The sequence below is a fragment of the Amycolatopsis sp. 2-15 genome (assembly GCF_030285625.1).
GTDB classification, from domain to species: Bacteria; Actinomycetota; Actinomycetes; order Mycobacteriales; family Pseudonocardiaceae; genus Amycolatopsis; species Amycolatopsis carbonis.
This window is the reverse complement of sequence record NZ_CP127294.1, coordinates 7977837-8202546: the sequence shown is the minus strand read 5'-3', so window position 1 is coordinate 8202546 and position 224710 is coordinate 7977837. Positions and strand designations below refer to the sequence as shown.

General features: G+C 71.7%; 210 protein-coding genes and 5 pseudogenes (2 of these 215 only partly in view). 105 read left to right on the top strand and 110 right to left on the bottom strand.

The window, feature by feature from the left end; all coding sequences use genetic code 11:
• A protein-coding gene (locus QRX50_RS40570) for a hypothetical protein (protein ID WP_285968380.1) crosses the window boundary here: on the top strand, positions 1 to 186 show its 3' portion. The gene continues 759 nt to the left of window position 1, outside the view; the window shows 186 of its 945 coding nt (coding positions 760-945); the start codon falls outside the window, past its left edge; its stop codon occupies positions 184 to 186.
• Here QRX50_RS40570 and QRX50_RS40565 read toward each other — a convergent pair.
• Positions 149 to 616 carry a hypothetical protein gene (locus QRX50_RS40565; protein WP_285968379.1) on the bottom strand — a complete coding sequence of 156 codons (468 nt, stop codon included), beginning with the start codon at positions 614 to 616 and terminating at the stop codon, positions 149 to 151. The genes QRX50_RS40570 and QRX50_RS40565 overlap by 38 nt on opposite strands.
• A gap of 109 nt (positions 617 to 725) precedes the next feature.
• On the opposite strand from QRX50_RS40565, the gene QRX50_RS40560 reads away from it, so the two are divergent.
• Positions 726 to 1448 (top strand): TetR family transcriptional regulator, encoded by a 723-nt coding sequence (locus QRX50_RS40560; RefSeq protein WP_285968378.1) that lies wholly within the window; start codon positions 726 to 728, stop codon positions 1446 to 1448.
• Positions 1449 to 1470: 22 nt separating this feature from the next.
• Here the strand turns inward: QRX50_RS40560 and QRX50_RS40555 are convergent, their stop codons facing one another.
• Complete coding sequence (locus tag QRX50_RS40555) at positions 1471 to 2085, bottom strand: hypothetical protein (RefSeq protein WP_285968377.1); 615 nt, start codon at positions 2083 to 2085, stop codon at positions 1471 to 1473.
• 13 nt (positions 2086 to 2098) lie between these two features.
• On the opposite strand from QRX50_RS40555, the gene QRX50_RS40550 reads away from it, so the two are divergent.
• Positions 2099 to 2530: a DUF488 domain-containing protein gene (locus QRX50_RS40550; RefSeq protein WP_285968376.1), complete on the top strand. Its 432-nt coding sequence runs from the start codon at positions 2099 to 2101 to the stop codon at positions 2528 to 2530.
• Between the two features lie 323 nt (positions 2531 to 2853).
• On the opposite strand, the gene QRX50_RS40545 is transcribed toward QRX50_RS40550, so the two are convergent.
• The 3 genes from QRX50_RS40545 to QRX50_RS40535 all read right to left on the bottom strand — a co-directional run bounded on the left by QRX50_RS40545 (position 2854) and on the right by QRX50_RS40535 (position 6506).
• Entirely contained in the window at positions 2854 to 4476 is a 1623-nt protein-coding gene (locus tag QRX50_RS40545) for a M4 family metallopeptidase (RefSeq protein WP_285968375.1), read from the bottom strand.
• Positions 4477 to 4690: 214 nt separating this feature from the next.
• The gene (locus QRX50_RS40540; RefSeq protein ID WP_285968374.1) at positions 4691 to 5713 is read right to left on the bottom strand and encodes a serine hydrolase domain-containing protein; all 1023 of its coding nucleotides are present in this window, start codon (positions 5711 to 5713) and stop codon (positions 4691 to 4693) included.
• The gene (locus QRX50_RS40535; RefSeq protein ID WP_285968373.1) at positions 5703 to 6506 is read right to left on the bottom strand and encodes an IclR family transcriptional regulator; all 804 of its coding nucleotides are present in this window, start codon (positions 6504 to 6506) and stop codon (positions 5703 to 5705) included. The genes QRX50_RS40540 and QRX50_RS40535 overlap by 11 nt, the downstream gene beginning before the upstream one ends.
• Before the next feature lie 82 nt (positions 6507 to 6588).
• Here QRX50_RS40535 and QRX50_RS40530 point away from each other — a divergent pair, with 82 nt between their 5' ends.
• From QRX50_RS40530 to QRX50_RS40510, 5 genes are read left to right on the top strand one after another with little or no spacing between them, the layout of a single operon-like run.
• Complete coding sequence (locus tag QRX50_RS40530; protein WP_285968372.1) at positions 6589 to 8136, top strand: ABC transporter substrate-binding protein; 1548 nt, start codon at positions 6589 to 6591, stop codon at positions 8134 to 8136.
• The gene (locus QRX50_RS40525) at positions 8133 to 9107 is read left to right on the top strand and encodes an ABC transporter permease (protein WP_285968371.1); all 975 of its coding nucleotides are present in this window, start codon (positions 8133 to 8135) and stop codon (positions 9105 to 9107) included. Before QRX50_RS40530 ends, QRX50_RS40525 begins: the two co-directional genes overlap by 4 nt.
• Positions 9104 to 9994: an ABC transporter permease gene (locus QRX50_RS40520; RefSeq protein ID WP_285968370.1), complete on the top strand. Its 891-nt coding sequence runs from the start codon at positions 9104 to 9106 to the stop codon at positions 9992 to 9994. The genes QRX50_RS40525 and QRX50_RS40520 overlap by 4 nt, the downstream gene beginning before the upstream one ends.
• The gene (locus QRX50_RS40515; RefSeq protein ID WP_285968369.1) at positions 9991 to 10782 is read left to right on the top strand and encodes an ATP-binding cassette domain-containing protein; all 792 of its coding nucleotides are present in this window, start codon (positions 9991 to 9993) and stop codon (positions 10780 to 10782) included. Before QRX50_RS40520 ends, QRX50_RS40515 begins: the two co-directional genes overlap by 4 nt.
• A complete protein-coding gene (locus tag QRX50_RS40510) occupies positions 10779 to 11579 on the top strand; it encodes an ATP-binding cassette domain-containing protein (protein ID WP_285968368.1) in 801 nt (266 codons plus the stop codon). Before QRX50_RS40515 ends, QRX50_RS40510 begins: the two co-directional genes overlap by 4 nt.
• 16 nt (positions 11580 to 11595) lie before the next feature.
• On the opposite strand, the gene QRX50_RS40505 is transcribed toward QRX50_RS40510, so the two are convergent.
• On the bottom strand, positions 11596 to 12558 hold the full coding sequence (locus QRX50_RS40505) for an ROK family protein (RefSeq protein WP_285968367.1): 963 nt from the start codon (positions 12556 to 12558) through the stop codon (positions 11596 to 11598).
• A 41-nt stretch (positions 12559 to 12599) separates the two neighbouring features.
• On the opposite strand from QRX50_RS40505, the gene QRX50_RS40500 reads away from it, so the two are divergent.
• Together QRX50_RS40500 and QRX50_RS40495 are read left to right on the top strand one after the other, a co-directional pair.
• Entirely contained in the window at positions 12600 to 13358 is a 759-nt protein-coding gene (locus QRX50_RS40500; RefSeq protein ID WP_285968366.1) for a creatininase family protein, read from the top strand.
• On the top strand, positions 13355 to 14482 hold the full coding sequence (locus tag QRX50_RS40495; protein ID WP_285968365.1) for a mandelate racemase/muconate lactonizing enzyme family protein: 1128 nt from the start codon (positions 13355 to 13357) through the stop codon (positions 14480 to 14482). Before QRX50_RS40500 ends, QRX50_RS40495 begins: the two co-directional genes overlap by 4 nt.
• Here the strand turns inward: QRX50_RS40495 and QRX50_RS40490 are convergent.
• The 7 genes from QRX50_RS40490 to QRX50_RS40460 form a co-directional block, all read right to left on the bottom strand.
• Positions 14472 to 15056: a TetR/AcrR family transcriptional regulator gene (locus QRX50_RS40490; protein ID WP_285968364.1), complete on the bottom strand. Its 585-nt coding sequence runs from the start codon at positions 15054 to 15056 to the stop codon at positions 14472 to 14474. The genes QRX50_RS40495 and QRX50_RS40490 overlap by 11 nt on opposite strands.
• On the bottom strand, positions 15057 to 15353 hold the full coding sequence (locus QRX50_RS40485; RefSeq protein WP_285968363.1) for a putative quinol monooxygenase: 297 nt from the start codon (positions 15351 to 15353) through the stop codon (positions 15057 to 15059).
• 12 nt (positions 15354 to 15365) lie between these two features.
• The gene (locus QRX50_RS40480; RefSeq protein WP_285968362.1) at positions 15366 to 16262 is read right to left on the bottom strand and encodes a sulfurtransferase; all 897 of its coding nucleotides are present in this window, start codon (positions 16260 to 16262) and stop codon (positions 15366 to 15368) included.
• 90 nt (positions 16263 to 16352) lie between these two features.
• Positions 16353 to 17429 (bottom strand): glycoside hydrolase family 64 protein, encoded by a 1077-nt coding sequence (locus QRX50_RS40475; protein ID WP_434533186.1) that lies wholly within the window; start codon positions 17427 to 17429, stop codon positions 16353 to 16355.
• Positions 17430 to 17602: 173 nt separating this feature from the next.
• Positions 17603 to 18121 carry a lytic polysaccharide monooxygenase auxiliary activity family 9 protein gene (locus tag QRX50_RS40470; protein ID WP_285968360.1) on the bottom strand — a complete coding sequence of 173 codons (519 nt, stop codon included), beginning with the start codon at positions 18119 to 18121 and terminating at the stop codon, positions 17603 to 17605.
• A gap of 204 nt (positions 18122 to 18325) precedes the next feature.
• On the bottom strand, positions 18326 to 22165 hold the full coding sequence (locus QRX50_RS40465) for an ABC transporter ATP-binding protein (RefSeq protein WP_285968359.1): 3840 nt from the start codon (positions 22163 to 22165) through the stop codon (positions 18326 to 18328).
• Positions 22162 to 22611, bottom strand: coding sequence for a MarR family winged helix-turn-helix transcriptional regulator (locus QRX50_RS40460; RefSeq protein ID WP_285968358.1), 450 nt, complete (start codon positions 22609 to 22611; stop codon positions 22162 to 22164). Before QRX50_RS40460 ends, QRX50_RS40465 begins: the two co-directional genes overlap by 4 nt.
• 150 nt (positions 22612 to 22761) lie before the next feature.
• On the opposite strand from QRX50_RS40460, the gene QRX50_RS40455 reads away from it, so the two are divergent.
• Positions 22762 to 24279: a long-chain-fatty-acid--CoA ligase gene (locus tag QRX50_RS40455; RefSeq protein WP_285968357.1), complete on the top strand. Its 1518-nt coding sequence runs from the start codon at positions 22762 to 22764 to the stop codon at positions 24277 to 24279.
• 37 nt (positions 24280 to 24316) lie between these two features.
• On the opposite strand, the gene QRX50_RS40450 is transcribed toward QRX50_RS40455, so the two are convergent.
• Positions 24317 to 25909 (bottom strand): cytochrome c biogenesis protein DipZ, encoded by a 1593-nt coding sequence (locus QRX50_RS40450; protein ID WP_285968356.1) that lies wholly within the window; start codon positions 25907 to 25909, stop codon positions 24317 to 24319.
• A gap of 129 nt (positions 25910 to 26038) precedes the next feature.
• The gene (locus tag QRX50_RS40445) at positions 26039 to 26611 is read right to left on the bottom strand and encodes a CGNR zinc finger domain-containing protein (protein WP_285968355.1); all 573 of its coding nucleotides are present in this window, start codon (positions 26609 to 26611) and stop codon (positions 26039 to 26041) included.
• 298 nt (positions 26612 to 26909) lie between these two features.
• Here QRX50_RS40445 and QRX50_RS40440 point away from each other — a divergent pair, with 298 nt between their 5' ends.
• From QRX50_RS40440 to QRX50_RS40405, 9 genes are all read left to right on the top strand, one after another.
• Positions 26910 to 27371 (top strand): mycothiol transferase, encoded by a 462-nt coding sequence (locus QRX50_RS40440; protein WP_285968354.1) that lies wholly within the window; start codon positions 26910 to 26912, stop codon positions 27369 to 27371.
• A 44-nt stretch (positions 27372 to 27415) separates the two neighbouring features.
• The gene (locus QRX50_RS40435) at positions 27416 to 27850 is read left to right on the top strand and encodes an Ohr family peroxiredoxin (protein WP_285968353.1); all 435 of its coding nucleotides are present in this window, start codon (positions 27416 to 27418) and stop codon (positions 27848 to 27850) included.
• 29 nt (positions 27851 to 27879) lie between these two features.
• Positions 27880 to 28242: an alpha/beta fold hydrolase gene (locus QRX50_RS50135; protein WP_353074050.1), complete on the top strand. Its 363-nt coding sequence runs from the start codon at positions 27880 to 27882 to the stop codon at positions 28240 to 28242.
• Between the two features lie 35 nt (positions 28243 to 28277).
• Positions 28278 to 28889 (top strand): alpha/beta hydrolase, encoded by a 612-nt coding sequence (locus QRX50_RS50130; RefSeq protein ID WP_353074049.1) that lies wholly within the window; start codon positions 28278 to 28280, stop codon positions 28887 to 28889.
• Positions 28890 to 28945: 56 nt separating this feature from the next.
• A complete protein-coding gene (locus QRX50_RS40425) occupies positions 28946 to 29962 on the top strand; it encodes a GlxA family transcriptional regulator (RefSeq protein WP_285968352.1) in 1017 nt (338 codons plus the stop codon).
• A gap of 111 nt (positions 29963 to 30073) precedes the next feature.
• Complete coding sequence (locus QRX50_RS40420; protein WP_285968351.1) at positions 30074 to 30379, top strand: putative quinol monooxygenase; 306 nt, start codon at positions 30074 to 30076, stop codon at positions 30377 to 30379.
• Positions 30380 to 30416: 37 nt separating this feature from the next.
• Positions 30417 to 31352: a polysaccharide deacetylase family protein gene (locus QRX50_RS40415; RefSeq protein ID WP_285968350.1), complete on the top strand. Its 936-nt coding sequence runs from the start codon at positions 30417 to 30419 to the stop codon at positions 31350 to 31352.
• A 92-nt stretch (positions 31353 to 31444) separates the two neighbouring features.
• Positions 31445 to 32302, top strand: coding sequence for an alpha/beta fold hydrolase (locus QRX50_RS40410; RefSeq protein WP_285968349.1), 858 nt, complete (start codon positions 31445 to 31447; stop codon positions 32300 to 32302).
• 141 nt (positions 32303 to 32443) lie between these two features.
• Positions 32444 to 33418, top strand: a complete 975-nt coding sequence (locus tag QRX50_RS40405; protein ID WP_285968348.1) for a zinc-dependent alcohol dehydrogenase family protein — start codon at positions 32444 to 32446, stop codon at positions 33416 to 33418.
• Between the two features lie 67 nt (positions 33419 to 33485).
• On the opposite strand, the gene hpnH is transcribed toward QRX50_RS40405, so the two are convergent.
• Genes hpnH through hpnC form a run of 7 tightly spaced genes read right to left on the bottom strand, consistent with a single transcriptional unit; the run spans position 33486 to position 42001 of the window.
• Positions 33486 to 34487 (bottom strand): adenosyl-hopene transferase HpnH, encoded by a 1002-nt coding sequence (hpnH, locus tag QRX50_RS40400; protein ID WP_285968347.1) that lies wholly within the window; start codon positions 34485 to 34487, stop codon positions 33486 to 33488.
• Between the two features lie 3 nt (positions 34488 to 34490).
• The gene (ispH, locus tag QRX50_RS40395) at positions 34491 to 35957 is read right to left on the bottom strand and encodes a 4-hydroxy-3-methylbut-2-enyl diphosphate reductase (protein WP_285968346.1); all 1467 of its coding nucleotides are present in this window, start codon (positions 35955 to 35957) and stop codon (positions 34491 to 34493) included.
• Entirely contained in the window at positions 35954 to 37876 is a 1923-nt protein-coding gene (shc, locus tag QRX50_RS40390; protein ID WP_285968345.1) for a squalene--hopene cyclase, read from the bottom strand. Before shc ends, ispH begins: the two co-directional genes overlap by 4 nt.
• Positions 37877 to 38926 (bottom strand): polyprenyl synthetase family protein, encoded by a 1050-nt coding sequence (locus QRX50_RS40385; protein ID WP_285968344.1) that lies wholly within the window; start codon positions 38924 to 38926, stop codon positions 37877 to 37879.
• A complete protein-coding gene (hpnE, locus tag QRX50_RS40380; RefSeq protein WP_285968343.1) occupies positions 38923 to 40275 on the bottom strand; it encodes a hydroxysqualene dehydroxylase HpnE in 1353 nt (450 codons plus the stop codon). The genes QRX50_RS40385 and hpnE overlap by 4 nt, the downstream gene beginning before the upstream one ends.
• On the bottom strand, positions 40272 to 41129 hold the full coding sequence (hpnD, locus tag QRX50_RS40375; RefSeq protein WP_285968342.1) for a presqualene diphosphate synthase HpnD: 858 nt from the start codon (positions 41127 to 41129) through the stop codon (positions 40272 to 40274). The genes hpnE and hpnD overlap by 4 nt, the downstream gene beginning before the upstream one ends.
• Complete coding sequence (gene hpnC / locus QRX50_RS40370) at positions 41126 to 42001, bottom strand: squalene synthase HpnC (RefSeq protein ID WP_285968341.1); 876 nt, start codon at positions 41999 to 42001, stop codon at positions 41126 to 41128. Before hpnC ends, hpnD begins: the two co-directional genes overlap by 4 nt.
• Positions 42002 to 42155: 154 nt before the next feature.
• Here hpnC and QRX50_RS40365 point away from each other — a divergent pair, with 154 nt between their 5' ends.
• A complete protein-coding gene (locus QRX50_RS40365) occupies positions 42156 to 43352 on the top strand; it encodes a PucR family transcriptional regulator (protein WP_285968340.1) in 1197 nt (398 codons plus the stop codon).
• Between the two features lie 142 nt (positions 43353 to 43494).
• Here QRX50_RS40365 and QRX50_RS40360 read toward each other — a convergent pair whose 3' ends face one another.
• Positions 43495 to 44253, bottom strand: a complete 759-nt coding sequence (locus tag QRX50_RS40360; RefSeq protein ID WP_285968339.1) for an SDR family NAD(P)-dependent oxidoreductase — start codon at positions 44251 to 44253, stop codon at positions 43495 to 43497.
• Positions 44253 to 44906, bottom strand: a complete 654-nt coding sequence (locus QRX50_RS40355; protein ID WP_353074048.1) for a VC0807 family protein — start codon at positions 44904 to 44906, stop codon at positions 44253 to 44255. Before QRX50_RS40355 ends, QRX50_RS40360 begins: the two co-directional genes overlap by 1 nt.
• 117 nt (positions 44907 to 45023) lie before the next feature.
• On the opposite strand from QRX50_RS40355, the gene QRX50_RS40350 reads away from it, so the two are divergent.
• The gene (locus tag QRX50_RS40350; protein WP_285968337.1) at positions 45024 to 45992 is read left to right on the top strand and encodes a DMT family transporter; all 969 of its coding nucleotides are present in this window, start codon (positions 45024 to 45026) and stop codon (positions 45990 to 45992) included.
• Between the two features lie 10 nt (positions 45993 to 46002).
• On the top strand, positions 46003 to 48489 hold the full coding sequence (locus QRX50_RS40345; RefSeq protein ID WP_285968336.1) for a wax ester/triacylglycerol synthase domain-containing protein: 2487 nt from the start codon (positions 46003 to 46005) through the stop codon (positions 48487 to 48489).
• Positions 48490 to 48493: 4 nt separating this feature from the next.
• Here the strand turns inward: QRX50_RS40345 and QRX50_RS40340 are convergent, their stop codons facing one another.
• The 4 genes from QRX50_RS40340 to QRX50_RS40325 form a co-directional block, all read right to left on the bottom strand.
• Positions 48494 to 49258 carry a DUF427 domain-containing protein gene (locus tag QRX50_RS40340; protein WP_285968335.1) on the bottom strand — a complete coding sequence of 255 codons (765 nt, stop codon included), beginning with the start codon at positions 49256 to 49258 and terminating at the stop codon, positions 48494 to 48496.
• Between the two features lie 138 nt (positions 49259 to 49396).
• On the bottom strand, positions 49397 to 49858 hold the full coding sequence (gene msrA / locus QRX50_RS40335; protein ID WP_285974682.1) for a peptide-methionine (S)-S-oxide reductase MsrA: 462 nt from the start codon (positions 49856 to 49858) through the stop codon (positions 49397 to 49399).
• Positions 49859 to 49912: 54 nt separating this feature from the next.
• Positions 49913 to 50377 (bottom strand): peptide-methionine (R)-S-oxide reductase MsrB, encoded by a 465-nt coding sequence (gene msrB / locus QRX50_RS40330; RefSeq protein WP_285968334.1) that lies wholly within the window; start codon positions 50375 to 50377, stop codon positions 49913 to 49915.
• Positions 50378 to 50468: 91 nt separating this feature from the next.
• On the bottom strand, positions 50469 to 51395 hold the full coding sequence (locus tag QRX50_RS40325) for a LysR family transcriptional regulator (RefSeq protein ID WP_285968333.1): 927 nt from the start codon (positions 51393 to 51395) through the stop codon (positions 50469 to 50471).
• A gap of 109 nt (positions 51396 to 51504) precedes the next feature.
• Here QRX50_RS40325 and QRX50_RS40320 point away from each other — a divergent pair, with 109 nt between their 5' ends.
• Positions 51505 to 52761, top strand: coding sequence for an MFS transporter (locus tag QRX50_RS40320; RefSeq protein ID WP_285968332.1), 1257 nt, complete (start codon positions 51505 to 51507; stop codon positions 52759 to 52761).
• Here QRX50_RS40320 and QRX50_RS40315 read toward each other — a convergent pair.
• The 6 genes from QRX50_RS40315 to QRX50_RS40290 all read right to left on the bottom strand — a co-directional run bounded on the left by QRX50_RS40315 (position 52733) and on the right by QRX50_RS40290 (position 56271).
• A complete protein-coding gene (locus QRX50_RS40315; RefSeq protein ID WP_285968331.1) occupies positions 52733 to 53152 on the bottom strand; it encodes an ATP-binding protein in 420 nt (139 codons plus the stop codon). The two genes, QRX50_RS40320 and QRX50_RS40315, sit on opposite strands and share 29 nt — an antisense overlap.
• Positions 53149 to 54318, bottom strand: coding sequence for a PP2C family protein-serine/threonine phosphatase (locus tag QRX50_RS40310; protein ID WP_285968330.1), 1170 nt, complete (start codon positions 54316 to 54318; stop codon positions 53149 to 53151). Before QRX50_RS40310 ends, QRX50_RS40315 begins: the two co-directional genes overlap by 4 nt.
• A gap of 391 nt (positions 54319 to 54709) precedes the next feature.
• Positions 54710 to 55051 carry an STAS domain-containing protein gene (locus QRX50_RS40305; protein ID WP_285968329.1) on the bottom strand — a complete coding sequence of 114 codons (342 nt, stop codon included), beginning with the start codon at positions 55049 to 55051 and terminating at the stop codon, positions 54710 to 54712.
• Positions 55052 to 55190: 139 nt separating this feature from the next.
• Positions 55191 to 55652 carry a hypothetical protein gene (locus QRX50_RS40300; RefSeq protein WP_285968328.1) on the bottom strand — a complete coding sequence of 154 codons (462 nt, stop codon included), beginning with the start codon at positions 55650 to 55652 and terminating at the stop codon, positions 55191 to 55193.
• A 222-nt stretch (positions 55653 to 55874) separates the two neighbouring features.
• Positions 55875 to 56045 carry a CsbD family protein gene (locus tag QRX50_RS40295; RefSeq protein ID WP_434533380.1) on the bottom strand — a complete coding sequence of 57 codons (171 nt, stop codon included), beginning with the start codon at positions 56043 to 56045 and terminating at the stop codon, positions 55875 to 55877.
• A gap of 70 nt (positions 56046 to 56115) precedes the next feature.
• Positions 56116 to 56271 (bottom strand): DUF6131 family protein, encoded by a 156-nt coding sequence (locus QRX50_RS40290; RefSeq protein ID WP_285968326.1) that lies wholly within the window; start codon positions 56269 to 56271, stop codon positions 56116 to 56118.
• A 310-nt stretch (positions 56272 to 56581) separates the two neighbouring features.
• Here QRX50_RS40290 and QRX50_RS50125 point away from each other — a divergent pair.
• Both QRX50_RS50125 and QRX50_RS50120 read left to right on the top strand, forming a co-directional pair.
• Positions 56582 to 57301: pseudogene (locus QRX50_RS50125) on the top strand (aminotransferase class I/II-fold pyridoxal phosphate-dependent enzyme); the annotation flags it as partial.
• A gap of 143 nt (positions 57302 to 57444) precedes the next feature.
• Positions 57445 to 57942, top strand: a complete 498-nt coding sequence (locus QRX50_RS50120) for an aminotransferase class I/II-fold pyridoxal phosphate-dependent enzyme (protein WP_353074194.1) — start codon at positions 57445 to 57447, stop codon at positions 57940 to 57942.
• 449 nt (positions 57943 to 58391) lie between these two features.
• On the opposite strand, the pseudogene QRX50_RS50115 reads toward QRX50_RS50120, so the two are convergent.
• Positions 58392 to 58466: pseudogene (locus tag QRX50_RS50115) on the bottom strand (hypothetical protein); the annotation flags it as partial.
• A gap of 376 nt (positions 58467 to 58842) precedes the next feature.
• Here QRX50_RS50115 and QRX50_RS40275 point away from each other — a divergent pair.
• Both QRX50_RS40275 and QRX50_RS40270 read left to right on the top strand, forming a co-directional pair.
• A complete protein-coding gene (locus QRX50_RS40275) occupies positions 58843 to 58965 on the top strand; it encodes a hypothetical protein (RefSeq protein WP_285968323.1) in 123 nt (40 codons plus the stop codon).
• A gap of 64 nt (positions 58966 to 59029) precedes the next feature.
• Entirely contained in the window at positions 59030 to 60025 is a 996-nt protein-coding gene (locus tag QRX50_RS40270) for an NAD-dependent epimerase/dehydratase family protein (protein WP_285968322.1), read from the top strand.
• A 124-nt stretch (positions 60026 to 60149) separates the two neighbouring features.
• On the opposite strand, the gene QRX50_RS40265 is transcribed toward QRX50_RS40270, so the two are convergent.
• Positions 60150 to 60518: a hypothetical protein gene (locus QRX50_RS40265; protein WP_285968321.1), complete on the bottom strand. Its 369-nt coding sequence runs from the start codon at positions 60516 to 60518 to the stop codon at positions 60150 to 60152.
• A gap of 386 nt (positions 60519 to 60904) precedes the next feature.
• Here QRX50_RS40265 and QRX50_RS40260 point away from each other — a divergent pair, with 386 nt between their 5' ends.
• Both QRX50_RS40260 and rpmG read left to right on the top strand, forming a co-directional pair.
• Entirely contained in the window at positions 60905 to 61258 is a 354-nt protein-coding gene (locus QRX50_RS40260) for a hypothetical protein (protein WP_285968320.1), read from the top strand.
• A gap of 287 nt (positions 61259 to 61545) precedes the next feature.
• Positions 61546 to 61710 carry a 50S ribosomal protein L33 gene (gene rpmG / locus QRX50_RS40255; protein ID WP_220239238.1) on the top strand — a complete coding sequence of 55 codons (165 nt, stop codon included), beginning with the start codon at positions 61546 to 61548 and terminating at the stop codon, positions 61708 to 61710.
• Positions 61711 to 61787: 77 nt separating this feature from the next.
• Here the strand turns inward: rpmG and QRX50_RS40250 are convergent, their stop codons facing one another.
• A complete protein-coding gene (locus QRX50_RS40250; protein ID WP_285968319.1) occupies positions 61788 to 63296 on the bottom strand; it encodes a sialidase family protein in 1509 nt (502 codons plus the stop codon).
• Positions 63297 to 63576: 280 nt separating this feature from the next.
• On the opposite strand from QRX50_RS40250, the gene QRX50_RS40245 reads away from it, so the two are divergent.
• Positions 63577 to 66429, top strand: coding sequence for an AfsR/SARP family transcriptional regulator (locus QRX50_RS40245; RefSeq protein ID WP_285968318.1), 2853 nt, complete (start codon positions 63577 to 63579; stop codon positions 66427 to 66429).
• Positions 66430 to 66433: 4 nt separating this feature from the next.
• On the opposite strand, the gene QRX50_RS40240 is transcribed toward QRX50_RS40245, so the two are convergent.
• Complete coding sequence (locus QRX50_RS40240; RefSeq protein ID WP_285968317.1) at positions 66434 to 67051, bottom strand: helix-turn-helix transcriptional regulator; 618 nt, start codon at positions 67049 to 67051, stop codon at positions 66434 to 66436.
• Between the two features lie 206 nt (positions 67052 to 67257).
• Here QRX50_RS40240 and QRX50_RS40235 point away from each other — a divergent pair, with 206 nt between their 5' ends.
• The 13 genes from QRX50_RS40235 (at position 67258) to fgd (ending at position 81285) form a co-directional block, all read left to right on the top strand.
• On the top strand, positions 67258 to 68289 hold the full coding sequence (locus tag QRX50_RS40235) for a YcaO-like family protein (RefSeq protein ID WP_285968316.1): 1032 nt from the start codon (positions 67258 to 67260) through the stop codon (positions 68287 to 68289).
• Between the two features lie 93 nt (positions 68290 to 68382).
• Positions 68383 to 70068: a sulfatase-like hydrolase/transferase gene (locus QRX50_RS40230; protein ID WP_353074047.1), complete on the top strand. Its 1686-nt coding sequence runs from the start codon at positions 68383 to 68385 to the stop codon at positions 70066 to 70068.
• Between the two features lie 46 nt (positions 70069 to 70114).
• The gene (locus tag QRX50_RS40225; RefSeq protein WP_285968315.1) at positions 70115 to 70741 is read left to right on the top strand and encodes a TetR/AcrR family transcriptional regulator; all 627 of its coding nucleotides are present in this window, start codon (positions 70115 to 70117) and stop codon (positions 70739 to 70741) included.
• A 153-nt stretch (positions 70742 to 70894) separates the two neighbouring features.
• Complete coding sequence (locus QRX50_RS40220) at positions 70895 to 71734, top strand: alpha/beta fold hydrolase (RefSeq protein ID WP_285968314.1); 840 nt, start codon at positions 70895 to 70897, stop codon at positions 71732 to 71734.
• A gap of 318 nt (positions 71735 to 72052) precedes the next feature.
• Entirely contained in the window at positions 72053 to 72778 is a 726-nt protein-coding gene (locus QRX50_RS40215; protein ID WP_285968313.1) for a class II aldolase/adducin family protein, read from the top strand.
• Positions 72779 to 73076: 298 nt separating this feature from the next.
• A complete protein-coding gene (locus tag QRX50_RS40210) occupies positions 73077 to 73940 on the top strand; it encodes an ABC transporter permease (RefSeq protein WP_285968312.1) in 864 nt (287 codons plus the stop codon).
• A 28-nt stretch (positions 73941 to 73968) separates the two neighbouring features.
• Positions 73969 to 74751 carry an ABC transporter ATP-binding protein gene (locus QRX50_RS40205; protein ID WP_285968311.1) on the top strand — a complete coding sequence of 261 codons (783 nt, stop codon included), beginning with the start codon at positions 73969 to 73971 and terminating at the stop codon, positions 74749 to 74751.
• A gap of 112 nt (positions 74752 to 74863) precedes the next feature.
• The gene (locus QRX50_RS40200) at positions 74864 to 75910 is read left to right on the top strand and encodes an ABC transporter substrate-binding protein (protein WP_285968310.1); all 1047 of its coding nucleotides are present in this window, start codon (positions 74864 to 74866) and stop codon (positions 75908 to 75910) included.
• Positions 75911 to 76074: 164 nt separating this feature from the next.
• Positions 76075 to 76848, top strand: coding sequence for a GntR family transcriptional regulator (locus tag QRX50_RS40195; RefSeq protein WP_285968309.1), 774 nt, complete (start codon positions 76075 to 76077; stop codon positions 76846 to 76848).
• Between the two features lie 110 nt (positions 76849 to 76958).
• Positions 76959 to 77903: an alpha/beta hydrolase gene (locus QRX50_RS40190; protein ID WP_285968308.1), complete on the top strand. Its 945-nt coding sequence runs from the start codon at positions 76959 to 76961 to the stop codon at positions 77901 to 77903.
• Positions 77900 to 79291, top strand: coding sequence for a dihydroorotase (locus QRX50_RS40185; RefSeq protein WP_285968307.1), 1392 nt, complete (start codon positions 77900 to 77902; stop codon positions 79289 to 79291). The genes QRX50_RS40190 and QRX50_RS40185 overlap by 4 nt, the downstream gene beginning before the upstream one ends.
• Positions 79288 to 80271, top strand: a complete 984-nt coding sequence (locus QRX50_RS40180) for an LLM class flavin-dependent oxidoreductase (RefSeq protein WP_285968306.1) — start codon at positions 79288 to 79290, stop codon at positions 80269 to 80271. The genes QRX50_RS40185 and QRX50_RS40180 overlap by 4 nt, the downstream gene beginning before the upstream one ends.
• Positions 80272 to 80286: 15 nt before the next feature.
• Positions 80287 to 81285: a glucose-6-phosphate dehydrogenase (coenzyme-F420) gene (fgd, locus tag QRX50_RS40175; RefSeq protein WP_285968305.1), complete on the top strand. Its 999-nt coding sequence runs from the start codon at positions 80287 to 80289 to the stop codon at positions 81283 to 81285.
• A 52-nt stretch (positions 81286 to 81337) separates the two neighbouring features.
• Here the strand turns inward: fgd and QRX50_RS40170 are convergent.
• Positions 81338 to 82500 (bottom strand): annotated as a pseudogene (locus QRX50_RS40170) (MFS transporter).
• Positions 82501 to 82650: 150 nt separating this feature from the next.
• Positions 82651 to 83916: an FAD-binding protein gene (locus tag QRX50_RS40165; protein ID WP_285968304.1), complete on the bottom strand. Its 1266-nt coding sequence runs from the start codon at positions 83914 to 83916 to the stop codon at positions 82651 to 82653.
• Positions 83917 to 84037: 121 nt separating this feature from the next.
• Between QRX50_RS40165 and QRX50_RS40160 the strand changes: the two genes are divergently transcribed.
• The 4 genes from QRX50_RS40160 to QRX50_RS40145 all read left to right on the top strand — a co-directional run bounded on the left by QRX50_RS40160 (position 84038) and on the right by QRX50_RS40145 (position 92443).
• Entirely contained in the window at positions 84038 to 84898 is an 861-nt protein-coding gene (locus tag QRX50_RS40160) for an NAD(+)/NADH kinase (protein WP_285968303.1), read from the top strand.
• 179 nt (positions 84899 to 85077) lie between these two features.
• Positions 85078 to 87924: an ATP-binding protein gene (locus QRX50_RS40155; protein ID WP_285968302.1), complete on the top strand. Its 2847-nt coding sequence runs from the start codon at positions 85078 to 85080 to the stop codon at positions 87922 to 87924.
• Positions 87925 to 88050: 126 nt separating this feature from the next.
• A complete protein-coding gene (locus QRX50_RS40150) occupies positions 88051 to 88239 on the top strand; it encodes a hypothetical protein (RefSeq protein ID WP_285968301.1) in 189 nt (62 codons plus the stop codon).
• Between the two features lie 28 nt (positions 88240 to 88267).
• Complete coding sequence (locus tag QRX50_RS40145; protein ID WP_285968300.1) at positions 88268 to 92443, top strand: carboxypeptidase regulatory-like domain-containing protein; 4176 nt, start codon at positions 88268 to 88270, stop codon at positions 92441 to 92443.
• Between the two features lie 68 nt (positions 92444 to 92511).
• On the opposite strand, the gene QRX50_RS40140 is transcribed toward QRX50_RS40145, so the two are convergent.
• The 11 genes from QRX50_RS40140 to QRX50_RS40090 form a co-directional block, all read right to left on the bottom strand.
• Positions 92512 to 93678 carry an acyl-CoA dehydrogenase family protein gene (locus QRX50_RS40140; RefSeq protein ID WP_285968299.1) on the bottom strand — a complete coding sequence of 389 codons (1167 nt, stop codon included), beginning with the start codon at positions 93676 to 93678 and terminating at the stop codon, positions 92512 to 92514.
• Between the two features lie 21 nt (positions 93679 to 93699).
• Positions 93700 to 94356, bottom strand: a complete 657-nt coding sequence (locus QRX50_RS40135; protein ID WP_285968298.1) for a GntR family transcriptional regulator — start codon at positions 94354 to 94356, stop codon at positions 93700 to 93702.
• A complete protein-coding gene (locus tag QRX50_RS40130) occupies positions 94349 to 96568 on the bottom strand; it encodes a penicillin acylase family protein (RefSeq protein ID WP_285968297.1) in 2220 nt (739 codons plus the stop codon). Before QRX50_RS40130 ends, QRX50_RS40135 begins: the two co-directional genes overlap by 8 nt.
• The gene (locus tag QRX50_RS40125; protein WP_285968296.1) at positions 96565 to 97530 is read right to left on the bottom strand and encodes an ABC transporter ATP-binding protein; all 966 of its coding nucleotides are present in this window, start codon (positions 97528 to 97530) and stop codon (positions 96565 to 96567) included. The genes QRX50_RS40130 and QRX50_RS40125 overlap by 4 nt, the downstream gene beginning before the upstream one ends.
• A complete protein-coding gene (locus QRX50_RS40120; protein ID WP_285968295.1) occupies positions 97530 to 98483 on the bottom strand; it encodes an ABC transporter ATP-binding protein in 954 nt (317 codons plus the stop codon). Before QRX50_RS40120 ends, QRX50_RS40125 begins: the two co-directional genes overlap by 1 nt.
• Positions 98476 to 99321, bottom strand: coding sequence for a polysaccharide deacetylase family protein (locus QRX50_RS40115; protein ID WP_285968294.1), 846 nt, complete (start codon positions 99319 to 99321; stop codon positions 98476 to 98478). Before QRX50_RS40115 ends, QRX50_RS40120 begins: the two co-directional genes overlap by 8 nt.
• Positions 99318 to 100094 (bottom strand): SDR family NAD(P)-dependent oxidoreductase, encoded by a 777-nt coding sequence (locus QRX50_RS40110; RefSeq protein ID WP_285968293.1) that lies wholly within the window; start codon positions 100092 to 100094, stop codon positions 99318 to 99320. The genes QRX50_RS40115 and QRX50_RS40110 overlap by 4 nt, the downstream gene beginning before the upstream one ends.
• Positions 100091 to 100945: an ABC transporter permease gene (locus tag QRX50_RS40105; RefSeq protein ID WP_285968292.1), complete on the bottom strand. Its 855-nt coding sequence runs from the start codon at positions 100943 to 100945 to the stop codon at positions 100091 to 100093. Before QRX50_RS40105 ends, QRX50_RS40110 begins: the two co-directional genes overlap by 4 nt.
• Positions 100942 to 101931, bottom strand: a complete 990-nt coding sequence (locus QRX50_RS40100; RefSeq protein ID WP_285968291.1) for an ABC transporter permease — start codon at positions 101929 to 101931, stop codon at positions 100942 to 100944. Before QRX50_RS40100 ends, QRX50_RS40105 begins: the two co-directional genes overlap by 4 nt.
• 1 nt (position 101932) lies before the next feature.
• On the bottom strand, positions 101933 to 103453 hold the full coding sequence (locus QRX50_RS40095) for an ABC transporter substrate-binding protein (RefSeq protein ID WP_285968290.1): 1521 nt from the start codon (positions 103451 to 103453) through the stop codon (positions 101933 to 101935).
• A gap of 81 nt (positions 103454 to 103534) precedes the next feature.
• On the bottom strand, positions 103535 to 104770 hold the full coding sequence (locus QRX50_RS40090; RefSeq protein WP_285968289.1) for a threonine synthase: 1236 nt from the start codon (positions 104768 to 104770) through the stop codon (positions 103535 to 103537).
• Positions 104771 to 105165: 395 nt separating this feature from the next.
• Between QRX50_RS40090 and QRX50_RS40085 the strand changes: the two genes are divergently transcribed.
• On the top strand, positions 105166 to 105891 hold the full coding sequence (locus tag QRX50_RS40085) for a VldE C-terminal domain-containing protein (protein WP_285968288.1): 726 nt from the start codon (positions 105166 to 105168) through the stop codon (positions 105889 to 105891).
• A gap of 120 nt (positions 105892 to 106011) precedes the next feature.
• Here QRX50_RS40085 and QRX50_RS40080 read toward each other — a convergent pair whose 3' ends face one another.
• Positions 106012 to 106878 carry a substrate-binding periplasmic protein gene (locus QRX50_RS40080; RefSeq protein WP_285968287.1) on the bottom strand — a complete coding sequence of 289 codons (867 nt, stop codon included), beginning with the start codon at positions 106876 to 106878 and terminating at the stop codon, positions 106012 to 106014.
• A gap of 134 nt (positions 106879 to 107012) precedes the next feature.
• Positions 107013 to 107573 (bottom strand): GDSL-type esterase/lipase family protein, encoded by a 561-nt coding sequence (locus tag QRX50_RS40075; protein WP_285968286.1) that lies wholly within the window; start codon positions 107571 to 107573, stop codon positions 107013 to 107015.
• Between the two features lie 87 nt (positions 107574 to 107660).
• Between QRX50_RS40075 and QRX50_RS40070 the strand changes: the two genes are divergently transcribed.
• Positions 107661 to 108566 (top strand): cyclase family protein, encoded by a 906-nt coding sequence (locus tag QRX50_RS40070; protein ID WP_285968285.1) that lies wholly within the window; start codon positions 107661 to 107663, stop codon positions 108564 to 108566.
• A gap of 6 nt (positions 108567 to 108572) precedes the next feature.
• Here the strand turns inward: QRX50_RS40070 and QRX50_RS40065 are convergent, their stop codons facing one another.
• Positions 108573 to 109238 carry a GntR family transcriptional regulator gene (locus QRX50_RS40065; protein WP_285968284.1) on the bottom strand — a complete coding sequence of 222 codons (666 nt, stop codon included), beginning with the start codon at positions 109236 to 109238 and terminating at the stop codon, positions 108573 to 108575.
• A gap of 252 nt (positions 109239 to 109490) precedes the next feature.
• Between QRX50_RS40065 and QRX50_RS40060 the strand changes: the two genes are divergently transcribed.
• The 4 genes from QRX50_RS40060 to QRX50_RS40045 all read left to right on the top strand — a co-directional run bounded on the left by QRX50_RS40060 (position 109491) and on the right by QRX50_RS40045 (position 113560).
• Positions 109491 to 110324: an alpha/beta hydrolase family protein gene (locus tag QRX50_RS40060; RefSeq protein WP_285968283.1), complete on the top strand. Its 834-nt coding sequence runs from the start codon at positions 109491 to 109493 to the stop codon at positions 110322 to 110324.
• 168 nt (positions 110325 to 110492) lie between these two features.
• Complete coding sequence (locus QRX50_RS40055; protein WP_285968282.1) at positions 110493 to 111272, top strand: amino acid ABC transporter permease; 780 nt, start codon at positions 110493 to 110495, stop codon at positions 111270 to 111272.
• Between the two features lie 26 nt (positions 111273 to 111298).
• Positions 111299 to 112057 carry an amino acid ABC transporter ATP-binding protein gene (locus QRX50_RS40050; protein ID WP_285968281.1) on the top strand — a complete coding sequence of 253 codons (759 nt, stop codon included), beginning with the start codon at positions 111299 to 111301 and terminating at the stop codon, positions 112055 to 112057.
• A 33-nt stretch (positions 112058 to 112090) separates the two neighbouring features.
• Complete coding sequence (locus QRX50_RS40045) at positions 112091 to 113560, top strand: serine hydrolase domain-containing protein (RefSeq protein WP_285968280.1); 1470 nt, start codon at positions 112091 to 112093, stop codon at positions 113558 to 113560.
• A gap of 57 nt (positions 113561 to 113617) precedes the next feature.
• Here the strand turns inward: QRX50_RS40045 and QRX50_RS40040 are convergent, their stop codons facing one another.
• The 3 genes and pseudogenes from QRX50_RS40040 to acnA form a co-directional block, all read right to left on the bottom strand.
• Positions 113618 to 115915 (bottom strand): aminotransferase class III-fold pyridoxal phosphate-dependent enzyme, encoded by a 2298-nt coding sequence (locus QRX50_RS40040; RefSeq protein ID WP_285968279.1) that lies wholly within the window; start codon positions 115913 to 115915, stop codon positions 113618 to 113620.
• Positions 115912 to 116670: an MBL fold metallo-hydrolase gene (locus QRX50_RS40035; protein WP_285968278.1), complete on the bottom strand. Its 759-nt coding sequence runs from the start codon at positions 116668 to 116670 to the stop codon at positions 115912 to 115914. The genes QRX50_RS40040 and QRX50_RS40035 overlap by 4 nt, the downstream gene beginning before the upstream one ends.
• Positions 116663 to 119379: pseudogene (gene acnA, locus QRX50_RS40030) on the bottom strand (aconitate hydratase AcnA). The gene QRX50_RS40035 and the pseudogene acnA overlap by 8 nt, the downstream one beginning before the upstream one ends.
• Before the next feature lie 137 nt (positions 119380 to 119516).
• Between acnA and QRX50_RS40025 the strand changes: the two are divergent.
• Positions 119517 to 120485: a threonine/serine dehydratase gene (locus QRX50_RS40025; protein WP_285968277.1), complete on the top strand. Its 969-nt coding sequence runs from the start codon at positions 119517 to 119519 to the stop codon at positions 120483 to 120485.
• Positions 120486 to 120550: 65 nt separating this feature from the next.
• Here QRX50_RS40025 and QRX50_RS40020 read toward each other — a convergent pair whose 3' ends face one another.
• Positions 120551 to 122107, bottom strand: a complete 1557-nt coding sequence (locus tag QRX50_RS40020) for a gamma-glutamyltransferase family protein (RefSeq protein ID WP_285968276.1) — start codon at positions 122105 to 122107, stop codon at positions 120551 to 120553.
• Between the two features lie 115 nt (positions 122108 to 122222).
• Between QRX50_RS40020 and QRX50_RS40015 the strand changes: the two genes are divergently transcribed.
• The 7 genes from QRX50_RS40015 to QRX50_RS39985 all read left to right on the top strand — a co-directional run bounded on the left by QRX50_RS40015 (position 122223) and on the right by QRX50_RS39985 (position 129304).
• Complete coding sequence (locus QRX50_RS40015) at positions 122223 to 123092, top strand: MurR/RpiR family transcriptional regulator (protein ID WP_285968275.1); 870 nt, start codon at positions 122223 to 122225, stop codon at positions 123090 to 123092.
• 21 nt (positions 123093 to 123113) lie between these two features.
• A complete protein-coding gene (locus QRX50_RS40010) occupies positions 123114 to 124061 on the top strand; it encodes a threonine ammonia-lyase (RefSeq protein ID WP_285968274.1) in 948 nt (315 codons plus the stop codon).
• A 112-nt stretch (positions 124062 to 124173) separates the two neighbouring features.
• Entirely contained in the window at positions 124174 to 125517 is a 1344-nt protein-coding gene (locus QRX50_RS40005) for a M14 family zinc carboxypeptidase (protein WP_285968273.1), read from the top strand.
• 200 nt (positions 125518 to 125717) lie between these two features.
• Positions 125718 to 126833 (top strand): alpha/beta fold hydrolase, encoded by a 1116-nt coding sequence (locus QRX50_RS40000; RefSeq protein WP_285968272.1) that lies wholly within the window; start codon positions 125718 to 125720, stop codon positions 126831 to 126833.
• A gap of 1 nt (position 126834) precedes the next feature.
• Complete coding sequence (locus tag QRX50_RS39995) at positions 126835 to 127728, top strand: alpha/beta hydrolase (protein WP_285968271.1); 894 nt, start codon at positions 126835 to 126837, stop codon at positions 127726 to 127728.
• Between the two features lie 10 nt (positions 127729 to 127738).
• Positions 127739 to 128539 (top strand): enoyl-CoA hydratase/isomerase family protein, encoded by an 801-nt coding sequence (locus QRX50_RS39990; protein ID WP_285968270.1) that lies wholly within the window; start codon positions 127739 to 127741, stop codon positions 128537 to 128539.
• A gap of 180 nt (positions 128540 to 128719) precedes the next feature.
• Complete coding sequence (locus QRX50_RS39985; RefSeq protein WP_285968269.1) at positions 128720 to 129304, top strand: CGNR zinc finger domain-containing protein; 585 nt, start codon at positions 128720 to 128722, stop codon at positions 129302 to 129304.
• A gap of 44 nt (positions 129305 to 129348) precedes the next feature.
• On the opposite strand, the gene QRX50_RS39980 is transcribed toward QRX50_RS39985, so the two are convergent.
• The gene (locus tag QRX50_RS39980) at positions 129349 to 129561 is read right to left on the bottom strand and encodes a hypothetical protein (RefSeq protein ID WP_285968268.1); all 213 of its coding nucleotides are present in this window, start codon (positions 129559 to 129561) and stop codon (positions 129349 to 129351) included.
• A 456-nt stretch (positions 129562 to 130017) separates the two neighbouring features.
• On the opposite strand from QRX50_RS39980, the gene QRX50_RS39975 reads away from it, so the two are divergent.
• Positions 130018 to 132225, top strand: a complete 2208-nt coding sequence (locus QRX50_RS39975; RefSeq protein WP_285968267.1) for a phosphocholine-specific phospholipase C — start codon at positions 130018 to 130020, stop codon at positions 132223 to 132225.
• A gap of 206 nt (positions 132226 to 132431) precedes the next feature.
• Here QRX50_RS39975 and QRX50_RS39970 read toward each other — a convergent pair whose 3' ends face one another.
• Complete coding sequence (locus QRX50_RS39970; protein WP_285968266.1) at positions 132432 to 133028, bottom strand: hypothetical protein; 597 nt, start codon at positions 133026 to 133028, stop codon at positions 132432 to 132434.
• Between the two features lie 446 nt (positions 133029 to 133474).
• Here QRX50_RS39970 and QRX50_RS39965 point away from each other — a divergent pair, with 446 nt between their 5' ends.
• Together QRX50_RS39965 and QRX50_RS39960 are read left to right on the top strand one after the other, a co-directional pair.
• The gene (locus tag QRX50_RS39965) at positions 133475 to 134842 is read left to right on the top strand and encodes an MFS transporter (RefSeq protein ID WP_285974680.1); all 1368 of its coding nucleotides are present in this window, start codon (positions 133475 to 133477) and stop codon (positions 134840 to 134842) included.
• Entirely contained in the window at positions 134839 to 135306 is a 468-nt protein-coding gene (locus tag QRX50_RS39960; RefSeq protein WP_285968265.1) for a MarR family winged helix-turn-helix transcriptional regulator, read from the top strand. Before QRX50_RS39965 ends, QRX50_RS39960 begins: the two co-directional genes overlap by 4 nt.
• A 7-nt stretch (positions 135307 to 135313) precedes the next feature.
• Here the strand turns inward: QRX50_RS39960 and QRX50_RS39955 are convergent, their stop codons facing one another.
• Positions 135314 to 136447 carry an alkaline phosphatase family protein gene (locus tag QRX50_RS39955; RefSeq protein WP_285968264.1) on the bottom strand — a complete coding sequence of 378 codons (1134 nt, stop codon included), beginning with the start codon at positions 136445 to 136447 and terminating at the stop codon, positions 135314 to 135316.
• A gap of 87 nt (positions 136448 to 136534) precedes the next feature.
• Between QRX50_RS39955 and QRX50_RS39950 the strand changes: the two genes are divergently transcribed.
• The 3 genes from QRX50_RS39950 to QRX50_RS39940 all read left to right on the top strand — a co-directional run bounded on the left by QRX50_RS39950 (position 136535) and on the right by QRX50_RS39940 (position 139639).
• Positions 136535 to 137662 (top strand): hypothetical protein, encoded by a 1128-nt coding sequence (locus QRX50_RS39950; protein ID WP_285968263.1) that lies wholly within the window; start codon positions 136535 to 136537, stop codon positions 137660 to 137662.
• Positions 137659 to 138570, top strand: coding sequence for an ABC transporter ATP-binding protein (locus QRX50_RS39945; protein ID WP_285968262.1), 912 nt, complete (start codon positions 137659 to 137661; stop codon positions 138568 to 138570). The genes QRX50_RS39950 and QRX50_RS39945 overlap by 4 nt, the downstream gene beginning before the upstream one ends.
• Before the next feature lie 235 nt (positions 138571 to 138805).
• Positions 138806 to 139639 carry an ABC transporter permease gene (locus QRX50_RS39940; RefSeq protein ID WP_285968261.1) on the top strand — a complete coding sequence of 278 codons (834 nt, stop codon included), beginning with the start codon at positions 138806 to 138808 and terminating at the stop codon, positions 139637 to 139639.
• Here QRX50_RS39940 and QRX50_RS39935 read toward each other — a convergent pair.
• Both QRX50_RS39935 and QRX50_RS39930 read right to left on the bottom strand, forming a co-directional pair.
• A complete protein-coding gene (locus QRX50_RS39935) occupies positions 139629 to 140432 on the bottom strand; it encodes an esterase/lipase family protein (protein WP_285968260.1) in 804 nt (267 codons plus the stop codon). The two genes, QRX50_RS39940 and QRX50_RS39935, sit on opposite strands and share 11 nt — an antisense overlap.
• 56 nt (positions 140433 to 140488) lie before the next feature.
• Positions 140489 to 142324 carry a sigma-54-dependent Fis family transcriptional regulator gene (locus tag QRX50_RS39930; RefSeq protein ID WP_285968259.1) on the bottom strand — a complete coding sequence of 612 codons (1836 nt, stop codon included), beginning with the start codon at positions 142322 to 142324 and terminating at the stop codon, positions 140489 to 140491.
• Between the two features lie 159 nt (positions 142325 to 142483).
• Here QRX50_RS39930 and QRX50_RS39925 point away from each other — a divergent pair, with 159 nt between their 5' ends.
• The 9 genes from QRX50_RS39925 (at position 142484) to groL (ending at position 151870) form a co-directional block, all read left to right on the top strand.
• Entirely contained in the window at positions 142484 to 142723 is a 240-nt protein-coding gene (locus QRX50_RS39925; protein WP_285968258.1) for a hypothetical protein, read from the top strand.
• Positions 142724 to 142888: 165 nt separating this feature from the next.
• Entirely contained in the window at positions 142889 to 144541 is a 1653-nt protein-coding gene (locus QRX50_RS39920; RefSeq protein ID WP_285968257.1) for a ferritin family protein, read from the top strand.
• A 106-nt stretch (positions 144542 to 144647) separates the two neighbouring features.
• Positions 144648 to 145697, top strand: a complete 1050-nt coding sequence (locus tag QRX50_RS39915) for an NADH:ubiquinone reductase (Na(+)-transporting) subunit F (protein ID WP_285968256.1) — start codon at positions 144648 to 144650, stop codon at positions 145695 to 145697.
• A 60-nt stretch (positions 145698 to 145757) separates the two neighbouring features.
• Entirely contained in the window at positions 145758 to 146927 is a 1170-nt protein-coding gene (locus tag QRX50_RS39910) for a ferritin family protein (protein WP_285968255.1), read from the top strand.
• The gene (gene mimD / locus QRX50_RS39905) at positions 146924 to 147295 is read left to right on the top strand and encodes a propane 2-monooxygenase effector subunit MimD (RefSeq protein WP_285968254.1); all 372 of its coding nucleotides are present in this window, start codon (positions 146924 to 146926) and stop codon (positions 147293 to 147295) included. Before QRX50_RS39910 ends, mimD begins: the two co-directional genes overlap by 4 nt.
• 45 nt (positions 147296 to 147340) lie before the next feature.
• On the top strand, positions 147341 to 148378 hold the full coding sequence (locus tag QRX50_RS39900) for an amidohydrolase family protein (protein WP_285968253.1): 1038 nt from the start codon (positions 147341 to 147343) through the stop codon (positions 148376 to 148378).
• Entirely contained in the window at positions 148378 to 149124 is a 747-nt protein-coding gene (locus QRX50_RS39895) for an iron-sulfur cluster assembly protein (RefSeq protein WP_285968252.1), read from the top strand. Before QRX50_RS39900 ends, QRX50_RS39895 begins: the two co-directional genes overlap by 1 nt.
• Positions 149121 to 150146 carry an NAD(P)-dependent alcohol dehydrogenase gene (locus QRX50_RS39890; RefSeq protein ID WP_285968251.1) on the top strand — a complete coding sequence of 342 codons (1026 nt, stop codon included), beginning with the start codon at positions 149121 to 149123 and terminating at the stop codon, positions 150144 to 150146. Before QRX50_RS39895 ends, QRX50_RS39890 begins: the two co-directional genes overlap by 4 nt.
• Before the next feature lie 32 nt (positions 150147 to 150178).
• Positions 150179 to 151870, top strand: coding sequence for a chaperonin GroEL (groL, locus tag QRX50_RS39885; protein ID WP_285968250.1), 1692 nt, complete (start codon positions 150179 to 150181; stop codon positions 151868 to 151870).
• 38 nt (positions 151871 to 151908) lie between these two features.
• Here groL and QRX50_RS39880 read toward each other — a convergent pair whose 3' ends face one another.
• Together QRX50_RS39880 and QRX50_RS39875 are read right to left on the bottom strand one after the other, a co-directional pair.
• Entirely contained in the window at positions 151909 to 152340 is a 432-nt protein-coding gene (locus tag QRX50_RS39880; RefSeq protein ID WP_285968249.1) for a DoxX family protein, read from the bottom strand.
• A 157-nt stretch (positions 152341 to 152497) separates the two neighbouring features.
• Positions 152498 to 153082, bottom strand: a complete 585-nt coding sequence (locus QRX50_RS39875) for a TetR/AcrR family transcriptional regulator (RefSeq protein ID WP_285968248.1) — start codon at positions 153080 to 153082, stop codon at positions 152498 to 152500.
• 67 nt (positions 153083 to 153149) lie between these two features.
• Between QRX50_RS39875 and QRX50_RS39870 the strand changes: the two genes are divergently transcribed.
• The gene (locus QRX50_RS39870; protein WP_285968247.1) at positions 153150 to 154064 is read left to right on the top strand and encodes an SDR family NAD(P)-dependent oxidoreductase; all 915 of its coding nucleotides are present in this window, start codon (positions 153150 to 153152) and stop codon (positions 154062 to 154064) included.
• 13 nt (positions 154065 to 154077) lie between these two features.
• Here QRX50_RS39870 and QRX50_RS39865 read toward each other — a convergent pair whose 3' ends face one another.
• A complete protein-coding gene (locus QRX50_RS39865) occupies positions 154078 to 155103 on the bottom strand; it encodes an NADPH:quinone reductase (RefSeq protein ID WP_285968246.1) in 1026 nt (341 codons plus the stop codon).
• A 192-nt stretch (positions 155104 to 155295) separates the two neighbouring features.
• Between QRX50_RS39865 and QRX50_RS39860 the strand changes: the two genes are divergently transcribed.
• The 3 genes from QRX50_RS39860 (at position 155296) to QRX50_RS39850 (ending at position 157194) form a co-directional block, all read left to right on the top strand.
• Entirely contained in the window at positions 155296 to 155547 is a 252-nt protein-coding gene (locus QRX50_RS39860) for a hypothetical protein (RefSeq protein ID WP_285968245.1), read from the top strand.
• Positions 155548 to 155717: 170 nt separating this feature from the next.
• Positions 155718 to 156764: a sensor histidine kinase gene (locus QRX50_RS39855; protein ID WP_285968244.1), complete on the top strand. Its 1047-nt coding sequence runs from the start codon at positions 155718 to 155720 to the stop codon at positions 156762 to 156764.
• A gap of 61 nt (positions 156765 to 156825) precedes the next feature.
• A complete protein-coding gene (locus tag QRX50_RS39850) occupies positions 156826 to 157194 on the top strand; it encodes a response regulator (protein WP_285968243.1) in 369 nt (122 codons plus the stop codon).
• A 15-nt stretch (positions 157195 to 157209) separates the two neighbouring features.
• Here the strand turns inward: QRX50_RS39850 and QRX50_RS39845 are convergent, their stop codons facing one another.
• Together QRX50_RS39845 and QRX50_RS39840 are read right to left on the bottom strand one after the other, a co-directional pair.
• Positions 157210 to 157539, bottom strand: a complete 330-nt coding sequence (locus tag QRX50_RS39845) for a hypothetical protein (protein WP_285968242.1) — start codon at positions 157537 to 157539, stop codon at positions 157210 to 157212.
• Between the two features lie 80 nt (positions 157540 to 157619).
• The gene (locus tag QRX50_RS39840) at positions 157620 to 158267 is read right to left on the bottom strand and encodes a response regulator transcription factor (RefSeq protein WP_285974679.1); all 648 of its coding nucleotides are present in this window, start codon (positions 158265 to 158267) and stop codon (positions 157620 to 157622) included.
• A gap of 210 nt (positions 158268 to 158477) precedes the next feature.
• Here QRX50_RS39840 and QRX50_RS39835 point away from each other — a divergent pair, with 210 nt between their 5' ends.
• Genes QRX50_RS39835 through QRX50_RS39820 form a run of 4 tightly spaced genes read left to right on the top strand, consistent with a single transcriptional unit; the run spans position 158478 to position 163200 of the window.
• Positions 158478 to 159761, top strand: coding sequence for an MFS transporter (locus QRX50_RS39835; protein ID WP_285968241.1), 1284 nt, complete (start codon positions 158478 to 158480; stop codon positions 159759 to 159761).
• Entirely contained in the window at positions 159758 to 160924 is a 1167-nt protein-coding gene (locus tag QRX50_RS39830; protein WP_285968240.1) for an acyl-CoA dehydrogenase family protein, read from the top strand. The genes QRX50_RS39835 and QRX50_RS39830 overlap by 4 nt, the downstream gene beginning before the upstream one ends.
• Entirely contained in the window at positions 160925 to 162430 is a 1506-nt protein-coding gene (locus tag QRX50_RS39825; protein WP_285968239.1) for a class I adenylate-forming enzyme family protein, read from the top strand.
• Positions 162427 to 163200 carry an enoyl-CoA hydratase/isomerase family protein gene (locus QRX50_RS39820; RefSeq protein ID WP_285968238.1) on the top strand — a complete coding sequence of 258 codons (774 nt, stop codon included), beginning with the start codon at positions 162427 to 162429 and terminating at the stop codon, positions 163198 to 163200. Before QRX50_RS39825 ends, QRX50_RS39820 begins: the two co-directional genes overlap by 4 nt.
• 171 nt (positions 163201 to 163371) lie before the next feature.
• Here the strand turns inward: QRX50_RS39820 and QRX50_RS39815 are convergent, their stop codons facing one another.
• The 8 genes from QRX50_RS39815 to QRX50_RS39780 form a co-directional block, all read right to left on the bottom strand.
• Entirely contained in the window at positions 163372 to 164592 is a 1221-nt protein-coding gene (locus QRX50_RS39815; RefSeq protein WP_285968237.1) for a TetR/AcrR family transcriptional regulator, read from the bottom strand.
• Between the two features lie 398 nt (positions 164593 to 164990).
• Complete coding sequence (locus tag QRX50_RS39810; RefSeq protein WP_285968236.1) at positions 164991 to 165818, bottom strand: LLM class flavin-dependent oxidoreductase; 828 nt, start codon at positions 165816 to 165818, stop codon at positions 164991 to 164993.
• 109 nt (positions 165819 to 165927) lie between these two features.
• Complete coding sequence (locus QRX50_RS39805) at positions 165928 to 166761, bottom strand: peptidoglycan-binding protein (protein ID WP_285968235.1); 834 nt, start codon at positions 166759 to 166761, stop codon at positions 165928 to 165930.
• Positions 166762 to 166848: 87 nt separating this feature from the next.
• Positions 166849 to 167316, bottom strand: coding sequence for a DUF8820 family protein (locus QRX50_RS39800; protein ID WP_285968234.1), 468 nt, complete (start codon positions 167314 to 167316; stop codon positions 166849 to 166851).
• 30 nt (positions 167317 to 167346) lie between these two features.
• Positions 167347 to 168540: a DUF6745 domain-containing protein gene (locus QRX50_RS39795; RefSeq protein WP_285968233.1), complete on the bottom strand. Its 1194-nt coding sequence runs from the start codon at positions 168538 to 168540 to the stop codon at positions 167347 to 167349.
• 123 nt (positions 168541 to 168663) lie between these two features.
• A complete protein-coding gene (locus QRX50_RS39790; protein WP_285968232.1) occupies positions 168664 to 169302 on the bottom strand; it encodes an HD domain-containing protein in 639 nt (212 codons plus the stop codon).
• Positions 169303 to 169408: 106 nt separating this feature from the next.
• Complete coding sequence (locus QRX50_RS39785) at positions 169409 to 169855, bottom strand: MarR family winged helix-turn-helix transcriptional regulator (protein ID WP_285968231.1); 447 nt, start codon at positions 169853 to 169855, stop codon at positions 169409 to 169411.
• A gap of 14 nt (positions 169856 to 169869) precedes the next feature.
• Entirely contained in the window at positions 169870 to 171093 is a 1224-nt protein-coding gene (locus tag QRX50_RS39780) for a carboxypeptidase regulatory-like domain-containing protein (protein ID WP_285968230.1), read from the bottom strand.
• A 147-nt stretch (positions 171094 to 171240) separates the two neighbouring features.
• On the opposite strand from QRX50_RS39780, the gene QRX50_RS39775 reads away from it, so the two are divergent.
• Positions 171241 to 172242 carry a proline racemase family protein gene (locus tag QRX50_RS39775; RefSeq protein WP_285968229.1) on the top strand — a complete coding sequence of 334 codons (1002 nt, stop codon included), beginning with the start codon at positions 171241 to 171243 and terminating at the stop codon, positions 172240 to 172242.
• A complete protein-coding gene (gene proC, locus QRX50_RS39770; RefSeq protein ID WP_285968228.1) occupies positions 172239 to 173048 on the top strand; it encodes a pyrroline-5-carboxylate reductase in 810 nt (269 codons plus the stop codon). Before QRX50_RS39775 ends, proC begins: the two co-directional genes overlap by 4 nt.
• Positions 173049 to 173055: 7 nt before the next feature.
• On the opposite strand, the gene QRX50_RS39765 is transcribed toward proC, so the two are convergent.
• The 12 genes from QRX50_RS39765 to QRX50_RS39710 all read right to left on the bottom strand — a co-directional run bounded on the left by QRX50_RS39765 (position 173056) and on the right by QRX50_RS39710 (position 183989).
• Positions 173056 to 173955 (bottom strand): MurR/RpiR family transcriptional regulator, encoded by a 900-nt coding sequence (locus tag QRX50_RS39765; RefSeq protein ID WP_285968227.1) that lies wholly within the window; start codon positions 173953 to 173955, stop codon positions 173056 to 173058.
• Between the two features lie 94 nt (positions 173956 to 174049).
• Positions 174050 to 174277 carry a three-helix bundle dimerization domain-containing protein gene (locus QRX50_RS39760; protein WP_285968226.1) on the bottom strand — a complete coding sequence of 76 codons (228 nt, stop codon included), beginning with the start codon at positions 174275 to 174277 and terminating at the stop codon, positions 174050 to 174052.
• A gap of 123 nt (positions 174278 to 174400) precedes the next feature.
• Complete coding sequence (locus tag QRX50_RS39755; protein WP_285968225.1) at positions 174401 to 175792, bottom strand: aspartate ammonia-lyase; 1392 nt, start codon at positions 175790 to 175792, stop codon at positions 174401 to 174403.
• Entirely contained in the window at positions 175789 to 177111 is a 1323-nt protein-coding gene (locus QRX50_RS39750) for a dihydroorotase (RefSeq protein WP_285968224.1), read from the bottom strand. The genes QRX50_RS39755 and QRX50_RS39750 overlap by 4 nt, the downstream gene beginning before the upstream one ends.
• Positions 177108 to 177965: a dihydroorotate dehydrogenase electron transfer subunit gene (locus QRX50_RS39745; RefSeq protein ID WP_285968223.1), complete on the bottom strand. Its 858-nt coding sequence runs from the start codon at positions 177963 to 177965 to the stop codon at positions 177108 to 177110. The genes QRX50_RS39750 and QRX50_RS39745 overlap by 4 nt, the downstream gene beginning before the upstream one ends.
• Positions 177962 to 179275, bottom strand: a complete 1314-nt coding sequence (locus QRX50_RS39740) for a Zn-dependent hydrolase (RefSeq protein WP_285968222.1) — start codon at positions 179273 to 179275, stop codon at positions 177962 to 177964. Before QRX50_RS39740 ends, QRX50_RS39745 begins: the two co-directional genes overlap by 4 nt.
• Entirely contained in the window at positions 179272 to 179745 is a 474-nt protein-coding gene (locus QRX50_RS39735) for a hypothetical protein (RefSeq protein ID WP_285968221.1), read from the bottom strand. The genes QRX50_RS39740 and QRX50_RS39735 overlap by 4 nt, the downstream gene beginning before the upstream one ends.
• Positions 179742 to 180218, bottom strand: a complete 477-nt coding sequence (locus tag QRX50_RS39730) for a hypothetical protein (RefSeq protein ID WP_285968220.1) — start codon at positions 180216 to 180218, stop codon at positions 179742 to 179744. Before QRX50_RS39730 ends, QRX50_RS39735 begins: the two co-directional genes overlap by 4 nt.
• On the bottom strand, positions 180215 to 181012 hold the full coding sequence (locus tag QRX50_RS39725) for an IclR family transcriptional regulator (RefSeq protein ID WP_285968219.1): 798 nt from the start codon (positions 181010 to 181012) through the stop codon (positions 180215 to 180217). Before QRX50_RS39725 ends, QRX50_RS39730 begins: the two co-directional genes overlap by 4 nt.
• A 25-nt stretch (positions 181013 to 181037) precedes the next feature.
• Positions 181038 to 182303 (bottom strand): MFS transporter, encoded by a 1266-nt coding sequence (locus QRX50_RS39720; RefSeq protein ID WP_285968218.1) that lies wholly within the window; start codon positions 182301 to 182303, stop codon positions 181038 to 181040.
• Between the two features lie 77 nt (positions 182304 to 182380).
• The gene (locus QRX50_RS39715) at positions 182381 to 183355 is read right to left on the bottom strand and encodes a dihydroorotate dehydrogenase (protein WP_285968217.1); all 975 of its coding nucleotides are present in this window, start codon (positions 183353 to 183355) and stop codon (positions 182381 to 182383) included.
• A 298-nt stretch (positions 183356 to 183653) separates the two neighbouring features.
• Positions 183654 to 183989 (bottom strand): cupin domain-containing protein, encoded by a 336-nt coding sequence (locus tag QRX50_RS39710; RefSeq protein ID WP_285968216.1) that lies wholly within the window; start codon positions 183987 to 183989, stop codon positions 183654 to 183656.
• Positions 183990 to 184093: 104 nt separating this feature from the next.
• Between QRX50_RS39710 and QRX50_RS39705 the strand changes: the two genes are divergently transcribed.
• A complete protein-coding gene (locus QRX50_RS39705) occupies positions 184094 to 184663 on the top strand; it encodes a TIGR03086 family metal-binding protein (protein WP_285968215.1) in 570 nt (189 codons plus the stop codon).
• A gap of 12 nt (positions 184664 to 184675) precedes the next feature.
• Here the strand turns inward: QRX50_RS39705 and QRX50_RS39700 are convergent, their stop codons facing one another.
• The 3 genes from QRX50_RS39700 to QRX50_RS39690 form a co-directional block, all read right to left on the bottom strand.
• On the bottom strand, positions 184676 to 185029 hold the full coding sequence (locus tag QRX50_RS39700) for a DUF1622 domain-containing protein (protein ID WP_285968214.1): 354 nt from the start codon (positions 185027 to 185029) through the stop codon (positions 184676 to 184678).
• Between the two features lie 215 nt (positions 185030 to 185244).
• Positions 185245 to 185631, bottom strand: coding sequence for a histone-like nucleoid-structuring protein Lsr2 (locus QRX50_RS39695; RefSeq protein ID WP_285968213.1), 387 nt, complete (start codon positions 185629 to 185631; stop codon positions 185245 to 185247).
• 158 nt (positions 185632 to 185789) lie between these two features.
• The gene (locus tag QRX50_RS39690) at positions 185790 to 186779 is read right to left on the bottom strand and encodes a LacI family DNA-binding transcriptional regulator (RefSeq protein WP_285968212.1); all 990 of its coding nucleotides are present in this window, start codon (positions 186777 to 186779) and stop codon (positions 185790 to 185792) included.
• A gap of 283 nt (positions 186780 to 187062) precedes the next feature.
• Here QRX50_RS39690 and QRX50_RS39685 point away from each other — a divergent pair, with 283 nt between their 5' ends.
• Both QRX50_RS39685 and QRX50_RS39680 read left to right on the top strand, forming a co-directional pair.
• Entirely contained in the window at positions 187063 to 189369 is a 2307-nt protein-coding gene (locus QRX50_RS39685) for a glycosyl hydrolase family 95 catalytic domain-containing protein (RefSeq protein WP_285968211.1), read from the top strand.
• Between the two features lie 87 nt (positions 189370 to 189456).
• Positions 189457 to 190200, top strand: coding sequence for an SDR family NAD(P)-dependent oxidoreductase (locus tag QRX50_RS39680; RefSeq protein WP_285968210.1), 744 nt, complete (start codon positions 189457 to 189459; stop codon positions 190198 to 190200).
• 1 nt (position 190201) lies between these two features.
• Here QRX50_RS39680 and lexA read toward each other — a convergent pair whose 3' ends face one another.
• Positions 190202 to 190855 carry a transcriptional repressor LexA gene (lexA, locus tag QRX50_RS39675; protein WP_285968209.1) on the bottom strand — a complete coding sequence of 218 codons (654 nt, stop codon included), beginning with the start codon at positions 190853 to 190855 and terminating at the stop codon, positions 190202 to 190204.
• A 137-nt stretch (positions 190856 to 190992) separates the two neighbouring features.
• Here lexA and QRX50_RS39670 point away from each other — a divergent pair, with 137 nt between their 5' ends.
• Both QRX50_RS39670 and QRX50_RS39665 read left to right on the top strand, forming a co-directional pair.
• Positions 190993 to 192756 (top strand): carboxypeptidase regulatory-like domain-containing protein, encoded by a 1764-nt coding sequence (locus tag QRX50_RS39670; protein WP_285968208.1) that lies wholly within the window; start codon positions 190993 to 190995, stop codon positions 192754 to 192756.
• A gap of 211 nt (positions 192757 to 192967) precedes the next feature.
• Positions 192968 to 193333, top strand: a complete 366-nt coding sequence (locus QRX50_RS39665; protein WP_285968207.1) for a YciI family protein — start codon at positions 192968 to 192970, stop codon at positions 193331 to 193333.
• Between the two features lie 40 nt (positions 193334 to 193373).
• Here QRX50_RS39665 and QRX50_RS39660 read toward each other — a convergent pair whose 3' ends face one another.
• From QRX50_RS39660 to QRX50_RS39610, 11 genes are all read right to left on the bottom strand, one after another.
• The gene (locus tag QRX50_RS39660; protein ID WP_353074046.1) at positions 193374 to 194366 is read right to left on the bottom strand and encodes an RNA polymerase subunit sigma-70; all 993 of its coding nucleotides are present in this window, start codon (positions 194364 to 194366) and stop codon (positions 193374 to 193376) included.
• On the bottom strand, positions 194363 to 195097 hold the full coding sequence (locus QRX50_RS39655; protein ID WP_285968206.1) for an SDR family oxidoreductase: 735 nt from the start codon (positions 195095 to 195097) through the stop codon (positions 194363 to 194365). The genes QRX50_RS39660 and QRX50_RS39655 overlap by 4 nt, the downstream gene beginning before the upstream one ends.
• Positions 195098 to 195212: 115 nt before the next feature.
• A complete protein-coding gene (locus QRX50_RS39650) occupies positions 195213 to 196010 on the bottom strand; it encodes a WXG100-like domain-containing protein (RefSeq protein ID WP_285968205.1) in 798 nt (265 codons plus the stop codon).
• A gap of 240 nt (positions 196011 to 196250) precedes the next feature.
• Entirely contained in the window at positions 196251 to 196556 is a 306-nt protein-coding gene (locus QRX50_RS39645; protein ID WP_285968204.1) for a YbaB/EbfC family nucleoid-associated protein, read from the bottom strand.
• A 100-nt stretch (positions 196557 to 196656) separates the two neighbouring features.
• Positions 196657 to 197124, bottom strand: coding sequence for an RDD family protein (locus tag QRX50_RS39640; RefSeq protein ID WP_285968203.1), 468 nt, complete (start codon positions 197122 to 197124; stop codon positions 196657 to 196659).
• A complete protein-coding gene (locus QRX50_RS39635) occupies positions 197108 to 197560 on the bottom strand; it encodes a hypothetical protein (protein WP_285968202.1) in 453 nt (150 codons plus the stop codon). Before QRX50_RS39635 ends, QRX50_RS39640 begins: the two co-directional genes overlap by 17 nt.
• 11 nt (positions 197561 to 197571) lie before the next feature.
• Entirely contained in the window at positions 197572 to 198873 is a 1302-nt protein-coding gene (locus QRX50_RS39630) for a hypothetical protein (protein WP_285968201.1), read from the bottom strand.
• A gap of 16 nt (positions 198874 to 198889) precedes the next feature.
• Positions 198890 to 199381 (bottom strand): DUF1269 domain-containing protein, encoded by a 492-nt coding sequence (locus QRX50_RS39625; RefSeq protein ID WP_285968200.1) that lies wholly within the window; start codon positions 199379 to 199381, stop codon positions 198890 to 198892.
• A complete protein-coding gene (locus tag QRX50_RS39620) occupies positions 199378 to 200091 on the bottom strand; it encodes an HD domain-containing protein (protein ID WP_285968199.1) in 714 nt (237 codons plus the stop codon). The genes QRX50_RS39625 and QRX50_RS39620 overlap by 4 nt, the downstream gene beginning before the upstream one ends.
• The gene (locus tag QRX50_RS39615; protein ID WP_285968198.1) at positions 200051 to 200500 is read right to left on the bottom strand and encodes a DUF7144 family membrane protein; all 450 of its coding nucleotides are present in this window, start codon (positions 200498 to 200500) and stop codon (positions 200051 to 200053) included. The genes QRX50_RS39620 and QRX50_RS39615 overlap by 41 nt, the downstream gene beginning before the upstream one ends.
• A gap of 91 nt (positions 200501 to 200591) precedes the next feature.
• Complete coding sequence (locus tag QRX50_RS39610) at positions 200592 to 201926, bottom strand: diacylglycerol/lipid kinase family protein (RefSeq protein WP_285968197.1); 1335 nt, start codon at positions 201924 to 201926, stop codon at positions 200592 to 200594.
• A 112-nt stretch (positions 201927 to 202038) separates the two neighbouring features.
• Between QRX50_RS39610 and QRX50_RS39605 the strand changes: the two genes are divergently transcribed.
• A complete protein-coding gene (locus QRX50_RS39605) occupies positions 202039 to 203454 on the top strand; it encodes a DUF2252 domain-containing protein (RefSeq protein ID WP_285968196.1) in 1416 nt (471 codons plus the stop codon).
• A 134-nt stretch (positions 203455 to 203588) separates the two neighbouring features.
• Positions 203589 to 203867 (top strand): annotated as a pseudogene (locus QRX50_RS39600) (potassium channel family protein); the annotation flags it as partial.
• A gap of 99 nt (positions 203868 to 203966) precedes the next feature.
• Here QRX50_RS39600 and QRX50_RS39595 read toward each other — a convergent pair.
• The gene (locus QRX50_RS39595; protein WP_285968195.1) at positions 203967 to 205406 is read right to left on the bottom strand and encodes an MFS transporter; all 1440 of its coding nucleotides are present in this window, start codon (positions 205404 to 205406) and stop codon (positions 203967 to 203969) included.
• Between the two features lie 139 nt (positions 205407 to 205545).
• Between QRX50_RS39595 and QRX50_RS39590 the strand changes: the two genes are divergently transcribed.
• Complete coding sequence (locus QRX50_RS39590; RefSeq protein ID WP_285968194.1) at positions 205546 to 207432, top strand: glycoside hydrolase family 15 protein; 1887 nt, start codon at positions 205546 to 205548, stop codon at positions 207430 to 207432.
• On the opposite strand, the gene QRX50_RS39585 is transcribed toward QRX50_RS39590, so the two are convergent.
• Complete coding sequence (locus QRX50_RS39585) at positions 207422 to 208330, bottom strand: quinone oxidoreductase family protein (protein WP_285968193.1); 909 nt, start codon at positions 208328 to 208330, stop codon at positions 207422 to 207424. The two genes, QRX50_RS39590 and QRX50_RS39585, sit on opposite strands and share 11 nt — an antisense overlap.
• Here QRX50_RS39585 and QRX50_RS39580 point away from each other — a divergent pair.
• On the top strand, positions 208322 to 208744 hold the full coding sequence (locus tag QRX50_RS39580) for a MarR family winged helix-turn-helix transcriptional regulator (protein WP_285968192.1): 423 nt from the start codon (positions 208322 to 208324) through the stop codon (positions 208742 to 208744). The genes QRX50_RS39585 and QRX50_RS39580 overlap by 9 nt on opposite strands.
• 3 nt (positions 208745 to 208747) lie before the next feature.
• Here the strand turns inward: QRX50_RS39580 and QRX50_RS39575 are convergent, their stop codons facing one another.
• Positions 208748 to 209353 (bottom strand): TetR/AcrR family transcriptional regulator, encoded by a 606-nt coding sequence (locus QRX50_RS39575; RefSeq protein WP_285968191.1) that lies wholly within the window; start codon positions 209351 to 209353, stop codon positions 208748 to 208750.
• A 14-nt stretch (positions 209354 to 209367) separates the two neighbouring features.
• Entirely contained in the window at positions 209368 to 210141 is a 774-nt protein-coding gene (locus tag QRX50_RS39570; protein WP_285968190.1) for a class I SAM-dependent methyltransferase, read from the bottom strand.
• A gap of 196 nt (positions 210142 to 210337) precedes the next feature.
• On the opposite strand from QRX50_RS39570, the gene QRX50_RS39565 reads away from it, so the two are divergent.
• Complete coding sequence (locus QRX50_RS39565; protein WP_285968189.1) at positions 210338 to 210805, top strand: YkgB family protein; 468 nt, start codon at positions 210338 to 210340, stop codon at positions 210803 to 210805.
• Here the strand turns inward: QRX50_RS39565 and QRX50_RS39560 are convergent.
• Positions 210802 to 211917, bottom strand: coding sequence for a glycosyltransferase (locus QRX50_RS39560; RefSeq protein WP_285968188.1), 1116 nt, complete (start codon positions 211915 to 211917; stop codon positions 210802 to 210804). The two genes, QRX50_RS39565 and QRX50_RS39560, sit on opposite strands and share 4 nt — an antisense overlap.
• A gap of 288 nt (positions 211918 to 212205) precedes the next feature.
• On the opposite strand from QRX50_RS39560, the gene QRX50_RS39555 reads away from it, so the two are divergent.
• From QRX50_RS39555 to QRX50_RS39525, 7 genes are all read left to right on the top strand, one after another.
• Complete coding sequence (locus tag QRX50_RS39555) at positions 212206 to 214083, top strand: alpha-L-fucosidase (RefSeq protein ID WP_285968187.1); 1878 nt, start codon at positions 212206 to 212208, stop codon at positions 214081 to 214083.
• Positions 214084 to 214099: 16 nt separating this feature from the next.
• Positions 214100 to 215998, top strand: coding sequence for a glycoside hydrolase family 84 protein (locus QRX50_RS39550; RefSeq protein ID WP_285968186.1), 1899 nt, complete (start codon positions 214100 to 214102; stop codon positions 215996 to 215998).
• 21 nt (positions 215999 to 216019) lie between these two features.
• Complete coding sequence (locus QRX50_RS39545; protein WP_285968185.1) at positions 216020 to 217855, top strand: glycoside hydrolase family 35 protein; 1836 nt, start codon at positions 216020 to 216022, stop codon at positions 217853 to 217855.
• An 89-nt stretch (positions 217856 to 217944) separates the two neighbouring features.
• Positions 217945 to 218418, top strand: a complete 474-nt coding sequence (locus QRX50_RS39540; protein ID WP_285968184.1) for a carboxymuconolactone decarboxylase family protein — start codon at positions 217945 to 217947, stop codon at positions 218416 to 218418.
• 469 nt (positions 218419 to 218887) lie between these two features.
• A complete protein-coding gene (locus QRX50_RS39535) occupies positions 218888 to 219748 on the top strand; it encodes an amidohydrolase family protein (RefSeq protein WP_285968183.1) in 861 nt (286 codons plus the stop codon).
• Positions 219741 to 220625: a substrate-binding domain-containing protein gene (locus QRX50_RS39530; protein WP_285968182.1), complete on the top strand. Its 885-nt coding sequence runs from the start codon at positions 219741 to 219743 to the stop codon at positions 220623 to 220625. Before QRX50_RS39535 ends, QRX50_RS39530 begins: the two co-directional genes overlap by 8 nt.
• 61 nt (positions 220626 to 220686) lie before the next feature.
• Positions 220687 to 221985, top strand: a complete 1299-nt coding sequence (locus tag QRX50_RS39525; protein ID WP_285968181.1) for a cation:dicarboxylate symporter family transporter — start codon at positions 220687 to 220689, stop codon at positions 221983 to 221985.
• Between the two features lie 37 nt (positions 221986 to 222022).
• On the opposite strand, the gene QRX50_RS39520 is transcribed toward QRX50_RS39525, so the two are convergent.
• Both QRX50_RS39520 and QRX50_RS39515 read right to left on the bottom strand, forming a co-directional pair.
• On the bottom strand, positions 222023 to 222787 hold the full coding sequence (locus QRX50_RS39520; protein WP_285968180.1) for a crotonase/enoyl-CoA hydratase family protein: 765 nt from the start codon (positions 222785 to 222787) through the stop codon (positions 222023 to 222025).
• Complete coding sequence (locus QRX50_RS39515) at positions 222784 to 224301, bottom strand: AMP-binding protein (protein WP_285968179.1); 1518 nt, start codon at positions 224299 to 224301, stop codon at positions 222784 to 222786. Before QRX50_RS39515 ends, QRX50_RS39520 begins: the two co-directional genes overlap by 4 nt.
• A gap of 56 nt (positions 224302 to 224357) precedes the next feature.
• On the opposite strand from QRX50_RS39515, the gene QRX50_RS39510 reads away from it, so the two are divergent.
• Positions 224358 to 224710, top strand: partial view of a TetR/AcrR family transcriptional regulator gene (locus QRX50_RS39510; protein ID WP_285968178.1) — the 5' portion only. Its footprint extends 178 nt past the window's final position; the window shows 353 of its 531 coding nt (coding positions 1-353); the start codon lies at positions 224358 to 224360; its stop codon lies beyond the right edge, outside the window.

The window sequence follows — 224710 nt, the reverse complement described above, 5'->3', positions numbered from 1 at the left end:
GCGCGCTGGGAACGGGCGCCGGTCGAGGACTACGGCTTCGGTGCCGCCGGAAGTCTGAGCGTGTTCGTCAGCGACACCACGGTGCTCGTCGCGGGCAGGCGCCTGTGTGGGTGGCGGTCCGCTGAAGATCTGGCGAGCCTGAGGGCGGTCAGTGACGGACGCGGACCCCGGCCAGCACCGCGCTGAGGCTCGGCAGCCAGCGCTGGCGTGGGTCCGGGGCGGCGAGCCATTCGGTGGAGACGCCGGGGACCTGCGGGCCGATCGGCAGCGGAACGAGGGCGCCGCAGTCGAGGAGGTCGACGTCGGCGGGCAGGGTGGTGCGCGGGGGAACCAGGCCGTCGGTCTCGGCGAGGATCGCGACGCGCGGGCCGTGCTGCGTGGGCAGGACCAGGACGGGGCCCTGGCAGCCGGTGTCGGCGAGGTGGCGCAGCACCGGGCCGGCGGCGAGCTTCGGCAGGGTCACGGCGCACAGCCCGTTTTCGAGCGCCAGGAACAGCCGGCTGCCCTGCCAGCGGACAGACCAGCCGAAAAGGCGGCCGTAGTAGGCGTCGAACCGCTCGTGGGCGCGCTCTGCCGGCGCGAGCTCGGTCGGCTGGAGCTCCTGGTCGAGGCTCATCGTCGACGCCTTCCGGTTGCGGGGGAGTGGTTACAGGGGTCCGAGGTCCGACCACGAGTCTAACGGCACTCAGTGCCACTAGCAAGGCGGCCTGCTACCGTCTTCGGGCATGACGGAATCGCAGCGCCGCGCGCCGGCCACCCGGGTCGGGGCGACGCCCGCCGGCCGACGGCAGCTGCGCCGCGCGCTGTCCTCGGCGGCCGTGGACTTGTTCGTGGCCAACGGGTACGAGGCGACGACCGTCGACGAGATCGCCGCCGCGGCGGGAGTCGGGCGCCGCACGTTCTTCCGGTACTTCGACACCAAGGACGACGTGCTCTTCGCCAACCACGACGAGATCGTCACGGAGATGGAGCAGGCCTTCGAGCGCGCCGATCCGTCGCGCGACCCCGTCGAGGTGGCGTGCTCGACAGTGAGCCTGGTGCTCGACTACTACGCCGCGGACCTCGACGTGTCGCTCAAGCGGTTCACGCTCACGCGCACCGTGGCTTCGTTGCGGGACAAGGAAGTCGCGACGGTCGACCGGTACCAGCGTGTGCTCGCGCGGTACCTGCAGACGCGGTTCGCCGAGCAGGGTGACGAGACGGCGAGCCTCCGGGCGGCCGTCGCGGCGGCGGCGATCGCGGCAGCGAACAACCACGTGCTGCGGCGGTGGTTGCGCAGCGGCGGCAAGGACGACATCGCGGTGAGTGCGGCGCGGGCATTTGCCCTGGTGGGAGAGGCTTTCCGGCCGGTGAACGCCGAGACGACGGTGGTCGCGGTGCTGAGTACCGCGACGCCGTTGCCGGAGGTCATGGCCCGGCTCGGTGCGGCCTTCCAGGATTCGGACTGATAAGTGCACTCAGTGCCATTAATTAGAGCGCCGTCGCGGAGATCTCGACCGGGTAGCCGCCCCGGAGGACGGCGATGGTCGCGGGTGGCGTGATGACCTGGGCCGTTCCGCGGCGGGGCAGGGTGTGGCGCGGGCCGTAGCCGGAGGTCGTCCAGCCGGTCAGGCCGCCGTCGACGACCAGGGCGGGCCCGTCCTCGCGCAGGACGAACGCCCCATCCGGCAGCTCCGTCCACGGCCGCTCGTGCAGCCGGCGCCGGCGACCGTCGACGCGTTCGGTGTGCAGCTGCCGGTTCATGGCCCGCGCGGACGGCGGCGCGATGTCGAGCGCCTCCGCCCAGGCGTCGCGGTACCGCAGATAGTCCGCGCGGCGGCACTCCCCGCACGGGCGGTGGCCGGCGGCGAAGGACACGGCCTCGTCGTGGAAGTACAGGTGCGTGTAGCGGTGCGGCAGCCATTGCTCGCGCCACCGGCCGCGGAACTCGAGCCGGCAGGTGATCCACAGGTCGCTCGCGTGGGTGCGCACGATCTCGTGTTCGGAGTGGAGGATGCCGCGGTTGCCCGTCCACGCGCCGCGCAGCGGGATCGCGACGATCTCGCCCAGCGGCGTCACCCGGTTGCGCTCGGGCGCGCTAGCCACGGCCGGCTCCGCCGTGGCTGAAAACACGGTGCTCGACAACGCGGTGCCGGACAATGCTGTGCCGGACGATCGGGTGGGCGACAATGGCTCGATGGTCCACATCGCACGCGTCTACGACCCCGCCGGCCCCGACGACGGCACCCGCGTCCTCGTCGACCGCGTCTGGCCGCGCGGCCTGGCCAAGGCCACCGCCGCCCTCGACGACTGGTGCAAGGCCGTCGCCCCCACCACCGAGCTGCGCAAGTGGTACGCCCACGATCCCGACCGGTTCGCCGAGTTCACCCGCCGCTACCGCGACGAGCTCGCCGCCCCCGGCCCGGCAGCGGACGCGCTCGCCGCCCTGCGCGACCGCGCCGCACAGGGCCCGCTCACGCTGCTCACCGCGAGCCGCGCCCTGGACATCAGCCAGGCCGCCGTCCTGGCGCAGCTGCTTTCGGAAGACTGACACAGCCCCCATCGTCCCTGCTCGCGGCACCGAGCGCTGGCAAGTTCGCGACACGCACGCGAAACCCCGTGTTTCGCGTCCCATCGCGAAGGCCGCCAGGTTCGCGACACGGACGCCAGAGAGACCGCTTGGCACCTGAAGAGGGGGCGGCGACGGCAGGCGGGAGCGAGCCGGATTGCGTGGCTGCTGCCGCGAGTGGCCGTGCACTTGGGCGTGTCTCGCGTTCGCATCGCGAAGGCTGGCAAGTTCGCGACACACACGCGAAAAGCCGCTGCCGGCACCCGCACAAGCGAGCGCCGGCAGCGGCCGGGAAGCGGAACCCCTTACGGAGCCAGATTGAGCTGCGTGGCCTTCACCGCGTTGGCGACCTGTGTGCAGTCGGCCGTGGTGGTGCCGGCGACGCCGGTGCGGGCGTTGGTGGTGCAGGCGGAGTTCAGGGCCGTGCCGAGGTCCTTGAAGGTGGACGTGGGGCGCAGCAGGTTCTCGACCTTCCACCACAGCGCGATGGCCTTGTCCTCGCCGATGCCGCGGACGGTCTGGCCGTTGAAGGTGTCGCCGTCGGTGATGAGGTAGTCCGTCTTGTCGACGACGCCGGCGTCGATGTGGGGGTCGCCGTTGGCGCCGACCCAGAACTGGCCGTTGACGCGGTCGGGGCTGGGGCCCTCGCCCGAGTTGGGCGGGTTCTTCATGTCCCGGACCTGCCCGATGGACGAGCCCGCGCCCATCAGCCAGCGGTTCTCGCCCTGCACGTTGGCGTCGCCGGACTTGATGGCGATGAACTGGCCCATCACGTCGGACATGCCCTCGTTGAGCGCGCCCGCGTAGCCGTTGCCGAGCTGCGAGGTGTGCTGGGTGACACCGTGGGTGAGCTCGTGGCCGGTGATGTCCATTGTGGTCACGCCCTCGCCGAAGGCCATCTGCTCGCCTTCCCAGAAGGCGTTGGCCCACGGGCACTGCGTGTGGCGGCGACCGTCCGATTCGGTCTCGACCTCGCACATGCGCACGGTGCCGCGCAGGGCCTTGCCCTTGCCGTCGTGGTAGTCGGCGCCGATGTTGGCCGTGAGGTCGTACGAGGCGAACTGGGAGTAGAAGTCCTGTGCCTTGCCGAAGAAGTCGTAGACGCTGTTGACGTCCGCTGTCGCGACCGCGGCCTGGCCCTCGCCGCGGGTCACGCCGAACGCGGTGCCGACGCCGCAGCGCAGGTCGGCCAGCGTGGCGATGTCGAGGTCCACGACCTTGCGCTTCGCGTCGCACACCACGCGGTTGGTGGCGGCCTCCGACTCACCCCACACCTGCAGGACGTTGCCGGTGTCGGCGCCGACGACGACGGTCCACTTGTCCTCGGGGTCCACGCCGTTGACGGGCACGAAGTAGGTCGGCACGGCGGTGGCGCTCGCGCCGTCGCCGCCCAGGCTCGCGTCGTACCAGTACGCGGTTTCCGCGCCGGTCTTCAGTACGCCGGCGTCCTTCTGCGCCACGGCGGCGTGGGCGGCCTCGGCCGCGCGGTCCTGGGCGCCCTTCGCGTCGGCCGGGAACGAGCCCTGCGTGCGCTGCGTGGTCTTGCCGAGCGCGGCCATGAGCGCGCCGCTGCCGTCGAGGTCCTGCACGATCTGCGCGCCGTACACCGGTACCCCGCCGACGTTCTGCTGCAGACGCGCGACGCTGCCGCCCGGAAGGGACTGCACGCTGGTGAGCGTGAGGTCGCCGACGGCGAGACCGAACTGCCGGGCCAGGTCCGCGGTGTGCGACTGCGCGGCCGCGGCGGCGTTCCCGGCGAGGCCGCGGGCGGCGATCGGGGCCGCGGGCTGGACGGCGATGACGCGGCCGAGGGAGTCGGTGCTCACCTGGGTCTGCTGGGGCGACGCGCTCGCGGCGCCACCGGCGGCCACAAGGATCGACGAAGCCGTCACTGCTGTCGCCAGCACGGCCAGCCGTTTCGAAGACATACGGTCTACCTTCCGCACAGAGGGCCAACCCGAGTGGCCCGTGCGAGAAGTCTCGGATTCCGGTCCGAAACTCAGAAGCGCCGAAAGTAGGGAGTGGATCGTGGTCCAGCCGTTGGATGGAAAAGCCTCAAAACGGACACGGTAGCGCGGATGTCGTTTTACCCCAACGACTTCCGGCCCGGCGGCGAAATCGGCCGACGTCCAGGATGTGGGATCAGAGCATCGCGGCCGACGCGTGGAATTCGCGCCGCACCGTTTCGATCCCCGGTGTGGACCGCGACGGATGCACCCGGTTGGTCAGCAGCAAGTAGAAACGGCGACGCTCCGGCTCGATCCACAGGCTGGTCCCGGTGAAGCCGGTGTGGCCGTAGGCGGCGGGTTCCAGGGCGGTGCCGACGGGCGAGCCCGGCACGTCGAGGCCCTGCCACGCGAGTCCGCGGCGCAATGCGAGACCTTCGGTGTGACAGGCGATCATCTCCGCGTGCGACGCGGGTTTGAGCAACGCCTGCGCCCCGCCGGCCAGCGCCTGGCCGAGACGTTCGACATCACCGAGGGTGGCGAACAGCCCGGCGTGCCCGCAGACTCCGCCCAGCACCACCGCGTTCTCATCGTGCACCTGTCCACACACGACCCGGCCACGCCACGGGCAGTCCTCAGTGGCCACCGCATCGGCCGGCAAACCCTGGCCAGGACCGAAACCGGTGGCCGTGAGCCCCAAGGGCTGCGTCACGAGCTCCGCCACGAGCCGGTCGAGCGGCGCGCCACCCGCGGCCTCGGCGATCAGCCCGAGCAGGATGAACCCCTGCGACGAGTACTCGACCCGGGCGCCGGGCGTGGCACGCAGCGGCCCGGTCCGGATCGCCTCCAGTAGCGATTCCCGCGTCGGATGCTCGCGATAGAGCGGAGTTCCGCCCGGCAATCCGGAGGTGTGCGCGAGCAGCTGCCGCACGGTGATCCCGGCCTTGTCGCCGCCCGCATACGCCGGCAGGTACCGGGGGAGCGGCTCGTCGAGGTCGAGCAGCCCCCGCTCGGCCAGCGCCACCACCACGATCCCGGCAATCGGCTTCGTCACCGACGCGAGATCCCACCGGCTCTCCTCGGTCGCCGCCGGACCGCCGTGCCAGCGCGTGCCGAGCACCCCGCGGTCGAGCACGCCGTCAGCGGTTCCGACCGACCACGCCGCGGCCGAGAACAATCCGGTCGTGGAAGAAAGAAGCTCCCGCAGCTCAGTCCTCATCGGACACCGCCTGCAAACCGACCGGCCCCAGCTTCGCCGAAATCCGGTTCGCCGCCTCGGCCACGAGCGGGCCGAGCGCCGCAAACGCTTCCGGCTGCAGCGTGAACGTCAGCCCTGACACGCTGACCGCGCCGGCGACCGCCCCGTCGGCATCCACCACGGGCGCGGCCACGCAGCGCACGTGCGCCTCGTACTGCTCGTCGTCCACCACATACCCGAGACTGTCCACAGTGGCCAGCGAAGCGCGGATCGCGGCCGGATCGGTCAGCGTCTTCGGCGTCCACGCCTTCACCGGCCCGGAGAGCATCGCGGTGACCTCGGCCTCCGGCAGCCGCGACAGGATCGCCCGCCCGACGCCCGTGCAGTACAGCGGCACCTCGCCGCCCGGCCGGGTGTTCAGCCGGTACGCCTGCTCCGGCTCGAGCTTCTCCACGTAGACCGCCCGGTCGCCGTGGCGCACTGCGTAGTGCACTGTGTGCCCGGTCCTCCGCCGCAGGTCCGCGAGCACGGGCCGGGTGGCCCGGGTGGCGCGGCTGCCCGCGAGCACGGCGGCCGAAAGTCCGAGCAGCCGCGGCCCGACGTCGTACTGGCCACCGCCCGTCGCGGTCGCGAAACCGGCGTCCGCGAAGGTCTGCAGCATCCGGTGCGCGGTGGGTTTCGGCAGGTCACAGGCCTTCGCGAGATCGGCGAGCCGGTGCGGCCCACCCGGCAGCGCGAGTGTCGCCAGCACTTCCAGCGCCTTGTCCACCGCGCCGCGGGGACTGTTCGCCGAGTCGTTGACAGCCTTGGTCACGGCGCCTACCTTAGCGCAATCGCATTCCATCTGACGGAACGGTCTTTCACTTCACGAAACGATCGAAAGGAGCCGGCACCCCGTGGCCTCTTCGCGTCCCCGCCTGTCCCGCCGCGACGCCCTCCGGCTCGGCGGCCTGGCAGTGCCCGCACTCGCCTTGCCGGGATTGCTCACCGCGTGCGGCAGCGCCGCCGGCACTCCCGGCACCGTGCTGCGCGTGGCCCAGACCTCGGACCCGAAAACCCTGGATCCCCAGAAACAGGGCGACCTGACCTCCATGAACGTGCTGATCAACCTGTTCGACACCCTCACCACGCGAGGTCCGGACAACCAGCTGAAACCGGGGCTGGCCCTGTCGTGGTCCTCGCCCGACCCGCTGACCTGGCGTTTCAAGCTCCGGCCCGGCGTGAAGTTCCACAACGGCGAGCCGTGTGACGCCCAGGCCGTGGCCTTCGGCATCAACCGGCTGCTCGACCCCGCCACGAAGTCACCGATCGTCGAGCTGCGCTACGTGAAGCAGGCCGTGGTCGTCGATCCGCTCACGGTCTACCTGCGCTGCAGCCAGTCGGACCCGATCATCCCCGCGAAGGTGTCGCTGTTCGGCGGCGTCGCTGTGCCGCCGAAGTACCTGAAACAGGTCGGTTCGGCGGGCTTCGCAAAGCACCCGGTGGGCACCGGGCCGTTCACCTTCGAGGAGTTCCAGCGCGATCACCAGATGCGGATGCGCGCGAACCCCGCCTACTGGGGCGGCAAACCGGCCTACGACGAGCTCGTGTTCCTGCCGATGCCCGACCCGTCGTCCGCGCTCGCCTCCCTGCAGAGCGACGAGGTGGACATCGTCGCCGGCCTGACCCCGGACGCGGCGCTGCAGATCCAGGGGTACCCGGGCGTCGAGATCCGCCACTTCCCGGGCATCCGCACCTCGTACCTCTCACTCGACACCACGCAAGGCCCGCTGCGTGACGTGCGGGTGCGCCAGGCGCTCAACCACGCCGTCGACGTGCCACTGCTGATCAAGGCGGTGCTCGACGGCAAGGCGCGTGAGGTGCCGACGATGTTCCCGCGCGAGTCGTTCGGCTTCGACCCGTCGATCGCGCCGTACACGCGTGACCTCGGTGAGGCCAAGCGCCTGCTCGCCGCGGCCGGTTTCCCGGACGGGTTCGACACCTCCCTCACCGCGCAGACGGCCGACTCGAACATCGCCGAGGCGATTTCCGGTCTGCTGGCCAAGGCCGGGGTGCGGGCGCGGGTGGACCTCGTCGACACCGGCACCTACACGAGCCGGCTGACGTCGAACAACCGCGGCGCGCTCGGCCCGATGTACCTCGCCGCCAGCACCGGCTGGACGCTCGACGCCGAGAGCCTCGTGCAGTCCAATGTGCGCCACGACCGGCGCCAGAGCCGCTGGCACAACCCCGAAGCCGACCGGCTCGTCGACGCCGAGGAGCTCTCCCTCGCCCCCGCCGACCGGCAGAAGGCGTTCACGTCCTTGCAGTTACTTCTCAAGCAGGAGGCGCCGTTCGTGTTCCTCTATCAGATCGACAACGTCTACGCGGTCAACACGCGCCCGAGCTGGCAGCCGGGTGTCGTCGGCGTGCTCGACATGGCCTCGGCGACGGTGACCTCGTGACGGCGCCGGTGACGACCGCCGTCCGGCCGCCCGCGCGAGCCGGCGCCGGGGTGCTGCGGGTGGTCGTGACGAAGGTGCTCACGGCGATCGTCGTGCTGTTTTTCGTGGCCACGGCGGCGTTCCTGCTCGTGCGGCTCTCGGGTGACCCCGTGAAGCTGATCCTGCCGCCCGACGCCACCGCGGCGCAGGAGGCGACGCTGCGGGCGAGCCTGGGGCTCGACCGGCCGCTCATCACGCAGTACCTCGACTACCTCGCCGGCCTGCCGCGGCTTCAGCTCGGGAACTCGCTCGTCTACGACCAGCCGGTGACCGACGTCCTGTTCTCCCGCGTCCCGGCGACGCTGGAGCTGGCCGGCTCCGCGCTGCTCGTGGCGCTGGCGCTCGCCGTGCCGGCGGGGACCTACGCGGCGATGCGGCGCGGTCGTGCCGGCGACTCCGGCGTGATGGCCGGTGTCCTGGTCGGACAGTCCACTCCGGCCTTCTGGGTCGGGATCCTGCTCATCCTGATCTTCGCCGTGCAGTTGAAGATCCTGCCCGCCTCGGGTTACGGCGGCATCGAGCACCTGATCCTGCCCGCGATCACGCTCGCCCTGTACTCGGTGGCGGTGATCGCGCGGCTGCTGCGCTCGTCGCTGATCGACGTGCTGGGCTCGGACTTCATCCGCACCGCGAAAGCCAAGGGTCTCGGCACCGGCGGGATCGTGCTCGGCCACGGCATGCGCAACGCCGCGCTGCCGGTGGTCACGGTCATCGGCCTCGAGGTCGGCTCGCTGCTGGGCGGCGCGATCCTCACCGAGCAGGTGTTCTCGTGGCCCGGCCTCGGCCGGCTCACGGTCGAGGCGATCCAGAACCGCGACTTCCCGCTCGTGCAGGCCGCGGTGCTGTTCTTCGCCGCCACGTTCGTGATCGTGAACCTGCTGGTGGACCTGTCCTACACGATTCTCGACCCGAGGGTGCGGGTGACCTCATGACCGCCATCACCGCTGTCGCCACCGCTCGATCCGCCCGGCCGAGCGCCGTGCGCGCGATGCTGCGCAACCGGCTGGGCGCCGTCGCCGTGACCGTGCTCGTGCTGATGGTGCTGGTCGCGGTGTTCGCGCCGCTGATCGCGCCGTACGACCCGGGCGCGCAGGACCTGCTGGTGCGCCTGCACCCGCCGGCGTGGGAGTCGGGCGGCGACGCGAGTCACCTGCTCGGCACCGACCAGCTCGGGCGCGACATCCTTTCGCGGCTTTGTTACGGGGCCCGGATCTCGCTGCTGGTGGGCGCGTGCGCGGCGCTGCTCGCCGGGATCGTCGGCGCGACGATCGGGCTGGTGGCCGGGTTCCTCGGCGGCTGGTTCGACCGGATCCTCATGCGCCTGGCCGACATCCAGCTCGCGTTCCCGCCGATCCTGCTCGCGCTCGCCATCGTCGGGTTCCTCGGCTCCGGGCTGTGGTACGTGGTGCTGGTGCTCGGCTTCACGGGCTGGGTCTCCTACGCCCGCGTGATCCGCTCCGAGGTGCTTTCCTTGCGCACCAGGGAGTTCGTCACGGAGGCGCGGGCGATCGGCGTCACGGACCTCGCGATCATGCGCCGCCACCTGCTGCCCAACGTGATGGCGCCGCTCGCCACCATCGGCACGCTGCACGTGGCCGCCGCGATCGTGGCCGAGGCGTCGCTGAGCTACCTGGGCCTCGGCGTGCCGAAGCAGACCGTGACGTGGGGCGGCATGCTCAGCGACGGCCAGCTGTACCTGGGCACGTCGTGGTGGGTGGCCGTGTTCCCCGGCATCGCGCTGATGCTCACCGCGCTGGCCGTCAACATCACCGGCGACGTCCTGCGCGACGTCGCGGACCCGAAGGCGTACCGCTCATGAGCCTCGTGGAGATCAAGGACCTGCGGGTCGAGTTCCGGCTCGACACCGGCACGGTGACGGCCGTCGACGGCGTGAGCTTCGCCGTGGACGAGGGCGAGACGCTGGCGGTCGTGGGGGAGTCGGGCAGCGGCAAGACCGCCACGGCCCTGTCGTTGCTGCGGCTCAACCCCGAGCCACCGTGCGTCTACGAGGGCGAGGTGCTGCTCGACGGCCGCGATGTGCTGCGACTGTCCGAAAAGGACCTCCGGCGCATTCGGGGCAACGACGTCGCCATGGTCTTCCAGGACCCGATGACGAGCCTCAACCCGGTCAAGCGGGTGGGCGCGCAGGTCGCGGAAGTCGTGCGGCGCCACGCTGGGGCCTCCCGCGCGCAGGCCGCGGCTGCCGCCGTCGAAGCGTTGCGGGAAGCCGGCATTCCCGACGCGGAACGGCGGGCGGCCCAGTACCCACACCAGCTGTCCGGTGGGCTGCGCCAGCGCGTGATGATCGCGATGGCGCTCGTCGGCCGGCCGCGGGTGCTGGTGGCCGACGAGCCGACGACCGCGCTCGACGTGACCGTGCAGGCGCAGATCCTCGAGCTGCTCGTGGAGCTGCAGCGCCGGCACGGCATGGCGATCGTGCTCATCACCCACGACCTGGGCGTGGTTGCCGAGGTCGCCGACCGGGTCGTGGTGATGCGCTCGGGCCGGGTCGTCGAGACCGGCGCCGTGCTGCCGGTGTTCGAGACACCGCAAGAGGAGTACACGCGCGAGCTGCTGCGCGCCACACCGAAGCTGGAGCGGGTATGACGAACCTGGTCGAGATCCGGGGCCTGCGCAAGGACTACGGCGCCGTGGCCGCCGTGGACGACGTCGACCTCGACGTGGTCTCCGGCGAGACGCTCGCCGTGGTCGGCGAATCGGGCTCCGGCAAGACGACGCTGACGCGGCTCCTGTTGCGGCTGGCCGAACCGACGGCGGGCATCGTCCGCTTCGACGGCGCCGACCTGGCGATGCTGCCGGCGGCCCGGCTGCGCAAGGTGCGCCGCCAGATGCAGGTGGTGCTGCAGGATCCGTACTCCAGCATGAACCCGCGCCTGCGTGTCACCGAGATCGTGGGCGAACCGCTGGTCACGCACGAGCGCGGCCTGCGCGGCCGCCGTGGCCGCCCGCGGTTGCGGGCGCGGGTCGGGGAGCTGCTCGACGCCGTCGGCCTCGCGCCGGAGGTGCAGGACCGCTACCCGCACGAGTTCTCCGGCGGGCAACGGCAGCGCATCTCCATCGCCCGCGCACTCGCCCTCGAACCTCGGCTGGTCGTGCTGGACGAGCCGACGAGCGCCCTCGACGTCTCCGTGCAGGCGCAGGTCCTCGACCTGCTCGCCGAACTGCAGTCGAGGCTGCAGCTGACGTACGTGTTCGTGTCGCACAACCTGGCCGTGGTGCAGCAGATCGCCGACCGGGTGGCGGTGATGCGCGCGGGGAAGATCGTGGAGCTCGCGTCGAAACGGCAGCTGTTCGCGGCGCCGGAGCACGACTACACGCGGACCTTGCTCGACGCGGTGCCGGACCCGGATCCGCGGCGGGCCAGGCGACGGGCCGTGTCGTGAGGTGGCTGACGTGAGCTCAGTGCCGCGACAGCACCAGGCCCGCGCCGCCGAGCAGCACGATGTCGTCGGCCGGGCCGGTGTTGACCAGCACCTGCGGGGGTTCCGAGCCGGTGGCCCACGACGAGTCCTCGCGCAGCCGGTGCTCAATGCGAGCGCGAAACGCTTCGCCGCCTTCGGACGCTTCGCCGTGCAGGATGAAGAGGCCCGGAGCGAACAGCTGCTGGATGTTGACCAGGCCCAGGGCGATGTTGCCCGCGTACTCGTCGAGCAGCGGGTCACCGGCCAGCTCGCGGACGCTGCGAGCGGCCAGGCCGCGCCGCTCGGCCTCGGCGCGCAGCCACGACGTGGTCGCGACGGTTTTCCAGCAGCCGCGCGCGCCGCAGGTGCAGGGCAGGCCGCTGGCGGCCACCGTCATGTGCGCGCCGCTACGGCCACCCGGCGGGGCGAGCACCTCACCGTCGTAGAGGATGCCGACGCCGAGCACCTCGCCGGTCGACACGGACGCGAACGTCGTGCGGCCGCGGCCCGGGCCGAACCAGCGGTCGCCGAGCACCTGCACGCGGGCGCGGTGCTCCACGTGCACCGGGACACCCACGAGCCGGGTCACGACGTCGGCCACCGGGTAGCCGTGCAGCGCGGGCACCTCGTTGACCTCGATGATCACGCCAGCCGGCGCGTCGACCAGGCCCGCGGCGGCGATCCCGACGCCGGCCGGCGGGCTGGGGAACCGCACCGCCGAGGCGAGCGCGGCGTCGATCTCGCCGGGGTCGGCCGTGCCGTGCGGGTACGTCGCCTCGGCCTGCCAGAGCACCGTGCCCGACAGGTCGAGCAAGGCGGCGCGTACGCGTCCGGGCACCAGTTCGACCGCGCCCAGCACCGGCGCAGTGTTCTGGGCCGGCGCAGCGCTGTGCACCGGCGCGGAGGGCTCGGCGGCCGGGGCCGGGACCAGCCGCAGTGCTGGCCGTTCGCCGGAACTCATGCGGTCACGATGCCACGCCCGGCCCGACGAGGGGAGCCCACATGCCCGAACTGACGCGGATGACCTGGCGGGAGGTGCGCGCGGCCGCGCCGTCGGCCATCGCGGTCCTGCCGATCGGCTCGCAGGAGCAGCACGCGGGCCACCTGCCGATGGGCACAGACACGATGCTCGCCGAGGCCGTGGTCGACGGCGCGCTCACCCGCCTCGGTGGCGATCCGGAGGTCGTGCGGCTGCCCGCGCTGCCGTTCGGCCACAGCCCGCACCACCTGTTCGCCGCGGCCGTGTCGCTCTCGGCCGCCACGCTGCAGGCCGTGCTCGCCGACGTGCTCGATTCGCTCGTGCGCAGCGGGTTCCGGCGCGTGTTCGTGGTCAACGGCCACGGCGGCAACGACGAGATCATGCGCCTGGCCGTAAAGCAGTACGCGCTGCAGGCCGACGTCGCGCTCGCCGCGTGCTCGTACTGGTCGCTCGGCGAAGCCGCTTCGCCCGGCCACGCCGGGCTGTTCGAGACGTCGCTGATGCTCGCCGCGAAGCCGGATCTCGTGCGCGAACCCGCGCCGCGCCCGGACGTGACACCGCCGCCGTTGTTCGACCGGCCGCCCTACCCGGGGCTGACGGTCGAGCGCCACGGCGAATGGGCCCGCGTCGGCGGCTCCACCGACGACGCCACGGCCGCGACCGCCGAACGGGGCACCGACCTGCTCGACCGGCGGGTGGCGGCACTCGCCGCCGCGATCCGCGCTTTCCACAACGCCACCGCGGCCACCGGAGAACACGCACACACCGAAGGGGAGGCATGAAGATCACCGACGTCGACGTGCAGGTCGTGAACCTGCCGTTGACCAACCCGTTCACCAGCTCGTTCGAGACCAAGACGGGGGAGACCCGCACGGTCGTGCGCCTGCGCACCGATACCGGCGTGGAGGGCTGGGGCGAGACGATGTGGGGCCGGCCGGTCGCCGAGCTCACGCGCCAGCTCGGCGCGGAGCTGGTGGGCCAGAGCCCGTTCGCGCTGGAGGCGTTCCACCGGCGCCACCACATGGTGCCCTTCTTCCACGGCTACCTGGGCTACGCGGCGCTGGCGGCTCTGGACGTCGCGTGCTGGGACGTGATGGGCAAGGCCACCGGTCAGCGCGTGACCGATCTGCTCGGTGGTCCGGTGCGCGAGGAGGTGCCGATCACCGCGCTGGTGACCCGCGCCGACGCGCCCGGCGCGCAGGGCCTCGAGCTGGCGCAGGGGATCGCCGAGCACGCGGCGAAGGTTGTGGCCGAGGGCGGCTTCACGGCCGTGAAGCTCAAGGGCACCACCGACGTCTTCGGTGACGTCAAGATCATGCGGGAGCTGCGGCGGGCACTGCCGGAGGTCCAGCTGCGTGTGGACCCGAACGCCGCGTGGTCCGTGCCCGACTCGATCCGCGCGGGGCTGGCGCTGGAGGAGCTCGACCTGGAGTACCTCGAAGACCCGTGCGTGGGCATCGAGGGCATGAGCCAGGTGCGCGCGAAGGTGCGGATCCCGTTGTGCACCAACATGTGCGTGGTGCGGTTCGAGGAGTTCGCCCCGGCGGTGCGCCTCGGCGCGGTGGACGTGATCCACGGCGACGTCTACAAGTGGGGCGGCATCGCTGCGACGAAGGCGCTCGCCGCGCACTGTGAGACGTTCGGCCTCGGCATGAACCTGCACAGCGGCGGCGAGCTCGGCATCGCGACGGCCGCGCACCTCGCCGTGGTCGCCAGCACGCCGGTGCTCTCGCGCGCGATCGACAGCATGTACTACCTGCACGTCGACGACATCGTCCAGCCGCTGCACCTGGAGGCCGGCCGCCTGCGCGTGCCGACCGGCCCCGGCCTCGGCGTGGAGGTCGACGAGGACAAGCTCGCCTTCTACACGGCGAAGAACGCCGCCGAAGGCGACCTCACCGGCTGACGCGCGCGAGCACGTCGTCGAGGGAACCCGCCAGGGCTTCGGGCGAGCCGTGCAGGTGGGACAGCGTGGTGCCACCCTGCTGGGCGGTGAGCAGCGTCAGGGCGAGGTGCTCCGCGGAGACGTCCGCGGGGATCTCGCCCGCCGCCTGGGCGCGGCGGACGAGCGTGGTGAGGGCGTCCTGCCAGCGGTCGAAGAGGCGCGCGAGGGTGGTGCGCAGCTCGGTGTCGTCGTCGACCTGGCCGACGAAGGCGCCGAGCGGGCAGTTGCCGTAACCGCTCTCGTCGGCCGCGGCGAGCACCTCGTCGCGCCAGCGGCGCAGGTCGGTGCACTCCTCGTCGGACAGCGACGGTTGCGCGGCCAGCACGCGCTCCAACTGGTGCTCCAGCACAGCGACGGCGAGCTCCTGCTTGCCGCCGAAGTAGTGGTACAGCTGGGATTTGCCGGTGCCGCTCTCGGCGAGCACGTCCTCCAGCGGCGTGCCGCCGATGCCGCGCTCGTGCATCAGGCGCGCGGCCGTGGTCACGATCTTCTCGCGCGTGCGGCGGCCGCGGCTCGTGGTCGGTTCGGGGCGCATCTACGCGGGATAGGTCTCGTAGTGGCGGGTGTCGAGCGTCGCGGGGTCGAACTTGCCCGCGATCGAGCCGATCCACTGCTGGAAGAGCGGACCGGCGCGGAAACCCTGCTCGTGCGCCTCGACCGACGTCCAGTCCACCGCCACGGTGAAGCGGCCGGGTTCCTCCACACAGCGGCTGACCGTCGCGGACAGGCAGTCCGGGTGCTCACGCAGGTAGGGCACACCCGAGGCGATGGCCCGGCCCAGCTCGTCCTCACCGCCGGGCAGCGCGGTGAGGGTGGCGACTTCGGTGACCATGGTTTGCCTCCCTCAGGCGGTTTCGACGGGCAGGTCGGCGCGGGCGCTCCACTCATTCCAGGAGCCGTCGTAGTTGCTCCCAGGCGGGAAGCCGGCGATGGCGAGTCCGAAGAGGACGGTCGAGGCCGCGACGCCGCCATTGCAGTAGGCCACGACCGGCCGGCCGGGGTCGAGCTCGGCGGCGGTGAAGAGGTCCTTCAGCTCGGCTGCCGAGCGCCAGGTTCCGGTGGTGAGGTCCACGAGGTCTTCGCGCGGCACATTCACGGCGCCGGGGATGTGCCCGGGCCGGTTGCCGGGGCGGGCGATCTCGCCGGTGTACTGCCCGGGATCGCGGGCGTCGACGAGCTGGATCTCCGGCTTGTCCAGCGCGGCCAGCACGTCCTCGGCCGTGGCCCGCAGTTCGGGTCGGGTACGCGGGGTGAACACCGCGCACGGGTGCTCCGGCACAGCCGTGTCTACCGGCCGGTTTTCCTGCTGCCACTTCGTGAAACCGCCGTCGAGCACGACCACGCGGTGGTGGCCGTAGTAGTGCAGTGCCCACCACAGGCGTGTGGCGAACGTCGACGCCGGGTGCGTGTCGTAGGCCACCACGAGGTGCTCGTCACCGATCCCGGCCCGCGCCATGGCGTCGGCGAACTGCCGCTCGGTCGCCACCTGCACGGGCACGGAGTCGTCCGGGTCGACGATGTCGCGGGTCCAGTCGAGGAACACCGCGCCGGGCACGTGACCGGCGGCGTACTCGTCGGCCGAGCTCTCGTAGCCGAGGCCGGCCGGCCGCGGTGACGAGGTCCCGGCGCCCTGGCCGGGCAGCGGCGGCACGGAGCCGCGGATGTCGACGACCCGGATGTCCGGATCGTGCCGGTGTGCGGCCAGCCACTCGGTGGTGACCAGGAAATCGGTACGTGGCATCGGCTCGGGCCCGTCCCTCCGGCGGGGCCGGTGCCCGCCTACAGTCTGTACCATACAGTACATTTTCGCCGGGCGGACTTTTCGGGAAGGTCAGCGCAGCGCGTTGATCGTGATGGTGAGCGTGTCCGGATCGCCCGCCTGCACGGCGCCGCTGAAGTCGGGGCCGGGGGAGACGTCGTCGTACGGGAAGGCGTAGCCGCGGTTGTCCGGCAGGCGGCTGTGGACGATGCGGGCGTAGTGGTTGGTCTCGGCGGCGGTGTAGAACTTCGCCGGGTTCTCGTCGTCCGGCTGGTTCGGGTTGTCCAGCAGTGTCGTGCGGTTCAGCGCGGCCGCCAGCCTCGGGACGATCGCCTTGCGCGCGGCGCTGTCGCCGTCCTTCAGCGCGAAGGGACCGCTGTTGCAGCTCCAGACGTCGGCGGTGACCGGTTTGGCGAAGCGCTCGCCGTTGGTGAAGGCCAGCAGGCCGTCGCTGCCGACGCGACCGGTGAACTTGCCCAGGCCCGGGATCTGCGAGTCGACGGTGAGGTCGGAGCCCGAGTACTTCTGCCAGACGGAGTCGATGTACCCGTCGAGGTAACCCGTGAAGCGGTCGGCGCGGTGTTGCGCGGACAACGCGCGCAGCGGACGGCCGTCGGAACCGGCGTCCACGAGCTCGGCCCACGCGCCGCCCTGGGCCCTGAGCGCGTCGCAGATCGGGTCGAGCGACGCGGCGGGGAGCCCGGGCACGGTCTGGTCGCCCGAACCCGTCGTCTTCAGGTGCAGGCCCATCGGGATCGCGACGAAGTCGACGTAGCTGATGTTGGCGAACAGCACCGCGTCGTTGAAGGTGAACTCGCAGAACGACCAGTTCCGGCCGTGGTTCGGGTCCGCGGTGTTCACGAAGCTCGGGTGCACCAGTGCGGGGCCGGGGTTGACGAAGAAGTCGAGCTTCGCGTCGGTCACCACGTAGATCCGCGCGCCCGCCATCTTCGGCACGCTCAGCTGCGGCAGTGACTTCACCGGGATGGCGCAGTCCTCGGCGAGCGGTGTCTGGTCCGCCGAGGGCGAGGGCGGGTTGTACGGCGTGCCGTCGGCCTTGAGGATCACGACCTTGCCGTCCGGCGCGATGCCCGTGACGTACGCGTAGGTTTCGCCGGCGCCGGAGCGGTCGTCGAACGCGACCTTCACCGTGTCGGGTGTCGCGGCGGAGGCGATTCCGCAGCCCCACCAAGGAAACGTGGCTGCCGCGGCGGACGCGCCGAGAAAAGCTCGCCGGGAAATCAAGGAAACCGACTCCTGGGGTTCGAAGGGTGGTACGGATCGCCTGCGCCCGCCCTCTCGTCAGGTACAGGCGATCCCGCTCAGCCGACCTGGAGGTCGATGCAGGAGTAGAACGCGTTGGCCGTGTCCGCGATGTTCCACACGGCGAGCACGGTCTGGCGGCCGGTGTGGCCGCTCAGATCCACCTGGTGCGTCACGGTTTCCGGCGGCTGGTGGTTGTGGCCGTCGAAGCTCGCAACCTTCTCGTCGCCGATGAAGTACTCGTAGCTCGCGGTGCTGTGGCGCGCGGTGAAGGTCCACGTGAACGTGACCGTCTTGCCGACCGAAGCGGCCTGCCACGGCTTGGAGTTGTCGTTGAGCTCGGCGAACTGCGCGAGCCCGCCGTTGCAGCTGTGCAGGCCCTTCGGCCCCTCCACGCTCTGCGGTTCGTACTTGATCTCACCGCAGTCGAGCACGCCCTGCGCGCACTGCGCCTGCCGGCTGGCGGGGGAGTTGGCGTACCCGTGGGCGCTCGCGATGCCGGCGGGGCTGACCAGGACGAGCACCGGCGCGAGCGCGGCGCCCGCGAGTCCGGCGAGGATCTTCCGGTTCGCTTTCATGCCAGCTCCTTCGGGGAATGCTCGCTTCCCGGCCGCGGGGACGGCGAAAGGGCGCACTGGCGTGCCGCCGGGGAGGTGCGCGAGCGAAGGGTGATGTCTGTGGTCTAGACCATAACCCCGAAGGACGTCCTTGGTCAACAACTGGCAAAGAGATGCCGAAAGTTGGTAAGTGGCCAACCGAAGATCGGCCGGAAGTCTCGAAACCTACGAACGCTGCCCCGACAGGAGCTCGAACGCCTCCCACATCCCGGCGTAGCGCCCGCCGCGGGCGAGGAGCTCGTCGTGGCTGCCGGCCTCGGCGATGCGGCCGCGGTCGAGCACCACGATGCGGTCGGCCGACTGCGCGGTCTGCAGCCGGTGGGCGATCACGATGGTCGTGCGCCCGGCCGAGAGCGTCCGCATGGCTTCGGCGACGTGGGCTTCGGCCGCGAGGTCGAGGTTCGACGTCGCCTCGTCGAGCAGCAGGATCACCGGGTCCACGAGCTGCGCGCGGGCGAGCGCGAGGAGCTGGCGCTGCCCGGCGGAGAGTGACCGGCCGCGTTCGGCGATCTCGTGCAGGTAGCCGCCGGGCAGCGTGGCCACGAATTCGTGCGCCCCGACGGCCCGCGCGGCCGCCTCCACCTCGGCGTCGGTGGCGTCGGCCCGGCCGTAGGCGATGTTGTCGCGCACGGTGCCGGTGAACAGGAACGCCTCCTGCGGCACGTACCCGAGCGCGCGGCGGTAGGCGGCGAGGTCGAGCGAGCGCAGGTCGTGGCCGTCGACGCGGACGCTGCCGGTGTCGGGGTCGTAGAAGCGCGCGAGCAGCTTGACCAGCGTCGACTTGCCCGCGCCCGTCTCGCCGACCAGCGCCACGGTCTCGCCGGCCGCGATCGTCAGGTCGACTTCGCGCAGCGCCTCCGGCGGCATCGTGACGGCCTGCGAGCCCGCGACCAGCCGCGGGTCGGCGGGGCCGCGGCGCTCACCCGCGCCCAGCGCCGGCGCCGACGGGTACGCGAAGCGCACGCCGTCGAACGTGATCTCGCCGCGCAGCCGGCCGGGGTCGATCGCCTGGACAGCCGGCGGGGTGAGGGTCTCCAGCCGCATCAGGTCGGAGATCCGGCTCACCGACACGCGGGTCTGCAGCCACGAGTCGAACACCTGCGACAGCTGCTGGATGGGGGAGAAGAACAGGTCGATGTAAAGGATGAACGCGATCAGCGCACCCGGTGTGAGCTGCCCCGAGTAGATCATCCCGGCACCGACGCCGAGCACGATCGCGTCGGCGCCCGCCGAAAGGAACTGCACGAACGGGAAGTACGTGGCGGCCAGCCGCTGCGCGGAGTAGCGCGAATCGAGGTAGTCGCGCCCGAGGCGGCGGAACCGGCGGATCGTCTCGTCCTCGTGCGCGAACGCCTGCGACTCGCGCACGCCCGAAAGGCTCTCCTGGAAGTCGGCGTTCACGATCGCCACGCGGTCGCGGGCCACGTCGTACAGCTTCGCGGCGCGCCGGCGGAAGATCACCGTGCCGATGGCCAGCGGCACCACCACCGACAGCGTGCACAGGCCCAGCAGCGGGTCGACCACGACCAGCGTCACGCCGACCCCGGCGAACGTCACGAACGCGACCAGCGCCGAGAGCAGCCCGTTCTGGATCAGCGACTCGAACTGGTCGACGTCGGTGGTCATCCGGGTCATGATCCGGCCGGCCATCTCGCGCTCGTAGTAGTCGAGCGAAAGCCGTTGCAGCTGCGCCCAGATCCGGATCCGCAGCGACAGCATCACGCGCTGCGCGGTCCGGCCGGTCACGAACGTCTGCGCCACCTCGTCGAGGAACGCGATCAGCGTGATCAGCAGGAACAGCCCGGCGGCGCCGAAGAGCACGGCCTGCGAGCCCTGCAGCACACCGTCGTCGATGCCGCTCTTCACGAAGACCGGCCCGATGACCGAGGCGACCGCGTCGATCACCACGAGCAGCAGCCCGAACAGCAGCGGACGGCGGAACTCGCGCAGCAGCGTGCGCAGGGAAAATGAGCGGTGCTGGCGGGCTTCCGCGGTGAGGTCGACCTTCGCGAAGTCCCGCACGGGTTTCAGCTCGTCGACGCGCGCGAGCAACTGCGGGGTCGGCGGGAGCGCGGCGCGCCAGCCGCTGCCGCCGGCCGAGCCGCCGAGCCCGGCGCCGATGCCCGCGGCTCCGGTGGCACGGGTGGTGAAACGCCGGCCGTTTCCGTTCTGCCCGTTTCCGTTGTGCCCGTTGCGTTCCCCACGCCAAGCCGACGCGGTGGTCCCCGCCACGGTGAGGGCTTCGATGCGGTCACCGACCCGCTCGGCGGCTTCCTCCTCGAGCCCGGTGAGCAACGTGCGGTAGAGGGCGCTGCGTTCGACCAGTTCCTCGTGGGTGCCCTGGTCGGCGACCACGCCGCCGTCAAGCACCACCACGCGGTCGGCCAGGTGCAGCGTCGAGCGGCGGTGGGCGACGAGCAGCGTGGTGCGCCCGGCCAGCACCGTGCGCAGCGACGCGTTGATCGACTCCTCGGTGTTGGCGTCGACGGCGCTGGTGGCGTCGTCGAGCACGAGCACCCGCGGATCGGTGAGGATCGCGCGGGCCAAGGCCACGCGCTGGCGCTGCCCGCCCGAGAGCGAGAGCCCGCGCTCGCCGACCACGGTCTCGTAGCCCTGGGGCAGCGCGCGGATGAAGGTGTCGGCCTCGGCGACCTCGGCGGCGGCGAGGATCTCCTCGTCGGCGGCGCCCGGTCTGCCGTAGGCGATGTTGGCGCGGATGGTGTCGGAGAACAGGAAACTCTCCTCGAACACCACGCCGACCTGCGAGCGCAGGGAGCGCAGCCGCACCGTGCGCAGGTCGTGCCCGTCGAGCAGCACGGTGCCGGATTCCGGGTCGTGGAAGCGGGAGACGAGCGTGGTGGCGGTGGTCTTGCCGCTGCCGCTCGGGCCGATCAGCGCCACGCGCTCGCCGGCGGCGATGTGCAGGTCGAAGCCTCGCAACACGGGAGCGTCGGGCGAGTATCCGAAGTGGACGTTCTCGAACCTGAGCTCTCCCTTGGCCGTCGGCAGGTCCACGGCGTCGGGGGCGTCGGCGATGGCGGGCGCCAGGTCGATCAGCTGGAAGATCCGCTCGACGCCGGCGCGGGCCTGCTGGCTGATCGCGAGCACGCCGGCGAGCTGGCGCGCGGGGGCCATCAGCTGGCCGACGTAGGTGGAGAAGGCGAGGAACGTGCCGAGGCTGAGCCCGTGATGCAGCGCGAGCCAGCCGCCGAGCACGAGGATCGCGACCTGTCCGAGCGCGGGGATCGCCTGCAGCAGCGGCTGGTAACGCGACTGCAGCCGCACGGCCCGCAGCTGCATGCCGTAGAGGTCGCCCGCGGTGTCGGCCAGGCGGCCCAGCTCCCGGCCTTCCTGGCCGAACGCCTTGACCACGCGCACGCCGTTGACGTCCTCGTCGACGATCTGCACCACGTCGCCCTCGCGTTGCTGAGCGGCCCAGGTGGCGGGGAAGATCCGCCGGCGCATCCGGTAGGACACCACGAGCAGCAGCGGCACCACGACCAGGCTCACGAGCGCGAGCAGCGGCGACAGGACCAGCATCACGCCGAGCGAGAGCAGGACCAGCAGGATGTTGCCGCTCATGATGGGCAGCAGGCTGAGCAGGCCCTGCACGAGCGCGGAGTCGGACGTCGCGCGGGACACGAGCTGGCCCGTGGGCATGCGGTCGAGGTTGGCGAAGTCCATGCGCTGCAGGTGGGCCTGGATGTCGTTGCGCAGGTCGTACTGCACGGCCAGCGCGACCCGGCCGCCGTGGTAGCGCCGCTGGTAGGCGAACACGAACGCGGCCGCGGCGAGCACGAGCAGCGCGATCAGCCACGGCCACAGCGACGCCGAGCGGCTGAGGATCACCCCGTCCACGATCTGGCGTTCCAGCAGCGGCACCACGGTCTGGCAGGCGCTGCCGAGCACGGCGGCGCCGAAGGCGATCAGTAGCTCGCGGCGGTGGCGCAGCACGTATCCGCCGAGGCGGCGCAACCAGCGGGACTTCTCTTCGGGTTCGCTCACCGGTTCCCGGCCAGCCCCTCCGCCATGACCTCGTCGATCGCGTCACCGAGCCGGCCGAGCGATTGGAGCACCAAGTCGCCGTCGGGCGTGCGGGCGACCAGCGCGAGGAGCCCCTTGATCATCTCGGCCTCGGTGGTGGCGAGCAGCCGTTCGCCTTCCGAGGTCAGGGAAAGCGCCGTGGCGCGGTGGTCGGCGTCGACATCGCCGCGGACCAGAAGGCCGCGTTTCGTGAGCGCGTCGACCGCGGCGCTGATCGCCGGACGGCCGAGCGCGAGCCGCCGGGCCACGCGGGAGGCGCGCTCGTCGCCCGAGGCGATGGCGGACAGCACGCGGTAGTGGGCGAGGTTCAGCTCTCCCGACGAGCGCTCGAGCAGCCGCGAGACGCGGGCCAGGGCGCGCACGGCGCTTGTCGCGGTCTGCTCGCGGGATTCTCCGGGGGACGGCATGATCCGACTGTAACCCCTGTTTGTTCGATCGTCGAACTAGTGGTCTCGGCGGACCGAACAGGATTCGGTAGCCTGGGGTCGACCGGACTGGGTCGACAACGGAGTTCTCTGCTCGTCGTCGCTGCGGGCAGAACGAGGTTCGGAGGTAGCGTGAGCTTCAACCTGGCCACGATCTTGCACGAGTCCGCGCTCGCCCAGCCGGAAAAGGACTTTCTGCGTTTTCCGGGTGGAATCCACTCCTACGCCGCGGTGGACGAGGCCTCCGGCCGGGTCGCGACGGCGTTGCGTGCGCGGGGTTTCGCACCGGGCGACAAAATCGCCGTGCAACTGGCCAACGTCCCCGAGTTCGTGTTCGCCTATTTCGGGATCCTCAAGGCCGGGCTCACCATGGTGCCGCTGAACCCGCTGCTCAAAGCCGACGAGATCGCCTACCACCTGGCCGACTCCGACGCGCGGCTGCTCATCGCCGGCACGGCGCTGGCCGGTGAGGTCGCGAAGGCGCTGGCCGAGGTGCCGGAGGTGGCCGCGGTCGTCGTGGGCGGTCTGGCCGGGTGGCCCGCCGGCGCGGTCGAGTTCGCCGAGCTGCTCGACGCCGAGGACGACGGCGACCTGTACCCGGGCGCCGCCGATGACACCGCCGTGCTGCTGTACACGAGTGGCACCACCGGACGTCCGAAAGGCGCCGAGCTGTCGCATTTCTCGCTGTACATGACGTGCACGATCGGCGGCCAGACCTTCGGCACGGAACCCGAGGACGTGGTGCTCGCCGTGCTGCCGTTCTTCCACGTCTACGGCCTGTCCAGCATCCTCAACTCCGCGGCCCGCCACGCGCGCACGGTGTCGGTGGTCCGGCGGTTCGAGCCGAAGGCGGTGCTGGAGGCCATCGAGCGCGACCGCGTGACGATCATGGCCGGCGTGCCGACGATGTACCACGCGCTGGCCGTCGCCGACAGCTCCGCGTACGACACGAGCAGCCTGCGCATCGGCAGCTCCGGCGGCGCCGCGATCCCGGAGCAGGTACTGCTGGCGTTCGAGGCAAAGTACGGCATCCCCGTGCTGGAGGGCTACGGCCTGTCCGAGTCCGCGTCGACGACCACGGTGAACCCGGGCGCCGCGAACCGCAAGGTGCTCTCCATCGGCAAGCCGATCTGGGGTGTGCAGCTGCGTATCGTCGACGCGCAGGACCGGCCGCTGCCGCCCGGCGCGGACCAGGTGGGCGAGATCGTGCTGCGCGGGCACAACATCACGAAGGGCTACTACAAGCGGCCCGCCGAAACCGCCGAAGCCTTCCGGGGCGGGTGGTTCCACACCGGCGACCTGGGTTACGTCGACGAGGACGGGTTCGTGTTCGTCGTGGACCGCAAGAAGGACCTCGTGATCCGGGGCGGGTACAACGTGTACCCGCGTGAGGTGGAGGAGCTCCTCTACCGGCACCCGGCCGTCGCGGAGGCCGCGGTGATCGGCGAGCCGGACGAACGGCTGGGTGAGGAGATCGTCGCGGTGGTGTCCCTGAAGGCGGGCGCTTCGGCGGAGCCGGAGGAGATCGTGGCGTGGGCGAAGGAACGGATCGCCGCCTACAAGTATCCGCGCCGGGTGCGGATCGTCGCCGAGCTGCCGAAGGGGCCGACAGGGAAGATCACGAAGCTGCCGTTGCGGGGGCAGGGATAGTCCACTGTGGCCGGTCGGCTGGGTCGGCTCGGACAGCTCAGCCGAACGTGAAGTCGTACGCCTGAAGGCCCGGCGTGAGCGACAGCGTCAACGTCGAATGTCGCGCCGCCGGGCCGGAAACCAGCGTGTAGAGCTTCGGCACGCCCGAGGCCGCCACTGTCGTGCGGGTGCCGTCGACCTCGACGGTGAGGGTGCCCGTGCCGGCGAGGACGAGATGGACGGCGCGGGCGCGGAAGTCCAGGCGCAGGCGCGCGGACGGGCCCGCGGTGAGGTATTCGCCGGACGCGGTCCAGGTGCCGTCCAGGGCGAAGGTGTCGGAGGCGACGGCGGCGGGGAAGCGCAGCGTGCGGGTCCGACCGGGTGGGGGCTGGTCGCCGGTGATGTCGAGGGGCGCGTTGGCCGGGCCGAGATAGGTCTCCGGCGTGGTGGCTTCCACCGGGGCCCGGTCGGGGACGTCGGTGGGCGGCGGCAGCGGACCGGCGCCGGCGTCGGTGAGGAGGCCGCGGATCTGCTGCTCGGTGTCCGTGTAGCCGCCTTCGCCGAAGTGGGAACCGCGGACCTGGCCTGACGCGTCGACGAGGTAAGAGGCCGGCCAGTACTGGTTGCCGTAGGCGGTCCAGGTGGCGTAGTCGTTGTCGATCGCCACGGGGTAATCGACGCCGAGGGCCTTGACCTGGGCGGCGACGTTGGCGGGCTCGTGCTCGAACGCGAACTCCGGCGTGTGCACCCCGAGTACCACGAGCCCTGAACCGCGGTAGGTGCGGTACCAGCTTTCGTAGTGCGGCAGGGCACGCAGGCAGTTCACGCAGCTGTAGGTCCAGAAGGTGACGAGCACGACCTTCCCGTGCCGGCTCGCGATCGTCAGCGGCTGCCCGCCCGGGGTGTTGAGCCACGCGGTGATGCCCGTGGGCTCAGGCGCGGCGGTGAGCCCGTGCAGGCTCGCGGCCGTGGAAGTGCCGGCCTCGAACGACCGCTGCAGTGCCGCGGTGTAGTCCGGCACGGCGCGCTGCAGGCCGGCGGTGAGGTCGAACGCCGTGGCCGCCGCCACGGCCAGCAGCGCGACGCCGGCGGTCACGCGGATCGCCCGGGCGCGGGCGCGCAGGTACCGGACGCGGCGGGTCAGCGCGTCGCCGGCCAGGGCGAGCGCGAGCAGCGGGACCCCGGCCCCGACGCCGAACGCCGCCGTGAGCACCAGCGCGCCGAACCCGATCCGGTGCGTCGCGCCGAGCACGGCGATGGTCGCGAGTACCGGGCCCGCGCACGGCACGTAGACCAGGCCGAGGGCGAGGCCGACCGTGAACCCGCCCGCGTCCGGGTCGGCCGCGCGTCCGCGGAGCCGTGCGAACGGCCGTTCCAGCAGCGCGCCGACGCGCCGCGAGACCAGGCCGAGCCCGAGCAGGGCGAGGACCACGATCCCGGCGTCGCGCAGCAGGTCCTGCGGCAGGTGGAACGCGCTGAGCATGAGTGAGCCGAACAGCGTCGCGAGGCTGAAGCTCACCACGAGGCCGGCCACCACGCGCACAGGCCGGCGAGACCCGGCCGTGAGGAGGACGGGCAGCACCGGCAGCACACACGGCGAAATGCTCGTGACCGCACCTGCGAGCAGACCGGCGAGCACAAGAGTGAGCATGATTTCTCCCCGGGGACGAATTGCTCGCAGCCTAGCGGCTATTCGTAACCGTTCAGAGTGGTTATGACTTCGAAAAAGGCCGGTGAAGGCGGAGTGTCTTCACCGGCCTGGTCGTCGGAGGGGAGCGGGTCAGCCGACCTGCCGCGACGGGGACAGCGGCGGGTTGCCGCGCTGGCGCGCCCGGTAGGCGGCGGCCTTCATCTTGTTCCCGCAGGTCGCCATGGCGCACCACTCGCGCCGCGACCCGCGGGACCGGTCGAGGTAGACCTGGGTGCACTCGGGCCGGCCGCACTCCTTGAGCAGGTCGGCGTCCGGTCCGCCGAGGATCTCCACGGCCTCGCGGGCCACCGACGACAGTGCCTGCCCGGGGGTGGCCTCCAGTCGGCGGCCCTCGGGTGACAGCTGCGGCACGGTCGAGGGGTGCGCGGCGAACTCGTTGACCACGTCCATCGCCCGCAGGTCGGGCTCGTGGTGGGTCAGCCGCGCCGCGACCAGTGCGTAGATCGCCTCACGCAGTTCGATCGCGGCGGTCACGTCCTGCGCCCGGCTGCCCGGGCCGGTGTCGGTGACCCCGGACTCGCGGAACCACGCGTCGAGGTTGCGCGGTGAACCGAGCTTCTCCAGGGGCTCGGCGTTGCGCCGGGCGCGCAGGGTCCCGACGAAGTCGAGTGCCGGGTTCCCGCAGGGGAAGGCGTGTTCCATCGCACCAGTCTGACAGGTGACGAAAAAGAGCGCAACAATTGCTAACCGGTAAAAGTAATTTGACTGGAATATGTGGCGAAAATTCGTAACCGTGTTGACTGGTGATGAATGAGCGTGCGAGAGTTTCGGCATCGCCACCGGGGCCCCGTGGAAACCGCGGTCGGCGGCCCCCGTCCGGAAAGGTCTCACCTTCGATGGATCCGACTGTCTCGCTCTTGCTCGTCCTGCGGAACCTGCTCGTCACCATGGGTGCGCTCACCGGCACCCCGGTGCCCGGTTTCGGGCCAGGGGAGTACCTGTGATCACCACTGGCCAGTACCTGCACGTCGTCACCCGGGCCCTGACCGGCATGGCCGCGATCGTCGAGCAGCTCGGCGACGACCTGGCCAACACCCGGCTCGAGCTGCCCGGCGCCAACACGCCGTACGCGGTGCTCAACCACTGCCTCGGCGCCACGGCCTACTGGGCCGGCGAGGTCGTCTCCGGCCGCGCCGGCCATCGCGACCGCGACGCCGAGTTCACTGCCGCCGGCCCCGTCGCGCCGCTGCTCGACCGCGTGCGCAAGACCGTGCGGCAGCTCGGGAAAGACGTGCCCCGCGCGGACCCGCACGCGACCGTGCCCGCCACGCTGGCCGGGCTCGGCGACCCGCTCGAGGCCGGCGGCGCGCTGCTGCACCTGTGCGCCGACCTCCTCCAGCACCACGGCCAGCTCGAAATCCTGCGCGACGTCCTGCTCGCGCAAGCCCGGATCCCCGCCTGACCCCCGAAGTTCTCCCGAAATTCTGTCGAGAAAGGACAGTTGCCATGACTGAAACCACCTACACCGCGGTCGTCACCGCCACCGGCGAGGGCCGCAACGGAGGCCGTGCCACCGCCGCCGACGGTTCGCTCGACGTCACGCTCGCCATCCCGAAGGAGCTCGGCGGCAACGGCGGCGCGACCAACCCGGAGCAGCTGCTCGGCGCCGGGTGGGCCTCGTGTTTCCTCGGCGCGGTGAAAATCGTTGCCGCGCAGAAGAAGGTGAAGCTCGCCGACCTCGCCGTGGTCGCCGACATCACCCTGCACAATGAAACGGCCGACTTCTGGTTCAGCGCCGCCCTGCACCTCGAAGTGTCCGGTGTGGACCAGGCGACCGCCGAAGAGCTGGGCCACGCCGCGCACCAGATCTGCCCTTACTCGAAGGCGACCCGCGGAAACGTCGAGGTCACCGTAGACGCCACTGTCGCGACCGTAGCCTGACGGTGCGCCCGACCGACGAGGAGCACACCATGATCTCCCGGCGGGCGTTCGGGAAGGCCGTGGGAGCGGGGGCGGTCGTCGCCTCCCTCCCGGCCTTCTCCGCGGAGGCCGCGGCCACCCCGGCCGTGGTCTCCGGGCTGGGCCCGGTCCGCCACGTGCGCACCGACCTGCTCGACCTCGCCTACCACGAGGTCGGGCCGGCCCGCGGCGACGTGGTGCTGCTCGGCCACGGCTGGCCCTACAGCCCGCACGCCTACGCCGAGGTCGCGCCCGCTCTGGCGCGCCGCGGCTTCCGCGTGCTCGTGCCCTACCTGCGCGGCCACGGCGCCACCCGCTTCCGCGACGCCGCGACGATGCGCTCCGGCCAGCAGGCCGCGCTCGGCGCGACCTGATCGCGTTCCTCGACGCGCTCGGCGTCGAGATCGCGGTGTTCGGCGGCTACGACTGGGGCGGGCGCGCCCTCGACGTCGCCGCGGCGCTGTGGCCGAAGCGGTGCCGCGCGCTGGTGTCGGTGAGCAGCTACCTGATCCAGAACCTGGACCCGGCCGTGCTCGCGTCCTCCCCGGACGCGCCCGGCACCGAATCGGCGCACTGGTACTTCTACTTCTTCTTGACCGAGCGCGGCCGCACCGCGCTGACGCGTTCCCGGCGTGACCTGGCGGAAGTGGTGTGGCGGCGCAACTCGCCGCAGTGGCCCTTCACGAGCGCCGACCTCGACATCGCGGCCGCCGCGATGGACAATCCGGACTACGTGGACGTGGTCATCCACAACTACCGCGTGCGCCAGGGCGCGGCGCCGGGCGATCCTCGCTACGCCGCCCTCGAAGCGCGGCTGCTGGCGCAGCCACCGATCACGGTGCCGGCGGTGACGCTCGACGGGCTCGCCGACGGCAGCTTCCCGGCGACCGACGGCGCGGCGTCGGCGAACCACTTCACCGGCCCGCGCGTGCACCACCGCGTGCCCGGCGCGGGGCACAACCTGCCCCAGGAGCAGCCACGCGCGTTCGTGGCCGCCGTGCTCGAAGCGGTCCGGCTGTGACCCCGCTCGGCGGCGGGGCCCCGGTCTCCTGGGCACCCGCCGGATCAGGAGCAGTGATGCACCCCGCCAAGACGCCCGTCACCTCGCGCGGCCGCGCCAAGCACGTGATCGCGGTGCTGGTCGTGCCCGATTCCGTGGCGCTGGAGGTCACGGTGGTGCACCAGGTGTTCGGCCCGCGGATGGCGGCGATCGCCGAACTGACCGGCGACGTCGGCAGCGCGTACGAGGTGGTGCTCTGCGGCGAGGAGCCGCGCCAGGTGCTGCCTTCGGGCGTGGACTTCGGGGAGCTCGCGCCGCTGGAGACCTTGCTGACGGCCGACACGGTGATGGTGCCGGGTGTCGAGAATCCGCTGGCGGAGCGGCCGCGATCCGTGGTGCGGGCGTTGCGGGGCGCGGCGGAGGCCGGCGCGCGCATGGTGTCGTTCTGCGGGGGCGCGTTCCTGCTGGCGCGCGCCGGGCTGCTGGACGGGCGCCGGGCGACCACGCACTGGTTGTTCACCGAGGAGTTCTGCCGGGAGTTCCCGCAGGTCAAGCTGGATCCGGGCTGCCTGTACGTGGACGACGGCGGGGTGCACACGTCGGGCGGGATCTTCTCGGCGACGGACCTCGCCTTGCACCTGCTGGCCGAGGACCTGGGCCAGGCCTACGCCGGCGACGTCGGCCGGCTGCTGGTGACGGCGCCGCGGCGCCCGGGTGCGCAGGCGCAGTTCGTGAAGGACTCGATCCGGATCGCGGGGGAGCCGGCGCTCGGATCGTTCCTGGCGTGGCTGCGGGAGCACCTGCACGAGCCGTTGACGCTGGCCGGGCTGGCGTCGCAGGTGCACCTGAGCGAGCGGAGCCTGGTGCGCAAGTTCCGCCGGGCCACGGGGATGACGGTGTTCGACTGGATCAACCGCGAGCGCGTGGCGGCCGCCAAGGTGCTGCTGGAGACGACGGATCACCGGATCTCGGAGATCGCCGCGATGGTGGGGTTCGGGTCCGCGGAGACGCTGCGCCGCCACTTCGAACGCCAGGTCGGCACCACGGCGGGCAGCTACCGGGCCACCTTTCGCGCCACTCCGGCCGCGTCGTGACGAACCCGGCGCCGGGTGAGGCCCGATCCGGCGGGATCCGAGCGTCCTGCACGCTTCCCGCCGGTTAGCGTCGGACAGCCGGGCCACGGTGGCCCGGGTGAGGAGGAAACCATGCCGGCGTACGGATTTTTCGTCGAGTTCGAAGCGAAGCCCGGGAAGGAGGACGACGTGGCCCAGTTCCTCGTCGACGCCAAGTCCCTTGTGGACGCCGAACCGGGCACGCTGGCCTGGTTCGGTTTCCGCCTCGGGCCGTCGTCGTTCCGGATCTTCGACGCGTTCGAGACGGAGGAGGACCGCGAAGCCCACCTTCAGGGCGAGGTGCGCAGGCAGATCGAGCTGCGCGGCGACGAGCTGTTCGCCGTGCCGCCGACGATCACGCCGGTGGGCGTGCTGGCCGCGAAGCTCCCGCCGCACTGACCCTGCCGGGATGCGGCGGCCGTGCCACGCTGGGTTCGTGCCCGAACCCCGTGACCCGGCCGCAGCGCCGCCGCGTGACTTCGTCGGCTACGGCCGGTACCCGCCCCGGGTGCGCTGGCCCGGCGACGCCAAGGTCGTGGTGAACATCGTCGTGAACTACGAGGAGGGCGCCGAGTACTCGATCCCCGACGGCGACGGCCGCAACGACGGCTGGGGCGAGTACGCCTACGAGGTCGGTCCCGAGGTGCGTGATCTCGGCACCGAGACGCACTACGAGTTCGGCAGCCGCGTCGGCATCTGGCGGCTGGCGCGGATCTTCGACCGCTACGCGGTGCCGGTGAGCGTCGGTGCGTGCGCGGTCGCTCTCGAGCGCAACCCGGCCGTCGCGGAGTGGATCCGCGAACGCGGCCACGACGTGATCGGCCACGGCTACCGCTGGCTCGACTACGCGCGCATGCCCGTCGACGAGGAGCGCGACCACCTGCACCGCGCGATCGAGTCGCTGGAGCGGACGACGGGGCAGCGGCCGCGCGGGTGGTACGTGCGGTCGTTCCCGAGCGAGCACACGCTCGACCTGCTCGTGGCGGAAGGCGGATTCCTCTACGATTCGGATCCGTGCAACGACGAGCTGCCGTACTTTTCGGAGCGCGGGCTGCTGATCGTGCCGTATTCCAAGGTGTACAACGACACCCGCTACCTGCTGAGCCCGACCTACGGCTCGCCGGCGCAGTTCTTCGAAAGCCTGCGGCTCGCGCTCGACTACATGTGCGAGGAAGCCGACGACGGCTTCGGGGCGCGGATGATGACCGTGGGGCTGCACCCGCGGTGGAGCGGACAGGCCGGGCGCGCGGCGGCCGTGCGGGATTTCGTCCGGTATGCCACGGAGCAGCCGGGTGTCCGCTTCCTGCGGCGGCTCGACATCGCGCAGTGGTGGGTGGACCACCACCGGGACTGGGAGCCGATCGGGCCGTGACTGCCGGGCGGTGGCTGCCGGGCCGTGAGTGTGGGGCCGGGAGTGTCGGGCCGGGAGTGTCCACAGTGGTCCGCAGTCGTTACGGTGTCCTCATGGTGGGTGACGCGAGGACGGTGTCGGTGGCGGTCGAGGGCGGGGCGCTGGCCGTGGAGGTGGTGGCCGCGGCTTCGGCGCCGGTGCTCGCCGTGCACGGGGTGACGAGCAACCGCCGGCTGTGGAACTGGCTGCGGGCCGAGGCACCGGATCTGTCGCTGGTGATGCCGGACCTGCGGGGGCGTGCGGGCAGCTTCGCGGTGAGTGGCCCGTCTTCGTTGCGGCAGCACGCTTCCGACCTGGTGCGCGTGCTCGACGCGCTGGGTCACCCGGTGGTCGACGTGTGCGGGATGTCCCTGGGCGGGTTCGTGGCGGTCGAGCTCGCCACGCGCTGGCCGGACCGCGTGCGCGGGCTCGTGCTGGTCGACGGCGGGCTCCCGATGGCCGTGCCCCCGGGCCTCACCCCTGAGACGGTGCCCGCCGCGTTCGCGCCGCAGCTGGAGCGCGTCTCGCGGCGCTGGGCGGACGTCGACGAGTACTTGGCCTATTTCACGCGCGCCAACCCCTTGCTCGACGCCGCCGACCCGCTCCTGCGCGACTGCCTCGACCACGACCTCTCCGACGGTCGCGTGTTCCTCAGCCGCGAAGCCGTCCTGGCCGATGCGACCGACGTGTTCTTCGGCGAGCCGCGCTGGCGGGAGATCGCCGTGCCGACCGAGCTGGTGTGCGCGGAGTGGAGCTCGGGGCCAGGCACGCCGCCCGCGTACAGCGACGAAGCCCTGGTCGGGTTCCGCGCCGCCCTGCCCACTCTGCGCCGCCCCCGGCGCATCGCCGGCGCCGACCACGCGGCCACGATCATGACCCACTCGGGCGCGGCCGTCGTCGGTGCGGCGCTGCACGATCTGTTGACCCGATAGAGCCGTGCGCCGGTTGGTTGTGTCTGCCGCACTTGACAACTATGACAGGTGTCATAGTCTTCTCGGGTGACCGATCCCCGGGTGGTCCGCGGGTTCGCACTGATCCGTTCCTTCTGCCGACTTCCCGAGAGGACTGCCCCGATGGCCCGTCTCCTGCTGACCGAGTTCGGCGACCCCGCCACCTCCGTCCGGCTCGACGACGCCCCGGCTCCGGCGCCCGGGCCGGACGACGTCGTGGTCGAGATGCTCGCCGCCCCGCTCAACCCCGCGGACTTCCTGCTGGTGCGCGGTCTTTACGGCGTCCGTCCGGCGTTGCCCGCGACCCTTGGCGCGGAGGGCGTGGGCCGGGTCGTCGAGGGCGACGCCGAACTGGTGGGCAAGCGTGTGCTGATCCTGCCGACGATGGAACAGGGCCTGTGGGCGGACAAAGTGGTGCTCCCGCGGCGGACCGTGCTGCCGATCCGCGAGGACGCCGACGTCCTGCAGCTGTCCATGCTCGCCGTCAACCCCGCGACGGCCTACCAGCTGCTCCGCCTGCACGGCCGGCTCGAGCCGGGTTCGTGGATCGCCCAGACGGCCGCGAACTCCGCCATGGGCCGCTACCTCATCACCCTCGCCCGGCGCGCCGGCCTGCGCACCCTGAACGTCGTCCGCCGCCCCGAGGCCGCCCCCGAAGTCCTCACCGCGGGTGGCGACCAGGCCGTGGTCTCCGACGGCAACCTCCGCGCCTCCCTCGAATCGGCCCTCGCCGGCGAGCAGCTCTCCCTCATCCTCGACGCCACCGGCGGCCCGGTCATCAAGGACCTCACCCGCTCCCTCAAGAACGGCGGCACCGTCGTCACCTACGCCTTCCCCGAAGGCGCCCCACGGATCTCGCCGGCGGACGTGGTCTTCCGCGGGATTTCGCTGACGGGCTTCTGGCTGATGAACTGGCTCCGCACCGCCCCGGCCGCCGAGGTGACCACCTTGTACTCCGACCTCGCCGACCTCGTGGCCACCGGCGAACTCACCGCGCCGGTCGAGGCGACCTACCGGCTGGAGGACTACGAGGGCGCCTTCGCCCACTCCCTGACGCCCGGCCGCCGGGGGAAGATCCTCTTCACCTTCGGAGAGTGAAGGTCGGCAGCTTCCAGAAGAAAGCCGCGAGTCCCGAAGGACCCGCGGCTTTCGCCGGCACCAAACCTCAGTGCCCCACAGCCGCGCGCACCGACTCCTTCAGTGAACCCAGCGTGGCGATCACCGCGGTCGGCTCGTAACCACAATGCGCCATGCAGTTGTCGCACCGCGGGTCTTTGCCGCGGCCGAAGGCGTCCCAGTCGGTTTCCTCGATGAGTTCCTTGTAGGTCTTCGCGTAGCCGTCGTCGAGGAGGTAGCACGGGCGCTGCCAGCCGAGCAACGAATACGACGGGATGCCCCACGGCGTGCACTCGAGGTCGCGCTTGCCTTCGAGGAAGTCGAGGAACACCGGCGAGTGGTTGAGGCGCCAGCGTTTGCGGTTGCCGCCGCCGAAGGCTTTCGCGAAGAGCTCGCGGGTCTGGTTCACGCCGAGCCAGTGGTCCTGGTCCGGTGCCTTCTCGTAGGCGTACGCGGGCGAGATCTGCATGTTGTCGACACCCAGGTCGTTGAGGTAGTCGAGCACGTTGATCACGTCCTGCGAGGTGTCCCCGTTGAAGAACGTCGTGTTCGTCATCACCCGGAAGCCCTTTTCCTTGGCGAGCTTGATCGCCTCGACGGCCGCGGCGAACCCGCCCTCCTTGCGCACCGACGCGTCGTGGCGCTCCTCGAGGCCGTCGATGTGCACCATCCACGCGAAGTTGTGGTGGGGCTTGAACTTGTGGATGTGCTTGTGCAGCAACAGGGCGTTGGTGCAGAGGAACACGATCTTGCGGCGGTCGAGCAGCTGCTGCACGATCTCGTCGATCTTCGGGTGCATCAGCGGCTCACCGCCGGCGATGGACACCATCGGCGCGCCGCTCTCCTCGATAGCACCCACGGCCTGCTCCACCGGCATCCGCTGCTTGAGCAAGGTGTGCGGTTGCTCGATCTTGCCGCAGCCGGCGCACTTGAGGTTGCAAGCGAACAGCGGCTCAAGCTCCACCAGCAGCGGGAACTTTTCCTTGCGCAGCAGCTTCTGCTTCATCAGATAACCGCCCAGTCGCACGGACTGACGCAACGGCATGGCCATGGCTCAGAGCACCTCCCGAGGTAGGGTGAAAGTGATTTCTTCGTCCGTCAGCCGGCTTTCGGCGACGGTGACCGGCCCGAGTCCGCGCAGGCCCGCCACGACCTCGTCCACGAGGTGCGGCGGCGCCGAGGCGCCCGCGGTGAGGCCGATCCGGCCCGCGCTCGCCAGGCGGCGCAGGTCGATGTCCGAAACTCCGTCGACCAGCACGGCCGGCGTTCCCTCGCGCTCGGCGACTTCCACGAGCCGGCGCGAGTTGGACGAGTTGGCCGAGCCCACCACCAGTACGAGGTCGACCTCGCGCGCGATCGCCCGCAGCGCCTGCTGCCGGTTGGTGGTGGCGTAACAGATGTCGTCCTTGCGCGGCGCGGACAACGCGGGGAACCGCTCGCGCAGCACGGACGCGATCTCCTCGGCCTCGTCGAGCGCCAGCGTGGTCTGCATGGTGTAGGCGACGGCTCCGGTGGCCTGCACGGTGCGGGCCGCCGCGACGTCCTCCACCACCACGACCGAACCGGGCGCCTCCCCGACGGTCCCTTCCACTTCTTCGTGCTCGGCGTGCCCGATGAGGAACACCGTGTCGCCGCGCCCGCTGTAGCGGCGCACCTCGTTGTGCACCTTGGTCACCAGCGGGCACGTCGCGTCGATCACCGACAGGCCGCGCTCCGCCGCGTCGCGCCGCACCGCCGGGGTCACGCCGTGGGCGGCGAACACGAGCGTCGCACCCTCCGGCACTTCCTCGACCTCGTCGACGAACACCGCGCCGCGCTTCTGCAGCTGCCGCACCACGTGGGTGTTGTGCACGATCTGGCGCCGCACGTACACCGGCGCGCCGTGCTTGGCCAGCGCGCGGTCCACGATGTCGATCGCCCGCTCCACGCCGGCGCAGAAGGACCGCGGGCTCGCCATCACCAGCTGCCGCGGCCCGGTCGCCGCCGCCCACGCCGTGAGCGCCGGTACCGCCGCCCGCAGGCTGCGCAGCCCCGCCAGGCCGTGGGAAACCGTGCCGGGCCAGACCAGCGGCGCACCGACTGTGTCCGCAATGGACCTAACGACGGCGAACGGCTGCCCGGCAGCGGCCAGCCGGTGCGACTCCATGTCGACAGCCAGTGCGCCCGAGGAGGCCAGCGTGGCGCGTTCCCGTTCCCCCACCACGTGGTCGACGCCGAGTACCGGTCCGAGGTGGACCGTCAAACCGAGCCGTCGCAACGCGCCGGCCAGCAGGGGAGCGGACGGCACCTCGACCACGCCGTCCGGCCCACGCACCTCGTCGGCCACCACCACGTCACCCGGCCGCACGTGCGCCGCGAGCCCACCGCCGATCCCGGCGACGAGACGAGGTCCCTCCGGCAACCGGGCCGCGGTGGCCGCCGCCCGCCGCGGGCCCAGGCCCGTGCGCACCACCGGCAGGCCGGCGGCGCGCAAGGCGGCCCGCTCGATCCGCAGCGGCGCGCACAGCACGGCCGGTCTCACGAGTCGCTCCGCACGTACCGGCCCAGCGCCGACAGCGGGAACACCACGCGGTAGAGGTGGTATGACAGGTAGAAGTCGCCGGGGAAGCCGGTGCCGGTGTGGAAGTCCTCGTCCCAGCCGCCGTCTTCGCGCTGCTGCTCACACAGCCACGCCACGCCCTGGGTCGTCGCGGCCGCGTTCTGCTCGCCGGCGGCGAGCAGCGCGAGCAGCGACCACGCGGTCTGCGACGGCGTCGACTCGCCGCGGCCCGACCACTTGCCCGGGTCGTCGTAGGAGCGCAAGTCCTCGCCCCAGCCCCCGTCCGGGTTCTGGTGCTCGGTCAGGTACCGCACGGCGCGGCGGATCCGGACGTCGGACGCGGGAACGCCGGCCAGGACCAGCGCGGGCACGACCGCGCCCGTGCCGTAGACGTAGTTCGCGCCCCACCGGCCGAACCACGAACCGTCGGCCTCCTGGTTGTCCAGCAGCCACTTCACGCCGCGGCGGCATTCGATCGTGTGCGCCTTGCCCTCGGCCGCCAGCATCTCCACGACGTGCGCGGTGACGTCCGCCGACGGCGGGTCGATCACGGCGCCGAAGTCGCAGAACGGCAGCTTCGTGGCGAGCACCTGCGTGTTGTCCGCGTCGAACGCGCCCCACCCGCCGTCGCTGGACTGCATGCCTTCGAGCCACTTCACGCTGCGGTCGATCGCCCCGCGGATGCGCAGGTGGTCCGGCCGGCCCATGCGCCGCAACGCCAGCACGACCTCGGCGGTGTCGTCGGTGTCGGGGTAACCGTCGTTGGCGAACTCGAACGCGAACCCGCCGGGCGCGAGCGACGGGCGGCGCACCGTCCAGTCGCCCGGCACAGTGATCTCCTCGCCCAGCATCCACTCCGTCGCGCGCACCAGCGTCTCGTCGCCGGGGGAGACGCCCGCGTCGAGCAGCGCGGTCATCGCGAGCGCGGTGTCCCACACCGGCGACTGGCACGCTTCGAGCCGGCGGACCCAGCCCTGCTCGGTCTCCTCGCGGATGGCGAAGTCCTCGAGACCTTCGAGCCCGGCCTTGAGCGCGGGGTGGTCGAGCGGGTAGCCCAGCAGGTGCAGCGCGAGGATCGAGTACACCCACGGCGGCTGGATGCCGCCCCACGAACCGTCGGACTCCTGGCGCGCGAGGATCCACTCGGCGGCCTGGCGCATCGCGACCTTGCGCACCGGGTTGAACGGCAGCTTCGCGTACGTGTGCAGTGCGGTGTCGAGGTTCTGGAACACCCCGTCCCACGACCACGGCGCCGCGGACTTCTTCGGGGTCTTGCCGACGCGCAGCTCGGCGACGTCGAACGGCAGCCGCCGCTTCGGCCGCAGTGTGCCGACGATCGTGAGCGGCACGATCGTCTGGCGCGCCCAGCACGCGAAGTCGTAGACGTTGAGCGGAAACCACGGCGGCAGGAAAATCAGCTCGGGCGGCAGGTTGGGCAGGTCGTCCCACGACCACTGCCCGAACATCGCGAGCCAGATCCGTGTGAACACGCGGGTGCTCTCCAGGCCGCCGTTCGCGCGGATCCAGCCGGCCGCCTCGACGAGCCACGGTGCGTCGGCCGGGTCACCCGTCAGCCGCAGGGCGACCCACGCCTCCACCGTGGTCGACAGGTCCGCCGGGCCGCCGGGAAAGTTGGCCCACGTGCCGTCGTCGCGCTGCTGTGAACGGATCCAGCGAGCCGACTCCTGCTTCTGCTGCTCGGTGAGGATGCCGAGGAACTGGCGCAGCAGCAGGTCTTCGGCGTCCATCGTGACGTTGGTTGCGAGCTCGCCCTTCCACCAGCCCGCCGCGTGCTGCTCGCCGCGCAGGAACTCGACGCCGGCGGCGAGGGCTTCTTCCGGAGTACGCGATCGTTCGCGCGGGGTGTCCGAAGTGGACGTCCCGGGGACGGTCTGCGTCATTCACGCCTCCCTGTGCACGATGAAACGGGCGATGTCGATGAGCTCTTCGCGCGGCCCGGACGGGATCGCCGACAGCGCGCGCTCGGCCGTCGCGACGCGGCGGGCGGCCTCGGCCGTGGCCCACTCGCGGCCGCCGGCCGATTCCACGAGCGCGGCGACTCGCGCCAGCTCGGCCTCGTCGGCCGCACCGCCGGTTTCCTCGCCCGCGAGCCACTCCGCGAGCTCGCGGCCCTTCGCGCCGCCGTGGGTGACCGCATAGGTGACGGGCAGCGACTTCTTGCGCGCCCGCAGGTCGGAGTACACGGGCTTGCCGGTCACGGCCGCGTCGCCCCAGATGCCGAGGACGTCGTCCACGAGCTGGAACGCCAACCCGACCTCCTCGCCGAACACTGCGAGGGCGTCGACGGTCTCGGCGGGCGCGCCGGCGAGCACGGCGCCGATCGCGGCGCTGCCGGACAGCAGCGCGCCGGTCTTGCCGCCGGCCATGGAGAGGCACTCGGGCAGCGTCACGTCGTCGCGCTGTTCGAACTGGACGTCGAGCACCTGGCCGTGGATGAGCCGGCGCGTGGTCTCCGACAGCAGCCGCGCGGCGGGGATCGCGTGCGGGGAACCGCTGTCCAGCACCACTTCCTGCGCGAGCGCGAGCATCGCGTCGCCGGTCAGGATGGCCGCCGGCGCGCCCCACAGCGCCCAGACGGTGGGGCGGTGGCGGCGTTCGGTGTCGCCGTCCATGAGGTCGTCGTGGACGAGCGAGAAGTTGTGCACCAGTTCGACGGCGACCGCTCCGGGCACGCCGGTCTCGGCGGGCGCGCCGGCGGCCAGCGCCGAGAGCACCGCGAGCGCCGGCCGCACGGCCTTGCCGCCGTTGCCGCTCACCGGCGTGCCGTCGGCTTCGGTCCAGCCGAGGTGGTACGCACTGATGGCGCGGCTGGTCTCGTCCAGCCGGCCGACGGCTTCGCGCAGCGCCGGCTGCACCGTGTCACGGGTGCGGCCGAGTGCGGCCGGCACCGCAGGGGCCGCCTCGGCGGCGGGTCGCATGGTGGCGGTCATGCTCCGACTCCCTCCTTCTCCTCGTGCACGTTCTTCTCGAGAAGGGCGGTCGCCGCGGCCGCACCGCTGCGGGCGGCGCCCTCCATCGTCGCGGGCCAGCCGGTGGCGGTCCACGCCCCGGCCAGGTAGAGCCCTCGCGCGGACGTCTCCGCGGCCGGGCGCAGCGACGCCGTGCCCGGGCCGGGCCGGAACGTCGCGTGCCGTTCCCGCGTCACGAAGAAATCCAGCACCTGCGCGCCGCGCGCTTCGGGCAGCAGCCCCGTGAGCTCCGGCAACAGGCGCTCGCGCAACGTCGCCGTCGGCAGGTCGATCAGGTCGTCGGCGGCCGAGAGCGACATCGCCAGGTACTGCCCGGACGCCAGGCCCGACTGGCGCGTGCGGTCGAAGACCCACTGCACCGGCGTGCGCACACCAGCCACGAACGGCTCGTCCAGCACGCGCCGGTCGAGTACCACGTGGACGTTCACGATGGGCGAGCTACCGAGCCCGCCCGACCAGCCGTGCGGCAGCGGGATCGCGCCCGGCGGCGCGAGTTTCTCCGTGACGGGCGGGGGAGCGGCGAGCACGACCTGGCCGAACGTGGCCTCGCCGTCGTCGGTGCGCACGCGCCAGCCGCCGGCCGTCTCCTCGATGGCGCGCACCTTCGTGCCGGTCCGCACGTCGGCGCCGGCCGTGGTGAGCGCTTCGAGCGCCGCGTCGCCGTGAAGCTCGCGCAACGGCACGAGCGACCAGCCGATGTCGGCCGCGGCCGGGTCGGTGAGCAGGCCCTCCTGGAACACCGTGGCGGCCAGGGAAAGCGATGCTTCGTCGGCCGTCGCGTTGAGCGTCGCGACCCCGACGAGGTCCCACAGCGCCTCGATCGCGGCTGCGCTCTGTCCGTGGCGGCGCAGCCATTCACCGAACGACTGCCGGTCCGTGCGGTCGTCGGTGGGGTCCACGCGGCGCAAGGCCAGCGCTGCCAACGCGAAGCGCGCGCGGTCCAGCGGGCGCAGCGGGTCGTAGCGCAGCAGGGACGCGGCCAGGTGCAGCGGCGCGGGCAGGTCGCCGCGGCGCAGCCACGTCGACTCCGTGGAGCCCGGAGTGCGGATCGGGATCTCCAGGCGCGGCTGCAACGTCACGCGGTCGGCGACGCCGAGGCGGTCGAGCAAAGCGAGGTACGCGGTGCAGCAGCGCAGGAACACGTGCTGGCCGTTGTCCACGTGCAGCTCGCCGCGCGTGAACGAGTGCGTGAGCCCACCCAGGTGCGGCCGCGCCTCGAACAGCGTCACCGGGCGCCCTGCGTCGGCGCAGCGTAGCGCGGTGGCGATGCCCGCGAGTCCGCCACCGACGACGGCGACTTCGGCTGTCATCGGCCGATCCCCGTGAGCGCCCGCACGGCGACCACCGCCTTTTCCCGGCCGGACAAGGAAAGCCTGCGGTCGAACACGAGCGAGGGTTGTTCGTCGATGCGGTCGAGCAGCGTGCGGTAGATCCCGGACATCGCCGCGCAGCACGCGGCGCTGCGGCGGTCGAGCGAGGGCACGAGCTTGAGACCGCGGGCGTACCAGTCGCGGGCGCGCGCGGCGCTGAAGTGGACCAGCGCGGTCAGCCCGCCACCGTCGTCGGCCAGCCGGCCGTCCTCGCCGACCTTCAGCTCCACCCCGAACTTGTCGAGGTCCTCCTTGGGCAGGTACACGCGCCCGTTGAGGAGGTCTTCGCGGATGTCGCGCAGGATGTTGGTCTGCTGCAACGCGATCCCGAGCTCGTCGGCGTACGTCGGTGCCTCGGGCTCGGGCTTGCTCCCGAACACCCCGAGGCACAGCCGCCCGACCGAACCGGCGACGCAGCGGCAGTACTCCACGAGGTCCTCGAACCGCACGTACTCGCGGCCGGTCACGTCCATCTCCACGCCGTCGAGCAGCTCCTCGAACGCGCCGAGCGGGATCGGGTAGCGCCGGGCCGCGTCGGCGACCGCGACGTACACCGGGTCGGTGCTCGCGGACAGGTCACCGAGCGACTTGCGGATGTCGGCCAGGCCCTGCAGCTTCGCCTCGGGTGGCAGGTCGCCGTCGCCGATGTCGTCGACGATCCGGGCCAGCGCGTAGACCGCGCACAACGCCGAGCGCTTGTCGGGCGGCAGCAGCCGGATCCCGTAGTAGAAGTTGCGCGCCTGCTCCTTCGTGACCAGCGCGCAGTGCTCGTAGGCCTCTTCGACTGTGCTCATCCCGACCGCCTCCCCGTCCTGGGCACACCCACCTGCAGCCACACGAGCCACGCCAGCACATCCGCTTTGCCCGGCTTGGCCTGCGTGGCGAGCACGTCTCCGTTCGTCTCCCGCAGTGCGTCGACGGTCGCCAGCCCGCCGGCCACGAACCCGCTCACGGCCAGCCGGCCCCAGCCGTGAAGGAGCCCGACCAGACCAGCGCCGCTGCCCAGAAGGGCCGCGGCGCGGTCGATCTCGAAGCGCATCAGCTCTCTCAGCCGGCGCGACGCCCGCGCCGCGCCCAGCTCGTCCTCGGTGACGCCGTAGGCCGTGAGGTCTTCCTGCGGCAGGTAGATCCGGCCGTTGCCGTGGTCCTCGGCCACGTCCTGCCAGTGCTCCAGCAGCTGCAGCGCGGTGCACACGCGGTCCGAGAGCTCCTCGGCCTCGGGGTCGTGCACGTCGAACAGCCGCAGCACGATCCGGCCCACCGGGTCGGCCGACAGCCGGCAGTACGCGCGCAGGTCTTCGTACGTCGCGTACCGCGTCACGTGCTGGTCCTGCAGGTTGGCCTCGACCAGCCGGCGGAACGGTTCGAGCTCCACCCGCCCCGCGCGCATCGCCGGCACGAGGCCGCGGATCACGGGGTCGGTGGGCTCGGCGCCGTCGAAGGCGGCCGAGAGCTCGTCGCCGAACGCCTTGAGCAGCGCGATGCGGTCGCCGTCGGCTTCGTCACCGAGGTCGTCGATCGTGCGCGCGACGGCGTAGACGGCCTGCAGATCCGACCGCAGCCGCCGGGGCAGCACGCGGAGCGCGACCGGGAAGTTCTCCGCGCTCCGCTTCTCTCGCAGACCGTCCGCGTCCGCTGCGTGACCGTCAGGTGAAGTCGATCTCATCGAACACAGTCTGACTCGCACTTATGGGCGGCTTCTGCAATCGGAAGAAGAATTTTGCTGGCTTCGACTTGGCACGAGCGGACAAAGTGGGGTCAGGATAAGGCGGACCGAACCCGTAGACCTGCTACCTGCTACGGAAGGACAAGCTGCGCACATGGGATCAGACCAGGTGACCCGTCTGGGTGAGCTGGAGACCGTCGTGACCAGGCGACTCCCAGCCATCCTGAACGAGGTTCGTGATCAGCTCGTCGAGCAGCACCCCGACTACGCTGCGTTCCTCACCGAAGAGCTGGCGGAGATCGTGACGGCCAGCGCCGGGTTCGTGCGCCGGCTCATCAACCTCGCCGAACAGCCGGACGAGGACCTGCCCGAGCTGGGTTCGGGCGTCGAACAAGTGGTGTTCGAAGAGATCGGGCGGACGCAGTACCGCCAGGGCCGGCGCGTGACGAGCCTGCTGTCGGCCTACCGCGTGGGCGCGCGGGTCGCGTGGCGCCACGTGTCGGAGGCCGCGCTGGACCTCGAGGTGCCCGCGGAGCTGTTCGCTTCGCTCGCCACCACGGTGTTCGCGCTGGTGGACCAGCTGTCGGAGTCGTCGCTCAAGGGCTACCTGCAGGAGCAGTCCGACGCCGTGCGCATGCGCGAGCGGCTGCGCGACGAGCTGACCGAGCTGCTGCTCTCCGACCGCGCCGACGGGGCGGCGGTGCAGGCCGCGGCGCTGCGGGCGGAGTGGCGGCTGCCGCGGTCGGCCGCGGTGGTGCTGGTGGAGGACGAGAACCAGCTGGGCCGCGAGCTCGTGGCTCGCCTCGACGACACGTGCCTGCGGCTGCGCCGGCCGGGCCAGCTCGTGACGATCGTGCCGGACCCGGGCGGCCCGGGCCGGCGCGCGTGGCTGGCGCGGGCGCTGCGCGGCGGCGGCGCCGTGGTCGGCGCGACCGTGCCCGTCGACCGGCTGCCCGCGAGCCTGCGGATCGCCGAGGTGACGGCCCGGCTGCGCCGCGACCGCCTGCTGTCCGATGACCCCGTGTTCGCCGACGAGCACCTCGACGCGATCATCGTGCACCGCGACGACCGTCTGCTGGAGGTCCTGCGCAAGCGGGCGCTGGCCCCGCTGGACGACCTCAACGACTCGTCGCGAGACCGCCTGCAGACCACGCTCCGCTCGTGGCTACTGCACCTCGGCGACCGCAAGGCCGTGGCCGAGGACCTGCACATCCACCCGCAGACGGTGTCCTACCGCCTCGGCCGCCTGCACGAGCTGTTCGGGCCCGCGCTCGACGACCCGGACGCGCGCGCGACGCTGCTGCTGGCCCTGGCCTGGGGTCCGCCGGGAGGGCAGTCCGACCTGGAATGACGTGCGCGGTGCCACACGGCGTACGCGGAATAAGTGTTGCCCTCAGAATGGTTAGCAGGGCTAAGTTTGTTGACGGCGGGGAGACACTGCTGTCATGACCCGGAGGCAGGGAGGTGCCGTGCTCGGTCTGCGCGGGAAGCGGTCAGCTTTCGGCGCCGAACCGCATCGCGAGCGCGCGGTACGCGCCGGGCACCGCGCCACGCAGCGCGACCGGCACGCGCAGCCAGCGGGGCACGTAGTAGTCGCCGGGCCGGTGCGTCGCGCGGACGACCGCGGCGGCCACGCGCTGCGCCGACACCGGCCGTGGGGTCGTTCGGGTGTAGGGGCGGCCGCGGCGCTCGAAGAACGCGGTGCGCACCACGCCGGGCACCACCACACCGACGTCGACACCGGTGCCGTGCAGCTCGAAGCGGAGGCTGTCGGCGAACGCGTCGAGCCCGGACTTGGTCGCCGCGTACACGGCTTCGCCCGCGACGCCGGTGCGCCCGGCGATCGACGTCACGAACACGATCCGGCCGTGGCCGCGCGCCAGCATGCCGGGCAGCAGCGCGCGGGTGAGCTCGAGCGGCGCGGTCAGGTTCACCGCGACCAGCCGCGCGAGGAGTTCAGGGGAGAGCTCGGTCAGGGGACCGGCCCAGCCGAGGCCCGCGTTGTTCACGAGCGTGTCGACGCGGCCGGTGACGGCCAGCGCGCGCTCGGCGAGTTTGCCCGCGGCTTCGGGGTCCGCGAGGTCGGCTTCGAGGGCGGTGCCGCCGGTTTGCGCGGCGAGTGCGGCCAGGCGCTCGCGATCGCGTCCGTGCAGCAGGACGTGGGTTCCGGCGGCCGCGAGCAGCCGCGCGGTGGCCTCGCCGATACCCGAGGAAGCGCCGGTGACCAGCGCGGTGCCGCGGGGAGCGGGCATCAGACGGAGGTGAGCGCCGGCTTGCGCGAGGCCATCCGCAGCACGATGCCCTCCGAGCGCAGCGAGCGCCGGAACCACAGCAGCGAGCCGACGATCGCCAGCGCGACCAGGCTGTACGAGCCCGCGGTGCTGACCATGAGGAAGTTGCCGACGGTCGCCTTCGCGAGCATCACCAGCGTCACGGAACCGTTCACGGCGAACACCAGCGCCCACAGCACCGACACGCGCTGGAAGAAGCGCCGCATGCCGGGGTGGCCCGACAGCGTGTCCGGGAACGAGCAGAAGTCACCGGCCAGCCGCGCGAGCAGCGGTTTGTTGAGCGGCGCGGACACGAGGAACAGGCTGGCGATAACGAAGTTCTGTAGGGTCGGCTGCAGGAAATACAGGAAGGCACTGCCGGTGGCCAGGCCCAATGCGGTCCGGGCGATCAGCAGCGCGGAGGTGAGCCACAGCACCGCGGGGACGGGCTTGCGCAGCACCAGGCGCGTCACGATGACGACGACCGACCAGCACAGCGCGGCGATGACCCCGCTGTCGAAGCTGACCAGAGTCAGAAGGAGGTAGAAGAGGCCGGCAGGAACGAGCGTGGACTCCAGCAGATGCCGACCCCCGCCCACGACCAGGTTGCGGAACGAGGGGAGGTCGATCGTCATGTGGTGTCGCATGCGTGTCAGGTACCTCCGGGTGCGGCGTGACCATCCCCCGCACGGCCCACGAATTTTTCAACAGCATAGGCACGGCGGATGGGAATGGTGTGAGGTGAGTATTCCATGAGTGTCACGGGGGTGTCGCTTTTCGTGGCCGTCCCTGCCGCGGTGCTGGGCGCGGCGTGCATGGGGATCGCCAGCGCCGCCCAGGCAAAGGCGGCCAAAGAGGTCGAGCCGGCGAACCCGCTCGATCTCACGTTGTTCAGGCGCCTCGTCGGGCGACCATTGTGGCTCATCGGCATCGTGGCGACCGTGCTGGGGTTGGGGCTGCAGCTCGTCGCGCTCGCGTTCGGGCCGTTGCTGCTGGTCCAGCCCCTGCTCATCACGTCGCTGATCTTCGCCGGGTTCGTGTTCGCACGGCTGGAGCGGAGAGGACCCGACCGGGTGATGAGCGCCGGCACGGCGCTGTGTGTCGTCGGGCTCGCGGTGTTCCTGGTGATCGCGCGCCCCAGCGGCAACAGCGACGTGCTCGTCACCGGGACCACGCTGCTCCCGCTCGGCATCACGCTGGCCGTGGTGACCATCGCGGGCCTCGCGCTCGCCGCGCTCAGCCACTCCGGCTCCGGGCGCGTGCTCGGGCTCGCCGTGGCCACGGGCGTGCTCTACGGCCTGACCGCCGGCCTGATGAAGGTCGTCGCCGGCCAGTTCCGCCAAGGGCTGGACGAACCGTTCAAGCACTGGACGCTCTACATCGTCTGCGTGGTGGGCCCGCTCGGGTTCCTGCTCAGCCAGAACACCTTCCAGCAGGGCCGCTACCTCACGCCGGCGCTGGCGGTGATCACGGCGCTCGACCCGCTCGTGGGGGTCGCGATCGGGCTGTCCTGGATGGGGGAGACCGCCAACGGCACGCCGTGGGGGCTCGCGGGCGAGGCGTTCGCCGGTGCCGTGATCGTGGTCGGCATCGCGATGCTCTCGACGCGCGCGGCCCACCTGGACGTGGCCGCGATCGAGGAAGAACACGAACACGCCGAGGCCGAGCACGCCGGGTCGGACTCCGACGACGGGTACGGTCTGGCCGGGTCCGCCTGTTAGGCAGCAGCTGGTGACCGCCGCTCGCGGCACCTCGGGCGAAGGGGGCGCGTTGGAGCGCGTGCTGATCGTCTCCGCGAACATGGGGGAAGGGCACAACGCCACCGGACGGGCGCTGGAGGGCGCCGTGCGGGAGCGCTGGCCCGCCGCCGAGGTCAAGTGGCTCGACGCCCTCGATGAGCTGGGGCCGGGGTTCGGGGGCCTGTTCCGCCGCATCTACGTGGCGAACGTCGAGACCACCCCGTGGCTGTACGAGTTCTTCTACGACGCCATCTGGCGCCTCGCGTGGTTCGCGGCGGCGTCGAAGCGCTTCACTGCGTCCTGGTGCGGGCGGCGGCTCGCGAAACCGGTGGCGGACTTCGCGCCGGACCTCGTGCTGTCCACGTATCCGATGGGCACGGCCGGGCTGGCGTGGCTGCGCCGGCGCGGGAAGCTGCGGGCGCCGATCGGCGCGTGGGTGTCGGACTTCGCGCCGCACCCGTTCTGGGTCTACGGCTCGGCCGACCTCACGATGGTGATGCACGACGTCGCCGTGGGCCTGGCCCGCCGGTGCGCGCCGTCGGCCGTGGTGGGGGTGTCGGCGCCGCCGGTGCGCGCCGAGTTCCGGCCCGGCGACCGCGCGGGCGCGCGGCAGCGGCTGGGGCTGCCGCCGGAAGCGTTCGTGGCGCTGGTTTCGTGCGGCTCGCTCGGGTTCGGTGACGTCGAGGGCACGGTGCGGGAGCTGCTCGCCGCAGGGCCCGAGGTCTTGCCCGTGGCGATCTGCGGCCGCAACGAGGCGCTGCAGCGCCGGCTCGAACGGCTCGGCGAGCCGCGGCTGCGTGTCGTCGGCTGGACCGACCGGATGGCCGACTACACGATCGCCTCCGACGTCGTGGTGACCAACGCCGGCGGCGCGACCGGGCTGGAAGCCCTCGCGTGCGGGCGGCCCGTGCTCATGCACCGGCCGATCGCCGCGCACGGCAAGGCCAACGCCCGGCTGATGGCCGAGGCCGGTCTCGCGCTCGTGACCGAGCAGGACGGTGAGCTCACCGCTTCCGTCCGCACGCTGCTCGCCGAACCGGAACGACTCAAGGCGATGGAAGAGGCGGCCACACGGCACTGCGACTCGGCCACGTCGCTCACGGCGGCGCTCGAGTCGCTCGTGGACTCGCCGCTCAACCCGGCGCCGCAGCGACTGCGGCCCGAAGACGCGTTGTTCCTCCACGTCGCGACCCCGCAGGTGCCCCAGCAAGTCGGCGCGGTGCTGATGCTCGACCCGAAGGCCGACGGTTCGCGCCCCACGCACGCGGACGCCGTCCACCTGCTGTCGGCGACGCCCGGCCTGCGCGCGCGGCTGCTGCCGGGCGGCGGCCTGTGGCGGGCGAAGTGGCAGGAGGACCCGGCACGCACGGCCGACGGCATCCTCGGCGACGTCGAGCTGCCGGCGGGCAGCGAGCTCGAATCCTCGCTCACCGCGCAGATGGACGATTTCTTCTCCGAGCCCGTGTCCTCGGAACACCCGGTGCGCGCGCGGCTCGTGACGGGTCTGGAAGGCGAGCAGGGCGCATTGCTCATCGCGCTGCACCACGCGGCGAGCGACGGCATCGCGGTGATCGGCGCGCTCGTCGGGCAGGCCCGCGGCAAACCGCCGCTGGACCCGCCGCCGGCGCCGGTGCGGCGGAGGGGACTGCGGGGGGCCGCCGACCGGGCGGGCGAGCTGGTCCGGGGCAGCGGTGGGCCGAGTGGTGCAGCGAGTGGTGCGAAGAAGGGCGCGAAGCGGAGGGAAGCCGAGGAGCTGGCCCGGGGCATCTGGGCGCTCGCGCGGGCGGGCGCGGCGCCGCGCGTGCCGTGGGAGACCAGGATTTCGGGGCCGCGGCGGCATTACGCGAGGGCCCATCTATCGGCCCCGGCGGTGCGCGCGGCCGCTCGCAAAGTCGGCGTGCCGACCACGGACTTCGTGCTCGCGCTCGTCGCGGAGGCAGTGCACCAGGAGCTGGGCGCGGCGGCGCCGGAGCGGGTGCGGGTGCTGATCCCGATGTCCATTCGCGACACCGGCACGTTCCGCCAGCTGGGCAACCACACGGGGGCCGCGAGCGTCGACCTGCCGACCGGCGCGATGTCGCTGGCCGAACGCGTGCGCGCGACGCGGGAGCTGCTGGCCGAGCAGGTGACCCGCGGCGCACCCCGGGCGGGCAACGCCGTGGTGCGCGTGATCGGGATCCTGCCGCCGTGGCTGCACCGGCGCGTGGCCCGGCTGGTCTACCGCGGCACCTGGTTCAGCATGATCGCCTCGGTGCTGCCGGGCGCGCGTTCGCCGGTGGTGCTCAACGGTTCTCTCGTGCGCACCGTGTACCCCGTGCTGTCGCTGGCGCCGGACGTGCCGGTGGCGGTGGGCGTGATGACCTGGGCCGACCGGTTCACCGTGTGCGTGACGGTGCCCGCCGGCCACGCCGCGCAAGGCGACCGGCTGGCGGGCACCGTGACCTCGGCGTTCGCCCGGTTGCAGTCCGAAGTGGACTGACCCGTCAGGAGAAGTGCGTGGTCGGCCGGGGGATCTCCCGGCCGTCGACGAAGATGTCGACCTTCTCGTTGTAGAAGCAGATCAGGTTGGAGATCGCGCTGAGCGAGCGCGTGGGGAAGTCGTAGGACCAGGCCAGGTCCTGGTGCAGCACGTCGCCGACGTGCACGGACCAGTAGCCGGTGGTGGTGCCCTTGTACGGGCACTCGGTGACGGTGCCGGTGGGCACGAGGTGGGAGAAGTCCACCTCGGTGCGGTTGAGGTAGTACCGCGTCGGCAGGCCGGTCTCGAACAGCAGCACCGGCGACGACGACTCAGCGAGCGTTTGCCCTTCGAGCGCGACGCGCACGTGCCGGGTGGAGCGCAGGGCGTCGACGCGCGCGTACGGGTTGCGCGGGTGGACGAACACCTGCTCGTCCTCCTCGAACCACGCGTCGAGGGCGGCCCACTCGAACCGGACGTGGTCCGCGAGCCCGGCGGTGGCGTCGTCGCCGTAGAGGCGCGCCGCGGCGGTCTTCACCTCGTTGCCCGCCTTGAGGGTCTGGCGGCGCGCGGTGCCGCGCTTGAGGTGCTGCGGGTGGTTCTCGTCCATGAGCACGCCGGGAGTCACGTCGGCGACCGGGATGTAGTACTGCGGGTAATACGGCCACTCCCACACGTAGAGCGCGCGGGTGGTGTCGAGCACCGTCTCACCGCCGAGCACGGCGCGGATCCGCCGGGGCACGGGCTCGACGTGGTCGATCTGCGTGATCGCGTCCGGGTAGTCGCGCATCGGGATCTCCTCGGGTCGGCCGGGCCGTGGTCCTGGGTGACAGGGCCGGCTGCGCTGGACGGAAGGCGCTGAGCTGTGCTGAAAAGAAGGCGCTGAAAAACGCGCGGCGCGCGGACGTGGGTCCGCGCGCCGTCGTGATCAGGCCGTCGCCCGCTTGGGCAGCTTCCACCCGGGGCGGGGGAAGTGGCAGGTGTAGCCGTTCGGGTACTTCTGGAGGTAGTCCTGGTGCTCGGGCTCGGCCTCCCAGAAGTCACCGGCGGGGGTGACCTCGGTGACGACCTTGCCGGGCCAGAGGCCGGAGACCTCGACGTCGGCGATGGTGTCTTCGGCGACCTTCTTCTGCTCGTCGTTGGTGTAGTAGATCGCGGAGCGGTAGCTCATCCCGATGTCGTTGCCCTGGCGGTTCTTCGTGGTCGGGTCGTGGACCTGGAAGAAGAACTCGAGCAGGTTGCGGAAGTCGGTCTGGGCGGGGTCGTAGAGGACCTCGATGGCCTCGGCGTGGGTGCCGTGGTTGCGGTAGGTGGCGTTGGGGGTGTCGCCGCCGCTGTAGCCGACGCGCGTGGACACGACGCCGGGCTGGTGGCGGAACAGCTCCTCCATACCCCAGAAACATCCGCCGGCGAGGATCGCCTTTTCGGTCGTCACGTCGTCTCCTTACTTGTCGGTGTCGGTGGTGAAGAGGGCACGGAAGTCTCCATACCCCTCTTTGTCCAGGTCGTCGAGGTGGATGAACTTCAACGACGCGGAGTTGATGCAGTAGCGCAGGCCGCCCTGGTCGACCGGGCCGTCGTCGAAGACGTGGCCGAGATGGCTGTCACCGTGCAGCGAGCGGACCTCCGCCCGGATCATGCCGTGGCTGAAGTCCTTGCGCTCGACGACGCCGGCCTGCTGGATCGGCTTGGTGAAGCTCGGCCAACCGGAGTGGCTCTCGTACTTGTCCACCGAGGCGAACAACGGCTCGCCGGACACGACGTCCACGTAGATGCCGGGCTCGTGGTTGTCCCAGTATTCGCCCGTGAACGCCCGCTCGGTCCCGTCCTGCTGGGTCACGCGGTACTGCTCCGGGGTCAGCCGGGAAACGGCTTCCGGGTTCTTGTTGTACTGGGTCTGCTGGGACACAGCTCTCCCTTCGCGGCCTCTCGGCTCGGGCTGGGGAACCAGGTGAAACGCACCTGAACGTACAGCTATGAAGACACCGTACGGGCCCTTTCTATTCCCTCGGACGGCCGCTTGCGCCCCCGTCCGACTTCTGTAATAAATCGGTTTCCACCAGCAGATCGAGCAGGGTCCGCAGCGCCCGGCCGGGGGCCTTTTCACCGTGGCTCACGACCGAGAGGGGCCACGTGAGCCCGGCGTCGTCCAGCGGCACCACGGCGGTGCCGGGAGCGGTCAGCGGCACGAGGTCGGGGACCACGGCGACGCCCAGCCCGGCGGCGACGTACAGGGGCATCACGCGGAGATCGGCGACTTCCACCGGGACCCGGCGGGGGACGCCGAGTGACTCGCAGGCCCGGTCGATGGCGATGCGGTTGCCGAAGCCGCGCGGCGCGTCCACGAACCGCTCGCCGGCCAGGTCCCGCAACGAGATCGACGTTCGCCCGGCGAGCGGGTGCGCGGCCGGGAGCACGGCGAAGTAGGGGACCGTGACGATCGTGCGCACGGTCAGGCCCGGCAGTTCACTCTCGGGCAGGCCGAGCAGCGCGACGTCGAGCCGGCCGTGGCGCACGTCCTCGGCCAGGCCGGTCGAGCCCGTCACCGACACGGTCAGGTGCAGGTCGACCAGCGGATGCCGGTCGTGGAACGCGCCGAGCAGCGCCGGCAGGTCGAAGGCGCCGACGCTGGTGAGCGTGCCCACCCGCAGGCTTCCGCGCAGGCCCGCCGATGCCTCCTGCACCACCTCGCGGGCACGTTCCACGGCGTCGAGCGCGGCCTTCGCCTCCGGCAGGAACAACGCGCCCGAAGCCGACAGCGCGACCCTGCGCGTGGAGCGGTCGAACAACGTCGTGCCCAGCTCGGTCTCCAGCGTGCGGATCGTGGCGGACACCGTCGACTGGACGGCGAACAACCGCTGGGCCGCGCGCGTGAAGCTGAGCTCCTCGGCCACGGCCACGAAGTATTCGAGCTGACGGGTCTCCACGGCGTGAATTATCGCATCTGACGATAACTGTCGCCAAGACTTTTCGTTGGACGAAATGAGTCGCCGGGGGGATGGTTGAAGGCACAAGGATCTTCCGGGGAAGGCAGCCATGCTCCACACCGTTTCGCCCGTCACAGCCCGCACAGCCTGCACAGCCCGCCCGAGGCTCACCCACGACTGGGGCTTCCGCGTGATCGCACTCGCGTTCGCCGCGTCGCTCGCGTTCTCCACCGTGCCGACGCCGCTGTACGCGATTTACCAGCGCCAGGACGGGTTCCCGACGTTCGTGGTCACCCTCGTCTTCGTCGCCTACGCCGTGGGCGTGATGGCGAGCCTCTACCTCGCCGGCCACGTGAGCGACTGGCTCGGCCGGCGCCGCGTGATCGTCGTCGCCACCCTCGCCGAGGCGCTGGCGGCCGCGCTGTTCCTGTCCTCACCCGAGGTGCCGGTGCTGTTGCTGGCCCGGCTGATCAGCGGAGCGTGCATCGGCGCGCTGACCGCCACGGCCACCGCGCACCTGTCGGAGCTGCGCGCCGTCGCGCGGCCGGGAGAGCACGCCGGTCGTGCGGGGCTGATCGCGAGTGTGGTGAACCTCGGCGGGCTCGGCCTCGGCCCGCTCATCGGCGGGTTCTTCGCGAAGTACGCGACCAGCCCGCTCACCACGCCGTTCGCCGTGTTCCTGGTGGTGCTGCTCGCGGCCGCGATCGCCGTGGCGCTGGTGCCCGAGACCGTCGAGCCGTGGGACGAGCCGCCCGCCTACCGGCCGCAGCGCCTTTCGCTGCCGGCCGACGCGAAGCCGGCGTTCTTCGGCGCGGCCATCGCGGTGTTCGCGTCGTTCGCGATCACGGGCCTGTTCGCGGCACTGGCACCGACGCTGCTCGCGCAGGGATTGCACCAGAGCGGCCACCTGCTCGCCGGGATCGCGGCGGCGTCGCTGCTGGTCGCCGCGGCGCTCGGGCAGATCGTCTTCGCGCGGCTCACGGTCGCGCGCCAGCTGCGGCTCGGCTTCACGTTGATGGCCGTGGGACTCGTGGTGCTGCCGGTCGCGGCGCTGCTGCCTTCGCTGTGGCTGTTCTTCGCCGGCAGCCTGCTGGCCGGCACGGGCATGGGGCTCGGCTTCCGCGCGTCGGTGACCACCGTGGCCATGCTGGCCGGCCCGCGCTCGCGTGGGCAGGTGCTGGCGGCGTTGTTCCTCGCGGCCTACGCGGGCCTCGTCGTGCCGGTGCTCGCCGTCGGGCTGGCGCTGGTGTGGGTGTCGAGCCCGATGGCGCTGGTGGGCTTCTCCGTGGCCGAGCTCCTGCTGCTCGCCTGGTCGGCGAACCGCATCCTGCGGCCCGCTACCGGGCCGGTTCGAGCTGCCAGCTGAGCGTCACCGTGGCGCCGTCCGGGCGTTGCACGCACTCGCTTTCGTGCGCGAGACCGTGCATCAACGGCAGGCCGCGGCCGCGCAGGCCGTTGGTCGGGCGGGGCGGCAGCCAGCGGCCGTAGTCGGTGACGACCACGGTGACGGTGCCGTCCACGCAGGTCGCGAGGACGTCGAGGACGCCGGTTTCCCGGCCCTCGTAGGCGTGTTCGGCGGAGTTGGCCATGGCCTCGTAGCTCGCCATCACCACTTCCTCCTGCTGCGTGGTGCTCATGCCGAGCTCCGCGACCCAGCCGGCGAGGGCGCGGCGCAGGCCGATCAGCGGTTCCGCCGCCGCGGCGACGCGGCGGCGGAACTCCGGCGTGGTGCGGTCTTCGGTCGCTCGCCCGGTCACGCCGCACTCCCGGCCCGGTGGCGCACGTGGATCACCGCGATGTCGTCGTCGTGGTCGCCGCCGGTGAGGTCGTGGATCAGCCGGTCCCAGGCGGTTTCCGCGTCGGAGCCGTCGCGCAGGCCGCCGAGCGCGGCGAGCAGCCCGGTGATGCCGGCGGTGAGGTCGCGGGTGCGGCTCTCCACGAGTCCGTCGGTGTAGAGCACGAGGTCGGTGCCCGGCGGGAAGGCCACCCGCTCCTGCGGGAACTCCGCGCCGACGCCGAGCGGCTGGGCCAGGGCCTCGCCGATCTGCTCGGGTGTGCCGTCCGCGTGGACGAGCACGGCGGGCAGGTGCCCGGCGTTCGCGTACGTCAGCGAATGGTCCGCGGGCTCGTGCACAGCGTAGAAACAGGTCGCGAAACTCGTTTCCCCGAACCGGCCGGTGAGCTGCGAGACGTTGCGCAGCACCTCCGAGGGCGGCAGCTCCAGCAGCGCGTACGAGCGGATCGCGGTGCGCACCTGGCCCATCACGGTGGCCGCGGTGACGCCGTGGCCGACCACGTCGCCGATCACGAACGCGGTGGCGCCCGAGCCGAGGCGGAGCACGTCGAACCAGTCGCCGCCGACCTTGCTGCCGGTGGCGGCCGGCAGGTACCGCGTGACGAGGTCGAGGCCGGGGATCCGCGGCGCGGCGGGCACCATGCTGCGCGAGAGCTCCGCGGCGAGGGTGCGCTCGCGTTCGTAGAGGCGCGCGTTGTCCAGCGCGATGGCGGCGTAGCCCGCGATCCCTTCGGCGAGGTACTCGTGGCGCTCGGTGAACCGGCCGGTTTCGGGGTGGCCGAAGAAGAAGCCGCCGAGCACCTCGCCGCTGGTGGGGCTCACGACCGACACGGCGAGGTAGCTGCGCGCGGGCAGGTGGCCTTCGGGCATGCCGTCATACGGCGAGTTGTGGCCGAAGCGCGGGTCGGCCGGGATGTCCGGGCTGCGGACCGTGCCGGTGCCGTCGAACGTCGGGCCGAACACGGCGGTGTTGCGGGGCATGGGGAAGCGGGAGAACGCTTCGCGCGGCACGCCGGAGAGGGTGTAGAGCGTGTACGACTCGCCGAACTGGTCGACGAGGTTGTAGAAGAACGCGCCGAAGGCCGCGCTCGTCGCGCCGGTGGCGGCGTCGGTCGCTTCCTGGACCACGACGTCGAGGTCGAGCTGCGCGGTGAGCCGGCGGCCGATGGAGTGCAGGGCGTCGACGACGCCCGCCTCGGCGCGCAGCCGGTTGACGGTGCCGGTGAGCTCTCCGTCGCGGCGCCGACCCCGGGTGCGGTCGGCGCGAGGCGGGCGCCTTCGGGAGCGTCGGTGTGCAGCAGCACGGTGGCGTTCTCGTCGGCGACGACCACCGCGCCGGTCACGCGCTGGGCCGGAACGAGCTTGGCCACGGTCGCGGCGTCGGGGACCACGATCCGGCCGCGGCCCCGGACGTCCGCGGCATCGAGCAGGCGGACCCGCACGGCGACGGGCCGGCCCTCGGCGTCGACGAACGCCCGCCGCACGGCCTCGGCCACGGGCCCCAGGCCGTCCGCGGTGGTCACGCGCCCGCCAGTGCGGCGGGCAGGGACGGGAACACGGCGAGCTCGTCGGTCAGGCGGGTCAGCTCCAGCGGCCGCAGCGTGCTCCGGCTGCTCGCGACCACACGCACGTCGGCGGGTTCGGCCTGCCGGTGGGCCCACACGAGCACCGCCATCCCCGCCGACGCGAGGAAGTCGACGGCGCTGAGGTCGATCACGAGCACCGGCGCCCCCGTGCGCGCGGCGCGGTCCACGAGCCGGCGCAGCTTGGGGGCGAGCGCGAGGTCGAGGGCGCCGCTCACGGCCAGCACCGTGATGCCGTCGCCTTCGCTCAAAGCGACGGCGCCGCCCGTGGTTTCCACCCGGCCCGCGTCGTCAGCGGGGACACCGGACTGCCATGCGCCAATACTGCCAAGCCCGCGTCCGTCGCGCCCGGCCGTACCCCGTTCGGTGCAGTGCCTGACCCTCGCGGAGCCGGTGACCAGTTCGGTGACCGAATGATCAAGCGTCGTTCAGCGCCCGCGCGAAGGCGGTGTGCACGCGCAGGTACTGGCGCAACGGAAGGGCTTCGCCGGAGGTGCCGGCCGTCAGCCGGCGGGTGGCCCACGTGTTCCACGTGAGGTGCGCTTGGGCGACCGAAAGCCGTGCGGCCGCGGCGATCTCGGCGGGGCTTTGACCGGCGAGGACGGCTTCGTGCATGAGAACGGGGCTGCTGCGCCGGATCCAGTCCTGCAGGGAAGCCATGGCCGCGAGGCGGTGCAGCTGCGAGCCGGCTTCGCGAGTGTCGGAGTCCGGGTCCGGAGTGGTCGTGTGTACGCCGGTGAGGTCCGGAGCAGTGGCGCCCGGCGCGCCGGCGTCCGGTGCGGGAGCGGCTGGAGCCGGTGCCGCGCGCGGGAATTCGGGGCGTCCGGCGAGTCGTCCGGGCGCCTTTTCGGTGATCTCGGGGGTGAGTGAGGTCGTCATGGCGATTCTCCCTGGTTGGGCGGTCAGCCACACCGCGATCGTGGCCGCGCCGGTCGGGACGGTGCGGCGTCCCACGGCTACCCTCTCACCCTTCTGGTCAATCCTCGGTTTTGTGAGACTGTGATCTCACTCGTTTGGGGGCGATTTCCCTTGGGGCGCCTCACATCCCGGGACGTGCGAGCGCCGCCGGGCGGTACCCGGCGGCGCTCGTTCACCCGCGTGTCAGTCCTTGTTCTTCAGTCCGTCGACGGCGTCCTTGATCTTCTCGCCGGCCTGCTTGAGGGCACCCTTGGCCTGGTCCGCCTTGCCTTCGGCTTGCCACTGCTCGTTTCCGGTGGCGTTTCCGAGCGCTTCTTTGGCGCGGCCCTTCAATTCATCGGCCTTGTTCTGCATTTTTTCGGTCACGACCGCTCCTTTCGCGAAGGCGGGGGTTACCCGTTTTCCGGCGGTTCAAACCAGTGGCTCAGTACCAGTGCGCGCGGCCGCCGATCTTGCGGCCGGTTCCGCCCATGATGGCCAGGACCGCACCGATGACCAGCAGGACGATGCCGATCGTCCACAGGATCGAGATGCCGGTGATGAAACCGACGACGAGCAGGATGACTCCGAGCACGATCATGGATTCTCCAGCTGTTCTGTATGGGGACCGATGGATTCTGAGTACCCGGCCGGGCGATCCCGCAAACACTTTCGGGTCCGGTCCGGTGCGGACGTACCAGTGGTCTGATCCGGCGGCCGAATTGCCGGAACCGGTTCCGGAGAGTTCATTCGGTCACCGAAGGAATGTGCGCGCAGGTGGGCGAACCAGCGGTTTTGTACCGCCTTTGCCGGGGCCGACCAGGATGTGAAACCGCTTTGCGGGCGGGTGTGGGCGGCCTAGTTTTCGACCCCGACAGATCGATTTCTCACCGAATGAGGGGAGCCGGTGGGTGGCCTCGGGTGAACTCGCGACGACGGCGCCGGTCGGGCTCGGCTGGCTCGCCGTGCGGATCGGCGAACGCACGGCGCGCGGTATCGCGGGTGCCGTGTCGGGCCTGATCCGCGACGGCGCGGTACCGCCCGGCACGCGGCTGCCGACCGTGCGCGCGCTCGCGGCCGAGCTCTCGGTGAGCCCCACGACGATCGCGGAGGCATGGGCGCAGCTGCGCGCGGCCGGGCTGATCGGCACCGGCCGCCGGCGCGGCACGACGGTGCTGGCGCCACCCGCCGGGCTCCCGCCCGCGCGGATGTTCCCGGGCTGGCAGTCGGTGGACCTGGAGCACGGCTCACCCGATTCCGCGCTGCTGCCGCCGCTGGAGGACGCCGTGGCCGCCGGGGTGCGGTCGGAGCGCCCGGCGGTGAAGGAGCCGATCAGCTCCCGGCTGCGGGCGGCGGTGAAGCCGGAGTGGCCGTTCGCGGCCGAGGCGTGGACGGTCGCCGCCGGCGGTCAGGAAGGGGTCGCTCTTGCGTGCCGGACGGTGGCCCGGCCCGACGACGTGGTCGCGGTCGAGGAACCGACGGCGCCGTGGTTGCTGCGGCACCTGCGCGCGGCGCGCATCCACGTGGTTCCGGTGCGTTGCGACGAAACCGGCCCGCGGGCCGACGCGCTGGAGGCCGCGCTGGCGCACCGGCCCGTCGCCTTCGTTTACCAGCCACGAGCGCAGAACCCGCTGGGCCACACCGTGTCCGCCGCTCGCGTCGCCGAGCTCGCCGCCGTCCTCGCGCGCACTGACACCGCCGTGATCGAGGCCGCAACGTCGGCCCGCTCGCCGGCTCGGCGGGGGCGAGCCTGGGCACGCACCTGCCCGGACAGGTGCTGCTGGTGCGGTCCTACTGCACGGCGTTCGGCACGGAACTGCGCAGCTGTGTGCTCGGCGGCTCGGCCGCGCTCGTGGCGCGGGTGCGCGCGCAGCGGGCGTTCGGCACGGCGTGGTCCAGCCGGGTGCTGCAGGACGCGCAGGCGTTCCTGCTCACCGACACTGCCACGGACGCGCTGGTCCACCGCGCGCGCCGGCGCTACGCGGGGCGGCGCACGGTCCTCGCCGAGGCCCTGCGCGACCACGGCCTCGACGTGGCCGCGGGCGACGGGCTCACGCTGTGGGTGCCGGTCCCCGAGGAGACCCGCACCTTGGTCACGCTGGCCGCGCACGGCGTCTCCGTCGGCGCGGGCAGCCGGTGTTTCACCGGCCGCGCCGGCGCGCCGCACATCCGCGTCGCCGTGGGCCAGCTCCCCGACGACCCCGCCCCGGTCGCCGACCTGGCGGGCATGATCGCGCGGGCGGCCGGCGTCCGGTCCCGCCGCAGTGCCTGAGCAACGCGCCGTACGTGGCGTAGCGGTCGTGCTGCGGAAGTTCTCCAGGTGGTGCTGCTGCGACTCCCACACTCGACGACGCCGAGGAAGCGGTCCGGGCTCTCTGGTGAGGCCGCAGCCGGCGCCTGTACTTTCCCCGGCCGGCGGGGTCTGGACCTTCGACGCGACCCCGATCCGGAGCTGGCCGCGGCGACGTCGACGCCCAGGCGCGTGCCCGGGCCGTGGTGGCGCAAGGCGTTGGTGGCGGCTTCGGCGATCACGCGCCCGGCGAGGGGACGGACGGCGCCGGGGAACGCCGTCGCGTCCGGCACGGCGTCGAGGACCAGACCGGCGGAGCGCAGCTGGTCGAGCACGTCGGCCAGCGCGGGTTCGGCGGCGGGCTCCTCCTCGCCGTGGAGTTCGCGCAGCGTCGCGCGGACCTGGTCCAACGCGTCGCGGCCGGCCGACAACATCGCGTCGACGCGCCGGCGGTCGCCGTCGGTCAGGTCGCCGACCGCGCGCAGGGCCTCGGCCTGCACGAGCATCACGGTGGTGGTGCGCGCGAGCGTGTCGTGCAGCCGGCGCGCGGTGCGGTCGCGGCGCTCGGCGGCGAGGCGTTCCAGCCGGTGGCGGGTGCGTTGCGCGGCGAACTCCGCGCGTTCGGCGACGTGCCGGCGGCGTTCCACCCCGAGCAGCCACGCGACCCCGCGGAGGGCGGCGGTGAGCAGCGCGCCGTCCACCAAACCCTCGGCGGGCACCATCGCCGCGCCGACCGCGGCCGTCGTGGCGCCGCAGAGCCAGAACCGCACGAGCGGGCGCGGCGACATCGGCGCGGTGTAGGGGGCGAGCAGGACCGGGAGGTAGTCGAGGTTGCGCGGGGCGCTGGTGACGAGGTGGGCGACGGGCGTCGCGGTGACCACGGTGAGCACCCAGCCGGCGAAGGGGCAGCTGCAGCAGCTGCGCCACGACGAGCAGCAGGCCGGCCCCGCCGTGGCCCGGCTGCTACGTGCCGCGGCGCCGGCGGCGGAGCGGGTACTGGGCTGAGGGATGCGTTCGCCCTCCGCGAGACCGGTGGTGGCGGCGAGGTGGGCGCGCCCGGGTGAGGGACATGAGACTTCTCGCGCTGGGTGGGACGGTGTTCGTCGGACGGGCGGTCGCCGCGGAGGCGCTGCGGCGGGGCCACGAGGTCGTGTGCGCGGCGCGCGGCGAGTCGGGGACGGTGCCCGACGGCGCGCGGCTGATCAAGGTGGACCGGGACGATCCGGACGGATTGGCCGCCCTGCCCGAGTTCGACGCCGTGGTCGACGTGGCGCCGATCTCGTTCCCGTGGGTGGAGCGCGCCCTGGAGGTGCTCGCGGACCGCGTGGCGCACTGGACGTTCGTCTCGACGATCAACGTTTACGCCGACGAGGCGACACCCGGCCAGACCCCGGCGACCGGCGCGCTCGTGAACCCGCTGCGGCGCCACGCGACCCGCGACGACCTGACCGCGGAAGGCGGCACCGGACTGTACGGCGGCATCAAGGTCGCCAGCGAGAACGCCGTGCGCGCCGAGCTGGGGGAGCGCGCGTTCGTCGTGCGGCCCGGCCTGATCACCGGCCCCGGCGACGGCAGCGACCGCTTCGGCTACTGGCCGGGCCGCTTCGCCCGCGGCGGCCGCGTGCTCGTGCCCGCCTCCGACCGGCTCGTGCAGTACCTCGACGTGCGTGACCTGGCGGCCTGGGTCGTTACGGCGTTCGAGACGGGACTGGGCGGGACCTTCGACGGAATCGGCCCCGCGGTCGGCCTGGGCAAGCTGCTCGCGGACATCGCCGCGGCCGTCGGCGCGGACGTCGAGTTCGTGCCCGCCATGGATACTCAGCTGGAGACCGCCGGCGTCGCCCCGTGGTCCGGTCCCCGCTCCCTGCCGCTGTGGCTCCCGCCCACCTACGCCGGCCTCGCCTCCCACGACCCGGCCTCGTCGCTGGCCGCGGGCCTGGACATCCGCCCCCTCGCCGACGCCGTCGCGGGCGCGCTCGAGCGCGAACGCGAACTGGGCCTGGATCGAGAGCGGCGCTCGGGCCTGTCGGCGGCGGAGGAGGCGGAGGTGCTGGCGGGGTTGTGATCGGGCGAGAGCCGGGAAAGCTTGCTGGGGAGCTGGGTCAGTTCGAGACGAGCCACCTTGCGACTTCGCCGGCGGACGCGGCAAACCCGCAGCCACGCCTGGTGTCAGCCGCTGCGGTGCCGGGTCAGCTGGCGGCGAGCCATTTCGCCGTGCCGGGGCGGCCGGGGACCCAGCAGCCGCCCGCGGTGGTGGGGGTGGTGTCCGGGAGGGCGAGGAGGTCGGCCAGCACGCGGGTGGCGGGTCCGCTCGCGCGCCACAGCCAGGTGGTCGGCGTGAAGACGTTTTCTTCGTCCCCCGGCATACGGGTGGCGGTGGCGTCGTCCTCCGCGTCGAGGCGGAAGACGTCCACGACGTCGCCGTGGACGCGGACGCCGACGACCGCGAGGACTTCGCCGGTGGCGTCGCTCGGGTGCACGAACTGGTAGCCGCGGGCGATGAGGGCGCGCAGGCCGGACTCGACATTGCAGGGTGGCGGGGCCGCTTGGTGGTCCATCGTCCCCGCCTTCCGTTGCCAGCTCGGGAATCCGCACGTGCATCCGCGCCCTGGCGCGGACGTTAGCACGACCTCCCCCAGCGTAGGACAGACACACTTCCCTTTCCGGTCCCGCCTGCGCGCTTCTGTAGAAGATGGGGCACCGCACGAAAAGGGTCGTTCGTACCACGGCTTTGTGGTCGACCGGGCAATGGCGACACGGGCGTGGCGAGTCTCGCTCACCATGTCAAGTGACGTTCGCGAGGCGGACGCCACCACGGCTGGGTGGTGATCCTGTTGGCGAAGTGGCAACCGGCGCTAGCATCGGCTCTCCCGCGAAGCACGGGGGGCGGACCGCCGAGCCGAGCGGTCACGGTGCCGGTGTCCGCGCACCTCTGGGGTCGGTGATGGAACTGTTCGCGATGGTGGCCGCCGCTCTGCCGCTGGCCGGCGGGCCGCTCGCGGCAGCGCTGCTCGTGGTGCGCCGCCGTCCTGCCCTGCGCACCGCACGCGCCGCCCGCACGCCGTCGCGCCTCGCGGAGGAGCTGCGCGCGGTCGCCGAGGTCCTGCCGCGCGTCCGGCCCGTGCTCCTCACCCCGCCGAAACGGGCCACTGTCGAACCCGGGCCGGCCCTCGGCCCGTGCCGGTCGTGCCACGCGGCCGCCGTACCCCGGCCCCGGCGGCCACCGGCTCCCGACGAACTGACAGCCGAACCCACAGCCGCTTCGCCAGCACCGGCTTGCGCCGCCTGCACCCCCTAGCCCGTCACGCCACGATCGGCGCCCCAACCGCGCCGGCGCCCCCGGCGAATACAGCACGCTCACCGGCTCGCCCGCCACCCGTCGAGGCGAGGTGACGGTGATCGACTCCACGAACGCCACCGCACCCGTCCGAAGTGGACGGACGCCCGACGGACTTCCGGCAGCCGTCCGGCGGCGTGACCCCGGCCACTGTCCGCCGGGACTTTTCCGTGCCCTCCCACTGTTACAGACATTGCGGAAGCCGGAGGAACCCGGTGACCGCCACGAGCAGGAAGGGGTGAGAACCGATGGCGAAGAGCGTTTTGCGCCCGGTGATCAAGCTGCGTTCCACCGCCGGCACGGGTTACACGTATGTGGTGACCAAGAACCGCCGCAACGACCCGGACCGGATGGTCCTGCGCAAGTACGACCCGGTCGTCCGCGAGCACGTGGACTTCCGCGAAGAGCGCTGACACCGAGCAAGACCGAGGGCTGAGGGTGGTCGTCAAGACCACCCTCAGCCTTTTCACGTCCGCAGCGGCGGGCGAGGTCAACCGCAGTGCCCCAGCGGCGCGTCGAACTTCACGGTGCCGACCGAGCCGCCCCAAGTCACGCACTTGTCGGCCGCCGAAGCCGTGACCGGGCCGGCGAACCAGGAGAACGAGCCGGAGTCCGTCTGCTTCGTCGCGCCCTGCACCTGCAGGTACGCGGTGGTCTGCGACGGTGTGCCCGCGCCGGAGTTCTTCATCGTGCTCACGCAGTTCATGCCGGTGGCCGAGTTGTAGGACAGGTACACCGTGCCCGCGGTGCCGAGCGAGCCCTGGTCGATCACGCCGTAACCCGAGCCGCACGCCGGCGCGCCCAGGTTCGCGTCGGTGAACTTCGCCCAGCGGATCGCCGCGCTGGAGTTGCCCTGCGGGCCGCCTTCGAAGAGCACGCCGGCCGAGCCGGTGCCGAGCGAGATGAGGTCGGAGTAGGCCGCGTCCTGGCTCCACACCAGGAACCCGTCGGCGTCACCCTGCCAGCTGCCGCCCTCGTCGAACGACGAGCGGATGCGCAGTGCGTGCCGGTGGTCGCACACCGAGGGGCCCGCGAAGATCAGCCGCGTGTACGCGCCGCCGGTGTCCGTCGCGCTCATCGCGAGCGTGGCGCCCTGCACGTCGGGCGTCTTCGCCAGGCCCGGCTCGGTCACGAACTTCTGGCTGAACGTCTGGCCGCCGTCGGAGCTGATCGCGTACGCCCGCTCGACGGTCGAGCACATCGTGCCGGCGTTGTTGCGCGCCGAGGCGTAGATCTTGCCGTCGGGCAGTTCGGTGAGGCTGATCTCCTGCGGGTTGAGCGCGGCGTTGTTCGTGCTCGCGTCGTGGGCGCCGAGGTGCCAGGTCGAACCGCGGTCGTCGCTGTAGATGATCGCGCCGGTGTTGGGCGCGGAGCCGTTGGCCTGGTAGCTCATGCCGGCGACCAGCCGGCCCTTGTGCGCACCGCGGGTGAGCACCGAAGCGTGCGACGGCCCCGTCGCGAGCCAGCCCGGCGCCGCCGTGAAGCCGAGCTGAGTGGTGAGCACCTGGGGGGCGGCCCACGTGGAGCCGTTGTCCTTGCTGATGCTCACGCGCGGAACGCGGCCGCACGCGGCATGCGGGGTCACGCACTGCATCACCGACAGCAGCACGACGCGGCCGTTGGGCTCGTCGGCGCTCGGCGGCACGACGACGGGCGTGGGGTTGCCCTTCACGTCGCCGAACCCCTGGATCACGATCTGCAGCGGGCCCCACGTGGAGCTGCCTTTGGCCTGGCGCTTCATGACCAGGTCGATGTCGCCGGTGTCGGCGCAGCTGTTCTTGCGCCCCTCGGCGAAGGCGAGCAGGTCGCCGTTGTTGGCCTTGACCATGGCGGGGATGCGGAAGCACGAGTAGCCGCCGGTGCCGGCCTGGTACACCACCGTGCTGGCCGCGTCGGCCGACGCAGCGGGGGTCGCGCCCGGCACCACGGCGGCCGCGGCGAACGCCGTGGCCCCGGCCAAAGCCGTGAGCAGTCCTCGTGCGACACGTCTCAGATTCATTGTCGGTCTCCGTCCTGGGGGCCGTCCCCACGATCGTGGGGCGGCTGCCGAAAGTGCTCCCAGGCTCCGGCGCGGTCGTACACCCGCCGTACAACGGCACGCACAATCGCTTTTGTACCAAGGAGAACTGTTAACCCGGCGGCGATCCGGCCGTGATGGTCCCACGTCCTGCCCGCGGGACCGGTGTCCTCCCGGCAGGGCGCTCTCGCGGACCCGCGGTGTAACGGGCGCTACGCTCAAGAGGAGACGTGCCCGCAACCGGTGAGCGAGGGAGGAACCGGTGAGCGAACCCGGTGCCCCCGTCGGTGTCCGGTTCGAGCTGCTGGGACCGCTGCGCGCCTGGCGTGGTGGCCACGAGCTCGCGATCGGCTCGCCGGCGCAGAACTTGCTGCTGGCGGTGCTGCTCGCGCGCGCCGGCCAGCCGACCGGGGTCGACGAGCTCGTGGGCCTGCTGTGGGAAGACCAGCCGCCGGCCAGCGCCGTGAACGTGATCCAGCGCTACGTCGGCGCGCTTCGCCGGCTCGTCGAGCCCGATCTGACCGCGCGTTCGCCCGGCCACTGGCTCGTGCGCCACCCGGGCGGCTACGGCCTGCAGGTCGACGCCGCGTCCTCCGACCTCGTGGAGTTCCGCACCCGCGTGCTGCGGGCGCGGCGCGCGGAGAACGCCGACGACGCGCTCGCCGAGTTCAACGCCGCCCTCGCCCTGTGGCGCGGGCCGTGCGCGGCGGGGCTGATGATGCCCGGGCGCGCCCGGGCGCTGCTGGTCGGAATCGACCAGGAAGGCCTGGCCACGGTCGTCGAGGCCGCCGACGTCGCCCACGCGGCCGGGCGGCCGTTGCAGCCGTTGCTGCTGCACCTGGAACGGGCCGTGAAAGCCGATCCCTTCAACGAGACCGTGCACGCCCGGCTCATGCTCGCGCTCGACTCGGTCGGCCGCCGGGCCGCGGCGCTCGAGGTGTACCGCGAGATCCGCATGCGGCTGGTCGACGAGCTCGGCGTCGAGCCCGGCGCGGAGCTCACGCGCATGCAGCACGATGTGCTGGCGCAGCGGTCCGAGGAGGGGCCCGCGGTCCGCGCCCCGCAGGCCCGGCCCGTGGTGCGCCCGGCGCAGCTGCCGCCGGACCTGCCGACGTTCACCGGCCGCCGCGACCAGCTCACCCGGCTCGCCGGGTTGTTCGACTGCGCCGCCGAGCGCCGGCGCGTGACCGTCGCGGTGATCGACGGGCTGGCCGGCACCGGCAAGACCTCGCTGGCCATCCACCTCGCGCACCAGGTCGCCGACCGCTTCCCCGACGGGCAGCTCTACGTCAACATGCGCGGTTTCGATCCCACGGGCGCCGCCGTGGACCCGGCCGACGCGCTGCGCGGATTCCTCGACGTGCTCGGCATCGAGGCCACGCAGGCGCCCTCGGGTCTCGACGCGCGCAGCGGCCTCTACCGCAGCCTGCTCTCCGGGCGGCAGATGCTCGTGGTGCTCGACAACGTCCGTGACTCCGAGCAGGTCCGGCCGCTGCTGCCGGGCAGCGCGGGCTCGGCGGTGATCGTGACCAGCCGCAACCGCCTCAGCGCCCTGGTCGCCACCGAGGACGCCGACCTGCTGACGCTCGACACGCTCTCGTCGTCGGAAGCCCGCGAGACGCTCGTACGCCGGCTCGGCGAGGAGAAGGTGTCGGCCGAACCCGAGGCCGTCGAGGAGATCATCGAGCTGTGCGGGCGCCTGCCGCTCGCGTTGGCGATCGTCGCCGCGCGCGCCCGGACGCACCCGCAGTTCTCGCTCGCAGACATCACCGCGAAGCTGCGCGCCACGCAGGGGACGCTGGAGGCGTTCCGCGGCGACAGCGCGGGTGACGTGCGCACGGTGTTCTCCTGGTCCTACCGCGTGCTCGAACCCGGTGCGGCGCGACTGTTCCGGCTTTTGTCGCTGCACCGCGGCGCCGACTTCTCGACCGCCGCGGCCGCCAGCCTCGCCGGTGTGCCGTTGCCGCAGGCGCAGGACCTGCTCGACGAGCTCACGCGCATCCGCTACCTCAGCGAGCACCGCCCGGGGCGCTACCTCGCCCACGACCTCGTGCGTTCGTACGCGATGGAGCTGCGCGAGCAGACCGACCCGGCCGACGAGCAGGCCGATGCCCTCGCGCGGCTGGTGAACCACTACTTGTGCAGCGCCCACGGCGCGTACCTCGCACTGAACCCGCACCAGCTCCCGATCGATCCGCCCGTGCTCGAACCGGGCGTCTGCGCCGACCTCGCGCGCGGCTACGGCGAGGCGATGGAGTGGTTCGAGGCCGAGCTGCCCGCGTTGACGCTGCTCATCCGGCAGATCGCCGGGGTGCCGCGGCTGGCGGGGAACGTGTGGAAGCTGGTGTTGAGCCTGCAGCCGTACTACCAGCGCAGCGCGCTCTACCACGACTGGGTCACGCAGGCGGAGCTCGCGTTGCGCGTCGCCGTCGGCACCGGCGACCTGGTGGCGCAGGCCAACGTGCACCGCAGCCTCGCGGGTGCTTACCACTTCGTCGAGCGCTACGACGAAGCGCTGGAGCACCTCAACCGCACCGCCGAGCTGTTCGAGCAGCTCGGTCTGGCGGCCGATCAGGCATACGTGCACAGCAACTTCGGCACGGTGTTCGCCAAGCTCGGCCGGTTCAACGCGGCGCTGGAACACCACGAGCGCGCGTTCGAGCTGTACCGGGCCAGCGGCAACGTCAAGGGCGAGGCCATCGGGCTCGAGGGCATCGGCCGCTGCCTCAGCGAGATGGGCGGCAACGCCGAGGCCGTGCCGCTGATCCTGCGCGCGATGAAGCTGTACGAGGACATCGGCGACCGCAACGGCGAGGGCAACTGCTGGAGCACCCTCGCCACCGCGTACGGCTCGCTCGGGCACCTCGACCAGGCGATCGACGCGTGGCGCCGCGCCGTGACCTACTACCGCGAGCTCGGGAACCGCTCCGACGAGTCCGACTCCCTGGTGGCGCTCGGCGACGCGCTCAGCGCGGCGGGCGACCCGGAAGGCGCGGAGAAGGCGTGGCGCGAGGCGCTCCACGTGCTCGACACGTTCGGCATGCCTGCCGCCGACGAGGTGCGCCTGCGCCTCGGCGACCCGGATGCCCGCGTGGTGTCGCCGCCGGGCGCGTGAGCGGTCAGATCAGGCCTTCGCGGATCGCGTACGCCACGGCGTGGGCCCGGTTGCGCAGCTCCAGCCGGACGGTCATCTTGCTGATGATGTTCTTCACCGTGCGCTCGCTGTAACCCAGCTGGTCGGCCACTTCGCCGGCCGACAGCCCGTCGGCGAGGAACCGCAGGATGTCGGTCTCGCGGCGATCGAGGCGGTTCTGCCGGGCCGCCGCATGGGTCAGCCGGCGCACCTGGGTGCTCAGCCGCTCGACCGGGTCTGACGGGTGCGCGCCGGCCGCGTCGATCACGGCCTGCGTGACGGCCTCGCTGCGGCTGGTCGTCTTGTCCAGGATCGTGACGACGCGGTGCTGGGCGAGCTCGGTGATCGGCAGGTCGTCGAGGCGGCCGATGACCAGCACGGACGGGATGTCGAGCGTGGCGGCGACGCGTTCCAGGATGTCGTGGGTGCGCGGGGTGAACCGGTCGGTGACCACGAGCGAGACCTCGGCGCCCATCGGGCGCGTGCGGTCGACCACGGCTACTTCGGGCTTGCCGTCGAAGTAGCTTTCGAGGCACGCTCGGGTGAGCGCGTCGGAGACCGAGAGCAAGGTACGCACGGTTCCGGTCCGCAGGGTCTGGTTCATGCTGCCAGCATGCGCGAGTGGACTGATCAACTACTCGGGGCGCGTTCAGTCGTCGTTCAGTGGCCGCGCAGAGCACCCCGCGGCGGTGGCCATTCGGTCACGCGTACGGGAAAGCCCTCGACTCCCCGGCGGTGATCGAGTTTGATGCGGGCAGGGGGCAGGTGGGTTCTCCCGGGAACCCCGGACGACGAGCTGGTGCGAACAAGATGGACGACGTTTTGGCCGAGGTGGCCGAACTGGGGCTGACCGCGAAGCTGACTCCCGTGGCGGAGGGGATCGCCGCCGTGTCGCGCTGCGACCTGCTGCGCGACGGCGTGGCGCTCTCGGCCGGGCCGGGTTACGGCGCGGGCGAGAGCGCGGACCGCGACGCCGTGCTCGACGCGCTGAGCCGCCGCTTCGGCGGCGCCGCCTGGCTGCGCCCGGCCGACGTGCGCGCGGTGCCGGCGCCGGAGCTGGCGACGGGCCCGCTGGCCGCCGACGAGACCGTGTGCGCCCTTGCCCGCTACACCGACTTGCCTGTCGGCACGCTCGCGTACCGGCGGCTGCTGGCCGCCGGGCTCGGCCCGGTCGCCGCCGTGCCGGCCGTGCTCGCGATCACCGACTACAGCCGTGCCGGGCACTTGCTGCTGCGCCACTCCGTGGGCGACGTCGTGGACTACGACGCGCTCGGCACCCGCCCGGCCGCGTCCGCGTGGGGCGCCGCGACCACCAGCGCCGAGGCGACCGTGCGCGCGCTGACCGGCCTGCTCGACCACGACGCGCACGAGTCGATGCTCGCCGGCACCCGCCCGGCGCTGCTCGACCCGGCAGGCCTGCCCCCGGACCTGGCCGCCCTGCTCGCCGCCGCGTCGCTCGCCGCGGGCGGGCCCGTGCGCGTCGCCGACCTCACGGCGCAGCTCGGCGTGCCCGCCTACCTGGCCGGCGACCGCGCCGCCTGGGGCGCCGGTGTGTCGTTCAGCCGGCGCCGCGCCCTGACCGACGCGCTGACCGGCCTGCTGCGCAGCCGCGCCGCGACCCCGGCCGCCCGGTACCCGGCCCTGGCCGAGGCCGCGGAATCCGTGCCGTTCCGCGAGAACAACCTCTCCGGCACGGCGCCCGAGCTGCTGGCCGAGTTCCTGGACAGCCTCGCCGCACGGAACCTGACGGCCTACCTCCGCGAGCACCACACCGGCCGGGTGTCGGTGGTCCACGTGCTGGTGCCGGGGCTGCGGTGCCGGGAGAGGCTCACTTCGGTGTGATCCGGGGCAACCTGCTGAACCGCTCGGCGTTTCCGTCCGTGTAATGAAGAGGAGCACCGGCCACCGCGCCGGTTTCGGGCGGAAAGGAACCCCGTGTCACTCTTCACGCGCGCCGACGACCGCGAGCTGTCCGGAGTGGAGGAACCGGACCCCGCGCCGCCGGAGCGGAGCCGGGTGCGGCGCGTGACGGCGGTGGTGCTGACGGTGCTGGCGTGCCTGCTCGTGCTGTTCGCGTTGGTGGCGCCGAACAGCCTGGGGGAGCTCTCGCCCGCGGCGTTCGTCCGGATTCCCGTGGAGGCGCTGGTCGTCACGGCGCTCGCGCTCGTGCTGCCGCCGCGGTGGCGGCGCGTGCTGGCCGGCGTGGTGGGCGCGGTGCTCGGCGTGCTGACGGTGCTGAAACTCGTGGACATGGGGTTCAACGAGGTCCTCTCGCGCCCGTTCGACCCGATCTTCGACTGGAGCTTCGTGAGCGCGGGGCTCGACTTCCTGCGTGGTGAGGTCGGTGGCGCCGGGGCGATCGTCGCCGCGGTGGGCGTGGTGCTGCTGATCGTGGCGGTGGTCGTGTTCACGACGCTGGCCACGCTGCGGCTGACGCGCCTGGCGGCCGGGCGGCGCACGGCGTCGACGCGCGTGGTGGCGGTGCTCGGGGTCGTCTGGATCGTCGCGGCGGTGTTCGGGGTGCAGCTCGCGCCCGGGCAGCCCATCGCGTCGCGCAGCGCGGCCGCGCTCGCCTTCGACGACATCCGGCAGGTCGGGACCGACCTGCACGACAAGCAGGACTTCGCGGCCCAGATGGCCGACGACCCCTTCGCCAGCACTCCGGGCGACCAGCTGTTGCAGGGGTTGAAGGGCAAGGACGTGCTGCTGACCTTTGTGGAGAGTTACGGTCGCTTCGCGATCGAGGGCTCCGACATCGCCCCGGCCATCGACGCGCAGCTCGACCAGGAGACGAAGAGCCTGCAGGCGGCCGGGTTCGCGGCGAAGAGCGGGTTCCTGGACTCCTCGACCTTCGGCGGCGGCAGCTGGCTCGCGCACTCGACCGTCCAATCGGGAACGTGGGTGGACAACCAGCAGCGCTACAACGATCTCCTGGCGAGCAACCGGCTTTCGCTCACGCGCGCGTTCGGCAAGGCGGGCTGGAAGACGGTGCAGGACGTGCCGGCCCACACGATGCCGTGGCCGGAAGGCAAGTACTACGGGTTCCAGCAGTACTACGACTTCCACACCGTCGGGTACCAGGGCCCGGGCTACGCCTACGCGACGATGCCGGACCAGTACACCCTGTCCTTCCTGCAGCGCACCGAACTCGCCGCGCAGAACCGCAAACCGGTGATGGCCGAGGTCGACTTCGTCTCCAGCCACGCGCCGTGGTCGCCGCGTCCGTCGCTGGTGGACTGGAACAAGGTCGGCGACGGCTCGATCTTCGACCCGCAGCCGGCGATGGGGGAGGACCCGGACCAGGTGTGGAAGGACCCGAACCGCATCCGCGACGCGTACGGCAAGGCGATCCAGTACACCCTCTCCACGCTGACGTCCTATTTGCAGACCTACGGCAACGACAACACGGTGCTGGTGTTCCTGGGCGATCACCAGCCGCCCGTGGTGACGCCGGCCGGCGTGACGCACCAGGTGCCGATCACCATCGTGGCGAAGGACCCGGCCGTGCTGAACCGGGTGTCGTCGTGGAACTGGACCGACGGCATGCGCCCGGCGGCCGACGCGCCGGTGTGGCGCATGGACACCTTCCGGGACCGGTTCCTGACCGCGTTCGCCAAGTAGGAGGCCGGTCGCTGCGCGCCCCGGCGGCATCGGGGAAGCTGTCGGGGTGGGCGACGACTCGGCGGAACGGACGGGCTATCGGCGGTCGGCGGGCTCGCCGCGCGGGGAGGCGCGGCGGCGCGAGCTGCTGGCGCGCGTGACGGACGACCTCGCCGTGAACGGTCTCGTCGACTTCTCCCTCCGGCGCGCGGCGCGGGCGGCCGGCACCACGCACAAGGTGCTGCTCTACCACTTCGCCGGCGCGGAGGACCTGCTCGCCCAGGCCGTGTTCGCGTTGCGCGAGCGCCGGATCGGCAATGCGCTCGCGGCCATGGCCGGCGGCGCGCAGCAGCGCACGCTCGCCGGCCGCGTGCGTGTGGCGTGGCAGACGCTGCGCGACGAGGAGGCCGGCCTGCGCCGCGTGCTCGACCAGGCCGTGGGGCTCACCATGTACGACCCCGAGCGCTACGCCGACCTCGGCCGCGGCTCGACGCGGCAGTACCTGAACCTGCTGGTGTCCTTCTGCCCGGAGCCGTGGCCCGAGCCGCGCAAACGGGAGGTGGCCGAGCTCGTGCTGGCGACGCTGCGCGGGTTCGTCGTGCACCGCCTGACCAGCGACGATCCCGGTGGCGCCGACGCGGGCTTCGCGGCGCTGGAGCGGGCGCTGGAGAGGGAGGAAGCCGCGGGGGACTGAGCCGCGCGGGCGGTTCCGGCGCAACGGCACTGGACGCGTTTGCGAACCACGTGGTTCACTTATGGCGGGGCGAACGGCCGGGAGGGTCCACATGGGGTGTCGACGAGCACGGTTCGGGGAGCAGGGCGGTCTGCGGGCGGTGGAGGCGGGCGCATGAACGAGATCGAGCTGTCCGCCGGGACGATCGAGTACGAGGACACGGGCGGTGACGGACCCGTTCTGGTGTTCCTGCACGGGTTGCTGATGGACTCGTCGCTGTGGGCGGAGACGATCGCGGACCTCGCGGGGGAGTACCGGTGCGTCGCGCCGACCTTGCCGCTCGGGGCACACCGGAAGGCGATGCGGCCCGACGCCGAGCTGTCGATGCCGGCGCTCGCGCGGCTGGCGGAGGAGTTCCTGGCGCGCTTGGATCTTCGTGAGGTGACGCTGGTCGGCGTGGACACCGGCGGCGCGCTCGTGCAGCTGCTGATGGCCGGGGACGCCGGCCGGGTGCGGCGGGTGGTGCTCGCCTCGTGCGACGCGTTCGACAACTTCCCGCCGGGGCTGACGGGGAAGACGCTGTTCCTCACGGGCCGGTTGCCGCCGGTGCTGTTCGGCGCCTTCTTGCAGCAGATGCGGCTGAAAGCCCTGCGCCGCTTGCCGATCTCGTTCGGGTGGCTCACGAAACGGGGCGACGCCGCCGTGGTCCGGTGGCTGCAGCCGCTGCTGAAAGAGCCCGGGATCCGCCGCGACACCGTCCGCGTGCTGCGCGCCGCGGCGGCCGAACCCGGGATCCTCGTCGACGCCGCGGCGCACCTGCCGGAGTTCGACCGGCCCGCGCTGGTGGTGTGGGCGAGCGAGGACCGCGTGATGCCACCGGAACACGGGCGGCGGCTGGCGGGACTCCTGCCCAAGGCACAGCTGTCCGAAGTGGACGACAGCTACACCCTGCTGCCGCTCGACCGGCCGGCCGAACTGGGTCGGCTGATCGGCGAGTTCACGCGTACCACCTGAGCTTCGCTGTCCACAATGGTCACTTCGCGGCCATCGGGTCCACGCCGGTCACCGTGCGTGGTCCTGGTGGCCGCGGCGCCTTCTCGGGGCGCGTTCCCTGTGGACGACTGTCGCGACGCGACCCGATCGGGAAAATCGGAAGCGTTACCTCAGATGATGGCGCCGGGCCGCGCGGAGGCCTAACCTTCCCGCAACAACAGCCCCACCCCCGCACGCCGGCCGCAACTCCGTGGCCGGTTCGCGACCTGGAGATACTTCCGCTGTGAAAGTGTTTCCTTTATCCTGGATCCAATCGCCAATCCGAGAGGAAGGGCTTTCATGATCGATTCCCAGGCCGACACCGACGCCGACCGAGTACGGGCCGATCTCGTCACCTGCACCAGTCTTCTGGTGTTCAAGGGCGTCCTCGACTACAGCGGGCACCTCTCCGCGCGGGTGCCGGGCACCGACGACCGCATCTTCATCCAGCCGCGCGACGCGAGCCGGGCGGCGCTGCGACCCGAAGACCTGCTGGTCGTGGACCTGGACGGCAACCTCGTCGAGGGCGAGCTCCCGCCGCCGGCCGAGACGGCGATCCACACCGGCGTCTACCGCGCGCGGCCCGAGGTGGCCTTCATCTGCCACGGCCACCCCACGCTGTCGACCACGTTCACCATGGTCGACCACCCATTCCTGCCGATGCGCCACTTCGCCTACAAGTTCCCGGACGGCCTGGCTGTGCACCCCGATCCCACTCACATCCGCTCGCGCGAGCAGGGGGACGCCGTCGCGAAGACTCTCGGCGACGCCGGCGCGTGCCTGCTGCGCTCGCACGGCACGGTCGTCGTCGCGAACCGCATCCAGGAACTGCTGATGGACTGCCTCGACCTCGAGGAGAACGCCCGCACGCTCCTCATCGCGCGCCAGCTCGGCACCCCGTTGCCGCTCACCCCCGAAGAGATCGTGCAGGTCGCCGAGAGCTACGACCGCGGCGGGCACCGCCCCGGCAAGCTCTGGGACCACTACGTGCACCTCGGCCGCCGCGCCGGTGTGCTCGCCGCCTGACCACGCAGGACAGCTCCACAAAGGACAGAGCTCCCACCGGCCGGCAAAGCCGGCCGGTGGTAGTCGTTGTGCGCACTTCTCGTGTCCACAGTGTACTAATCTACGCTGTACGAACCCACGCTGTACGAACCCACGCTGTACGAACCCACGCTGTACGAACCCACGCTGTACGAACCCACGCTGTACGAACCCACGCTGTACAGGTACGTCATCCCCGAACCGAACAGTTCACGGCCGGACTGCTTGACCTTGATGTCGAATGGATCCAGGCGCCAACTGACAACCGGAGGAGGTCACGGTGTCCCTCACCGAAGACACGAGCTTGGCCAGTTCGGCCCCGGACCGGGCCGGGCCGCCGGCCGCACCACCCAGGAAGTTCCGGATCCCGTGGAACGCGAAGGTCCGCCGCCGGGTGCTGCCCGTCGCGTCGGTGGTGGTGTTCCTGGGCGTGTGGCAGATCTTCGGCGCGCAGGTCAACCCGATCCTGCTGGCCACCCCGTCGGCGGTCGCCGCGTCCTTTGTGGACATCATCGCCAACGGTGAGCTCGGCGCGGCCTTCCTGCGGGCGATGGAGGTGCTCGCCGTGGGCTTCGGGCTCTCGGCCGTGGTCGGCATCGCGGTGGGCGTGTGGATGGGCCGGCGCGAAACCGTGTCGCGCGTGCTCAACCCCTACGTGAGCTTCTTCCAGGCGACGCCGCTGATCGCGCTCACCCCGCTCGTGGTGATCTGGACGGGCATCGGGTTCACCTCCGAGGTCACGATCACCTTCCTGCTCGCGGTGTGGTCGATCATCATCAACACCGCCGAAGGCACCCGCAACACCCCGGCGATCCTGCTCGACATGGCGAAGGTCTACCGGGCGGGAGAGTGGTCGGTGGTCCGCCACGTCGCGATGCCCAACGCCGTGCCCTACATCTTCGCCGGCCTGCGCATCGCCCTGGCCAAGGCCCTGATCGGCGTGATCATCGGCGAGATGGACATCAGCCTCAAGGGCCTCGGCGGGCTGATCCAGAACTACGGCGACTCGTTCCAGACCGCGCCGCTGCTCGCCTCGATCATCAGCTCCTCGATCGTCGGCGTGATCGGCACGATCATCCTCGAGGTCCTGCGCCGCAAGCTCGCCCCGTGGTCGTCCTCCGCCTCGGCCCACACCCGCGTCTGAACCCGGCATCGTTGACGAAAGGTCCGCCATGAGCGCACCCACGGCCTGCATCGAGATCGAGCACGTGTCCAAGCGCTACCAGCGCCCGGGCCGCAAGGCCGAGAGCTTCCTCGCCGTCTCCGACGTGCACTTCGACATCCGCCAGGGCGAGTTCATCTCGCTGATCGGCGCTTCGGGCTGCGGCAAGACCACGCTGCTGCGGATGATGTCCGGACTCATCCCGGTCGACGACGGGCAGATCCGCATCAACGGCAACCCCGTGCAGGGCGTGCCGGGGTCGATCGGGTTCGTGTTCCAGGAGCCGGCGCTGCTGCCGTGGAAGACCGTGCGCGAGAACATGGTCTTCGCCTTGAAGGCCAAGGAGCTCCCGCCCGACGAGGTCGACGCCGCGATCGCCGCGAAGCTCGAGATGACGAGCCTGCAGGACTTCGCGGGCTACTTCCCGTCGGCGCTGTCCGGCGGCATGCAGCAGCGCGCGGGCCTGGCCCGGGCGCTGGCCTGCGACCCCGACGTGCTGTTCATGGACGAACCCCTGTCCGCGCTCGACGCCTTTACCCGGCGCCGGCTGCAGCAGGACATCGCCACGATCATCGAAGGCATCGGCGCGACCACGGTGCTCGTGACGCACGACGTCGACGAGGCCGTGTTCTTCTCCGACCGCATCGTGGTGATGGGCACCTCGCCCGGCTCGGTCCGCGACGTCGTCGAGGTCCCGTTCCCCACACCGCGCACGCACGCGGAGCTGCTCGGCGATCCCGAGGTGGCGAAGCTGCGCGACCACGTGCTGGGCATCGTGCTCGGCCTGCACTGAAGATCCTGCGCTGAAGATCCTGCGCTGAAGATCCTGCACCGAAGATCCCGCTCGAACCGCTCTCCCAACCCCCACCCCACCGTCAGATCCAGTCCAGAAAGGAGGGTCTGCGATGTCTGCTCCCTCTTCGCGGCGGCGCCGCACGGCGCTCGTCGTCGGCGCGATCGCCGCGCTCACCGTGTCGCTCACGGCCGCGTGCGGCTCCGGCGACGCGGCCACCGGTACCGGTGACAAGCTGCCGACCTCGGCCGACGGCACGCCGAACCTGAAGGGCACCACCATCCGGATCGTCACCGGCGCCGCCCCCGCCATCGAGGACACCAAGATCGCCCTCGTGGCGCAGGTGCTCAAGAGCTGGGGCGCCGACGCGACGATCGTGAACCAGACCGGCGACCCCTCGGCCATCCGGGTGCTGCTCGCCGGCGATGCCGACATCGGCACGCTCGCCGTGTCGTCGTCGATCAACTCGGGCCTCAAGATCTTCGGGCCGAGCCAGCCGCGGCTGGACTACCACTTCCTCGGTGCCCCGTCGCTGAACTCGATGAAGGACCTGCCGGGCCACGTCTACGGCACTTCGAACGTCCACGGCGTCGAGGCGCTGATGTTCGCCGACCTGCTGGCGAAGAACAACATCGACCCCAAGGCCGTCACCACGACCGTGGCCGGTGGCGCGTCGGTGCGCGTGAGCGCGATGCTCACCCACCACATCGACGCGACGTTCGCGCACGCCACCGACGTCTCGAAGCTGACCTCGGCCGGCTTCCACGACCTCGTGACGATGTCGAAGACCGCGCCGGAGCTCGCGGACTCGTTCCTCGCGACCTCACCGCAGTGGCTCGCGAGCCACGGGGCGCTGGCCGTGGCGATCGACCAGGCGTGGATCAAGGCGGCGCAGATCTTCAACACGGACAAGGACCAGTGGGTCAAGGCCGCGGTCGCCTACGCCAAGGCGGATGAGAAGGAAGCGTCGAGCACCTACGACGCGCTCAAGGCGGCGGACACGTTCCCCGCCTCGAAGGACGCCTACTCCGAGGCCTCCGCGAAGGTCCAGGAGGATCTGGCGAACAAGGTCGGCGCGATCACCAAGGCACCGGCCACGTCCGACTGGGTCGACACCGCCACGTGGGACAAGGCGACGGCGGCCATGAAGCTCACCTGATCCACCTGATCCACAACGGAAAGACCCGGTGAAAAGCCCCCGTGGGAAAGGACTCGTCGGGGTCGGACCGATAATGGATCCAGGATACGATTGTCCGGATAATCACGACGAATGGTAACCGCTTGACGGCCGGCGCACGCCGGTCGAGGGGAGGCTAGGTCACGATGGCTCAGCGTCAGTCCGGGGGAGCCGGCGGCGGTACGGGAGGCGGCGCCCCGGAGGGGTCCGCGATCACCGGCCGCGCCAGCTTCGACGAGGTCGTGTCGCGGTTGTCGAGCGGCTACCGTTCGATCGGCGACATGGTCTACGAGGTCCTGCGCCAGGCGTTGCTCTCCGGGGCGTTCGCTCCCGGGGAGCACCTCCGGCAGGAGGCGCTGGCCACCGCGATCGGGGTGTCCCGGCTCCCGGTGCGGGCCGCGCTGCTGCGGCTCGACGCCGAGGGGCTCGTGGAGTTCCACCCGCGCCGCGGCGCGGTGGTCAAGACGCTGACGGCCGAGCAGCTCGTGGAGATCTACGAGCTGCGCGACCTGCTCGAGACCCACGCCCTGCGCAAGTCGATGAAGACGATGACCGCGGACCGGATCGCGAGCCTGCGCCGCAACGCGGAGCTGCTCGACTCCGAGGAGGAGGGCGAAGGCTTCCTCGACGTCCGCGTGCGGTTCTACCGGGAGCTCTACGACGCCGAGCGCAACCCGCGGCTGGTGGAGCTGATCGAGGACCTGCGCAGCAGTGTCGGGCGGTACCTGCTCGGCTGGCGGGTGTCGGGCAGCCGCAGCCACCACGGGCGGCACACCACGCTGGTCGACCACGTCGAGCGCGGTGACGTCGAGAAGGCCGAGACGGCGCTCCATGACCACCTGCGCGAAGTGAGCGAAGGCGTCGCCAAGATCCTTTCCGGAGAAAGCGATCGCGAACCCGACAGCGAATTCCCCGCGTAACCGAATCCCTTTCCTTCAATCGAATACCGCGTTGTCCGCAAACCCGGCCGAATCGCCGGGCAGGTACCCCCTGCCCGGAAACCGGCGGGCAGGAGTGAACGGAAAACGGCATGAGAACTGACGAGGTCTCCTGGTTCAGCGACGGCGAACGCATCAGCGGGCTCTGGCGCACCCCGGACGAAGGTGCCGGGCCGTACCGCGTCGTCGTGCAGGGCCCGGGCTGGATGGGCCTGAAGGACGCAAAGCTCTACGTGCGCTACCACCAGGCACTCACCGACGCGGGGTTCGCCGTGCTGGTGTTCGACTACCGCGGCTTCGGCGACTCCGAGGGCGACCCGGAACTGCTTTCGCCGGCTCGGCAGCTGGCGGATCTGCGCAGCGCCGTCACCTACGCCGAGGCGCGGCCCGACGTGCTGCCCGACTCGATCGGCGTGTTCGGCAGCGGCGGTACGGGCGGGGGCAACGCGGTGCTGCTGGCCGCCGTCGATCCGCGGGTGCGGGCGGCGGTGAGCCAGCTGCCCGTGGCCGACGGCGGCGACTGGCTGCACCGCATGCGCAGCGAGTACCAGTGGCTCGACTTCCTGGCGGAACTGGACGCCGACCGGCGCGAACGGACGCTGCACGGCGTCGGCAAGCTCGTGAACCCGCGCGAAGAGATCATGGTCCCCACGTCCGAGCGCCGGGCCACGAGTGTGAAGTCCGATGTGGACGGACGCGTGCCGAAGCAGGTGCGCCTGGCCGCGGCGGAGGAGATCATCGCCTACCGACCGGCCGAGGCAGCGGCGAGCCTGGACACGCCGCTGCTCGTGATCGGCGTGGAGAACGACGCCACCACGCCCACCGACCACGCGGAGCGGATCTACGAGGCCGCCCGCGGGCCGAAGGAACTGATCATGCAACGGCACACGAGCCACTACGCCGCCTACGACAAGTACTGGACCGCGACCACGCCCCGCATCGTCGCGTGGTTCGAGGAGTATCTCCGCCCGGCCGATGTGGTCGTGCGTTCGAGCCGGCCGGGCGGACACCCGGCCGTAGTGGAGGTGAAAGCATGAGCATCGATCTCCGTGTTTCGGGTGGCCGCGTGCAGCTGCCCGGCGGCGCCGTGGACGGCGACCTGCTGGTGAACGAGGGCAAGGTCGTCGGGGTCGTGTCCGGCTCCGTCGAGGTCGCCGACGTCGGCCGCACGGTCGACGCCACCGGGAAGCTCGTTCTTCCGGGCATGGTCGACGTCCACGTGCACACCCGCGAGCCCGGGTTCACGCACAAGGAGGACATCCACACCACGTCGCTGCAGGCGGCGGCGGGCGGCGTCACCACGATCTTCGGGATGCCGAACCTCAACCCGCCGACCACCACCGCGAAGACGCTGCGCGAGGTGTTCGACCTCTACGCCGAGAAGTCCATCGTGGACTGGAACCACAACCCGGCGGCGACGCAGCCCGACGAGATCGCGCCGATGGCCGCGATGGGGGTGAACGCGTACAAGATCTACATGGTCGTGGACACCGGGCGCACCTACCCGCACCCGGCCGGCACCGGCATGCACGGGCACGGCGACCTGCTGCGCATGATGGACACCATCGCCAAAACGGGTAAGCGCTTCATCATCCACCCCCACGACCAGTCCTTGATGGACTACATCGAGGGCGAATACCTGGCCCGTGGGGAAAACACGCCGCAGGGTTACGCGTCCGCCTACGCCGCGCGCAATGGCGTCATCTGGGACACCGCGATCGAGGTCGTGCTGCGGCTGGCCGAGGCGTCGGGCTGCAAGGTGCACCTCGCGCACATCCAGACGCGCCGCTCCGTCGAGGCGGTCCGCCGGGCTCGGGAGCACGGCGTGGACGTGACGTGCGAGGTCAACCACTGGCTGCCGTTCCTGTCCACTTGGGACGATGTCGAGAAGCTCGGCCCGTACGCGCTGTCCTACTGGGTACCCGACGACGGCCGCGAAGCCGTGTGGGAAGGCCTGCGCGACGGCACGATCGACATGTTCTCCTCCGACCACGCGCCGCACACGCGCGAGGAGAAGGAGATCGGCTGGACGCAGATGTGGAGCTCCCACACGGGAACGCCGGGCATCCAGTACTTCTACCCGCTCGCGCTCGACGCGGTGAACAAGGGCCTGCTCACGCTCGACCGCGCGGTGGAGCTCGTCGCCGGTGCGCCGGCCGCGAAGTTCGGCCTGCAAGGCGTGAAGGGTGCGCTGACCCCGGGCTGCGACGCGGACTTCGTGATCGCGGACCTCGACGCCCCTTGGACGATCACGAACGAGGGCGTGCTTTCGAAGATCGGCTGGACCCCGTACGACGGCCGGCAGCTCACGGCCGGCATCGAGCAGACCTACGTGCGCGGCACCGAGGTGTTCGCGGACGGCAAGGTGACCGGCGAGGCCGGGCACGGCAAGCAGGCGGTGTCAGGAAAGGTGCAGAACGCATGAAGTTCGGACTGCTGCTCCCGCATTTCGGCGAGCACGCCTCGCGCGACAACGTGCTCCAGGGCGCGATCATGGCCGAGAAGGCCGGGTTCGACTCGGTCTGGGTGCGTGACCACCTGGTGTTCGAGCCGCACGGCGAGATGGAGAAACCCAACCGCACGTTCTACGACGCGCTCACCACGCTCACGGCCATCGGCGCCGTGACCGAGCGCATCGAGCTGGGCACGGGTTCGCTGATCCCGTTCCGGCACCCGCTGGTCACGGCTCTGATGACGGGCACGATGACGCAGCTGTTCGGCCCGCGCGTGATTCTCGGGTTCGGGGCCGGCACGTTCGACCACGAGTTCGAGGCCATCGAGTGGGGCGAGCGCGACCGCGTGGAACTCGTGCGGTCCAACGCCGAGATTTTCAAGCGCGTGTTCACCGAGAACGACGTGACGTACTCGGACGCGAACTTCTCGTTCAGCGACATCACGATCGAGCCGAAGCCGCTGGGCGGGCGGGTACCGTTCTGGTACTGCGGCGCCACCCCGCGTTCGGCGCGGCTCGCGGTCGAGTTCTGTGACGGCTGGATGCCGGGCCGGATCTCGATGGCGACACTGGACAAGCGCGTGACGACCATGCGGGAGCTGTCGGAGACGGCCGGGCGCACGATGCCGACCGTGGCCGTGATCCCGCCCACGTCGATCGAGCGCACGTACGAGGAGGCGGTGCGGCACGTGAACGTCCCGGGCCTGCTGGCCTGGGCGAACAAGGCGAAGTTCGCGGTGAAGCCGCCGTCGGGCCAGTTCGAGACCGTGAAGGATCTCTCAGGGCAGCTCATCGTCGGGACACCGGAGGATGCTCTGGAGGAGATCGACCGCTTCGCCGCGACCGGAGTGGAGCACCTGGTGTTCGACTTCCGGTTCAAGTTCGATCGGTGGTTCGATCAGATCGAGCTGCTCGGGTCGGAGATCATCGGCAAGGTGAACGCGGGCGTCTGAGAAGGGACGAGTCCAGTGGTGAGGTTCGGGTACAAGGCATCGGCGGAGCAGTTCGCGCCGGCGGAGCTGCTGCGCTACGGCGTGCTGGCCGAGGAGAACGGGTTCGACTCGGTGTTCGTGAGCGACCACCTGCAGCCGTGGCGCCACGACGGCGGCCACGCGCCGGCCGCGCTGCCGTGGCTGGGTGCGCTCGGTTCGGCGACGCAGCGGGTGGTGCTCGGCACGAGCGTGCTCACGCCGACGTTCCGCTACCACCCGGCGGTGGTGGCGCAGGCGTTCGCCACGCTCGGCTGCCTGTTCCCGGGCCGCGTGGTGCTGGGCATCGGGTCGGGCGAGTCGATGAACGAGGCTCCGCTCGGCATTGAGTGGCCGGAGCCGAAGGTGCGGTTCGCGCGGCTGAAGGAGGCGATCGAGCTCATCCGCCGCCTGTGGACGGAGGAGCGCGTGGACTTCGAGGGCGCGCACTACCGCACGGAGAAGGCCACGGTGTACGACCGGCCGGAGGTGCCGGTGCCGCTGTACATCGCGGGCTCCGGCCCGGCGGCCACGCGGCTCGCGGGCCGGCGCGGTGACGGGTTCATCACCACGAGTGGCAAGGCGCCGTCGCTGTATACGGACACGTTGCTGCCCGCGGTGCGCGAAGGCGTCGAGCAGTCGGGCCGGGCGGTCGGCGACGTGGACATGATGATCGAGGTCAAGGTCTCGTTCGACGCGGACGCTTCCCGGGCGTTGCAGGACACCCGGTTCTGGGGCGCGCTGGCGTTGAAGCCGGAGGAGAAGACAGGCGTCGAGGACCCGGTCGAGATGCAGCGGCTGGCCGACGCGCTGCCGATCGAGCGGGCCGCGAGCCGGTTCATCGTGTCGTCCGACCCGGACGAGCACGTGGCGGCGATCAAGCGGTACCTCGACCTGGGCTTCACGCACCTGGTGTTCCACGCCCCCGGGCCGGACCAGGAGCGGTTCCTGAAGGCCTACGGCACCGAGATCCTGCCGCGGTTGCGCGAACTGGTGTGAAGTCGATGCCGCGGGCCCGGCGGGTGTGCCGGGCCCGCGCTGTCCACTGTGGTCAGTGCGCCGCCACCGGTGTCCTGGCTCGGTCCAGCCGGCCCGAGACGACGGCCAGCGCGAGGGCGGCCACGGTCATGGCGGCGCCGACCCAGTTGGTCGACGCGTAGCCGTAGCCCGCGGCGATGACGAGCCGCCGAGCCAGGCGGCCAGCGCGTTGCCGAGGTTGAACGCGCCGATGTTCACCGCGGACGCGACGGTCGGGGCGGCTTCCGCGCTGGCGAGCATCCGCATCTGCAGCGGCGGCACGGTCGCGAAGCCGAAGCCGCCCAGCAGGAACAGCGTGACGATCGCGGGCACGGCCGCGTGGGCGGTGAAGGCGAACACCGTGAGCACCACCGCCAGTGCGACGAGCACGGTGTAGAGCGTGGGCATCAGCGCGCGATCGGCGAACTTGCCGCCGACGAGGTTGCCGAGCACCAGCCCGACGCCGAACAGCACCAGCAGCCAGCTCACCGCGCCGCTCGGGAGACCGGCGACCTCGGTCATCATGGGCGCGATGTAGGTGAAGCTCGCGAACACCCCGCCGAAGCCCAGGATCGTCGTGCCGACCGCCAGCCACACCCGCGCGTGGCGGAACACGGCGAACTCCGCGCCGATCCTGGCGTTTTCCGGCCTCGGCGTGTCCGGCACGAGCGCCGCGACGCCCGCCAGGCCGAGCACGCCCAGCCCGGCGACCACCCAGAACGTCGCGCGCCACCCCAGGTCCTGCCCGATGAACGTGCCCAGCGGCACGCCGAGCACGTTGGCCAGCGTCAGCCCGGTGAACATCAGCGCGATCGCGCTGGCCTTCTTCTCCGGCTTGACGAGGTCCGCGGCCACCACCGCGCCGACCCCGAAGAACGCCCCGTGCGTCAGCGCCGCGACGATCCGGCCGGCCAGTAGCACCCCGTAACTCGGGGCCACCGCCGACAACGCGTTGCCGACGATGAAGACCCCCATCAGCAGAAGCAGCAGGTGCTTGCGCCGCATCCGGGTGCCGAGTGCCGTCATCGGCAACGCACCGGCCGCCACCCCCAGCGCGTAGCCCGTGATCAGCCACCCCGCGGCCGGGATCGACACCCCGAAATCGGCCGCCACCTCGGGCAGCAACCCGGCGATCACGAACTCCGTCGTGCCGATGCCGAACGCGCCGATGGCCAGCGCGAGCAGGGCGAGCGGCATGGGAACTCCTCCTGAAGCGTGGGCAACTACCGTCGCCGACAATAGTTGCATACGCCTGATAATAGGGGTGCCGACTGTGATCAGCGGAACTCCGGGCGCGCTAAAGCTCGCCCCCTGGTGGTGAGCCGGGGGCGAGTGGGCGGCCGAGAATCAGCTGCCGAAGACGTGCCGGTCCAGGAACGGGTTGCGGAACTTCCCCGTGGGGTCGAGGCGCGCGGCCAGAGCGCGGAAGTCCGCCAGTCGCGGATAGGCCAGGTCGAGGGCCTCGCCGTGGAAGAGCTTGCCCCAGTGGGGGCGGGGGGCGAAGGGGGCGAGGGTGGATTCGAGGGTCGGCAGGAGGGCCTCGACCTCGGGTTGACGGGGGAGCCAGGTGAAGTGGATCGCCACGCTGTCGCGGGCGGAGGAAGGGCTGAGCCAGAGGTCGTCGGCGGCGATGGTGCGGATTTCGGACACCAGGAGCAGCGGGGCGATGCGGTGGCCGACGCCGCGCAGCGCCTCCAAGGCGGCGGGGGCGGCGGCGCGGGGCACGAAGTACTCGGTCTGGAGCTCGGCGCCGACGCTCGGGGTGAAGCCGAGGCGGAAGTGGGGGAGGCGGTCGTACCAGGGGCCGGGGGCGCCGAGCTGGGCGGTGGTGTTGCCGGCCGGGACGCCGGCGGCGTGGGCGGGGTGGCGGGGACCGTCGGCGGGGACGGCACCGAACAGCGAAGCCGGGACCTCGACCGGCCCTCGGTTCTTCAGCCAGACCTGGTCGACGACGTCGCGGGCCCAGTTGGTGAACAGGCTGACGCTGTAGCCCGCGGCCTGGATCTCGTCGAAATGTGTCAGCGCGGCCGACCACGGCAGGTTGTCGTACACGTCCTGGCGCACGGTGAACGACGGGACCAGGTCGAGCGTCAGCCGAGTCACCGCGCCGAGGGCGCCGACGCCGACGACCACCCCGGCGAAGTCGGCGTCGCCCCGGGTGAGAGTCAGCAGCGAGCCGTCGGCGGTCAGCACCTCCAGCGCGGAGACGGCCGCGGCCAGGCCGGGGTGGCGCTCGCCCGAGCCGTGGGTGCCGGTGGCGACGCTGCCGGCCACGGTGATGTGCGGCAGCGATGCGAGGTTCTCCAGGGCGAACCCGGCTTCGTCGAGCTGGGCCACGAGGTCGCCGTAGCGGACCGAACCCCCGACGGTCACGGTGGCGGCACGAGTGTCCAGCGACGGCGAACCGGACACCCCCGAAAGATCCAGCTGCACGCCGCCGGGGCTGTCGGCCACGTCGTTGAAGCTGTGGCGGCTGCCGAGCGCCTTGATCTTCTCCGCCGAGGCGACGAGCTCGCGGGCCTCGTCGAGCGTCCGCGGGGTCAGCACCTCGCGGGCACCGTAGGTGAGGTTTCCCGCCCAGTTGGCGGCCGCGCCGCTCGCACTCTCGATCACGAACGCCCAGCTTAGGCGGGGCTCGCCAAAGCCGTCGGATCCGGGCAGACTTGGCCCATGCTCCCCGAACCGCCAGTGCTTCCCGGACCCGCAGTGTTGCTCGAACAGCCGGAGCGCTGACATGCACTCGGCTGGACTGGTCCTGCACCCGAAGCGCGACTCCGCCCCGGCGGTCGAGGCCGTCCTCGGGTGGGCCGCGAACCGCGGGATCAAGATCCTCGGCATCGCCGAGGAGATCGTGCGCCTGGACTGCAAGGCGGTGGGGGTGTCGGCGGAAGAGCTCGCCACCCAGTCCGACCTGCTGGTGAGCCTCGGCGGCGACGGCACCATGCTGCGCGCCATGCGGCTGGCCGACGGGCAGCGCGCTCCGGTGCTCGGTGTGAACCTCGGCAAGCTCGGCTTCCTCGCCGAAGTCGACGTGCCCGACCTGCCCGGCGCGCTGTCGATGATCGACGCGCACGAGTTCACCGTCGAGCCGCGCCTGGCGGTCGACGCGGTGATCGGCGGCCGGACCGTGACAGCGTTCAACGACGTCGCCGTGGTCCGCGTGCCCGGCGACGGCGGGGCGCTCGTCGCCGTCCGGGTGAACGAAGAGCAGTTCGTGAGCTACGCGGCCGACGCGGTCATCGTCGCGACGCCGACCGGCTCCACGGCCTACAGCTTCTCCGCCGGTGGTCCCATCACGAGCCCGGCGGTGGAGGCGCTGCTGGTCACACCGGCCGCGCCGCACTCCGCGTACGGCCGCGGCGTGGTGCTCTCGGTCCACGACACGCTGGCGCTCGAGCTGCTGCCCGGCAGCGGCCGGCTGGCGGTGGAGGTCGACGGGATCGTCGAGGGCTACGTGGAGCCAGGCGAGCGCATCGAACTGTGCGCGCGGCCCAGCGCGGCCCGGGTGGTGCGGCTGGGCCTCACCACGTTCTTCCAGCGCGCGCGGCGCAAGCTGCGGCTCAGCGACTCCGCGGAGATCGCGCCGTCGTCCTGACGGGTCCACTTCGGACGGTTGCGCCGATCGGCCGACGGCGCCTGCGCCACTTGCGCTCGCCGTGCCGGTTTTTGTCGGAAACGTGTGACAGCGGTGTGAATCACGGTCCGGATCGCTTGCCCACGCGGGCCGACGTGCCGAGAATCCAGCGGTGATCGGCGAGGCGAGCGGGGGTGCAGGTGGCAGCGGACGGACGTGATCTCCCCGCGGTCGGCACGCCCCGGCTCATCGGCCGCAACGACGAGCTCACCCGCCTGGCCGCCGCGCTCGCGTCGCCGCCGGGTGTGGTGCTGGTCTCGGGCGAGGCCGGCATCGGCAAGAGCCGGCTCGTGCGCGAGCTGCTGCCGGAGCCCGGGGTGCTCGTCGCGCGGTGCCCGCCGCTGCGGGAGGCGCTCACCCTCGGCCCGATCGTCGACGCGCTGCGCCAGGCGCGCCCCGGCGTCGCCGGCCTGCGGCTGAGCCCGCTGGCCGGCACGCTGCGGCCGTTGTTCCCGGAGTGGGACCTGCCGCCGGCCCCGGAGGCGCTGGCCGACGCGGGCGCGGCCCGGCACCGGCTGCTGCGCGCGCTGGCCGAGCTGCTCGACCGCATCGACGTCGAGGTGCTCGTGGTCGAAGACGTGCACTGGGCCGACGAGACCACGCTGGAGTTCCTGCTGTTCCTCGCCGCCCGGCAGGAGCCGCGGCCGGGGCTCGTGCTCACCTACCGACCCGACGAGGTCGGCGACGACAGCCTGCTGCTGCGGCTTTCCTCGCGCTACCCGCGCATCACCCTCGGCGCGCTCGACGTGGCGCAGACCGCGCAGCTGGTCTCGTCCATGCTGGGCGACGAGCGCGTGTCCGAGCCGTTCGCGCGGTTCCTGCACCGGCACACCGACGGGATCCCGTTCGCGCTCGAGGAATCCGTCCGGCTGCTGCGCGATCGCGCCGACCTCATCCGCCAGGGCGGCGAGTGGGTCCGGCGTTCGCTCACCGAGATCGCGGTGCCGCCGACGATCCGCGACGCGCTGGCCGAACGGCTCGTGCGGCTCACGCCCGACGCCCAGGCGGTGCTGCGGGCGTGTGCGGTGCTCGCGACCCCCGCGGCCGAGCGCGACGTCGTCGACGTCTGCGGGCTGCCGGCCGACCGCGCGGGCACGGCGATCGACGAGGCCGCGCGCAGCGGCTTGCTCGTCGAGGACGACCGCGGGCGTCTCGGCTTCCGGCACCTGCTGGCGGCGAAGGCCGTGTACGACGGCATCGGCGGGCGCGAACGCCGCGAGCTGCACCGGCGTTCGGGCAAGGCGCTGTCGGCCTGGGATCCGGCGCCGGTCGCCGTGCTGGCGCACCACTTCCGCGAAGCGGGCGAGACGGAGAAGTGGTGCGAGTACGCGGAACGCGCGGCGGATCTCGCGCTCGCGTCCGGTGACCACCACACCGCCGTGTCCTTCCTCCACGGCCTGCTCGCCTCTCCGGCGCTGCCGCCGACGGCCGTGGCGCGGCTGATCCGCAAGACGCCGATGTTCGCGTCGACGGGGTACGTCGGCCGCGCGCACCTCGTGCGCACCGTGCGTGGCGTGCTGGACAGTGCCGTGCTCGACCGGGCCGAGAGCGCCGAGATCCGCAGCCAGCTGGGCCGGTTGCTGATGCACGCCGGGGATTACGCGGCCGGTGCCGCCGAGCTCGAGCTCGCGATTCCCGGCCTCGCGGACCACCCGGTCGCGATGGCCGAGGCGATGTCGGTGCTCGGCCGGCCGGCCGGAGCGACGTGGCCGGTGTCGGCCCACCGCGAGTGGCTGGACCGCGCCGACGCCGTCGTCCGCGTGGCCGTGCCCGAGGAAAACCGGATCTCGTTCACCGTCGACCGCGCGACGGCCCTGCTCGAGATGGGCGACGAAACCGGCTGGGCGGTCGCGGCGACCGTGCCCGAGGACCCGGCGCTCGATTCACTGCAGGTGACGCGGGGTCTGCTCAACCTCGGCGACGCCGCGTTGCGCTGGGCGCGCTATGACGTGGCCCGCGCCAAACTGACCCGCGCGGTCGAGCTGGGGGAGCGGCACGCCTTGTTGCGGCTGCGGGACATGGGCCTGGCCACCCTGATCCGGCTCGACTGGCTGACCGGCGCGTGGAGCGGGCTGGCCGCCCGCGTCGCCGAGTTCGCGGACCTCGCGGAGGAACCGCTGATCCAGCTGGACACGACGTTGGTGGGCGCGCTGCTGCAGTCGGCCACCGAGCCCGGCAGCGAGGCCGAGGTCGAGCGCAAGCTGACGCTGGTGCTCGAGGCCGCCCGCCAGCGCGGGATTGTCGACATGCCGCTCGAACCGGCCGCGGCGCTGGGCCGCCTGCACCTCGCGGCCGGATGCCCGGAGCCGGCGCTGGCGGTCACGGAGGAACCGATGGCCGTGGTGGCGCGCAAGCAAATCTGGCTGTGGGCGGCGGAACTGGCGCCGGTGCGGGTGGAGGCGCTGCTCGCGGCCGGACGGGTCGCCGAGGCCTCGGCGCTCGTTGCCGAGTTCGCCGCCGGCTACCCCAGCGCGACGGGTGCCGCCCTCTGCTGCCGGGCGCTGCTCACGGAGGCCACCGGTGACCACGCCGGCGCCGCGCGGGAGTGGGCCGATGCCGCCGCCGCGTGGGCCGCCTTGCCGCGGCCGTACGACGCGCTGCTCGCCCGCGAACGCGCGGCAATGTGCCTGCTGGCCGGCGGTTCTCGGGCTCCTGCGTTGGAGCAGCTGGAATCCGTGCTCGCCGACTGCGTGGCCTTGGGCGCCTCCGCCGCCGCCTCCCGGGTCCGCGCCCACCTCCCCGCCGACCCTGTGTGGCGAGGCGGCCGCCGCGGCTACGGCGACCAGCTGTCCCCCCGCGAGCTGGAAGTCGTCCGGCTCCTGCTGACGGGCCTCACGAACCCGGAGATCGCCCAGGTCCTGTCCCGCTCCCCGAAAACCGTGGCGGCCCAGCTGAACTCCGCGATGCGCAAACACCGCGTGTCCTCCCGCACGGCGCTCGCCGTGAGTGCGACGCAAGCCGGCATCACCCCGGCGACGGCGGACTGACCAGGGCCGCCGACGGGCTGAACCACGCGGCGGACCGAACCAAGCCGTGGACTAAACAAGCTCGAGCCCGAGATTAGGTCATCCGCCCAATCGCGAACGGAGCGTGCGCGACCCGATACTTCGCCGGTGAACGCGACGAGACCCGGCGATGACCGTCCGGTGGACGGCACCGCGGTACCCCGGCCCGGCGCGGGAACGGATCCCCACCCCACCACCGCGGATCCCGCCGACGCCGCACCGGCGCCCGGCGATCGGTCCGACCGGGCAGCCGACGACGCCGGGCGCGACCTGCCCGCGGGGTACGAACCCCTGTGACTGCCCGGGCGAACGGAAAGGTTATCCCTTGAGAGTCCCCCGGGGGCGCCTGCTGGCGCTCATCCTCCCGGTGCTGGCCGGCCTGGCGCTGGTCGTCGGCACCACCCAACCCGGCCTCCTACCCGGCACGACACAACCGCAGACGTCCGCGGACGCCCCGGCCCAGGCCGCCGGGCAGGCCGTGCTCGACGCCGCCAGCACCTCCGGCGACGCGAAGCCCGTCGCCGCCGACAAGGCCACCCGGACGGCCACCGGCAAGACCGCCGCGAAGGCGCCCAAGGCGCTCTACGCCCCGACCGGCTGCAACCCCGCCAAGCCCAAGCCGCACACCGTCACGTGCAACTCGCTGTTCAAGGCGGGCACGGACCTGCGCCCGCTGACCAGCAACGCCGGCCCGCTGCCGGACTCGCTCGGCCCGGCCGACATCAAGGCCGCCTACGACCTCCCTGACGGCGGCGCGGGCAAGACCGTTGCCATCATCGACGCGCTCGGCGACTCCCACGCCGAGGCCGACCTCGCCGTGTACCGCGCGCAGTACGGCCTCCCGCCGTGCACCACGGACAACGGCTGCTTCCGCAAGGTGGACCAGAACGGCGGCGTGAACTACCCCGCCGACGACGACGGCTGGGCGCAGGAGACCGCGCTCGACCTCGACGCCGTCTCGGCCGCCTGCCCCGCGTGCCACATCCTGCTCGTCGAGGGCGCGTCCACGAGCCCGTACGACATCGTGGTCGCTGTGGACACCGCCGTGCGCCTGGGCGCGAAGTTCATCTCGAACTCCTACGGCATCGACGGTGAAGACCCCGAAGAGGGCACGCTCGACTCGCACTACACCGTGCCCGGCGTCGCGATGGTCGCCTCGACCGGTGACCACGCCTACGGCCTGCAGGACTGGCCCGCCGCCAACCCGAACGTCGTCGCCGCCGGCGGCACGAACCTCTACCGCGACCCGGCGAACCCGCGCGGCTGGAGCGAGCAGGCCTGGTCCGACGCCGGCTCCGGCTGCTCCCCGTACGAGCCGAAGCCCGAGTACCAGCAGGAGCTCGCCACCGGCTGCGCGAACCGCGCCATCGCCGACGTCTCCGCCATCGCCGACCCGGCCAGCGGTTTCGCGATCTACGACTCCGGCAAGTCCGGCGGCTGGGGCCAGGTGGGCGGCACGAGCCTGTCGTCGCCGCTGATCGCCTCGATGTTCGCCCTCGCCGGCGACCCACGTCCGGGCACGAACCCCGCGACCTACGCCTACTTCAACCACGGCAACGACCTCTACGACGTCACCGAGGGCACCAACGGCTCGTGCGCAACGGTCCTGTGCACCGCCGGCCCGGGCTGGGACGGCCCGACCGGCCTCGGCTCGCCCCACGGCGTCGCCACCCTGGCCTACACTCCACAAGGGACGGTCGCCGGGCACGTCCGCGACACCGCGGGCACGCCGATCGCCGGCGCCACGGTGACCGCCACCGGCAACGGCACCGGCAACGTCTACCACGCCACGACCGACGCCCAGGGTGCCTACCACCTCGCCGTCGCCGCCGACTCCTACCAGATCGCGGTCACCCGCTTCGGCTACGAGAACGGCAGTGGTTCACTGTCCATCGTGGACGGTCAGGCTGCCACCTCCGACTACGCCGTCACGAAGATCGCCACGCAGGCCGTGTCGGGCACCGTGACCGACGGCTCCGGCCACGGCTGGCCGCTGTACGCGAAGATCACCGTCGACGGTTACCCCGGCGGCGCGGTCTACACCGACCCGTTCTCCGGCCACTACAGCGTCGACCTGCCCCAGGGCGCCGCCTACCAGCTGCACGTCTCCGCGGTGCAGCCCGGGTACCAGCCGATCGACAAGCAGGTGACCGTCGCCGATTCGGGCGTGCGGCAGAACTTCACCGCCGCCGTCGACCCGAACGCGTGCACCGCGCTCGGCTACGGCCACGCCGCGCTGACGCGCTTCGACGGCTGGCTCGGCACCACCCCGAAGGACGGGTGGACCGTGACGAACGCCGACCCGGCCTCGACGGGCTGGACGTTCGACAACGGTATCGAGCTGTTCAACTTCATCAGCAGTGGCAACTACGCGCTCGCCAGCCCGATCACCCGCGACGGCAAGGCGGAGGACACCACGTTCCTCTCGCCGGTCCTCGACCTGACCGGCGACGACGCCCCGGTGCTGTCGTTCGGCGGCGTGTACGTGCCGGACGGGAACAGCGCGTTCGACGCCGATCTGTCGCTCGACGGCGGTGCCACGTGGAGCTCGCTGGCGCACCACACCACCGAACTCGTGCAAACGCAGGTGTCGATCCCGCTGCCCCAGGCCGCGGGCAAGGACTCCGTGCGCGTGCGGTTCCACTTCCAGGGTGGCGGGAACTCGCTCGCGGAGCTCGACGACGTGGTCGTCGGTTCGTGCACGGCCGGCGAAGGCGGCCTGGTCGCGGGTGTGGTCACCGACGCCAACAACGGCCGGCCGCTCGACGACGTCACGGTGGCCGACTCGGCCGCCGCGGCCCGCTCCGCGGTCAGCTCGCCCACGCCCGACGACGCCGCGCTGGCGGACGGTTTCTACGAGCTGTTCGACACCACCGGTGCGCACCAGTACACGGCGAGCCTGCCGCGGTACTCGTCACCGGCGCTGTCGACGACGACTGGCCTGAACTCCGTGGCTCGCCTGGACGTCAAGCTCAAGGCCGGGCAGCTGGCGGTCGGTTCGACCGCGCTGGCCGTGAGCAAGACGATGGGCCAGATCGCGAACCAGACGGTGAAGCTCACCAACACCGGCACGGCACCGGTGCACGTGTCGCTCGGCGAGCACGTCACCGGATTCACCGGGGTCGACCCGTCGGCGGCGGCCGGCTGGCAGCCGCTGGCGAACGTCCCGGAGTTCACCTACGAAAGCGCGCTCGGCGGTTACCAGGGCAAGATCTACAGTGCGGGCGGCATGCCCATGCACATGCTCTCGCCCTCGGCCCGCAGCTACGTGTACGACCCGGTCACCGCCGCGTGGTCGCCGATCGCGGACATGCCGGAGCCGGTGATGCGTGGTGCGGCGGCGTTCCTGAACGGTTCGCTGTACGTCGTCGGCGGGGCCGGGATGCCCGGCGTCCTGTCCACGACGTACGCCTACCACCCGCAGACGAACACCTGGTCGCGGCTGGCGGACCTGCCGGCGAAGGTCTACGGCGCCACCGCCGCCACGCTCGGTGGGAAGCTGTACGTGGTCGGCGGCTGCGCGAGCGTGTGCGGCAAGGACCCGGTGAAGACGGCGTTCGTCTACGACCCGGTGCGCAACGCCTGGTCGGCGCTGCCCGACTACCCGGAGGCCGAGAGCGACGCGGCCTGTGCCGGAATCCACGGTGAGATCGTGTGCGCCGGCGGGTACGTCGGTGGCGTCACGAACATCAAGTCGACTTACGTGTTCAAGCCGGGCAGCGCCGCGTGGACGAAGGTGGCCGACGCGCCGTACGAGGTCTCTCAGATGGCCTACAGCGGGGCGAACGGCCGCCTGCAGCTCGCCGGTGGCGAGACCGGCACCGGCTCGGTCGTCTCCCAGGCCGGCGAGACCGCGCACACCATCGAGTACGACCCGGTGAGCGACAAGTGGTCGTCGCTGCCGGACCTGCCGCAGGAGTACTACGGCGGCGGGCGCGGGGCGTGTGCGCTCTACCAGGTCGGTTCGTTGGTGCCGGCGCTGCGCACCACGGCGATGCTGCCGGGCTACGACCAGTGTGGTGACGACGACGCCGGCTGGCTCTCCGAAGGCAGCACTGAGCTGGACCTCGCACCCGGCGCCACCGCGAAGGTCGCGGTGACCGTCGACTCCGGCAAGGTCACACAGCCCGGCAAGTACACGGCGACGATCGCGCTCGACACCGACTCGCCCTACGCGGTGGCGGCCCTGCCCGTCACGCTGCAGGCCGCGGCCCCCAAGGCCTGGGGTGAGCTTTCGGGCACGGTCACCGACACCGCGTCGGGCGCCCCGGTGTCCGACGCCACGGTGCAGGTCTGCACGATGGTCCACAATGGAGTGTGCGGGGAGGTCTCGTACACCCTCAAGACCGACGCGCAGGGCCACTACCGGCTGTGGCTGGACAAGGGTTACAACCCGCTGATGGTCACCGTCGCCGCCAACGGGTACCAGCCGCAGTTCCGGCAGGTGAAGGTGATGGCGGGCACGGCCACGGTGTACGACGTGGCCTTGCCGAAGATCTAGGCGCGGCCAGGAAACCGAAGCGGTCCCACCCGGCATCCCCCGGGTGGGACCGCTTCGGCGTGTCGGTCTCAGTACGACTTGGGCAGCCCGAGCACGTGGGTGGAGACGTAGTTCAGCACCATCTCCTGGCTCACCGGCGCGATCCGCAACAGGCGGGCTTCGCGGAAGTAACGCTCGACGTGGTACTCCTTCGCGTAGCCCATGCCGCCGAGGGTCTGCATCGCGCGGTCGGCGGCCTGGAACCCGGCGTCGGCGCAGAGCCACTTGGCCATGTTGGCCTCGCGCCCGCACGAGAGACCCTGGTCGTAGCGCCACGCGGCGTTGCGGGCCATGAGCGCGGCGGCGTCCAGGCGCGTCTGGGCTTCGGCGAGCGGGAACGCGATGCCCTGGTTCTGCCCGATCGGCCGGTCGAACACGATGCGTTCGCGCGCGTAGGCCACGGCGTGGTCCACGGCGGCGCGGCCGAGGCCGAGGGCTTCGTGGGCGAGCAGGATGCGTTCGGGGTTCAGCCCGTCGAGCAGGTAGCGGAAGCCTTGGCCCTCCTCGCCGATGCGGGCCGAGGCGGGCACGCGCAGGTCGTCGATCGCGACCTCGTAGGAGCTGACGGCGTTGCGGCCCATCTTCGGGATCGCCGTCAGCGTGATGGCTTCGGGATCGACGTCCACGAGGAACAACGACATGCCGTCGGTGGGCCGCTCGACTTCCTCGAGCGGCGTGGTGCGCGCGATGAGCACCATCTTCTGCGACTGGCCGGCTTTGGTGATCCAGACCTTGCGGCCGTTGATCACGTAGCCGTCGCCTTCGCGGCGGGCGAAGGTGCGGATGCGGGTGGTGTCGGTGCCGGCATCGGGTTCGGTGACGCCGAAGCAGACGTGCAGAGAGCCGTCGGCGGCGCGGGGGAGGATCTCCTCGCGCAGGGCGGGGCTGCCGTGTTTCACGATGGTGTTGAGGCCGAAGATCGTGAGGTGCATGGTGCTGCACCCGTTCATCCCGGCGCCGGACGCGGCGACTTCCTCCAGCAGCAGCGCGGCTTCGAAGATCCCGAGCCCGCCGCCGCCGTACTCCTCAGGGATCGCGATGCCGAGCCAGCCGGCGTCGGCGAACGCGGTGTAGAAGTCCCACGGAAACTCACCGGCGGCGTCACAGCGCGCCCAGTACTCGTCGGGGAACTTCGCCGCCAGCTCGCGGGCGCCGCGGCGCAGCGCTTCCTGGTCTTCGGTCAGCCCGAAGTCCACGTCCTCCACCTCCGTGTGTCGTTATTCCGGCAGCGCCGACTCCAAGGCCCGGATGACCTGGGCGACGTGCCGGCGCGTCGCCTGCTCCGCGGCGGCCGTGTCGCCGGAGCGCAGCGCGTCCAGGATCTCCCCGTGCTCGTCGAGGCTCGCCTCGGGGCGGCCGGGGACGGCGATCGTCACGTTCTGGCCCAGCTGCAGCTGCGCGCCGAGCAGGTCGGCGATGGCCAGCAGGCGGCGGTTGGCCGAGCCCTGCCAGATCAGCGCGTGGAACTCGCGGTCTAGTTCGGCGTAGCGCGGCACGTCGCCGGCGGCCAGGGCCGCTTGCTGGCCGGAGACGAGATCGGCCAGCCGGGCGAGCAGCTCCGCCGGCTGCGTGCGGGCGATGTCGCGTGCGGCGAGCGTGTCGACGGCCGAGCGCAGCTCGTAGATGTCGCGCATGTCCGCAACGGTCAGCTCGGCGACGAAGTACCCCGAGTGCTGCCGCGCCACGAGGAATCCCTCGCGTTCGAGGATGGCCAGCGCGGCCTTGACCGGCGTCGGCGAGATGCCGAGGCGCTCGGTCAGCGGCCGCACGGTCACTCGCTCGCCGGGCAGCAGCTGCCGGTCCAGCACGGCCTCGCGGATCGCCTGGTACGCGGTGCGGACCAGGCTGGCCGGTTCGGGAGGCTGGTCAGTCACCGGGTCGCGGCTCCTCTTTCGTGGCTGGGTCTTCCGTGGTTGCGGGCGGGTGCATCGGGACGAGCTCGTGGCGCTGCCACGCGGTCAGCTGGTCAGAATAATGCGCGGAACCGGGCGAGCCGGACGCTCCGCCCGGAATCACCCAGCCGGAGGCGCCGAGATCGGCCAGATCGAGCACCTGCCGGTACACGGACAGGTTGGTGATGTCGAACCGCCCGCCGGGAATCCAGCCGTAGGCGCCGTTCTGGATCGTCTCGTTGTCACCGCCGATGCCGACGGCCGGCGGGTCGAACTCCGCGCCGACCACGGGGTGCAGTGGGTGCTTCGCCGCCGTGCGGTGGACCTCGCCCCACGGCCGCGGGCCCGTTTCCGCCACGCGGCGCCAGGCCGCGGTGAGCGCGTCGGCGAGCAGGTCGTCGCCGAGCCCCTCGGCGGGCCACTCGCCCTCGCGCGGCCAGGTCAGGCTCGCGAACCACCGGCGCAGCACCACCGGTATGCCCGGCAGCCCGCACTTCATCAGCCACGCCCGCGTGTCCGCGCCGACCTCGGCGTCCAGCACGCGCGCGGCGACCTCGCGGCGGAAGCACGCGTGCACGAGCCCGGTGGCCTCGCCCGGCCCGAGGTCGCCCCGGCCGGCCACGATCACGGCGCGGGCCCGCTCCGCGTCTCCGGAAAACGGCCCGCGCCGATCGAGCAGCTCCGCCCAACGGCGGGCCGCGACCGACGTCGTGTCGCCCTGCCACGCGCGCATGTCGTCGGCCGTCGCGGGGCCGGCCGCGGCGGCCAGCTCGTGGATGCGCTCGGAGCGGTAGGAATCGTTGACGGCGTGGGAGATGACCGGGTGGGTGGCGGCGGTGACCGTGTTGTTCGACGTGACGATGAGGTCTTCCGGCGGGTCCTCTGTCCGCGGCATCTCGCCGAACGGCACCCGGCCGCGCCAGCGGTGCGCGGCCTCCCAGCCGGGCACGGGCAGCTGCGTCGCGGCGTGGTTGTCGCGTGCCGGGAGCTGCCCGCGCAGCAGGTAGCCGACGTGCCCGCCGTGTCCGTTGTTGTCGGCGGCCAGCAGGTTGTTGACCGGGTCGACCCAGCCGTCCTGTGCGTCGAGCAGCGTAGGCACGTCGGGGGCGAGCAGCATCCGGCGCAGCACACCGAACTGCTCGCACGCGCCGTCGGTGGCCGTCCAGCGCAGCGACAGGGCCGCGCCGCTCGCGGGGTCGCCGTGCACGACGGGACCGTTCGGGGTCAGCCAGCAGCGTTCGACGCGGTCCTCGCCGTCGCGCACGTGGATGACCTCGTCGCGCACGGACGCGGCCACCCAGCCGTCGGCCGTGCGCACCTGCTCGCCGCGGAAGTGCTCCACGTAGAGATCCTGTGCGTCGGCAGCGGCGTTGGTGATGGCCCAGCCGACGCGGCCGTTGTGGCCGAAGTGCGGGAAGCCCGGCAGGCCGGGGAAGGTCGCGCCGGACACCGTGAACTCCGGGCAGCGCACGTGGGCCTGCCAGTAGGTGTTCGGCACGTCCAGCGCACGGTGGGAGTCGTTGACCAGCAACGGTTTCCCGCTCGCGGTGCGGCTTCCGCCGAGCACCCATGCGTTGGACCCGCCTTCGGACTCGCTCAGGAACCCGAGGTGGCCGGCCGCCGCCTCGACGTCGGCGCGGGCCTGCTCGAACAGGTTCGCGCGGGCGTCGTCGACCCGGCCCAGCGGCGGCACGGTGACGCGCATGCCCGGCAGCGGCCGCGGGTCCAGCTTCGCCGCCGCCTCGGCGCCGGCCGTAGCGCGCAGCACGGCGCGGGCGATCTTGTACTGCCACACGCCCATCAGCACGTGGCGGATCTTGAACATCAGCAGGGAATCCCGGGGTGTCCACGGTTCCCAGCCGATGCCGCCACGTTCGTGCTCGACCCCGGTGCCGTGCTCCGCGACGTGGGCGTTGAGGCCCGCCGCGTAGTGCTCGAACGTCGCGAGCGTGGCGGGGTCCATGGCCGCCAGGTCTCGGTCGGCGGCGTCGGCGAGGCGCAGCCGGCGCGCGAGCCGGTCGGCGGCCACGGCCGGCTCGCCCACGACCTCGGCCCACCGGCCCGCCGCGCGGCGGCGGTCGTACTCCAGCTGCCACAGGCGGTCCTCGGCGGCGGCGCGGCCGAGCTCGAACCACGCCTGGTCCTCGGTTTCCGCCACCACCGACGGAATTCCGTACTCGTCACGAGTGATCATGCGGCCCCGACCCGCGCGGTCTCGGCGTAGTGGCACGCGGCGGCGCGCGTGTCCGCGAGCGGCCGCAGCGCGGGATCCTCGGTGTGGCACCGGTCCGTGGCCAGCGGGCAGCGCGGGGCGAACGAGCAACCGCCCGATCGCGACAATGCACTCGTCGCTTCACCGAGCTGCTCCACGGGCTCTTCCCGGTCGTGGTCACGCACGCGCGGCCGGGGCGCGGCGGCGAGCAGCAGCTGCGTGTACGGGTGGCGCGGGTCGGCGAACAGCTCCTCGGTCTCGCCCTCCTCCACGATCCGGCCGAGGTACATCACCGCGACACGGTGGGCGAGGTGGCGCACCAGCGCGAGGTCGTGGCTGATGAACAGGTACGTGATCCCGCGCTCGTCCTGCAGGCGCCGCAACAGGTTCACCACCTGCGCCTGCACCGAGACGTCCAGCGCGGACACCGGCTCGTCGCACACGAGGAACTCCGGGTCGAGCGCGATGGCGCGCGCGATCGCCACGCGCTGGCGCTGCCCACCCGAGAGCTCGTGCGGGTAGCGCTGCGCGAGCTCCGGCGCGAGTGTCACGGCTTCGAGCAGCTCCCGCACGCGCGCGTCGAGATCGCCGCGGAAGTGGTGCACGCGCAGGGGTTCCGAGACGATCTGGCCCACGGTCATGCGGCCGTTGAGGGAGTCGTACGGGTCCTGGAACACCGGCTGCATCGTGCGCCGCAGCTCACGCAGCTGCTTCTTGCCGATCGAGTGCACGGCCTGCCCCGCGACTTCCACGCTGCCTTCGTCGGGTCGTTCCAGCGCGAGCAGCAGCCGCCCGGTGGTCGACTTCCCGCAGCCGGACTCGCCGACGAGCGCGAGCGTGGTGCCCTGCTCGACGCGCAGGCTCACACCGTCGACGGCCGCGACCGTGCCGCCGCGCACCGGGTAACGCTTCACCAGTCCTTCCGCGACCACGAGATCCGTCATCACGCCACCTCCTGGGATTCGCGGGACACCGGGTGCCAGCACGCGACACCTTCGACGAGCGCCGGGGCCGCGGCACACGTTTCGTCGGCGTGGTCGCACCGGGGCCGGAACGGGCAGCCCTCGAGCACCGCACCGACGGCGGGGACCTGCCCGGGAATGGTGGGCAGCTCCCCGGCCGCCGGGCGGTCGGGATCGGGCACCGAGCGCAGCAGCGCCGCGGTGTAGGGATGGCGCGGGGCTTCGAGGACTTCGCGCACGGTGCCGGTCTCCACGACCTTCCCCGCGTACATCACCGCGACGCGGTCGGCGATCTCCGCGACCACACCCATGTCGTGCGTGATGAACAGCAGCGCCGTGTCCCGCGTGCGTTCCCGCAGCAGCGCGAGAACCTGGGCCTGCACGGTCACGTCGAGCGCCGTGGTGGGCTCGTCCGCGATGAGCAGCTCGGGACTGCCCGCCAGCGCGATCGAGATCATCACGCGCTGGCGCATGCCGCCGGAGAGCTCGTGCGGCATCTGCCGCGCGCGCGCCGCGGCGTCGGTGATGCCCACGGACTCCATGAGCTCCACGGCCTGTCGCAGCCGGGCCGAGCGGCGCGTCGGCGAGTGGATGGCCAGCACCTCGGCGATCTGCGTGCCGATGCGGGTCGTGGGGTTCAACGAGCTCATCGGGTCCTGGAAGATCATCGCCGCCCGCGTGCCGCGCAGGCGCCGCAGCTCGCGTTCGCCGCGGCCGATGAGCTCCGTGCCGGCCAGCTTCGCCGACCCCGTCACCTGCGCGGCGGCCGGTTCGAGGCCGAGCAGCGACAGCGCGGTGAGGCTCTTGCCGCAGCCGGATTCCCCGACCACGGCGAGGGTTTCGCCGCGGCCGACGGTGAGGTCGACCCCGCGCACGGCTTCGCGGCCGGCCCCGAACGACACCTTCAGGTCCTGTACTTCCAGCAGCTCAGTCATGACCGGGCCTGCCCAACTCTTCGAGGGGGACTTCGTATCCGGCGCCGTGCTCGCGGTGGTGCGCCGCGAGCACGCCAGTGGTGGGGGTGGCCAGCCCGTCGTCGGCGACGACGGGGGCGAGCAGCGCTTCCAGCGCGGCCACGCGGGCGGGGCGGCCCGACAGCCACGGGTGGACGGTGATCATGCACAACGAGCCGAGCTTCTTCGCCGCCGCGATCTCGGCGGCCCAGCCGGACAGCACCTCGGGCGTCGTCGTGGGTGGCCGCGGATCCCCGCCGACGTAGCGGTAGTAGGGCGCGTCGTCGGTGGCCCAGTCGACGGGGACCTCCACGAGGTCGTCGACGAGGTAGGGCCGGTCCTCGCCCATCAGCGAACTGTCGTAGGTCAGGCCGAGCTCGTGCAGAACCGGGAAGACGTCGGTGGTCATGTCCCAGCTGGGGGAGCGGTAGCCGACCGGCCGTTCGCCGGTGATCGCCGTGAGCGTGTCCGCGGCGCGGTTCAGCGTGCGGCGCAGCTCGTCGCGCGTCAGGCCCGTCGGTGCTTCGTGGCACCAGCCGTGCAGGGCCAGCTCGTGCCCGCGGGCGTGGACCGCGGCCACCTGCTCCGGGTAGCGGTCGGCGATCCAGCCGGGCACGAAGACCGTCGCCCGCAGGTGCAGGTTGTCCATCATGGACAGCAGGTTGTGGATCCCGCGCCGCGGGCCGTAGCGCCGCTGCTCCAGCTCACCCACGGACGCGGGCGGGTTTTCCCGCGTGCGCCACAGGTGCGGCGATTCGCCGTCGAAATCGAGCGTGAAGCACACGGCCGCGCGGGCGCCGCCGGGCCAGGGGTAGGTCACGACGCACCTCCGGAGGGGGTGAAGTCGCCGGCGGTGCGCCCGCCGTCGACGTCGAGGGTGGTGCCGGTGACGAACGACGCGGCACTGGAGCACAGCCACAGGATCGCCGACGGCGCGTCGCCGGGCCCGGACGTGCGCCCGAGCGGGATCGCCCGGCGCATCTTGGCGACGTGTTCGTCCGGCAGCTCGCTGACCTCACTGCCGGGCGCGAACCCGGGGCCGACGCTGTTGACGCGGATCCCGGCCTCACCCGTCTCGAGGGCCAGCGACCGCGTGAGCATCTCCAGTGCCGCCTTGCTCGCGGAGTAGACGCCGCCGGTGCGGGTCGGGCGTTTCGCCGCGCCGGACGACAGGTTGACGATGCAACCCTGGGTGCCGGTGGCGGTCATCGTCGCGATCACGTGCCGCGCCAGCTGGTAGGGCGCGAGAACGTTGACGGCGAAGATCGTCTCCACCGTCTCGCGCTCGGTGGTGGCGACCGGCGTGCGCGGGTAGATGCCGGCGTTGTTGACGAGGATGTCGGCCGTCGGCCAGTGCTCGTCGATCGCCGCGATCAGCTCGTCGACGCCGGCGCCGGTGGTCAGGTCGGCCACCGCCGCGTGCGCGCCCAGCCGTTTCGCCAGCTCCTGCACCGGCTCGGCCCGGTTGTCGGACAACAGCAACTCGGCGCCTTCGGCGTGGAAGGCCTCGGCCGTCCACGTGCCGATCAGCCCGGCCGCGCCCGTGATGACCACGCGCTTGCCGGTGAACTCGCCTCGGTAGTCGGGGATCATGCGGTCTGCCTCGCCATCCTGCGCAGCAGCCGCGGGCGCGGCAGCTCGGCGCGTTTCGCCGGGTCCAGTCGGTCGCGGGCCGCGTCGCCCAGCAGGTTCACGGCCAGCACGAGCAGGAACAACGCGATGCCCGGGAAGGTCGCGAGCCACCACGCCGACGCGATGTACTGCTGGCCGTCGGAAAGGATCGAGCCCCACGACGCGGTGGGCGGCTGGACACCGAGGCCCAGGAACGACAGCGAGGCCTCGTAGATCACCATGAGCCCCAGCTCCAGCGTGGCGACCACAATGGAGACCGGCAGCACCTCGGGCAGCACGTGGCGCACCACGATCCACCACGCGGGCGCGCCGGTCGCGGTGGCCGCGCGGACGAACCCGCGGCCGCGGGCCTGAAGCGTCGCGGAGTGGGCGACGCGGGCGTAGCGCGGCCAGCGCACGAGCGCCAGGCACACCACCACGTTGAGCAGGCTCGGCCCGAGCACCGCGACCACGAGGATCGCCAGCAGGAGAAACGGCACCGACAGCACGATGTCGACCAAGCGCATGATCACCGCACCGAGCCAGCCCCCGCGCCAGCCCGCGAGCACGCCGAGCGCGATGCCGACGACACCGCCGGCCACCACGGCACCGATCGCGACGAGCAGCGAGACCTGCGTGCCGTAGATGACGCGGGAGAGCACGTCGCGCCCGAGCGCGTCGGTGCCGAGCCAGTGGTGCCCGCCCGGCGGCAGCAGCCGCTGCGCGAGCGTGACCTTGTCGGGGTCGAACGGCGCCAGCAGCGGTGCGAACACCGCGGCCAGCACGTAGATCGCGAGTACGACCAGGGGAATGACGATCGCCCGCCGGTTCATGCCGCACCTCCGTTGCCGCCGGTGGCGACGCGCCGGTCGATCACGCCGTAGAGCAGGTCGGTCAGCAGGTTGATCACGATGTACACCGCCGAGGCGAACAGCACGATCGCCTGCACCACCGGGAAGTCTCGCGCCGACACCGACTGGATCGTCAGCTGGCCGATGCCCGGCCACGCGAAGATCACCTCGGTCACCACCGCGCCGCCGAGCAGGTTGGCCAGCTCCAGCGCGGCGACGGTGAGCACCGGGATCGCGCTGTTGCGCGCGAGGTGGCGCAGCACCAGCCGGGTGGTGCTCGCGCCCTTGGCCCGCGCGGTGCGCACGTAGTCCTGCGACAGCTGTTCCAGCACCGCGCCGCGCGTCACGCGGGCGATCGCCGCCGCCGACAGCGACGCGAGTGTGACGGCGGGCAGCAGCAAGGAAAGCGGCCCGTCGTACCCGGTGGAAGGCAGCCAGCGCAGCGCCACCGAGAACACGAGCACGAGCAGCAGCCCGGTCCAGAACGCCGGCATCGCCTGTCCGACCAGCACGATCGGCATCAGCACACGTTCCTGCCAGCGGCCGCGTTTGAGCGCCGTGATCACCCCGATCACCACGCCGAACACCACCGACAGGATCAGCGCGGCCACCGCGAGGTTCGCGGTGTAGGGCAGCCGCTCGGCGATCAGCGCCGTCGCCGGCCGGTTCTGCACGTACGAGTACCCGAGGTCGCCGCGCACGGCGTTGCCGAGGAACGAAAGGTACTGGTGCCACAGGGAATCACTCAGGCCGAGCTGCTCGCGCACCCGCTCGATGTCGGCCGCCGTGGCGCCTTCGGGCACGAGCAACCGGGCCGGGTCGCCGGAGAGGCGCAGCGCGAAGAACACGATGGTGGTCACGCCGAACAGCGCGAGCACGGCCTGGCCCAGCCGGCCCGCGACGTAGCGCGGGGTCGCCGGCAGGCTCCTCGTCCGCCTCCGGCGGGCCGGCACTGCGATCGCCGTCATGTCAGCTCACCTTCATCTGGTCGAGGAACAGGCTTTCCGACGCATCGGGTGTCCACTGCAGACGCGAGTTCGCGCCGTACACCGCGTACGCCTGGAACAAGCCGATGCCCGGCAGGTCGCGGTTGAGCAGCTCGAACGCCTGCGAGTACAGCTTGGTCCGCTGCGCGGGGTCGATCGTCTCGCGCGCCTGCTCCACGATCTTGTCGAAGTCGGGGTTGCTGTAGGAGCTCCAGATCTCGCCGGTGTGGAACAGCGGGTAGATCACGCCGTCGGAGTCGAGGCACGAGCACGACCACTTGCCGAAGCGGATCGAGCCCCACTCGTGCGACGGGTCCTGCACCTTCTTCAGGTAGGTTGCCTGGTCGCTGTTCTGGATCTCCACCTGCAGCCCCACGGCGGCGAGATCGCCCTGGATCGCCTGCACCACCTGCGGGTCGAACGACGGCGAGGTCGCCATCACCAGCTTCGCGCCGACGGCATGCGCTTCCTGCAGCAGGCGTTTCGCGTTCTCGGGATCGTGGTGGTTGTCCGGCAACGACTTGTCGTAGCCGAACGCGAGCGGCGTGGCCATGGAGTTGATCGGCTTGGCGTAACCGCGCTGGAGGTTCTTGATCAGCGCGTCGTAATCGATCGCCTCGGCGATGGCCTTGCGCACGCGCGGATCGTTCGTGGCGCCGCCCTTGATCGTGTTGTACGCGAGGTAGGCGACACGTTCGGTGGGCGTGGACAGGATCGCCAGCGTCGGGTCGCGGCGGATCTGGTCCGCGGCGTCCGGCGTGAGCGTGGTCGCGAGGTCGACCTTGCGCGACTGCAGGTCGGCCACGCGGCTGGCCACGTTGGGCACCGCGCGGAACACGGCCGTGCGGATCTGTGTGGGCGGGCCCCACCACTTCGGGTTGGCCGTGAGCACGACCTCGGACCCCGCCGTCGCCGATTGGAGCACGAACGGGCCGGACCCGATCGGCTTCACGGCGAACTGCTTGTCCCCGACGCGCTGCACGTAGGCCTTCGGCACTACCGAGAGCGTGGTCAGGTAGCTCAGCAGGGTGGGGGAGGGGACCGAAGTGTGCACCACGAGGTCGCCGCCGGCGGCCGTGGCCTTGTCGATCACCGAGAAGTTCGCGTACTGCTGGCTGCCGAACTTCTTGTCCAGGATCCGGCTGATGGAGTACGCCGCGTCTTCGGCGGTGAGCGGGCTGCCGTCGCTGAAGGTCACGCCGGGGCGCATGGTGAAGTGCCAGGTGCGCGGATCGGTCTGCCGCCACTTCGTGGCGAGCCACGGCACGACCGCGTTCGTCTTCGGGTTCCGGCGCAGCAGCTGGTCGAAGATGTTGCGGTACACCGAGTACGTGTCGGTGTCGTACTGCTTGCCGGGGTCCAGTGTGGACGGGTAGTTGGCGGTGTCGATCATGATCGTGCCGGGGCCACGGCCCGCGCTCGCCGGCTGGATGCCGCACGAGGCGGCACCCAGAGCGAGTGCTGTGGCCAGGAGGAGCGCCGCACGGAAACGTCGTCGGTTCATGGGCTCGGTCCTGTCAGATCGGCTGCTGAGGTGGGGACATCAGATCAGATCCAATCGGGCGGCATAGGCCTGCGCGCAGGGTTAACGCGCGCGCAACACACCCCGGGCGGGGATCGCGTCGGTCTTCGCCAGCAGCGGCGCGTCGACCTCCACGGTCTCGGGGTACTTGATGCCGGCGCCGGTGTTGAGGACCACGACCTCGTCGTCCTCGCTCACCCAGCCGGATTCGCGCAGCTGGTCCAGCGCCGCGAAACAGGCCGCGCCCTCGGGGCAGATGAACGCGCCCTCGAGTGCGGCCAGCCGCCGTTGCGCGGCCAGCAGTTCGTCGTCGGTCACCGCGATCGCGGTGCCCTCGGTGGCCCGGACGGCGTCCAGCACGAGGAAGTCGCCCAGCGCCTTCGGCACGGTGATGCCGAAGGCGACGGTGTGCGCGTCGGGGAACAGGGTGCTTTCCGTGGCGCCGGACTTGAAGGCCTCGACGATCGGCGCGCAGCCGGTGGCCTGCACGGCGACCAGCCGGGGCAGGTCGCCGGAGATCCAGCCCAGCTCCCGCATCTCCAGCAGTGCCTTGTAGATGCCGATGATGCCGACGCCGCCACCGGTCGGGTAGAGGATCACGTCGGGCACGCGCCACCCGAGCTGCTCGACGATCTCGTAGCCCATCGTCTTTTTGCCCTCGAGCCGGTAGGGCTCCTTGAGGGTGGACACGTCCTGGTAGCCCTGGCGTTCGGCCACGGCGGCGCCGACGAGCTTGCCCGCGTCGCCGATCAGTCCGTCCACCCGGTACAGCTCGGCGCCGGCGGCGAGGCACTCCTTCATGGTGATCGCGGGGGCGTCGTCGGGCATCGCGATGAGACTGTCCATCCCGGCGCGGGCGGCGTAGAGCGCCCAGGCCGCACCGGCGTTGCCGTTGGTCGGCATCGCGACGCCACGCACCCCGAGTTCGGCCGCACGCGAGACGCCCACGGCGGCACCGCGCGCCTTGAACGACCCGGTGGGCACGAGGCCCTCGTCCTTCATGAGCAGCTTCGGCACGCCGGACTGCTTGCCCTGGTTCGGCAGCGGCAGCAGGGGAGTCAGGCCTTCGCCCAGGCTCACGATGTTGTCGCGCGAACGCACCGGCAGGACCTCGTGGTAGCGCCAGAGACTGGGTTCGCGGGCCGCGATGTCCTCGCGCGTCACCGTTTCCCGCACCCGCTCCAGGTCGTACCGCGCGAGCAGCGGCGCTCCCGCGGCCGACGTGCCGGCCACCTGGTCCGCCTCGTACCGGTCTCCGGTCCGGGAACACTCCAGGTGACTGAGGAACGAGAACGTCATGCCGCCTCCATGCGTCGGGTCCGAATCCCGAGAGTTTGGATCCAAAACGGCGGTTCGTCAACCGGGGTCAGCCTTCGGTATCGGTTCCGAGGCCTCTTCGGCCCTGCTCGGCCTCGTACGGGTGATCATGGAAAACGCAGGGCCGGAATGCGCGATGACCGGACTCGCGCTCGGTGACCGTGAACGCGCGGAATGGCTGCCGAGGCCCTGTCAATGGTAGGTAGCCGGAAATCCGGAACCGCAGCTGACCTGCATCGATCACTGTTGATCTGTGCGGACAATCACTCGGCAGTGACTTTGCCGTGTCCGATTCGTAATGTCGAGGCCGCTTTGCGTGCGCCGTCTCCCCGAATTCGCGGCGCGCGTTCCCCGAGCGAAGAAAATGGTGCACCAGGATGTCCGGAAGACATCGCTACCGGTCGCTGTCGTGGCGGCTGCCAGTCGGGGTCGGCGTGCTCGCCGCCCTCGGGCTGGTCGCCCTCGTGTGGCTGACGGGCGCTATCCCGGGCGGTGGGCAGGTCTCGGCCGCCGACCGCCTCGCCCTCAGCGCACCGCGGCCTGCTTCGAGCGCTCCGCTGTCCGCCGCCCCCGCGCCGAGCAGCACGACGCCGAGCAGTCCCACCCAGACGACCCCCAGTACGACCCCGAGCACGTCGGTTCCCAGCATGTCGGCCGCGTCCCCGAAGCCGACGACGAAGAAGCCGGTCGCCAAGACCAAGCCGAAGCCCCCGCCCGCGGCGACGAAGACCTTGTCCGCAGGTAAGGCGTGTTCGTCCACTTTGGCCGGTGCGCAATCCGGCGCGGCCCAGGTGGGCAACCACATCCTCACGAAGTTCAAGGTGAGCTCCGTCGGCGGCCGCGCCGGCCGAGGGGGCGCGAGTGACCACCCCGCGGGTCTCGCGCTCGACTTCATGGTCGACACCACGACCGGCAACGCGCTCGCCGCGTACGTACTGGCCCACCAGGGCGAGTTCGGCGTGACTTACGTGATCTGGCGCCAGCGCATCAACACCGGCAGCGGCTGGGATCCGATGGAGGACCGCGGCAGCCCCACCGCGAACCACTTCGACCACGTGCACGTGTCGTTCAAGGCCGGGGCCAAGGTGTCCGTCACCTGCTGAGCGGGTGAGCAGAACACCGGAAACGACAAGGGGTTTCCTGCCCAGCGTGGGCAGGAAACCCCTTGTCTTCCCGCTGCGCGCCACATGGAAAAGCGCGGCGGGGCACCGAGTCCCGTCCGGCTACGGGGTCGGCTTGCCCTGCTTCTCGATCTGCTGCTGGATCGAGGGCCAGAACTGATACATCTGCGTCGGGTACGGCAGGTTCGGGAAGTACTTCTGGTACAGCTTGAGGAACGTGCCGTCGTTCGCGAGCGCCGTGAGCTCCGTGTTGTAGGCGTCGAGGAACTTGGTCAGCTTCTTGTTGACCGCCTCCGCGCCCGGCTGGTCCTGCGGTGAGGTCAGCGCGACCTTGAGCTTGCCCGGGTGCTCGGTGAAGATCTGCCCGACGTGCGTCGAGCCGAGGACCATCGCGTCGAGGTTGCCCGCGAGCAGCTGGTTCACGCCCGCGCCGTCGGTGGCTTCGGACACGAGCTGCGACGTGGTCATCTTCTTCTTCGCGAAATCTTCCTGCGTGCTGTTCGCGCCGGCGCCCACGCGCTTGCCGGCCAGGTCCGGAATGGACTTCGCGGTCGAGCTCGCCGGGACCACGACCACGTTCTGGCCCCAGAAGATCGCCTTGGTGAACGCCACGCTCTTCTTGCGTTCGTCGCTCGCGACCAGGCCCACCGACATCAGGTCGTACTGACCGCTGGTGAGACCGGGGAGTCCGGCTTGGACGGTGGTCGTCTTGTAGACGATCTTGAGGTGCATCCGGTCGGCGATGAGGTTGTTCAGGTCCACGAGCAGGCCGACCGGCTTGCCGCTGGCGTCGGGGGAGACGAACGGGTAGTCGCCCGCCGTGACCGCCGCCGTGATGGTGCCGGGCTGGGCGAGGCCGAAGTCGTCGCCGGCCGCGGAATCGCCTCCGCCGCACGCGGTGACGGAGGCGGCGGTGAGTGCGGCGAGGCCGAGCGCACCGAGCGCGCGCCGCAGGGGAATTCGGTTCATGGGTCTCCTTCGCCAGACCGGGAGGTCAGGGCAGAAAGCGGGGAGCGCTGACGATGGAGCGGAACTATAGGCTATAGAACTTCAGGCAGTCAACGACTTGTAGTTCCGGCATCAGCACCTCGTCTCCGGGGAGATCAGTGCAGGTCGGAGGTGGTCCCGATGGCCGAGATCCGCTCGGCGAGCGCCGAGATCACGAGCCGGTAGGCGTCGCCGGTGAGGTGCAGACCGTCCTCGTGGACCGGCTCCCCGGTGGCGACGAGCGGCGCCACCGCGGCGTCGGTGTCCACCGAGTTCGCGGCCGAGACGACCTCGCGCAGCACGTCGCGGTAGGTGTCGAGGACGGCGTTCGTGCGCCCGCGTTTGCCGACGCCGTCGATCTCCTCGATCGAGGGCGGCAGGAACCCGATCAGTGTGGCGGGGGCGAAGGCGTCGGCGATCGTGCGCAGGTTCCCGGCGTACGCGTCGAGCTCCACGAGCCGGTCGGGCGCGCAGTCGTTGGCACCGAAGGACAACACCACCACGTCGGGCTCGGTCTTGGCGATCGTGGCCGCGCGGCGCGCCCCGTCGTCGCTCTTCCAGCCGCCCGCGGCGCAGTTGAAGACGACCACGTCGCCGGCCTCGGCCTCGAGCTGGTCGATGCGGGGTTTGGTGAACCGGCCCAGCATGCTGTCGCCGAACAGGACGATCTTCTTCACTCGTCGCCGCCTTCCCGCGGTTGACAATCTGGTACTTGTCGCTTAGAAAATACCAACACTCGGAGGCGAGCCGGAAGAGGTGGAGCGGTGGCGCGTGACTGGACCCGCGCCGAAGTCGAGGAGCAGCTCCACGGCCGCAGCAACTGGGGCCGCTGGGGTGCCCACGACCAGGTCGGCGCCGTCAACCTGATCACCGCCGCCAAACGGGCCGAAGCCGCGCAGCTCGTGCGCACGGGCCGCTCGGTGTCGCTCAGCCGGCCGTTCCCGACCCGCCCCCACGTGGACAACCCGCGTCCGGCCTCGCATTACACGACCAAAACGCCCCGCGGCACCGGCGGGATCTCCGGTGACTACTACGGCATCGAGTACCACGGCGTCGCCTCCACCCACGTCGACGCGCTCTGCCACGTCTGGGACGAACGCGGCCTGTGGCAGGGCCGCGACCCCGACGTGGAGCTCACCTCGCGCGGCAGCCGCTGGGGTTCGGTCGAGCATTGGCGCGAAGGCATCGTCACGCGCGGGGTGCTCCTCGACGTGCCGGCCTTCCGCGGCGAGCCGTACGTGACCCTCGATCGGCCGGTGCACGGCGACGAGCTCGAAGAGATCGCCCAGGCGCAAGGAGTGGCCGTCGGGCCTGGCGACGCGGTGGTCGTCCACTGCGGACGCGACGCGTGGGACCGCGAGAACCCGCCGTGGGGCACCGAGGCGAGCCGGCCGGGCCTGCACGTCTCCTGCCTGAAGTTCCTGCGTGACCACGACTGCGCCGCGCTGGCCTGGGACATGCTCGACCGGGCCCCGAACGACGGCGGAGTGCCGTGGACCGTGCACGGCGCGATCTTCGCCTACGGGCTGGCCGTGGTGGACAACTGCGCGCTCGAACCGCTGGCCGCCGCGTGTGCCGAGGAAGGTCGTCACGAGTTCCTCTTCGTGGTGGCGCCGCTCGTGGTCGAGGGCGGGACGGGTTCGCCGGCCAACCCGCTGGCGCTCCTGTGAGCGCGCTCAGGCCTCCAGCGCGGCGATCGCCCGGCGGCCGAGGCTGCCGAGCACGTGTTTCTTCATGGTCCGCTCGGCCGTGCGGGCGTCACCCGAGATCACAGCTTGGGCGATCTCGATGTGCTCGCGCCGCACGCGTTCCTGGTCCTGCGGGGAGTCCGGTTTGGACTGCAGGCCGATCAGCCGGTAGCGGTCGGCCTTGTCCCAGAGCCCTTCGAGCAGCGTCATCAGCAACGGGTTGTGCGAGGCCGTGTAGACGCTGCGGTGGAACGCGCGGTGCACGAGCAGCGAGTCGAAGCCGGTGGACGTGCTCAGCGGCTCGAGATCCTTGAGCGCGGACTCGATCGCCGCGATGTCGGCGTCGGTCCGGCGTGTGGCGGCGAGCTTGGTGGCCAGCGGGTCGAGGCGCTCGCGGACCTCGAACAGGCTGCGGGCCTCCTCGGCGTTGAGCCGGCTCACCCGCGCGTCGCGGTGGGCGTCGATCGTCACGAGCCCCTCGGCGTCGAGCCGTCGCAGCGCCTCGCGCAGGGGAGTGGTGCTCACGCCGAGCTCCGCCGCGAGCTGCTCCTGGGAGATGGACTGGCCCTGGATCAGCTCACCGGCCAGGATGCGCCGGCGCAGCTCCTCGTAGACGTATGCGTTCTTCGTGAGGGCTGGGCGGGGGTGGGTCATCGGCCTGGTTGTCTCTCTCCGCGGGGCTTGGGGGACCGCAAGGATATCGGTCTCCTCCCGCTCGGTGGGCAGGCTGTGGCCTGTGGTCTGCATCCTGTCGGGCCGGACGAGGCGGCCTCGTGGGTCCGCCCGGCCGGGGTTGTCGCATCACACAGGGTCCAGAGGCCTGATTTGAGTTTATAGCCTATATCGTCTTCGTCCGTAATGCATCGCTCGTGCCCGTCCCCGAAACCCGAGGAGCTCCCGGCTGCCATGACCACCACCGAACCCGACTCACAGGAAGCCCACTTCGTCGGCGCGACCCCGTTCTTCGCCTCCGGCCACGACCAGCGCCTGTCCTACGGCCTGTTCGTGCCGAAGGACCACACACCCGGCGCGGCCCCGCTGCCGCTGGTCGTGGTGCAGCACGGCACGGGCCGCTCGGCCGAGCGCTACCGCAACGAGTGGGCGGACTTCGCGACCCGCCACGGGTGCGTGATCCTCGCGCCGCTGTTCCCCGCCGGGATCGGCAAGCGGCGCGAGCTGCACAGCTTCAAGTTCCTGGAGTACGACGGGATCCGCTTCGACGAGGAGCTGCTGCACATCGTCGAGGAGGTCGGGCAGGAGTTCAACACCGAGACCGAAACCTTCTTCCTGCACGGTTTCTCCGGTGGCGGGCAGTTCGCGCACCGGTTCTTCTACGCCCACCCCGACCGCCTCGCCGGGGTCTCGATCGGCGCGCCGGGCCGCATCACGCAGCTCGACGACTCGCTGCCGTGGTGGCTCGGCACCGGCGGGTTCCGCGAGAAGTTCGGCATCGAGCTCGACCTCGCGGCCCTGCGCCGCGTGCCGGTGCAGCTGGTGGTCGGCTCCGCGGACGTGGAGACCTGGGAGATCAACAACGCCGGCGGTCCGAACTGGATGGACGGCGTGGAGAAAACCGGCCGCACGCGCATCGAGCGCATCGAGACGTTGCGCGACAGCTTCGAGCGCAGCGGGCTCTCCGTGCGGTTCGACGTGGTGCCCGGGGTGGCCCACCAGGGCAGTTTGGTGATCCCCGTGGTCCAGGACTTCTTCGCCGGCTTGCTCGCGAGCCGGTTGAAGTGAGCACTTCAGTCGTTGACTAACTTGTCGAACCTGCTACCGTGAGCGCCGCGTCACAGTTATAGTCTATAAGACGAACTGCCGGCCGGTACCGTCGCCGACCCCGCTGAGCCCGGGTCCGCGCGCACTCCCGCGGTCCGCGGCCGAACCGAGGTAAGGACACCTGGTCCCATGGGCGATTTCCTGCATTCCTTCTTCGACATCCACCAGATCCTCGCCGTGCTGCCCTCGCTGCTCGGGGAGGGCCTGCGCAACACGTTGATCATCGCGTCGCTCGCGCTCGTCCTCGGGCTGGTGGTGGGTCTGCTGCTGGCGATGCTGCTCATCTCCACACGGTGGTGGCTGCGGATGCCGGCCCGCGTCTACGTCGACGTGTTCCGGGGCCTGCCGGCGATCGTCACGGTGAGCCTGATCGGCATCGGCCTGCCCTCGGCGGGCGTGCGCTTGTTCGGCCAATCGCCGATGGGTTACGCGATCCTCGCCGTGGGCCTGATCAACGCGGCCTACATCGCGGAGATCTTCCGCTCGGGCATCCAGAGCGTGCCGCCCGGCCAGGCGGAGGCGGGCCGCAGCCTCGGGATGAGCCACCTGAGCACGCAGCTGCTCGTCGTGGTGCCCCAGGGTATCCGCAACGTGCTGCCGGCGTTGGCGAACCAGTTCATCGTGGCCGTGAAGGAGAGTTCTCTGGTGTACCTGCTCGGTCTGGCCGTCGGTGAGCGCGAGCTGTACTTCATTGCGCAGCAGGCGCAGTCCATTTCGTACAACTCGTCGTCGTTCGTGGCCGCGGGCCTGGTCTACATCGTGTTCACGGTGCCACTGACGCACCTGGTGAACTGGTTCGACAAACGGCTGCGGGAGGGCCGCCGCCCGGCGAGTGGTGGTGGCGCCACGCCCGCGGCCCCGCAGCCGCTGGTTCCCGTCGGCGCGACCGGATTCGAAGCGGGGGCGTGAACGTGAACCAGGTGACGGAGTCCCCGATGACCTCGGACGAGGCGAAGACCGACGTCCCCGCGATCGAGCTGGTCGACATCTGCAAGTCCTTCGGCGTCGTCGAGGTGCTCAAGGGCGTGTCGGCGACGGTCGCGCGCGGCGAGACCGTGTGCCTCATCGGCGCCTCGGGCTCGGGCAAATCGACGCTGCTGCGGTGCGTGAACCTCCTGTCCCCGCCGACGTCGGGCACGATCCGGCTGCACGGGCAGACGATCACCGACCCGAAGGTGGACCTCAACGCCGTGCGCTCGCGCACCGGCATGGTGTTCCAGCACTTCAATCTGTTCCAGCACAAGAGTGCGGTGGACAACATCGCGCTCGCCCTGCGGCGCGTGCGCAGGATGTCGCGCGAGGAAGCGCGGGAACGCGCGCTGCAGCAACTGGACAAGGTCGGCCTGCGGGCGCTGGCCTCGGCGCGGCCCTCGCACCTGTCCGGCGGGCAGCAGCAGCGCGTGGCGATCGCGCGTTCGCTCGCGATGGAGCCCGACATCATGCTGTTCGACGAGGCGACCTCGGCGCTCGACCCCGAGCTGGTGAAGGGCGTGCTCGACGTGATGCGCGACCTCGCGACGGCGTCCGGGATGACGATGATGGTGGTGACGCACGAGATGAACTTCGCCCGCGAGGTCGCCGATCGCGTGCTGTTCGTGGACAGCGGTGTGATCGCCGAGGAGGGGCCGGCCCGGCAGCTGCTGACCGACCCGCGCACCCCGCGGCTAAAGTCGTTCCTTTCGCAGGTCCTGTAATTCTGTCAGAAGTTCCGCACGAGAACGGTGAGCATGAGCAACACCTTCCCCGACCCGGCGCTGGATCCGGGCCCGGTCCACACCCTGCTGCAGACCATGGCCGAGCGCGGGATGCGCGTGCACTCCCTGCTCGTGCACCGCCACGGGCGGACCGTGCTGGACCTGTGGCAGTGGCCGCACGAACCCGGCCTGCGGCACAAGGTGCACTCGGCCACGAAGAGCTTCACGTCCGCGGCCGTCGGGTTCGCCGAGGCCGAAGGTCTGCTCTCCCTCGATGATCCGGTCGTCGGCTTCTTCGCCGACCGGCTGGCCGGCGAGCCGAGTGAGAACCTCGGCCGCATGCGCGTGCGCGACCTGCTCACGATGTGCACGGGGCACGCCCGCGGGCTTTCGGGCGCCACCACGCGGCTGCGGCGCACGGGCTGGGTCGACGAGTTCCTCGAGGAGCCCGTGGTCGAGCTGCCCGGCCGCAACTTCACCTACAGCAGCACCACGAGCCACGTGCTGTCGGCGATCGTGCAGCAGGTCTCGGGTCAGGCGATCGACGAGTATCTGCGACCGCGGCTGTTCGAGCCGTTGGGCATCACGGACTACACCTGGGAACGTGACCCCGAGGGGGTGTCCAGCGGCGGCAACGGGCTCTCGCTGCGCCCGCGCGACCTGCTGAAGTTCGGCGTGCTGCACCTGCGCGACGGCGTGTGGGACGGCTCCCGCGTCCTGCCGGCCGGGTGGGTGCAGAAGGCTTCCGCGCTGCACGTGCGCCGGGCGATCAGCGGGGAGTGGAACGGCAAGGAGCTCGTGCCGCCCGCGCCCGACGTCGTCGCCGACGAGGGGTACGGCTACCAGTTCTGGACCACCGAGGCGGGGATCTACAGCGCTTCGGGCATTTTCGGCCAGGAATGCATGGTTTTCCCGCGCCACGACGGCGTCGTCGTGATCACCGGCGCGATGGGGGACGGCAGCTACCACGACCTGCCGGGGATGCTGCGGTCCGCGTTCACCGCGGCCTTCGAGAGCCCGGCCCGGGAACAGTCCGAAGTGGACGCGCTGGCTGCGTGGGTGGACCGCGTGCGGGAGCCGGAAACCGTCGGCGCCGCGGTCCAGCGCGCCGGGTTCGCGGCGACGTACGACTTCGAGCCCAACGAACAGGGTCTCGTGTCGCTGGCGGTCGAGGTCCGCGACGGCTCGGTGCACGTCGTCGTCGAGGACGAGCTGGGCCGGCACCCGATCGACCACGGCGTGGGCACCTGGACGCGCCAGGACACCGGCGTCAGCGTGTGGCGCCTGCACCACTCCTACCAGGACCCGTCGGCTGCCGTCCTCGCCGCCGGGCAGTGGTGGTCGGCCGACGAGCTGCACCTGACCTGGCATTTCCTGGAGTCGCCGTTCGTCGACCGGCTCGACCTGACCTTCGACGACACCGGCGTCACCGTCGGTCACGCCACGAACGTCAACTCCGGGCCGACGACCCTGCCGCCGGCGCGCGGCGCGCTGCGCGGGTAATACCCCGGCCGTGGGGTCTGCCGCACCGACGGCGGACCCCACGGCCGGTTTCAGCGGTCAGGCCCGCAGTTGCGCCAGCGCCCGCCGCAACCGCTCCAGGAACTGGCTCACGTGCTTGTCCTCCCACACCAGCGGCGGGCGGACCTTCAGTACGTCACCGCGCGGGCCGGTGGATCCGGCGAGCACGCCCTGCCCGACCAGCTCCGAGAGGAGCGCGCGCGTGACCTCCCGAGACGTCGACGCACCCGAGCCCCGCACGTCGATCCCCGCCAGCAGCCCGGTGCCGCGGACCTCGCCCAGCAGCGGCTCCTCCGCGGCCAGGGCCCGCAGACCCTCTCGCAGGGCCGTGCCCGTCGCGGCGGCGCGGGCCGGGAGGCCGGTCAGGCTCAAGACGTCGAGCACCGCGTGGCCGGCCGCGGCGGCCGCCGGAGTGGCGGCGAAGGTGGAGAAGTACTCGTAGCTGCCCGCGAGCGCGTCGGCGATCTCACGCCGGGTCACGACGGCGCCGATCGGGTAGCCCGCACCCATCGGCTTGCCCAGCGTCACGAGGTCGGGTGTCACGCCGGCGAGCAGGAAGCGCCACAGCCGCGGGCCGCTGCGGCCGTAGCCGGACTGGACCTCGTCGGCAAGGTACAGCGCGCCCGCCGTGTGAGCGCCCGTGACCAGGCCGGCCACGAACTCACCCGGCACGTCGAGGATGCCTTCGGAGGTGAACTGCGAGTCGGCCAGCACGAGCGCCGGGCGTTCCCCCGCCGCGCGCAAAGTCTCGTCGGCCCGGTGGATCCGTTCGGCCGCAACGATTTCCGTCAGTTCGTGAGCCGGGCCGTGCGGTGCCTCGAACGTCGCGACGTGCGCCGGCCGGTAACCCGCGGGCCACTCGTTCGAGCTCAGGTCCGCCATCCACTTCGACGCCCCGTGGTAGGCGTGCTCCGCGATCACGGCCGCGCCCGCGCCGGTGTACTCGGTGGCCAGGCGCCACGCCAGCTCGTTGGCCTCGGTGCCGGACGTGGTGAACAGGACCGTGTCGAGCGGTGCCGGCATCGTCGCGAGGATGCGCTCGGAGAGCTCGACGATCCCGGCGTGCAGGTAGCGCGAGTGCGTGTTCAGCTGTGCCAGCTGCGAGCTCACGGCCTGTGTCACGGCGGGGTGCGTGTGGCCGATGACCGCGACGTTGTTGTACGCGTCGAGGTACCGCGCGCCGTCGCGGGCGTGGAGCCACGGCCCTTCGCCGCGCACGATTTCCAGGGGCCGCCGGTAGAACAGCGGGGCGAGCTTGCCGCCCATGGCCTGCGCGCGCCGCGTGGGGAGGCTGTCCGGCGAGATCGCCGCCGTGAGGTCCCGCGTGCCCGCCAGGCGCGCCAGCCGGTCGGCGAGCTCGCGCACGGACAACGCCGACAGCAGCTCCAGCGCCTGCTCGCTGTTGGTGTCGTACTGCGTGATGTAGCGGTGGTTGTCCGAGTGGGGCCCGCGCCGGGTCGCCGACACCGCGAGCGTCGTGAGCAGGCGCGCGATCACGAGCTCGCCCAGCACCGCCACCTCGGCCGGGGCCAGCGAACGGTGGCGCTGGTAGCCACGCAGCACGGCGTCGGTGAGGCGCCACAGGCGGTCCGCGTCGCCGCCGCTGAGGCGCAGCACGGAAGTCAGCGTCACGGCGAGGTCGGCGACGGCGGCCGTGTGGTGCATGTCGCCGAAGTCGATCACACCGGTCACGCTCGCGCGCGAGGCCAGCACGTTGGTGAGGGTCACGTCGGCGTGCTGCACCCCCGACGGGAGCGTGGCCGTGGCGGCCAGCGCGGGCGCGACGCGCTCGGCGAGCTCGCCGAGCCGCCCGGTCGCGATCCCGGCCGCCGCCAGGACTTCCGGCATCCGCCGGATGTCCCACATCAGCGTCCGGCCGGCCGAGGGGTGGAAGAACCCTTGCAGCGCCACGGAAACCCGCGCGGCGACCCCACCGACCTGCTCGGCGAGGTCGGGGTCCAGCGGTCCGCCTTCGAGCGGCGAACCGGGCAGCAGCGTGATCAGCCGGGCGAGGCATTCGCGTCCGGCGTCGTCCCGCGGGCGCGCGACGGGCGCGCCCGCCGTGGTCGCGACCGTCTCCGGCACCGGCAGCTGCGGGTCGGCCGCGTGCACGTGCTCCAGCGCGCGGGTCTCCATGTCCACGACGTCGGCCTGCTCGGCGGGGTTGGAGATCTTGAGCACGAACCGGCCGTCGACGAGCACGTTGAGATCGCGTTCGCTGTCGAGCGGCTTGAGCACCGGGTCGGTGAGCGCCCAGTGCTCGCCGAGCACGGCGTGCAGGCCCTCGGGGGAGAACTTCGGGGCCGGCTCGGCGAAGATGCCGGTGGCGGTGGTCATGCTGGGGAGCTTCCTTTCGGCGGAGACCCGCGCCTCGCCGACGGCGCGGGCGGGTCGTCGGTCAGCGGGTCGGGCGCGAGCACTTCGAGGTCCACGCGCGGGAACAGGTACCGGCCAGGCAGCCCGGCCTCGATCGTGAACGGCCGGTCGTGGCCGGGGTACACCACGTCGGCCCGCGTCCGCACGAGCTCGATCGACGCGGCGGCCGCCTCCTCACTCGCCGCGGTGGTGCAGCGGCCGGCGCGCAGGGCGCGGGACGACGGGACGGCGTCGCCGGTGAGCAGCGCCGTGCCGTCGGCGGTTTCCACGGTGAGGCCGAGCGAACCCGCGGTATGGCCGGGCAGGCCGGTGATCGTGACACCGGGCGCCAGTTCGAGCCCGTCGATGCTGCCTTCGTGGACCGCCAAGCCGGCGAAGATCGCGTCCGTCCAAGCCGGCGTGACCGGGTCGCCGGGCTCGGCCTCGCCTTCGGCCGGGTGCAGGAACACCTGCGCGTGGGTGAAGAGGTCGGCGTTCTGCACGTGGTCGTAGTGCGCGTGCGAGAGCACCAGCGTGTCGACGTCGCGCACGCCGAGCCCGTGGCGGGCCAGCGCCCGGTGCAGCGCGCGGCGGCGGCCCGCGTGGCCGCAGTCGAACAGGATGCGGCGCTGCGGCGTCTGCACGAGGTAGACACCGCAGAACCCGATGCTGCCCTGGTCGGACGAGAGACCGTAGCCGAGCAGCAGCGGTTCGACGACAGGCGCGGGATCAGTCAAGCTCACCTCGCAGGATCAGCCGGTGGACGTAGGGCAGCACGCCACCGTTCGCGTAGTAGGTCGCTTCGCGCGGGGTGTCGAGGCGGGCGCGCACGGAGAATTCGAACGCCGGCCGGTCCGCCGGGCGCACGCGCACCGTCAGCGGCCGCGCCGGATCCTCGACGACGCCGGCGATCCCGGCGAGGTCGAACTCCTCCGTGCCGTCGAGCCCGAGCGAGGTCGCGCTGTCGCCGTCGAGGAACTGCAGCGGCAGCACCCCGAGCGCCACGAGGTTGGCGCGGTGGATCCGTTCGAATGACTGCGCCAGCACGGCTTTCACCTTGAGCAGCGCGGTCGTCTTCGCCGCCCAGTCGCGCGACGAGCCGGTGCCGTACTCTTGGCCGGCGATCACGATCAGCGGCACGTCCGCCGCGGCGTAGGACAACGAAGCCTCGTGGATCGGCACCAGCGCACCGTCGCGCGTGAAGTCGGGGGTCACGCCGCCGCCGGCGTCCGGGGCGAGCCGGTTGTCCAGCCGCGGGTTCGCGAAGCCGCCGCGCACCATCACCTCGAAGTTGCCGCGGCGCGAGGCGTAGGTGTTGAGGTCGGTCTCGCCCCGGGCCGTGAGGTAGCGGCCCGCGCTGCTCGCCGCCGGGATACGGCCGGCGGGGCTGATGTGGTCGGTCGTCACGGAGTCGCCCAGCAGCAACAGCGTGCGCGCGCCGGTCACGTCTGCCGGTGCGGAGACGGTTTCGGACACCTCGTCGAGGAACGGCGGGCGGCGCAGGTAGGTCGAGTCCGGCTCCCACGCGAAGTGGTGGCCGTCGGACGCGGGCACGCCGGCCCAGTGCTCGTCGCCCCCGAACACGTCGGCGTAGGCGTCGCGGAACAGCTCGGGCGTGAGGTGCGCGCGCACGACCTCGTCGATCTCGGCGTCGTCCGGCCACAGGTCCGCGAGCAGCACGGGCTCGCCGTCGGCGTCGACACCCAGCGGCTCGGTCGTCAGGTCGAGCTTGACCGAACCGGCCAGCGCGTAGGCGACGACGAGCGGGGGCGAAGCGAGGTAGTTGAGGGAGACGTCGTTGTTGATGCGGCCGTCGAAGTTCCGGTTGCCCGACAACACCGACGCCACCACGGCGCCGTGCTCGGCCACCGCTTCGGCGGCGCTCGGCAGCAGCGGTCCGGAGTTGCCGATGCACGTCATGCAGCCGTAGCCCACGAGCTGGAAACCCAGCTCGTCGAGCGGCCCGGTAAGCCCGGCACGCGCCAGGTACTCGGTGACGGTCTTCGAGCCCGGTGCGAGGCTCGTCTTCACCCACGGCTTCGCGGTCAGGCCGCGGGCGCGGGCGTTGCGCGCCAGCAGACCCGCGGCGACCATCACGTGCGGATTGGAGGTGTTGGTGCACGACGTGATAGCAGCGATGGCTACGGCGCCGTCGCTGTGTTTTTGGCCCCGCCTCCGGCGGGGCGTGCGAGATCGCCTTCAAGCCGGCGATCTCGCGGGTGGGTCGCCTCGGGGGAGTCAGGTTCTCGCTCGGGGCGGGATGCGAGCACGCGGTCGATGGCGGCCGTGGCGTTGGCCGGTACGGCGGCGAGTGGGACGCGGTCCTGGGGCCGGCGCGGCCCGGCGAGGGAAGCCGTCACAGCGGAGAGGTCGATCCGCAGGCGCTCGTCGTAACGCAAGTCCGCCGAAGGATCGTGCCAGAGGCCTTGTTCCTTCGCGTAGGTCTCGACCGCGGCGACGTGGTCCGGCGTGCGGCCGGTGAGGCGCAGGTAGCCGGTCGTGGCGCCGTCGATGGGGAACATCGCCGCGGTGGCGCCGAACTCGGGGCACATGTTGGAGATCGTCGCGCGGTGTGCGAGCGGGATCCGCGCCACCGCGTCGCCCGTGAACTCCACGAACTTCCCGACCACGCCGTGCGCGCGCAGGGTTTCGACGACCGTGAGCACGAGGTCCGTCGCCGTGACACCGGGGCCGAGCTCACCCGTGAGCTCCACCCCGACCACCGGCGGCACCAGCATGCTCAACGGCTGGCCCAGCAGCGCCACCTCCGCCTCGACGCCGCCGACGCCCCACGCCAGCACGCCCAGCGCGTTGACCATCGTCGTGTGCGAGTCGGTGCCGGCGCAGGTGTCGGGGAACGCCCAGCCGTCGCGGCGTTCCACCACACTCGCGAGGTACTCGAGGTTGATCTGGTGCATGATCCCGGTGCCGGGCGGCACCACGTGCACGCCGTCGAGCGTCTCGCCCCACTTGAGGAAGCGGTAGCGCTCGGCGTTGCGGGTGTACTCGATCTCGACGTTGCGGCGCAGGGCGTCGGCCCGGCCGGACACCTCCGTGGCCACGGAGTGGTCCACGGTGAGGTGGCTCGGGATGCGCGGGCGCACACTGCGGGGATCGCCCCCGGCCGCGGCGACGGCGTCGCGCAGCGCGGCCAGGTCCGTGAGCACGGGCACGCCATTGGTGTCGTGCAGGAACACCCGCGACGGGGAGAAGGCGACGACGTCGTGGGCCGCGTCGGACCCGCCGTGCACCAGGGCCGTGATGTGCTCGGTGGTGACGGTGTGGCCGTCTTCGTGCCGGAGCAGGTTCTCCAGCAGGATCTTGTGGCTCAGGGGCAGTCGCTCGGAGCCGGGGACGGCGTCGAGGCGGTGCACCCGGTAGCTCTCGCCGCCGAGGTCGAGGCGGGCGAGGCTGCCGAAGCTGTCGGGCCCGGCGGTGACTGCGATGTTCGGCCCTGCGGTGTTCGACGCTGTGCTCAAGGCGCTCCTTCCATACAGCTTATAGGCTATAATAAGCTCGGAAGTGAGACCAGCGGCCCTGGCACAGCGTCCGGGGCCGGTCCCCGAACCCCGAGGAGCCTCGCGTGCCCACCCTCTTCGACCGCATTCTCGAAGCGCACCAGGGCATCCGCCCGCAGGTGCCGGTGAGCACGCTCGAACGCAGCCGGCTGCTGTCGGACGAGCTCGCATGTGACGTGTGGCTCAAGACCGAGCACCTCATGCCCACCGGTTCGTTCAAGGTGCGCGGCTCGGCCAACAAGATCCGCGTGCTCGGCGAAAGCGCGAAGCAGACCGGCGTGATCACCGCGTCGACCGGCAACCACGGCCAGGGCGTGGCCCGCGCCGGCAACCTCGCCGGGGTCGGCGTCACCGTGTACGTGGCCGCCTACACCACGCCGGCCAAGATGGCCGCGATCCGGGCGATGGGGGCCGAGCTCGTGGTGGTCGAGGGCGGTGCGCTCGACGCCGAGCAGGAGGCGCGCCGGCAGGCGGAACGCCTCGGCAAGCCGTATGTCGCGCCCTACAACGACCTCGACACCGTTGCCGGCCAGGGCACGCTCGGCGTGGAGCTGGCCGAGCAGGCGCCGGACCTCGACGCCGTGTTCATCTGCACCGGGGGCGGCGGCCTGATCGGCGGCGCGGGCACGGCGCTGAAGCAGCTGAGCCCGCGGACGAAGGTCGTCGGCGTGTGGCCGGAGGCCTCCACCTGCATGCTCGACTCCCTGAAGGCCGGCGAGATCATCGAGACACCGGAGTTCCCCACGCTGTCCGACGGTTCGGCCGGCGCGGTGGAGCCCGGCTCCGTCACCTTCGGAATCTGCCAGCAAGTGATCGACGAGACGGTCACGGTCACCGAGCCGGAGATCGCCCGCGCCATGCGGAAGATCGCCGAGGGGGAGCGCTGGATCGTCGAAGGCGCCGCCGGTGTCGCGGTCGCCGGCCTGATCCGCACGGCCGAGTTGTACCGGGGCAAGAAGGTCGCCGTGGTCCTCTGTGGACGGAACGTGGCGCTGGAGACGTTCCTGGGCGCCCTGGCTCTCGCGCAGGAGTGAGCCGGGTGGGGTGGCGGGCCGGCGGCTCGCCACCCGGGCCCTTCAACCGGGCCGCAGGCGCCCGGTCACGCCGGGACCACTGCGGCGGAGCCGTCGGAACGCGGGTCGCTGCCGGCGGTGAGGGTGCCGTCCGGCGCGAGCGAGACGACGTTGGTGTGACCCAGGAACTCCGTGCGCGGCGGGACTTCCCGCAGCGGGAAGCCGTCGGCGGCGAGGTTCGCCACGGTCTCGGCCGCGAGGTCGGCTTCGTGGTGCACGGTGTCGGAGGCCTGACCCTCGGCGCGGGCCCCGACGACCCAGCGCGGCGCGCTCACGGCTTCGGCCGGCGAGTCGCCGGCGAGCAGCCGCAGCAGCACCTGCGCGTGGATCTGCGGCTGGCCGTGCCCGCCCATCGTCGAGTTCACCCAGCGGACCCGGCCGTCCTCGTGGGTGACGAGCACGGGCATCAGCGTGTGCTTGGGCCGCTTGCCGGGCGCGATCACGTTGGGGGAGCGGGGATCCAGCGAGAAGCTGGTGCCGCGGTTCTGCAGGATGATGCCGGTCTCCGGTTCCAGCACGGCGGCGCCGAAGCTGTCGAACACGCTCTGGATGATGGACACGGCGTAGCCCGCCGAGTCGGCCGCCGCCACGCCCACGGTGTCGCCGCGCGGGATCGAGGGAGCCGCCACCGCGCCGGCCGTGCGCGGGTCCCGCAGCCCCGCGATCAGCTCGGCGAGCCCATCGTTCTCCACGTCCGTGGCGGCGAAGGCCGGGTCGGCGAGCAGGGTGTCGCGCACGCGCGTGCCGTCGTGGAACAGGCGACCCAGCACGGCGGCCGGGGTCGTCCACGGCGTGGCGGCGAAGTCCAGCTCGGTGAGGGCGCGCACGGTCCGCAAGAGGGCGAAGCCCTGGGTGTTGGGCGGGCTGGTGTGCACCCGGAACCCGCTCAGCGGTGCGGAAATCGCGGCTGTGTCCCCGGCCACGTACCCGGCGAGGTCGGCGGTCGTGAGTGGACAGCCGAGCGCCTGCAGGCCGCGGGCCAGTGCCGCGCCCACCGCGCCTTCATAGAACTCGCCAGGCCCGCCGGCCGCGATCGCGCTCAGTGATTCCGCGAGGCGTGGCTGTACGAGCAGGTCGCCTTCGCACAGGGACGAACCGAACACCGCGCGCGAGCCGGCGTCGGCGTCGAGGAGCGCCCGGTCGGTCACGAGCGCGGCGGCGAGCGAGCGCGCCACGGGGACGCCTTCGGCCGCGAACCCGATCGCGGCCTCGAACTGCGCGGCCCAGCCCAGCGCGGCGCCGTGGCCGCGCAGCGCCTCCCAGCCGCGTACCGCGCCGGGCACGGTAATGGTGTCGGGGCCGCGTTCCGGCAGCCGCTCGCCGTGGCGGGCGCGCAGCGCGGTGAGGTCCCGGGCGGCCGGCGCCGTGCCGGTGGCGTTCACGCAGGTGATTGAGCGGTCGGGGGTGCGCACGAGGGCCACGAGGTCACCGCCGAGCGCGGTGTTGTGCGGGTAGACGACGGTGAGCGCCGTGGCGGCCGCGAGTGCCGCGTCGATGGCGTTGCCGCCCGCGCGGAAGGCCTGTTCCCCGGCGCGGGTGGCGAGGGCGTGCGGCGAGGCGATGGCGCCGGTGATCGGGGACAAGGCAGCTCCTTTTTCGCGGCGAGCGGGCGTGCGCGGCGAGGCCCGGGGCAGTCCCGGCCGGGCGGGGTAAGCTGCGGTCACTGTAGCAGTGACGACAGAAACGGCACTAGCTGAATTGGATACTTCAGAACCGCGCACCCTCGCCAGCCGGGTCAACCACGAGTGGACCCGGCTGAGCAAGACCGAACGCGTCGTCGCGCGGTACCTCGTCGCGTCGCCGCCGCAGCGGATCATGCTGGCCACCGCCGGCGACATCGGCCGCACCACGGGTACGAGCGACGCCACGGTGGTCCGCACCGCGCGCCGGCTCGGATACGCCGGGCTCCCGGACCTCAAAGCCGCGCTGGGCGAGAACTTCGCCACCACCGCGCCACCGCAGATCAGCGAACGCCTCCAGCTGTCCCGCACCGCGCGGGACTTCTCGGTCACCGCCGACCGGGTCCTGACCGACGCGCGCGAGCGGATCACCGAGCTCGGCCGCAAAACCGACCCGGCCGCGCTGGCGAAGGCGCTGCAGCTCATCGCGCCCGCGGCCACGGTCTTCTGCTACGGCTGGGGCGTCAACGAGCTGAGCGCCCGCTACCTCGCCCTGAAGCTGAACCGCATCGGCAAGTTCGCGGTCTTCTCCGGCGCCACCGGCTTCACCCTCGCCGACGACCTGCTCGGCCTCTCCGCCCACCACGCCGTGGTGATCTTCGCGCCCGGGCGCGCGTTGCCCGAGCTCGAACTGCTCGTCGCCCACGCGCGGGCGGCCGGCGCCGGGCTGATCCTCGTGACCGAGAACCTCGGCGAGGAGCTCACCGGCGCCGTCGACGTCGTCTTGCGCGACGAGGCGTCCGCGGGCGGCCTCACCGCCGAACCGCTCGGCGGGATGCTGCTGGCCGACATGCTCGTGCTCGCCACGATGGCCGTCGGGCGCGACCCCGCCGTCGGCACTTACGAACTGCTCACCCGGCTGCGCCGCGAACTCGCCCCGGAAGCCTGACCCGTCCCCCGAAGGAGAGCCATGCCCCTGATCGCCGACGCCATCCTCGACCAGGCAAGGGAAACGGTCACGCGCACCCTTGCGCCGACCCCGCTGCTGCCGTTCCACGCCGCCGGCCTCGACGTGCCGGTGTTCCTCAAGTACGAAGGCGCGCAGCCCACCGGCTCGTTCAAGGTCCGTGGCGGCGTCACCGCTCTCACCGCATACGCTGCGAACGGCACGCCGGTGGTCACGGCTTCGGCGGGCAACCACGCGCTCGGCATCGCGCACGCGTCGCGGCTGCTCGGCGCGAAGTCCACAGTGGTCGTTCCCGAAGCCGGTTCCCCGGCCAAGATCTCGGCGCTGCGCACCTACCCGGTGGACCTCGTGCTCGCGCCGGGCGGTTACGACGGCGCGGAGGCGAAGGCGCTGGAGCTCGCGGCCGGCGGGATGAAGTTCGTGTCCGCCTACAACGACCCGTACGTGATCGCGGGCCAGAGCACGCTCGTCGGCGAGGTGGCCGACAGCTTCGGCGACGACTTCACGATCGTCGTGCCCACGGGTTCGGGCGGGCTGCTGGCCGGCACGGCGCTCGGCGCCCGTCGCGCGAAACCGGACGTACGCGTGGTCGGTGTCGAGTCCGCCGCCTGCCACGCCGTGTCCTCGGCGGTCGCGGCGGGACACCTCGTGACCGTGCCGGTGGGGGAGACCATCGCCGACGGGCTGGTCGGCAACCTCGAACCGGGCACCATCACGCCGGACATCGTGCGCGAGGCCGGCGTGGCGCTCGTCGACGTCGACGAACCCGCGATCCGCCGGTCGGTCCGCGAGTTCGCGCTCACGGCGGGACTGGTGGCGGAGGGGTCGTCGGCCGCGGCGCTGGCCGCGTTGCGCGCGGGCCTGGTCCCGCTCGACCGGCCGATCGTGCTCGTGGTGTCGGGGCGCAACATCGCGGCCGAACTGCTCGCCACGATCCTCACCGAGGGCTGAGCCGGGGGTTCCGACTTTCGTGGGTGTGCCGGGTTTGTCCCGAGCCGCCACACTGTGCGTTGCGGGACGGTCACCGTCGGTCCGTCCCCCGACGTACCCGTGAGGAGCCCCGATGAAGGTCAGGTCGTCGTGGAAGGCCGCGCTGGCGGCGGTCGGAGTGCTGCTGGCGGGCCTGGCGAGCGGCACCGCCGGCGCCACGGCCGCGCCCGGGTCCGGCGCGCCGGTGTTCTGGCGGGTGCCGGTGACCGCGGCCCAGGCGGCGGGGCTCGCGCGCGCCGGGTTCGACGTCGCCGAATCCGACCGCGAAGCCGCCTACGTCGTGGGCGACCAGGCCGTGGCCCGGCAGCTGCGGACGCTGGGGTATCAGCCGTCCTACTTCGACTCCGTCTACAAGGACGTGCCCGCCGCCGGCGCTCCGAACGCGCCGCGGTCGGCCGCGGACGACACCTTCTACGGCGGGTACCGCACCGTCGCTGCGCAGGAGGCGCACCTGACCCAGGTCGCCTCGGCGCACCCGGATCTCGCGACCGTGTACTCGCTCGGCCCGTCGTGGAAGAAGACCACGGGTCAGGGCGGCCACGACCTGAAAGCCATCTGCCTCAGCAAGAAGCAGGCCGGCGACTGCACGCTGTCCACGACCTCGGCCAAGCCGAAGTTCGTGCTGATGGCCCAGATCCACGCGCGTGAGATCTCGACCGGCGAGCTCGCGTGGCGCTGGATCGACTACCTCGCGAACGGCTATGCCAGTGACCCGACCGCGAAGTCCATTCTGGACACCACCGAGGTGTGGGTGATCCCGATCGCCAACCCGGACGGCGTGGACATCGTCGCCTCGGGCGGCAATTCGCCCAAGCTGCAGCGCAAGAACGCCGACAACACCCGCGGCGGCTGCTCCGGCACGAACGTCGGCATCGACGTGAACCGCAACTCCACGTTCGAGTGGGGCGGGGACTCGAACTCGCCGTGCGCCGAGACCTACCAGGGCGCGAGTGCCGGTTCGGAGCCGGAGACGCAGGCGCTGGAGAAGTTCTTCCGCGCGATCTACCCGGTGCAGCGCGGCACCGGCACCACCGACCCGGCGTCCACGACCGCGCGCGGCACGATGATCACGCTGCACAGCTACGGCAACGACATCGTGATCCCGTGGGGCTTCACGCAGGCGAACTCGCCCAACGACGCGCAGTACCGCAAGCTCGGGGCGAAGTTCACCGCCGCCAACGGCTACCTCGTGGGCACCAACCGCGAGACCGTCGGCTACGACACGAGCGGCACCACCGACGACTTCACCTACGGCACCCTCGGCGTCGCGAGCTTCACCTTCGAGGTCGGCGCGTCGAGCGGCACCTGCGGCGGGTTCCTGCCGAAGTACTCCTGTGTGGACAGCACGTTCTGGCCGAAGAACAAGGGCGCGTTCATCACCGCCGCGCAGGCGGCCGCTGCGCCGTACCGGCAGTGAGCGCCAGCTGTCAAATTCGTACACTTCTGTCGTAACTCGGCACGAAGACGGTCTCGAACCGGGAACTTCCGGACACTGAAAGCACCCTGTGTGGTCGGCGTCACCTCGCGTGACTCCTGACACGACAGAGGCTAACGGTTTACGGTTGGGTTACACACCGGCAGTCGCCGACGCCGGGAGGACCTGATCGGGGAAGATCCATGGCCGAACCGACCGTCTTCGTCCACGGGTTTCTCGACGACCACCGGGTCTGGGACGGGGTCGTCGCGGCGCTGCCGGCCGTCGGTGAGTACGTGGCCGTCGACCTCGCCGGCAGCGGCGACCGCGCCGCGGAGACCGGGCCCTTCACCTACGACCGGTTCGCGGCCGACGTGCTGTCCACTGTGGACGCGATCGGTGGCCCGTTCCTGCTGGTGGGTCACAGTATGGGCGCGGCCGTGGCCGAGCTGGTCGCGGCGGCCCGGCCCCGGCTGACCAGGGGGCTGGTGCTCGTGAACCCGGTTCCGCTGGCGGGCACGCATCTGCCGGACGAGGCCATCGAGCCGTTCCGCTCGCTGGGCGAGGCCGGAGCCGAAGCGCAGCGCGCGGCGCGGGCGAACCTGTCGCCGAACCTGGGCGCCGAGACCTCCGAACGCATCGGCGCGGCCGGGCTGCGTCTGCGTCCCGAGGTGGTGCGCGCGTTCGCCTCCTGCTGGAACAACGGCGCCCCGGAAGGACACGCGCCGAGCGGCTACCCGGGTCCGGTGCTCCTCGTGCGCGGCGGGGACGACCCGTTCGTCACGGCCGGCCTCGTGGCCGGCGCCGTCGCACCCCGCTTCGCCGCGCCCGTCACGCAGGTGGTCGGCGGCGCGGGCCACTGGACGCACGCCGAGGCGCCCGCCCGGCTCGCCGAGCTGATCGCCCGGTTCGCCGGCGGCCAGGCGCGCGGCTGGGCCGCGGGGTTCTCGCGCAAGAGCGCCGATGCGTTCGGCGAGTCGTTCGCCGAGGACGTGGTGCTCGAAGCCGCCACGTTGCTCGAGCCGGTCGAAGGCCGGGACAACGTGCGGCGCGTGATGGCCGCCGCCAGCGGGATCTACGAGTCGCTGCAGTTCACGCACCAGACCGAGTCCGGCGAGCGCACCTACCTCGAATGGGAGGCCGTGGCCTTCGGCGGCACGACGCTGCTCGGCGTCACCGTGCTCACCAAGGACGAGGCCGGCCGGATCGTGCGCGCGGCCATCCACCACCGCCCGCTCGGCGGCGCGCTCAAGTTCTCCGCGGAGCTGGGCCGGCGCCTGCCCGACCTCGCGGCCGCCCACTTCCACCAGGAGGCCTGACATGACCACGCGAAGCGACGTCGAGTTCGCCGGCGAGGACGGCGTGACCCTGCGCGGCTGGCTGTTCCTGCCGGACGCGCCCGGGCCACGGCCCGCCATCACCATGGCCCACGGCTACGCCGGCGTGAAGGAGCAGGGCCTCGAACCCTTTGCCGAGGCGTTCGCCGACGCGGGGTTCGTGGTGCTGGTGCACGACCACCGCACGTTCGGCGCCAGCGACGGGACCCCGCGCCAGGACGTGGACCCGTGGCGCCAGATCGCCGACTGGCGCCGCGCCATCACCTTCCTCGAGGCCCGCCCCGAGGTCGACCCGGAGCGGATCGGCTTGTGGGGCACCAGCTACGCCGGTGGCCACGCGATCGTGCTGGGCGCCACCGACCGGCGGCTCAAGGCCGTCGTCGCGCAGGTACCGACGATCAGCGGCGTCGAGCAGGGCCTGCGCCGCGTGCCGCCGGACGCGGTCGCCGCGCTGGAGCAGGCGTTCGCGGAGGACGACCGGGCCGTCGGGCGGGGCGAACCGCCGCGCAGGCAGACGATCGTGAGCGCGGACCCGGCCGTGCCCGCCTCCTACCGCGCGCCCGACGCGGTCGCGTTCTACCTGCAGGACATCCCCGAGGGCAGCTGGGAGAACCAGGTCACCGTGCGCTCCACGCGCGCCGCGCGGATGTACGAGCCGGGCTCGTGGATCAGCCGCGTGTCGCCGACGCCGCTGCTGCTGGTCGTCGCCCTGAACGACACGATCACCGTGACCGATCTGGCGCTCACCGCCTACGAACGCGCCCTGCAGCCCAAGGGGCTCGAACTGATCCCGGGCGGGCACTTCGACCCGTACGTCGCCGAGTTCGCCCGCTCCAGCGCCGCCGCGCGGTCCTGGTTCGAGCAGCACCTGTCCTGAGGAGCCCGCCGTGCCGCAGCTTTTCCTGACCCGAGACGGTTCCGAGGGCGCCGCCGTCGCCGTGCTCACGCTCCACAACCCGCCGCAGAACCGCATCGGTGTCCCGATGACGACGGAGCTGCTGGCCGCCGTCGACGAGATCACCGGCAGCGGCGCCCGCGCCGTCGTGCTGCGCGCCGAAGGCCCCGACTTCAGCTACGGCGGCGACATCGTGCCGTGGGAAGGGCAGGACGTGCGTGAGCTGCGCGCGTCGTTCGAGCTCTTCCTGCGCGCGTTCAACGCGTTCGAGCAGCTGCCGGTGCCGGTGATCGCCGCGGTGCACGGGTTGTGCTTCGGCGGCGGCTTCGAGCTGGCGCTGCGGGCCGACGTGCTCTTCGCCGGCGAGTCGGCCCGGTTCGGGCACCCCGAGCAGACGCTGGGGATCGTGACGCTGCTGGGCGGGATCCACCGCGTCGCCGCGCGGGCCGGGCGGGCCCGGGCGATGGAGTGGGCACTCACCTCCGAGCCGGTGCCGGCGGCGGTGCTGGCCGACGCGGGGGTCGTCAACCGGGTCGTCCCGGACGAGCAGGTGTTCGCCGAGGCGCTGGCGTTCGCGCGCCGCGTGGCGCAGGGCCCGACTCGCGCGCACGCCGTACACAAGGCGCTGCTGCGCACGTGGGCGGTCGGCGGCACGGCGGCCGCGGACCAGGTGCTGTTCGACCTCTCGATGCCGCTGTTCGAGACGGACGACGCCCGCCGCGGCCTGGCCTCGGCGATCACCGCGTACAAGGCGGGGCGGCCGCGGCCGGTGCTGACGTTCGACGGGCACTGAGTCGGTCAAGGGCGGAGTCGGTCAAGGGGCAGGTCGGTTCCAGGGCAACCGACGCAGCCGAACACCGCCCGCCTGCGTCGGGCGGAGCGGAATGCCCTTTCTGTCTTGCGTGCAGGCCGCAGGCGGTATAGTTGATCCGACAGAGTTGACGACGTGATGGCTCTGCCGGGAGGAGTAGGGATGAACTGGCCGGCGACGGATCGCTACGAGCTCGAGGTGAGCCCGGGCGGGCTGGGGTTCGTGCACGACCTGCTCAACACCCTCTCGGCCGGCAAACCCCGCGAGAAAGACCTGCTCACCGAGCTCGGCGACGCGCAGAACTGGCTCGACCGCGCGCTGGAGCGGTGGGCCGAGGCCACCGAACGCCCGGCCGAACGCGTCGAGCTGACCGGCGACGACGTCGAGCGCCTGCGCGACCTGCGCGAGGAGCTGCGCGACTTCACCGACCACGACCCCGAAGCCGGCACGGCCCTGCTGCACAGCGCGCCCGTGCTGCTGCAGCCCGGCGCCGACGGCTGGATCCGGCCCGAGCCCCGCGGCACCGGCTGGCGGCGCGTGGCGTCGATCGTGCTCATCGAGGTGCTGGAGGCGCAGCGCGCCGACCGCTGGCGGCGCCTGAAGACCTGCCGCAACAAGCGCTGCGCGGTCGCCTTCTACGACCGCTCCCGCAACAACAGCGGCGTGTGGCACAACGTGCAGGTGTGCGGCAATGCGGTCAACTTGCGCGCGTACCGCGCCCGCCGGCGCACCCAGCAGAGCACCTGACCCGGGTGTGCCCGGACCGGGCGGCCCGGGCACACCCGGCCACCTCAGTACGGCAGTTCGTGGATGTCGGTGATCTGGTCGGCGGAGTTAACGGTGGCGTCGGCGAACAGCCCGCTGCCGTAGTGGCTCAGCACGCTCTGCAGCTCGATCCCGGTCGAGCACGCGGACGGCGGGCAGGTCTCGAACGGGAACCCGGCGGGGTCGACGGACTCGATCGTCGCGTTCGGGGCCGGCGGCAGCCGGTGCGGGCCCGGCACGTCGACGAGGTGCGGGCCGGCCCCGCCACGGCGCCAGTGTGACCAGGGAGAATTCGGCCGTCCCGCTCGCGCGGTCGTAGCGGGTGAACCGCACTTCGAGGCTCTTGCCCGGGAACTTCAGCCCGGCGGCGGCCGCCGCCACCGGCTGCCGGGACTGGCCCGGCTGCGCGGAAGACGACGGGGTCGCCGGAAAAGCTTGCTGTCATGGGCAAAGACGGCTTCGCGAGCCCGGCGTTGCGACTGTGCTCAACCCGTGACGCACGCGTGCCCGCGCGGTGGCCGGCTGTCCGCTCTGTCCGGTGTGGACTGCGCCGGTCGGACGAGCCCGGCCAAGGTTCCGCCGCGCGTCGAGGAGTGTTCAAGTCGAGTTCGCGCCGAACCTGTTCCGCCACCGTAGGTTTCGGCCGTCCCACGCGCTCTCGCGCGCGTGCCGGCCGTTACCGGAGGTTCTCACCCATGTCCGATCTTTCCCGAAGAGGTTTCCTCGGCGCAGCCGCGGCGGTCACGGGTGCCGCGGTCGTCGGCGGTGGCGCGCTGGTCGCCGCCGAAGCCGAGGCGTCGCCCCGGCCGCCCGTGCCGTGGAAGCGGTACGGCGACCTGCGGGACATCAAGCACGTGGTGATCCTGATGCAGGAGAACCGCAGCTTCGACCACTACTTCGGCTCGCTGAAGGGCGTTCGCGGCTTCGGCGACCGCTCGGCGATCACGCTGCCCGGCGGCAACTCGGTGTTCCAGCAGCCCACGACGGCACCCACCGCCCCGGGCACGACCACCCAGTACCCGTGGAAGCTCTCCGACGCCAAGGTGTCGCAGTACCCGGCCAACCACCAGCCGCCCACCTCCGAGGTCGGCGCGCAGGGCTACGGCGGCACCTCGCACAGCTGGGACGACCAGCACGGCGCCTGGTACGGCGGCCTCATGAACGGCTGGTACTACGCCAAGGGCGGCCCGACCACGCTCGGCTACCTGGACCGCTCGGACATCCCGTTCCACTACGCGCTGGCCGACACCTACACCGTCGGCGACGCCTACCACTGCTCCGTGCTCAGCGCGACCGGCCCGAACCGCACCTACCTGTGGAGCGGTTCGATCAACGCCGACCAGAAGCACGGCGACTACGTGGCCTTCAACGGCGGCGACGAGCTCGGCAAGCACCTGCTGTGGGAGACCTACGCCGAGTCCCTGCAGAAGGCCGGCTACTCGTGGAAGCTCTACCAGGGCTCCGACAACTACGGTGACAACGGTCTCGAGTACTTCGACACCTTCGCCAAGCTCGACCCGTCGCAGGGCGGCACCGTCGCGCCCGGCAACGTGTTCTACGACAAGGGCGTGGCGATCGTCCCCGAGCCGCACACGGGCCTGAGCGCCAACTCCGACAATCTCACCGACGCCCTGCGCGCCGACGTGGTGGCGGGCAAGCTGGCGAAGGTCTCGTGGCTGGTCACGAACCAGGCCTTCTCCGAGCACCCGGACGGTTCGCCGAACGACGGCGCGTACTACGTCAACAACGTCCTCGAGGCCCTCAACGCCGACCCCGAGGTCTTCAACTCGACGCTGGTGATCATCGACTACGACGAGAACGACGGCCAGTTCGACCACGTGCCGCCGCCCGTGCCCGCGCCCGGCACCGACAACGAGTTCTACCTCGAGGCTTCCGGCGCGCTCGCCAGTGCCGGCCTGACCAAGCCGATGCCCGTGGGCCTCGGGTTCCGTGTGCCGCTGCTGCTGATCTCGCCGTGGACCCGCGGTGGCTGGGTGACCTCGGAGGTCTCCGACCACACGTCGGTGATCCAGTTCCTGGAGAAGTGGACCGAGGCGCTCGGCAAGACCGCGCACTGCCCGAACATCAGCGCGTGGCGCCGCAGCGTGTGCGGCGACCTCACCGGCTCGTTCGACTTCCGCTCGCCGGTGTACGGCCTGCCGCGGCTGCCGAAGACCACCGTGATCGGCGACCCGGCCGGTGGTTCGTACCAGCCGCCGGTGACCACGAACAAGATGCCGAAGCAGGAGCCGGGCACCAAGAAGGCCCGCGCGCTGCCGTACCAGCCGAACGCGAACCTCGACGGGTTCACCACCTCGCACGGCTCGACGCAGGCGAAGCTGTCGTTCAGCAACAACGGCAAGCACGTGCGCAAGGCCAGCCACTTCGCGGTGTACGACAACACCCAGGCGACACCGTCGCTCAAGGACTACCCGGCCAAGTTCCCGGGCCAGTACACGGTGGCGCCGTCGAGCACGATCTGGGACAAGACCACGTCGGGCGCGGTGCCGCTCGCCGGCAACCGCTACGACCTCACCGTGGTGGGCCCGAACCGGTTCCTGCGCCAGTTCACCGGTGACCTCGGCGCCGCCGGCCACACCGCGAAGGTCACCGCCGCCTACTTCGACGGCATCCTCGGCTTCGGCTCGCGGCCGCGGCTGCTGCTGGAGCTGGAAAACGACGGTTCGCGACCGGTCACCTTCACCGTGAAGCACAACCAGTACTCGGACGAGCGCCCGAAGACCTACCGCCTGCCCGCGCACGGCCGCGCGCTGCACTCGGTCGACCCGTGCGGTTCGGACCACGGCTGGTACGACGTGACCGTGACCCTGGACGGCGACAAGTCCTGGTCGCGTCGCTACGCCGGCCACCTCGAGGACGGTTCGGACAGCATCACCGGCTGACGCCGGAGCGTGGCAAGGGCGCGGGTGCGCGAGGGAAGGCTCGCGCACCCACGCCCGCACCAGGTCATCGCCCCGGCCCGGCGCGGCGCACCCGCCGCGGCGGTGGAGTGCCCGTTTCTCGTGGCGGAGTGCCCGATGGACCCGTGCGTTTTCCGGCCGGGTGTCACGTGGCCGGAACAGCCGGCCTCAGCCGGGACGGGCCCGGCTCAGGTGGTGATCTCGATGTCGGGCAGCTCGTCGAGCTTGCCCTTCGGCAGCTCCTCGACGGCGGCGAACACCTTCTTCTGGTGCTCCTTGATGCGCTCGTCGAGCAGGCGGCTCAGCTCGAAGGCGAGCCGGCCGGTCTGGCGCACGGTGAGGTCGTCGACGAGCGGGTGGACCGCCGAGGTGATCACGATGCCCTCGGGACTCCCGTCGGCCGCCTGCGACACCCCGATCGAGTAGACCTCGCGCGGGTTGGCCTCGCCCAGCACCAGGTGCTTGCGGATCTTGCGCAGCAGCCCGTGCCACTCGAGCACCTCGCCCTGCACGCCGGTGGCCTTGAGGTCGTCCTCGGTCAGGCCCATGCCGCGTTCGCCGGGGCGGAAGCAGCGCGCGTAGGAGTTCAGGGCCGAGACCCACAGCGATTCGATCAGGACGGGGTCGCGTTGTGCGTCGCCGCGTTCGAGCTCGACAACCAGGCGTTCGCAACAGCGCAGCGTGAACTGCAGGTCGTCGAAGATCGCCGCGAGGTCGGCCAGAGCGAGCGCCAGCGGAGTCCTGAGCTGGCGTGCGTTCTTGACCGGTGCCGTGGGTTGGGACATCCCGGGACGCTCCTGTCCTGCCGGTGCTAAGTGTCGCCGCCATCACACCGCACCTCGGCCCGGTTGCGTGTCTCAATGTGCGACAGAGTTGTCTGCCTCGGCTCCGCCGAGGCGTGCGAGATCGCCTCCGACGCGATCTCGCGGGTGGGTTGCGTTGGCGCTGGCGGGGTGTGCGAAACGCCGACGCGATCTCGCTGGTGGGTTGCGTTGGCTGTGGTGGGATGTGCGAGATCGCCTTGGAGTCGGTGTTTGTCGGGGCGGGCGGGTCGGCCCGGGGGCCGATCGCACCGCTCGGGCGAAGCGCCGATGCGATCTCGCTGGTGGGTTGAGTCGATGATTCTCTTGTCGAGGTAGTTGTGTGGTGTTGATCGCGCTCGGGTGGCGAAGTTCGCGGCAGAGTAGTTCTGTGTGAGAACGAACTGTCGGCGAAGGGGGCCGCTGTGGCGATGCTGGTGGAGCGAGCGCGGCCGCGGGTGGTGCGCGAGCACCGGCTCGCGGGCTGGTTCGCGGTGGGCGCGGTGTGCTTCGGCGCGTTCATGGGCCAGCTGGACGCGAGCATCGTCACGCTCACGTTCCCGGCGCTGCAGCGTGAGTTCTCCGAGCCGCTGGCCGCGGTGCAGTGGGTGTCGCTGGCCTACCTGCTCACGCTGGTGGGGCTGCTCGCCGCGGTCGGCCGCCTCGCGGACGCCTACGGCCGCAAGCTCACCTACGTCTACGGCTTCGGCGTCTTCACCGCGGCATCGGTCGCGTGCGGGCTGGCGCCGACGCTGACGTGGCTCGTCGTGTTCCGCGTGGTGCAGGCGCTCGGCGCGGCGATGCTGCAGGCCAACAGCGTCGCGCTGGTGGTGGGCAGCGTCCGCCGCGAGAAGATGCGCACGGCGCTCGGGGTGCAGGCCGCCGCGCAGGCGCTCGGCCTCGCGCTCGGGCCCGCGGTCGGCGGGCTGCTCGTGGACACCGTCGGCTGGCGGTGGGTGTTCCTGGTCAACGCGCCGGTCGGCGTCGTCGGGCTGATCGCCGGGCGGTACCTGCTGCCGCGCACCCGTGAGCGCACGCCGCTGGGCCGGTTCGACGGCGCCGGCGTGGCGCTGCTGGCCACCGCGTCGACCGCGCTGCTGCTGGCGATCTCGGGCCTGTCGGGGCTGGCGCTGCCCGGCTGGGCCGTGCCGGCGCTGTTCGTGGCGGGTGTGGTGGCGGCGGGCGCGTTCGTGCTGCGCGAGAACTCGGCCGCGAGCCCGATCCTGCGCCTGGCGGTGCTGCGGCCGCCGGTCGTGTCGTTCGGGCTGGCCGGCGCGCTGTGCGGCTACCTCGTGCTGTTCGGGCCGCTGGCGCTGTTGCCGCAGGTCCTGGGCGCGCACGGCGCGACGGGCGCGGTGCTCACGAGCCTGCCCGCCGGGTTCGCGGTCGCCGCGGTGGCCGCCGATCGCGTGCTGCCCGCGGGGCTCGGCTCCCGCGTCCGCATCGGCGCGGGGGCGGCGCTGGCGGCGGTCGGGTGCGCGGTGCTGGCCGGGGTGTCCGGTCCATGGGAAACAGGCGTGTCGCTGTTCGCGGTGGGGCTCGGTCTGGGAGTGTTCATCCCGGCGAACAACTCGGCCGTCATGGGCGCCATCCCCACCCGGATGTCGGCCACCGGAGGAGGTCTGGTGAACATGGCCCGCGGACTCGGCACGGCGCTGGGCGTGGCACTGGTGACGTTGTGCCTGCACGCCGGGGGAACCGGCGGCCGTTCGGTCGCGCTCGCGGCGCTGGCCGTGGCGGCGGTACTGGCCGCCGGCACGGGTCTCGCCGCCGGCCCCCGCGCACCCCGTACCGCATGACGCCCGAGCCGAACCTCGCCGACGTCGTCGCCCGCCTCCGGCGCGCCATGCGCCGCGCCGCGCGCACGGCCGACCCGGACAACACGCTGTCGGTCGCGCAGCTCGAACTGCTGTCGTGCCTGGCCGAGAACCCCGGCGCCCGCCCGAGCCGGGTCGCCCAGTTGCTGAAGCTGGCGCCGAACTCCGTCACGACGATGGTCACCGGACTGCGGGCGCGCGACCTCGTCACGCGCACCAGTGGCAGTGCCGACCGCCGGACGGTGGAGCTGGAGCTCACCGAGAGCGGGCGCGCGGCCGTGGACCGCTGGCAGCACCACAACGCCGAGATCCTCGCCTCGGCGATCGACCGGCTGCACCCGGCGTGGCGGCACCTGATCGCGTCCGCGGTGCCGGCGCTGGCCGAGCTCGTGGGCGCCATCGACCAGCTCGCCGAGACCGGCACGCCGCACACCGAACGTCCATAACGGACGGTCAGGCGCGGGCGATCGCCAGCGGCACCAACAGTTCTTCGTCGGTCACCGAACCGTGCTGGCCCGTCATGCGGCTCAGCCGCGGCTCGGCTTCGGTGCGGACGACGGCGGCGGTCCCGCGGGCCGCGACGACGACGTCGCCGATGCGGGGGAGCACGGCGTCGGCGACGCGCGGGCCGAACCAGCCCGCGGCCACGGCCTCTTCGCGACCGAGCACCCATGCGCGGTCGCCGAGGGTTTCGCGCCACGCGGCCCGGACGTCGGGTGCCGCACCCTCGACGGTGTAGACGTGGCGCGCGCGGGCTTCGCCGCCGACGGTGCGGACGCCGGCTTGCAACGCGGGTTCGGCGTCGTAGTCGACGCGCTCGCCGACGGTGACCATGCCGTGGTCGGCCGTCACGATCAGCGCCGCGCCGCGCGGAAGGCTGCCGGCGATCGTCTCGGCCAGGCGGTCGACGTAGGACAGCTGGTAGAGCCACGGAGTGCTGCCGGGGCCGTGGACGTGGCCGAGCAGGTCGAGGTCGGCGTGGTAGGCGTAGCACAGGCTCCGCGGGGGTGCCAGCGCTTCGGCGACGGCCGCGGTGAGGTCGCCGAGCGCGTGCACGCCCTGGAACTCCCCGCCCCGCAAGGCGGCACGGGTGAGACCGCTGTCGCGCTGGTCGCGGGGCCCGACCACGCGCACGGCGACGCCGGCTGCCGCCGCGCGTTCGAACGCCGTCGGGCGCGGCTGCAGCTGCTCCGGCACGACCCGCTCGCGCAGGTCGATCGGCTTGCCGCCGGTGTGGCGGCGCCAGCCGAGGACGTTGAGCACGTCGCGTCCGGCCTCGAAGGCGTAGCCGACCACGCCGTGCTCGCCCGGCGTCAGGCCGGTGCCGAGCGACGCGACGCTGGTCGCGGTGGTGCTGGGGAACCCGGCCGTCAGCGGGCGGGCGGACAGCCGCGCCAGAAAGGGCGCGGCGTCAGCGTGCCGTTGGAGCGAGGTCCAGCCCAGGCCGTCGACGAGCAGCACGCACACGCGGTCGGCGGCGGGCAGGCCGAGCGGGTTGCGTTCGCCGGCGACGCCGAGCCCGGCGAGCGCCGAGGGGACGACGTCGGCGAGGGTGCCCGCCGCGTACCGCTGCGCGAGATCTTCCATGCGCCTCACCCTAAGGCGACAGGGCCGGCGTAAGGATTCGGAAACGGGGGCCACGCGGTTTCGTGGCGTACAAAGGGACCAGAGGTGATGCCGGTGTCCGTCGTGCGACGTGAGCGCGGTCGTCGCTGGGCGGTGGTCGCTGTGGTGGCGGTCGCGCTGGTGGCGCTGCCGTCGCTCGTCACCGCGCTGCGGCCCGCCGGGCCGGCCGCCGACGCCGGGCACCTGCGCGGCCTGGTGCTGGGCTCGGCCGGGGAGCCGTACCAGGGACTCGCGCAGAGCCGGGGCTCGCTGGCGATCCCCGAGCTGCCCGATCTCGCCGACGTGTCGGCCCTGTTCTCCACCACCACGACCACGCGCGCCTGGTACGCCGGGCCCGACCGCTACCGCGTGGCGGTGCTGACCACGACGGGGGAGCACGACGTCTACCACCTGCCTGAAGGCGAATACACCTGGGACTACGGGGCGGACATGCTGACGCAGCTGACGGGTGACCCGGCCGTGCGGCTGCCGCGCGCGAGTGACCTGCTGCCCCCCGAGCTGGCGCGGTGGGCGCTGCGGTCCGCGCCGACGGACCCGGTGAGCGCGCTGCCGCCGCGCAACGTCGCGGGCATCCCGGCCGCCGGGTTCCGCCTCGCGCCCGCCGATCCGGAGACGACGATCGGCGGCGTCGACGTGTGGGCCGATCCGGGGACCGGGCTGCCGCTGCGCGTCGAGGTGACCGCGCGCGGCCAGCAGGCGCCGATGCTCACCGCGGAGTTCGAGGACGTCGAGCAGACCACACCCGTCGTCACCACACCGGTGCCCGCGCCGGGCAGCGGCTTCACGGCCACCAACGCGCCGGACCTGTCGAACGCGCTGGGCGCCCTGGGCCGCGTCCGCCTGCCTTCGACGCTCGGCGGCCGGGCGGTGCGCACCGCGAACTTCGGCGGCGTGCAGGGCGCCGCGCTCTACGGTTCGGGCCTCGCGACGTTCGCCGTGGTCGCCGTGCCGCGCGCGGTCGCCGACGGCGCGGCGGACGCGGCCGGCAAGGCGGGCGGAACCGCGATCACGCTGCCGCAGGGCACGGCCGTGCAGCTGTCGGTCACGCCGTTGTCGCTGGCGATCGTGCGCCCGCTGAGCTCGCGGCGCGGGTACCTGCTCGCCGGGCTGGTCACACCGGCGGTGCTGGCCTCGGCCGCGGCCGACCTGGCCACGCTGCGCCGGAGCGGCCGATGATCGTCACGCGCGGGCTGACCAAGCGGTACGGCCGGACCGTGGCCGTCGACGCCGTCGACCTGGAGGTGCGCGAAGGCGACCGGTACGGCTTCCTCGGCCCGAACGGGTCCGGCAAGACCACGCTGGTGCGGATGCTGCTCGGGCTCGTCTACGCCACGAGCGGCGAGATCGAGGTGCTCGGGCAGCCGGTGCCGAAGCGGCTTGCCGACGTGCTGCCCGACGTCGGCGCGCTCGTCGAAGGCCCCGCCGCCTACCCGCACCTGTCGGGCCGGCGCAACCTGGCGCTGCTCGACGCCGCCGGCCGCCACCGCGGGCGCCGGACCCGCCGGCGCCGCATCGAGGAGGCACTGGAACGCGTGGGTCTCGCCGGCGTCGACCGGCGGCCGGTCAAGGCGTACTCCCTGGGCATGCGCCAGCGCCTCGGCCTCGCCGGCGCCCTGCTCGACCGCCCGCGGCTGCTGGTGCTCGACGAGCCCACCAACGGCCTCGACCCACAGGGCATCAAGGAGATCCGCGAGCTGCTGCTGGAACTCAACCGCGACGGCACCACGGTCTTCCTGTCCAGCCACCTGCTCGCCGAGATCGAACAGCTGTGCACCCGCGTCGGCATCGTCGACCACGGCCGCCTGGTGCTCGACGACGACGTCGCCACCCTGCGCGCCGCCACCGGCCGCGTCCTCCTGCGCACCCCGGACCCGGCTGCGGCCGCCGCCGTCCTCGACGGCCACCTCGAACACCGCGACGGCGACCACCTCGTCGTCCGCTACGCCGACGCCGCGGAACTCAACACCCGCCTCGTCAGCGCGGGCGTCCGCGTGAGCGACCTGCGGGCGGAGCACCGCACTCTGGAACAGGTCGTGCTCGGCGTGACCGGTCACGGCTCGGACCGGTTCGGCGGCACGCGGTGATCGGCGTCGAACTGCGCAAGCTCGCCTTGCGGCCGCGAGCGGGCGACTCGCGGGCCGGGCGCTGCAGCCCGGGGCTGGGTTCGCACGGGGTTGCGGGCCTGTGCCGGGGTCGGGTCGAGGGCTCGGCGGTCGGCGCCGGTCCGTTGGCGGGGCGCGGCGTGCGGCGGGCAGATCTGCGAGGTCCGGTCGTGCTCGACGTGACCGGTCACGGCTCGGACCGGTTCGGAGGCACGCGGTGATCGGCGTCGAACTGCGCAAGCTCGCCTTGCGGCCGCGTGTGTGGGTGAGTGTGCTGCTGCTGTGCCTGCTGCCGGCGATCGTGGCGGTGTTCCTGGCGACCGCGGACTTCGCGCCGCCGCCGGGGCAGGGCGGGGCGTTCCTGTCGGCGGTGGTGAGTGACGGGTCGCTGTACCCGGCGGCGGCGCTCGCGTTGGTGCTGCCGCTGTTCCTGCCGATCGCGGTGGCGGTGGTGGCGGGGGACTCGGTGGCCGGCGAAGCGTCGGGCGGCACGCTGCGGTACCTGCTGGCGCGCCCGGCCGGGCGGACGCGGCTGCTGACGGCCAAGCTCGTGGCGCTCGCGGTGTACGTGACGGCAGCGATCGTGATCGTGGTCCTCACGTCGCTGGTGATCGGGATCCTGTTGTTCGGCACGGGTGGCGAGGTCGGGGCGGGCGGCCAGGCGGCCCAGGTCGTGACGTTGTCGGGCACGTCGCTGAGCTCGTCGTCGCTCGCGTTGCGGTTGCTGGGGGCCGTGGCCTACATCGTGTTGTCGATGCTCGGGTTCGCGGCGATCACGATGTTCCTCTCGACGCTGGCGGACTCGGCGCTCGGGGCCGCACTCGGCGGGCTGGCCGTGCTCATCACGAGCTCGGTTCTGGAGACGCTCGACGCGGCCGCGCCGGTGAAGCCGTACCTGCCCACGCACTACTGGCTCTCGTGGCTCGACTTCTTCCGCGATCCCGTGTTGTGGCACAACATCGACCGCGGGCTGCTGCTGCAGGCCGGCTACATCGTGGTGTTCTTCGGCGCCGCGTGGGCGAACTTCGCCACCAAGGACGTCACGAGCTGAGGTCCGCGCACGAGGCCGGCGCGCTCAGCGGCGCCGTGCCGATCGCGGTCAGCACGAGACCGGTCACGGCCGGGTCCGTCGGCAGGTCGCCGTGCGCGGCGGTGTCGGCGGGGCACACCTGCTGCAGAGCCACGTTCACCGCGCCGTCGAGCCGCGCCGACTCCGGCGGCGTGACGGTCTGGTCGAGCCGCGTCCACACCGAAAGCCACGGCAGGCCGGGTGGGATCGGCGGCAGCTGCCGCAACAGCGCGCTGCCGGGCGTGAGCTGGCGGCAGGCAGTGGGACACGCGCCGGGTGCCAGCACACCGCCGGCGGTGGCGAGTGTGGTGCCGTGCATCGGCGCGCCGAGTGTGATCACGCGCCGGGCCTGGTGCTCGCCGCCCTCGCGCGCGACCCACAGCCGCGCGACGACCCCGCCCGCCGAGTAGCCGATCACGTCCACCGACGGAGCTCCGCCGGCATACGCGCGTTCGACGGCGTGGGTCAGCACGTCCACCTGCTGCAGGAGGTCGCCGGTGCCGTCGCCGGCGAGGGTGAGCACCTCGGTGTCCCGGCCCGTTTCCCGGTGGATGCGGCCGGCCAGCTGTTCCAGCGAGTCCCGGCCACCGCCGTAGCCGGGCACGAGCAGCACCGGCCCGGGTGTGTCCTGCGGGGGGCTGCCGGCCCGAGGTACGCCGGAACTCCCGCCGACGGACACCGCCGCGACCACGCCGGCGGCCACGACCGCGAGCGCCACCCCGGCGACGAGCAGCCGTCGCCGCGGGCTCAGCCCTCGCACACCCGGCCACCGCATGGCTCCATGATGATCCCCGGCGTGCGGGACCTCCGTGAACTCGGCGTTTCACAAACTCAGTGGTCGGGCGTGACGATGCCGTACTCGTGGATCTTGCGGTAGATCGTCGCGCGCGAGATGCCGAGCAGCTGCGCCGCGCGCGGTTTGTTGCCGTGGGCCTCCTCGAGGCTGCGCACGATCGCGTCGCGCTCGATCGACTCGAGCCCCTTCAGCGGCCGTTTCGCGATGGCCTGGTACTCGGCCGGCAGGTCGCTCGGCTGGATCGCCCCGAGCCGCCGGTGCTGCGCCACCTTCTTGAGCACCTGGTAGAGCTGCGCGGTGTTGGTCGGCCAGTCGGCGCGCATCAGCAGGTGCAGCGCCGTCGGCGAACACGAGAGCCGGCTGCCGCGCGAGAGCTTCGCGAGGAAGAACGGCACGAGCTCGGTTAGGTCGTCGATGTGGCGGCGCAGCGGCGGCACGGTCACCGTGCGCGGGAAGAACGCCAGCGACTCGGCCAGGTCCGGCGTCGTCTCGGCCTCCGGGGCGAGGGTGACCGCGAGCCACGGCGCGTTGGCGCCGTACGCGGTGCGCACTTCTTCGAGCACCCCGGAGAACGCCTTCAGCTTCTCGCCGCGCAGCGATTCCAGGTGCTGCACCACGAGCGTGTCGACGGGGTCGTCGATCAGGTCGCGCCGAAGGTCGCAGAGCCAGTCGTCCTCCGCCGCGTCGCGCGCGTCGAGCGTGTGCAGCCGGCCGGTCGGGTTGCGCCGCTGGTGCACACCCTTGGCCAGGCTCAGCTTCCCGGTGCCCGGCTCGCCCGCGAGCACGAGCCACTCGCCGCGGCTGTAGCCGGCGTCGACGTCGTGCGTGCAGCGCAGCCACGAGGGCGCCGAACCGACCAGGCCCGGCAGGAACATCGGCAGCATCGGCACGGGCACGCCGCTCGACTCGGTCTCCGAGACGATCAGCTTCACCGAGAGCACGCCGCCCACGACGTCGTCCTCGTGCTGGCCCGGCACGCGTCGGCAGTGCATCTTGACCTTGCCCCCGCCTGAGAGCGTCACGGTCGCGGTGTTGCGCCGGTACTCCGACAATGCCTGCGCCGCGTGCCCGAGCAGGATCGACTGGTCGGCCGAGTTGAGCAGCTGGCGCGCGCTGTCGTTCATCATCACGATGTCGTCGTTGAACGCCATCACGATGCCGGTCGTGCGGCGGCACGCCTGCAGGTAGGACTGGAAGAGGATCAGCTCGCGCAGATTGCTGTGCGTCAGCAGCGCCTGCTGGATCTGCTCGGCGGTGCTGCGCGCGAGCGCGATCAGCAGCCCGCCCGCGTCCTTGCGCCAGCACGTCAGGTCGACGGCGCCGATCATCTTCCCGGAGATCGGGTGGTGGATCGGCACGCCGGCGCACGCGAGGTTCTCCAGGTGCTCGGCGTAGTGCTCGTGGCCGAACACGTGCGTCGGCTGGTCGTCCTCCAGCGCGGTGCCGATGCCGTTGGTGCCCACGAACTTCTCGCCGTAGCTGAAGCCGGGGACCAGTTCCACCCGTTCGAGGTGGCGGTGCAGATCGGTGTCGCCGGTGCGCTGGCTCAGCACCGTGCCGGTCGGGTCGGCGAGGATCATGCTGATCGGCTGCCCGTCGAGCTGGTCGCCGAGCCGTTGCATGACGAGTTTCGCGCTGTGAATCAAGGGAGTGTCGAGATTGACCTCGCCGAGATACGGCAGGTCGATGCGATCGGCGGGCACGCGGAAATGCCGCGACCGCCACCACGAAGCGAGGATCGCTTCGCGAACTTGGTCCGGCTCAACGGTTTCCGACGTCAGAAAGCGGATTCTGGTCCTGGCCAGACCGTCGTCGTCGGGCACGATCGCGGCCGGGGGCGGTGCGACCTGGCGGGCGGGTGGACTCTTCACCACGGCTCGACCTCCTGTCGCTGCCCACGTCGTTGTGTCGCAGTACCGGGTCGTGCCCAGCTTAGGACGCTTGTCCAGCGCGGGTCTCACCTTGAGACGCGCTCGTCGCGCGCGCGGGGTTCTCATGGGGAGTCCGGACGAACGTGCAGGAGGACCCGAATGGATGAACAAACCGAGGAGACGTACAACCCTTGGACGGTTGTCGACCTGGTGTTCCGCCACCTCGTGGACATCGGACTGCACCCGACGCTCGGCTCCGGCGGCCCGCCCGGCGAGCCGGCCGCCGAACTGTTGCGTGCGCTGGGCATCAAACCCACGGCCGAGGGCGATGTACGTCTACAGCACGAGAAGGAGTCGCAGCTGGCCCAGCTGCGGGCCGCGATGATGGAGGACGGCTGAAAAAATCTCCGCGGCTTGTCTCGTATTGAGACTCGCGGTTTCGCGGGCCGCCCCCCTAATCGTCTTCGCAGGACTTCACGCGCCGGTCCGGCCGGGTGAACCGGGTACCGCGGTACGGGCTGGGCGAGCCAGCAGCCGTCGTGGCGCGACGGGTAAGGAGAGACCATGAGCCGCCAGAGTGTGGCGAAAGCCCACCAGAAGATCCAGGAGCTGTCGTGGGAACCGGTGTACCACCAGCCGGTGTCGCACTACGGAACCGATTACACGTTCCAGAAGGCCAAGAAGAAGGACCCGCTCAAGCAGGTGCTCCGTTCCTACTTCCCGATGCAGGAGGAAAAGGACCACCGCGTATACGGGGCCGAGGACGGCGCCATCCGAGGCAACATGTTCCGGCAGGTCCAGGAACGGTGGCTGGAGTGGCAGAAGCTGTTCCTGTCCATCATCCCGTTGCCGGAGATCTCCGCGGCGCGGGCCATGCCGCTGCTGTTCCGCACGGTGCCGAACCCGGAACTGCACAACGGCCAGGCGATCCAGATGATCGACGAGGTACGCCACTCGACGATCCAGCAGAACCTGAAGCGCCTGTACATGAACAACTACATCGACCCGGCCGGCTTCAACTCGAGCCTGCGCAACTTCCAGAACGACTACTGCGGCACGATCGGCCGGCAGTTCGCCGAGGGTTTCATCACCGGTGACGCCATCACCGCGGCGAGCATCTACCTCACGATCGTGGCCGAGACGGCGTTCACCAACACGCTGTTCGTCGCCATGCCCGCCGAGGCCGCGGCCAATGGCGACTATCTGCTGCCGACGGTGTTCCACTCGGTGCAGTCCGACGAGTCCCGCCACATCAGCAACGGTTACGCCACACTGTTGATGGCACTTTCCGATGAAAGCAACCATCAGCTGCTCGAACGCGACCTGCGTTACGCGTGGTGGAACAACCACCGGGTGGTCGACGCGGCCATCGGCACCTTCATCGAGTACGGCACGAAGGACCGCCGCAAGGACCGGGAAAGCTACGCGGAGATGTGGCGCCGGTGGATCTACGACGACTACTACCGCAGCTATCTCGTCCCGCTCGAGAAGTACGGTCTGGTCATTCCGCACGACTTGATCGAAGAAGCGTGGAAGCAGATCTGGGACAAGGGCTACGTGCACGAAGTCGCGCAGTTCTTCGCCACCGGGTGGCTCGCCAACTACTGGCGCATCGACCCGATGACGGACGAGGACTTCGAGTGGTTCGAGTACAAGTACCCGGGCTGGTACGACAAGTACGGCAAGTGGTGGGAGAACTACAGCCGCCTGTCCGTGCCGAACGGGCACAACCCGATCGCGCTCGAGGACGTCGACTACGTCTACCCGCACCGGTGCTGGACCTGCATGGTCCCGTGCCTCGTGCGTGAGGACATGGTCATGGCCGAAGTGGACGGTCAGTGGCGTACGTACTGCCACGAAGCCTGCCGGTGGACCGACGTCGAAGCCTTCCGGCCGACGTACCAGGGCCGCGAGACGCCGAACATGGGCCAGCTGATCGGCAAGCGGGAGTGGGAGACGCTCTACCACGGCTGGAACTGGGCCGACGTGGTCTCCGACATGGGTTACGTCCGTGACGACGGCAAGACCCTGGTCGCGCAGCCGCACCTCGACCTCGACCCGAAGAAGATGTGGACTCTGGACCACCTGCGCCGGTGCCCGCCGTTGCAGAGCCCGAACGTGCTGCTCAACGAGATGAACGCCGAGCAGCGGGCCGCGTTCCAGGACGACTACAACCGTCAGGGTCCGGCGGGCAGGCCCGCCAGGGCAGCGTCCTGATCGGACTGCCGGTCTCCGCCGGCGACCGGGCGCAACGGTGGGCCCGGTCGCCGTCGGTGGCGAGCTGAGGTGCGTGCGAGCTCGGACAGCGTCAGGTAGGGGAGCGATGGGAAACAAGCACCACGTGCGCTTCGAGCCGGTCGGGATCGAGATCGAGGTCGACGAGGACCAGAACATCCTGCGAGCCGCTGCCGAGCAGGGAATCATGCTCATGCACGGTTGCAAGGAGGGCCAGTGCGCCTCCTGCAAGTCGTTCATCCTCGACGGCGACGATGTCGACCACGACCGGTACTCGACGTTCGCGCTGCCCGACTTCGAAAAGGAGGAGGGCTTCACGCTCCTTTGCCGGGCGCACGCGTACGAGGACCTGACGATCGAGCTGCTCAACTACGACGAGGAGATGATCCACTCCGGACTGCCGATCCAGGAGGCCGTGGCGGAGGTCGTCTCTCTCGAAGAGGTCACGCACGACTTGCGGCGGCTCGTGGTCCGGCTCGTGGACACCGAGTCGTTCAAGTTCTTCCCCGGCCAGTACGTCGACTTCGCGGTGCCGGGCCACGAGGCCACCCGGTCGTTCTCGATGGCGAACACCCCGAGCCGGGACTCCGGCCTGCTGGAGTTCGTGATCAGGATCTACCCGGACGGGTTGTTCTCGCACTTCCTGGACACCGCGGTCTCAGTCGGCGACCGGCTCGACATCAGCGGCCCGTTCGGCGTCTTCACCCTGCGGGACGCGCCCGAGCGGGACTTGGTGTTCCTCGGAGGCGGTGCCGGCATGGCGCCGATCCTCTCGCTGCTGCGGTCGATGGCCGAGCGCGGTATCGAGCGGAAGGCGACCTACTACTACGGCGCCCGCGGTCGCCAGGACCTCTGTTTTGTGGACGAGCTGCGTGCCCTGGAGGACAAGATCCCCGGATTCCGGTTCGTGCCGGCCCTGTCGGAGCCCGCCGACGGCGACGGCTGGGACGGCGAGGCCGGCCTGATCACCGAGGTCGTGCGGCGGCTCGAGACCGACCTCGGCCGCACCGACGTCTACGTGTGCGGGCCGCCGCCCATGGTGGAGGCGGCCCTGGAGCTGCTCCCGGCCCTGGGGGTGGAGGACAAGCGGATCTTCTACGACAAGTTCACGACAACCGGCGATGCGGACGAGACGTGAGTCCGGCCGAGACACCGAGGTAAAGGCGAGGCCAGTGCCCGACGCAAAGGAAAGAAACCGATGACAACGACGTCAGAACGCAGCGTGCCCAAGCCGGTCTTCACCGATGCCGAAGCAGGCGCCCGGGTCTTCCCGGATTCGACGGAGCGGCACTTCAACTACTTCACCCCGAAGAAGCGCAAGCAGAGCCACTACGAGGACGTCACCGTCGAGGTGCAGCCCGACCCGCGGCACTACCTGAGCCAAGGCTGGTTGTACGGCTTCTCCGACGGCAAGGGCGGCTACCCGCTCGAGTGGACCGCCCTCAAGGCGTGGGGTTCGGACCGGCCCGAGCCCGAACGCGGCCCCGGTTCCGGCGGCGCCGGCTACCCGTGGCCGGCGCACGGCTGGCACGAGTTCCGCGACCCCAACGAGGAGTGGGAGCTCACCCTCTACCGCTACAACGCCAACGTGGTCCGCCAGCTCAACCAGAACATCGACGCGGCCCGCCAGTCGAAGGCGTTCGAGCAGTGGAATCCCAACTGGGTCACCTTCGTCTCGCACCACATCGGTGCGTGGATGCACGTGGACCAAGGCCTGGGCCTGTACCTGTACGCCAACGCCAACCGGCGCGCGCCCACCAACATGCACAACAACGCCATCTCCGTGAACAGCATGCACCGCATCCGCGCGGCGCAGGACCTGGCGCTGTACAACCTCACGCTGACCGAAGAGATCGACGCGTTCGACGGCACCGCGCACCTGGAGACGTGGAACGAGGACCCGGCGTGGCAGGGCGTACGCGAGACGGCCGAGGCGCTCACCGAGGTCTGGGACTGGTGCGAGGCGATCTTCGCCGCGAACATCGTGTTCGAGCCTTTGGTCGGTGAGCTCTTCCGCAGCCGGCTGGTGCAGCAGGCGGCACCCGCCAACGGCGACTTCGTGACGCCGACCCTGATCGGTGCCGAGGAGTTCGACTTCTCCGAGCGCGACCTGCGCTACACGAAGGCGATGTTCGATCTGTTGGTCAACGACAAGGAATTCGCCGACCACAACCGGCAGCTCCTGCAGCAGTGGCTGTCGGCGTGGGTGCCGAAGTGCATCTTGGCAGCGCGGACACTGCAGCCGCTGTGGTCGCAGCCCGACGCCAAGCCCATGCGGTTCGAAGACAGCCTCGACCGCGCCAAGAGCCGCTTCGGCGGCATCCTGTCCGACCTGGGTCTGCAGGCACCGAAGGAGCTGAGCCAGTGACTGTCTTCAAGACGGCGGAAAGCCCGTACAAGTCCAACAACACCGCCTCGAACCGGTGCGGGTTCACCCTGATGAACAACCAGGTCGGCGTGATCGTGGCCGAGGTCATGGGTGGCAAGGAAAACGTGACCATCACGCCGCTGCCCTCGATGATCCGCGTGGACGCCGACGGTCGCATGGACGTCGTCTACTCCGAGATCGACGAGGCGGCGGGCGAGGAGGAAGGCTGGTTCAACTCGGCGGAGTTCGAGGAGAACATGTCGACCCACTACGGGCGCATGGTCCACCTCGACGACCGCACCATCATGTTCGCCAACCCCGAGGACGCGGCCGAGTACCTCGACTTCGACCTCGTAGCCCGGTCGTAACAACAGCGAGCGGGGACGCACGCGATTCAGTCCGGAAGGAGCACCGTGTACGAAAAGGACGGCGAGAAGTACTTCGTGGTCGACGGGCACACCCACTTCTGGGATGCCAGCCCTGCCAACTGGGTTCCGGGTCAGGAACAGTACGCGAAGGGCTGGATCGAGTGCTTCCACGCGTACCAGAGCCTCGGCCCGGCCGACACCCATTGGCCGATCGAGAAGTTCCAGAAGTACGACGAAGAAACGATGATGTACGACCTGTTCGACGCCGGGCACGTGGACGTCGCGATCTTCCAGCCCACGAGCCTCCGGCAGTGGTACAAGGAGGGCTTCAACACCACCGAGGCGAACGGCGCGCTCGCCGAGAAGTACCCGGGCCGGTTCATCGTCAACACGAACTGGGACCCGCGTGACGGGGACCCGGGCCTGAAGGGGCTCGAGGAGCGCGTGCAGCGCTGGGGTTGCAAGGGCGCCAAGCTCTACACCGCGGAGTGGCACGGTGACTCCCGCGGCTGGAGCCTGCGGGACCCGGAGGCGTCGCGCTACCTGGAGAAGTGCCAGGAGCTGGGCGTGAAGAACATCCACGTCCACAAGGGACCGACGATCTGGCCCCTGGACAAGGACGCCTTCGACGTGCGGGACGTGGACTACGCGGCCACGAACTTCCCGGAGCTCAACTTCATCGTCGAGCACGTGGGGCTGCCGCGGATCGAGGACTTCTGCTTCATGGCCACGCAGGAGCCCAACGTCTACGCCGGCCTGTCGGTGGTCATCGGCGGGCTCATGCACGCACGGCCGCGGTTCTTCGCGAAGGTGATGGGAGAGCTGCTGTTCTGGGTCGGTGAGGACAAGATGCTCTTCGGTGCCGACTACGCCATCTGGGAACCGAAGTGGCAGGTGGAGGGCTTCGTCGACTGGCAGATGCCCGACGGCGAGGAGTTCTCCGACTACCAGAAGCTCACGGTCGAGACCAAGAAGAAGATCCTCGGCCTCAACGCGGCCCGCCTGTACGGGCTCGAAGTGCCCGAGGGGCTCGACCTCAAGGCGCCCGAGACCGTCGAGGCAGTAGGGGTTCCGTCGCCGTGATGGCGCCCGGTTCCGCCGGCGCGCGCACCGACCAGACCGCCGCGATCACCGCGGCGGTCTGGTCGGCGCTGGGGACCGTGCGCGATCCCGAGCTCGACCGGCCGTTGACCGACCTGGGTTTCGTGGCGAGCTCCACAGTGGACCCGGGTGGGGAGGCGGTCGTCGAGCTGTGCCTGCCGACGTATTTCTGCGCGCCGAACTTCGCGTTCCTGATGGTGGCCGACTCTTACGACGCCGTGTCGGCGGTGCCGGGGGTCAGCCGCGCCGTGGTGCGGCTGAAGGACCACTTCGCCGCCGATGTGATCAACAAGGGGGTGGCGGCGCGAGCCGGTTTCGTGGGGTCCTTCGGCGAGGAAGCGGCCGACGAGCTCGACGGCCTGCGCGCCGACTTCCTGCGCAAGGCCGTGCTCGCCGGCACCGACCGCGTGTGCCGGTCGATGGTGTCGGGCGGCGTGGCCCGCGAACGCCTGGCGGACCTGACGCTCGCCGACGCACCGCCGACGCCGGACCGGGAACGGCTGCGGGAGCGCCGCCGTGAGCTGGGCCTGTCCGGCGGTGACGCGGACCCGCTCGTGCTCGACCCGGGCACCGGCGAGGCCGTGACGGCGGACGAGCTGCACCGGCACCTCGGCCTCGCGCGGCTCACGCGCGTGAGCCAGGACGCCAACTCGGGGGTGTGCCGCGGGATGCTGCGCGCCCGTTACCCGGAGGCCACCGACAACCCCGATACGGAGGAGACGCCATGAAGGCGGTCCGGTTGCACGCTTACCACCAGCAGCCCGTCCTCGAAGAAGTGCCGGAGCCGAAGGTCACCGGGCCGCTCGACGTGGTGGTGAAGATCGGCGGGGCCGGCGTGTGCCGCACGGACCTGCACATCGTCGAGGGGCAGTGGGCCGAGAAGTCCGGCGTCGCGCTGCCTTACACGATCGGGCACGAGAACGCGGGCTGGGTGCACGAGGTCGGCTCCGCCGTGACCAACGTGGCCGTCGGCGACACCGTGATCCTCCACCCGACGCCGACGTGTGGGCTGTGCCACGCCTGCCGCGCCGGCAACGACATGCACTGCGAGAACAACGCCTTCCCCGGTATCGACACCGACGGCGGGATGGCCGAGTACCTGCTCACCTCCGCCCGGGCGTGCATCAAGCTCGACGCGGACACCCGCCCCGAAGACGTCGCGGCGCTGGCCGACGCCGGCATCACCGCCTACCACGCCGTGCGCAAGGCGGTGCCGCTGCTGCCCCCGGGCACGGTGTGCGTCGTCAACGGCGCGGGCGGGCTCGGGCACATCGGCATCCAGTCGCTGCGGGCGCTGACCGCGACGACCGTGGTGGTCGTGGACCGCAACGTCGACGCGCTGAAGCTGGCCGCAGACCTCGGAGCCGACCACACCGTGGTCGCCGACGGCACCCACGTCGACGCGGTCCTGGACCTCACCGGCGGCCACGGCGCCGAGGTGGTGCTCGACTTCGTCGCCGAGCAGGGCGCGCAGCAGGACGCCTTCGCCATGACGCGCCGGGCCGGCTCGCACTTCGTGATCGGCTACGGCAGCAACATCGACATCCCGACCATCGACATCATCTCGACGGAACGCAACATCGTGGGCAACCTGGTGGGCACCTACAACGACCTCGTGGAGCTGATGGTGCTCGCGCAGGCGGGCAAGGTCACCTTGCACACCAGGCAGTACCCGCTCGACGCGGCACTCGACGCGCTGGCCGATCTCGACGCCGGCCGCGTCCGGGGCCGCGCGATTCTCGTCCCCTGACCCATCCAGTCCCATCACACAGGAGGAGCAGCATGGCCAAGGAACTTCGCTTCGGCTCGGAAGCCCGCGACCTGCTGGTGGCGGGGGTGGACAAACTCGCGGAGGCCGTGAAGTCGACACTGGGCCCCAAGGGGCGCAACGTGATCATCGAGAAGATCACCGGTTCGCCCGTGGTCACCAACGACGGCGTGACGATCGCGCGTGAAGTCCACCTGCGCAACCAGTTCGAGAACATGGGCGCGCAGCTGGTGAAGGAAGCGGCGATCAAGACCAACGACGTGGTGGGCGACGGCACCACGACCGCGACCGTGATCGCGCAGGCGATCATCAGCGAGGGCATGCGGGCGATCTCCCACGGCGGCAACCCCGTGCTCGTCAAGCGCGGCATCGACGCGGCGGTGGGCCGGCTCGTCGAGCACCTGGAGACGATGGCGCACCCGGTGAAGTCCGAAGAGGACTACGCGCGGGTCGCGGCGATCTCCGCCAACGACGACGGGGCCGTCGGCTCGGTGATCGCCAAGGCGCTGCACACGGTGGGGGAGAGCGGCGTCGTCACGATCGAGGAGTCGCCGCGCATCGGCATGTCGGTGGAGTTCGTGGAGGGCTTCGAGTTCGACAACGGTTACCTCTCGCCGTACCTCGTCACGGATCCCGGGCGCCTGGAAGCGGTGCTCGACGACCCGTACATCCTCATGTGCAGCGAGAAGATCAGCAACGTGCAGCAGCTGATGCCGGTGCTGGACAAGGTGATGCGCAACCCGCGCCCGCTCGTGCTGATCGCGGAGAACGTGGAGGGCACGGCGCTGTCGATGCTCGTGCACAACCACGTGAACCGCACGTTCCAGGCCGTCGCGATCCGCGCGCCCGGCTTCGGCGACCGTCGGCTGCACAAGCTGGAGGACCTGGCGGCCGTGGTCGGCGGGGCCGTGCTGTCGAAGCACTCGGGGTTCTCGCTGGAGACGATGAAACTGGAGCACCTCGGCCGTGCGAAGCAGGTGCGGGTGACCGAAAACGCGACCCAGATCGTGGGGGGCGCGGGGTCGGCCGACTCCATCGAGTTCCGGGTGAACCAGCTGCGGGCCGAGCGCGAACGCGCGCAGTTCGGCATCGACGACGACGTGCTGACCGAGCGGATCGGCGCGCTGACCGGCAAGGTCGCGGTGATCCGCGTCGGCGCCGCGACGCCGGCCGAGCTGAAAGAACTGCAGCACCGCGTGGAGGACGCGCTCTCGGCCACCCGGGCCGCGATCGCGGAGGGCGTGGTCGCCGGCGGCGGCGCGACCCTGCTGCACGCGGAGAAGGTGCTGACCGGCCTCGACCTCGAAGGCGACTACGCCATCGGCGCCGACATCGTGCGGCGCGCGCTGAGCGCACCGGCGTTGCTGATCGCCAGCAACGCCGGGTACGGGGCCGAGGAGATCGTGGAGCAGACCCGGAAACTCGGTGATGACGAAGGGTTCGACGCGTTGGTCGGGCGCTTCGGCGACCTCGTCGAACTCGGCATCATCGACCCGCTGCGGGTGTGCCGCTCGGCGTTGCAGAACGGCGCTTCCGTCGCCGGCCTGTTGCTGACGACGAACTCGCTGATCGCCGAGGAGCAGACGCCGTGGGGCGGCAGCGCGGCGCTGATGACCGAGTTCGGGCCACTCGACGAAGGCCTGCACCAGCCCTCTCCCGACGCGAGCACTCCGCAGTCGCTCGGGATGGGCCCGTCGGTCGGCTGATCCCGCTGTTGGTCCGGGCTACTCGACCCCCGCGCATCTCACCCCCGTACGGGTGCGCGGGGGTCTTCCTGTTGAGGGGCACGGAAAGCCGCGAGTGCTCCCGTGAGCGCGAACCGGCCTGGTCCGGTGAAGGCGAGCACCAGCAACGTCCAGCAGAACAGCGCGGCCTGCTCACCGCCGTTCTGGATCGGCAGCACGTCGTTCGGTGCGTGGACGGTGAAGTAGGCGAAGGCCATCGATCCGGAGCCGATCAGCGCGGCCGCGCGGGTGCCGATGCCGAGGAGCACCAGCGTGCCCGCCACGAGCTGGACGAGCGCCGCCCACCAGCCGGGCCACGAGCCGACCTGCGCGGGGGCGTGGGCGCCGAGGAGGCCGAAGAGGGTTTTCACGCCGTGGCAGGCGAAGAGGAACCCCACGACGATGCGGAAGAGTCCGATCGCGTGGTCGCGGATCGCGTCCAGCCGGTGCATGGTACCTCCACAAAGGACGGTGCCGGGGCGCGGCCGGGCCGACACCCCGGTCGGCTACCGTGATGGTCCAGACCTATTGGTGCGTGGGACCAGGTATACCGGCTGCGCCGTCCGGCGCGGTACCTGCGAAAGTGTGGCCTCGCGCGTTCGGGGGTGCTCAGGCGGGCCGCTGGGGCCAGCCGGCCTCGAGGAGATCGAACACGACGTTCAGCGCGGCGAGCGGGTCGGGCTCGGTGCCGGTGAGGTCGGGGATCTCCAGCACGTAGCGGGCCAGGGCCCGGGCCGCCATGTCGGTCGCGGGCAGGTCGCTCGCGTCGGCGATCGCATCGGTCAGCGCGTCCTCGCTCGCGATCCAGAGCTTGCGCGCGTACCCGCGCAGGGCCGGCGTGGTGACGATCAAGGCGCGCTTGCGTTCGTACTCGGGCGGCAGTTCGGCGGCGAACGGCCCCCGGCTCGCGAAGAACCGGCGCAGGGCGGTGAGAACGGGCTCGCCGGCTTCGCGCTCGCGCACGGCCGCGACGAGACCTTCGCGGCGCTCGGTGCCGTCGTCGAAGATCAGGGCTTCCTTGCCGTCGGGCACGTGGGCGAAAAGCGTGGCGACGGAGACGTCGGCCTCCTCGGCGATCCGCGCCACGGTGACGTGGTCGTAGCCGTGCGCCAGGAACAGGCGCAGGGCGGCTTCGTCAAGCGCCTGGCGGGTGCGGGCCTTCTTGCGTTCGCGTCGGCCGGGGGTGGCAGGCATGCGGCTGACGATAGCTGAAAAACGTAGTTACTCTGAAATCACAGGGACTACAGAAATGAGACTCGTCATGCCGACCCAGTCCACGATCGCGCTGGTGACCGGCGGCAACGCCGGCATCGGCTACTTCGTCGCCGAGCAGCTCGCCGCCGCCGGCGCCGCCGTGGTGCTCGGCAGCCGCGACCCGGCGAAGGCCGCCTCCGCGATCGGAGCCATCCAGGCGCGGGTGCCCGGCGCCCGGGTCACGGCGGTGCGCCTCGACCTCGCCGACCTCGCCTCGCTGAAATCCTCGGCCGACGCGCTGGACGTGCCGCGGCTCGACGTGGCCGTCCTCAACGCGGGGGTGCTCCTCGAAGGGCCCCGGCGACGCGAGACCCCGGCCGGCCACGAGCTGACGTTCGGCACCAACCACCTCGGCCACTTCGCCCTCACGGCCCTGCTGTGGCCTCGGTTGTCGCGCGGCCGCGTGGTGACGACCGGCAGCTTCACGGCCCGCTCCGCGCACCTCGACCTCGACGATCTGCAGAGCACCCGCGCCTTCGAGCCGAAGCGGGCGTACGAGCGCGCCAAACTGGCCCAGATGCTGTTCGGCTTCGAGCTCGCCCGCCGCCTCGACTCCGCGGGCAGCCGTGCCCTCAGCGTCGTGGTCCACCCGGGCGGCGCGCTGGACGACCTGACTCCTTCGCGGCCGCCGGTTCACTCGCGGACGACCGGGCAACTGCTCCGCGCGGTGCCGGCCGGCTTGGTGCTGCAAGGAAAAGACGCGGGCGCGTGGCCGTCCGTGCACGCGGCGCTCGACCCGTCTATCCGCAATGGACAGCTGTGGGGGCCGCGGTTCTTCGGCCTGAGGGGAAAACCGCGCCTCGAAATGCCGAAGGGGCCGCTCGCCGACTCCGCGACCGGCCGTCGGCTGTGGGAACTGAGCGCGGAACTCACGGGGGTGGATCCGGACTTCGTGACCGCGCCGGTCACCGGGCTCCGGTGACCGGCGCGGGTGTTCAGCCGGCGGGTGTCACGTCGATGAGGATCTTGCCCGTCGCGCCGTTCTCCGACGCTTCGTGGGCTTTCGCGGTGTCGGCCAGCGGGAAGCGGTGCACCGGCAGGCCGCGTTCCTCGCCCAGGCGAAGGGCGCCGTCGACGAGGGCCGCGGTGACGTCCTGCGCGCCGGCGCGTAGCTTGTCCAGGCCGACGGTGTAGAGGACCAGGAACTGGTAACGCGAGTTCAGCCACAGGTTGCGGCCGAACTCGAGGGTGATGGTGCCGGTGCCGCGGTCGTCGCCGTAGGCCGCGACGGTGCCGCGGGTGCGCAAGACGTCGGCGTGCAGCCCGGCGTTCGTGCCGGCGGCGACCTCGACCACGAGGTCCACGCCGTCGGGGGCGATCGCCCGGATCTCGGCCGCCAGGTCGCCGGAGGTGTAGAGCAGCGCGTGGTCCGCACCGGCCGCCCGGGCGAGGGTGGCTTTGGCCTCGGTGCTCACGGTGGTGAGCACGGTCGCACCGGCCCAGCGGGCGAGCTGGATGGTGGCGTTGCCGACGGCGCCCGCCCCGCCCGTGACCAGGACGGTACGGCCGGCGAGCGCGCCCGGCGCGAGCCGGGTCGGTCCGTCCTCGGCGACGGTCAGGGCGCGGTGCGCGGTGAGCGCGGGGATGGCGAACCCGGCGCCCTCGTCGAAGCCGACCGTGTCGGGCAGGCGTACGAGCCGTTCGGCGGGCAGCACGGTGTACTCCTGCGCCGTTCCGGACGCGGGGGAGTGGGCCGCGGCCAGCAGCACCCACACGCGGTCGCCGGCCGCGAACTCCGTGACGCCCGGCCCGACGGCGTCGACCACGCCGGCGCCGTCCTGGTTGGGCACGGCCGGACCGGCGAGCTCTCCGGGGCCGCGGCGCGACTTCCAGTCCGTGGGGTTCACCGCCGACACGACGATCCGCACCCGGACCTCGCCGGCGCCCGGCTCCGGGACGTCCCGCTCCGACAGCGACAACACTTCCGGCCCGCCGTGGCGGGTGAACGTGACAGCCTTCATGCCTCGTGCAATCCCGCACTCCGCGGGCCTATTCCGCGACCGCCGGAATTCCTCCGGGCGGGGTCGCCTCGGCGTGGGTTTACCCCACACCGGCGCCTGAGTATCCGTGGTGGCTGCTCGATGGCTCCGCGGCGCCTCGCGCGCAAGGCTGGCGGTACGAGCCCACCCCCCGGACCGACGAAGGAGCGAACGATGGCCACCCACGACATGCCGGACTCGCTCCTCGGATCGGTGGCTCAGCCGCAGGCCGAGGCCACGGCGAGCCGGTCGTTGCTCATCGGGGTGCTCGACGCCCTGGAGACAGGCGACGTGGTGAAGCCGCCGTCGACGAGGAGTGGCTCGCTGCAGCACGGCTTCATGATGCTCGACCCGGTCCAGGACACACACGCGACGAACGCCGCGACTGTGCAAGCGATCGCGGTCCTGTGGGAGGCCCTGCACTGACAGGGCGTGCCGCCGCACCCCCCGCACCGTGGCGGCACCCGCGGTCCGGCCATCCCCCCGTCATGGCCGGACCGCGGCTCGTGGGTTGTGGGGCGCGGGTTCGGCGAGGGCGCGCACGCCGGCGCGGGCGTGGGTACGGTGAAGGCCTCCGACACCGTCGGGAGGGCGCCGTGGAATCTCCCCGTGAAATGCTCGAGCTGATCCTGCACACGGTCCCGCATCCGGTTTGGGTGATCGACCACGGCGGGGCGATCGTCTTCGCGAACCCCGCGGCCGTGGCGGCGCTCGGTTACGGCGACCTGGCCGAACTGCGCGGGCGCCAGAGCCACGAGACGGTGCACCACCACCATCCCGACGGTTCGCCGTTCCCGGCGTCGGAGTGCCCGATGCTGCGGTCGCGCCAGGCCGGGGAAACCGTGCACAGCGACGAAGACTGGTTCTTCCGGCGGGACGGCTCGATGTTCCCGATCGAGTGGTGGTCGGCCCCGCTGGACCTGCCCGGCGGCCGCGGCGCGGTGCTCGCCTTCGAGGAGACCACGCGGCGCCGGGCGGCCGAGCAGGCCGTGCGCGAGCGTGACGCCGCGCGGATCCGGGCGGCCGAGTCGCGCGCCACCGGCCGGCGCATCGTCGAGAGCGCGACGGCGGCCCGCCGGCAGCTGGCCCGCGACCTGCACGACGGCGCCCAGCAACGGCTCGTCGCGCTGCTCATCGACTTGCAGCTCGCCCGTGAGGAGTTCGCCGCCGCGCCGGATCGTGTTCCCGGGCTGCTCGACGAAGCCGTCGAGCACACGCGCGCGGCCATCACGGAGCTGCGGGAGCTCGCCGCCGGGATCCACCCGGCCATCCTGTCCGCGCGCGGGCTTCGCTTCGCTGTCGAGGCCCTCGCCTCGCGCGCGGCCCTGCCGGTGGTGGTGACCGGGTCGGTCGAGGTCGAGCTGGCCGAAGGGGTCGAGGCGTGCGCCTACTTCGTCGCCGCCGAAGCCCTCACGAACGCGGTCAAGCACTCGCGCGCGTCGCAGGTCACGGTGACCGTGGCGGCGACCGGGCCCGTGCTCACCGTCGAGGTGTGCGACGACGGCGTCGGCGGCGCCGTCGCGGGCGGATCCGGTTCCGGCCTAGCCGGCCTGGCCGATCGCGTCGACGCGCTCGACGGCCGGCTCACCCTGTCCTCCCCACCCGGCGGCGGAACCGCGCTGCGCGCCGAGTTTCCCCTCTGAGTGCGTGAACTGTGGGGACACCCCCATGGCGGGGCCGAAAGCGGAAAGGGACCCTTGAGCGATGCCGCCCACCGCCCTGATCGTCGACGACGACCCCGGTTTCCGGCGTGCCGCGCGGCGCCTGCTCGCCGCCCGGGGCTTCGAGGTCGTCGCCGAGGCGGCCGACGCGGGGCAAGCCCTGGAAGCCGTGCGCGCCCATCACCCCGACTGCGTGCTCCTCGACCTCCACCTCCCCGACACCGACGGCCTCTCGGCCGCCCGCGCGCTCGCCGCGAGCCCCGCCCCGGCGCCCCGGATCCTCGTCACCTCGACCGAGCCGGCCGACTTCGCCACCGCCGACCTGACCGCGCTCGGGATCGTCGCCTTCGTCGCCAAGGACCACCTGGCGACGGCCGACCTGCCGGCGTTGTTCGGCTTCTCGGCCGCCTGACCCCTCGGCGCGCGGTCAGCCATGATCGTCGAACGGTTCGTCGCTCCAGCGAAACCACGCTTTGCCGTCCTCGACGTGGAGGAGGAACTCGGCCACCGGGCCACGCGGCGACAGCAGGCTCAGTGTTCCCGTGATGCGATCGTAGATCCGTTCCCAGGCGTCCAGGTGATCGTCCAAACCGGACTCGATCAGCTCCAGTTCTTCGTCGAACAGCGGCTTGACTTCGGCGAAGGCGGGCCGCGGCACGAACCGACCGAGGAACCAGGGCATACCAACGCCCTCGACCACGATCTCCCCGACGAGTTCGTCGCCGCGAACCAGCCGCCACACCTCGTCGGAAGCCACGCCCGCCCCTCCCCGCCACCCACTGTCCGGGCGCAGCATGGCACGCCTCACCGACAATTCCGGCCCCCGGCCGGCGGCCGTCAGCTCCGCAGATACCGCAGCACAGCCAGCACCCGCCGGTGCCGGCTGCTTGCTGACTGGTGCAGGCCGAGTTTGCTGAAGATCCCCGTCACGTGGCGTTCCACGGCGGGCACGGTGACCACGAGCTTCTCCGCGATGCCGACGTTGGAGTGGCCCTGGGCCATGAGCGCGAGGACGTCGCGCTCGCGGGGGGTCAGGTCGTCGAGCGGGCTGCCGACGCGCTTGCGCCCGACGAGGCGGGCGATCACGTCCGGGTCGAGGGCCGTGTCGCCCGCGGCCACGCGCCGCACGGCGTCGATGAGGACCGCCGGGTCGGCGACCTTTTCCTTGAGCAGGTATCCGACGCCTTCCGCGCGGTCGCCGACGAGCTCGAAGGCGTAGCGGTCCTCCAGGAACTGCGACAGCACGATCACTCCGACGTCCGGGTCGGAGGAGCGGATCTCCAGCGCCGCGCGCAAGCCGTCGTCGGTCAGGTCCGGGGGCATGCGGATGTCGGTGATCAGCACGTCGGGCCGGTGGGCGCGGACCTGGCGCAGCACGTCGGGCGCGTCCGAGGCCACGCCGGCGACGGAGAAGCCGGCGCGTTCGAGGACGCGCACGATCCCCTCTCGCACCAGGGCCTGGTCCTCGCCGACGACCACCCGGATCCGTTCCGCCATCGGGCTCACGCTACCGGGGCCGCCCCGCTCGGGCTTGCCCGGAAAACCCGCCCGGCGGGCGCGAGTGCGGTCCGTGCCGGGGCGGTGACCGGCCGCTGCGCCGCCGGACCGTGACCGCGAACCCCCTTGAACTCTGGCTAACGACGAGTTACCGTCCGCCTAACCAGTATTCACCTCCCGCAAAGAAGCAGGTGGCCCATGTCCGAAGTGGCGACCAACGCCCCGGCCGGCGTGGCCGGGTCCGCCTACACCCGAAGAGAGCGTGGTCTGATCATCGCGGCCGCGGTCAGCGGCTGGGGGATGGAGTACTTCGACCTCGTGATCCTGTCGCTCGTGGCCGGCGACGTCGGGAAGACGTTCGGCGTCTCCACGGCCGCGGTGGGCGCGGTGTTCACGGCGCAGCTCGCCGCCACGGCGATCGGCGGCATCCTGTTCGGCCCGCTGGCCGACCGGTTCGGGCGCCGCAGGGTGCTCACCTGGACGATCTGGATCTTCGCGATCGGCACGGGGCTGGGCGCGCTCGCGCCGAACTTCGGGCTGTTCGTGGTGTGCCGGATGATCGCCGGGATCGGGATCGGCGGCGAGTGGGCCATCGGGTTCGCGCTGCTCAACGAAGCGTGGTCGCCCAAGCGCCGCGGCCTCGCCGGCGGCATGGTGCAGGCCGCGATCTGGCCCGCCTACGCGATCGGCATCTTCGTCGCCGGCGCCGTGCCGAACTGGCGCTGGGCCTTCGCCATCGGCGCGCTGCCCGCGCTGGCCGCGGTCGCGATCCGGCTCGCCTGTCCGGAATCGAAGCAGTGGCTCGAGCTGCAGCGGGCCAAAGCCGAAGGCCGGAAGGCCGGCACCGTCGCGTCCCGCGAGCCCGCGACCGCCGGACTCGCGCTGCTGTTCAAGAAGAACGCGCTGAAGATGGTCGTGCTCGGCACCGTCGTGGTGTTCGGTGCGCAGTACTCCTACTACGTCTACTCGTCCTGGATGCCGACCTTCCTCAAGACCGGCCTGCACCTGGGCGCGGGACCGACGCAGACGGTGCTCTACGTCAGCGCCGCCATCTCGCTCGTCTCCTACATCGCGGCCGGCGCGCTCGGTGACCGGTGGGGCCGGCGCAAGGCGCTGCTCGCCTTCGCCTCGGTGCAGCTGGTCGCGTTCATCGCCTTCGCCGTGCTGATCGCCACCGGCGCCGCGACCGGGTCGGTGATCGCGATGTACTTCGTGATCTCGTTCGGGCTCGGCTACTTCGCCGTGTTCGGCACGTGGTTCGGCGAGCTGTTCGCCACGCCGATCCGGGCCACGGGCTCGAGCTTCTGCTACTCGGTGGGCCGCGGCATCGCGAGCTTCGGGCCCGGGATCGTCGGCCTGCTCGCCGCCCGCTACGGCCTCGGCGGCGGCATCTCGACCGGCCTGTTCGCCGTGGCACTGATGATGATCACCGCGTTGTTCCTGGCCGACCGCTCCGGCCGGGCCATCACCGCGGCGGAATGAGGAAGGGGACCGACTTGCAGCACCTCTGGAGGGACCACGTCGACGAGCGCCTCGCGCTCGAGGCCCGCGAGTTCACGCGCGAGCACGTGGCTCCGGTCGCGGACGCGCTGGACCGCGACGACCGCTACCCGCTCAACCTCGTGCGGCTCACCGCCGACCGCGGCTGGAACTCGATGACGCTCGACCCGCGTTACGGCGGCGAGGGCCGCCCGATGACGGAACTGCTCGCCGTGCTGGAGGAGCTCTCGGTCGCCAGCGCGATCCTAGGCATCTCGCTCATCACGATCTTCCAGAGCCAGCGCTGCATCGAGCTCTACGGCGAGGAGTCGCTCAAGGAGCGCTACCTGCCGCGCTACGCCGGCGGCCTGCCCGCGTCGTTCGCGCTGACCGAGGACGGGCACGGCAGCGACATCCGCACGCTCGACACCAAGGCCCACCGCACCGACAAGGGCTGGGTGCTCAACGGCGAGAAGGCCTTCATCACCTCCGGCGCGGCCGCGGAGCTGTTCGTGGTGCTCGCCGAGACCGACGTCGGTGTCTCGACGTTCGCGGTCACCAAGGACACGCCGGGCGTGTCCAGCTACCAGGGTCACGAGGCCGAGACGTTCGGGCTGCGCAACGGCCCGCACGTCAACCTGGTGCTGGAAGACGTCGAGGTGCCCGCCGACCACCTCATCGGCACCGAGGGCCGCGGCCTCAAGCAGGTGATGGTCACCCTCGCCAACTCGCGCACGCTCGCCGCCGGCATCAGCCTCGGCATCGCGCGCGCGGCGTTCGAAGGCGCGCTGAAGTACGTGGACACGCGTTCCGCGTTCGGCACGAAGGTCCTGGATTTCCAAGGGATCCAGTGGTACTTCGCGGAGCTGGCCGCACAGATCGACGCGACTCGGCTGCTCACCTACGAAGCCGCGCGCGACCTCGACGCGGGCCGCGACATCGCGCGCTCGTCCTCGTCGGCGAAGCTGCTGGCGGCCTCGCTCGCCACGAAGGTCGCCTCCACGGCGGTGCAGGTGTGCGGCGCCCACGGCACGCGCGAGACCCAGCCGTTCGGCCGGTACCTGCGCGACGCGAAGGCCTACGAGGTGGCCGGGGGGTCGGCCGAGGTGCTCAAGAACACCGTCGCGAAGAGCCTGGTCAAGGCCGTCAGGGTGGAGGATCGGTAGATGTTCGCGGCAACACTGAAGCAGCGGTGCGAGACCAGCGGTGACGCGCCGTTCCTGCTGCAGGACGACAAGGTGATCAGCTGGGCCGGGCTGCTCGACGTGGTCACCCGCACCGCGACGCTGCTGCAGAGCAACGGTGTGCGTGCCGGTGACCGCGTGCTGCTCGCCTGCGGCAACACGCCGACGTTCCCCTACCTGTGGTTCGCGCTGCGCTGGCTCGGCGCCACCTGCGTGCCGCTGCACAACCAGGCGACCGGCGCGCACATCCGCCAGGTTGTGGCCGACGCGGGCATCGAGTTCGCCGTCGGCGACACGGCGAGCATCGCGCGCCTGGTCGCCGACGCGGGCTTCGACCCCGGGCACACGCTGGGCTTCGCCACGGCCGGCGAGCTGGAGCACGCCGTGGCCGGCCTCGCGCCGCACCCGATGCACGAGGCGGAGCTCGACGCCGAGAGCAGCCTGCTCTACACCTCGGGCACCACCGGCCCGCCCAAGGGCGCGGTGCTGTCCGACGGCGCGTTCCTCGCCGGCGGCCGGGAACTGGCCGACGCGATCGGGATCCGCGCCGACGACCGGATCATGGTGGCGCTGCCGCTGTTCCACACCAACCCGCAGGTGTACGCGGTGATGACCGCGATCGCGACCGGCTGCTCGTTGGCGCTGCTGGAGAAGTTCGAGCCGGCGAAGTTCCTGGAGCAGGCGATCCGGTACGAGGCCACGGGATTCACCTACGTCGGCACGATGCTGGCGATGCTCGTGCGCAAGCTGCCCGAGCACATCCCGCCGCACAAGCTGCGCTTCTGCACCGGCGGCGGCGCGCCCGTCGGGCTGTGGACCACGATCGAGGACCACGTGGGCGTCGAGGTCCACGAGCTCTACGGCATGACCGAGACCGGCGGCTGGGTCACGGCCAACCGCTCCGGGCAGCGTCGCCGCGGGACCTGCGGTACCGTCCGGCCCGACATGGACCTGGCGATCCTCGACGCGAACGACGTGCCCGTGGCACCCGGCGAGCCCGGGCAGATCTGCGTGCGCCCGCGTGCGGCCTCCGTGCTCTTCGACGGCTACCACGGCAAGGCCGAGCTGACACTGCAGAAGGTCCGCAACCTGTGGTTCCACACCGGGGACATGGGCGCGGTAGACGACGAGGGTTACCTGGTTTTCCACGGCCGGGCCGACGACATGATCCGCCGCGCCGGCGAGAACGTGCGGCCGGCCGACGTCGAGGCGGCGATCGCCGAGCACCCGGCGGTGGACGAGGTGGCCGTGGTCGGTGTGCCCGACGAGGTCGTGGGCCAGGAGGTCCGCGCCGTCGTGGTGCCGCGCGGCGAGTTCGACCCGCTCGCGCTGCCCGCGTTCCTCGACGGGAAGCTGCCGAAGTTCGCCTGGCCACGCTACATCTCGGTGCGTCCCGCACTGCCCAAGACGGCGACGCAGAAGGTCCGCTCGGCCCTGCTGCGCACGCACGAATCCGACGACGTCGATCTCCGCGGAGCCCGCTCATGACCGAACCCGTGCTGTACGAGGTGACCGACGGCGTCGCCGTGCTCACCCTCAACGCGCCGCGCAAGCGCAACGCCATCGACGGCGCGCTGGCCGGCGCGCTGATCGACGCGTGCGAACGCATCGACGCCGACCTCTCGGTCGGCTCGGCCGTGATCCAGGGCGCCGGCGGGTACTTCTGCTCGGGTGGCGACCGCGACGAGCTGGCGGCGATCTCGGCCGCCCCCGCGTCGGACGAGGGAATCCGGGCCACGCAACGGATCTACGACGCGTTCCTCCGCTTCGGTGCGCTGAAGGTGCCGACGGTCGCCGCCGTGCGCGGCGGCGCGGTGGGTGCCGGGATGAACCTCGCGCTGGCCGCCGACGTGCGCGTGGTGGCCGAGGACGCCGTGCTCGCGTCCGGCTTCACTCGCCTGGGCGTGCACCCCGGCGGTGGGCACTACACGTTGCTGACGCGCGTCGTCACGCCGGAGGCCGCAACGGTGCTCGGTGTGCTGGGCGAGTCGGTGAACGGCCGCCGCGCCGTGGAGCTCGGACTCGCCTACGAAGCGCAGCCCGACGAGGAGGTCGAGCCCCGCGCCCTCGCGCTCGCCGCTCGCGGCGGCACCGACCCGGCCCTCACGCGGGCGGCGATCCGCAGCCTGCGGGCGGAGGTCGGCCCGCCGGCGTTGAGCTGGCAGGCGGCCGTGCCGCTGGAGCAGAGCGCGCAGCTGTGGTCGTTCGCCCGCAAGGGCTCCGACCGCTGGAAGGGCACCGAGCGCGCGAGCGACTGAGCCGCGCGCACAAGACCTGTGGCCGCGGAACCGGACGGGCGCGGCCACCGGAAAGCCGAAGGGCGACCGGCTGCGAGAACACCGGTGGCGGGGGAGGACCTGAAGGAGGAGGGGGAAGGTCCACCCCGCCATCGGTGTCCGTCCACTGTGTCCGCACAAACAGGGGACGCTTCAGACCGCCACGCTCGTCAGCGCCGACAGCGCGAGCCCGACCGTCCACTCGGGACGCTCCGGTACCGCCGCGAACCGCCGCGAGCGGGCCACGGCGTCGATCAGCTCCATCACCGCGAGGCTCGCGGTCTCCGCCACCGCTTCCTCCACGCCGGGGTTCACCGCGAGCACCGCGCCCACCCAGTAGTCGAGGTAGCGCTTGCGGTCGCGGCGCACGGCCTCGCCGAGGTCTTCCGGCACGTGGTGCTCTTCGGTCATCCACACGGCGATCAGGTCGCTCTTCGCGATCGCCGTGCGGACATGTGTGGTCACCAGCCGTTCGAGCACCTCGTGCGGGGTCCCGTCCGAGGCCATCGCCAGCGCGCCGCCCCAGCACAGCTCGTCGGCGATCTCCTCGACCACAGCGGTGAGCACGGCCGCTTTGCTGGGGAAGTGGCTGTAGATCGACGGACCCGCGATGCCCACGCCCGCCGCGATGTCGTCGATGCCCACGGCGTGGTAGCCGCGCTCGCGGAACAGCTTCGCCGCTTCGTCGAGGATGGCGCGGCTGCGCGTGTTCTCCGCCGCGGCCGGTGATTCCCGGTCGACCACGCGGATTTCCGGCAGGCTCTTCGGCGGTTCCGGCGCGAGCAAGGTGGCCAGCAGCACGGTTTCCAGCGTCGCCGCGTGGGCCGAGAGCCGGCGTCGCGGCAGCGCGGGCACGCTGTTGAGCAGGCCCAGCGCGGCGCGGATCCGGAACTCCGCCTGGCTCGTGGTCAGTTCCGGCCGCGCGTCGACCAGCACGCGCAGCCACAGGCCGACACCCTCGACACGCACGGCCACCAGCTCTTCACGGACCTCGCTCGTGAGGTAGTGGGCCTCCTGGTGCCACAGGCGCACCACGTCGGGGCGCTCCAGCACGACGCCGACCACCGACGTCGCCAGCCGCCGCAGCACCTCTTCGGTGTCGCCGCCCTGCGCCAGCGCGAGCACCTCGCGGTTGCGCCAGGTGAGCACCATTTCGCGGATGGGTTCGGCGAGCAGCGCGCGCTTGTCGGGGAAGTGCTTGTACACCGCACCGGCAGTGATGCCGACCCGCTCGGCGATGTCCGCCACGGAGACCCCACCGTAGCCGCGTTCGCGGAACAGCCGGGCCGCGGCCGCGAGCAGCTCGGCGCGGCGGTTGGGACGCGCGGACGGCGAGGACTGCCGCTTCGTCCCGCGAACTTCCGCCCGGCTCACTCGTTCTCCTCATCGCGTCAGCACCGTTCCCACCAGGTTAGCGGTCGCGCGCCGCGACGGCTGGCACAACCAGGTTTCGGGAACCGTCGCCAGGGCCGCTGCTTCTGGAACTGGAACCGCACGCGCCCCGGACCGTCGAGTGGCACGACGAGGGTGCCAGGACCGCAGGACCGCGTACAGGAGCAGCAAGACGACCCCGGCGGCCAGGAGCGCGAGCCCAGGTGTCCGCCCATGGTCCGCACGGCGCCGTCGCCCGGCTTCAGCCAGGTGAGGGCGATCGAACACGCCCTGGCCTGCGCGGTGGCGGCGGGAGGAACGGGATGAACCCCGTGCCAGGACCCGAGACGGTCACGAGGTTTCCACCACCCTCGAGTCCGAAGTGGACCCAGCGGCCCGCGTCACTTGCCGGTGAGACGCGCCACGAGCGGAGCGAACTCCTCGACGAACGCACTGTTCACGGTGAAGTACGACACCCCGAGCTCTTCGCGGCGGCGTTCGAGCTCGGCGGCCATGGCGTCGACGTCACCGGTGAGCACGGTGAGCGAATCGCGCTCGATGAGGGTTTTCGCGTCGAGGCCGCCGAGGAAGCGGCTCATCCACGGCGGCGCTTGTTCGCCCACCACGAAGATGTTGAGGGACAACTCGATGTCGTCGGCGCGAGTACCCGCCGCCGCGCGGATCTCGTCCACGTACCCGGCCATCTCGGTGCGCGTGGTCAGCACGCCCCCGGCGAGCGTGACGATGTCGGCCTTCGCCGCGGCCAGCCGGCGGGCCTTGGGACCGCCGGCCGCGATCATCACCGGGGTGTGCGCGGAGCCGTCGAGGCGCCGGACGTGGTCGATGGTCTCCGACACCTGGTCGAGCCGGTCCTGGCCGGAGCCGTAGGGCAGGCCCAGTTCGTCGGCCGCCTGGCGCATCGTGGGCAGGCCGGTGCCGAGGCCGAGCTCGAAGCGGCCGTCGGTGAGCTGCGTGAGGCTGTGCGCCTCCCACGCGGCCGCGCGCGGCGTGCGCAGCGGGCTCGCCAGCACGAACGAGCCGACCCGCAAGGTCGTGGTGACGGCCGCGGCGATCGCCAGCGCCGCCGTGGGCGAGGGCAGGTTGAGGTTGTCGGGTGAGAGCAGCGTCGAGTAGCCCAACTCCTCCGCGCGCCGCGCCGTGGCCTGCCACTTCGCGCCGCTGCCGTCGGCCGCCGCGACCACTCCGAACCGGAACGCCTTGTTCGCCATGGAAGCACCCCCCGTAGTCGATGGTCCCGATACAACCACCGCGGGGGGTGCGGGTGCCACCACGGCACGTCCTCGCCGGCTCCGGCTGAAACCGGCGAGGCCGCCGCCGTCAGCCGCGCTGGTACTCCTCCCAGGTCTGCTTCGGGTTCACCGCCGGGCCGTCGTCCGCGCCGCGTCCGGCCAGGCCGTTGAGGCCCAGGTAGTAGTCACCGGTCTGGTGCTGGGCACCCGAGGACAGGTCCGGGTCGGAAATCGCGACGGCGTGGATGTGGTAACCCCAGTCGGCCTGCTCCGGCGTGCGCAGCCACGCCGCGAACCCGACCTGGCGCAGGGTCTTGACCACGCTCGTGCGGGTCGCGGTGGACAGGCCCGCCACCGAGACGTCGAACGTGCCGCCGCCGTCGTGCGTCCCGGCCGACGCGTCGACGCCACCCGGGTTGTACGAGCCCTGCGTGAGGCTCAGCTGGCGCCCGAGCAGGCCTTCGGCGGCCACGAGCATGGTCTTGGTGCGGGTGTTGAGCGTGACGCCGTGGTAGGTCACGTGGCTGCCCGCGGCGATCACGGCGGTGACGGTGTACCGGCCGTCGCCCAGCTTCTCCAGCGACGTGCGGCCGGGCAGGCCCGAGGCGTCGATCCCGGTGTAGCCCAGCGACTTCTGGTACTTCGCGTACCCCGTGATGGTCGTGGTGCCGAAGTACCCGTCCACGTACTTCGCGTCGAGCAGTCCCTTGGCCTGCAGCGCCTGTTCGACCAGCAGCACGCTGTCGTGCGCGCCGGGGGTCTGCGTGCTGTCGGCGCGGCGCGGGTCGATCTGCGCGGCCTTGAGCACGGCCTCCATGCTCGCCGCGGGCAGCGCCTGCGTGGCCGCACCGGCCGAAACCGGTGCGGCCACGCCGAGCGCCGCCGCCGCGAGCGCGGTCAGTGTGACGACCTTCCTGAGCATCCCTGGTCCTCTCGTCCGCGAATGAATCCGGGCAAAGAATCATGGAACGGGATACAAGGGACGTACAACTCGAGTACCGCGCCGGTTTCAGTCGGCGATCAGCAGCCTGGTCAAGGTCACCCCTCGCTCCTGCTGGCGCCGCACGAGCCACCGGCCCGGAGCCACCCCGCTGCCGCCGTGCTCGGGGTGGATCAGGTAGGCGGGCGCGGAGCTCTCGAACACCGCGATGCCCAGGTTCAGCGGGTCGCGGATCGACGAGGTCCACCGGCAGGTGCCGGGATCGGCCACCAGTGTGTGCGGGTTGCGTCCGTCCACGCCGCGCACCAGTTCGACACCGCCGCGCGGCACGGGCTGCCACCACGCGCTGGTGCGCAGCACGACGGTGCTTGCGACAAGGGCGTGCGGGATCACGATGAGGTCGCCTTGGGCCTGCAGCCCGTCGAGCACGGGAACGGCGACTTGGCGTTGGAGGTGCTCCAGCACGTCGAGGCCGGAGCGGTCGAGGAGGTCGGCGAGGCTGATGGTCTGGGTGTCCAGTGTGGATACTTCGGTCATGGTGATCACCTTGGGGTTTCGAAGGGAAGGTCAGGTCCGGCGAAGCAGCCCGGTGTACTGGGCTCCGGTGAGCCCGTAGGACCAGCCGGCGGCGTCGACGGGGTCGTCGAACCACGGCGGCACGGACAGGCCGTAGCGTCGGCGGGTGCCGTCGCGTTCCACGGATCCGTTGACGGCGAGCAGCAGCCTGCGCGCGATCGTGCCGGGTGCGCGGGGCACGTCGTAGAGCAGCAGTTCGGAATCCGGGTTGCCGGGGTCCGGCGCCCGTGCGACGAACGCGAGGCCCGCCCGCTCGATGTAGCCATCCCAGCCCAGGCGCTCGACGGCGCAGCGGCGGATCTCGATGTTGCGTTCGGTGTTGATGGCGTCGGCCGTCACGTCTTCGATCACCCACGGCGGCACCGGCGTGCCGTGCCACGCATACGCGCGCCAGCCGTCGGGATAGGCGATCGCGGGACCGTCGGCGGCGTGCATCCGCAACTCGCCGTACGCGGAGCCGGGCACGGGTTCGGTGCGGACGACGACCGGGCGCTCGGTGAGCACGCACACGTCGTCGCGGGGCCACCACCAGCCGCACGAACGCACGGTTTCGGCCCACAGACCGAAAACCCGCTCAGGCTCCTGTCCAAAGTGTACGCCAATCCGGCGGTGGGCATCGTAGTGCGCCACCCAGTGGGCCTCGTGCTGGCCGTACCAGCCGAGCCCGATCGGCTCGCGCAGCTCGGCCCTGATCGTGGCGGCGACCGAACCGAGAACGCTGCTGCGCAGCGCACCCCGCACGCCGTGGGCGAGCAGGGCGTCGAGTGCGAGGCCGCGATCAAGCGCTTCTGGGGGATCTTCCGGCGGGATGACCGGTCGCCGCGACGAGTGGTCGGAGAAGTCGATCCGTCGGTTGAGCCGCGCGCGCAGCTCTGACAACGAGTTGGCGAGGCGGCTTTCCAGCCAGGTCGGTGTCCCTGCCGAGAGTGTCCGGCTCGGTGGCACGAGTTTCGCTGCCGCACCAGGGGAATCGACCCACACGAACGTCGGGGGAGGCTGATCGACGAGCTCGTAGAGCGCGCTGATCGCGGCCTCGGCGGCCGGCCGGTCGGCGGGCTCGCACGAGAGGGCGTGGGCGAGCCATTCGGCCCGGGCGGCCTCGGCGATCTGCCAGCGAACCCGTGATGGGTCAAGGATTTCAGAGTGGTCCAGAGTGCGGGCTCCCGGCCCGCGGGGCGCGGTCACCGCGCGAGGGCGAGCACGCCCTTTCCATCAGACATACCGCGATCATGACACCAACCGGGGTTGCCGCGCAAGCGTTTTGGCCGCCACCGTGTCCTCGGGGCGCACGGCAGCGGCCGGCCGGCGTCACTCTTTCCAGTCGGAGTTCTCGATCACGTCGACGAAGTCGGTGTGCTTGAAGCCGGGCACGAAGTGCTCCAGCACGTCGGCGTTCACGGTGCCGAACGTCGAGTCGGGACGGTGGGCGAACCCGTCCTTGAACGCCTGCAGGATCCGGCGCTTGAAGTCCGGGCGCGGGTGCGCGGCGGTCACGGCGGCGATGTCCTCGCCGGACACGCGGTCCAGGTGCAGGCCGAGCACGTCGGTCTCGACGCCCGCGGTGGTGGCGGCGATCTCGGGCGCCATCCGGTAGGGCACCTCGGGCGTGGTGTGCAGCGCGATCGACGTCCACACCAGGTCGGCGTCGGCGGCCGAACGGCCGTGCGCGAGCAGGAACTCCCGGGCCTGGTCGGCGCCGTCGATTTCGAAGCGCTGCTGCTCGCTGCGCCACGGCGGCACGAGACCGGTGTCGTGGAAGAGCGCGGCCACGTAGAGCAGCTCCGGGTCGGGGTCGATGCCGAGGGCGCGCGCCTGCAGGCTGCCGAAGAGGAACACGCGGCGCGAGTGGTTGAACAGCAGCTCGGTGGACTGCTCGCGGATCAGCGACGTCACCTCGGCGACGAGCTCCGTGTCCGGCACGGTGATCCCGGCGATCGTCTCGGTCATCACGACTCCCTGGGTGAGAAACGGTGTGGTCCTCCCACCTTGCCTCGCGCGAGCCCTCCTCCGCAGGGTCCGGACCGGCCACGAACCCCACCAATAGGGACATCGCTCAGGCGTGCGCGATCCTCCGCAGCACGTCGGTGAACGCCGTGCGCTGCTGCGCGCTCAGCTCACCGAGCAACGTGTCCTCGGTCTCGGCGACGAGCGGCGCGACCCGGCGCAGCACCGCGGCCCCGTCCTCGGTGATCCGCAACAGCTTGCGGCGGCGGTTGCCCGGGTCGACGCGCCGCACGACGTGGCCGCGCTCCTCGAGCCGGGCGAGCAAGGGTGTGAGCGTGGCCGTGTCGATCCGCGTCGCCTCGGCCAGCGCCGCCTGGTCGAGATCGGGTGAGGCCCGCAGCACCCGCAGCGCGACGTACTGCGGCGGCGTCAGCTCGCGCACCGTGTCCTGCCAGCGCGCGGTGTAGGTGCGCAGCGCCTGGCGCAGCAGGTACAGCGGAGCGTCGCCGAGCGGGCGCTCGCCGTCCTCGACGTCGTGGTCCGGTCCGGTGTCCATGGCTCAAGGCTGCCTCATGCGGCGCGGGCGTACGCGGGCGCCAGGGTGAGGTCCACGGTTGTCGCGCCACTCGCGGGCACCGTCAGCGCCCGCGTTCGCGGCAGGAACCCCTCGGCGACGGCGGTCAGCGTCACGTCGCCGGGCGCCAGGCCGGTCAGGTGGAACCGGCCGCGGCCGTCGGTGTCCGACCGCGCGGTGACGGCGCCCTGCGGATCCGTCACGACGAGGACAGCCGGAGCGCTGACGTGACCCGAAATCTCCCCGGTCGAAGCCGGCCGCCCGGGCTCGGCGGTGGCGGCGCGGCCGCGTTCCCGCACGTGGATCAGGAAAGCGGCACCCGCGGACCACGCCAGCAGGGTGAGGACCGGCACGAGCAGGTGGGCGCCGTGGAAGTAGTCGAGGTCCGACAGCGCGCGCACCGCGGCGCCCGGTGGCAGCGCGGCCGACGCCCACCGCGCCGGTTCCGGCAGCAGGTTCACGCCGAGCACGCCGCCGCTCGTCGAGTTGCCGACGGTGAGCAGCAGCAGCGTCGACATCGGGATGCCGATCGCGCCGAACCACGTGCCCAGGGCCTTCGTCGTCAGTGCCGTCGCGGCCGAGAGGAGGCCGAGGGTCAGCGCGAGCGGCACGAACGGTGCGGGCAGCGCGCCGAGCACCGGCCCGGCCAATGTGGCCGCGACGATCCCGGACAGCACCGCGAACCCCGCGAGCGCCGCCATGCGGTGGCGCAGCCGGACGCGCCGCGCGGCCCCCAGGAGGTTCTGCGCCAGTGCGAACGACGCCAGCGTGACGCCGAAGGCCACGTAGAAGCCCGACATCCCCTTGCTGTCGAACACCGAGAGCGGCAGCACGTCGGTGACCACCAGTGGTTGCCCGCGGTGCTGCGCGAACGCGGTCACCAGCTTCTCGGCCGCGGACACGGTCGTGGCGCCGCTCGCGCCGGCGACGTCCAGCCGCAGGTGCCCGGCCTGGTCCGTCAGCGTCGCGACGGCGTCGCCGTGGCGCAGCAGCGCGTCGCCCGCGGCCTGGTCGGCGACGGGCACGACGGCCACGGCCGGCCCGGTCGCTCCGGCGAACTGCGCTTGCAACGAGGTCCCGGTCACCGCGACGGGCATCTGGTAGGGCTGCGGGCTGCGCTGGAACCCGACGTAGAGACCGATGAACACCAGCACCAGCAGCAGGGAGATCCCCAGCGGCTGCCACCACCAGCGATGCCGGGCGAGCACGGAAGTCTTCATGCCCGAGTCAACTATTCGTGCACGAATAGTATTCCGGACAAGCGGCGGCGGTGACCGCGCGCACAGGTCTTCCCGTAGTGAAAACTACCATGTACTGTCACCTGTCATGAACACTACAGCGAGCCTGGAAGGTCCACAGTGGACGCGGTGACCGTCACCGATTACCACACGGCGGGGGAGCCCTTCCGCATCGTCACCGGTGGGGCGCCGGAGATTCCCGGCACGACGGTGCTCGAACGGCGCGAGGTCGCGTGCTCGACGCCGGCCATCGACGCGGTGCGCGAGCTGCTCGTGCGCGAGCCGCGCGGGCACTCCGCGATGTACGGCTGTTTCCTGGTGCCGCCGCAGACGGCCGGGTCGTTGTTCGGGGTGCTGTTCTGGCACCGCGAGGGCTACTCCACGGCCTGCGGGCACGGCACGATCGCGCTCGGCGCGTGGGCCGTGCGCACCGGCCGCGTCGAAGCGGCGGCCGACGGCGTGACCGAGGTGCCGATGGACGTCCCGTCGGGCCGCGTCACCGCCGCCGTGACGTGCGAAGGCGGCGAGGTGCGGAAGGTGGCCTTCCGCAATGTCGACACGACCGTGCTCAGCCGCGGCGTCGAGGTCAGCACGAAAAGCGGGCCGGTCTCGGTCGATCTCGCCTACAGCGGCGCGATCTACGCGTGCGTGCCGGCGTCCGCGTTCGGCCTCGAAGTGGTCCCCGAGCACCACACCGAGCTCGTGGCCGCCGGCCGCGAGGTCAAGGCCGCCCTCAGCGGCACGCTGTGGGCGCGCTACGCCGCGGACAGCCGGCTCGGCGGCGTTTACGGCGTGATCCTCTACGACGACCTCGGCGACACCGCGACCGGACCGCACCAGCGCAACGTGACCGTGTTCGCCGACGGTCAGGTCGACCGTTCCCCTTGCGGCTCCGGCACTTCCGCGCGGCTGGCGCTGCTCGCGGCCGAGGGCCGGCTGCGCGAGGGCGACGTGCTCACCCACGGCTCGATCATCGGCACCACCTTCACCGGCCGGATCCTGCCGACCGGCGGCACCGGCACCGACGGCGGCGTCGCCACGGAGATCGAAGGCACCGCACACCTGGCCGGCGAGAGCGTGTTCACGCTCGACCCGGCCGACGAACTGGGAACGGGGTTCACCCTGCGATGACGAAACTGGCCATCATCGGCGGCGGCAACATGGGCGAGGCGCTGCTCGCCGGACTGCTCGCCGGCACCGAACCGAGGTTCACGGCGGCCGAGGTCGTCGTGGTCGAGCTCGCCGAGGAGCGCGCCGCGTATCTGCGTGAGCACTACGGCGTGGCGACCACGGCCGAAGCCGGACCCGCGATCCGCACGGCGGAAACCGTGCTGCTCACGGTGAAGCCGTACCACGTGGACGATCTGTTCGCCGCGGTCGCGGACGACGTGAACGACAACCAGCTGTTCGTCTCGGCCGTCGGCGGCGTGCGCACGTCGCGGCTCGAAGCGCTGCTGCCGGGCAAGTCGCCGGTCGTGCGCTGCATGCCCAACACGCCGGTCTCCGTCGGCCGTGGGGTGGTGGCGATCAGTGCGGGCACGTACGCGGGCGAGGCGGAGCTCGACTACGCGCAGTCGCTGTTCGAGCCGGTGGGCAAGGTAGTGCGCGTCGAGGAATCGCGCATGGACGCCATCACGGCGCTGTCGGGCAGCGGTCCGGCGTACTACTTCTTCCTCACCGAAGCGCTGATCGAAGCCGGGATCCTGCTCGGCCTGCCGCGCGCGCTGGCCGAGGAGCTCGTGAAGGCCAACGCCGCCGGCGCCGCCGAGATGCTCCAGGTCCCGGACGCCGACGCGGTGCGCATGCGCGCGGCCGTGACGAGCCCGGGCGGGGCGACGATCGCCGCGATCCGGCAGTTCGAGGAACGCGGGGTGCGCGCGGCGGTGATGGCGGCGATCGAGGCGGCCCGCGACCGGGCCGCCGAGATGGGGCGCTGAGCTCGGGTCACTCCCGGCCGGGCCACCGCGCCCGCATGTCGCGGGGCACCAGGGCGGTGCGCAAGGCGGTCAGCAGGTCGATGTTGTCGGAGACGGCTGCCGGGTCCTTGCGCGCCAGCCCCGCCATCAGGCAGTCGACGACCAGTGTCGCCCCGAGTCCCTCGTGCGTCAGGCCGCTGACCGAGTGCACGGCCGCGAGGACGACGTCGACCTGGTCGCCGAGCGTGGGCCGCAAGGAGTTGGTCACGAGCAGCACGCGCGCGCCGACCGAGCGCGCGTGCTCGGCGAGAGTTTTGACGTCGTGCAGGAGCCGGTCGGGCACGCACAGCACCACGACGTCGTTCTCCTTGAGGCGCAACAGGTCGTCGGCGAGCCGGAAGCCCGTGGCCGAGGTGCTCCAGGCGCGCCGGCCGAGCCGGTGCAGGCGGGTCACGAGGTATTGCATCGGCAGCTCGGACGGGCCGAGGCCGTACCCGAGCACCTCGGCCGCGGAGTCCAGCAGGTCCACTGCGGCGGTGAACTCGGGGTCGGCCAGCAGCCGGCGCGTCTCCGTGAGCCGTTCGAGCGACTCGGTGAGCACCTGGTCGAGCAGGGCGTCGGTGTCGTCGCCGGTCCGCTCGATGCGCTCGCGCAGGCGCGTGGCCGGGTTGGTGTCGCCGACGACGTACCGGCCCACGACGCGCTTGAGCTCCGGCAGGCCGGAGTAGCCCAGCGCCTTCACCGCGCGGACGACCGTCGCGTCGCTCGTGCCGCTCAGTACGCCGAGGTCGCCGGCCGTGGACAGCAGGATCGCCTGCTGGTGGCTGCGCAGGTACTCCGCCACGCGCTGCTCGGCCGGCGACAGCCCGGCGAGCCGCTCCTCGACACGAGCGCTGAGCGAGTCGGTCCGGTCGTCGTGGGCGGTCACGACCCGACAGCCTACCGAGCAGCGGTTCCGGCTCGCCGCACCGGACGGTCAGTGCACAGTGGACGGTGGCGGGCGCTGAATTTTCAGCGCCGCGTCAGGCGGGCTGCGGGCGGCCCAGCGCGGCGCGGACGGCGCGCTCGACCAGGATCGGCACGAACGCCTGGATCGGCGCGTCGGTGAAGCGGGCCCGCTCGCGCTGCACGAAGTCGTGCACGGACTCGGCGCCGATGGCCGCGAAGTCGCGGCTGAGGCGGTCTTCCAGGTGCCCGAAGGGGGTGTCGGGCTGCTCCGGGGCCAGGGCTCCGAGGGTCTGCGTGCTCATGAAGCCTCCTGGCGTCACCCGATGGAGGTTTCATTGCAGTGCACCCAGGTAAACGAAGGGTAAACGACGGCAGTCGTCACGGTGTCGGCCCGCGGTGTCAGGTCACAGTGTCAGGCCGCGGTGTCAGCCCGGAGTGGTCGCAGGCAGGCCCAGCAACGTGTCGAGCTGCTCGGAGGTGAGCAGGCCGGCGTCGACCACGAGCTCGTGGATCGAGCGGCCGGTGGCCGAAGCCTGCTTGGCGAGCGCGCTCGCCGCTTCGTAGCCGATCACCGGGTTCAGTGCCGTGACGAGGCCGATGGACTCGCGGACCTGGCGGCGCAGGTGCTCGGTGTTGGCCGTGATGCCGGTGATGCAGCGGCGCGCCAGCGTCTGCGCGCCCGTGCGCAGGTGGTGCAGCGACTTCAGCAGCGAGTGGGCGATGATCGGCTCGAACGCGTTGAGCTGCAGCTGCCCGGCCTCGGCGGCGAGTGTGACGGTGGTGTCGTTGCCGATCACCTCGAAGGCGATCTGGTTGACGACCTCGGGGATCACGGGGTTGACCTTGCCCGGCATGATGCTCGACCCGGCCTGCACCTTCGGCAGCCGCAGCTCGTTGAACCCGGCCTGCGGACCCGAGGACAGCAGCCGAAGATCGTTGCAGGTCTTGGAAAGTTTCACGGCCACGCGCTTGAGCACGCCGGAGAGCTGCACGAACACGCCGACGTCGGCCGTCGCCTCCACGAGGTCGGTGGCGGTGACGAGCGGCGTGCCGGTGAGCCGGGCGAGGTGCTCGCACGCCAGGCGCGCGTAGTCGGGGTGCGCGTTGAGGCCCGTGCCGATCGCGGTGCCGCCGAGGTTGATCTCGGTCAGCAAGGTGAGCGCCTCGGCCAGCCGCTGCTCGTCCTCGCCGAGCGTCACGGCGAACGCGGTGAACTCGCGGCCCAGGGTCATGGGCACGGCGTCCTGCAGCTGGGTGCGCCCGATCTTCACGACGTCGGTGAACTCGCGGCCCTTAGCGGCCAGCGCGCCGCGCAGCTCGGCCATGGCGTCGAGCAGCTCGGTCGCGGCCGCGTGCACCGCGAGCTTCACGGCGGTGGGGTAGACGTCGTTGGTGGACTGGCCGAGGTTGACGTCGTCGATCGGGTGCAGCCGCGCGTAGTCGCCGCGCGGGCGGCCGAGGAGCTCCAGTGCCCGGTTCGTCACGACCTCGTTCACGTTCATGTTCGACGAGGTGCCCGCGCCGCCCTGGATCACGTCCACGGTGAACTGCTCGTGCAGCCGGCCGGACTCGATCTCCTCGCACGCGGCGACGATCGCGGCGGTCTTGTCGCCGGACAGCAGGCCGACGTCGTGGTTGGCCAGCGCGGCCGCGTGCTTCACACGCGCCAGCGCAACCACGAGCTCGGGGTGGGTCGACAGCGGCAGGCCGCTGATGGGGAAGTTGGCCATGGCGCGGCGGGTCTGCACGCCGTAGTACGCGTCGGCGGGCACGGCCAGTTCGCCGAGCAGGTCCGCTTCGGTGCGGGTGGTGGTCATCGGGCACTCCTGGTGAACAACCCGCCGCGGTCGGCGGTCACGGCGCCGGCGACGACCGTCGCCACGGGCCGGTGGGTGAAGGACAGGCCCCCGAACGGGGTGTTGTGCGAGCGGCCCGCGGTGTCGGCGGGATCGACCGTCCAGCCGGCCCGCGGGTCGACAAGGGTGAACGTGGCCGGCTCGCCGACGGCGATCGGGCGGCCGGCGGACGCGGCGATGCCACCGATGCGCGCGGGGGCGTGGGACATGCGGTCGGCCACCAGCGCCCAGTCGACGCCGCGGCTGGTGTGCAGGACTTCGGACACCACGGCCAGCGCGGTCTCCAGCCCGGTCATCCCGAACGGCGCCCCGCACCAGTCGGCGGCCTTCGCCTCGGCGAGGTGCGGCGCGTGGTCGGTGGCGACGGCGTCGATCGTGCCGTCGAGCAGCGCGGCCCGCAGGGCCCGGACGTCGCCCTGGGAGCGCAGAGGCGGGTTGACTTTGAACTTGGGGTCCGCGCTCGCGGCTTCGCCGTCGGTGAGCAGCAGGTGGTGCGGCGTGACCTCGGCGCTCACGGCCCAGCCTTGGTCCTTGGCCCACCGCACGAGCGCGACCGAGCGCGCGGTGGACACGTGGCAGACGTGCAGCGGCGCCCCGGCGTCGGCGGCGAGCACGATGTCGCGCGCCACCACGGTTTCCTCGCCCGTGGCCGGCCACGGCGGAAGTCCGGTGCGCTCGGCCGCGCCGCCCGCGTTGATCTGGCCGGCACCGGCGAGCGGGCCCGACTGGGCGTGCTGGGCGAGCACCGTGCCGGTCCGCTTGGTCAGCTCGAGGGCTTCGCGCACCAGGACGGGGTCGTCGACGCAGCGGCCGTCGTCGGAGAACAGGCGAGCCCCGGCCGCGGCCATGGCTTCCAGCGGCGCGAGGCGTTGTCCCGCAAGGCCTTCGGTGATGGCGCCGACGGCGTGCACGCGGCACGACGCGGTGCGCTCGGCCAGGTCGAGCACGTGGCGGATCCGCTCGGGCGAGTCGGTGACCGGGCTGCAGTTGGCCATGGCGAACACGTCGGAGTAGCCGCCGGCCGCCGCGGCGGCGGTACCGGTGGCGATGGTCTCGGCGTCCTCGCCGCCCGGCTCGCGCAGGTGCGTGTGCAGGTCGACGAACGCGGGCAGCAGCACGAGACCATCGGCGTCGAACCGGTTCGGCTCGTCGGCGCTGCCGCGGGGCCGCAGTTCGGCGATGCGGCCGTCGCGCACCACAAGGTCGATCGGGGGGCCGCCGAACGGGGCCACGCCGGTGAGTACCGCGTGGCCGAGCGGGGCCTGCGTGAGCGGGCTCATGCCGTCTTCTCCAGCCGGAACACGGGGCCGTCCTTGCAGATCAGCGGCGACTCCTCGGGCCCGCCGCGGGTTCCGGTGGCGCAGCCGTGGCAGTAGCCGAGGCCGCAGGCCATGTGTGCTTCCAACGACACTTGCACCTCGGCGCCCCAGCGGTCGGCCAGCTCGCGACACAGCCACGCCAGCCGGTCCGAGCCGCACGTGAGGATCCGCTGCGGTGGCGAACTGTCCAAAGTGGAGGTCAGTTCCGCGCGCAGGCGCGCGATCTCGCTGGTGCCCTCGTCGTCGGTCACGGTGAGCACGCGCTCGGCGCCGCACTCGCGGTAGAAGTCCGCGCCGATCACGGCCTGCGGCGTCCGTCCACTCGCGACGGCGACCAGCTCCGTGCCGCTGCCCGCGAGGTCCTGCGCGACGGTGGTGAGCGAGCACGTGCCGATGCCGCGCCCGACCAGCAGCACCCGGGTGGCGTCGTCGGGCACGTGGAACCCACGGCCGAGCGGGCCGACCACGAGCATCGTCTCGCCCGCGGCGAACGTGGTGAGCTTGCGCGTGCCGTCACCGACCACGCCGTAGACGACCTCGATCGTGCCCGCCTCGGCGTCGCGGCGGTAGATCGCCATCGGCCGGGGCAGCACGGGGCCGCGTTCACCTTGGCGCGCGGCGGTGAGCATCACGAACTGCCCGGCCGTCGCGGCCCGCGCGATGCTCGGCGCGTGCAGGCGCAGGTACTGGTAGCGGTCGGCTTCCGGACGGTGCTCCAGCACCTCGGCGTGGTGCCACGTCGGAGCGGGGACCGGGCCGGTGTCGGGCAGGGGCGTCACGTGGTCGCGGACCGCCTGGGCGTCGGTGGTGGTCATGATTGCTCCGATCCCGCGACGGCGAACGCGGTGTCGAGCCGGACGAGGCTGTGGGCGAGCACTTCGGTGCCGACGACGAGGTCGGCGAGGTCGGTCCACTCGTCGGGGCTGTGGCTCACGCCGGCGCGGCTGGGTACGAAGAGCATGCCGGTCGGTGTGACGTGGTTGACCATCTGCGCGTCGTGGCTGGCGCCGCTGGGCAGCACGCGGTGCGCGAAGCCGAGCTCGGCGCACGTCGCCGCGACCACGTCGGTCACGCGACGGGGCAGCAGCACGGGGGACGCGTCGGCGAGGGTGCGGGCGGCGAACCCGATTCCGCGGCGCGCGGCGAGGGCGTGGGCGCGCTCGACGATCTCCGCGGCGGTCTGGCGCTGGCGGTCGCTGTCGACGTCCCGGACATCGACGTGCAGCTGCGCCTGTCCCGCGATCGTCGTGATGGAGCCGGGTGCGGAGTCGAGCCGCCCGACGGTCGCGCGGGTGCCGTGGTGGCGGCTGTCGGTGGCGATGGCCTCGATCAGCAGCACGATCTCGGCCGCGGCGGCGAGCGCGTCGGCGCGCTGGTGCATGGGCGTGCCGCCGGTGTGCGACGCGCGGCCGGTGAGGTCGAGGCGCAGCCGGGTACTGCCGGAGATGAGGTCGACCACGCCGAGCGGTAGGCCCGTCGACTCGAGCACGCTGCCCTGTTCGATGTGCAGCTCCAGGAACGCGGCCCAGTCCTCGGGGCGCCAGCGCGCACCGGCCGCGCCGGCGGGGTCGAGGCCGACCGAGCGCATCGCGTCGGCGAGGCTCACACCGTGGGCGTCGAACTTGGTCTCGAGGTCTTCGGCGCCGGTGAGCCCGGCGACGATCCGGCTGCCGGTGCACGCCTGGCCGAAGCGCGCGCCCTCCTCCGCGGCGAACACGACGAACCGCACGGGGTGGGCCAGGCGCACGTCGTGCTCGGTGTAGAGCCGCGCGGTCTCCATGGCGGCGACCACGCCGGCGATGCCGTCGAACGCGCCGGCGTTGGGCACGCTGTCGAGGTGCGAGCCGGTGCCGAGCGCCTGCGCGTTCGGCTCAGTGCCCGGGAGCTCGGCGATCGTGTTGCCCGCGGCGTCGGTGCGCACGGTGAGACCGAGTGAGCTGACATACTCGGCGAACAGTGCGTGCGCGCGGCGTTCGAGCGGGGTGTGCGCGAGCCGGGTCACGCCCGGGCCGGAGACCGGTTCGGACAGTGCGGCGAACGTGTCGAGCCAGTGGGCGATCCGGTCCGCGTCGGCGCGCAGCCGGGTGTCCACGGTAGACCCTGAGGACGCGGTGGACGCGGTCATCGTGGGCCACCCGGCAGCTCGGTCAGCAGCGCCGCCGTCGGCGGGCCCGTCACCTCGGCGAGCGCGGGCGTGGCCAGCACCGCGGCCACCGCGACGACCTCGGCTCGCGCGGTCGCGGCGAGGTTGAGCAGCGTCCGCAGCCGCGCGGGTTCCCACGCGGTGCCGACCAGTGCGATCCGCGTGCCGGCCGCGACGGGCGGGTGGAAGCCGACCACACCTTCGAGCTCGGACGCGCGCGTCACCGTGGCACCCAGCTGCCGGGCGACGACGTGCGCGAGCACGGCGTCGTCGGCGCCGTGCCACACCGCGACCTGGTCGAGGGCCTGCTGGGCGAGCAGCTCCGCCAGCGCGGCGCCGACCACTTCGGTGGCGGCGGGATCTGTGGGCGTGTCGAGCGAGGGGCCGTAGGTGTCGGGGCTGACGCCGAGCTTGCGCACCGCGGCGCCGGCGTCCTGAACGGGAGTGGTCATGAGGGGTTCTCCGAAGGGGTTCGAGTGCCGGCGAGGGCAGGGGTGCCGTCGGCCGCGAGCACACTGAGCAGGACGACGGGCTCGGCGCCCGCCGCGCGGACGCGGTCGGCCAGCGCGGCGGCGGTCGCGTCGGTGAGATCGCCGGCCGGGTCGTCGGCGACCGGTGTCACCACGGCGACGCGGTCGCCCCGGTGCACTTCACCGGCGTCGACCGCGAAGGGCAGACCGGTGTGCAACGCCAGCGCCGTAGTGACCGCGACGGCGTCGGCCGTGCCCGTGGTGACCAGCCGATCGGTCGCCGTGGGCAGTTCCTCGGCGAGCAGCGCCGCCGCTCGGCGCAGGATCGAGGGCCGAGTGGTGAATGCGGTGCCGATCGCCGCGAGATCCGCGCGCAGCTCGGCGCGCCGCCGCTCGGCGCCGAGGAACACGGTGGTGGTGTCGGTGGCCGTGGCCAGGTCTGCCTCGAGGCTCATCGGGCGCTCCTCGCCGGTCCGCCGACCGCCGTGGTGGGTTCGGCGCCGGCGAAACCGAGCTCGGCGGACAGCTCGCGCGCGGCGGTGAGGACGGCGTCCGTCGCCACCGTGCGCGAGCTGCCCTCGCGCATGCGGGTGCCCGCCGCGGCCAGCGTGACGCTCGCGGCCACCGCGCCGGTGGAGGTGAAGATCGGGGCGGCCACGGCCCAGACGCCGCGGTCGAGCTCGTCGTCGCAGATGTCGTACCCGCGGGCCCGCACGAGGGCGAGGTGGTCGACGAGTTCGTCCACTGTGGTCGGCGTGTCCGGGGTGAACGCGTCGAGCGACTGGGTTTCGAGCACCCGCCGGGCCGCGGGCTCCGGCAGGTAAGCGAGCAGTGAACGGCTCGACGCGGCGGCGTGCAGCGGCATCTCCTGCCCGATGCGCACGAACAGCCGCAGCGGGTGCCGGCCCTCCACCAGCGCGACGCACACGGCGCGGGCGCCGATGAGCTCGGTGAGGAACACCGTCTCGCCGCTGGCCGCCGCGGCGTCGACCACCGCCTGATGCGGGTTGGCCAGCAGGGCCGTCCGGTGCGGCGCCGGCTCGCCGAGCTGGCGTGCGGCGGGGCCGAGGAAGTACCGCTTGTTGGTGGGGGAGCGGGTCACGAAGTTCTCCTCCATCAGCGTGGTGAGCACGCGGTGCGCGCTGCCCACGGGGATGTCGAGCTCCTCGTGCAGCTCCTGGAGCGTGGCGCCCTTGCCCTTCGTCGCGAGGGCCCGCAGCACGGACAAGGCGCGGATGACGACCTGCATGGTTCTCCTTGCTCGGGTACCGGGCTCAGGCCAGCTGCTCGGCGCGCCGGTCGGGGATGAAGATCATCGCGACCATGTCGAGCAGGTAGATCACGGACAGCACGCCGATGGCGAAGCCGAAGCCGTAGCTGGCGGCGACGAGCGCGACCACGATCGGCGCGAACCCGCCGACCGCGCGGCCGAGGTTGAACAGCACGTTCTGCGCCGTGGACCGGATCGCCGTGGGGTAGAGCTCGGCCATCAGCGCGCCGTAGCCGCCGATCATGCCGTTGGCGAACGCGCCCATGATCGCGCCACCCACCATCAACGCCCACGGCGACGAGAGCTGGCTGTAGCCCAGTACCGAGATGGCTGCGCCGGCCTGGAAGAGCCAGAAGGCCTTGCGGCGCCCCAGTTTGTCGGCGATCTCGCCGAACGCCAGGATCCCGACGCCCATGCCGACCACCGTGACGGCGGTCCACACCCCGGATTTCGTGAGGCTGTAGCCGAACTGCGTGGACAGGTAGGTGGGCAGCCAGATCATGATGCCGAAGTACCCGAAGTTCTGCACCGACGTGAGCACGAGGACGCCGATCGTCGCGCGGGTGGTGGGCCCGTCGGCCACCAGCAGCTTGAGCGGTACCTTCGGCTTGCCCTCCTGGCTTTCGCGGTGGCGCGTGAACTGCTCGGGCTCGTGCAGCCGCGAGCGGAACACGATGGCGACGATCGCGGGGAACGCGCCGAGCAGGAACAGCCCGCGCCAGCCCCACGCGTTGAGCACCGGAGCGGAGATCAGCGCCGCGAGCAGCACCCCGGCCTGCCAGCCGAGGCCGACCAGCGAGGTCGCCCGGGCGCGCTTCTTCGCCGGCCACGCTTCGGCTGCCAGCGTCATGCCGATGCCGAACTCGCCGCCGATGCCGACGCCCGCGAGGAACCGGAAGACGGCGATCTCCCAGTAGCTCGTGGAAATCGCCGTGAGACCGGTGAACACCGCGAAGAAGATCACCGAGTACGTCAGCACCTTCACGCGGCCGATGCGGTCGGAGAGGATCCCGAACGCGATCCCGCCGACCACCGCGCCGATGAGCGTGATGGTGGCCAGTGAGCCGGCTTCGGCGCCGCCGAGCCCGAGGTCACCGGAGATGGCGGACAGGGCGAACCCGAGGATCAGCAGGTCGAAGCCGTCCATCGCGTAGCCGATCGACGACGCGAACACGGCCTTGCGGGCGTAGCGCGTGGTGGCCTTGGCGGCGGCGGTGTCTTCGGACGTGGCGGGTGGTGCGGCGCTGCCGGCCAGCGTTTCGTCGGACATGGTGTGGAGCTCTCCTCACGGCGTTGGGGGAAGGGGCCGGGATGGGGGATCGGCTGGGTTGGGGGTAGTGGTCAGGATCAGGTGCGCAGGGTTCCGATGAGCTCGTGGACGGCGCCCGCCCCGAGCTCGGCGCAGTGGTGGGCGAGGTCGCGCACGATCTCGGCCATCGCGTAGGGGCGGGTGAACGTCGCGGTGCCGACCTGCACGGCGGTGGCGCCGGCGATGAGGAACTCGACGACGTCACGCGCGCTGCTGATACCACCACAGCCGATGACGGGGATGTCGACGGCCGAGGCCGCCTGCCACACCAGCCGCAGCGCGAGCGGTTTCACGGCCGGGCCGGACAGGCCGCCGACGCCGTTGCCCAGCACCGCGCGCCGCGAGCGCACGTCGACGGCCAGGGCGGGGAAGGTGTTGCTCACGGTCACGGCGGTCGCGCCCGCCTGCTCGGCGGCGCGGGCGATCTCGCCGATGTCGGTGACTCCGGGCGTGAGCTTCACGAGCACCGGCAGCGGCGTGCGCGCCACCACACCGGCGACGACGGCCTCGACCGCCGCGGGGTCGGCGCCGATGGCGAGCCCGCCGTGTTCGAGGTTGGGGCAGGACACGTTGACCTCGAAGGCCGCGCACTCCGCGCCGGCCAGCTCGTCGGCGACCTGCCAGTACTCGTCCACGGTCAACCCGCCGACGCTGGCGATCACGGGCACGCCGAACTCGCGGTAGCGCGGCAGCACGTCGCGCACGAACCGGCTCGTGCCCGGGCTGGGGATGCCGACGCTGTTGAGCATGCCGAGCGCGCTTTCGGTCAGCCGGTGCGACGGGTTGCCGGAGCGGCGCTGCGCGAACACGGTCTTCGTCACGACGGCGCCGAGCTCGCGCACCGGCAGCAGGGGACCGAGCTCCGGGCCGAAGCAGCCGGACGCGGGCATCACCGGGTTGGCGAGCGTGAGGGGGCCCAGGGGCACCGCCAGGTCGACGGCCGACCCGGGCGCGGTGGCGAACAGCCGGTCGCGGTCGTCGCGGCCGGTCGTCCGGTCCAGCACCTCCGTCATGCGGAATCACACCCTCCATCGAACGGAAACGAGAGAAGTGAGGATGAGTCCCGCCCAGCGTGGTGTCAAGGCAGCGGCGGCCCGGTCCGTTGCCGGTGGTCGGAGCAGGTTTTCACGAGACGGCAGCGCGGGCACGGAGTGTTTCCGTGAGGCGGAAAGCCGCCCTCCGCCGCACTGCCGGGTTCCGCAGGTCAGCGCGTGATTCGGCGATTCCGGCCGCCGGGTGTGACCCGCGCTGACAAATGTGCGAACGCGAACGCGGGCCTGGGTGCCCGGCACCGTCGTGAGTGGACGGTGTCTACTCGAGCCACTCCGTGACGAACCGGTCGTTCTCGTGGATGTGCACGGCTTCGTAGCGCTCCGGCCCGAGAACCACGAACTTGTGCGCGACCCCGGCGGGAACCGCGAGAACGTCGCCGGCCCGGCCTTCCCGCTCGGTGTCGCCGATCGTGAACAAGGCGTGGCCGCGCTGGATCACGAACGTCTCGCGGTAGGGGTGGCGGTGCAGCCGCGGGCCGGACCCGGCGACGTCGGTGCTCTCGCGGATGATGGACACGCTCGCACCGACCTCGTGTCCCTCGACGTTGCGCGTCAGCGCGCCGGTCTGATCTGCGGTACTGGTCGATTCGGTCATTCCCACCACGGTAGCCGCGAGCCGGCGAAGCCGGGACCGGATTCGGTCTGTTTCACCGCCCGCCGGTGGTCGTCGGGATAGGACATCGGTGAAGGGAGCGAGCTGTGGATCTTGTGGAGCAGTACTTCGTGGCGCAGGACGGCTTCGGCGCGGTGGTGGCCGAGGTGCCGGCGCGGCGGTGGGACGCGCCGTCGCCGTGCGCGGCGTGGACGGTGCGGGACATCGTGGGGCACGTGCTGTGGGGCCGCCACCGGCTGGCGGCCTGGGTGACCGGCGCCGACTACCCCGAAACCGCGGGGGAGCCGGGCGCACCGAACCCGGGTGTGCTCTGCGCCGGGGATCCGGCGTGGGAGTGGCGCGTGGCGTTCGAGGCGACCGCCCCGGCCCTGACCCGGGCCGGGCTCGCGCGGGTCACGTCGGTCGCCGACGCCGGGGGCGTGCCGCTCACGACGCTGCTGCCGGCGTTCATCTCCGACGCGCTGGTTCACACCTGGGACATCGCCCAGGCCGTCGGTCTGACCGTCACGCTCGATCCGGCCGTGGTGAAGGCGACGGACGAGTGGGTTCGCTCGATTCCGTTGCGGCGGCCCGAGTTCTTCGGGCCCGAGCGCACCCCACCGGCGGGCGCCGACGAGACCACGCGGCTGCTGGCGTTCCTCGGCCGCGCGGCCTGAGCGCCGGGGAGGTCAGGCGGGCGGCCGCGCCCCCCGCTTGGCCTGCCACGGCCACGCGCCGGAGATCTCGACCTCGAGCGCGAAGCTCAGCACGGTCCGGATCAGCACGATCAAGCCGAGGATCAGCACGTTGTCCAGCGACGCGTCGACGATCACGGTCCGGATGATGTCGCCGGCGATCAGGATCTCGAGCCCGAGCAGGATGACGCGGCCGAGGTGCACTCGCAGCTGGTCGTAGCTGCCGCGGCGCCGGGTGAGGTCGACGACGAAGCGCACCAGCACCACCACGAGGCCGAGGGCCATGATGCCGACGCCGAGGCCTTCGATCACGGCGGCGACGATCTCGAACGACTCGGTGAAACTCATCCGCGAGCACCCTCTCCGAAGCGGACGTCGGGGAAGGTCCGCGGCTCCCGGTCGGAACGTACGAACCGCCGCGACGGACTGTCAAGGCCGTCGCGGCGGCGGTGGTTCACCGGGAGCCGCCGGTTAACCGCGGTTTTCGGATTCGGTGGGGACGTTTCCGGCGGGGCGTGCGGCGGGTCGGTGGAAATGGCCGCACGGCGACGCCCGGATCAGTTTTACGCCTTCGCCTTTGTGCGACCACCGCGGGCCCGTGACTTCGAGCCGGAGGTGCGGCTGTTTTCGTAGGCGGTGACCACGTCGGTGGGAATGCGACCGCGTTCGGAAATGCTCCAGCCGTTGTCCGCGGCCCACGCGCGGATGCTGCGCGAACGTTCGCGGTCCTCGGGCGTCGGCGTGGCCGAACCGGTGCCACGGCGCACCTTGCGGCCGCCCGTGCGGCGCGAGGCGGCGATGTAGCGGGCGAACTCTTCACGCAGAGTTCCCGCGTTCTTGTCGGAGAGATCGATTTCGTACTGAACGCCGTCGAGGCCGAAGGGCACGGTCTGGTGCGCGACCCCGCCGTCGATGTCGTCCACCATCTGGACCAGGACCTTGTGCGCCATGGCGGGTGAATCCTCCTCGAACGTTTCCGGCAGCCGCGTTTTCCGTGGCCTGTGAAGAACTGTAACATCGATCCACAGTGGAACGCAGTATCGGGCGTGACCGGATTACGTGTCGGTCCCGATCATTTTCCGACATTTCCCCTAGTGTGCGGGAATGGTCAGCGGTGATACCCGGGCGCGCGGGCGGTGGTGGCGCGCACGACGAGCCGCGTCGGCAGCTCCGTGACCACCCGGCCGGCCGGGTCGGTGGCCGCATGGGCCAGCAGCAGATCCACCGCGTCGCTGCCGGCCTCGGCCAGCGGCATGGCGACGGTGGTGAGCGGGGGAGCGGACACCGCCGCGTAGACGAGGTCGTCGAAGCCGGTCACGCTCAGCTCGCCCGGCACGTCGACCCCGCGGTCGCGCAGGCGCGCCAGCACGCCGAGCGCCATCACGTCGTTGTAGGCGAGCACCGCGGTCACGCCGGCGGCCAGCGCCTGGTCGGCGGCGGGCGAGCCGTCCTCGTACCGCGGGGCGAACGGCCCGAGTTCCACGATCTCGACGCCGTGCTCCGCGGCGGCCGGACGCAGCCCGCGCAGCCGTTCGTGGTTGGACCACGAGCTGTCGGGGCCGTTGAGGTAGGCGAGCCGGTGCCCGAGCGCGGCCAGGTGCGCCACGACCTCGCGCATCCCGCCGGCGCTGTCCATCACCGTGGCGCCGATCCCGGCCACCCGGCGGTTGAGCAGCGCCAGCGACGTGAGGCCGTCGAGCTCGGTGATGGTGGCGTCGTCGATCCCGGGCGAGCACAGCAGCACGCCGTCGGCCTGCTTCGCCAGCGTGCGCACGAGCTCCTGCTCGGTGGCCGGGTCCTCGTCGCTGTCGCCGACCAGCACGGCGTGGCCGGTTTCGCGCGCCCGCGCCTGGACGCTCTTGAGCAGGCCGGTGAAGAACGGGTTCCCCAGGTCCGGCACCACGATGGCGATCGCGCCGGTCTTGCCGGTGATGAGGCTGCGCGCCGCCGGGCTGGGCCGGTAGCCCAGTTCCCGCACGACCGCGAGCACCCGGTCGCGCGTGGCTTCGCTGACGCGGTCGGGCGAGCCGAGCGCCCGCGACACCGTGGCCACCGACACCTCTGCCCGCCGTGCGACATCCCGGATCGTGATCCGCACGGTTCTCCTTCGCCCACCGCCGCGGCGCGGCTGGCCCCGATTGTAGGGCCGGGCACTTCGGGCCACGGCTGTGACCTGCACCCCTGCGGCGCTCGCTCCTTCCGGCCGGTCCAGATTGCGGTAGTCATCCGATGAATCGATGAAGAGGTTCTAGCTGTTCTTGGAGGTCATGGTGCTCGAGTCGGGTTGGCTTGTCACGAACTTGCGCAGAGGTCTCGACAACGAATATCAGACATCCTATGTTTAAGTCGATCGCCGCCGCCATCTTCTGGAGGTCGCAGACATGGACGTCTCCCGCAGAACAGTCCTCGGCGGCGCGCTCGCCGGGATCGCGGCGAGCGCGGCGGGGCTGGGCCCGGCCGTCGCCTCGGCCGCGAGCCACCCGCCGCCCGGCGGCGACGACTTCGACTGGACCGCCTTCCTCGCCACCGCGGACCTGCGGTGGCGGCGGATGCCGGCCGCGTGGACGGAAGGGCCGTTCCTCGGTAACGGTTTCCTCGGATCCGGTATTTACGCCGAGCCGGGCCAGAACGCCGTGCGCTTCACCGTGCAGCACACCGAGGTGCAGGACCACCGGCCGCAGTACGGCTCGCTGTTCGGCCTCGCCCGGCTGCCGATCGGGTACTTCACGCTCGAACCCGTCGGCGCGATCACCGGCGTCGACTGGCGTCTGGACCTGGGGAACGCCGAGCTCACCGGCACGATCACCACGGCCGCGGGCAGCCTCGCGCTGCGCGCGATCGTCCACACCGGACAGCCGGTGCTCGCCGTCGAGGTGCGCCCGACCGCGGGCGAACACGGGTTCCGCTGGGTCTTCCACCCGGCCGAGGCCGTGAGCCCGCGCGCCGATCCCGTCTGGAAGAAGGCCTCGCCCGAGGGCTACGTCGCGAACCCGCCGGCGACGGTCCGCACCGTCGGCGACAGCCACGTCGCCGAGCAGCCGCTGCTCGCGGGCGGTGAGCACGTCACCGCCTGGCGGGAGGTCACCCGCGGCGGCGCGCGGACGCTCTACGCGTCGGTCGCCTGGTCACACCCCGAGCGGACCTCCACCGCGCGGGCCCTGCGGTCCGTGCGGACGGCGGCCGAGTTCGGCCCGCTCACCCGCGAGCACCGCCGCTGGTGGCACGACTACTACCGGCGCAGCTTCGTGTCCATTCCGGACACCCGGCTGCAGAGCTTCTACTGGATCCAGCTGTACAAGCTCGCCTCGGCCGCGCGGCGCGAGGCACCGGTGATGGCGACGTCGGGCCCGTGGCTGGAGAACACGCCGTGGCCGGCCACGTGGTGGAACCTCAACGTGCAGCTCGAGTACTGGCTCATCCACGGCTCCAACCACCTCGAGCTCGACGCCGTGAGCCGGGCGCTGGACCAGTACCGCGCGCACCTGTCGAGCCAGCTCGGCGCGCCGTACCGGAGCGACTCCGCCGGCATCCCGCGCACCACCGACATGACGCTGCTCAACGGCGTCTCCGACGCGAACAGCGGCTTCCCCGTGGGCGTGCCCGGCCAAGACACCCCGACCCCGGAGGTCGGCGATCTCACGTGGGCGCTGCACAACGTGTGGCTGTCCTACCGGCACACGCTGGACCGCCGCCTGCTGCGCGACACGCTGTTCCCCTTGCTGCGCAAGGCGATCAACTACTACCTGCACTTCCTCGCGCCGGGCCCGGACGGCAAGCTGCACCTGCCGCCCACGTTCTCTCCCGAGTACGGCGTGAACGCCCCCGACTGCACCTACGACCTCGCCCTCGTGCGCTGGGGCTGCCGCACCCTGCTCGACGCGGCGCGCGAGCTGCGCGTCGCCGACCCGCTCGTGCCGCGCTGGCAACAGGTGCTGGCGACGCTCGCGCCCTACGCCGTGGACGAGACCGGCTACCTCATCGGCGCCGGCGTGCCGTTGGCGAAGTCGCACCGGCACTACTCGCACCTGCTGCAGGTCTACCCGCTGTACGAGATCACCTGGGAGCAGCCGGAGAACCGCGCGCTCATCGAGAAGTCACTGGCGCACTGGGTCGGCTTCGAGGGTGCGCTGCAGGGCTACACCTTCACCGGTGCGGCGTCGATCTCGGCGTCGATGCGACGCGGTGACCAAGCGGCGGCCTACCTCGACCAATTGCAGAACCGGTTCATCAAGCCCAACACGATGTACGAGGAGTCGGGCCCGGTGATCGAGACGCCGCTCTCGGCGGTGAAGTCGATGCAGGACATGCTGGTGCAGAGCTGGGGCGGTGTCGTGCGGCTGTTCCCCGCCGTCCCCGCGACGTGGGGGGACATTTCCGTGCGCGACTTCCGCACCGAGGGCGCGTTCCTGCTCAGTGCCGCCCGCGAAGGGGGCAAAACGCGCTGGCTGAAGGTTCACAGCGAAGCCGGTGCCCCCTGCGTCCTGCGCCCGGGCATCGACGGCGCCCTCGTGGTCACCGACGCACGGGGCCGCGCGAAGCATTGGCGCACCCTGCCCAACGGCGACGTGGAGGTCGACCTCGCCCACGGCGAGGACGCCTTCGTGTACCGCGCGGGCGACCGGCCGGACTTCGCGGTGCGCCCCGTGGCTCCGAACGGACCGAGCACTCCGTGGGGACTGCCGGCCTGACCCGGCGCCGTGGTGGGTCGGGCATGATGGTGTCCTCCGGCGCCCATGGGTGCGCGACGCCGACGACGAGAGGACCGAGAGGACACAGTGGACACTCGCAGGATCGCCGTCGTGACCGGGGCCGGGCGCGGGATCGGGGCCGCCGTCGCGGAGCGGCTGCACGAGCTCGGCCATCGCGTCGCGCTGCTCGACGTGGCCGCGGACAGCGCGGCCGCGAAGGCACGGGAGCTCGACGCCTCCGGCACCACCGCGCGCGCCTTCGCCGTCGACGTCCGCGATCCCGCGGCCGTGCGGTCCGTCGCCGAGCAGGTGCGGCGGGAGTTCGGCACGCCCGAGATCTTGGTGAACAACGCGGCCCGCACCCAGAGCCGGTCGGTGTGGGACATCGAGGTGACCGAGTGGGACGACGTGCTGGCGACCAACCTGCGCGGCGTTTTCCTGCTCACGCGTGAGCTCGCGCCGGCGATGCGCGAGCGCGGGTGGGGCCGCGTGGTCAACCTCGCGTCACTGGCCGGGCAGCAGGGCGGGCTGGTCGCGGGGGCGCACTACGCGTCGTCGAAGGCGGGGGTCCTGGTGCTCACCAAGGTGTTCGCGAAGGAGCTCGCCGCCTCGGGCGTCACGGTGAACGCCGTCGCCCCGGCGGCCACGCGGACGCCGGTGATGGACGAGATGGACGCCGGACAGCTCGAAGCCGCCGAGGCCGCGATCCCCGTGGGCCGGTTCGGGCGGGCCGGGGAGGTCGCGGACCTCGTCGCCTACCTCTGCGGCGAGAACACCGGGTACATCACCGGGGCCACCTTCGACATCAACGGCGGCCTGTTCATGCGCTGACTCACATGCTGCGCAGCACGGACACGACCGCGCCCAGCACCACGGCCCGGTCACCGTCGATCACGTCGTAGGCCGGGTTGCGGGGTTCGAGGTACACGTGGCCGTTGCGGCGCCGGTAGACCTTCACGGTCGCCTCTTCGTCGATCATCGCGGCGACGATCTGGCCGGAGTGCGCCTCCGACTGCTGGCGCACCACCACGATGTCGCCGTCGCAGATCGCGGCGTCGATCATCGAGTCGCCGCGCACCCGCAGGCCGAAGACGTTGCCGCGGCCGGTGAGCCCGCGCGGCAGCTGCAGCATCTCGTCGAGGTGCTCCTCGGCCGAGATCGGCGTGCCGGCGGCGATGTGGCCGACGACCGGCACCGCCACGGAGTCCTCACCCTGCTGTGGCTCGGCCGTGCCGAGGAACGCGCGCACGTCGATCGGCCGCGACATCGAGCTGCTGCGTCGCAGGTAACCCTTGTCCTCCAGGCTCGCCAGGTGCTTCGACACCGATGAGGACGACCGCAGCCCCACGGCCTCGCCGATCTCGCGGCTGCTCGGCGCGTACCCGTGGCGGACCACCCAGTCCCGGATCGTGACCAGGATCTGCTGCTGGCGAAGCGGCAGGGACGAGGCGTCGAGATGGTCGAAGGTGTCGTCGTAGGTGGTCACCCGCCGAATCGTAGAGGTAGGCGTCTCGCCCACCGGGGACCCCTCCGGTGCGTCGGCGAAGTTCGCCCGGCCGGGGAAGCACCGACCGGACCGGTCGTGCGTGAGGAAAGCGACCGAACGTTCACGGAGGGGAAATCGTGCACAGACGAAGATCACTGGTGCTCGCGGTGGTGAGTGCGGCACTGGTACTGGTGGGGACGGCCGCGCCCGCGGTCGCGTCGGAGAACGGGATCGACGGCGTCGTGACCGACGCCAGGACCGGTGCTCCGGTGCGCGGTGCGTGGGTGCAGGTGCACGACAGCAGCGGTGCCGGGATCACGGGGGCCGGCACCGACGACACGGGCCACTACGACGTTTCGCTGCAGCCGGGCCAGTACACGCTCGAGGTCATGGCCACCGAGTACGACACGTTGGTCACCGACCCGGTGACCTCGCCGGGCACCGTGCCGGTCGCCTTGGTGCCGTACGAATACGGCGGCCTTGCCGGCACGTTCGTACGCGGTCCCGGCCGGCCGGTCGCCGGCGCCGCCGTGCAGCTCGCCGACCCGAACGGCAACGACGTCGCCCGCACGGTCACCGGTGCCGACGGCGGGTACCGCTTCGACCACGTGAAGACGGGCAAGTACAAACGGCGTTACTACTGGCCCGAAAACGCCGAGCAGTGGTACCCGGGGCAGACCGATCCGTACCAGGCGAAGCTCGTCGAGGTGACCGCCGGTGCGGACACCGTCGTCGACGAGACGGCGCTGCCGACGGGTTCGGCCGAGCTCACCGTGACCGACGACGCGAGCCACCGGCCGCTGCCGGGTGCCTGCGTGTCCGCGAGCGGGGTGGGCCAGTGGGCCAACGCGTGCGCGGACTCGGCGGGCAAGGTGCGCTTCCCCGTGCTGCGCGCCGGCACCTACCAGTTTCGCATCGGCGCCGAGGGTCACCTCGACGACGTGCTCAACGCCGACGTCCTTGCCGACGAGACGACCGAGCTCGCGTCGAAGCTGCTGAAGCGGGCGAAACTGTCCGTCAGCTTCGCCGACGCCGCCACCGGCGCTCCGGTCGGCGACGCCTGCCTGGCGATCGTCGACCCGACCCAGCACGGGTCGGTTTCACCGGACAACATGTCGTGCGCCTTCGGCACGGGCAAGCTCGACCTCGACTTCCTGTGGCCGGGCAAGTACCGGTTCTTCGCGGTGCCCGGAAACGTCGCGGGCGGCGACGGCGTGCACGGCAGCCAATGGGTCGGCGCGCGGGGCGGCACGGGCGACGTCGAGAAGGCGACCTGGTTCGAGATCAAGCCCGGGCAGACGACCGACGTGCGCGTGAAGTTCGACGCGGCGGGCTCGATCACCGGCAAGGTCACCGACGCCGCGACGGGCGCGCCGGTCTCCGAGGTCTGCCCGGGAGTCACGGCCGCGTGGTCGGGTGACAACCACCCGTGGGGCGTGCAGTGCACCTACACCGAGGGCCGGTACACGATCGGCGGACTCGGGCCCTACGACTGGCGCGTGCAGTTCCCCGACATGACCGGCGCCCACGCGTGGCAGTGGTCCGGCGGCGCGTCCGACCGGTTCTCGGCCCGGCCCGTGCCCGTCACCGCGGGTGCCGCGACCACGCTCGACGCCGCGCTGAAGCCGGCGGGCAAGATCACCGGGAAGGTGCTCGACGCGACGCTGCCGATGCAGTGGGTCGCCGTGAACGCCTACAACGCCCGCACGGGTGACCCGGCCGGTCCCGACGGGCTCGTGACCTCCGCCGGCCAGTACACCCTGCCCGGGCTGGCCACGCAGGACGTGCGGATCGAGTGGTGGCACGGCAGCCAGGGGCCGCTGGAGTACCCGCGGTCCGTGCCCGTGGTGACCGGCCGCGAAACGAGCGGGATCGACCTGCGCGTACCTGCGGTTTCGTGACGCTCGGGGCCGGGGACCGCGCTCGGCTGGTCCCCGGCCGCCTGGTCGTCGAAAACCAGGTCGTCGAAAACCAGGTCGTCGAAATCATGTCGTCGAAAATCTTCCCGATCGGTTTGTCGAATCGTGCGCGGGGCCGTTCGACGCGTCGGTGTGGGCCGGTCAGCGCTTCCGGGGAGAATCCGGATCCCGGCCCAGGGACAAAGGAGCGGACATGCGGTTTCTCATGATGCACCGGCTGTCGGAGACGCACTCGTCGTGGAACCCCAGCCAGGAGTTCATCGCGAAGATGGGCGAGTTCATCCAGGACTCGGCGGAGAAGGGCATCCTGATCACGGCCGAAGGCGTCCACCCGTCGGAGAAGGGCGCGCTCGTGCGCAAGACGCGCGGCGGCGCCATCAAGGCCACCGACGGCCCGTTCACCGAGGCCAAGGAGGTCATCGGGGGCTTCGCACTGCTGAACTTCGCGAACCGCGAGGAGGCCGTGGAGTACGCGAAGACCTACGCGGCGCTCTTCGACGACGAGATCGAGGTCGAGGTGCGCCAGATCGTCGAGTTCGACGAGCTGCCCACCGCGTGACACCCCGGCCGGTCCGCCCGCCGTGGGCGGACCGGCCGGGTCACCGGGACGAGGGAGCGAACACCGGCACCAGCGCCGGGTCGTTGAACGAGGTGATCCGCGCGATGCGCCCGCCGCGCACGGTCAGGACCTGCACGCCGTACGGCTCGTCGCGCCCGTCGCCGGTGCGGTGGTGCACGACGAGGGCGGGCTGGCCGTTGGCACGCGTGGGCGTCATCCGCCAGCGGCCTGGGCGCAGCACGCGCGCCGCGAGGAAACCCGTGACCGCGTCCCGGCCGGTGAACCACGTCGGGATCGGCGGCATCTCGAGCTCGACATCGGCGCGCAGCAGGCGGACCAGCGCTTCGGCGTCGGCGCGCGTGAACGCGTCCACGTAGTTCTCGAGCAGCGCCCGGTCGGTCTCGCCGGTCGGTTCGGTCATCTCGTCCTCGATCGGTCCGGCCTCGGCGAGGTGGGTCCGCGCGCGGCGCAGGGCGCTGTCGACGGCCGCCGTGGTCGTGTCGAGCAGCTCCGCGACCTCGGCCGTGGGGAAGGCCAGCACGTCGCGCAACGTCAGCACGGCCCGCTGCCGCGCGGGCAGCAGCTGCAGCGCGGCGATGAACGCGAGCCGCACCCCCGCCCGCGCGGCAGCGGCCACCGCCGGGTCGCCGGCGCCGAACTCGGGAGCCGGCTGGAGCCACGCGACCGCGGGCTCCCGCGAGGCCACGGGCACCCGGTGGTCGTCGGCCGGCGCGCCCAGGCCCGATGGAAGGGGCCGCCGGGCCCGGGTCGCCAGCGCCGTCAGACAGGCGGTGGTGGCGATCTTGTACAGCCAGCGCCGCATCGACGACCGGCCCTCGAACCCGCCGAAGCCGCGCCACGCCCGCAGGTACGTCTCCTGCACGAGGTCCTCGGCGTCGTGGATCGAGCCCAGCAGCCGGTAGCAGTGCGCGAGCAGCTCCGGCCGGAACGGCTCGGTCAGCGCGCTGAACTCGGCGTTCGACGGCATGGGTTCTCCCGTGGTGCGCAGGAGTCCACTGTAGAGGCTGCTCACGGCAGTGGGCGCACGCCGGCGCCGCCGACCACGTGCTCCGGCGCGGCGGTCTCGTCGGCCGCCAGGTCCAGCACGGCCTTGGCCACCTGCTCCGGGGTGAGCACCGGCTGCAGGCCCTCGATGAACGCGTCGCGGGCCACGCCCTGGCGCGCCGCGTAGGCGGTGACGCCGGCGGAACCCACGCCGGCCGTCGGCGTGAGCTGGGGGAGCAGCGTCAGGAAACGCAGGCCGAGCCCGGCGCGCTCGGCTTCGCCGGCCGCGTAGCCGCGCAGGTAGCGGACCGCGGCCTTGGCGCTCGCGTAACCACCGCTGAGCGGAGACCCGGCCAGCGCCGCACCGCTCGACATCGACACGACCACGCCGCCGGGCGCGAGCGGCTCGCGCAACGCCGCGCGCGTCCACTCGAAGACGTGCCGCGTGTCGGTGTGCCAGTTGCGGCTGAAGGTTTCCCAGGTCTGCTCCTGCACCGGCGCCATGTGCGGCGTGGCGCCGGCGTTGAGCACGAGCAGGTCGGGCCGGTAGTCGCGGAGCACGGCCGCGGCCAGCGTTTCGTCGGTCGCGTCGGCGGCCAGGGGCGTGAAGAGTTCGCCGGCGTCGTCGCGGACGGCGCGCAGATCTTCTTCGGTGCGCGCGATCCCGACGACGTGCGTGCCGGCGGCGACGAGCGCGACGGCGATCGCGCGCCCGAACCCACGGCCGGCTCCGGTGACGACGGCAGTCTGGAAAGACATCGGACACTCCCGGGTGGTGAGGGAAATCGGTCCGCATCAAGACTCGCCGCCGCGGCGAAAACCGTCGGTGCCCGGGAGTGTCGTGTGTCACATTCGGTGCGCAGCCGCCGCCCCCTCAGCGGTGCAGCATGCGGAAGATCCCGGGGCCCTCCTGGTAGAGGCCCTTGGCGAGCCCCACGTCGCCCGCGGCGTCCTTGAGCGTGTCGACTCTGTCGTCGTTGCTGGACAGGTCGATGGCCGTGGGGACTTGCAGCACGGTGTCGACGGCGCTGTTGGCGACGGCGGACTTCGTCACTTCGAACGTCTCATCGGCCACTTCGCCCACTGCTCGTCCCCCGGGCAGCAAGCTGGTGGCGTCGCTGCCGATGCCGGCCCAGGCCCGCCATGGAAAAGAGGTCGGCCGCCTTGCCCGCGAGCGTGTCGGTGTCGGGTGCCGGGGGTGGCGCCTGCAGGTCTTTCGTCTTGGCCGCGACGAGCGCCTGCAGGGCCCGGGCGAGTTTGACCACCAGCGCCTGCTGCCTGGCCTTCCCGGCGGCGCCGACTTCGGGTTGTCCCAGTACAGGTATTCCGGCAGCTTGATCGCGATCGTGGTCACGATGGCCGTTTTGACATCCTTGAGCGCCTGCGCGTAGCGGTCGCCGAGCTGGGCCACCTGTTCGGCGTGCTGCTGCTGCAGCGTGATCGCGTGCCCGGCCACGCTCTGGCCCATCGCCTTGCCCGCCTGGTCACGCCAGGCGCGCTCGGCCGCCTGGCGCTGCTCGGCCAGCTCGGTCCCGGCCTGGCCGGCCAGTTTGCCTGCCTTGCGCCAGTCTTGCGCGAGCTCGGTGACGGCGTCCTCGTCATCGGGAGGCCACACGTTCGCGACCTGCCTGACAGCGGCATACAGCTCGTTGTTCGGTTCGGGGATGGCCACGGCTCACTCCTGCCCGAACGCGTCGCGCCCGGCGGTGTCCGCGGCTTCGTAGTCCGCCACCGCAGCGTGCCCGGCGTCGGCGAGGGCCTTCACCCCCCCCCCGCGCGATCCGGGCGGCCTGCTCGCTCAGCCGCTGCGCGCCGGGGGCGAAGCCGGCGAGGAAACTCGCGCCCATCGCCGTCGAGGTGCGCGCCGTCGGAGTCGGTTGCCATTTTTCGTGGTCTCCCTTCGATTCCCGGGTCAGTGGGGGAGCGAGAGCTGGCTCCTGGTCAGCTCGAACGGACGCGCGTCGGCCTTGGCCCGCGCCGCGCGGCAGGTCTCGGCAATCGTGCGCGCCAGTGCCGCCGAGTCGTGGGTGCGGTAGATCCGCGGGTCGAGGTCGAGCTCCACCACGTCGCCGCGCGCGTCCACCTTCACGAAAACCAGGCCGTCGTCGGACTCCGCCTCCTCGACGACCGCCGCGAGCTCACGCTGGATCCCGCGGATTTCCTCCGCGAGCCGGTCGAACGCGACCGGCTCGTAGGTCAGCACCACCCGGTTGCCCATCGCTGCCTCCGCTCGTCGTACTCACGCGAGCGAAGTCCGGGGCGCGCGACGCGCCGTGACCGGCGAGTGGCAGCTTCCGGCCACCTGATCGTATAACGACCTATACGGCGTCCTTTGTGGACACGAACGCTCCGCCGTCGGTCTGCCAGTCGTAGACGACCGTCGTCCGGAGGACGACGTCCTGCAAGGACCGGCGGTGGGGGCTGACGATCACCCACAGCAGCCCGATCGGGAGGACCACGCAGAACACCGCCCGCACCGCGGCGCGCGCCCAGCCCAGGCGCCGGCCGCGGCCCAGGACGCGGAGGCCGAGCAGCGCGGCGCCGTAGCTGCGGCCGATCGTGGCCCAGCCGACGGTGAGGTACCCGATCGCGACGGCCGCGGCGAGGCCCCCGGCCAGTGCCGGCGGTGCCGCGGGCCACCGGAACGAGAGCGGCGAGGCCGCGAACAGTGCCGCCACCACCGCGAAGTAGCCGCCGACCGTGATCAGCCCGGTCACGGCCGCGTCGATCAGCGCGGCGACCAGGCGCGTGACGATGCCCGCCGGCCCCTCAGGCGGGCCGGTCACCACGGCGCCGCAGCACCCGGCCGACGACCCGGGCCACGGCGTCGTCGGCGTTCACCCCGGCCCCGCGTACGCCCCGGATCGCTTCCCCCGCAACGGTCCCGCTCGACTGTCGCACGACCTCGGGCAGGTCCATCGCAGCCACGAGGTCACCGAAGTCCAGTGTGGACACCACGCCCGCCACGTCGACCTCGGCCAGCACCGCGTCGAGGTCCACGTGCTCGCTGAGAAGCTTCGGCAGGTCGACCGCGTCGAGCACGATCGCGGCGGTCGCGGTCACCACGTCCCGCACCGCGCGGCGCGCCACGTCCTCGGGCACGGCGGTCGTCAGCACGGCCCAGCCCGCCCGCCGCAGGGGCGTCGACGCCCACCAGCCGGCCTTGAGCGCCACCGCGCTCAGCCCCAGCACCGCGCCGACGCGGTCGGGCTCGTCGTCCACGGCGTCCCCCTTCAGCCGGTCGCCGCCGGCCGGTCGCCGGGGGCGTCGAGGAACTGGATCACGGCGAGGACCACCAGCAGCACGAGGGCGATCAGCAGCACCGCGAGCCCGCTCGGCCGGTCGAGGAACAGGAACACGAGCACGGCGATCGCGACGGCACCGGCGCGCAGGGCCACGCGGTAGGAGTGCACCCACTTGCCGAGGCCGGTGGCGCGCAGGCCGCTGCGCGAGCGCAGCCACGTCAGTCCCTTGACCACACCCTGGCGGATGTGCACCGCGGTCGACGAAGGACCGGCGAGGAACGCGCCGATCGCCACCACGATCCCGACCGCGAACAGGGTTCTCAGACCGTCGCGCAAGAACCGCAGCACGATGTCGAACGCCGCCGAGACCGGCGCCGCCGAGCGGCTCGGGACCGCGTCGACGACGATGGTGCGCCCTATCGCGAGCCCGATGGCGAGCACCAGCATGCTGAAGGCGAACCCGAGCGCGGCGCCGATGAGCGCCCGCCGTTTGTGCTGCGCGATGTAGACGCCCGCGGCGAGCAGCACGATCGCGATCCACGGCAGCCACGTCGCGAGCCGGTCCGAGGCGGTGTACCAGGACCGGGCCTGCACCAGGCCGGCCGCGTCGGCGACCGCGATCGTCGGGTGGACCTCGGGGATGCGGTTCACGATGGTGAGCCCGTCGGAGGCGAGCTGCTGCTTCGCGACGTCGATGAACGGCGCCAGGTCGAGCACGACCTTGTCGCCCTGGATCGCGATGGCCGAGGCCGATCCGTCGAGCACGGCCACCGCCTGCGTGTGGGCCACGCGGATCACGCGGTCCCACGTCTGCGCGATCTGGTCACTCGCCACGAGGTTCGCGACGCGGCCGTGCACGAAGCTCTGCACGCCCGACGCCAGCGGGCCGGTCAGGGCCTCCAGCCGGTCGGTGACGGCCGGCGGGACGCCCTGGGCGGCGAGCGCGCCGACGGCGTCGGTCGCGATGGCCTTCACGTTGACGTTCGTGAAGATCGTCTCGGTGACCCGGTCGGTCACGGCGGCCTGCACCGCCGGGTCGCGGATCAGCGGGCTCATCGTGGCGGTGAACCGGTCGGTGTCGGAGATCTGGTTGTGCACCCACACCGACGCGAGCGCGAGCGGGGCCAGGATGCAGCCGAGCACGATGAGGATCGTGGACACGATCGGCCGCCAGCCGACCCGGCGGCGTTCGCGGGTGGCCCGCAGCCGGGCGACCTCGAGCCGCAGTTGTTCCAGCTCGGCCCGCTCGTCCGCGGTCGGCTCGATGAGGTGGTCCGTGCTGTCCGACATGACCGGCCCGGCCCGCTCAGCTCGAGATCATTTCCCGCAGCGCGGCTTCCTGCTCCGCGGACAGGTTGGACTGCAGCAGCTCCGGCTTGTGGCCGCCGGCCTCGATCGCGGCCTTCACCTTGTCGACCACCGCGTCGCTGGACATCAGGAACAGGGCCGAGGTGCCGGGCGTGATCTTGTCGCGCACGGACTTGATGAAGTCGTCGTCGATGCCGACGTCGGTCAGCGAGCCGGCGAGCGCCCCGGTGGCCGCGCCGATGGCGGCGCCGATGAGCGGCATCAGGAAGATCAGGCCGAACAGCATGCCCCAGAACATCCCGCTCATCGCGCCGCCGGCGGTGAGGTTGCGCAGCTGGCGGGTCTTCGGCTTCTTGGCGTCGGGTTTCCACGACACGGTGGCCGCGTCGTGGATCGAGATCAGTTCCTGCTTGGCCAGGCTCCGGAGCGTGTCCACCGCGTTGTCGGCTCCGTCGGGGCTGTCGAACTTCCACACCGTCAGCGTCGTCATCGTGCTCTCCTGTCGGGTTCGCGGGCTGCGCCGTCGCCACCGTCGCCCCGCACGGCCGCATCCGCCTCGCCCCTGCGGGGTGAGACCCGCCGCCGCACCGCCGCGGCACCGAGGCGCAGTTCGGTGCGCCGCACCGCGTCGTGCCGGGCGGTGTGTGCGCCGGCGTCGAGCGCGCGCACGAGGGGTGACCCGGGACCGTGGCGGGCGCGGATGCCGGCGATGCGCTCGGCGAAGTCCGTCGGGCGGCCGTCCGGGTTCGTGCGCATGTCGCAGAACCACAGGGCGTCGCGCAACGGGGAGTGCTCGTCGGGGTAGCGGGCGAGGTCGGTCGCGAACCCGCGTTCTCCGGCGATGAGTTCGGCGGCCGAGTGCTGGGCCACGAGGTTCACCAGCCGGGGCGGTGCCGACACCGCGGCGAGGAACCGGGCGCCGTCGAGCGGGTGGTAGCCGCACACGACGAGCCCGGACGCGTAGCCGATGTCGTGCAACAGCGCGGCCGCCACGAGCAGCTCCACCTCGTCGGCGGGCAGCAGGCTCGGCCCGATCTGCCGCCCGCACTTCGCGACTCCCCGCACGTGCTCCCATCTTCGCGGCAGCTCGTGCGAAAGGTGGCGCCGCGCGAGGCCCCAGGCCCACGCGATCAGCGCGCCGCGAGGGTGCGTCGCCGGTTCAGCGGCGGCTGTTGCGGGGGCGGAGTGCGTCGGGGGCATGTGCGACCAGCGCCCAGATGACGAGCACGTCGAGGGTGAGCACGACCAGCGCCCAGAACGGCGCGGCGGGCAGGAAAGTCAGGTGCGCCAACGCGCTGAGCCCGGCGATCACGATACCGGGGTAGCGCGCCCAGCTCGCCCGTGTGAACAGCCCGAGCCCCGTGACCACCGCGGCCACGCCGAGCACCAGGTGCACCCAGCCCCAGCCGGTGAGGTCGAACAGCAGGGTGCCGTGCGGGGTCACGGCGTAGTACTGCGGGTCGAGCAGCGCCGTGAGCCCTTCGACCAGGGTGAAGCTCCCGAGCAGGAGCATCATCGTGGCACCGAAGAAGATCCAGCGGGCCCAGCCGGACTCCTCGTCGGCGGACTCCTGCGCGGGTGCGGCCGGGCGCACAGCGTGATCGCTCATGGTCGGATCCCTTCTCCTGGCCGCGGACATCTTCGACGGCGTGGCTCGCGGGCGCTTCGCCCCGTGCGGATGAAACCGTCCATTCCGGACGTCAGCGGGCCGGCCGTCCGGCGAGCACCCGGAGCAGCACGCGCACCGCCTCGCCCATGCCCTGGGGCGTGGCCGCGGCGGGGGCGACGCCGGGCGCGTCCAGCGGCACGCGGACGCGCAGCGCGCCGGGCAGCGTGCGGAACCGCAGCGGCGGTTCCAGCTGAAGCGCCTCACCGTCGACCCCGATGTCCACAAGGGACTGTCCCGAGGTCACTACGAACTCTTCGGCCTGCCACGCCCGGTAGCCGGGGTAGCGGGCGAGCTGGCCGGTGAGCTCCGCGGTGACCAGCGCCGGAAGGTCGCGCGCCCGGTCGACGCTCACGGTGACGATGCCGAGCGAGCCGCTGTCGAGCCGTTCGCGCGAGCCGAAGCCGCTGAGGCGGTCGAGGCGGTAGGCGCCGTTGGACACCAGCACGATGTCGGCCGGCGGACGGTCGTCGTCGCCGGGCACGCGGTACTGGAGGTCGAAGTGCTCGGACTCGGGGCCCAGCAGCTGCGGCAGCTGCCCGGCGACCGTCGACACTTTGGCGTCGCGGTAGCCCGGCGACTGGACCACCGTGGCGTAGACGCCGAGCGAGGCGTTGTTCACGAACACCCGGTCGCCGATCAGCGCGAGGTCGATGCGGTGCTCGGCCGCTTCGCCGTACGCGTCGAGGGCGGCGGTCACGTTGTCACGGTCGAGTCCGAGGTCGAGGGCGAAGTGGTTGCGCGTGCCGGCGGGCACACAGACGTACGGCAGGCCGTGGCGGCGCGCGACGTCGGCGACCAGCGCCTGGGAGCCGTCGCCGCCGGCCATCCCGAGCACGTCCGCGTGCTTCGCCGCCTCTTCTGCGAGCGCCCGCAGGTCGTCGCCGCGGCGCAGCACCACGGGGGTGACGCCGCGTTCGCGTGCCTCGCGTTCGAGGTCGAACTGCGCCACCTTCCCGCCGCCGGAGCGGGGGTTCATCAGCAGCACGCCGTGGCGTGCCGGGCCGACGCGGTCGGCCCGGGCGCGGCGGGCCAGATCGTGGCCGATCGCCACCCGGGCGGCCAGCGCCGCGAGCACCATCAGCCCGAGGACCAGCGGCAGCACCACGAACGTGCGCAGGTCCGGCAGCAGGGCGACGGCGGCGAGCGCGAGGACGGCCACGACGGCGAGCACGATCCGCGCGATCCCGTGGCGGACCAGTGCCGCCCAGGCCGCGATCGTGGCGATCACCAGCAGCACCACGGCGAGCACCAGCTGCCCCGGGTTGCGGACCGCCGCGAGCACCGCCACGACGATCGCGGCGGCCAGTGCGAGGAGGGCGCCCAGCGCGCACGCGCGCCGGGCGAGCGACGGAGCAGGGCCGGTCATGCGCCGACTCTGCGTGGGCGCGCGGCCCCGTGTCGTCACCCCGTCCGGATGATGCCTCGTCTCACCCCGTGCGGGGGAGGAAAGGCACCCGCCGGCGGGTGAAGCTGCCTCGATGGTGCTCACGTCACGACGTTCGCCGGTCGAATCCCGGGAAGACCGGATCGCCCGGGGCAAGGCGGCCCGTGCGGCCGCTCCGCGGTCGAGCCACGCCGGGTTCACGCGAGAACGCGGCCGCCCGGATCCACTGGAACTGCTCGCCCGCCAGGACGCAACGCGCGTCAAGGAGCTGCTGCCGATTCGCTACGGGCGCATGGCGGTATCGCCGTTCACCTACTTCCGCGGGGCCGCGCTGCCGATGGCGAGCGACCTTTCCGGCACGGCGGTGAGCGGGCTTCGGGTGCAGGCGTGCGGCGACGCGCACCTGATGAACTTCGGCGTGTTCGCCTCGCCGGAACGCAAGCTCGTGTTCGACATCAACGACTTCGACGAGACGTTGCCCGGCCCGTGGGAGTGGGACGTGAAGCGCCTCGCGGCGAGCCTCGAGATCGCGAGCCGGGACAACGGGTTCTCCGCTCGCCAAATCCGCGGCGTGGTGGTCGGGACGGTCGCGCAGTACCGCGAGGCGATGCGGGAGTTCGGCGAGCGCACCGCGCTCGACGTCTGGTACGCCCATGCCGACGTCGATCAGGTGAAGGCCCTCTACGCCGACCGCCTGCGCGGGCGCCGGCGCCGGATGATCGAGAAGGGCATGGCCTCGGCTCAAGCGCACGACAACCTCGGCGCGCTGCGCCGCTTCACGTCGGTCGCCGAAGGCACGGTGCGCATCAAGCCCGACCCGCCGATCGTGCTGCCCCTCGACGAGCTGGCGCGCACCAAGACGGGCGCGGACGAGGTGCGCGAGCAGCTGGGCTCGATCCTGCAGGCCTACCGCGCCACGCTGGAACCCGAGCGGCGCGTGCTGCTGGACCGCTACCGGATCGTGGACATGGCGCACAAGGTCGTGGGCGTCGGCAGCGTCGGCACGCGGTGCTGGATGGTCCTCATGCTCGGCAACGACGACCGCGACCCGTTGTTCCTGCAGGCGAAGGAAGCCGGCCCGTCGGTGCTGGAGGAGTTCGCGGGGCCCAGCGACTACGACAACGCGGGACGTCGCGTGGTCGTGGGTCAGCGGCTGATGCAGACGGTGAGTGACATCTTCCTCGGCTGGGTCCACGTGACCGGCGCCGACGACCGCCCGCGCGACTTCTACCTGCGCCAGCTGCGCGACTGGAAGGGCTCGGCCAACGTCGAGTCGATGGACCCGCGCGACCTGCGCACCTACGGCATGCTGTGCGCTTGGACGCTCGCGCGCGCCCACGCCCGCACCGGCGACAGCGTGGCGATCGGCGCCTACGTCGGCTCGAGTGACTCGTTCGACCAGGCGATCGCCGAGTTCACACGCGACTACGCCGACCAGAACGAGAAGGACCACGCGGCGTTGACCAAGGCCATCAAGACGGGTGCGGTCAAGGCCGAGTCGGGGCGGTGAAGGCGCGGCAGTTGCTCGGCCCGGGTGTGCTGCGCCCCGTGCTGACGGTGGCCACGCTCGTCGCGGTGTACTACCTGCTCCCGGTGGATCGGCAGCTCGACGCGTGGACGATCGTCGGACTGGTCGTCGGGGTCATGCTGGTCGTGGTCCTCGTCGTGGTCGAGGCCCGGATGATCCTGCGTTCCTCGCGCCCGGCGCTGCAGGGGATCCAGGCGCTCGCGCTCGTGGTGCCGCTGTTCCTCCTGGTGTTCGCCAACGTCTACTACGTGCTGGCCTACAACCGGCCCGAGACCTTCGGCGCGCCGCTGACCCGCACCGATTCGCTGTATTTCGTGGTCACCGTGTTCGCGACGGTCGGGTTCGGCGACATCACGCCCCTGACCCAGGGCGCGCGCCTGCTGGTCACCGCGCAGATGCTCGCCGACCTGCTGGTGGTGGGCGTCGCGTTGCGGGTGATCGTGACGGCCGTGCAGCGCCGCCGCTCAAGTCCGATCGAGGGACTGGCCTTACCTTCAGCGCTGCGCGCGCCGCGGGATCAGCAGGGCCGTGACGACACCGACGAGACCGAGGCACACGAGCATGATCAGGGCGATGCCGAACGGCCCGTTGCCCGGGACGGCCGCACCGGCGAGCACGGAGCCGACCAGCGCGGTGCCCAATGACGAGCCGAGGTTCGACACGCTGCGCGAGACACCCGAGATGTCGCCCTGCAACTCCTCCGGGGAGCTCGACTGCACGAGGTTGACCGACGCCGTCAGCATCACGCCGACCCCGATGCCCATCAGCAACAGCCCGGGCGTGAACGTCCAGACGCTCGAGTCCTCCCGCACCAGCAGCAGCATCAGCACCAGGCCCAGCGTCGTGGCGGTGAAGCCGGCCCGGATCAGCCTGCGCAACGAGTGGCGCCGCGACATCCGTCCCGCGAGAGCCGACGCGGCGAGGATGCCGATGGTGGCGGGCACGAGCACCAGCCCCGTCTCGATCGCGCTGAAGCCGCGGATCTGCTGCAGGAACACCGACGTCACGAAGAAAGAGCCCTGCATGACCAGCCACTGCAGCACCTGGGTCACCAGCCCGAGGTTCGAGGCCTTGCTGCGGAAGATCTTCAGCGAGAACAGCGGGGCGCGCCCCGCGTGCTCCACGCGCCGCAGGTGCAGGAAGAAGATCGCCAGCAGCACGGCCCCGATCGCGACGTAGATCCACACCGGCGACATGCCGCCCGTCGGGATCACCACCGTGCCGCCGATCGTGAAGTCCTCCCGCGACTTGAGCCACCCGTAGGTGGAGCTCTGCAGCACGCCGAAGACCACGAAGAACAGCCCGGCCGCCGACAGCACCGCGCCCCAAACGTCGAAGTGCGGCGGCCGCTCGGCCAGCGGTGGGTCGACGATACGCAGGGCGAGGACGATGATCAGCACGATCACGGCCACCTGGAAGAGGAACGACGTCCGCCAGCCGAGGTAGCTCGTGATCAGGCCGCCCAGCAGCGGCCCCGCCGCCGCGCCGAGCCCCGCCGCCCCGCTCACGATCCCGAAGTTGCGGGCGCGGGCGCTCACGTCCTCGAACACCACCGTGATGAGGATGTAGATCGGCGGGATCAGCAGCGCCGACCCGATGCCCTCCAGCAGCGAGTACCCCACGATCAGCAGCCCGATGCCCTGCGCGAACGACGCCAGCAGCGCGCCCGAGCCGTAGATCACGAGGCCCGCGATGAAACAGACCTTGCGGCCGAGGAAGTCCGTGAGCTTGCTGCCCGGGATCATCAGCGCGGCCATCGTGAGCGTGAACAGCGTGATCGCCGTCTGGATACTGATGACCGACGTGCCGATGTCGTCGGCGATCGTGCTGATCGCCACGTTCATGTTCGTCGCCGCGTAGCTCGCGATGAACTGCCCGAGCGCGAGCGGCAGCACGACGGCGGAAGCGGAGACGCTCTTCGATCCCGTGGCCATCGGGGCCCTCTCCTCGATGCCCCACCTTGCGAAGCCGCGGCGGCGACGGCATCACCTGTTGCGGATGACCCGCCGGAGCCCCGCTCACCGGACGCTGGCACCGGGCGGGCCCCCGGTGTCCGGCCGAGGGAGGCGGGCCATGACCGAGACCGCGATCGCCGATCACGGGATGGTGGGCGACCTGCAGACGGCGGCGCTGATCACCACCGACGGGTCCGTCGACTGGTTCTGCTGTCCGCGCTTCGACTCGCCGAGCGTGTTCGGCGCGTTGCTCGACGACGAGCGCGGCGGGCGGTTCAGCGTGCACCCCGTGGGCACGGAGTACGAGACGAAGCAGATGTACCACCCGGACACCGCGGCGCTCATCACACGGTTCTTCACTGCCGACGGCGTGGGCGAGGTCGTCGACTTCATGCCGCCGCTGGACGAACGCGCCACGGACAACCACCGGCTGGTGCGGCTGCTGCGGTGTGTGCGCGGGCGAATGAAGTTCGAGCTGGAGGTGGCGCCGCGGTTCGGCTACGGGCGGGTGCCGCACACGGTCGACGTGAGCGCGGGCGGCGTGGTCTTCTCGACCGACGACGTGGCGCTCACGCTGCACGTGGTGCGCGAGCCCGACGACGAGCGGCTGGCCGAGGCGCAGATCCACGACGGCGACGTGCGCGGCACGGTCACCCTCACCGCCGGGCAGGTGCGCGGGCTGGTGCTGGAGTCGGCGGCCGAGGGCCGGCCGCGGGAGATTCGCGTGGCCGAGGTGGAGCGGCTGTTCGACGAGACCGTGGCGTTCTGGCGGTCCTGGCTCGCGCGCTCGACCTACCGCGGCCGCTGGCGCGAGATCGTCGAGCGCGCGGCGATCACGTTGAAGCTGATGACGTACGCGCCGACCGGCGGGCTCGTCGCCGCGCCGACGATGGGGCTGCCGGAGCAGGTGGGCGGCGAACGCAACTGGGACTACCGCTACACGTGGGTGCGCGACGCGTCGTTCTCCGTGTATGCGTTGCTGGGCCTCGGTTTCGTCGAGGAGGCCGAGCAGTTCGGTGCGTGGCTGGGCCGGCGGATCCGTGAGGGCGGCGCGGGGGAGGGCCGGCCGCTCAACATCATGTACCGCATCGACGGCTCGTCCGACTTGAAGGAAGACCTGCTGGAGCACTGGTCCGGCTATCGCGGCTCGCGTCCCGTGCGAGTCGGCAACGGCGCGGCCGAGCAGCTGCAGCTCGACATCTACGGCGAAGCGCTCGACAGCCTGTACGTCGCCGACCTCGCCGGGCTGACCGTGCCCCACCGCGGCTGGGCGGGACTGGCCGGCGTGCTCGACTGGGTCACCGAACACTGGGACCAGCCCGAGGAGGGCATCTGGGAGACACGCGGCGGCCGCCAGGCCTTCACCTACGGGCGCCTGATGTGCTGGGTCGCCCTCGACCGCGGCATCCGGTTGGCGTCCGAACACGGCCGCCCCGCGCAGGTCGACCGCTGGCGCGACGCGCGCGACCGCATCTACGAGCAGATCATGGCCCGCGGCTGGAACACCACGCGGAAGGCCTTCGTGCAGCACTACGACACCGACGTGCTCGACTCCTCGCTCCTGCGTATGCCCATGGCCGGCTTCATCGCCCCGCGCGACCCCATGTGGCTGTCCACTTTGGACGCGATGGAGTCCGAACTCGTGACCGACAGCCTCGTCTACCGCTACGACCCCGGCGCCTCGCCCGACGGCCTGCGCGGCTCCGAGGGCACGTTCTCCTTGTGCAGCTTCACCTGGGTCGGCGCATTGGCCCGCGCCGGGCGCCTCGACCAGGCGCGGCAGGCGTTCGAGAAGATGCTGACCTACGCCAACCACGTCGGGCTGTACTCCGAGGAGATCGCCCTGACCGGTGAGCAGATCGGCAACTTCCCGCAGGCCTTCACGCACCTCGCGCTGATCGACGCGGCGCTCACGCTGGACGCGGCCCTCGACCGGGCCGAGCCGGGTGCGGTCCACCGTGCCGTCAGTGTCCACAGTGTCCAGCTCGGCGGGCTCAGGGTGTGAAGACGATCCGCTCGCCGGGGTCGGACGGTGCCGTCCAGGTGTCCTCGACCTCCGCGAGCGGGATGGCCTTCGCGGCGGTACCGAAGGTGCCGGCGGCGAGCTCGTCGAGCAGTGCCGGCAGTTCGGCGACGATCCCGGCCGTGGTCAGCGAACCCTGACCACTGCCCATGATCCGCAGGTTCGCCGCGCGCAGCAGGGCCGAGGGCAGCGTGACGTCGGCGCCGGCGGGGGAGCCCATCTGCACCCAGGCCAGCGGTTTGCTGCGCTCGGTGCGGTGGGTGACGAGCGCCCGCATGGCCAGCTCGGCCGGGGCGCCCCACGTGTAGTCGAGCACGACGTCGACGTCCGCGGTGAGCTTGTCCGCGTCGGCGGTGGAAACTACGCGGGTCGCACCGAGCCCGGTGATCAGCTCCAGCCGCCGCGGATCCCGCCCGACCGCGACGATCTCGCTCGCCCCCAGGTGCCGCGCGACCTCCACGGCCAGCCGCCCGGCGTCGCCCGTCGCGCCGAGCACCAGCACGCTCTGCCCCGGCTCGAAATCGACCCGCCGCCGCAACGCCACCCACGACGACGTCGCCGGGTTCATCGCGGCGGCGACCGCCACCGCGTCGGCCGCTTCGGGCAGTTCCACCGCCCGCCGCGGATCGAGCACCGCGCGCTCGGCCATCGTCCCCGGCCCGTCGTCGCCGGCGACGAAGTACACGCGCCTGCCGTCGGGCAGCCGGCCCACTCCGTCGACGCCCGGGACCATCGGCAGCCGCCCGTCACCGGTGTAGTGCGTGCCGCCCGCGCCGGACCGCACGCGCGGGTGCAGCCCGGCCGCGAGCACCTCCGCGAGCAGCTGCCCGCCGCCGGCTTCGGGCGTCTCGAGCTCTTCGTAGCGGGGCGCATGGAGCAACCATCGGACCTGGGCCTCGTCGACGGCCTGGCGCGGCTGTCCTTCCTGGTCCAGGGCGAGCTCGCCCCCGTCGCCGCCGAGCACGGCCTGTCGCTCGTGCAGCTGCGCCTCCTCGGCATCCTGCGCGACCGCACGCCCGGCATGCAGGAACTCGCGCGCCACCTCGAGCTCGACAAGTCGAGCACCACGGCCTCGTCACCGGCGCCGAACGCCGCGGCCTGGATCCAGTGCACCCCGGCCCCCCACGACGGCCGCGCGGTGCTCGTGGCGCGCACCGCCGACGGCCACACCCTGGCGCGCGAGGGCGAGGCGGCGGTGGGGCGCCGGCTGGAAGCGCTCGCGGCCGGTCTCACCGAGGCGCAACGCACCCGCTTGGCTCAGCTGGCGAGTCTCCTGGTGGCTACGGCGGGGTGATTCTCAGGCGCCGATGCCTTCGAGCACCGTCGCCACCACGTCGTCGAGCGAGGGGGCCGGGGCCGGGCCCGCGTGGGGGACCAGGGCGGAGAACACCGTCTCGTGGCAGGCGCCGACGAGCAGGGCCGCGGCGGCGTCGAGATGAGCGGTGGAGGAGAGGCGGCCGAGGTCGCGTTCGGCGTGGAGGTAGGTCAGCAGGCGGTCGCGCCATTCGGTGTTCGTGGGGGTGAGGGCCGCGAAGCGGGTGAGGACCACCGGGTGGGCGAGCAGACCGGCGAACGTGGGCAGGATGGCGCGGTGCAGGGCGAGCCCGTAGGCGAGGTGTGCGCGGAGGTTGGCCTCGACCGTGGCGTCACCGGCCACGGGCAGGTCGCCCAGAGCGCGTTCGGCGCCGCGGACGTGGGCGCGCAGGGCGTGCGCCAGGAGTTCTTCCTTGTCAGCGAAGTGGTTGTACAGCACGCCGTCCGCGACGCCGGCGCGGCGGGCGATCGCGCGGACCGTCAGCTTCGCCGCGCCTTCCTCGGCCATGAGCGCGCCGGCCGTCGCGATGAGGTGCTCGCGCAGGCTGCGGTCCCCGTCGCGCAGGGCGGCTGCTGTTCTCGGTGACATCACGGCCATCGTATTCACCGCGCGGCGGTGACGAGCCACGCCGCGCCCCGCAGCCGCACGGCGCCGGGCTCGGCGAACGGGCGCAAGGCCGCAACCAGCGCGGCTTCGGCGCCCGGCCCGTGCTGCCGGACGGGGCCCCAGCCGGCGATGAACTCCGCCGCGTGGGCCACGTCGCGGCCCCACACCTGGTCGGCCTCGACGCGCGTGCACGTGACGTCGCGGAATCCGGCGTCGGTCAGCACCGAACGCGTGTGCACGGGATCGGCCAGCGACGTCGGCCCGGCGCCCGAAGGCAGTGGCGCCACCGCGCCGAACACCGTCCCGAGATCGGTCCCGGCGAGCTCGGTCAGGCATACGAACGCGAGCTGCCCGCCCGGCCGCAGCGCGTGGCGCACCCGGGCGAACGCCGCCACCGGATCCGCGTAGAACATCACCCCGAACCGGCTCAGCGCGACGTCGAACGAGCCCTCGGCGAACGGGAAAACCTGCACGTCACCCTGCTCGAACACCACGTTCCCCGCGCTCCGGGCCCGCGCCGTGGCCAGCATCGGCCCGGACAGGTCGACGCCCAGCACCCGGCCGGACCCGGACCGCGCCGCCGCGAGCCGCGTCAGCTGCCCGGTGCCGCACCCGAGGTCGACCACGTCGTCGCCCGGACCCACCGCGGCCAGCAGGAACTCGTTGAACCCGCTGTTCACCGCGTCGTAGCGATCGGCGTGCTCCGCCCAGTGCCCACCCTCGTAGCCGTTCCACGCCTGCGCCTGCGCCGTGTTGACGATCCCGGTCACGATCTCCTCCTCGAACGTTGTGAACACATGTTCATGAACAGGTGTTCATCATGGCTCGCCATTCCGGGAGCTGTCAAACAGTCCGATGTGGACGGTCATGATCACGTCAGCGATTCGTAAGGCTCCGCCACCTCGGCCTGCGAGCTGATCTTGGTTACCGTCGGCCGGACATCCGATCACGACGAAAGGGGAGCTCGTGGCTTCTCGGGTCACACTGGGAGGGCGCACCGAGGCCGTGGGCGGGCTCGTGGTGCGCTACGGGCTCGTGCTGGTCGTCGCGTGGATCGCGGTCCTCAAGCTGACCGCGTCGGAAGCCCTGCGCATCCAGCAGTACGTCTCGCACAGTCCTTTCCTGGGCTGGCTGAACGGCGTCCTGGATCCGCGGTCCCTCGCGATCGTCCTCGGCGCGGTCGAGTTCGCCGCCGCCGTTCTCATCGCGGCCGGCCCGTGGGCGCCGCGGCTGTCCGCCGTGGGCAGCGCGCTCGGCATCCTGATTTTCCTGACCACACTCAGCTTTTTCCTCACCACGCCAGGCGTCGGGGATGCGGCCGCGGGCGGTTTTCCCGCCTTGTCCCCGGTCGGTCAGTTCCTGCTCAAGGACGTGGTTCTGCTCGGCGCCTCGATCTGGACCCTGGGCCGGTCGCTGAACCGCGTGACGTCCTAAGTGGACGAGTAGTTCCGGCCCTTCCACCCGGCACCACGGCCGGCGAAGTGCCGGCGCGCCGAATCGAGTGTCATCAGCGTGTACAGCAGCGCCGTCACCGGCAGCAGCACGCCCAGCACCGGCCACTGCCGATAGTAGCGCGCGATCGGCACGAACGTCGCCGCCATCAGCACCCACGCGGCCAGTGCCGGCCACGAGGGGCCGGCGAACGTCAGCGCCGGGGGAGCGAGGAACACCAGGGCCAGACCGACGACAGTGCCCGCCAGCACGAACGGTGAGTGGCGCAACTGCGTGTACGCCGTGCGCGCGATCATCTGCCACAGATCGGTCAGCCGCGGGTAGGGCCGGACACTGTGGACGTTCGTCGCGAACCCCAGCCACGTCCGCCCGCCCGCCGCGGACACCGCGCGGGCCAGGGCGACGTCGTCGATCACGGCGCCGCGGACGGCCGCGACACCACCCGCGCGTTCGAGCGCGCGGCGGCGCACGAGCACGCACCCGCCGGCAGCCGCGGCCACTCGCGAGCGCGGGTTGTTCACTCGCCGGAACGGGTAGAGCATCGCGAAGAAGTACACGAACGCCGGCCCGATCAGCCGTTCCCAAGGCGTTTCGGTGCGCAGCACGGCCATCTGTGACACGAGGTCGTGCTCACCGCACGCCGCCACGAGGGTTTCGAGCGAACCCGGGCCGTGCTCGATGTCCGCGTCGGTCAGCAGCACGAAATCCACCGCGCCCGCCTCCGCGACGCCGCGAGCGACCGCCCACAGCTTGCCCGTCCAGCCCGCCGGCAACGGGTCCGGCGTGACCACGGTCAGTGGTAACGCGTCGGGCACGCCGCCGAGCCGCCGGGCGAGGTCACCGGTGCCGTCGGTGCTGTCGTCGTCGACGAGGATCACGCGCGCCTCGCCCGGATACCGTTGCGCGAGCAGGGCGGGCAACGTCGCCGGGAGCACGGCCGCCTCGTCGCGCGCCGGCACCACGACCGCCACCGACGGCCACTCGGCCGGGCGCGCCGACGGCGGCAACCGCTGGTCCGTCCGCCAGAACCAGCCGTGGCCGAAGGCCAGTCCCAGCCACACCGCGAGCGTGAGCCACCCGAGCACCGTCAGCACTTCGCGGATCCTAGCGCCGCGATCGCGGCTCGGCGCGACGACAGCATCGGTCAAGAACCATCGGACGACTGACCTTGTCGCACCGGAAAACCCGGGTGCGAGTGAACGGCGTCAACCAGGCACGAACGCAGATTCCCGCGGCGGACAGGGAACGGACAGTCGAGCGCACCTCCCCCGGGTAGGTCTAGACATCCGATGGATCACGCACCTAGTGTGCTGGACGATCCACCAGGTCGTCGCCGGCTGCCACCGGGGCACGCGGCCGCGCGGACTCGTCAGGAGGAGCACGTGCCGATCTCGAGGCGCCGGAACGCCGTTCTGGCCGCACTGTTTTCCCTCGCCGTGGCCGGAGCCACGGCCACGCCCGGTGCCGCCGCACAGCCGGACCGCGGCTGCACCGGACCGATCAAGACCGCGGCGATCATGACCGTCGAACCGTGCGACGGCATGGACCGCGTCCTGGCCAAGGCCGCCGCCGTCGTGCCGCGGCCCGGCCAGCTCGCCTGGCAGCAGCGGCCCGTCACCGCGTTCACGCACTTCGGCATGAACACCTTCACCGACCGCGAATGGGGTTCGGGCGCCGAGAAGGAGTCGACGTTCGCGCCGCCGGCCGTGGACACCGACCAGTGGATGCGCTCGCTGAAGGGCGCCGGCGTCACGCAGGTGATGCTCACCGCGAAGCACCACGACGGCTTCGTGCTCTACCCGACCCGCTACACCGACCACTCCGTCGTCGCCAGCCCGTGGTGGCTCGGCGCGGGCTGCACCGACCCGAAAGCCGACGCCGCCCGCCAAGCCGCGCAGGCCGACCGCGCGCAGGACCCGTCCGCGTTCTGGCAGGCGCGTGACGCCGGCTGTACCAACCCACGCGGCGACATCCTGCGCGACTACGTGGATTCCGCGCGCAGGGCCGGCCTCAAGGTCGGTGTTTACCTCTCACCCGCCGACGGCGCCGAGCTGCCCGCGACCTTCTTCGCCGACGAGGTCAAGCGGATCGAGGCGAAGGTCGCCGCCGGCCAGTCGCTGTCCATCGAGGAACAGGCCACCTACGACGACCGCGCGAGCGCACCGCAGGGCCAGGGCCGCTACGGCACCGGCAGCGCGGTGACCCCACGGACCATCCCCACGCTGGTGGCGAACGACGACCGCGCCGCCGCGCTCGCAGCCGGGAAGCTGCCGCGCTTCACCGTGCACGAGGACGACTACAACACCTACTACCTCAACCAGCTCTACGAACTGTTCACCCAGTACGGGCCGATCGACGAGCTGTGGCTCGACGGCGCCAACCCCTGGCGCGACCGCGGCATCAGCGAGAACTACGACTTCACCACCTGGTTCTCGATGATCCACGCGCTCTCGCCGAACACCGTCACGTTCGCCGGGCCGGCCGGCGTGCGCTGGGTCGGCAACGAGGCCGGCCAGGCGCGGACCACGGAGTGGAGCCCGCTGCCGACGACCGGCGACCCGAACACCGCGCACAACGAGGAGCTGTTCCTCGGCGGCGCGACCGCCACCGACCTCGGCTCGCGCCAGGTGCTCGCCGACCCGTCGGTGCGCTTCCTGCAGTGGGCGCCGGCCGAGTCCGACGTCTCGATCCGCCCCGGCTGGTTCTTCCACCCCGGCGAACAGCCGAAAACCGCCGCGCAGCTCGTCGACCTCTACCGGCGGACGGTGGGCCGCAACTCCTCGTTGCTGCTGAACGTGCCGCCGGGCCCGGACGGCGAGTTCGCGCCCGCGGACGTCGCTTCCTTGGCGGCCTTCGGCCAGTCCGTGGCGGCCACGCAGGTGAACCAGGCCCACGCGCGGCCCGGCGAGAAGGCCGTCGCCGCGGTCACCGACAATTCGCTGACCACCTCGTGGACGCCACCGCACGGCGCACTGGAGGGCACGCTCGACGTACCGCTCGCCCGGCCCGCGACGTTCGACCAGATCCGCCTAGGCGAGGACATCAGCCGCGGCCAGCACGTGGAGGGCGCGACCGTGCAGGCCGAGGTCGACGGCGCGTGGCAGACGCTCGGCACCGTCACCACCATCGGCTACGCCCGCCTGGTCACGCTCTCCGCACCCGTGACGACCGGCCACCTGCGCGTGGTGATCACCCGGGCGCGGGCCACGCCGTACCTCTCGACCTTCGCCCTGTACCGCACCGTGCCGCCGGCCGCCTGACCCGAAGGACCCCTTCATGACTTCCCGGAAACGCCACCTGGCCGCCGTGCTCGCGGCCGGGGTTTCGCTCGCCGCACTCGTCACGCAGCCCGCCGCGGCCGCGGCCGATCACCACCAGCCGCTGCCCGTCGTCACACCCACGCCGCAGTCGCTCGCCCGCGACTCGGCCGACGTCGCGGTGCCCGACGAGGTCGTGCTCGTCACCGACAGCACCACCGACGCCGCCGCGAAAGACCTCGTCACCACGCTGTTCCGGCAGCACGGCGCGCGCAAGGTCACCGCCGTCACCCAGGAGCCCCGCCACGGCCACGCGCTCGTGGTCCGGCTCGGCGCCGGCGCCGCGGCCCCGTCCCAGGCCGAGGGCTACTCGCTCACCACCACGCGCGGCGAGATCGTGATCGCCGGGCGCGACGGCTCCGGCCAGTACTACGCGGCGCAGACGCTGCGACAGCTGTTCGTCCGCTCCGGCCACGGCTGGGCCATCAGCGGTGTGGCCGTGCGCGACTGGCCGAACATGGCGTTGCGCGGGTCGATCGAGGGCTTCTACGGCCCGCCGTGGAGCACCGCCGACCGGCTGCGGCAGATCGCGTTCCTCGGCGAGGTCAAGGCCAACACCTACGTCTACAGCGCCAAGGACGACGCCTACCTGCGCGCACAATGGCCCGATCCCTACCCCGTCGAAGAGCTGGCCACGCTCGGGCAGCTGGTGCGGTCGGCGACCGCGCACCACGTCGACTTCACCTACGCGCTCTCGCCCGGTGTGTCGATCTGCTTCTCCTCGCCCGACGACCTCGCCGCGGTGAAAGCGAAGCTGCAGTCGGTGTACGACCTCGGCGTGCGGTCGTTCTCGATCCCGTTCGACGACATCTCCTACACCAAGTGGAACTGCGCGGCCGACCAGACGGCGTTCGGCGCGCCCGGCCAGGCCGCCGCGGGCAAGGCCCAGGTTTCGCTGCTCAACGCGATCACGAACGACTTCGTCAAGACCCACGACGGCGCCCGTCCACTGCAGACGGTGCCCACCGAGTACAGCGACCTGAAGGACTCGCCGTACAAGACCGAGCTGCGCGAGAACCTCGACCCCTCGGTGGTCGTGCAGTGGACCGGCACGGATGTGGTGCCGCCGAGTGTCACCACCGACGAGGCCCAGCAGGTGTCCACTGTGTACGGCCGCAAGGTGTTTCTCTGGGACAACTACCCCGTGAACGACTACGAGCAGTCCTCCGGCCGGCTGCTGCTCGCGCCCTACGCCCAGCGGGAGGCCGGGCTTTCGCAGTACCTCAACGGGATCGTGGCCAACCCGATGAACCAGGAGGCGGCCAGCGAGGTCGCCGAGTTCGGGGCCACGGACTTCGCGTGGAACGACGCCGGGTACTCGCCGGAGCGCTCGTGGCCGCAAGCGCTTGCGCGGCTCGCGGGCGGCGACGCCCGGGCCACGGCCGCGTTGCGGGTGTTCGCCGACCTCGAGCACCTGGCCCCGACGTTCGGCCCGACGCCGTGGCAGCCGCAGGCCCCGGTGCTCGCGGCGAAGGCGAAGGCGTTCTGGCAGCGGTGGAACGCGGGCGACCACCGGGTGGGCGACCTGCGGGCGTACGCCGTGCAGATCCGCGATGCCGCGAAGGTCATCCGCGGCGGCCGGGTGGAGAGCGCGTTCGTCGACGAGGCCTCACCGTGGCTCGATGCGACGGCTTTGTGGGGTGGCGCGATGGTCGACCAGCTCGACGCCCTCGCGGCTGCCGGGCGTGGTGACACCAAGGCGGCGCAGCGGCTCACCGCGTCCGCCGACGGTCTCGTCGCCCGGGCCCAGGCCGTGAAGACGGGCGACACCAACCGGTGGGGGGTGCGGCAGGCGCTCGTCGGCGACGGGGTCCTCGACGCGTTCATCACCCAGGCCCGGGCCGCGACGCTCGGCTGACCCCGAAGGACGGAGAGCTTCGTGAGTGCAGTGAGCAGGAGGAGTTTCCTCGGTGGGGTCGCCGGGCTGGCCGCGGCGAGCACGGTGTTCGCCGGGCCGGCCGGCGCGGCGGGCCGCGGAGGGTTGACCGTGTCCGGCGAGCAGTTCCTGTTGGACGGCAAGCCGTTCCAGATCATCTCGGGTGCCGTGCACTACTTCCGGATCCACCCCGACCAGTGGCGCGACCGGCTGGAGCGGCTGCGGGCGCTCGGCCTGAACACGGTCGAGACGTACGTGGCGTGGAACTTCCACCAGCCGAAGCCGGGCCCGCCGGACTTCAGCGGGTGGCGTGACCTGCCGAAGTTCATCCGCACCGCCGGCGAGGTGGGGCTACGGGTGATCGTGCGGCCGAGCCCGTACATCTGCGCGGAATGGGAGTTCGGCGGCCTGCCCGCGTGGCTGCTCGCCGACCGCGACCTCGAACTGCGCTGCGCGGATCCGAAGTACCTCAAGGCCGTGGACGCCTGGTACGACCACCTCGTGCCGCGCCTGGCCGCGCTGGAGGCGCACCGAGGCGGGCCGGTGATCGCCGTGCAGATCGAGAACGAGTACGGCAGCTACGGCAACGACACCTCGTACCTGGCGCACCTGCGCGACAGCCTGCGCTCGCGCGGGTGCGCGAGTCTGCTGTTCGCGGCCGACGGCGCGTCGGACTTCTTCATGCGCTTCGGCTCGTTGCCGGGCACGCTCGAAGTCGGCACGGGCGACGGCAACCCGGTGCCGAGTCTCGAGGCGCTGAAGAAGTTCCAGCCCGGCAAACCGGTGATGATGGCGGAGTTCTGGGACGGGTGGTTCGACCACTGGGGCGAGCAGCACAACACCCGCGACCCGCAGCAGATGGCGGGCTACATCGACACGGTGCTCGCCAGCGGCGCGTCGGTGAACCTGTACATGGCATGCGGTGGCACGAACTTCGGCTTCACGAGCGGGGCCAACACCTCCGGCACGACGTATCAGCCCACCGTCACCAGCTACGACTACGACTCCCCGGTCGGGGAGGCCGGCGACCTCGGCGCGAAGTTCACCGCGCTGCGGGCCGTGATCGGCAAGTACACGAAGCTGCCCGAGGGGCCGATCCCCGGCCGTTCGCCCCGGCTGGCGCCGCAGACCGTGAAGCCGGATGCGTCGGCGTCGCTGCTGGAGTCGCTGCCCGCGTTGTCGAAGGTGGTGCGCTCGCCGCAGCCGCTGCCGATGGAGAAGCTCGGCCAGGCCACCGGGCTCATCCACTACCGCACGAAGGTGCAGGGCCCGCACAACGGCACCCTGAGCATCCACGGCCTCGCCGACCGCGCGCTGGTCTTCGCCGGCGGCAAGCAGGTCGGGGTCCTCGACCGCAACACCCCCGACGGCACGGTGGACCTGGTGTTCGAGGAGGCGGAGAACCAGCTCGACATCCTCGTGGACGCGATGGGCCGGATCAACTACGGCCCGTACCTCGCCGACCGCAAGGGCATCGACGGGTGGGTCGCGATGAACACCCAGCAGAAGCTCTTCGGCTGGGAGATCCGGCCGTTGCCGCTCGACGATCTGTCCACAGTGCACTTCACCCCGGGTGCTCCGGCAGCCGGCCCGGCCTTCCACCGGGCCGCGGTGCCGATCGAGGCGCCCGCCGACGGGTTCGTCGCGCTGCCGGGCTGGGAGAAGGGCATCGTCTGGCTGAACGGCTTCAACCTGGGTCGCTACTGGAGCCGCGGTCCACAACGGACTCTCTACGCCCCGGCGCCGCTGTGGCGCAGGGGGCGCAACGAGCTCGTGGTGCTGGAGCTGCACCAGCCGGGGGAGACGCTGGAGATCCGCGCGGAGGCCGACCTGGGGTGAGACGCAGGTCACTTTCGCCGGTGTCACAACTTCGCGGGCCCACCCGTCAAGGGTGTGTAACCAGTGGAAAAGGGCGAAGGAGCAGGCCAGTGGAAGCACGACTCAACCTCTTCGAGAACGCGGTCGCCGGCAAGTTCATGAAGTACCTGAACGCGGCGAACAAGCCGATCGCCGACTCGGGCCTTCCCGCCGCGACGCAGGAGCTCGTGAAGCTGCGCGCCAGCCAGATCAACGGCTGCGGCTTCTGCACCGACATGCACTACAAGGAAGCGGTCGCCGCGGGCGAGGAGCCCACCCGCCTCAACCTCGTCGCGGCCTGGCGCGAAGCCACCGTCTTCACCGACGCCGAGCGCGCGGCCCTGGAGCTGGCCGAAGAGGGCACCCGCATCGCCGACGCCGCGGGCGGCGTCAGCGACGAGGTCTGGCAGCAGGCCGCCAAGCACTACGACGAGGACCAGCTCACTGGCCTCACCATGCTCATCGCGCTCATCAACACCTACAACCGCATGAACGTCATCACCCAGCAGTCGGCGGGCCACTACGAGGTGGGCATGTTCGGCTGACCCCTGGCCCACCACCGCTCCCACCGCTACGACGCCCCAGGCACCGGCCCGCCCGGAGCTTGGGGCGTTGTGCTGTCCGGGGGCCACCCGGTCGGCGGGGTCGAGCCGCCGGGTGCGCGCCGATCTCGGCCCGTCCTGGGCTTTCCGCCCGCCCCTCCCGACTGCCCGATTCGAACAAATCATCCCGCCGTGTCGCCCTCTTGCTGCGTCGGTGCTGAGTCTCCAGCCACCCTCACTTGTCAGGGGGCCCATCCGTCCCGCACCCTCCCACCTGCACGGATTCCACGGGACTGCTCGCGCTGTGCTCACGGGGCGCTGCGCACCGTGATCCTCAACGAAATCGTCCCCACAATCTTGTACGAGATTGTTAACAATCGTGTATGGTCCCCGTTTGCCGGAGCGCGCGGGCTCCGAGCCGGGTCGCCGAGGATCCGGTGCTGCGCCGAATCGCCGGTTCACAGGAGGTCACATGGACATCATCGACTCGCATACCCACGTCATCTCCCCGGACGCCGGCCAGTACCCGGTCGACCCCATCGGCGGGAAGCAGAGCGAGTGGTCGAAGGCGCACCCGGTGGACATCGACGGCCTCGTGCGGGCCCTCGACTCGGCGGGCATCGCGCAGGCCGTGGTGGTGCAGGCGTCCACGGTGTACGGCCACGACAACCGCTACGTCGCCGACGCGCTGCGCCGCCACCCCGACCGCTTCGCGGGCGTTTACTCGATCGACGCGATGGCCCCCGACGCCGTCGAGAAGATCGACCACTGGCAGGGCCTCGGCCTCTCGGGCTTCCGCCTGTTCACCACCGGCACGACCATGCCGGGCCAGGCCGACTGGCTCGGCCACGAGGACTCGTTCCCGGCCTGGGCCCACGCCGAGAAGCACGACATCCCCGTGTGCCTGCAGATGACGATCCAGGGCCTGCCGAAGCTGCGCGAAATCCTCGACCGTTTCCCGCGCGTGCGCGTGCTGCTCGACCACTGCGCGCGACCCGACCTTTCCGACGGGCGCCCCTACCGCCTGGCCAAGGACCTGTTCGACCTCGCCGCCTACCCGGGCGTGCACCTCAAGCTCACCCACCGCGCGCTGGCCGCGTCGGCGAAGGGCGCGTCCACGACCGAGGACTTCCTCACCGACCTGGTCGCGGCCTACGGCGCCGCCCGCATCGCGTGGGGCTCCAACTTCCCCGCGGCCGACGGCGTGCTGCCCGACCTGCTGGCCGAGGCCCGCGAGACGGTCTCCGTGCTGCCCGAAGCCGACCTCGACCAGATCTTCGGCGGGACCGCCGCCGCTTTCTACCCGTCGCTGAAGGGTGCGAGCCGTGCCTGAGCCCACGACCCTGCGGACCGTCCTCGCGGACTACCCGCACACCAAGCCGCTCAAGAACGGCGAGGTCACCAGCCCGTCGGTCGAGCTCGACTTCACCGCGGTCTCGCCGGTGCACAAGGCGTTCGCGCCGATGGTGCGCGACGAGGCCTACGACCTGAGCGAGCTGGCCATCGTCACGGCGCTGCAGGCGATCGCCTACGGCCGCCCCGTGGTGCTGCTGCCGGCCGTGGTCGCGTCGCGGTTCCAGCGCGGCTGCCTCATCGCCCACGCGTCGCGCCCGGTGGACCCGGCCGCACTCAAGGGCAAGCGCATCGGCGTGCGCGCCTTCACCCAGACCACGGGGATGTGGGTCCGCGCGCACCTCACCGAGGACTTCGGCCTCGCCTCGCGCGACATCCACTGGCTCACCCGCGACGGCGCCCACGTCGCCGAGTACCAGGACCCGGACTTCGTCGAGCACGGCGTCGGCGACGCGAGCCTGCCCGACCTCCTGCGCGAAGGCCGCATCGACGCCACCATCCTCGGCAACGACCTGCCCGAAGGCGACGAGTTCGTACGCGTGATCCCGGACGCCGCCACCCGCGACGAGCAGTGGTGGCGCGAGCACGGCTTCATGCCGATCAACCACATGGTCGTCGCGGGGGAGTCGGTGAGCCGCCGCGACCCCGGCGCGGTCCGCGAGGCCTACGAGCTGCTGCGCCGCGCCGACGCGACCGTCGAGCAGCCCGCCGGCGCGCCGGTCCCCACGGTGTTCGGCTTCGAGCGCCTGAGTGGCCCGATCGAGCTGATCGTCGACGCGTGTCTCGAACAGGGCCTGCTCCCGCGCCGCCTCGACGCCGACGAGGTGTTCGCCCCGGCCCGCCGCATCCTCGGCTAGCCCCGGCTTTCCCGAGTCACAGCCTCCCCACCCGGAGATTCAACGGAGAAACCGGAAGACGATGAGCGAAACCACGTCCGCGGGCGCCCCCGGGCAGACCCGCAAGCGCAAGCCGTTCTACCAGGACCTGACCTTCCAGGTCCTCGCCGGCGTTGTCGTCGGCGTGCTCGTGGGTGCGCTCGCGCCCTCGGTCGGGCACCACGTCGACTTCCTCGGCGACATCTTCATCCACCTCATCCAGATGGTCGTCGGCCTGATCATCTTCTGCACGGTCACGCACGGCATCGCGAGCGTGCGCGATCTCGGCAAGGTCGGCCGCATCGCGGTGAAGTCCATTGTGTACTTCGAGGTGATCACCACGATCGCGCTGGTGATCGGCCTCGTGGTGGTCAACGTGCTCAAGCCCGGCGTCGGCATGAACATCGACCCGTCGTCGCTGCACGCCCCGGCCTCGGCGGCGCCGGCCAAGTCGGAGGGTTTCGACGACTTCCTCGTGAGCCTCGTGCCCACGTCGGCCGTAGACGCGTTCGCCAAGGGCGAGATCCTGCAGGTGCTGGTGTTCTCCGTCCTGTTCGCCTGCGGCCTCGCCGCGCTGGGCGAGAAGGCGCAGCCGGTGCTGAACATCGTCGGCACCGTGCAGCAGTCGCTGTTCTGGATCATCAAGAAGGTCATGCGGCTCGCGCCGTTCGCCGCGTTCGGGGCCATCGCGTTCACGGTGTCGAAATACGGGCTGAGCACGCTGTTGCCGCTGGGCAAGCTGGTCGGGGTGTTCTACCTGATCGTGGTGCTGTTCTTCGTGCTCGTGCTGTGGCCGGTCTCGCACTACGCCGGGGTCAGCCTGTGGAAGGTGCTGCGCTACTTCCGCGCGGAGCTGGTCCTGGTGCTCGGCACGAGCTCGTCCGAAAGTGTCTTCCCCCAGCTCACGGCGAAGCTCGAGAAGCTGGGTGTGGACGAGCCGGTGGTGGGGCTCGTGCTGCCCACCGCGTACAGCTTCAATCACGACGGCACGTGCCTGTACTTCGCCGCGGTGAGTGTGTTCCTGGCGCAGGCCACCGGCACGGACTTGAGCTGGCAGGCGCAGCTGGGCCTGCTGTTCGTGCTGCTGCTGACGTCCAAGGGCGGCGCGGGAGTGTCGGGTTCGGCCATCGCGGTGCTGGCGCTGACCCTGGCGGCCACGCACACGATTCCGGTCAGCAGCATCGCGCTGGTGCTGGGTGTCCACAGTGTCCTGTCGGCGGCGTTCGTGTTCACCAACATCGCGGGCAACTGCGTGGCCACACTGGTCGTGGGCAAGTGGGAGAAGGCCATCGACCGCGTGACCCTGCATCGCGAGCTCGACGCGGGTTACGTCGCAGCGTGACGAACCCGGGGCGGGGTTTCTGTGCCCCGCCCCGGGTTCAGGCGTCGAACGAACCGTGCCGGCCGGCGCCGCGGGCGAAGCGGGTGGCGCCGGCGACGGTGTCGCTCGACAGGGACACCAGGCCGTGGCCGAACTCGTTGGCCAGGGCGGATTCTTCGGTCGCGCCGTGTTGTTCGAGCACCGACGCGCGGTCCTCGCGCAGGCAGGTCTGCGGGAACGCCGCCAGGCTCTGAGCGAGCTCGACCGCCGCGTCGAGTGCCTGGCCGGCGGGGACGACGCGGTTGGCCAGGCCGATCCGCAGTGCCTCGTCGGCGGAGACCGGGCGGCCGGTGAGGATGAGGTCCAGTGCGTGACTCTGGCCGATCAGGCGCGGCAGCCGCACGGTGCCGCCGTCGATGAGGGGCACGCCCCAGCGCCGGCAGAACACGCCGAACACGGCGGTTTCGTCGGCCACGCGCAGGTCGCACCAGATCGCCAGCTCCAGCCCGCCTGCCACGGCGTGGCCGCTCACGGCGGCGATCACCGGTTTGGCCAGGCGCAGCCGCGTCGGTCCCATCGGCCCGTCGCCCGAGGGTTCGGTGCGGTTGCCCCGGCCTTCGCTCACGGCCTTGAGGTCGGCGCCCGCGCAGAACGTGCCGCCGGAGCCCTGTAGCACGGCGGCGGAGGCGTCCTCGTCGGCGTCGAACGCGCGGAACGCGTCGGCCAGCGCCTCGGCCGTGGCGCGGTCGACGGCATTGCGCCGTTCGGGCCGGTCGATCGTCACGATCGTGACGGGGCCGCGCTTCTCGACCAGGACGTTCATCGGTCCTCCCACAGGGGATCACGCAGGGCCCGGCGCAGGATCTTGCCCACCGCCGACTTCGGGATCGCGTCGACCACGCGCACGCGCTTGGGCACCTTGTACCCGGCGAGGAGCCCGCGCACGTGCGTACGCAAGTCCTCTTCGGACACCGTGGCTCCCGGCCGCAGGGCGACGAACGCCGTCACGGCCTCGACCCACGTCGGGTCGGGCGCGCCGACCACGGCGGACTCGGCGACGGCCGGGTGCGCGGCCAGGGCGTCCTCGACCTCACGCGGGTAGACGTTGTAGCCGCCCGTCACGATCATGTCGCTCGCCCGATCGACCAGGTGGAGATACCCGCGCTCGTCGGCGCGGGCCAGGTCGCGGGTGCGGATCCAGCCGTCCACGAGGGTCTCGGCGGTGAGTTCGGGTGCGTCGAGGTACCCGCTCATCGTGAACGGCGCGCGCACGCGGATCTCGCCGATCTCCCCGCGCGGCACCGGATTCCCGTCGGGATCGGTGAGCAGGAGCTCCGCGTCGACGGCGGGGTGGCCGCACGAGCCGAGCAGTTCGCTCCGCAGATGGTCGGTTTTGCCGAGCACCGTCTGGCACAGCGGTGCCTCGGTCTGGCCGTAGTACTGCACGAACTTCGGTCCGAAGCGGACCATCGCCTCCTGGATCAGCGGCTTCGGCATGGGGCTGGCGCCGTAGACGATGGTGTCGAGGGTGACGGCGGCGTCCACAGTGGATCCGGCGAGCAGCAGGCCCAGCATCGTCGGCACGAGGTTGACGTCGGTGACGTGGTGCCGGGTGACCGAGTCCAGATAGGACCCGGGGTCGAAACCCGGCAGCACGACCGCGCGGCCGCCACGGATCCAGTACGGCAGCACGAAAGTCCCGCTGGCGTGGATGAGCGACGCGGCGTGCAGCATCGCCGAGCCGGGCCCGGGGGAGAGGAGGTTGGCGAGGATGTTGCCGGTGATCGCGGCATAGCTGGCCTGCGTGTGCTGCGCGGCCTTGAGGGTGCCGGTGGTGCCGGAGGTGTGGAGAGCGAGTACGACGTCGTCCGGGGCGACGGGGACGCGCGGGTCGGCCGCCGGAACGCGGTCCAGTTCGGTGACGAGGTCGAGGTCCTGGGCGCGTTGGCGGTCGCCGAGCCCGGCCACGCGCAGGCCGTCGAGGGCTTCGGCGAGTTCCGCGGCCCGTTCGGCCAGGGACTTGCTGTACACGAGCAGCGTGACGCCGGTTTCGGCGAGCATCCGGGTCTGCTCGGCCACGGCGAGGCGGGCGTTGAGTGGCACCCTGGTCACGCCGGCCTTGAGGCACGCGAAGTCGAGCGGGATGGACCACTCGCCGTTGTCGACCAGCAGCCCCACTCTCGTGCCACGCCCGGCGCCCGCGGCGAGCAGGACATTGGCGAGGCGGCTGGCGCGCTCGTCGACCTCGGCGAAGGAGAACTCCCGGTCACCGACGACCACGGCCGTGCGGTCCGCGAAGCGCTGGGCACCCCGGCGCACCAACTCCACAGCGAGCATGCCGGGAGGTTTTGACAGTCCGTCTGGACTGTCAACGAGGACGGTAGGCTGCCCGGGTGACCCGCAGCGAACAACGAGCGCGCACCCACCAGACCCTGCTGGACGCCACCGTCGCGTGCCTGGTGAAGTTCGGCTACGCCGGCACGACGACGCAGCGCGTGCAGGAGCGGGCGGGCGTGTCGCGGGGTGCGCTGCTGCACCACTTCGGGTCGAAGGCGGACCTGTTCGTCGCGGCGATCCACTACATCGCCGAGCAGCAACTGGCGCAGGTGCGGCTCGCCGGCGCGGATTCGCGGCGGCAGCTGGTGACGGCGTTGCGGGAGGCGATGTCGGGGCCGTTGTTCCTGGCGGGGCTGGAACTCTGGCTCGGCGCGCGGACCGACCTGGCGTTGCGGGCGGCGTTGCTGCC

What these genes read in the sequence shown, in the direction of transcription:
- QRX50_RS40485 (WP_285968363.1), bottom strand. Translation starts at nt 15,353, where the DNA reads ATGGTCACCGAAGTCGCCACCCTCACCGCGCTGCCCGGCGGTGAGGAC.
- QRX50_RS40515 (WP_285968369.1), top strand. Translation starts at nt 9,991, where the DNA reads ATGAGCCTCGTGGAGATCAAGGACCTGCGGGTCGAGTTCCGGCTCGAC.
- QRX50_RS40050 (WP_285968281.1), top strand. Translation starts at nt 111,299, where the DNA reads ATGACCTCGGACGAGGCGAAGACCGACGTCCCCGCGATCGAGCTGGTC.
- QRX50_RS39945 (WP_285968262.1), top strand. Translation starts at nt 137,659, where the DNA reads ATGATCGTCACGCGCGGGCTGACCAAGCGGTACGGCCGGACCGTGGCC.
- QRX50_RS39760 (WP_285968226.1), bottom strand. Translation starts at nt 174,277, where the DNA reads ATGAGCACGCAGACCCTCGGAGCCCTGGCCCCGGAGCAGCCCGACACC.
- QRX50_RS40425 (WP_285968352.1), top strand. Translation starts at nt 28,946, where the DNA reads ATGCACCCCGCCAAGACGCCCGTCACCTCGCGCGGCCGCGCCAAGCAC.
- rpmG (WP_220239238.1), top strand. Translation starts at nt 61,546, where the DNA reads ATGGCGAAGAGCGTTTTGCGCCCGGTGATCAAGCTGCGTTCCACCGCC.
- QRX50_RS39695 (WP_285968213.1), bottom strand. Translation starts at nt 185,631, where the DNA reads ATGGCGCACAAGGTCCTGGTCCAGATGGTGGACGACATCGACGGCGGG.
- QRX50_RS39810 (WP_285968236.1), bottom strand. Translation starts at nt 165,818, where the DNA reads ATGGCGAACAAGGCGTTCCGGTTCGGAGTGGTCGCGGCGGCCGACGGC.
- QRX50_RS40130 (WP_285968297.1), bottom strand. Translation starts at nt 96,568, where the DNA reads ATGATCACTCGTGACGAGTACGGAATTCCGTCGGTGGTGGCGGAAACC.
- QRX50_RS39865 (WP_285968246.1), bottom strand. Translation starts at nt 155,103, where the DNA reads ATGAAGGCTGTCACGTTCACCCGCCACGGCGGGCCGGAAGTGTTGTCG.
- groL (WP_285968250.1), top strand. Translation starts at nt 150,179, where the DNA reads ATGGCCAAGGAACTTCGCTTCGGCTCGGAAGCCCGCGACCTGCTGGTG.
- QRX50_RS40200 (WP_285968310.1), top strand. Translation starts at nt 74,864, where the DNA reads ATGTCTGCTCCCTCTTCGCGGCGGCGCCGCACGGCGCTCGTCGTCGGC.
- QRX50_RS39920 (WP_285968257.1), top strand. Translation starts at nt 142,889, where the DNA reads ATGAGCCGCCAGAGTGTGGCGAAAGCCCACCAGAAGATCCAGGAGCTG.
- QRX50_RS40360 (WP_285968339.1), bottom strand. Translation starts at nt 44,253, where the DNA reads ATGCCCGCTCCCCGCGGCACCGCGCTGGTCACCGGCGCTTCCTCGGGT.
- QRX50_RS40420 (WP_285968351.1), top strand. Translation starts at nt 30,074, where the DNA reads ATGCCGGCGTACGGATTTTTCGTCGAGTTCGAAGCGAAGCCCGGGAAG.
- QRX50_RS40300 (WP_285968328.1), bottom strand. Translation starts at nt 55,652, where the DNA reads ATGACGACCTCACTCACCCCCGAGATCACCGAAAAGGCGCCCGGACGA.
- QRX50_RS39730 (WP_285968220.1), bottom strand. Translation starts at nt 180,218, where the DNA reads ATGAGCCTCGAGGCAGACCTGGCCACGGCCACCGACACCACCACCGTG.
- QRX50_RS39895 (WP_285968252.1), top strand. Translation starts at nt 148,378, where the DNA reads ATGGCGCCCGGTTCCGCCGGCGCGCGCACCGACCAGACCGCCGCGATC.
- shc (WP_285968345.1), bottom strand. Translation starts at nt 37,876, where the DNA reads ATGACGCAGACCGTCCCCGGGACGTCCACTTCGGACACCCCGCGCGAA.
- QRX50_RS40355 (WP_353074048.1), bottom strand. Translation starts at nt 44,906, where the DNA reads ATGACGATCGACCTCCCCTCGTTCCGCAACCTGGTCGTGGGCGGGGGT.
- QRX50_RS40405 (WP_285968348.1), top strand. Translation starts at nt 32,444, where the DNA reads ATGGCCCGTCTCCTGCTGACCGAGTTCGGCGACCCCGCCACCTCCGTC.
- QRX50_RS40185 (WP_285968307.1), top strand. Translation starts at nt 77,900, where the DNA reads ATGAGCATCGATCTCCGTGTTTCGGGTGGCCGCGTGCAGCTGCCCGGC.
- QRX50_RS40120 (WP_285968295.1), bottom strand. Translation starts at nt 98,483, where the DNA reads ATGACTGAGCTGCTGGAAGTACAGGACCTGAAGGTGTCGTTCGGGGCC.
- QRX50_RS40320 (WP_285968332.1), top strand. Translation starts at nt 51,505, where the DNA reads ATGCTCCACACCGTTTCGCCCGTCACAGCCCGCACAGCCTGCACAGCC.
- QRX50_RS40250 (WP_285968319.1), bottom strand. Translation starts at nt 63,296, where the DNA reads ATGAATCTGAGACGTGTCGCACGAGGACTGCTCACGGCTTTGGCCGGG.
- QRX50_RS39995 (WP_285968271.1), top strand. Translation starts at nt 126,835, where the DNA reads ATGACCACGCGAAGCGACGTCGAGTTCGCCGGCGAGGACGGCGTGACC.
- QRX50_RS40180 (WP_285968306.1), top strand. Translation starts at nt 79,288, where the DNA reads ATGAAGTTCGGACTGCTGCTCCCGCATTTCGGCGAGCACGCCTCGCGC.
- QRX50_RS39970 (WP_285968266.1), bottom strand. Translation starts at nt 133,028, where the DNA reads ATGTCCCAACCCACGGCACCGGTCAAGAACGCACGCCAGCTCAGGACT.
- QRX50_RS39960 (WP_285968265.1), top strand. Translation starts at nt 134,839, where the DNA reads ATGACGCCCGAGCCGAACCTCGCCGACGTCGTCGCCCGCCTCCGGCGC.
- QRX50_RS40125 (WP_285968296.1), bottom strand. Translation starts at nt 97,530, where the DNA reads ATGACGGATCTCGTGGTCGCGGAAGGACTGGTGAAGCGTTACCCGGTG.
- QRX50_RS39755 (WP_285968225.1), bottom strand. Translation starts at nt 175,792, where the DNA reads ATGACCACCACCCGCACCGAAGCGGACCTGCTCGGCGAACTGGCCGTG.
- QRX50_RS39785 (WP_285968231.1), bottom strand. Translation starts at nt 169,855, where the DNA reads ATGGACACCGGACCGGACCACGACGTCGAGGACGGCGAGCGCCCGCTC.
- QRX50_RS50135 (WP_353074050.1), top strand. Translation starts at nt 27,880, where the DNA reads ATGATCTCCCGGCGGGCGTTCGGGAAGGCCGTGGGAGCGGGGGCGGTC.
- QRX50_RS40545 (WP_285968375.1), bottom strand. Translation starts at nt 4,476, where the DNA reads ATGTCTTCGAAACGGCTGGCCGTGCTGGCGACAGCAGTGACGGCTTCG.
- QRX50_RS39595 (WP_285968195.1), bottom strand. Translation starts at nt 205,406, where the DNA reads ATGGCCACGGGATCGAAGAGCGTCTCCGCTTCCGCCGTCGTGCTGCCG.
- QRX50_RS39620 (WP_285968199.1), bottom strand. Translation starts at nt 200,091, where the DNA reads ATGCCCCCGACGCACTCCGCCCCCGCAACAGCCGCCGCTGAACCGGCG.
- QRX50_RS39580 (WP_285968192.1), top strand. Translation starts at nt 208,322, where the DNA reads ATGGAGCAACCATCGGACCTGGGCCTCGTCGACGGCCTGGCGCGGCTG.
- QRX50_RS39575 (WP_285968191.1), bottom strand. Translation starts at nt 209,353, where the DNA reads ATGTCACCGAGAACAGCAGCCGCCCTGCGCGACGGGGACCGCAGCCTG.
- QRX50_RS40000 (WP_285968272.1), top strand. Translation starts at nt 125,718, where the DNA reads ATGGCCGAACCGACCGTCTTCGTCCACGGGTTTCTCGACGACCACCGG.
- QRX50_RS40460 (WP_285968358.1), bottom strand. Translation starts at nt 22,611, where the DNA reads ATGCCGTCCCCCGGAGAATCCCGCGAGCAGACCGCGACAAGCGCCGTG.
- QRX50_RS40510 (WP_285968368.1), top strand. Translation starts at nt 10,779, where the DNA reads ATGACGAACCTGGTCGAGATCCGGGGCCTGCGCAAGGACTACGGCGCC.
- hpnH (WP_285968347.1), bottom strand. Translation starts at nt 34,487, where the DNA reads ATGGCCATGCCGTTGCGTCAGTCCGTGCGACTGGGCGGTTATCTGATG.
- QRX50_RS39700 (WP_285968214.1), bottom strand. Translation starts at nt 185,029, where the DNA reads ATGAGTTTCACCGAGTCGTTCGAGATCGTCGCCGCCGTGATCGAAGGC.
- msrA (WP_285974682.1), bottom strand. Translation starts at nt 49,858, where the DNA reads ATGGAGGAGCTGTTCCGCCACCAGCCCGGCGTCGTGTCCACGCGCGTC.
- QRX50_RS40445 (WP_285968355.1), bottom strand. Translation starts at nt 26,611, where the DNA reads ATGGAACACGCCTTCCCCTGCGGGAACCCGGCACTCGACTTCGTCGGG.
- QRX50_RS39860 (WP_285968245.1), top strand. Translation starts at nt 155,296, where the DNA reads ATGGCCACCCACGACATGCCGGACTCGCTCCTCGGATCGGTGGCTCAG.
- QRX50_RS40095 (WP_285968290.1), bottom strand. Translation starts at nt 103,453, where the DNA reads ATGAACCGACGACGTTTCCGTGCGGCGCTCCTCCTGGCCACAGCACTC.
- QRX50_RS39925 (WP_285968258.1), top strand. Translation starts at nt 142,484, where the DNA reads ATGGATGAACAAACCGAGGAGACGTACAACCCTTGGACGGTTGTCGAC.
- QRX50_RS39790 (WP_285968232.1), bottom strand. Translation starts at nt 169,302, where the DNA reads ATGACCGAGACGATCGCCGGGATCACCGTGCCGGACACGGAGCTCGTC.
- QRX50_RS39605 (WP_285968196.1), top strand. Translation starts at nt 202,039, where the DNA reads ATGGTGCTCACGTCACGACGTTCGCCGGTCGAATCCCGGGAAGACCGG.
- QRX50_RS40565 (WP_285968379.1), bottom strand. Translation starts at nt 616, where the DNA reads ATGAGCCTCGACCAGGAGCTCCAGCCGACCGAGCTCGCGCCGGCAGAG.
- QRX50_RS40505 (WP_285968367.1), bottom strand. Translation starts at nt 12,558, where the DNA reads ATGAGTTCCGGCGAACGGCCAGCACTGCGGCTGGTCCCGGCCCCGGCC.
- QRX50_RS40190 (WP_285968308.1), top strand. Translation starts at nt 76,959, where the DNA reads ATGAGAACTGACGAGGTCTCCTGGTTCAGCGACGGCGAACGCATCAGC.
- QRX50_RS40260 (WP_285968320.1), top strand. Translation starts at nt 60,905, where the DNA reads ATGGAACTGTTCGCGATGGTGGCCGCCGCTCTGCCGCTGGCCGGCGGG.
- QRX50_RS39850 (WP_285968243.1), top strand. Translation starts at nt 156,826, where the DNA reads ATGCCGCCCACCGCCCTGATCGTCGACGACGACCCCGGTTTCCGGCGT.
- QRX50_RS40160 (WP_285968303.1), top strand. Translation starts at nt 84,038, where the DNA reads ATGCACTCGGCTGGACTGGTCCTGCACCCGAAGCGCGACTCCGCCCCG.
- QRX50_RS40045 (WP_285968280.1), top strand. Translation starts at nt 112,091, where the DNA reads ATGAGCAACACCTTCCCCGACCCGGCGCTGGATCCGGGCCCGGTCCAC.
- QRX50_RS39630 (WP_285968201.1), bottom strand. Translation starts at nt 198,873, where the DNA reads ATGTCGGACAGCACGGACCACCTCATCGAGCCGACCGCGGACGAGCGG.
- QRX50_RS40480 (WP_285968362.1), bottom strand. Translation starts at nt 16,262, where the DNA reads ATGCCACGTACCGATTTCCTGGTCACCACCGAGTGGCTGGCCGCACAC.
- QRX50_RS39525 (WP_285968181.1), top strand. Translation starts at nt 220,687, where the DNA reads ATGAGCGAAACCACGTCCGCGGGCGCCCCCGGGCAGACCCGCAAGCGC.
- QRX50_RS40470 (WP_285968360.1), bottom strand. Translation starts at nt 18,121, where the DNA reads ATGAAAGCGAACCGGAAGATCCTCGCCGGACTCGCGGGCGCCGCGCTC.
- QRX50_RS39720 (WP_285968218.1), bottom strand. Translation starts at nt 182,303, where the DNA reads ATGTCCGACGAAACGCTGGCCGGCAGCGCCGCACCACCCGCCACGTCC.
- QRX50_RS39890 (WP_285968251.1), top strand. Translation starts at nt 149,121, where the DNA reads ATGAAGGCGGTCCGGTTGCACGCTTACCACCAGCAGCCCGTCCTCGAA.
- QRX50_RS40010 (WP_285968274.1), top strand. Translation starts at nt 123,114, where the DNA reads ATGCCCCTGATCGCCGACGCCATCCTCGACCAGGCAAGGGAAACGGTC.
- proC (WP_285968228.1), top strand. Translation starts at nt 172,239, where the DNA reads ATGACGAAACTGGCCATCATCGGCGGCGGCAACATGGGCGAGGCGCTG.
- QRX50_RS40085 (WP_285968288.1), top strand. Translation starts at nt 105,166, where the DNA reads ATGTCCGGAAGACATCGCTACCGGTCGCTGTCGTGGCGGCTGCCAGTC.
- QRX50_RS39615 (WP_285968198.1), bottom strand. Translation starts at nt 200,500, where the DNA reads ATGAGCGATCACGCTGTGCGCCCGGCCGCACCCGCGCAGGAGTCCGCC.
- QRX50_RS40065 (WP_285968284.1), bottom strand. Translation starts at nt 109,238, where the DNA reads ATGACCCACCCCCGCCCAGCCCTCACGAAGAACGCATACGTCTACGAG.
- QRX50_RS40205 (WP_285968311.1), top strand. Translation starts at nt 73,969, where the DNA reads ATGAGCGCACCCACGGCCTGCATCGAGATCGAGCACGTGTCCAAGCGC.
- QRX50_RS39910 (WP_285968255.1), top strand. Translation starts at nt 145,758, where the DNA reads ATGACAACGACGTCAGAACGCAGCGTGCCCAAGCCGGTCTTCACCGAT.
- QRX50_RS39935 (WP_285968260.1), bottom strand. Translation starts at nt 140,432, where the DNA reads ATGCGGTGGCCGGGTGTGCGAGGGCTGAGCCCGCGGCGACGGCTGCTC.
- QRX50_RS39715 (WP_285968217.1), bottom strand. Translation starts at nt 183,355, where the DNA reads ATGACGGAGGTGCTGGACCGGACGACCGGCCGCGACGACCGCGACCGG.
- QRX50_RS40005 (WP_285968273.1), top strand. Translation starts at nt 124,174, where the DNA reads ATGAAGGTCAGGTCGTCGTGGAAGGCCGCGCTGGCGGCGGTCGGAGTG.
- QRX50_RS39880 (WP_285968249.1), bottom strand. Translation starts at nt 152,340, where the DNA reads ATGCACCGGCTGGACGCGATCCGCGACCACGCGATCGGACTCTTCCGC.
- QRX50_RS39685 (WP_285968211.1), top strand. Translation starts at nt 187,063, where the DNA reads ATGGACGTCTCCCGCAGAACAGTCCTCGGCGGCGCGCTCGCCGGGATC.
- QRX50_RS39870 (WP_285968247.1), top strand. Translation starts at nt 153,150, where the DNA reads ATGCCGACCCAGTCCACGATCGCGCTGGTGACCGGCGGCAACGCCGGC.
- QRX50_RS40295 (WP_434533380.1), bottom strand. Translation starts at nt 56,045, where the DNA reads ATGCAGAACAAGGCCGATGAATTGAAGGGCCGCGCCAAAGAAGCGCTC.
- QRX50_RS39915 (WP_285968256.1), top strand. Translation starts at nt 144,648, where the DNA reads ATGGGAAACAAGCACCACGTGCGCTTCGAGCCGGTCGGGATCGAGATC.
- QRX50_RS40435 (WP_285968353.1), top strand. Translation starts at nt 27,416, where the DNA reads ATGACTGAAACCACCTACACCGCGGTCGTCACCGCCACCGGCGAGGGC.
- QRX50_RS40080 (WP_285968287.1), bottom strand. Translation starts at nt 106,878, where the DNA reads ATGAACCGAATTCCCCTGCGGCGCGCGCTCGGTGCGCTCGGCCTCGCC.
- QRX50_RS40195 (WP_285968309.1), top strand. Translation starts at nt 76,075, where the DNA reads ATGGCTCAGCGTCAGTCCGGGGGAGCCGGCGGCGGTACGGGAGGCGGC.
- QRX50_RS39665 (WP_285968207.1), top strand. Translation starts at nt 192,968, where the DNA reads ATGCGGTTTCTCATGATGCACCGGCTGTCGGAGACGCACTCGTCGTGG.
- QRX50_RS39965 (WP_285974680.1), top strand. Translation starts at nt 133,475, where the DNA reads ATGCTGGTGGAGCGAGCGCGGCCGCGGGTGGTGCGCGAGCACCGGCTC.
- QRX50_RS40090 (WP_285968289.1), bottom strand. Translation starts at nt 104,770, where the DNA reads ATGACGTTCTCGTTCCTCAGTCACCTGGAGTGTTCCCGGACCGGAGAC.
- QRX50_RS40385 (WP_285968344.1), bottom strand. Translation starts at nt 38,926, where the DNA reads ATGACCGCCACCATGCGACCCGCCGCCGAGGCGGCCCCTGCGGTGCCG.
- QRX50_RS40495 (WP_285968365.1), top strand. Translation starts at nt 13,355, where the DNA reads ATGAAGATCACCGACGTCGACGTGCAGGTCGTGAACCTGCCGTTGACC.
- QRX50_RS39515 (WP_285968179.1), bottom strand. Translation starts at nt 224,301, where the DNA reads ATGCTCGCTGTGGAGTTGGTGCGCCGGGGTGCCCAGCGCTTCGCGGAC.
- QRX50_RS40290 (WP_285968326.1), bottom strand. Translation starts at nt 56,271, where the DNA reads ATGATCGTGCTCGGAGTCATCCTGCTCGTCGTCGGTTTCATCACCGGC.
- QRX50_RS40055 (WP_285968282.1), top strand. Translation starts at nt 110,493, where the DNA reads ATGGGCGATTTCCTGCATTCCTTCTTCGACATCCACCAGATCCTCGCC.
- QRX50_RS40215 (WP_285968313.1), top strand. Translation starts at nt 72,053, where the DNA reads ATGATCGATTCCCAGGCCGACACCGACGCCGACCGAGTACGGGCCGAT.
- QRX50_RS39985 (WP_285968269.1), top strand. Translation starts at nt 128,720, where the DNA reads ATGAACTGGCCGGCGACGGATCGCTACGAGCTCGAGGTGAGCCCGGGC.
- QRX50_RS40265 (WP_285968321.1), bottom strand. Translation starts at nt 60,518, where the DNA reads ATGGACCACCAAGCGGCCCCGCCACCCTGCAATGTCGAGTCCGGCCTG.
- QRX50_RS40040 (WP_285968279.1), bottom strand. Translation starts at nt 115,915, where the DNA reads ATGACCACCGCCACCGGCATCTTCGCCGAGCCGGCCCCGAAGTTCTCC.
- QRX50_RS39805 (WP_285968235.1), bottom strand. Translation starts at nt 166,761, where the DNA reads ATGCTCAGGAAGGTCGTCACACTGACCGCGCTCGCGGCGGCGGCGCTC.
- QRX50_RS39645 (WP_285968204.1), bottom strand. Translation starts at nt 196,556, where the DNA reads ATGGGCAACCGGGTGGTGCTGACCTACGAGCCGGTCGCGTTCGACCGG.
- hpnE (WP_285968343.1), bottom strand. Translation starts at nt 40,275, where the DNA reads ATGACAGCCGAAGTCGCCGTCGTCGGTGGCGGACTCGCGGGCATCGCC.
- QRX50_RS39610 (WP_285968197.1), bottom strand. Translation starts at nt 201,926, where the DNA reads ATGACCGGCCCTGCTCCGTCGCTCGCCCGGCGCGCGTGCGCGCTGGGC.
- QRX50_RS39800 (WP_285968234.1), bottom strand. Translation starts at nt 167,316, where the DNA reads ATGACCGAAGTATCCACACTGGACACCCAGACCATCAGCCTCGCCGAC.
- QRX50_RS40450 (WP_285968356.1), bottom strand. Translation starts at nt 25,909, where the DNA reads ATGCTCACTCTTGTGCTCGCCGGTCTGCTCGCAGGTGCGGTCACGAGC.
- QRX50_RS39550 (WP_285968186.1), top strand. Translation starts at nt 214,100, where the DNA reads ATGACTTCCCGGAAACGCCACCTGGCCGCCGTGCTCGCGGCCGGGGTT.
- QRX50_RS39835 (WP_285968241.1), top strand. Translation starts at nt 158,478, where the DNA reads ATGTCCGAAGTGGCGACCAACGCCCCGGCCGGCGTGGCCGGGTCCGCC.
- QRX50_RS39520 (WP_285968180.1), bottom strand. Translation starts at nt 222,787, where the DNA reads ATGAACGTCCTGGTCGAGAAGCGCGGCCCCGTCACGATCGTGACGATC.
- QRX50_RS40235 (WP_285968316.1), top strand. Translation starts at nt 67,258, where the DNA reads ATGGACGACGTTTTGGCCGAGGTGGCCGAACTGGGGCTGACCGCGAAG.
- QRX50_RS40540 (WP_285968374.1), bottom strand. Translation starts at nt 5,713, where the DNA reads ATGAGGACTGAGCTGCGGGAGCTTCTTTCTTCCACGACCGGATTGTTC.
- QRX50_RS39745 (WP_285968223.1), bottom strand. Translation starts at nt 177,965, where the DNA reads ATGACCACCACCGACGCCCAGGCGGTCCGCGACCACGTGACGCCCCTG.
- QRX50_RS40490 (WP_285968364.1), bottom strand. Translation starts at nt 15,056, where the DNA reads ATGCGCCCCGAACCGACCACGAGCCGCGGCCGCCGCACGCGCGAGAAG.
- QRX50_RS39710 (WP_285968216.1), bottom strand. Translation starts at nt 183,989, where the DNA reads ATGACCGAATCGACCAGTACCGCAGATCAGACCGGCGCGCTGACGCGC.
- QRX50_RS39740 (WP_285968222.1), bottom strand. Translation starts at nt 179,275, where the DNA reads ATGACCGCGTCCACCGCGTCCTCAGGGTCTACCGTGGACACCCGGCTG.
- QRX50_RS39625 (WP_285968200.1), bottom strand. Translation starts at nt 199,381, where the DNA reads ATGACGACGCTGACGGTGTGGAAGTTCGACAGCCCCGACGGAGCCGAC.
- QRX50_RS40110 (WP_285968293.1), bottom strand. Translation starts at nt 100,094, where the DNA reads ATGATCCCCGACTACCGAGGCGAGTTCACCGGCAAGCGCGTGGTCATC.
- QRX50_RS40220 (WP_285968314.1), top strand. Translation starts at nt 70,895, where the DNA reads ATGAACGAGATCGAGCTGTCCGCCGGGACGATCGAGTACGAGGACACG.
- hpnD (WP_285968342.1), bottom strand. Translation starts at nt 41,129, where the DNA reads ATGAGCACAGTCGAAGAGGCCTACGAGCACTGCGCGCTGGTCACGAAG.
- QRX50_RS39655 (WP_285968206.1), bottom strand. Translation starts at nt 195,097, where the DNA reads ATGTCTTTCCAGACTGCCGTCGTCACCGGAGCCGGCCGTGGGTTCGGG.
- QRX50_RS39750 (WP_285968224.1), bottom strand. Translation starts at nt 177,111, where the DNA reads ATGAGCCCGCTCACGCAGGCCCCGCTCGGCCACGCGGTACTCACCGGC.
- QRX50_RS40560 (WP_285968378.1), top strand. Translation starts at nt 726, where the DNA reads ATGACGGAATCGCAGCGCCGCGCGCCGGCCACCCGGGTCGGGGCGACG.
- QRX50_RS40500 (WP_285968366.1), top strand. Translation starts at nt 12,600, where the DNA reads ATGCCCGAACTGACGCGGATGACCTGGCGGGAGGTGCGCGCGGCCGCG.
- QRX50_RS39975 (WP_285968267.1), top strand. Translation starts at nt 130,018, where the DNA reads ATGTCCGATCTTTCCCGAAGAGGTTTCCTCGGCGCAGCCGCGGCGGTC.
- QRX50_RS40240 (WP_285968317.1), bottom strand. Translation starts at nt 67,051, where the DNA reads ATGAACCAGACCCTGCGGACCGGAACCGTGCGTACCTTGCTCTCGGTC.
- QRX50_RS40365 (WP_285968340.1), top strand. Translation starts at nt 42,156, where the DNA reads ATGGGATCAGACCAGGTGACCCGTCTGGGTGAGCTGGAGACCGTCGTG.
- QRX50_RS40350 (WP_285968337.1), top strand. Translation starts at nt 45,024, where the DNA reads ATGAGTGTCACGGGGGTGTCGCTTTTCGTGGCCGTCCCTGCCGCGGTG.
- QRX50_RS39820 (WP_285968238.1), top strand. Translation starts at nt 162,427, where the DNA reads ATGACCGAACCCGTGCTGTACGAGGTGACCGACGGCGTCGCCGTGCTC.
- QRX50_RS39780 (WP_285968230.1), bottom strand. Translation starts at nt 171,093, where the DNA reads ATGAAGACTTCCGTGCTCGCCCGGCATCGCTGGTGGTGGCAGCCGCTG.
- QRX50_RS40340 (WP_285968335.1), bottom strand. Translation starts at nt 49,258, where the DNA reads ATGCGCGACTACCCGGACGCGATCACGCAGATCGACCACGTCGAGCCC.
- QRX50_RS39875 (WP_285968248.1), bottom strand. Translation starts at nt 153,082, where the DNA reads ATGCCTGCCACCCCCGGCCGACGCGAACGCAAGAAGGCCCGCACCCGC.
- QRX50_RS39735 (WP_285968221.1), bottom strand. Translation starts at nt 179,745, where the DNA reads ATGACCACTCCCGTTCAGGACGCCGGCGCCGCGGTGCGCAAGCTCGGC.
- QRX50_RS40105 (WP_285968292.1), bottom strand. Translation starts at nt 100,945, where the DNA reads ATGAACCGGCGGGCGATCGTCATTCCCCTGGTCGTACTCGCGATCTAC.
- hpnC (WP_285968341.1), bottom strand. Translation starts at nt 42,001, where the DNA reads ATGAGATCGACTTCACCTGACGGTCACGCAGCGGACGCGGACGGTCTG.
- QRX50_RS39535 (WP_285968183.1), top strand. Translation starts at nt 218,888, where the DNA reads ATGGACATCATCGACTCGCATACCCACGTCATCTCCCCGGACGCCGGC.
- QRX50_RS39825 (WP_285968239.1), top strand. Translation starts at nt 160,925, where the DNA reads ATGTTCGCGGCAACACTGAAGCAGCGGTGCGAGACCAGCGGTGACGCG.
- QRX50_RS40060 (WP_285968283.1), top strand. Translation starts at nt 109,491, where the DNA reads ATGACCACCACCGAACCCGACTCACAGGAAGCCCACTTCGTCGGCGCG.
- QRX50_RS39830 (WP_285968240.1), top strand. Translation starts at nt 159,758, where the DNA reads ATGAGGAAGGGGACCGACTTGCAGCACCTCTGGAGGGACCACGTCGAC.
- QRX50_RS40520 (WP_285968370.1), top strand. Translation starts at nt 9,104, where the DNA reads ATGACCGCCATCACCGCTGTCGCCACCGCTCGATCCGCCCGGCCGAGC.
- QRX50_RS39725 (WP_285968219.1), bottom strand. Translation starts at nt 181,012, where the DNA reads ATGCAGGTCGTCATCCGCGCCTTGTCCGTGCTGCGGGCCCTCGCGACG.
- QRX50_RS39955 (WP_285968264.1), bottom strand. Translation starts at nt 136,447, where the DNA reads ATGGAAGATCTCGCGCAGCGGTACGCGGCGGGCACCCTCGCCGACGTC.
- QRX50_RS40270 (WP_285968322.1), top strand. Translation starts at nt 59,030, where the DNA reads ATGAGACTTCTCGCGCTGGGTGGGACGGTGTTCGTCGGACGGGCGGTC.
- QRX50_RS40100 (WP_285968291.1), bottom strand. Translation starts at nt 101,931, where the DNA reads ATGACGGCGATCGCAGTGCCGGCCCGCCGGAGGCGGACGAGGAGCCTG.
- QRX50_RS39950 (WP_285968263.1), top strand. Translation starts at nt 136,535, where the DNA reads ATGCCGGTGTCCGTCGTGCGACGTGAGCGCGGTCGTCGCTGGGCGGTG.
- QRX50_RS39590 (WP_285968194.1), top strand. Translation starts at nt 205,546, where the DNA reads ATGACCGAGACCGCGATCGCCGATCACGGGATGGTGGGCGACCTGCAG.
- QRX50_RS40410 (WP_285968349.1), top strand. Translation starts at nt 31,445, where the DNA reads ATGGTGGGTGACGCGAGGACGGTGTCGGTGGCGGTCGAGGGCGGGGCG.